At 60.5% G+C, this 228359-nt stretch carries 208 protein-coding genes, 9 tRNA genes and 5 pseudogenes (1 of these 222 only partly in view); 118 read left to right on the plus strand and 104 right to left on the minus strand.

The genetic code is table 11. The features are described 5' to 3' along the window. Positions 1–167: 167 nt before the first annotated feature. Positions 168–1364, minus strand: a complete 1197-nt coding sequence (locus tag AB4Z20_RS06940) for an amino acid aminotransferase (RefSeq protein ID WP_253476598.1) — start codon at positions 1362–1364, stop codon at positions 168–170. Between the two features lie 331 nt (positions 1365–1695). On the opposite strand from AB4Z20_RS06940, the gene uvrB reads away from it, so the two are divergent. The 11 genes from uvrB to AB4Z20_RS06995 all read left to right on the plus strand — a co-directional run bounded on the left by uvrB (position 1696) and on the right by AB4Z20_RS06995 (position 10084). After that, entirely contained in the window at positions 1696–3711 is a 2016-nt protein-coding gene (gene uvrB, locus AB4Z20_RS06945; protein ID WP_214510500.1) for an excinuclease ABC subunit UvrB, read from the plus strand. Between the two features lie 214 nt (positions 3712–3925). Beyond that, on the plus strand, positions 3926–5407 hold the full coding sequence (gene gltX, locus AB4Z20_RS06950; RefSeq protein ID WP_442089602.1) for a glutamate--tRNA ligase: 1482 nt from the start codon (positions 3926–3928) through the stop codon (positions 5405–5407). Between the two features lie 270 nt (positions 5408–5677). Beyond that, positions 5678–5753: transfer RNA gene (locus tag AB4Z20_RS06955), tRNA-Ala, on the plus strand. 79 nt (positions 5754–5832) lie between these two features. Further along, positions 5833–5908 (plus strand) — tRNA-Glu (locus AB4Z20_RS06960). 53 nt (positions 5909–5961) lie between these two features. Continuing rightward, positions 5962–6037 (plus strand) — tRNA-Ala (locus tag AB4Z20_RS06965). A gap of 75 nt (positions 6038–6112) precedes the next feature. Next, positions 6113–6188, plus strand: a tRNA-Glu gene (locus tag AB4Z20_RS06970). A gap of 181 nt (positions 6189–6369) precedes the next feature. Then, on the plus strand, positions 6370–6909 hold the full coding sequence (locus tag AB4Z20_RS06975; protein WP_014337446.1) for a TetR/AcrR family transcriptional regulator: 540 nt from the start codon (positions 6370–6372) through the stop codon (positions 6907–6909). Between the two features lie 28 nt (positions 6910–6937). Continuing rightward, a complete protein-coding gene (locus AB4Z20_RS06980) occupies positions 6938–7771 on the plus strand; it encodes an alpha/beta fold hydrolase (protein WP_442089603.1) in 834 nt (277 codons plus the stop codon). A gap of 85 nt (positions 7772–7856) precedes the next feature. Then, positions 7857–8306 carry an acyl-CoA thioesterase gene (locus AB4Z20_RS06985; protein WP_320389182.1) on the plus strand — a complete coding sequence of 150 codons (450 nt, stop codon included), beginning with the start codon at positions 7857–7859 and terminating at the stop codon, positions 8304–8306. Between the two features lie 246 nt (positions 8307–8552). Then, positions 8553–9512, plus strand: coding sequence for a tRNA dihydrouridine synthase (locus tag AB4Z20_RS06990; protein WP_214510503.1), 960 nt, complete (start codon positions 8553–8555; stop codon positions 9510–9512). 119 nt (positions 9513–9631) lie between these two features. Next, positions 9632–10084 (plus strand): Hsp20 family protein, encoded by a 453-nt coding sequence (locus tag AB4Z20_RS06995; RefSeq protein WP_253476592.1) that lies wholly within the window; start codon positions 9632–9634, stop codon positions 10082–10084. A gap of 243 nt (positions 10085–10327) precedes the next feature. On the opposite strand, the gene AB4Z20_RS07000 is transcribed toward AB4Z20_RS06995, so the two are convergent. Both AB4Z20_RS07000 and AB4Z20_RS07005 read right to left on the minus strand, forming a co-directional pair. Next, a complete protein-coding gene (locus AB4Z20_RS07000) occupies positions 10328–13606 on the minus strand; it encodes a PAS domain S-box protein (protein WP_253476590.1) in 3279 nt (1092 codons plus the stop codon). A 68-nt stretch (positions 13607–13674) separates the two neighbouring features. Continuing rightward, positions 13675–14565, minus strand: a complete 891-nt coding sequence (locus AB4Z20_RS07005; protein ID WP_003203868.1) for a LysR family transcriptional regulator — start codon at positions 14563–14565, stop codon at positions 13675–13677. A gap of 156 nt (positions 14566–14721) precedes the next feature. On the opposite strand from AB4Z20_RS07005, the gene leuC reads away from it, so the two are divergent. The 19 genes from leuC to AB4Z20_RS07100 all read left to right on the plus strand — a co-directional run bounded on the left by leuC (position 14722) and on the right by AB4Z20_RS07100 (position 33857). Beyond that, the gene (gene leuC, locus AB4Z20_RS07010) at positions 14722–16140 is read left to right on the plus strand and encodes a 3-isopropylmalate dehydratase large subunit (RefSeq protein ID WP_003203866.1); all 1419 of its coding nucleotides are present in this window, start codon (positions 14722–14724) and stop codon (positions 16138–16140) included. An 11-nt stretch (positions 16141–16151) separates the two neighbouring features. Further along, on the plus strand, positions 16152–16796 hold the full coding sequence (gene leuD, locus AB4Z20_RS07015) for a 3-isopropylmalate dehydratase small subunit (protein WP_018612423.1): 645 nt from the start codon (positions 16152–16154) through the stop codon (positions 16794–16796). Positions 16797–16951: 155 nt separating this feature from the next. Continuing rightward, positions 16952–17716, plus strand: a complete 765-nt coding sequence (locus AB4Z20_RS07020; RefSeq protein WP_057451103.1) for a class I SAM-dependent methyltransferase — start codon at positions 16952–16954, stop codon at positions 17714–17716. A 66-nt stretch (positions 17717–17782) separates the two neighbouring features. Then, entirely contained in the window at positions 17783–18865 is a 1083-nt protein-coding gene (gene leuB, locus AB4Z20_RS07025; RefSeq protein ID WP_258688859.1) for a 3-isopropylmalate dehydrogenase, read from the plus strand. A 54-nt stretch (positions 18866–18919) separates the two neighbouring features. Then, the gene (asd, locus tag AB4Z20_RS07030) at positions 18920–20032 is read left to right on the plus strand and encodes an aspartate-semialdehyde dehydrogenase (RefSeq protein WP_003203857.1); all 1113 of its coding nucleotides are present in this window, start codon (positions 18920–18922) and stop codon (positions 20030–20032) included. A 249-nt stretch (positions 20033–20281) separates the two neighbouring features. Further along, entirely contained in the window at positions 20282–21292 is a 1011-nt protein-coding gene (locus AB4Z20_RS07035) for an aspartate-semialdehyde dehydrogenase (protein WP_442089604.1), read from the plus strand. A gap of 210 nt (positions 21293–21502) precedes the next feature. Then, positions 21503–24097: a FimV/HubP family polar landmark protein gene (locus AB4Z20_RS07040; protein ID WP_320389176.1), complete on the plus strand. Its 2595-nt coding sequence runs from the start codon at positions 21503–21505 to the stop codon at positions 24095–24097. Between the two features lie 385 nt (positions 24098–24482). Then, complete coding sequence (truA, locus tag AB4Z20_RS07045) at positions 24483–25307, plus strand: tRNA pseudouridine(38-40) synthase TruA (RefSeq protein ID WP_018610821.1); 825 nt, start codon at positions 24483–24485, stop codon at positions 25305–25307. A gap of 63 nt (positions 25308–25370) precedes the next feature. Next, positions 25371–26003, plus strand: coding sequence for a phosphoribosylanthranilate isomerase (locus AB4Z20_RS07050; protein WP_442089605.1), 633 nt, complete (start codon positions 25371–25373; stop codon positions 26001–26003). A gap of 252 nt (positions 26004–26255) precedes the next feature. After that, positions 26256–27176 (plus strand): acetyl-CoA carboxylase, carboxyltransferase subunit beta, encoded by a 921-nt coding sequence (gene accD / locus AB4Z20_RS07055; RefSeq protein ID WP_018610823.1) that lies wholly within the window; start codon positions 26256–26258, stop codon positions 27174–27176. Beyond that, on the plus strand, positions 27173–28480 hold the full coding sequence (folC, locus tag AB4Z20_RS07060) for a bifunctional tetrahydrofolate synthase/dihydrofolate synthase (RefSeq protein WP_442089606.1): 1308 nt from the start codon (positions 27173–27175) through the stop codon (positions 28478–28480). The genes accD and folC overlap by 4 nt, the downstream gene beginning before the upstream one ends. Then, the gene (locus tag AB4Z20_RS07065; RefSeq protein WP_442089607.1) at positions 28464–29141 is read left to right on the plus strand and encodes an SPOR domain-containing protein; all 678 of its coding nucleotides are present in this window, start codon (positions 28464–28466) and stop codon (positions 29139–29141) included. The genes folC and AB4Z20_RS07065 overlap by 17 nt, the downstream gene beginning before the upstream one ends. 89 nt (positions 29142–29230) lie before the next feature. Further along, complete coding sequence (locus AB4Z20_RS07070; protein WP_003179770.1) at positions 29231–29791, plus strand: CvpA family protein; 561 nt, start codon at positions 29231–29233, stop codon at positions 29789–29791. A 40-nt stretch (positions 29792–29831) separates the two neighbouring features. Beyond that, complete coding sequence (gene purF / locus AB4Z20_RS07075) at positions 29832–31337, plus strand: amidophosphoribosyltransferase (RefSeq protein WP_003203840.1); 1506 nt, start codon at positions 29832–29834, stop codon at positions 31335–31337. Positions 31338–31395: 58 nt separating this feature from the next. Beyond that, complete coding sequence (locus AB4Z20_RS07080) at positions 31396–32607, plus strand: O-succinylhomoserine sulfhydrylase (RefSeq protein ID WP_214510514.1); 1212 nt, start codon at positions 31396–31398, stop codon at positions 32605–32607. Next, positions 32604–33377, plus strand: a complete 774-nt coding sequence (locus AB4Z20_RS07085; protein ID WP_214510515.1) for an SDR family oxidoreductase — start codon at positions 32604–32606, stop codon at positions 33375–33377. The genes AB4Z20_RS07080 and AB4Z20_RS07085 overlap by 4 nt, the downstream gene beginning before the upstream one ends. Positions 33378–33480: 103 nt before the next feature. After that, positions 33481–33556 (plus strand) — tRNA-Val (locus AB4Z20_RS07090). A gap of 58 nt (positions 33557–33614) precedes the next feature. Continuing rightward, positions 33615–33691: transfer RNA gene (locus AB4Z20_RS07095), tRNA-Asp, on the plus strand. Positions 33692–33780: 89 nt separating this feature from the next. After that, positions 33781–33857 (plus strand) — tRNA-Asp (locus tag AB4Z20_RS07100). Between the two features lie 190 nt (positions 33858–34047). On the opposite strand, the gene AB4Z20_RS07105 is transcribed toward AB4Z20_RS07100, so the two are convergent. Further along, positions 34048–35331 (minus strand): NAD(P)/FAD-dependent oxidoreductase, encoded by a 1284-nt coding sequence (locus tag AB4Z20_RS07105; protein WP_442089608.1) that lies wholly within the window; start codon positions 35329–35331, stop codon positions 34048–34050. Between the two features lie 183 nt (positions 35332–35514). Between AB4Z20_RS07105 and AB4Z20_RS07110 the strand changes: the two genes are divergently transcribed. Continuing rightward, positions 35515–35591: transfer RNA gene (locus tag AB4Z20_RS07110), tRNA-Val, on the plus strand. Between the two features lie 85 nt (positions 35592–35676). Next, the gene (locus AB4Z20_RS07115) at positions 35677–36321 is read left to right on the plus strand and encodes a hypothetical protein (RefSeq protein ID WP_442089609.1); all 645 of its coding nucleotides are present in this window, start codon (positions 35677–35679) and stop codon (positions 36319–36321) included. A gap of 201 nt (positions 36322–36522) precedes the next feature. Here the strand turns inward: AB4Z20_RS07115 and AB4Z20_RS07120 are convergent, their stop codons facing one another. Together AB4Z20_RS07120 and AB4Z20_RS07125 are read right to left on the minus strand one after the other, a co-directional pair. Next, entirely contained in the window at positions 36523–37608 is a 1086-nt protein-coding gene (locus AB4Z20_RS07120; protein WP_214510579.1) for a type I restriction endonuclease, read from the minus strand. Between the two features lie 355 nt (positions 37609–37963). Then, positions 37964–38833 carry an AraC family transcriptional regulator gene (locus AB4Z20_RS07125; protein WP_442089610.1) on the minus strand — a complete coding sequence of 290 codons (870 nt, stop codon included), beginning with the start codon at positions 38831–38833 and terminating at the stop codon, positions 37964–37966. Positions 38834–40056: 1223 nt separating this feature from the next. On the opposite strand from AB4Z20_RS07125, the gene AB4Z20_RS07130 reads away from it, so the two are divergent. After that, positions 40057–40317, plus strand: coding sequence for a hypothetical protein (locus AB4Z20_RS07130; RefSeq protein WP_258636046.1), 261 nt, complete (start codon positions 40057–40059; stop codon positions 40315–40317). A gap of 393 nt (positions 40318–40710) precedes the next feature. Here AB4Z20_RS07130 and AB4Z20_RS07135 read toward each other — a convergent pair whose 3' ends face one another. Then, the gene (locus AB4Z20_RS07135) at positions 40711–40959 is read right to left on the minus strand and encodes a hypothetical protein (RefSeq protein WP_442089611.1); all 249 of its coding nucleotides are present in this window, start codon (positions 40957–40959) and stop codon (positions 40711–40713) included. A gap of 465 nt (positions 40960–41424) precedes the next feature. Between AB4Z20_RS07135 and AB4Z20_RS07140 the strand changes: the two genes are divergently transcribed. Then, positions 41425–41697: a hypothetical protein gene (locus AB4Z20_RS07140; RefSeq protein WP_003203821.1), complete on the plus strand. Its 273-nt coding sequence runs from the start codon at positions 41425–41427 to the stop codon at positions 41695–41697. A gap of 126 nt (positions 41698–41823) precedes the next feature. Here the strand turns inward: AB4Z20_RS07140 and AB4Z20_RS07145 are convergent, their stop codons facing one another. The 3 genes and pseudogenes from AB4Z20_RS07145 to AB4Z20_RS07155 form a co-directional block, all read right to left on the minus strand. Further along, positions 41824–42132, minus strand: coding sequence for an addiction module antidote protein (locus tag AB4Z20_RS07145; RefSeq protein WP_038858737.1), 309 nt, complete (start codon positions 42130–42132; stop codon positions 41824–41826). A gap of 2 nt (positions 42133–42134) precedes the next feature. Then, a pseudogene (locus AB4Z20_RS07150) lies at positions 42135–42411 on the minus strand (type II toxin-antitoxin system RelE/ParE family toxin). 292 nt (positions 42412–42703) lie between these two features. Beyond that, positions 42704–43129, minus strand: coding sequence for a hypothetical protein (locus AB4Z20_RS07155; RefSeq protein ID WP_258688851.1), 426 nt, complete (start codon positions 43127–43129; stop codon positions 42704–42706). 327 nt (positions 43130–43456) lie between these two features. On the opposite strand from AB4Z20_RS07155, the gene AB4Z20_RS07160 reads away from it, so the two are divergent. The 7 genes from AB4Z20_RS07160 (at position 43457) to AB4Z20_RS07190 (ending at position 48003) form a co-directional block, all read left to right on the plus strand. Then, the gene (locus AB4Z20_RS07160; protein WP_442089612.1) at positions 43457–44215 is read left to right on the plus strand and encodes a hypothetical protein; all 759 of its coding nucleotides are present in this window, start codon (positions 43457–43459) and stop codon (positions 44213–44215) included. A gap of 487 nt (positions 44216–44702) precedes the next feature. Then, entirely contained in the window at positions 44703–45248 is a 546-nt protein-coding gene (locus AB4Z20_RS07165; RefSeq protein WP_442089613.1) for a hypothetical protein, read from the plus strand. Between the two features lie 61 nt (positions 45249–45309). After that, complete coding sequence (locus tag AB4Z20_RS07170; RefSeq protein ID WP_253476493.1) at positions 45310–45528, plus strand: hypothetical protein; 219 nt, start codon at positions 45310–45312, stop codon at positions 45526–45528. Positions 45529–45642: 114 nt separating this feature from the next. Then, a complete protein-coding gene (locus AB4Z20_RS07175; protein WP_007895617.1) occupies positions 45643–45843 on the plus strand; it encodes a hypothetical protein in 201 nt (66 codons plus the stop codon). Between the two features lie 193 nt (positions 45844–46036). Continuing rightward, complete coding sequence (locus AB4Z20_RS07180; protein ID WP_442089614.1) at positions 46037–46582, plus strand: NADPH-dependent FMN reductase; 546 nt, start codon at positions 46037–46039, stop codon at positions 46580–46582. 360 nt (positions 46583–46942) lie between these two features. After that, the gene (locus tag AB4Z20_RS07185; protein WP_442089615.1) at positions 46943–47449 is read left to right on the plus strand and encodes an AAA family ATPase; all 507 of its coding nucleotides are present in this window, start codon (positions 46943–46945) and stop codon (positions 47447–47449) included. Positions 47450–47790: 341 nt separating this feature from the next. Beyond that, positions 47791–48003 (plus strand): hypothetical protein, encoded by a 213-nt coding sequence (locus AB4Z20_RS07190; protein ID WP_024619476.1) that lies wholly within the window; start codon positions 47791–47793, stop codon positions 48001–48003. A 220-nt stretch (positions 48004–48223) separates the two neighbouring features. On the opposite strand, the gene AB4Z20_RS07195 is transcribed toward AB4Z20_RS07190, so the two are convergent. The 3 genes from AB4Z20_RS07195 to AB4Z20_RS07205 are packed head-to-tail and all read right to left on the minus strand — an operon-like array spanning position 48224 to position 49869. Then, entirely contained in the window at positions 48224–48745 is a 522-nt protein-coding gene (locus AB4Z20_RS07195; protein WP_442089616.1) for a GNAT family N-acetyltransferase, read from the minus strand. A 21-nt stretch (positions 48746–48766) separates the two neighbouring features. Further along, positions 48767–48982, minus strand: a complete 216-nt coding sequence (locus AB4Z20_RS07200; protein WP_253476477.1) for a DUF6434 domain-containing protein — start codon at positions 48980–48982, stop codon at positions 48767–48769. A 29-nt stretch (positions 48983–49011) separates the two neighbouring features. Continuing rightward, positions 49012–49869 (minus strand): AraC family transcriptional regulator, encoded by an 858-nt coding sequence (locus AB4Z20_RS07205; RefSeq protein WP_442089617.1) that lies wholly within the window; start codon positions 49867–49869, stop codon positions 49012–49014. 283 nt (positions 49870–50152) lie between these two features. On the opposite strand from AB4Z20_RS07205, the gene AB4Z20_RS07210 reads away from it, so the two are divergent. Further along, positions 50153–51307: an alpha/beta hydrolase gene (locus AB4Z20_RS07210; protein WP_442089618.1), complete on the plus strand. Its 1155-nt coding sequence runs from the start codon at positions 50153–50155 to the stop codon at positions 51305–51307. Positions 51308–51420: 113 nt separating this feature from the next. Here AB4Z20_RS07210 and AB4Z20_RS07215 read toward each other — a convergent pair whose 3' ends face one another. After that, complete coding sequence (locus AB4Z20_RS07215) at positions 51421–52305, minus strand: LysR substrate-binding domain-containing protein (protein ID WP_442089619.1); 885 nt, start codon at positions 52303–52305, stop codon at positions 51421–51423. Between the two features lie 105 nt (positions 52306–52410). On the opposite strand from AB4Z20_RS07215, the gene AB4Z20_RS07220 reads away from it, so the two are divergent. After that, positions 52411–52860, plus strand: a complete 450-nt coding sequence (locus AB4Z20_RS07220; RefSeq protein WP_442089620.1) for a PACE efflux transporter — start codon at positions 52411–52413, stop codon at positions 52858–52860. A 31-nt stretch (positions 52861–52891) separates the two neighbouring features. Here the strand turns inward: AB4Z20_RS07220 and AB4Z20_RS07225 are convergent, their stop codons facing one another. Then, entirely contained in the window at positions 52892–53335 is a 444-nt protein-coding gene (locus tag AB4Z20_RS07225; RefSeq protein WP_053180632.1) for a hypothetical protein, read from the minus strand. 181 nt (positions 53336–53516) lie between these two features. On the opposite strand from AB4Z20_RS07225, the gene AB4Z20_RS07230 reads away from it, so the two are divergent. The 4 genes from AB4Z20_RS07230 to AB4Z20_RS07245 all read left to right on the plus strand — a co-directional run bounded on the left by AB4Z20_RS07230 (position 53517) and on the right by AB4Z20_RS07245 (position 55606). Then, positions 53517–53927, plus strand: coding sequence for a hypothetical protein (locus AB4Z20_RS07230; protein ID WP_442089621.1), 411 nt, complete (start codon positions 53517–53519; stop codon positions 53925–53927). 37 nt (positions 53928–53964) lie between these two features. Further along, positions 53965–54333, plus strand: coding sequence for a hypothetical protein (locus AB4Z20_RS07235; RefSeq protein WP_442089622.1), 369 nt, complete (start codon positions 53965–53967; stop codon positions 54331–54333). Between the two features lie 246 nt (positions 54334–54579). Continuing rightward, positions 54580–55245 carry a PDZ domain-containing protein gene (locus AB4Z20_RS07240; protein WP_320389139.1) on the plus strand — a complete coding sequence of 222 codons (666 nt, stop codon included), beginning with the start codon at positions 54580–54582 and terminating at the stop codon, positions 55243–55245. 91 nt (positions 55246–55336) lie between these two features. Further along, positions 55337–55606 (plus strand): YceK/YidQ family lipoprotein, encoded by a 270-nt coding sequence (locus AB4Z20_RS07245; RefSeq protein WP_212799784.1) that lies wholly within the window; start codon positions 55337–55339, stop codon positions 55604–55606. Between the two features lie 121 nt (positions 55607–55727). On the opposite strand, the gene AB4Z20_RS07250 is transcribed toward AB4Z20_RS07245, so the two are convergent. Beyond that, complete coding sequence (locus AB4Z20_RS07250; RefSeq protein ID WP_003203778.1) at positions 55728–56156, minus strand: DUF2628 domain-containing protein; 429 nt, start codon at positions 56154–56156, stop codon at positions 55728–55730. Positions 56157–56393: 237 nt separating this feature from the next. Beyond that, positions 56394–57308 carry a LysR substrate-binding domain-containing protein gene (locus AB4Z20_RS07255; RefSeq protein ID WP_442089623.1) on the minus strand — a complete coding sequence of 305 codons (915 nt, stop codon included), beginning with the start codon at positions 57306–57308 and terminating at the stop codon, positions 56394–56396. 109 nt (positions 57309–57417) lie between these two features. Here AB4Z20_RS07255 and AB4Z20_RS07260 point away from each other — a divergent pair, with 109 nt between their 5' ends. The 4 genes from AB4Z20_RS07260 (at position 57418) to AB4Z20_RS07275 (ending at position 60381) form a co-directional block, all read left to right on the plus strand. Continuing rightward, on the plus strand, positions 57418–58503 hold the full coding sequence (locus AB4Z20_RS07260) for a TauD/TfdA family dioxygenase (RefSeq protein ID WP_214510601.1): 1086 nt from the start codon (positions 57418–57420) through the stop codon (positions 58501–58503). A gap of 4 nt (positions 58504–58507) precedes the next feature. Beyond that, positions 58508–59272, plus strand: a complete 765-nt coding sequence (locus tag AB4Z20_RS07265) for a sulfite exporter TauE/SafE family protein (protein WP_214510602.1) — start codon at positions 58508–58510, stop codon at positions 59270–59272. 93 nt (positions 59273–59365) lie between these two features. Next, positions 59366–60076 (plus strand): AzlC family ABC transporter permease, encoded by a 711-nt coding sequence (locus AB4Z20_RS07270; RefSeq protein WP_109754629.1) that lies wholly within the window; start codon positions 59366–59368, stop codon positions 60074–60076. Continuing rightward, positions 60073–60381, plus strand: coding sequence for an AzlD family protein (locus AB4Z20_RS07275; RefSeq protein ID WP_214510603.1), 309 nt, complete (start codon positions 60073–60075; stop codon positions 60379–60381). The genes AB4Z20_RS07270 and AB4Z20_RS07275 overlap by 4 nt, the downstream gene beginning before the upstream one ends. A 53-nt stretch (positions 60382–60434) precedes the next feature. On the opposite strand, the gene AB4Z20_RS07280 is transcribed toward AB4Z20_RS07275, so the two are convergent. Continuing rightward, the gene (locus AB4Z20_RS07280; protein ID WP_442089624.1) at positions 60435–60641 is read right to left on the minus strand and encodes a hypothetical protein; all 207 of its coding nucleotides are present in this window, start codon (positions 60639–60641) and stop codon (positions 60435–60437) included. Between the two features lie 232 nt (positions 60642–60873). Further along, entirely contained in the window at positions 60874–62085 is a 1212-nt protein-coding gene (locus AB4Z20_RS07285) for an MFS transporter (protein WP_258688832.1), read from the minus strand. A 129-nt stretch (positions 62086–62214) separates the two neighbouring features. Here AB4Z20_RS07285 and AB4Z20_RS07290 point away from each other — a divergent pair, with 129 nt between their 5' ends. Further along, positions 62215–62724, plus strand: coding sequence for an anti-virulence regulator CigR family protein (locus AB4Z20_RS07290; RefSeq protein ID WP_214510605.1), 510 nt, complete (start codon positions 62215–62217; stop codon positions 62722–62724). Positions 62725–63458: 734 nt separating this feature from the next. Here AB4Z20_RS07290 and AB4Z20_RS07295 read toward each other — a convergent pair. Beyond that, positions 63459–65303 (minus strand): sigma-54-dependent Fis family transcriptional regulator, encoded by a 1845-nt coding sequence (locus tag AB4Z20_RS07295; RefSeq protein WP_253476454.1) that lies wholly within the window; start codon positions 65301–65303, stop codon positions 63459–63461. A gap of 420 nt (positions 65304–65723) precedes the next feature. Here AB4Z20_RS07295 and AB4Z20_RS07300 point away from each other — a divergent pair, with 420 nt between their 5' ends. The 6 genes from AB4Z20_RS07300 to AB4Z20_RS07325 are packed head-to-tail and all read left to right on the plus strand — an operon-like array spanning position 65724 to position 71675. Then, positions 65724–66818, plus strand: a complete 1095-nt coding sequence (locus AB4Z20_RS07300) for an ABC transporter ATP-binding protein (protein ID WP_442089625.1) — start codon at positions 65724–65726, stop codon at positions 66816–66818. Further along, the gene (locus AB4Z20_RS07305) at positions 66818–67927 is read left to right on the plus strand and encodes an ABC transporter ATP-binding protein (RefSeq protein ID WP_253476452.1); all 1110 of its coding nucleotides are present in this window, start codon (positions 66818–66820) and stop codon (positions 67925–67927) included. Before AB4Z20_RS07300 ends, AB4Z20_RS07305 begins: the two co-directional genes overlap by 1 nt. Continuing rightward, the gene (locus AB4Z20_RS07310) at positions 67924–68790 is read left to right on the plus strand and encodes a carbohydrate ABC transporter permease (protein WP_214510608.1); all 867 of its coding nucleotides are present in this window, start codon (positions 67924–67926) and stop codon (positions 68788–68790) included. Before AB4Z20_RS07305 ends, AB4Z20_RS07310 begins: the two co-directional genes overlap by 4 nt. 10 nt (positions 68791–68800) lie before the next feature. Further along, positions 68801–69601 carry a carbohydrate ABC transporter permease gene (locus AB4Z20_RS07315; protein WP_214510609.1) on the plus strand — a complete coding sequence of 267 codons (801 nt, stop codon included), beginning with the start codon at positions 68801–68803 and terminating at the stop codon, positions 69599–69601. 10 nt (positions 69602–69611) lie between these two features. After that, the gene (locus AB4Z20_RS07320) at positions 69612–69884 is read left to right on the plus strand and encodes a DUF2160 domain-containing protein (protein ID WP_442089626.1); all 273 of its coding nucleotides are present in this window, start codon (positions 69612–69614) and stop codon (positions 69882–69884) included. A 48-nt stretch (positions 69885–69932) separates the two neighbouring features. Then, positions 69933–71675, plus strand: a complete 1743-nt coding sequence (locus AB4Z20_RS07325; protein ID WP_253476450.1) for an ABC transporter substrate-binding protein — start codon at positions 69933–69935, stop codon at positions 71673–71675. A gap of 399 nt (positions 71676–72074) precedes the next feature. Here AB4Z20_RS07325 and AB4Z20_RS07330 read toward each other — a convergent pair whose 3' ends face one another. The 17 genes from AB4Z20_RS07330 to AB4Z20_RS07410 form a co-directional block, all read right to left on the minus strand. Beyond that, positions 72075–73001 (minus strand): alpha/beta hydrolase, encoded by a 927-nt coding sequence (locus tag AB4Z20_RS07330; RefSeq protein WP_320389132.1) that lies wholly within the window; start codon positions 72999–73001, stop codon positions 72075–72077. A 125-nt stretch (positions 73002–73126) separates the two neighbouring features. Continuing rightward, complete coding sequence (locus tag AB4Z20_RS07335) at positions 73127–73921, minus strand: ChbG/HpnK family deacetylase (protein WP_442089627.1); 795 nt, start codon at positions 73919–73921, stop codon at positions 73127–73129. Then, entirely contained in the window at positions 73893–75068 is a 1176-nt protein-coding gene (locus tag AB4Z20_RS07340) for a GNAT family N-acetyltransferase (RefSeq protein ID WP_442089628.1), read from the minus strand. The genes AB4Z20_RS07335 and AB4Z20_RS07340 overlap by 29 nt, the downstream gene beginning before the upstream one ends. Before the next feature lie 5 nt (positions 75069–75073). Continuing rightward, the gene (locus AB4Z20_RS07345) at positions 75074–75763 is read right to left on the minus strand and encodes an N-acetyltransferase (protein ID WP_442089629.1); all 690 of its coding nucleotides are present in this window, start codon (positions 75761–75763) and stop codon (positions 75074–75076) included. Next, positions 75760–77736 carry a hypothetical protein gene (locus AB4Z20_RS07350; protein WP_413817737.1) on the minus strand — a complete coding sequence of 659 codons (1977 nt, stop codon included), beginning with the start codon at positions 77734–77736 and terminating at the stop codon, positions 75760–75762. Before AB4Z20_RS07350 ends, AB4Z20_RS07345 begins: the two co-directional genes overlap by 4 nt. 338 nt (positions 77737–78074) lie before the next feature. Next, on the minus strand, positions 78075–79379 hold the full coding sequence (locus AB4Z20_RS07355) for an oligosaccharide flippase family protein (protein WP_258688828.1): 1305 nt from the start codon (positions 79377–79379) through the stop codon (positions 78075–78077). Beyond that, the gene (locus AB4Z20_RS07360) at positions 79376–80380 is read right to left on the minus strand and encodes a polysaccharide deacetylase family protein (protein WP_214510616.1); all 1005 of its coding nucleotides are present in this window, start codon (positions 80378–80380) and stop codon (positions 79376–79378) included. Before AB4Z20_RS07360 ends, AB4Z20_RS07355 begins: the two co-directional genes overlap by 4 nt. Before the next feature lie 12 nt (positions 80381–80392). Next, the gene (locus tag AB4Z20_RS07365) at positions 80393–81529 is read right to left on the minus strand and encodes a glycosyltransferase family 2 protein (RefSeq protein WP_442089630.1); all 1137 of its coding nucleotides are present in this window, start codon (positions 81527–81529) and stop codon (positions 80393–80395) included. Next, entirely contained in the window at positions 81522–82481 is a 960-nt protein-coding gene (locus AB4Z20_RS07370) for a glycosyltransferase (protein ID WP_320389123.1), read from the minus strand. The genes AB4Z20_RS07365 and AB4Z20_RS07370 overlap by 8 nt, the downstream gene beginning before the upstream one ends. Next, complete coding sequence (locus AB4Z20_RS07375; protein WP_253476433.1) at positions 82478–83848, minus strand: O-antigen ligase family protein; 1371 nt, start codon at positions 83846–83848, stop codon at positions 82478–82480. The genes AB4Z20_RS07370 and AB4Z20_RS07375 overlap by 4 nt, the downstream gene beginning before the upstream one ends. Beyond that, on the minus strand, positions 83845–84948 hold the full coding sequence (locus tag AB4Z20_RS07380; protein ID WP_253476431.1) for a glycosyltransferase family 4 protein: 1104 nt from the start codon (positions 84946–84948) through the stop codon (positions 83845–83847). Before AB4Z20_RS07380 ends, AB4Z20_RS07375 begins: the two co-directional genes overlap by 4 nt. Then, the gene (locus AB4Z20_RS07385) at positions 84945–86537 is read right to left on the minus strand and encodes a GumC family protein (protein WP_214510621.1); all 1593 of its coding nucleotides are present in this window, start codon (positions 86535–86537) and stop codon (positions 84945–84947) included. Before AB4Z20_RS07385 ends, AB4Z20_RS07380 begins: the two co-directional genes overlap by 4 nt. Before the next feature lie 15 nt (positions 86538–86552). Then, positions 86553–87578: a polysaccharide biosynthesis/export family protein gene (locus AB4Z20_RS07390; RefSeq protein WP_253476429.1), complete on the minus strand. Its 1026-nt coding sequence runs from the start codon at positions 87576–87578 to the stop codon at positions 86553–86555. A gap of 20 nt (positions 87579–87598) precedes the next feature. Then, positions 87599–88243: a CpsD/CapB family tyrosine-protein kinase gene (locus tag AB4Z20_RS07395; RefSeq protein WP_214510623.1), complete on the minus strand. Its 645-nt coding sequence runs from the start codon at positions 88241–88243 to the stop codon at positions 87599–87601. Next, positions 88244–88990 carry a sugar transferase gene (locus AB4Z20_RS07400; protein WP_253476427.1) on the minus strand — a complete coding sequence of 249 codons (747 nt, stop codon included), beginning with the start codon at positions 88988–88990 and terminating at the stop codon, positions 88244–88246. After that, on the minus strand, positions 88977–90056 hold the full coding sequence (locus AB4Z20_RS07405) for an NAD-dependent epimerase (protein WP_258688824.1): 1080 nt from the start codon (positions 90054–90056) through the stop codon (positions 88977–88979). Before AB4Z20_RS07405 ends, AB4Z20_RS07400 begins: the two co-directional genes overlap by 14 nt. Beyond that, a complete protein-coding gene (locus AB4Z20_RS07410; protein WP_214510626.1) occupies positions 90053–91417 on the minus strand; it encodes a UDP-glucose dehydrogenase family protein in 1365 nt (454 codons plus the stop codon). The genes AB4Z20_RS07405 and AB4Z20_RS07410 overlap by 4 nt, the downstream gene beginning before the upstream one ends. A 376-nt stretch (positions 91418–91793) precedes the next feature. On the opposite strand from AB4Z20_RS07410, the gene AB4Z20_RS07415 reads away from it, so the two are divergent. The 6 genes from AB4Z20_RS07415 to AB4Z20_RS07440 all read left to right on the plus strand — a co-directional run bounded on the left by AB4Z20_RS07415 (position 91794) and on the right by AB4Z20_RS07440 (position 99140). Then, a complete protein-coding gene (locus tag AB4Z20_RS07415; RefSeq protein ID WP_442089631.1) occupies positions 91794–93491 on the plus strand; it encodes a sulfatase-like hydrolase/transferase in 1698 nt (565 codons plus the stop codon). A gap of 937 nt (positions 93492–94428) precedes the next feature. Further along, a complete protein-coding gene (locus AB4Z20_RS07420) occupies positions 94429–95097 on the plus strand; it encodes an ABC transporter ATP-binding protein (RefSeq protein WP_442089632.1) in 669 nt (222 codons plus the stop codon). Then, a complete protein-coding gene (locus AB4Z20_RS07425; RefSeq protein WP_442089677.1) occupies positions 95097–97565 on the plus strand; it encodes an FtsX-like permease family protein in 2469 nt (822 codons plus the stop codon). Before AB4Z20_RS07420 ends, AB4Z20_RS07425 begins: the two co-directional genes overlap by 1 nt. Continuing rightward, positions 97555–98628, plus strand: coding sequence for a lipocalin-like domain-containing protein (locus AB4Z20_RS07430; protein WP_442089633.1), 1074 nt, complete (start codon positions 97555–97557; stop codon positions 98626–98628). The genes AB4Z20_RS07425 and AB4Z20_RS07430 overlap by 11 nt, the downstream gene beginning before the upstream one ends. Before the next feature lie 65 nt (positions 98629–98693). Next, positions 98694–98936, plus strand: coding sequence for a hypothetical protein (locus AB4Z20_RS07435; RefSeq protein WP_442089634.1), 243 nt, complete (start codon positions 98694–98696; stop codon positions 98934–98936). A gap of 30 nt (positions 98937–98966) precedes the next feature. After that, positions 98967–99140 (plus strand): hypothetical protein, encoded by a 174-nt coding sequence (locus AB4Z20_RS07440; protein ID WP_172436074.1) that lies wholly within the window; start codon positions 98967–98969, stop codon positions 99138–99140. Between the two features lie 515 nt (positions 99141–99655). Here AB4Z20_RS07440 and AB4Z20_RS07445 read toward each other — a convergent pair. The 6 genes from AB4Z20_RS07445 to AB4Z20_RS07470 form a co-directional block, all read right to left on the minus strand. Continuing rightward, positions 99656–100174, minus strand: coding sequence for an Hcp family type VI secretion system effector (locus AB4Z20_RS07445; protein ID WP_320389115.1), 519 nt, complete (start codon positions 100172–100174; stop codon positions 99656–99658). 297 nt (positions 100175–100471) lie between these two features. Further along, the gene (hglS, locus tag AB4Z20_RS07450; protein ID WP_442089635.1) at positions 100472–101848 is read right to left on the minus strand and encodes a 2-oxoadipate dioxygenase/decarboxylase HglS; all 1377 of its coding nucleotides are present in this window, start codon (positions 101846–101848) and stop codon (positions 100472–100474) included. Between the two features lie 88 nt (positions 101849–101936). Then, on the minus strand, positions 101937–103157 hold the full coding sequence (glcF, locus tag AB4Z20_RS07455; protein ID WP_442089636.1) for a glycolate oxidase subunit GlcF: 1221 nt from the start codon (positions 103155–103157) through the stop codon (positions 101937–101939). A 1-nt stretch (position 103158) separates the two neighbouring features. Next, on the minus strand, positions 103159–104217 hold the full coding sequence (gene glcE, locus AB4Z20_RS07460) for a glycolate oxidase subunit GlcE (protein ID WP_442089637.1): 1059 nt from the start codon (positions 104215–104217) through the stop codon (positions 103159–103161). Next, positions 104217–105716 (minus strand): glycolate oxidase subunit GlcD, encoded by a 1500-nt coding sequence (gene glcD, locus AB4Z20_RS07465; RefSeq protein WP_253476400.1) that lies wholly within the window; start codon positions 105714–105716, stop codon positions 104217–104219. Before glcD ends, glcE begins: the two co-directional genes overlap by 1 nt. A gap of 159 nt (positions 105717–105875) precedes the next feature. Further along, complete coding sequence (locus AB4Z20_RS07470) at positions 105876–106805, minus strand: alpha/beta fold hydrolase (RefSeq protein WP_214510636.1); 930 nt, start codon at positions 106803–106805, stop codon at positions 105876–105878. Between the two features lie 296 nt (positions 106806–107101). Between AB4Z20_RS07470 and AB4Z20_RS07475 the strand changes: the two genes are divergently transcribed. Continuing rightward, the gene (locus AB4Z20_RS07475; protein ID WP_442089638.1) at positions 107102–108187 is read left to right on the plus strand and encodes a diguanylate cyclase; all 1086 of its coding nucleotides are present in this window, start codon (positions 107102–107104) and stop codon (positions 108185–108187) included. Positions 108188–108272: 85 nt separating this feature from the next. Beyond that, positions 108273–109511 (plus strand): M20/M25/M40 family metallo-hydrolase, encoded by a 1239-nt coding sequence (locus AB4Z20_RS07480; protein WP_442089639.1) that lies wholly within the window; start codon positions 108273–108275, stop codon positions 109509–109511. A 336-nt stretch (positions 109512–109847) separates the two neighbouring features. On the opposite strand, the gene AB4Z20_RS07485 is transcribed toward AB4Z20_RS07480, so the two are convergent. Both AB4Z20_RS07485 and xthA read right to left on the minus strand, forming a co-directional pair. Beyond that, the gene (locus AB4Z20_RS07485) at positions 109848–111182 is read right to left on the minus strand and encodes a substrate-binding domain-containing protein (protein WP_442089640.1); all 1335 of its coding nucleotides are present in this window, start codon (positions 111180–111182) and stop codon (positions 109848–109850) included. Between the two features lie 201 nt (positions 111183–111383). Then, positions 111384–112196: an exodeoxyribonuclease III gene (gene xthA, locus AB4Z20_RS07490; protein ID WP_003203684.1), complete on the minus strand. Its 813-nt coding sequence runs from the start codon at positions 112194–112196 to the stop codon at positions 111384–111386. Between the two features lie 255 nt (positions 112197–112451). Between xthA and AB4Z20_RS07495 the strand changes: the two genes are divergently transcribed. The 7 genes from AB4Z20_RS07495 to AB4Z20_RS07525 all read left to right on the plus strand — a co-directional run bounded on the left by AB4Z20_RS07495 (position 112452) and on the right by AB4Z20_RS07525 (position 123666). Further along, on the plus strand, positions 112452–113102 hold the full coding sequence (locus AB4Z20_RS07495) for a GNAT family N-acetyltransferase (protein WP_003203682.1): 651 nt from the start codon (positions 112452–112454) through the stop codon (positions 113100–113102). Positions 113103–113167: 65 nt separating this feature from the next. Further along, positions 113168–114895, plus strand: coding sequence for an autotransporter assembly complex protein TamA (locus tag AB4Z20_RS07500; RefSeq protein WP_442089641.1), 1728 nt, complete (start codon positions 113168–113170; stop codon positions 114893–114895). Then, positions 114892–118578 carry a translocation/assembly module TamB domain-containing protein gene (locus tag AB4Z20_RS07505; protein ID WP_442089642.1) on the plus strand — a complete coding sequence of 1229 codons (3687 nt, stop codon included), beginning with the start codon at positions 114892–114894 and terminating at the stop codon, positions 118576–118578. The genes AB4Z20_RS07500 and AB4Z20_RS07505 overlap by 4 nt, the downstream gene beginning before the upstream one ends. 242 nt (positions 118579–118820) lie before the next feature. Then, entirely contained in the window at positions 118821–119294 is a 474-nt protein-coding gene (locus tag AB4Z20_RS07510; protein WP_058546840.1) for a MarR family winged helix-turn-helix transcriptional regulator, read from the plus strand. Further along, the gene (locus tag AB4Z20_RS07515; RefSeq protein WP_320389100.1) at positions 119291–120760 is read left to right on the plus strand and encodes an efflux transporter outer membrane subunit; all 1470 of its coding nucleotides are present in this window, start codon (positions 119291–119293) and stop codon (positions 120758–120760) included. Before AB4Z20_RS07510 ends, AB4Z20_RS07515 begins: the two co-directional genes overlap by 4 nt. A gap of 15 nt (positions 120761–120775) precedes the next feature. After that, on the plus strand, positions 120776–121972 hold the full coding sequence (locus tag AB4Z20_RS07520; RefSeq protein ID WP_258688807.1) for an HlyD family secretion protein: 1197 nt from the start codon (positions 120776–120778) through the stop codon (positions 121970–121972). 164 nt (positions 121973–122136) lie between these two features. Beyond that, positions 122137–123666 (plus strand): DHA2 family efflux MFS transporter permease subunit, encoded by a 1530-nt coding sequence (locus tag AB4Z20_RS07525; protein ID WP_214510644.1) that lies wholly within the window; start codon positions 122137–122139, stop codon positions 123664–123666. Positions 123667–123759: 93 nt separating this feature from the next. Here the strand turns inward: AB4Z20_RS07525 and lpxH are convergent. Both lpxH and AB4Z20_RS07535 read right to left on the minus strand, forming a co-directional pair. Continuing rightward, positions 123760–124368: pseudogene (gene lpxH / locus AB4Z20_RS07530) on the minus strand (UDP-2,3-diacylglucosamine diphosphatase); the annotation flags it as partial. Continuing rightward, positions 124365–124868, minus strand: coding sequence for a peptidylprolyl isomerase (locus AB4Z20_RS07535; protein WP_018608900.1), 504 nt, complete (start codon positions 124866–124868; stop codon positions 124365–124367). The gene AB4Z20_RS07535 and the pseudogene lpxH, both read right to left, overlap by 4 nt. Before the next feature lie 249 nt (positions 124869–125117). Here AB4Z20_RS07535 and AB4Z20_RS07540 point away from each other — a divergent pair, with 249 nt between their 5' ends. From AB4Z20_RS07540 to AB4Z20_RS07550, 3 genes are all read left to right on the plus strand, one after another. Further along, positions 125118–126815 (plus strand): glutamine--tRNA ligase/YqeY domain fusion protein, encoded by a 1698-nt coding sequence (locus tag AB4Z20_RS07540; RefSeq protein WP_258688805.1) that lies wholly within the window; start codon positions 125118–125120, stop codon positions 126813–126815. Positions 126816–126836: 21 nt separating this feature from the next. Beyond that, positions 126837–128219 carry a cysteine--tRNA ligase gene (gene cysS / locus AB4Z20_RS07545; RefSeq protein WP_442089643.1) on the plus strand — a complete coding sequence of 461 codons (1383 nt, stop codon included), beginning with the start codon at positions 126837–126839 and terminating at the stop codon, positions 128217–128219. Positions 128220–128412: 193 nt separating this feature from the next. After that, positions 128413–128868 (plus strand): DUF2214 family protein, encoded by a 456-nt coding sequence (locus AB4Z20_RS07550; protein ID WP_442089644.1) that lies wholly within the window; start codon positions 128413–128415, stop codon positions 128866–128868. Between the two features lie 190 nt (positions 128869–129058). Here the strand turns inward: AB4Z20_RS07550 and csrA are convergent, their stop codons facing one another. Then, positions 129059–129253, minus strand: a complete 195-nt coding sequence (csrA, locus tag AB4Z20_RS07555; RefSeq protein WP_003179932.1) for a carbon storage regulator CsrA — start codon at positions 129251–129253, stop codon at positions 129059–129061. Between the two features lie 247 nt (positions 129254–129500). Here csrA and AB4Z20_RS07560 point away from each other — a divergent pair, with 247 nt between their 5' ends. After that, positions 129501–129866 (plus strand): SPOR domain-containing protein, encoded by a 366-nt coding sequence (locus tag AB4Z20_RS07560; RefSeq protein WP_214510648.1) that lies wholly within the window; start codon positions 129501–129503, stop codon positions 129864–129866. Positions 129867–129990: 124 nt separating this feature from the next. Here AB4Z20_RS07560 and AB4Z20_RS07565 read toward each other — a convergent pair whose 3' ends face one another. Together AB4Z20_RS07565 and AB4Z20_RS07570 are read right to left on the minus strand one after the other, a co-directional pair. Then, the gene (locus tag AB4Z20_RS07565) at positions 129991–130680 is read right to left on the minus strand and encodes an endonuclease (RefSeq protein ID WP_253476365.1); all 690 of its coding nucleotides are present in this window, start codon (positions 130678–130680) and stop codon (positions 129991–129993) included. 5 nt (positions 130681–130685) lie between these two features. Beyond that, positions 130686–130985 (minus strand): DUF1654 domain-containing protein, encoded by a 300-nt coding sequence (locus tag AB4Z20_RS07570; protein ID WP_027913013.1) that lies wholly within the window; start codon positions 130983–130985, stop codon positions 130686–130688. Between the two features lie 197 nt (positions 130986–131182). Between AB4Z20_RS07570 and AB4Z20_RS07575 the strand changes: the two genes are divergently transcribed. The 8 genes from AB4Z20_RS07575 to AB4Z20_RS07610 all read left to right on the plus strand — a co-directional run bounded on the left by AB4Z20_RS07575 (position 131183) and on the right by AB4Z20_RS07610 (position 138739). Next, the gene (locus tag AB4Z20_RS07575; protein ID WP_253476363.1) at positions 131183–131629 is read left to right on the plus strand and encodes a hypothetical protein; all 447 of its coding nucleotides are present in this window, start codon (positions 131183–131185) and stop codon (positions 131627–131629) included. Positions 131630–131775: 146 nt separating this feature from the next. After that, entirely contained in the window at positions 131776–132732 is a 957-nt protein-coding gene (locus AB4Z20_RS07580; protein WP_442089645.1) for a sugar ABC transporter substrate-binding protein, read from the plus strand. Positions 132733–132790: 58 nt separating this feature from the next. Further along, positions 132791–134344 (plus strand): sugar ABC transporter ATP-binding protein, encoded by a 1554-nt coding sequence (locus tag AB4Z20_RS07585; protein ID WP_063320392.1) that lies wholly within the window; start codon positions 132791–132793, stop codon positions 134342–134344. After that, the gene (locus tag AB4Z20_RS07590) at positions 134341–135318 is read left to right on the plus strand and encodes an ABC transporter permease (RefSeq protein ID WP_013693780.1); all 978 of its coding nucleotides are present in this window, start codon (positions 134341–134343) and stop codon (positions 135316–135318) included. Before AB4Z20_RS07585 ends, AB4Z20_RS07590 begins: the two co-directional genes overlap by 4 nt. Before the next feature lie 3 nt (positions 135319–135321). Continuing rightward, positions 135322–136341 carry a LacI family DNA-binding transcriptional regulator gene (locus AB4Z20_RS07595; protein WP_258688802.1) on the plus strand — a complete coding sequence of 340 codons (1020 nt, stop codon included), beginning with the start codon at positions 135322–135324 and terminating at the stop codon, positions 136339–136341. Positions 136342–136364: 23 nt separating this feature from the next. Further along, positions 136365–137279: a ribokinase gene (rbsK, locus tag AB4Z20_RS07600; RefSeq protein WP_320389091.1), complete on the plus strand. Its 915-nt coding sequence runs from the start codon at positions 136365–136367 to the stop codon at positions 137277–137279. Continuing rightward, positions 137276–137680, plus strand: a complete 405-nt coding sequence (rbsD, locus tag AB4Z20_RS07605; protein ID WP_253476354.1) for a D-ribose pyranase — start codon at positions 137276–137278, stop codon at positions 137678–137680. The genes rbsK and rbsD overlap by 4 nt, the downstream gene beginning before the upstream one ends. Positions 137681–137710: 30 nt before the next feature. After that, positions 137711–138739, plus strand: a complete 1029-nt coding sequence (locus AB4Z20_RS07610; protein ID WP_253476352.1) for a nucleoside hydrolase — start codon at positions 137711–137713, stop codon at positions 138737–138739. Positions 138740–138786: 47 nt separating this feature from the next. On the opposite strand, the gene AB4Z20_RS07615 is transcribed toward AB4Z20_RS07610, so the two are convergent. Continuing rightward, positions 138787–138984 carry a hypothetical protein gene (locus tag AB4Z20_RS07615; protein ID WP_003203634.1) on the minus strand — a complete coding sequence of 66 codons (198 nt, stop codon included), beginning with the start codon at positions 138982–138984 and terminating at the stop codon, positions 138787–138789. 128 nt (positions 138985–139112) lie between these two features. On the opposite strand from AB4Z20_RS07615, the gene AB4Z20_RS07620 reads away from it, so the two are divergent. Then, on the plus strand, positions 139113–139418 hold the full coding sequence (locus tag AB4Z20_RS07620) for a hypothetical protein (protein WP_442089646.1): 306 nt from the start codon (positions 139113–139115) through the stop codon (positions 139416–139418). A gap of 161 nt (positions 139419–139579) precedes the next feature. After that, complete coding sequence (locus AB4Z20_RS07625) at positions 139580–139894, plus strand: I78 family peptidase inhibitor (RefSeq protein ID WP_253476347.1); 315 nt, start codon at positions 139580–139582, stop codon at positions 139892–139894. A gap of 68 nt (positions 139895–139962) precedes the next feature. On the opposite strand, the gene AB4Z20_RS07630 is transcribed toward AB4Z20_RS07625, so the two are convergent. Continuing rightward, entirely contained in the window at positions 139963–140175 is a 213-nt protein-coding gene (locus AB4Z20_RS07630; protein WP_003179963.1) for a cold-shock protein, read from the minus strand. A 289-nt stretch (positions 140176–140464) separates the two neighbouring features. Beyond that, a complete protein-coding gene (locus AB4Z20_RS07635) occupies positions 140465–140767 on the minus strand; it encodes a hypothetical protein (RefSeq protein ID WP_072339741.1) in 303 nt (100 codons plus the stop codon). Between the two features lie 371 nt (positions 140768–141138). Here AB4Z20_RS07635 and thrS point away from each other — a divergent pair, with 371 nt between their 5' ends. The 9 genes from thrS (at position 141139) to AB4Z20_RS07680 (ending at position 148605) form a co-directional block, all read left to right on the plus strand. Beyond that, on the plus strand, positions 141139–143061 hold the full coding sequence (thrS, locus tag AB4Z20_RS07640; protein ID WP_003203626.1) for a threonine--tRNA ligase: 1923 nt from the start codon (positions 141139–141141) through the stop codon (positions 143059–143061). Further along, positions 143061–143612, plus strand: a complete 552-nt coding sequence (gene infC, locus AB4Z20_RS07645) for a translation initiation factor IF-3 (RefSeq protein WP_169432615.1) — start codon at positions 143061–143063, stop codon at positions 143610–143612. Before thrS ends, infC begins: the two co-directional genes overlap by 1 nt. Positions 143613–143672: 60 nt before the next feature. Beyond that, positions 143673–143867, plus strand: coding sequence for a 50S ribosomal protein L35 (gene rpmI / locus AB4Z20_RS07650; RefSeq protein WP_002553160.1), 195 nt, complete (start codon positions 143673–143675; stop codon positions 143865–143867). A 30-nt stretch (positions 143868–143897) separates the two neighbouring features. Then, positions 143898–144254 (plus strand): 50S ribosomal protein L20, encoded by a 357-nt coding sequence (rplT, locus tag AB4Z20_RS07655; RefSeq protein ID WP_002553161.1) that lies wholly within the window; start codon positions 143898–143900, stop codon positions 144252–144254. A gap of 109 nt (positions 144255–144363) precedes the next feature. Then, complete coding sequence (pheS, locus tag AB4Z20_RS07660) at positions 144364–145380, plus strand: phenylalanine--tRNA ligase subunit alpha (RefSeq protein ID WP_003203624.1); 1017 nt, start codon at positions 144364–144366, stop codon at positions 145378–145380. Positions 145381–145416: 36 nt separating this feature from the next. Then, positions 145417–147795, plus strand: a complete 2379-nt coding sequence (gene pheT / locus AB4Z20_RS07665) for a phenylalanine--tRNA ligase subunit beta (protein WP_442089647.1) — start codon at positions 145417–145419, stop codon at positions 147793–147795. 3 nt (positions 147796–147798) lie between these two features. After that, positions 147799–148101 carry an integration host factor subunit alpha gene (gene ihfA / locus AB4Z20_RS07670; protein WP_002553164.1) on the plus strand — a complete coding sequence of 101 codons (303 nt, stop codon included), beginning with the start codon at positions 147799–147801 and terminating at the stop codon, positions 148099–148101. Next, entirely contained in the window at positions 148082–148438 is a 357-nt protein-coding gene (locus tag AB4Z20_RS07675) for a MerR family transcriptional regulator (RefSeq protein WP_003179985.1), read from the plus strand. The genes ihfA and AB4Z20_RS07675 overlap by 20 nt, the downstream gene beginning before the upstream one ends. Positions 148439–148528: 90 nt before the next feature. Further along, positions 148529–148605 (plus strand) — tRNA-Pro (locus AB4Z20_RS07680). An 86-nt stretch (positions 148606–148691) separates the two neighbouring features. Here AB4Z20_RS07680 and AB4Z20_RS07685 read toward each other — a convergent pair. Further along, the gene (locus AB4Z20_RS07685) at positions 148692–149654 is read right to left on the minus strand and encodes a GlxA family transcriptional regulator (protein ID WP_442089648.1); all 963 of its coding nucleotides are present in this window, start codon (positions 149652–149654) and stop codon (positions 148692–148694) included. 95 nt (positions 149655–149749) lie between these two features. Between AB4Z20_RS07685 and AB4Z20_RS07690 the strand changes: the two genes are divergently transcribed. From AB4Z20_RS07690 to AB4Z20_RS07700, 3 genes are all read left to right on the plus strand, one after another. Next, the gene (locus AB4Z20_RS07690; RefSeq protein WP_018609128.1) at positions 149750–150193 is read left to right on the plus strand and encodes a tautomerase family protein; all 444 of its coding nucleotides are present in this window, start codon (positions 149750–149752) and stop codon (positions 150191–150193) included. 95 nt (positions 150194–150288) lie between these two features. After that, positions 150289–150636: an ArsR/SmtB family transcription factor gene (locus AB4Z20_RS07695; protein WP_253476331.1), complete on the plus strand. Its 348-nt coding sequence runs from the start codon at positions 150289–150291 to the stop codon at positions 150634–150636. Positions 150637–150672: 36 nt separating this feature from the next. Next, positions 150673–151731, plus strand: a complete 1059-nt coding sequence (locus tag AB4Z20_RS07700) for a flavin-containing monooxygenase (RefSeq protein WP_258688794.1) — start codon at positions 150673–150675, stop codon at positions 151729–151731. Between the two features lie 26 nt (positions 151732–151757). Here the strand turns inward: AB4Z20_RS07700 and AB4Z20_RS07705 are convergent, their stop codons facing one another. Both AB4Z20_RS07705 and AB4Z20_RS07710 read right to left on the minus strand, forming a co-directional pair. Next, positions 151758–153197 (minus strand): lactate dehydrogenase, encoded by a 1440-nt coding sequence (locus AB4Z20_RS07705; RefSeq protein ID WP_258691254.1) that lies wholly within the window; start codon positions 153195–153197, stop codon positions 151758–151760. Positions 153198–153515: 318 nt separating this feature from the next. After that, positions 153516–153884 carry a hypothetical protein gene (locus AB4Z20_RS07710; RefSeq protein WP_258688793.1) on the minus strand — a complete coding sequence of 123 codons (369 nt, stop codon included), beginning with the start codon at positions 153882–153884 and terminating at the stop codon, positions 153516–153518. Positions 153885–154229: 345 nt separating this feature from the next. Between AB4Z20_RS07710 and AB4Z20_RS07715 the strand changes: the two genes are divergently transcribed. Further along, positions 154230–155270, plus strand: a complete 1041-nt coding sequence (locus AB4Z20_RS07715) for a zinc-dependent alcohol dehydrogenase family protein (protein ID WP_258688792.1) — start codon at positions 154230–154232, stop codon at positions 155268–155270. On the opposite strand, the gene AB4Z20_RS07720 is transcribed toward AB4Z20_RS07715, so the two are convergent. The 13 genes from AB4Z20_RS07720 to AB4Z20_RS07780 all read right to left on the minus strand — a co-directional run bounded on the left by AB4Z20_RS07720 (position 155267) and on the right by AB4Z20_RS07780 (position 171178). Beyond that, entirely contained in the window at positions 155267–157288 is a 2022-nt protein-coding gene (locus AB4Z20_RS07720; RefSeq protein WP_258688791.1) for a DKNYY domain-containing protein, read from the minus strand. The genes AB4Z20_RS07715 and AB4Z20_RS07720 overlap by 4 nt on opposite strands. 61 nt (positions 157289–157349) lie before the next feature. Beyond that, positions 157350–157436, minus strand: coding sequence for a hypothetical protein (locus AB4Z20_RS07725; protein ID WP_442087941.1), 87 nt, complete (start codon positions 157434–157436; stop codon positions 157350–157352). Positions 157437–157517: 81 nt separating this feature from the next. Further along, positions 157518–157781 carry a hypothetical protein gene (locus tag AB4Z20_RS07730; RefSeq protein ID WP_258688790.1) on the minus strand — a complete coding sequence of 88 codons (264 nt, stop codon included), beginning with the start codon at positions 157779–157781 and terminating at the stop codon, positions 157518–157520. Positions 157782–157841: 60 nt separating this feature from the next. Next, positions 157842–158948 carry a glycosyl transferase gene (locus AB4Z20_RS07735; RefSeq protein ID WP_442089649.1) on the minus strand — a complete coding sequence of 369 codons (1107 nt, stop codon included), beginning with the start codon at positions 158946–158948 and terminating at the stop codon, positions 157842–157844. Further along, positions 158939–160048 (minus strand): non-hydrolyzing UDP-N-acetylglucosamine 2-epimerase, encoded by a 1110-nt coding sequence (gene wecB / locus AB4Z20_RS07740; RefSeq protein WP_320389071.1) that lies wholly within the window; start codon positions 160046–160048, stop codon positions 158939–158941. Before wecB ends, AB4Z20_RS07735 begins: the two co-directional genes overlap by 10 nt. Next, the gene (locus AB4Z20_RS07745) at positions 160045–161631 is read right to left on the minus strand and encodes an FAD-dependent oxidoreductase (protein WP_442089650.1); all 1587 of its coding nucleotides are present in this window, start codon (positions 161629–161631) and stop codon (positions 160045–160047) included. Before AB4Z20_RS07745 ends, wecB begins: the two co-directional genes overlap by 4 nt. Further along, the gene (locus AB4Z20_RS07750) at positions 161621–162901 is read right to left on the minus strand and encodes an NAD-dependent epimerase/dehydratase family protein (protein ID WP_442089651.1); all 1281 of its coding nucleotides are present in this window, start codon (positions 162899–162901) and stop codon (positions 161621–161623) included. The genes AB4Z20_RS07745 and AB4Z20_RS07750 overlap by 11 nt, the downstream gene beginning before the upstream one ends. A 2-nt stretch (positions 162902–162903) precedes the next feature. Continuing rightward, complete coding sequence (locus AB4Z20_RS07755; protein ID WP_253476312.1) at positions 162904–163311, minus strand: GtrA family protein; 408 nt, start codon at positions 163309–163311, stop codon at positions 162904–162906. Further along, a complete protein-coding gene (locus AB4Z20_RS07760; protein WP_442089652.1) occupies positions 163308–163976 on the minus strand; it encodes a class I SAM-dependent methyltransferase in 669 nt (222 codons plus the stop codon). The genes AB4Z20_RS07755 and AB4Z20_RS07760 overlap by 4 nt, the downstream gene beginning before the upstream one ends. Positions 163977–164086: 110 nt before the next feature. Beyond that, on the minus strand, positions 164087–165109 hold the full coding sequence (locus tag AB4Z20_RS07765) for a glycosyltransferase family 2 protein (protein ID WP_253476308.1): 1023 nt from the start codon (positions 165107–165109) through the stop codon (positions 164087–164089). A gap of 12 nt (positions 165110–165121) precedes the next feature. Next, a complete protein-coding gene (locus AB4Z20_RS07770) occupies positions 165122–167530 on the minus strand; it encodes a phospholipid carrier-dependent glycosyltransferase (RefSeq protein WP_442089653.1) in 2409 nt (802 codons plus the stop codon). Positions 167531–167764: 234 nt separating this feature from the next. Then, complete coding sequence (locus tag AB4Z20_RS07775; RefSeq protein WP_442089654.1) at positions 167765–170212, minus strand: glycosyltransferase; 2448 nt, start codon at positions 170210–170212, stop codon at positions 167765–167767. 147 nt (positions 170213–170359) lie between these two features. Further along, the gene (locus tag AB4Z20_RS07780; protein ID WP_253476289.1) at positions 170360–171178 is read right to left on the minus strand and encodes an ABC transporter permease; all 819 of its coding nucleotides are present in this window, start codon (positions 171176–171178) and stop codon (positions 170360–170362) included. Between the two features lie 184 nt (positions 171179–171362). Here AB4Z20_RS07780 and AB4Z20_RS07785 point away from each other — a divergent pair. The 4 genes and pseudogenes from AB4Z20_RS07785 to AB4Z20_RS07800 all read left to right on the plus strand — a co-directional run. Continuing rightward, positions 171363–172586: pseudogene (locus tag AB4Z20_RS07785) on the plus strand (ABC transporter ATP-binding protein); the annotation flags it as partial. A gap of 138 nt (positions 172587–172724) precedes the next feature. Beyond that, positions 172725–174086: pseudogene (locus tag AB4Z20_RS07790) on the plus strand (polysaccharide pyruvyl transferase family protein); the annotation flags it as partial. Next, positions 174080–174766 (plus strand): 2OG-Fe(II) oxygenase, encoded by a 687-nt coding sequence (locus AB4Z20_RS07795; protein ID WP_442089655.1) that lies wholly within the window; start codon positions 174080–174082, stop codon positions 174764–174766. The pseudogene AB4Z20_RS07790 and the gene AB4Z20_RS07795, both read left to right, overlap by 7 nt. Next, the gene (locus tag AB4Z20_RS07800; protein WP_442089656.1) at positions 174759–176924 is read left to right on the plus strand and encodes a glycosyltransferase; all 2166 of its coding nucleotides are present in this window, start codon (positions 174759–174761) and stop codon (positions 176922–176924) included. The genes AB4Z20_RS07795 and AB4Z20_RS07800 overlap by 8 nt, the downstream gene beginning before the upstream one ends. Positions 176925–177387: 463 nt before the next feature. Here the strand turns inward: AB4Z20_RS07800 and AB4Z20_RS07805 are convergent, their stop codons facing one another. The 3 genes from AB4Z20_RS07805 to AB4Z20_RS07815 all read right to left on the minus strand — a co-directional run bounded on the left by AB4Z20_RS07805 (position 177388) and on the right by AB4Z20_RS07815 (position 179985). After that, on the minus strand, positions 177388–178206 hold the full coding sequence (locus tag AB4Z20_RS07805) for an NAD-dependent epimerase/dehydratase family protein (protein WP_442089657.1): 819 nt from the start codon (positions 178204–178206) through the stop codon (positions 177388–177390). Positions 178207–178249: 43 nt separating this feature from the next. After that, a complete protein-coding gene (locus tag AB4Z20_RS07810) occupies positions 178250–179194 on the minus strand; it encodes a glycosyltransferase family 2 protein (RefSeq protein ID WP_442089678.1) in 945 nt (314 codons plus the stop codon). A 158-nt stretch (positions 179195–179352) separates the two neighbouring features. Then, positions 179353–179985: a TetR/AcrR family transcriptional regulator gene (locus tag AB4Z20_RS07815; RefSeq protein ID WP_253476280.1), complete on the minus strand. Its 633-nt coding sequence runs from the start codon at positions 179983–179985 to the stop codon at positions 179353–179355. A gap of 163 nt (positions 179986–180148) precedes the next feature. On the opposite strand from AB4Z20_RS07815, the gene AB4Z20_RS07820 reads away from it, so the two are divergent. Then, positions 180149–180589: a hotdog fold domain-containing protein gene (locus AB4Z20_RS07820; protein ID WP_214512802.1), complete on the plus strand. Its 441-nt coding sequence runs from the start codon at positions 180149–180151 to the stop codon at positions 180587–180589. Positions 180590–180920: 331 nt separating this feature from the next. On the opposite strand, the gene AB4Z20_RS07825 is transcribed toward AB4Z20_RS07820, so the two are convergent. Both AB4Z20_RS07825 and AB4Z20_RS07830 read right to left on the minus strand, forming a co-directional pair. Continuing rightward, on the minus strand, positions 180921–181775 hold the full coding sequence (locus AB4Z20_RS07825; protein ID WP_442089680.1) for a methyl-accepting chemotaxis protein: 855 nt from the start codon (positions 181773–181775) through the stop codon (positions 180921–180923). A 6-nt stretch (positions 181776–181781) separates the two neighbouring features. Next, positions 181782–182864: pseudogene (locus AB4Z20_RS07830) on the minus strand (HAMP domain-containing protein); the annotation flags it as partial. A gap of 293 nt (positions 182865–183157) precedes the next feature. On the opposite strand from AB4Z20_RS07830, the gene AB4Z20_RS07835 reads away from it, so the two are divergent. After that, complete coding sequence (locus AB4Z20_RS07835; RefSeq protein WP_214512787.1) at positions 183158–184201, plus strand: GlxA family transcriptional regulator; 1044 nt, start codon at positions 183158–183160, stop codon at positions 184199–184201. Positions 184202–184388: 187 nt separating this feature from the next. Here AB4Z20_RS07835 and AB4Z20_RS07840 read toward each other — a convergent pair whose 3' ends face one another. Next, positions 184389–185111 carry a pirin family protein gene (locus tag AB4Z20_RS07840; RefSeq protein WP_442089658.1) on the minus strand — a complete coding sequence of 241 codons (723 nt, stop codon included), beginning with the start codon at positions 185109–185111 and terminating at the stop codon, positions 184389–184391. A 307-nt stretch (positions 185112–185418) separates the two neighbouring features. Between AB4Z20_RS07840 and AB4Z20_RS07845 the strand changes: the two genes are divergently transcribed. Both AB4Z20_RS07845 and AB4Z20_RS07850 read left to right on the plus strand, forming a co-directional pair. Beyond that, on the plus strand, positions 185419–186369 hold the full coding sequence (locus tag AB4Z20_RS07845) for a GlxA family transcriptional regulator (protein ID WP_442089659.1): 951 nt from the start codon (positions 185419–185421) through the stop codon (positions 186367–186369). A gap of 183 nt (positions 186370–186552) precedes the next feature. Next, positions 186553–188043 (plus strand): ATP-binding protein, encoded by a 1491-nt coding sequence (locus tag AB4Z20_RS07850; RefSeq protein ID WP_258688772.1) that lies wholly within the window; start codon positions 186553–186555, stop codon positions 188041–188043. Here AB4Z20_RS07850 and AB4Z20_RS07855 read toward each other — a convergent pair. Next, a complete protein-coding gene (locus tag AB4Z20_RS07855) occupies positions 188005–190794 on the minus strand; it encodes an ATP-binding protein (RefSeq protein WP_442089660.1) in 2790 nt (929 codons plus the stop codon). The genes AB4Z20_RS07850 and AB4Z20_RS07855 overlap by 39 nt on opposite strands. Before the next feature lie 412 nt (positions 190795–191206). Between AB4Z20_RS07855 and AB4Z20_RS07860 the strand changes: the two genes are divergently transcribed. The 7 genes from AB4Z20_RS07860 (at position 191207) to AB4Z20_RS07890 (ending at position 198041) form a co-directional block, all read left to right on the plus strand. Further along, entirely contained in the window at positions 191207–192028 is an 822-nt protein-coding gene (locus AB4Z20_RS07860) for an alpha/beta fold hydrolase (protein WP_253476259.1), read from the plus strand. Positions 192029–192168: 140 nt separating this feature from the next. Then, entirely contained in the window at positions 192169–193116 is a 948-nt protein-coding gene (locus AB4Z20_RS07865) for a LysR family transcriptional regulator (protein ID WP_253476257.1), read from the plus strand. Continuing rightward, positions 193113–193526: a DoxX family protein gene (locus AB4Z20_RS07870; RefSeq protein WP_253476255.1), complete on the plus strand. Its 414-nt coding sequence runs from the start codon at positions 193113–193115 to the stop codon at positions 193524–193526. Before AB4Z20_RS07865 ends, AB4Z20_RS07870 begins: the two co-directional genes overlap by 4 nt. Next, the gene (locus tag AB4Z20_RS07875; protein ID WP_253476253.1) at positions 193519–194145 is read left to right on the plus strand and encodes an antibiotic biosynthesis monooxygenase; all 627 of its coding nucleotides are present in this window, start codon (positions 193519–193521) and stop codon (positions 194143–194145) included. Before AB4Z20_RS07870 ends, AB4Z20_RS07875 begins: the two co-directional genes overlap by 8 nt. A 158-nt stretch (positions 194146–194303) precedes the next feature. After that, positions 194304–196142: an amidohydrolase gene (locus tag AB4Z20_RS07880; protein WP_253476251.1), complete on the plus strand. Its 1839-nt coding sequence runs from the start codon at positions 194304–194306 to the stop codon at positions 196140–196142. Positions 196143–196287: 145 nt separating this feature from the next. After that, positions 196288–196917, plus strand: coding sequence for an isochorismate family cysteine hydrolase YcaC (gene ycaC / locus AB4Z20_RS07885; protein WP_030141308.1), 630 nt, complete (start codon positions 196288–196290; stop codon positions 196915–196917). A 245-nt stretch (positions 196918–197162) separates the two neighbouring features. Further along, entirely contained in the window at positions 197163–198041 is an 879-nt protein-coding gene (locus tag AB4Z20_RS07890) for a LysR family transcriptional regulator (protein WP_013693714.1), read from the plus strand. Positions 198042–198097: 56 nt separating this feature from the next. Here the strand turns inward: AB4Z20_RS07890 and AB4Z20_RS07895 are convergent, their stop codons facing one another. From AB4Z20_RS07895 to AB4Z20_RS07910, 4 genes are all read right to left on the minus strand, one after another. Next, complete coding sequence (locus AB4Z20_RS07895) at positions 198098–198574, minus strand: hemerythrin domain-containing protein (protein ID WP_003203396.1); 477 nt, start codon at positions 198572–198574, stop codon at positions 198098–198100. A gap of 197 nt (positions 198575–198771) precedes the next feature. Then, positions 198772–199881 carry an NAD(P)/FAD-dependent oxidoreductase gene (locus AB4Z20_RS07900; protein ID WP_442089662.1) on the minus strand — a complete coding sequence of 370 codons (1110 nt, stop codon included), beginning with the start codon at positions 199879–199881 and terminating at the stop codon, positions 198772–198774. A 63-nt stretch (positions 199882–199944) separates the two neighbouring features. Further along, the gene (locus AB4Z20_RS07905) at positions 199945–200220 is read right to left on the minus strand and encodes a type II toxin-antitoxin system RelE/ParE family toxin (protein ID WP_442089663.1); all 276 of its coding nucleotides are present in this window, start codon (positions 200218–200220) and stop codon (positions 199945–199947) included. Then, entirely contained in the window at positions 200220–200492 is a 273-nt protein-coding gene (locus AB4Z20_RS07910; RefSeq protein WP_014337668.1) for a CopG family ribbon-helix-helix protein, read from the minus strand. Before AB4Z20_RS07910 ends, AB4Z20_RS07905 begins: the two co-directional genes overlap by 1 nt. A gap of 420 nt (positions 200493–200912) precedes the next feature. On the opposite strand from AB4Z20_RS07910, the gene AB4Z20_RS07915 reads away from it, so the two are divergent. Next, the gene (locus tag AB4Z20_RS07915) at positions 200913–201380 is read left to right on the plus strand and encodes a GNAT family N-acetyltransferase (protein WP_320389006.1); all 468 of its coding nucleotides are present in this window, start codon (positions 200913–200915) and stop codon (positions 201378–201380) included. 28 nt (positions 201381–201408) lie between these two features. Here the strand turns inward: AB4Z20_RS07915 and AB4Z20_RS07920 are convergent, their stop codons facing one another. Both AB4Z20_RS07920 and AB4Z20_RS07925 read right to left on the minus strand, forming a co-directional pair. Further along, positions 201409–201945 carry a DUF2867 domain-containing protein gene (locus AB4Z20_RS07920; protein ID WP_214512774.1) on the minus strand — a complete coding sequence of 179 codons (537 nt, stop codon included), beginning with the start codon at positions 201943–201945 and terminating at the stop codon, positions 201409–201411. Positions 201946–201969: 24 nt separating this feature from the next. Beyond that, positions 201970–202614 (minus strand): DJ-1/PfpI family protein, encoded by a 645-nt coding sequence (locus tag AB4Z20_RS07925; RefSeq protein ID WP_214512773.1) that lies wholly within the window; start codon positions 202612–202614, stop codon positions 201970–201972. A 126-nt stretch (positions 202615–202740) separates the two neighbouring features. Here AB4Z20_RS07925 and AB4Z20_RS07930 point away from each other — a divergent pair, with 126 nt between their 5' ends. Further along, positions 202741–203301 carry a TetR/AcrR family transcriptional regulator gene (locus AB4Z20_RS07930; protein ID WP_442089664.1) on the plus strand — a complete coding sequence of 187 codons (561 nt, stop codon included), beginning with the start codon at positions 202741–202743 and terminating at the stop codon, positions 203299–203301. 77 nt (positions 203302–203378) lie between these two features. Here AB4Z20_RS07930 and nuoN read toward each other — a convergent pair whose 3' ends face one another. The 21 genes from nuoN to AB4Z20_RS08035 all read right to left on the minus strand — a co-directional run bounded on the left by nuoN (position 203379) and on the right by AB4Z20_RS08035 (position 227501). Beyond that, positions 203379–204842, minus strand: a complete 1464-nt coding sequence (nuoN, locus tag AB4Z20_RS07935) for an NADH-quinone oxidoreductase subunit NuoN (protein WP_253476231.1) — start codon at positions 204840–204842, stop codon at positions 203379–203381. Positions 204843–204849: 7 nt separating this feature from the next. Next, entirely contained in the window at positions 204850–206382 is a 1533-nt protein-coding gene (nuoM, locus tag AB4Z20_RS07940; protein ID WP_253476229.1) for an NADH-quinone oxidoreductase subunit M, read from the minus strand. Between the two features lie 39 nt (positions 206383–206421). Then, a complete protein-coding gene (gene nuoL, locus AB4Z20_RS07945; RefSeq protein WP_253476227.1) occupies positions 206422–208275 on the minus strand; it encodes an NADH-quinone oxidoreductase subunit L in 1854 nt (617 codons plus the stop codon). Further along, positions 208272–208580 carry an NADH-quinone oxidoreductase subunit NuoK gene (nuoK, locus tag AB4Z20_RS07950; protein WP_003180046.1) on the minus strand — a complete coding sequence of 103 codons (309 nt, stop codon included), beginning with the start codon at positions 208578–208580 and terminating at the stop codon, positions 208272–208274. Before nuoK ends, nuoL begins: the two co-directional genes overlap by 4 nt. 4 nt (positions 208581–208584) lie before the next feature. Further along, positions 208585–209085, minus strand: coding sequence for an NADH-quinone oxidoreductase subunit J (gene nuoJ, locus AB4Z20_RS07955; RefSeq protein ID WP_003203382.1), 501 nt, complete (start codon positions 209083–209085; stop codon positions 208585–208587). Between the two features lie 9 nt (positions 209086–209094). Then, the gene (gene nuoI / locus AB4Z20_RS07960) at positions 209095–209643 is read right to left on the minus strand and encodes an NADH-quinone oxidoreductase subunit NuoI (protein ID WP_003180051.1); all 549 of its coding nucleotides are present in this window, start codon (positions 209641–209643) and stop codon (positions 209095–209097) included. 11 nt (positions 209644–209654) lie between these two features. Next, positions 209655–210662 carry an NADH-quinone oxidoreductase subunit NuoH gene (nuoH, locus tag AB4Z20_RS07965; protein ID WP_253476225.1) on the minus strand — a complete coding sequence of 336 codons (1008 nt, stop codon included), beginning with the start codon at positions 210660–210662 and terminating at the stop codon, positions 209655–209657. Further along, a complete protein-coding gene (gene nuoG, locus AB4Z20_RS07970) occupies positions 210659–213373 on the minus strand; it encodes an NADH-quinone oxidoreductase subunit NuoG (RefSeq protein ID WP_253476223.1) in 2715 nt (904 codons plus the stop codon). The genes nuoH and nuoG overlap by 4 nt, the downstream gene beginning before the upstream one ends. Before the next feature lie 138 nt (positions 213374–213511). Beyond that, a complete protein-coding gene (nuoF, locus tag AB4Z20_RS07975) occupies positions 213512–214867 on the minus strand; it encodes an NADH-quinone oxidoreductase subunit NuoF (protein WP_003203373.1) in 1356 nt (451 codons plus the stop codon). After that, the gene (gene nuoE, locus AB4Z20_RS07980; protein WP_214512769.1) at positions 214864–215361 is read right to left on the minus strand and encodes an NADH-quinone oxidoreductase subunit NuoE; all 498 of its coding nucleotides are present in this window, start codon (positions 215359–215361) and stop codon (positions 214864–214866) included. The genes nuoF and nuoE overlap by 4 nt, the downstream gene beginning before the upstream one ends. Before the next feature lie 2 nt (positions 215362–215363). Further along, entirely contained in the window at positions 215364–217148 is a 1785-nt protein-coding gene (gene nuoC / locus AB4Z20_RS07985) for an NADH-quinone oxidoreductase subunit C/D (RefSeq protein WP_214512768.1), read from the minus strand. A 73-nt stretch (positions 217149–217221) separates the two neighbouring features. Then, positions 217222–217896, minus strand: coding sequence for a NuoB/complex I 20 kDa subunit family protein (locus AB4Z20_RS07990; protein WP_013693708.1), 675 nt, complete (start codon positions 217894–217896; stop codon positions 217222–217224). 10 nt (positions 217897–217906) lie between these two features. Then, a complete protein-coding gene (locus AB4Z20_RS07995) occupies positions 217907–218320 on the minus strand; it encodes an NADH-quinone oxidoreductase subunit A (RefSeq protein WP_003203367.1) in 414 nt (137 codons plus the stop codon). 761 nt (positions 218321–219081) lie between these two features. Beyond that, a complete protein-coding gene (aceA, locus tag AB4Z20_RS08000) occupies positions 219082–220407 on the minus strand; it encodes an isocitrate lyase (RefSeq protein WP_053123202.1) in 1326 nt (441 codons plus the stop codon). A gap of 455 nt (positions 220408–220862) precedes the next feature. Next, positions 220863–221624 carry a secretin N-terminal domain-containing protein gene (locus AB4Z20_RS08005; protein ID WP_442089665.1) on the minus strand — a complete coding sequence of 254 codons (762 nt, stop codon included), beginning with the start codon at positions 221622–221624 and terminating at the stop codon, positions 220863–220865. Between the two features lie 256 nt (positions 221625–221880). Further along, positions 221881–222306, minus strand: coding sequence for a GNAT family N-acetyltransferase (locus tag AB4Z20_RS08010; protein ID WP_214512765.1), 426 nt, complete (start codon positions 222304–222306; stop codon positions 221881–221883). After that, entirely contained in the window at positions 222299–223465 is a 1167-nt protein-coding gene (locus tag AB4Z20_RS08015; protein WP_003203358.1) for a ribosomal protein uL16 3-hydroxylase, read from the minus strand. Before AB4Z20_RS08015 ends, AB4Z20_RS08010 begins: the two co-directional genes overlap by 8 nt. Positions 223466–223549: 84 nt before the next feature. Beyond that, positions 223550–224920: an adenylosuccinate lyase gene (gene purB, locus AB4Z20_RS08020; RefSeq protein WP_320389001.1), complete on the minus strand. Its 1371-nt coding sequence runs from the start codon at positions 224918–224920 to the stop codon at positions 223550–223552. 330 nt (positions 224921–225250) lie between these two features. Continuing rightward, positions 225251–225874, minus strand: coding sequence for a high frequency lysogenization protein HflD (hflD, locus tag AB4Z20_RS08025; protein ID WP_442089666.1), 624 nt, complete (start codon positions 225872–225874; stop codon positions 225251–225253). Beyond that, the gene (mnmA, locus tag AB4Z20_RS08030) at positions 225871–226995 is read right to left on the minus strand and encodes a tRNA 2-thiouridine(34) synthase MnmA (protein WP_057450008.1); all 1125 of its coding nucleotides are present in this window, start codon (positions 226993–226995) and stop codon (positions 225871–225873) included. Before mnmA ends, hflD begins: the two co-directional genes overlap by 4 nt. A gap of 59 nt (positions 226996–227054) precedes the next feature. After that, the gene (locus AB4Z20_RS08035) at positions 227055–227501 is read right to left on the minus strand and encodes an NUDIX hydrolase (protein ID WP_253476217.1); all 447 of its coding nucleotides are present in this window, start codon (positions 227499–227501) and stop codon (positions 227055–227057) included. Between the two features lie 179 nt (positions 227502–227680). Between AB4Z20_RS08035 and AB4Z20_RS08040 the strand changes: the two genes are divergently transcribed. Beyond that, a complete protein-coding gene (locus AB4Z20_RS08040; RefSeq protein ID WP_442089681.1) occupies positions 227681–227845 on the plus strand; it encodes a hypothetical protein in 165 nt (54 codons plus the stop codon). Positions 227846–228042: 197 nt separating this feature from the next. Here the strand turns inward: AB4Z20_RS08040 and AB4Z20_RS08045 are convergent, their stop codons facing one another. Then, positions 228043–228359, minus strand: partial view of an NADP-dependent isocitrate dehydrogenase gene (locus AB4Z20_RS08045; protein ID WP_442089667.1) — the 3' portion only. The gene runs 1909 nt beyond the window's last position; only the last 317 of its 2226 coding nucleotides appear in the window; the start codon falls outside the window, past its right edge; its stop codon occupies positions 228043–228045.

A 228359-nucleotide genomic window follows, 5' to 3' on the forward strand; every position in this document is an offset into this window, starting at 1 on the left:
CCAAAACAGTCAACTCACTCAGCCTGACACACCGAGTTGCCTGGTTTAGGGCCGCTTCGCACCCCAGCGGGAGCAAGCTCCCTCGCCACAGAAGCAGGCCACAGAAGCATCAGGCCAAAAAAAACGGGAAGCCAATGGCTTCCCGTTTTTCATCCAGCGCCGAGGCGTCAGATCACCTGGACGATGGCCTTGGTCACCGCATCGATGTTGTTCTGGTTCAGCGCGGCCACGCAGATACGACCGGTGTCCAGGGCATAGATGCCGAACTCGTTGCGCAGGCGCGTCACTTGTTCAACGGTCAGGCCGGAGTAGGAGAACATCCCGCTCTGGCGTGCGACGAAGCTGAAGTCGTGGTGCGGGGCGGCCTTGGCCAGCATGTCCACCATCTGGACGCGCATGCCGCGAATGCGCAGGCGCATTTCGGCCAGCTCGGCTTCCCACTGGGCCCGCAGTTCCGGGCTGTTGAGCACGGCGGCAACGATACTGGCGCCGTGGGTCGGTGGGTTGGAGTAGTTGGTGCGGATCACGCGCTTGACCTGGGACAGCACGCGGGCACTTTCTTCTTTCGATTCGCTGACGATCGACAGGGCGCCGACGCGCTCGCCGTACAGCGAGAACGACTTGGAGAACGAGCTGGAGGCAAAGAAGGTCAGGCCCGACTCGGCGAACAGGCGCACGGCCGCCGCGTCTTCGTCGATACCGGTGCCGAAGCCCTGGTAGGCCATGTCCAGGAACGGAACGTGGTTCTTGGCCTTGACCACGGCCAGCACGTTTTTCCAGTCTTCCGGGCTCAGGTCCACGCCGGTCGGGTTGTGGCAGCAGGCGTGCAGCACAACGATCGAGCGGTCGGGCAGGGCGTTGAGGTCTTCCAGCAGGCCGCTGCGGTTCACGTCGTGGGTGGCGGCGTCGTAGTAGCGGTAGTTCTGCACCGGGAAGCCGGCGGTTTCGAACAGGGCGCGGTGGTTTTCCCAGCTTGGGTCGCTGATGGCGACGACGGCATCAGGCAGCAGTTGCTTGAGGAAGTCGGCACCGATCTTCAGTGCACCGGTGCCGCCCACGGCCTGGGTGGTAATGACGCGACCGGAGGCGATCAGCGGCGAATCCTTGCCGAACAGCAAGGTCTGCACGGCCTGGTCGTAGGCGGCAATGCCGTCGATCGGCAGGTAGCCACGGGAAACGTGCTGAGCCACGCGAGCCGTCTCGGCCTCGACAACGGCGCGCAGGAGTGGAATACGCCCCTCTTCATTGCAGTAAACACCTACACCCAGGTTGACCTTATTGGTACGGGTGTCGGCGTTGAAAGCTTCGTTGAGGCCCAGGATGGGGTCGCGGGGTGCCAATTCGACAGCGGAAAACAGGCTCATTATTGCGCGGCTCTAATGGAGAGTGAGGGGAGATGTGGCGCTCCAGCCGAATGCACTAGAGCGGTGCACAAACGGGGAGCTAGTATAGAGGCCATCACCCGGCACGGCGACAGGCGATTCGGTTTTTACGCTAAGTTTTTACGATTTTTTTCGACCGTTAGTCCTCTCGCCGCGTCAAAGTCTTCAAGGCGTGTAGGACGTTCGTCTTGAAAGCGAAGGCATTCACCTCCACATTGTGTGCATTCCAGTTTTTTCCTCGGGCGACATCAGTCGTTTCGGTCTTTCTCGTTCCTGTCGGCTGGCCGACAGGGGTGAATCCAGAGGTTATGTCATGTCTGAATTCCAGCTAGTCACCCGCTTCCAGCCCGCCGGCGATCAGCCGGAAGCCATCCGCCTGATGGTCGAGGGCATCGAGGCCGGGCTGGCGCACCAGACGCTGCTCGGTGTGACCGGCTCGGGCAAGACCTTCAGCATTGCCAACGTGATCGCCCAGATTCAGCGCCCGACCCTGGTGCTGGCGCCGAACAAGACCCTGGCGGCGCAGCTGTACGGTGAGTTCAAGGCGTTTTTCCCGAATAACGCCGTGGAGTACTTCGTTTCCTACTACGACTACTACCAGCCCGAGGCCTACGTGCCGTCGTCGGACACCTTCATCGAGAAGGATGCCTCGATCAACGACCACATCGAACAGATGCGACTGTCGGCGACCAAGGCCTTGCTCGAGCGCAAGGACGCGATCATCGTCACCACGGTGTCGTGCATCTACGGTCTGGGCAGCCCGGAAACCTACTTGAAGATGGTGCTGCACGTGGACCGTGGCGACAAACTCGACCAGCGCGCCTTGCTGCGGCGCCTGGCGGACTTGCAGTACACCCGCAACGACATGGATTTCGCCCGGGCGACGTTCCGGGTGCGTGGCGATGTGATCGACGTCTACCCGGCGGAATCGGACTTGGAAGCGATCCGCATCGAGCTGTTCGACGATGAAGTGGAGAGTCTCTCGGCGTTCGACCCGCTGACCGGCGAAGTGATCCGCAAGTTGCCACGCTTCACCTTCTACCCCAAGAGCCACTACGTGACGCCCCGGGAAACCCTGCTGGACGCCATCGAAGGGATCAAGGTCGAGTTGCAGGAGCGCCTGGAATACCTGCGTTCGAACAACAAGTTGGTGGAAGCCCAGCGCCTGGAGCAGCGGACCCGGTTCGACCTGGAGATGATCCTGGAGCTGGGCTACTGCAACGGCATCGAAAACTACTCGCGCTACCTGTCGGGCCGTCCGGCGGGCGCGCCACCGCCCACCTTGTATGACTACCTGCCGGCCGATGCCTTGCTGGTCATTGACGAATCCCACGTCAGCGTGCCCCAGGTCGGCGCCATGTACAAAGGCGACCGTTCGCGCAAGGAAACCCTGGTGGAGTACGGCTTCCGCCTGCCCTCGGCGCTGGACAACCGACCGATGCGCTTCGACGAATGGGAAAGCGTGAGCCCGCAGACGATTTTTGTCTCGGCCACCCCCGGCAACTACGAGGCTGAGCATGCCGGCCGCGTGGTCGAGCAAGTGGTGCGGCCGACCGGGCTGGTGGACCCGCAAGTCGAGGTGCGCCCGGCGTTGACCCAGGTCGATGACCTGCTCTCGGAAATCTCCAAGCGCGTGGCGGTGGAGGAGCGGGTGCTGGTCACCACGCTGACCAAACGCATGGCCGAAGACCTCACCGACTACCTGGCCGACCATGGTGTGCGGGTGCGCTACCTGCACTCGGACATCGACACCGTGGAGCGGGTCGAGATCATCCGCGACCTGCGCCTGGGCACCTTCGACGTGCTGGTGGGCATCAACCTGCTGCGCGAAGGCCTGGACATGCCGGAAGTGTCGCTGGTGGCGATTCTCGACGCCGACAAGGAAGGTTTCCTGCGTTCCGAGCGTTCGTTGATCCAGACCATCGGCCGCGCGGCGCGTAACCTCAATGGCCGGGCAATTCTGTATGCCGACCGCATCACCGGCTCCATGGAACGGGCCATCGGTGAGACCGAGCGCCGTCGCGACAAGCAGATCGCCTTCAACCTGGCCAACGGCATCACCCCCAAGGGCGTGTTCAAGGACGTCGCCGACATCATGGAGGGCGCCACCGTGCCCGGCTCGCGCAGCAAGAAGCGCAAGGGCATGGCCAAGGCGGCCGAAGAGAGCGCTCGTTACGAGGCCGAACTGCGCTCGCCGAGCGAAATCACCAAGCGCATCCGCCAGTTGGAAGAGAAAATGTACCAGCTGGCCCGGGACCTGGAGTTCGAGGCGGCGGCGCAGTTGCGTGATGAGATTGGCAAGTTGCGTGAGCGGTTGCTGGCTGTCTGAGGTTCTTTGGCGGCTTCAAGGGCCTCATCGCGAGCAAGCTCGCTCCCACAGTTTGATCGAGTCCCCCTGTGGGAGCGAGCTTGCTCGCGATGGGCGCGACTCGGTCTGACGACTGGCGACACAAATCCCGCTCTCACTGGAGCCCGCCCGCCATCGCCTGTTACCATTCGCCCCCTGTTTGATCTTCGCTTTTATATTCTTTCCGAGACATGCCATGACCACCGTCCGCACCCGCATCGCGCCTTCGCCCACTGGCGATCCCCATGTCGGCACCGCCTACATCGCTTTGTTCAACTATTGCTTTGCCAAGCAGCATGGCGGCGAGTTCATCCTGCGGATCGAGGACACCGACCAGTTGCGTTCGACCCGCGAGTCCGAACAGCAGATCTTCGACGCCCTGCGCTGGTTGGGGATCGACTGGAGCGAAGGCCCGGACGTCGGCGGCCCGCACGGTCCGTATCGCCAGAGCGAGCGTGGTGACATCTACCAGCAGTATTGCCAGCAACTGGTGGACATGGGGCATGCGTTCCCGTGTTTCTGCACCGCCGAAGAGCTGGACCAGATGCGCGCCGAGCAAATGGCCCGCGGTGAAACCCCGCGTTACGACGGCCGGGCGCTGCTGCTGTCCAAGGAAGAAGTCGGCCGTCGCCTGGCGGCCGGTGAGCCCCATGTTATCCGCATGAAAGTGCCGAGCGAAGGCGTCTGCGTGGTGCCGGACATGCTGCGTGGCGATGTCGAGATCCCGTGGGACCGCATGGACATGCAAGTGCTGATGAAGACCGACGGCCTGCCGACGTACTTCCTGGCGAACGTGGTCGACGATCACCTGATGGGCATCACCCACGTCCTGCGCGGTGAAGAATGGCTGCCATCGGCGCCGAAACTGATCCTGCTCTACGAATACTTCGGCTGGGAGCAACCGCAGTTGTGCTACATGCCGCTGCTGCGTAACCCGGACAAGAGCAAGCTGTCCAAGCGCAAGAACCCGACCTCGGTGACGTTCTACGAGCGCATGGGCTTCATGCCCGAGGCGATGCTCAACTACCTGGGGCGCATGGGCTGGTCTATGCCGGACGAGCGCGAGAAGTTCTCGCTGCAGGAAATGGTCGAGCATTTCGATCTGTCGCGCGTGTCCCTCGGCGGGCCGATCTTCGACGTCGAGAAACTGTCGTGGCTCAACGGCCAGTGGCTGCGGGACCTGCCGGTCGAAGAGTTCGCCGCACGTGTGCAGAAGTGGGCATTGAACCCTGAGTACATGATGAAGATCGCGCCCCATGTGCAGGGCAGGGTAGAGACCTTCAGCCAGATCGCCCCGCTGGCCGGCTTCTTCTTCGCCGGTGGCGTGACGCCGGATGCGAAGTTGTTCGAATCCAAGAAGCTTTCGGGCGACCAGGTGCGCCAGTTGATGCAACTGATCCTGTGGAAGCTCGAAAGCCTGCGTCAGTGGGAGAAGGACAGCATCACCGCGACCATCCAGGCCGTGGTCGAGTCGCTGGAGTTGAAACTGCGCGATGCCATGCCGCTGATGTTCGCCGCCATTACCGGCCAGGCCAGCTCGGTGTCGGTGCTCGATGCGATGGAAATCCTCGGTCCGGACCTGACCCGTTTCCGCCTGCGCCAGGCCATCGATCTGCTCGGTGGCGTGTCGAAGAAGGAAAACAAGGAGTGGGAAAAACTGTTGGGCGCGATCGCCTAAATGGCCTGTAGGAGCTGTGTAGGAGCTGTCGAGCGAAGCGAGGCTGCGATCTTTTGATCTTTCGCTTGAGATTCAAATAGCTGGGGGAAGATCGCAGCCTCGTTGCACTCGTCAGCTCCTACACAGCTCCTACGGAACAGGCGAGGCCCCAGTTTTATTGGGGAAGGTGGTAAGTGATTGTTATCCCGGCAAAAAATTTTCAAATTTGTTGAAAATAAATTTGACAGCCCTCCGATACGCCCTTAAGATTCGCCCCGTCCTCAGCGATGAGGGGCTATAGCTCAGCTGGGAGAGCGCTTGCATGGCATGCAAGAGGTCGACGGTTCGATCCCGTCTAGCTCCACCAATTTACACTTCAAGGCCTGGCCACACCGGTCTTGAAGCGATCAACGCTCAGCGTTGATCAGTTGTATAGAAGGGTTTGCGTCCCCTTCGTCTAGTGGCCTAGGACACCGCCCTTTCACGGCGGTAACAGGGGTTCGAGTCCCCTAGGGGACGCCAGTTTTACAGAAGCGATGTTGCAAGATGTCGCTCCGCCGCGAGGCGAAAAATCTGGGGCTATAGCTCAGCTGGGAGAGCGCTTGCATGGCATGCAAGAGGTCGACGGTTCGATCCCGTCTAGCTCCACCAATTACAGGTTCGAGGTCCGGCCACACCGTCCTTGAATCGATCAGTTCTCAGCGCTGATCAAGTCAGAAGGTTTGTGTCCCCTTCGTCTAGTGGCCTAGGACACCGCCCTTTCACGGCGGTAACAGGGGTTCGAGTCCCCTAGGGGACGCCACGATTACCCGCTCTGCGGGATTTTATAAGGGTCATTCAATTCTTGAATGGCCCTTTTGTTTGTCTGGCGTTCGGCCAATTCCCTTATCCTTGAAAATAGACTTCTGACCGGCGGTCAACATTTCCGCTTGCGGAAAATTATTATAGGAATAATATTTCAGTCGTAATATTCGGAGGCGACGATGAGCGATAAAAAGGCACAAACCCGTGAGCGCATTCTCAAGGCTGCCAGCGATGCGCTGATCCAGCGTGGGCCGGCTGAGCCGAGCGTGGGCGAGGTGATGGGCGCGGCCGGGCTGACCGTGGGCGGTTTTTATGCCCATTTCGAAAGCAAGGATGCCTTGATGCTGGAGGCATTCAAGCAATTGCTCAATCGGCGCCGCGGCTTGATCGCCGACATGGACGGCGAACTGACAGGCGAAGAGCGGCGCGCTCTTGTGGCGGCGTTCTATCTGTCTCGCAAGCACCGTGATTCCACTGAACACGCCTGCCCGATCCCCGCGTCGGTCGGCGAGCTCGGCCGGCTGCCGGATGCGTTTCGTGAAGTGCTCAATGAGCATATCGAGTTGATGGTCGCGCAATTGGCGGCCAGCCCGGAGGACGCCGACAAGGCCCTGGGCGATATCGCCTTGATGGTGGGCGGCCTGGCCCTGGCGCGAGCGCTGGGCCCTGGAGAGTTATCGGATCGTTTGCTGCGCGCCGCCAAGTCGGCGGTGCGATGAGCTAAGGCGCAAGCCCTGGAGATGAGCGATGAACAGGTTGAGCTGGATTCGTAGCGTCAATGGCACGCTGGGTTGGGTGGCTCCGCGCCTGGTGGCCAAACAGATGCGTTCGCTGTTCATGCGCCCGCGCAACTTGCCGCCGCGGGATTGGGAGCTGCCGCCGCTGGCCTCGTCCGAGCGTATCACCTTGCGCTTCGGTCTCTCGGCCTTGCGCTGGGGCAAAGGCCCGGCAGTCTTGCTGATGCATGGCTGGGAAGGGCGGCCGACTCAGTTCGCGGCGCTGATCACGGCCCTGGTGGACGCCGGTTACACGGTGGTGGCGCTGGACGGTCCGGCCCATGGTCGCTCACCGGGTCGCGAGGCGAATGTCCTGTTGTTTGCCAGGGCCATGCTCGAAGCCGCCGCTGAGCTGCCGCCGTTGCAGGCCGTGATCGGGCATTCCATGGGCGGCGCCAGTGCCCTGTTGGCCGTCCAGTTGGGGTTGCGTACCGAGACGCTGGTCAGCATCGCCGCCCCCGCCCGCATTCTTGGGGTGCTGCGCGGTTTCTCCCGGATGATGGGCCTGCCACCCAAGGCGCGTTCGGCGTTCATTCGCCAGGTGGAAAGCGATGTGGGCATGCCTGCCTCGAAGATGGACGTCGCGCATTACCAGCTGGACGTGCCGGGGTTGATCGTCCATGCCGAGGACGACACGTCGGTTTCGGTGAGGGAGTCGCAGTTGATTCATGAAGCCTGGTTCGACAGTCGTTTGCTGCGACTGCCACAGGGCGGGCACCAGCGGGTGCTGGCCGATCCACGGGTCATTGATGGGGTGTTATCACTGCTGGCCGGGCGCAGCCTGCAGGCGCGGCAATCGGCTTGATCTGTGGGAGCAAGGCTTGCCCGCGATGGCGGTCGAGCTAGGATCCGTTACACTGCCCCGATCCAAATTCGACCAGGAGAGGGGCATGGGCTGGGATCGCGCAACACCGTTCATTATTGATCTTCAGGTCAATGCCGAAGACATCGACGGGCTGGGCCACGCCAACAACGCGGTGTACGTCAGCTGGCTCGAGCGCTGCGCCTGGCGCCATTCCCAGCGCCTGGGCCTGGATCTGGTGGAATACCGGCGCCTCGACCGGGCCATGGCAGTGGTGCGGCATGAAATCGATTACCTGGCGGCCGCCTATGAAGGCGATGAGCTGCAATTGGCGACCTGGATCGTCGACTGGGACCAGCGGTTGAAGATGACTCGGCATTTCCAGCTGGTCCGTCCCAGCGACAACGCCACGCTGCTGCGGGCCCAGACCACCTTCGTCTGCATCGAATTGTCCACCGGCAGGCCCAAGCGCATGCCGCCGGAATTCATCGAAGGTTATGGTCCTGCGTTGAAACCATCCGGAGTCCTCACCGACTGACCCACCGTAATCGCGAGCAGGCTCGCTCCCACAAGGGATTTGTGGTGAGCGCAGGATTTTTGAACGCTCGAGACCCCTGTGGGAGCGAGCCTGCTCGCGAAGACGGCAGCACATCCACCATCCCTGCAAACTGACCCACCGCTTTCGCGAGCAAGCTCGCTCCCACAGGGATTGGTGGTGAATTCCGATGTTGTGGGCAAAATCCGGTAAACTGCCGCACGTTTTTTCGTTCGAGTGTGTGTTTCCATGCAAATTGCCCTGGCGCCCATGGAGGGGTTGGTCGACAACATCCTGCGGGATGTCCTGACCCGTGTTGGCGGGATCGACTGGTGTGTCACCGAGTTCATCCGTGTCAACGACCGTCTGCTCACGCCTGCCTATTTCCATAAGCTCGCCCCTGAGTTGTTGACCGGTGCCCAGACGGCTGCCGGTGTGCCGTTGCGGGTGCAGTTGCTCGGTTCCGATCCGGTGTGCCTGGCGGAAAACGCGGCGTTGGCGTGCGAGTTGGGCTCGGAGGTTATCGACTTGAACTTCGGTTGCCCGGCCAAGACCGTGAACAAATCCCGGGGCGGGGCGGTGTTGCTCAAGGAGCCGGAACTGCTCAACGAAATCGTCGAGCACGTGCGTCGTGCGGTGCCAAAACACATTCCGGTCACCGCCAAGATGCGCCTGGGTTTCGATAGCCCGGACGGTGCGCTGGTGTGTGCCACGGCACTGGCCGAAGGCGGCGCGGCGCATATCGTGGTGCATGCGCGGACTAAGGTTGATGGCTACAAGCCTCCGGCCCACTGGGAGTGGATTCCCCGGGTGCAGGAAGTGGTCAAGGTGCCGGTGTTCGCCAATGGCGATATCTGGAGCGTTGAGGATTGGCGCCGTTGCCGCGAAATCAGCGGTGTCGAAGACATCATGCTCGGTCGCGGTCTCGTTTCCCGCCCTGACCTGGCCCGGCAGATCGCCGCCGCTCGGGCCGGTGAGGACGTGGTCGAGATGTCCTGGGCCGAGCTGCAGCCGATGCTCCACGACTTTTGGGTGCAGGTGGTCGAGCAACTGACACCACGCCAGGCTCCAGGCCGGTTGAAACAGTGGCTGGCGATGCTGACCCGCAATTACCCCGAAGCGGTGGCACTGTTTACCGCGTTGCGCCGGGAAACCGACCTGGATGCGGTGGGCCATTTGCTGGGTGTGCAGCGCACCGAAGCGGCCTGAAAAAATTTCAGAAAAAGCTCTTGAAAAGTTTTTGGCGGTCCCTAGATAGGGGTTACGCGATGCCGAATTCGGGTCGCGGAGACAAAAAAACTTGCTGAATTTTTCAGGAGATTTGAATCATGAGTACTGCATTTTCGCTGGCCCCGCTGTTCCGTTCCTCGGTAGGTTTCGACCGTTTCAACGACTTGTTCGAAACCGCCCTGCGCAACGAGCCGGGCAGCAGCTATCCACCCTACAACGTGGAAAAACATGGTGATGACGAGTACCGCATCGTGGTCGCCGCCGCTGGGTTCCAGGAAGAAGACCTGGACCTGCAAGTGGAAAAAGGTGTGCTGACCATCAGTGGCGGCAAGCGTGAAGCCAGTAACGACAGCGTCACCTACCTGCACCAGGGCATCGCCCAGCGTGCGTTCAAGCTGTCCTTCCGGTTGGCCGATCATATCGAGATCAAATCCGCCGGCCTGAGCAACGGTCTGTTGAGCATCGACCTGCTGCGGGTGATCCCGGAAGAGGCCAAGGCCAAGCGCATCCCGATCAACGGAGCGCGGCAACAACCCGCACTGCAAAGCTGATGCAGCGCAAATGAAGAAGGGCGCCCAACGGCGCCCTTCTTCATTTTGTGTATCGGTGGGAGACCAATTGTGGCGAGGGAGCTTGCTCCCGCTGGGCCGGGCTGGTGCTCCAGCGCGAAGCGGCCCTGAAACCAGTCAACTCGGTGTGTCATGCTGGTCTGAGGCGAATATTCTATTTTTTGGGGCCGCTGCGCAGCCCAGCGGGAGCAAGCTCCCTCGCCACAAAAGCCCCGTTTCGCATTGTCATGGCAACAACCGCTCAAACGCCTCCAGCGGCAGCGGTCGGCTATGCAAATAACCCTGGTACAGATGGCAATCGAGCCCTTGCAGGAATTGCAATTGCTCCAAGGTCTCCACGCCCTCGGCAATCATGATCAGGTTGAGGCTGCGGGCCATGGCGACGATGGCGCGGATGATTTCGGCGTCGTTGGGGTCGCTGGTGGCGTCGCGCACGAATGACTGGTCGATTTTCAGCGTGTCCACCGGCAGGCGCTTGAGGTAGGTCAGCGACGAGTAGCCGGTGCCGAAATCATCCATGGCGAAGCTCACCCCCAGTTTCTTGAGCCGGCGCATCTTGGCGATGGTGTCGTCCAGGTTCTGGATCACGATGCCTTCGGTGATCTCCAGTTTCAGCAGGGAGAAGGGCAGGCCGTGAGAGAGGAGACTGTTTTCGATGCGTTCGACAAAGTCGCTCTGGCGAAATTGCCGTGGGCTGATGTTCACGCACAGGCTGAATTGCTGGGGATCGATCTTGCCCTTGGCGATCAGTTGCTTGAAGCCGTCGCAGGCTTCATCGAGGATCCAGGTCCCGACTTCCAGGATCAGGCCACTGTCCTCCAGCACTTTGATGAATTCATTGGGCGATTGGGCGCCCAGGTCCGGGTGATGCCAGCGCACCAGGGCTTCGGCGCCGATGATGCGGTTGTCCCGGGCATCGACCTGAGGTTGGAAATGCACGCTGAACTCGCCACGGGCCAGGGCAAGGCGCAGGTCGGTCTCCATGCGCAGCCGTTCGCTGGCGGCTTTCTGCATGGTGGTGTGAAACATCTGCGAGGTGTTGCGCCCTGAGTCCTTGGCGCGGTACAGCGCAATGTCGGCGCGCTTGAGCAAATCGGTGGGCGTGGAACCGTGGTCGGGAATCAGCGCGATACCGATGCTCGGCGTGACCTGCAGGCGCTGGCCATCGAGAAACATCGGCTCCGAAAGCAGTTCGCGCAGGGTGTCGGCCAGGGTCCGCACTTGCTCGCTGACTTCGTTGCGCGAGCCTTCCAGGCCGCTGAGCAGCACCACGAATTCGTCGCCACCCAGCCGCGCTACGGTGTCTTCCAGGCGCACGCTGGCTTCCAGGCGCGCGGTGATGATCTTCAGCACGGTGTCGCCCACCGGGTGACCGAGGGAGTCGTTGATGTGCTTGAAGTGGTCCAGGTCGAGAAACAGCAGGGCGCCGCGCAAGTTGTGGCGCTTAAGCAGGGCGATCTGCTGGCTCAGCCGGTCCATCAGCAAGGCCCGGTTGGGCAGGTTGGTCAGCGAGTCGTGGTAGGCCAGGTGGCGGATCTGGGCTTCGGCATTGCGCAACAGGCTCACGTCCCGGGCGGTCAGCAGCAGGCATGCGGTTTCATTGAGGGTGATGGGCTCGACCGAGACCTCCACCGTCAGGATTTCCCCCTGTTTATTGCGCCCGAGCATCTCCTGGTGGACTACGCGGCCCTTGAGTTGCAGCTCGGCCAGCAAGGCGGCTCGCTGTTTTTCTTCGGCCCAGATCCCCACTTCGTAGACGGTGTGCCCGATCACTTCGTCGGCGCGGTAGCCGGTCAGCCGGCAGAAGCCGTCGTTGACCTCAAGGTAGCGACCGCTTTCGAGCTCAGTGATGGTGATGGCGTCGGGGCTGGAATGAAACGCCTTGGCGAATTTCTCTTCACTGGCCTTGAGGGCGGCTTCGGAGCGTTGTTGCTGCGTGATGTCGCGCAAGGTCGTGACGATGCAGGGCTGGTTTCCGACGTTGATTTTTCGGCTAGAGATCACGCAGGTCAATGGCTGGCCGTTCTTATGGTGAACGACGATGGCGACATTGTTCAGCGATTGTTCGCGGATCACCCGTTCGATGCGTTGCAGGCTGCTGCCCGAGGCGTCCCAGAGGCCGATTTCGTCGGCGTTGAGGCCGATCACGTCGCTGGTGGTCCAGCCGAAGGTCTGGGTGAAGCTGGAGTTGATCTCGAGGAACCGCCCGCTGTCCTGGTGGGTGACGCAGATCGGGTCGGGACTGACCTGGAACAGCGTGGCGAATTTCTCTTCCGAGGCGGCCAGGCTTTGTTCGCGCTCCACCTGGTCGGTGATGTCCAGCAAGGTCCCGGCCATGCGCAAGGGGCTGCCGTCGTCGTTGCGGTAGAGGCGGGCACGGCTTTCCAGGTAGCGCGAACTGCCGTCCGGCAGTTGTATGCGGTAGGTCAACTGATAGTTGCCAGCCGGGCCTTCCCGCAGGCTGCGATAGGCATTGCGCATGTTGTTGCGTTCTTCAGTGGGGACGCCTTCGAAAAACGCATCGAACGATTCGTGGAACGGCTTGGGCTCCAAGCCATGGAGTTGCGCGGCCCGAGCCGAGCCGTAGAGCATGCCGCTGGGAATGTGCCAGTCCCAGGTGCCCAGTTGCGCCGAGTCGAGGGCCAGGTCCAGGCGTTCCTGGCTGTCCTTGAGGGCCTGTTCGGCGAGTTTGCGCTCGGTGGTGTCGAGAAAGGCGCTCAACAGGTAGGGTTGGCCCTCCAGCTCGACTTTCTGCGCGCTGAGCAGGCCGGTGTGGATCTGGCCATTGCTCGCCCGCAGTTCCACCTCCATGCTCGCCAGTTCGCCCTTGGCCTTGATGGCTTCCAGCAGTTTTTCCCGTTGCCCGGAGTCGACCCACAAGCCCAGTTCCAGGGTGGTCCGGCCAATCACATCGTGCAGCGGCCAGCCGAACAGGCTTTCGAAATACTGGTTGGCCTCGCTGATCATCCCGTCTTCCTCGCGGGTCAGCAGCACCATGTTCGGGCTCAGGTGGAACAGCGTGGCAAAACGTTTTTCCGAGCTGCGCAGCGCCTGTTCCCGCTCGCGCTGATGGGTGATTTCGCGGATCACCCCGATCATGCGCGGGCGCCCGTGCTTGTCGGGCAGCACGCTGCCGCTGATCTCCAGCCAGTGCAAGCTGCCATCGGGCCAGACGATGTGGTGATGCATGGCCTGTTCCAGTGGCGCCCCGGCCACTGCCGCATGAAAGGCACGCAGGGCCTTGGCCCGGTCTTCGGGCAGCAGCAGGTCCAGATAATCCACATCCGCTGGCAATGGCTGGCGCGGATCGAAGCCGAACAGCGCCTGGGTGCCCCGGGACCAACTGATCTTCCCAGTCTCGATGTCCCACGACCAGGCCCCCAGCCGCGCACCGTTCAGGGCGGCCAGCAACTGCGGCGCGCTGTCCCAGCTCTGCTCGGACCGTTTCGGGTCGAGCGCCTGGATGCGTGGCAAGGGCGGGAGGTGGTCAGCGGGTTTTGGCATTATCTAGCGAGCCTTGAGCGGGTTAGGGCATAAAGCACAGGCGTCAGGCCCTACAGACGCGGCACAACCTATGCCCTTGTCCCTGGCAAATCGATTTGTGCGTCCAGTAAGGCCATGAAGGCCCGTGCGGCGTTCGACAGCGTCCGTTCGGTGTGCAAGATATAGCCTAGCTGGCGACTGAGTTGTATGCCCGGCAAAGGAATGCGCGCCACCTGTTCGTCGAGCATGGTGCGCGGCAAAACGCTCCAGGCCAGGCCGATGGAGACCATCATTTTTATGGTTTCCAGGTAATTCGTGCTCATGGCGATATTCGGTGTCAGGCCCTGGGCTTCGAACAGCCGTCGCACGATGTGATGGGTAAACGTGTTGCCCCCCGGGAAAACCGCCGGATGCAGGGCAATGTCCGCCAGGCTGACCGCGCCGTTTTCCAGCAACGCATGCTCCGGGGCGACCACGAAATCCAGGGGGTCGTCCCACACCGGTGTGGCCCGTACCAGCGTGTGGGGTTCGGGGGCGAGGGTGATGACGGCCAGTTCCGCCCGGCCATGGAGAATTTCTTCGTAGGCCACTTCCGAATCCAGGAACTGGATATCCAACGCCACCTGGGGGTAGCGTCGGGTGAATTCCCGCAATAAAGGTGGCAGGCGGTGCAGGCCGATGTGGTGGCTGGTGGCGAGCGTCAGGCGCCCGGTCACTTCGCCGCTCAGGTTGGTCAGGGCGCGGCGGGTGTCGTCCAGTACGTTGAGGATCTGATAGGCCCGTGGCAACAGGGCCCGGCCGGCCTCGGTCAGGCCCACTTCACGGCCCAGGCGATCGAACAGGCGCACCTTGAGCTGTTGCTCGAGGCCGGCAATGCGCTTGCTGATGGCCGGCTGGGTCAGGTGCAGGCGTTCGCCGGCGCCGGAGAAACTGCCCGTCTCGGCGATGGCTATAAAGGCATTGAGGTTGGCGAGGTCCATGGCGGTTCCGGTCGAATTCCAGTTGGTTATGCAAAGTATGAAAAATATGAATTTGAGTTATTTAATGTAACCCCATAGGATCAGCCTCACAAGCCAAGGGGTTATTGATTCGTTCAAGGCCCGGGGCATAGAAACAAGCTGATGAGGAACCGTCTGATGGCCGGCAAAACGCTCTACGACAAGCTCTGGGATTCGCATTTGGTCAAGCAGCGCGACGATGGCTCGGCGCTGATCTACATCGATCGTCACATCATCCACGAAGTGACTTCGCCGCAAGCCTTCGAAGGCCTGCGCCTGGCCGGGCGCAAGCCTTGGCGTATCGATGCCAACATCGCGACCCCGGACCACAACGTACCGACCACGCCGGAGCGCAAGGGCGGCATCGAAGCCATTGCCGACCAGGTCTCGCGCTTGCAGGTCCAGACCCTCGACGATAACTGTGACGAATACGGCATCGTCGAATTCAAGATGAATGACGTGCGCCAAGGCATCGTCCACGTCATCGGCCCGGAGCAGGGCGCGACCTTGCCTGGCATGACCGTGGTCTGCGGCGACTCGCACACCTCGACCCACGGTGCTTTCGGCGCCCTGGCCCACGGCATCGGCACCTCCGAGGTGGAGCATGTGCTCGCCACCCAGTGCCTGGTCGCCAAGAAAATGAAAAACATGCTGGTGCGCGTCGAGGGCAAGTTGCCGTTCGGCGTGACCGCCAAGGACATCGTCCTGGCGGTGATCGGCAAGATCGGCACCGCCGGCGGTAACGGCCATGCCATCGAATTCGCCGGCAGCGCGATCCGCGACTTGTCCGTCGAAGGTCGCATGACCATCTGCAACATGTCCATCGAGGCCGGTGCTCGCGTTGGCCTGGTGGCCGCCGATGAAAAAACCGTGGAATACGTCAAGGGCCGTCCGTTCTCGCCAAAAGGCGCGGAATGGGACATGGCGGTCGAGGCCTGGAAAGACCTGGTGTCCGACGCCGATGCCAAGTTCGACACCGTGGTCGAGCTCGACGCCACGCAGATCAAGCCGCAAGTCAGCTGGGGCACCTCGCCTGAGATGGTGTTGGCGGTGGACCAGAACGTACCGGATCCGGCCAAGGAAATGGACCTGGTCAAGCGCGACTCCATCGTCCGCGCCTTGAAATACATGGGCTTGAGCGCCAACCAGGCGATCACTGACATTCAGCTTGACCGTGTGTTCATCGGCTCTTGCACCAACTCGCGGATCGAAGACCTGCGCGCCGCTGCAGTGATCGCCAAGGGGCGCAAGGTTGCTTCGACCATCAAGCAGGCCATCGTGGTGCCGGGCTCGGGCCTGGTGAAGGCCCAGGCGGAAGCGGAAGGGCTGGACAAGATTTTCCTTGAAGCCGGTTTCGAATGGCGTGAGCCGGGGTGCTCGATGTGCCTGGCGATGAACCCGGACCGCTTGGAGTCGGGCGAGCATTGCGCCTCCACCTCCAACCGTAACTTCGAAGGCCGTCAGGGCGCCGGTGGCCGTACGCACCTGGTGAGCCCGGCCATGGCCGCGGCGGCGGCTGTCAACGGCCGTTTCGTCGACGTCCGCGAATTGATCTGAAGGAGCGCAGCATGAAAGCTTTTACCCAGCACACCGGTCTTGTCGCGCCTTTGGATCGTGCCAACGTCGACACCGACCAGATCATTCCCAAGCAATTCTTGAAGTCCATCAAGCGCACCGGTTTCGGCCCGAACCTGTTTGACGAATGGCGTTACCTGGATGTCGGCCAGCCTTACCAGGACAACTCCAAGCGGCCTTTGAACAAGGACTTCGTGCTCAACGCCGAGCGCTACCAAGGCGCCAGCGTGTTGCTGGCCCGTGAGAACTTCGGCTGCGGCTCGAGCCGCGAGCACGCGCCATGGGCCCTGGAAGAATACGGTTTCCGCAGCATCATCGCGCCGAGCTATGCCGACATTTTCTTCAACAACAGCTTCAAGAACGGCTTGCTGCCGATCATCCTCAGCGATGCTGACGTGGATGAGCTGTTCCAGCAGGTCGAGGCCAACCCTGGCTATCAACTGCAGGTCGACCTGGCCGCCCAGACCGTGACCCGTCCCGACGGGAAGGTGCTGGGTTTCGAGATCGACGCGTTTCGCAAGCATTGCCTGCTCAACGGCCTGGACGATATCGGCCTGACTTTGCAGGACGGCGAGGCGATTGCCGCGTTCGAGGCCAAGCACCGGGCGAGCCAGCCTTGGTTGTTTCGCGATGCTTGAAGGATTGATGTAGGCAGTACCGGCCTCATCGCGAGCAAGCTCGCTCCCACATTGGATTTGCGGCGTTCACAAAGCCCCTGTGGGAGCGAGCTTGCTCCGGGCGGCGATCCGACGATGAGGCCCGCCCAGGCAACACAACACCACAAGGACATCCCATGACCAGCACCGCCCACAGTCAGGTTGTACAAAAGCAATTCGGTGAACAGGCCTCGGCCTATCTGAGCAGTGCCGTGCACGCCCAGGGCGCTGAATTCGCGCTGCTGCAAGCTGCGTTGGCCGGCCGTGGCGATGCCCGGGTGCTGGACCTGGGGTGCGGCGCCGGCCATGTGAGTTTCCATGTAGCGCCGCTGGCCGGTGAAGTAGTGGCTTATGATTTGTCCCAGCAAATGCTCGATGTGGTCGCCACGGCGGCTGCCGAGCGTGGCCTGGGCAATGTCAGCACGGTATGCGGCGCCGCTGAGCGCTTGCCGTTCGCCGACGCTGAGTTCGACTTCGTGTTCAGCCGCTATTCGGCGCATCATTGGAGCGACCTGGGCCTGGCGTTGCGGGAAGTGCGCCGGGTGCTCAAGCCGGGCGGCGTGGTGGCGTTCATCGACGTCCTGTCGCCTGGCATGCCGTTGCTGGACACGTACCTGCAAAGCGTCGAAGTGCTGCGCGACACCAGCCACGTGCGCGATTATTCTGCCGGCGAGTGGTTGCGCCAGGTCAGCGAGGCGGGGTTGCACACCCGCAGCACCTCGCGCCAGCGCCTGCGCCTTGAATACCGCTCCTGGGTCGAGCGCATGCGCACCCCCGAGGTGATGCGGGCGGCGATTCTCCAGCTGCAGCGTTCGATGGGCGATGAAGTGCGTGAATATTTTGAGATTGAGGCCGATGGTTCGTTCAGTACAGATGTGTTGGTGCTGTGGGCCGAGCGATAGCATTTTTCCCGGCCAGGCGTTGGGTACAAAGCCCAGGCGTGTGCCGACAGAGCAAACGAGGAAAGCATGAGCAAGCAGATTCTGATTCTCCCAGGTGATGGCATTGGTCCGGAAATCATGGCCGAAGCGGTCAAGGTCCTGGAACTGGCGAACGACAAGTACGGCCTTGGCTTCGAACTCAGCCACGACGTGATCGGCGGCGCAGCCATCGACAAGCACGGCGTGCCCCTGGCCGATGAAACCCTGGACCGTGCCCGTGCAGCCGATGCCGTGCTGCTGGGCGCCGTGGGCGGCCCGAAATGGGACAAGATCGAACGCGACATCCGTCCTGAGCGCGGCCTGCTGAAGATTCGCGCGCAACTGGGCCTGTTCGGCAACCTGCGTCCGGCGATTCTCTACCCGCAACTGGCCGATGCATCGAGCCTGAAGCCGGAAATCGTCGCGGGCCTGGACATCCTCATCGTCCGCGAGTTGACCGGCGGCATCTACTTCGGCGCCCCGCGTGGCACCCGTGAGCTGGAAAATGGCGAGCGCCAGGCCTATGACACCCTGCCGTACAGCGAAAGCGAAATCCGCCGTATCGCCCGGGTTGGCTTCGACATGGCCCGCGTGCGTGGCAAGAAGCTGTGCTCGGTGGACAAGGCCAACGTACTGGCTTCCAGCCAACTGTGGCGTGAAGTGGTCGAGCAGGTGGCCAAGGATTACCCGGACATCGAGCTGAGCCACATGTACGTCGATAACGCCGCCATGCAACTGGTGCGTGCGCCGAAGCAGTTCGACGTGATCGTCACCGACAACCTGTTCGGCGACATCCTGTCCGACGAAGCGTCGATGCTCACCGGCTCCATCGGCATGCTGCCGTCGGCCTCCCTGGACGCCAACAACAAGGGCATGTACGAGCCGTGCCATGGTTCGGCGCCAGACATCGCCGGGCAGGACATTGCCAACCCGTTGGCGACCATCCTGTCGGTGTCGATGATGCTGCGTTACAGCTTCAACTTGAACGATGCCGCCGACGCGATCGAAAAAGCCGTCAGCGTGGTCTTGGACCAAGGCTTGCGCACCGGTGATATCTGGTCGCAAGGTTGTACCAAAGTCGGTACGCAGCAAATGGGCGATGCAGTAGTCGCCGCGCTGCGGAATCTGTAATCTTTCGGGCCCACCGCTCCGACGGTGGCCCACTTTTGTATAGGTGTAGTTGCGATGAAACGTGTAGGTCTGATCGGTTGGCGCGGCATGGTCGGTTCCGTGCTCATGCAGCGAATGCTGGAAGAGCAGGATTTCGATCTCATTGAGCCGGTGTTTTTCACCACTTCCAATGTCGGTGGCCAGGGCCCGTCCGTGGGCAAGGACACCGGTGCGCTCAAGGATGCCTACAGCATCGAAGAGCTCAAGACCCTCGACGTGATCCTGACCTGCCAGGGTGGCGACTACACCAGCGAAGTCTTCCCCAAGCTGCGTGAAGCCGGCTGGCAGGGTTACTGGATCGACGCCGCTTCCAGCCTGCGCATGCAGGACGACGCGGTGATCGTCCTCGACCCGGTGAACCGCAAGGTCATCGACCAGCAGCTGGACGCGGGCACCAAGAACTACATCGGCGGCAACTGCACCGTCAGCCTGATGCTGATGGGTCTGGGTGGCCTGTTCGAAGCCGGTCTGGTGGAGTGGATGAGTGCCATGACCTACCAGGCGGCGTCCGGTGCCGGCGCGCAGAACATGCGTGAGCTGATCAAGCAGATGGGCGCCACCCACGCCGCCGTCGCCGACGACCTGGCCAATCCGGCCAGTGCCATCCTCGACATCGACCGCAAGGTCGCCGAGGCGATGCGCAGCGATGCCTACCCGACCGAGAACTTCGGCGTACCGCTGGCCGGCAGCCTGATCCCCTGGATCGACAAGGAACTGCCTAACGGCCAGAGCCGCGAAGAGTGGAAGGCCCAGGCCGAAACCAACAAGATCCTGGGTCGCTTCAAGAGCCCGATCCCGGTGGACGGCATCTGCGTGCGCATCGGCGCCATGCGCTGCCACAGCCAGGCGCTGACCATCAAGCTGAACAAAGACGTGCCGATCGCCGACATCGAAGGGCTGATCAGCCAGCACAACCCTTGGGTCAAGCTGGTGCCGAACAACCGCGAAATCAGCATGCAGGAGCTGAGCCCGACCAAGGTCACCGGCACCCTGAATGTACCGGTGGGCCGTCTGCGCAAACTGAACATGGGTTCGCAATTCGTCGGTGCCTTCACCGTCGGCGACCAACTGCTGTGGGGCGCGGCCGAACCGCTGCGTCGCATGCTGCGGATCCTGCTCGAGCGTTGATCGAATGCGGCTGTGAAAGAACCCGTGCCTTGTGAGAGGTGCGGGTTTTTTATTGGGGGGCAATTGTGTGTCAGGGCGGGCCTCATCGCGAGCTCGCTCCCACAGGTTTTGTGGTCACTGAAGATCCCATGTGGGAGCGAGCTTGCTCGCGATGAGGCCCGCCCAGGCACTGCAAACCCTCCGGCCAATTGCCTGCATACCCACCACCCGGTAAAGTGCCGCTCCCCACGTTTTACCTGAGGTAGACCCATGAGCCAGTCCTTTGATATTGCCGTGATCGGCGCCACCGGTACTGTCGGCGAAACCCTCGTCCAGATTCTCGAAGAGCGGGACTTCCCGGTCGGCAACCTGCACCTGCTGGCCAGCAGCGAATCGGCAGGCAGCTCGGTGATGTTCCGCGGCAAAAACGTGCGGGTGCGCGAAGTCGACGAATTCGATTTCAGCAAAGTCCAACTGGTGTTCTTCGCCGCCGGCCCGGCGGTGACCCTGAGTTTCGCCCCGCGGGCCACGGCGGCTGGCTGTGCGCTGATCGACCTGTCCGGCGCCTTGCCGCCCGAACAGGCGCCGCAGATCGTGCCGGAAGCCAATGCCCAGGTGCTCGCCGGTTTGAGCAAGCCGTTGCAGGTCAGCAGCCCCAGCGCTTCGGCCACGGCCTTGGCGGTCGTGCTGGCGCCGCTGCGCGAATGCCTGGACTTGCAGCGCATCAGCCTGACCGCCAGCCTCGCCGTGTCGGCCCAGGGCCGCGTGGCCGTGAGCGAATTGGCGCGCCAGACCGCCGAGCTGCTCAACGCCCGTCCGCTGGAGCCGAAATTCTTTGATCGGCAGATGGCGTTCAACCTGCTGGCCCAGGTCGGCACCCCGGACGAGCAGGGCCATACGCAGCTGGAAAAGCGCCTGGTCCGCGAGTTGCGCCAGGTGCTGAATCAACCTTTGTTAAAGATTTCCGTAACTTGCATTCAAGCCCCGGTGTTTTTTGGCGATAGCTTTAGCGTGACTGTGCAGTCTGCGAGCCCCATCGACCTGGCCAAGGTCAACGCGGCGTTGGAAGCGGCACCCGGTATCGAGCTGGTGGAGGCGGGCGATTACCCGACGGCGGTGGGCGATGCGGTGGGGCAGGATGTGGTCTACGTTGGTCGTGTTCGCGGTGGGATCGACGATCCGGCGGAACTAAATATGTGGCTGACGTCAGATAACGTGCGCAAGGGCGCGGCGCTCAATGCCGTGCAGGTGGCTGAGTTGTTGATAAAAGGCTTGCTGTAAAAGATACTTGGCGTCAATTTGTCGAATGATTCTAGCCGGGCGCTATGCTTGGTCGGAATGCTGAAGGCGAACATCCCTCTGGGGGACTTTCCCGGGGCATGAGTGAAATGATCGCGCGCACCGTCGCATCGGGGCTGCGCGCAATGCCTTACGGCAGCGGCATCAATACCTTCTCGCTGGCCGAGGAATGTTCAAACAAAGGAAGAGGCTATGGTTCAAGTTCGCAAACTGGTGTTAGCAATAGCGGCCGCCTCGGCGCTGTCCTCCGGTATGGCGCAAGCGCTCGGGCTCGGGGAATTGACCCTGAAGTCGACGCCGAACCAGCCCCTGGTCGCCGAGATCGAGTTGCTCGACGTCCAGCAGCTGACCGCCGCCGAAGTCGTGCCGAGCCTGGCCTCGCCCGATGACTTCGCCAAGGCCGGCGTCGACCGCCAGGCCTTTCTCAATGACCTGAGCTTCACCCCGGTGATCAACGCCAATGGCAAGAGCGTCCTGCGGGTAACGTCCAGCCGGCCGCTGTCCGAACCCATGGTCAAGTTCCTGGTGCAGGTGATGTGGCCTAACGGCCGTCTGCTGCGCGACTATAGCGTTTTGCTCGATCCTTCCAAATTCTCGCCACAGGCCGCCGACGCCGCCCGGGCGAAACCGCCCCAGGTCGTGTCCACGCCGGTCACCGGGGCCACCAAGCCTTCGCAATACACCACCACGCCGCGCGATACCCTGTGGGAAATCGCCGCCAAGGCGCGCAACGGTGGGTCGGTCCAGCAAACCATGCTGGCGATCCAGGCGTTGAACCCGAACGCATTCATCAACGGCAACATCAACCTGCTCAAGACCGGTCAGGTCTTGCGCCTGCCGGACCCCGTGCAAAGCACTGCGTTGCCGCAACCCCAGGCCATCGCTGAAGTGGCTGCGCAGAACGCCGCCTGGCGCTCGGGTCGTCGTGGCGTGGCGGGTGCTGGCAAGCAGCAGTTGGATGCCACCAAGCGTGGCCGTGGCGAAGGCGCGCCGGCACAGGCTGCCGGTCGCGACAACTTGAGCCTGGTGTCGGCCGACTCGGCGAAGGCGGGCGGCAAGGGCAAGGGCGCTGCCGGCGATGCCCAGGCGCTCACCAACAAGCTTGCAGTCACCCAGGAAAGCCTCGACTCGGCTCGCCGGGATAACGAAGAACTGAAAAGCCGCATGGCGGATCTGCAGAGCCAACTGGACAAACTGCAGCGCCTGATCGAGCTGAAGAACAACCAACTGGCCAAGATGCAGGCCGAAGGTGCCGCCGTTCCTCCTGCTGGCGAGGCACCTCCTGCAATGTCCGCAGAGTTGACCCCTGCGCCAGCGGCACAGGCCCCGACGGCTGCGCCTGCGCCAGAGGCGGTCCCGGAAGCGACGCCGCCTGCCGCTCCGGTCGAGCCGACGCCTGCCGCGTCCAACGAGCAAAAATACAACGACCTGCTGACCAACCCGATCCTGCTGGGATTGATTGGCGGCGGCGCGCTGCTCCTGCTGTTGCTGCTGTTGCTGCTCGCCCGTCGCCGCAAGGCTCAACAGGAAGCGGAAAAGCACTTGCGCATGGCCCGAGCCCTCGAGGAGGAGGCTGACTTCTCCCCGGAGCTCGATCTGCCCCCGAGCAGCTTCGAGGGCATTGACGTTCCGCCACCGAGCGTAAAACTCGAGCCAAAACCCGCGCCTGCCCCTGCACCAGTCCCCAAGCCGGCCCCGGTGGTCGCGCCTGTGGTGGTCACACCGCCTATCGCGGCGCCATTGGTGGCTCCGGCTGCCGAGCGCTCCGACGACGTGTTGCCCCAGGCCCAGTCCCATATCGACCGCGGTCGCTTGAACCAGGCCGCCGACCTGCTTGAACAAGGCATCAAGGCCGAGCCCCAGCGCAGCGACCTGCGCCTGAAGCTGATGGAAGTCTACGGTCAGCAGGGCGACCGCGACGCTTTCGTCGCCCAGGAACGCCAGTTGGTGGCCAATGGCGAGAATTTCGCCCAGGTCGAACAGCTGAAAAGCCGTTTCCCGGCCATGGTGGTCGCCACCGCGGCAGGCTTGGCCGCCGCGACAGTGGCAGCGGAGCTGGACGCGCAGTACGTCAAGGACCTGTTGGAAGACAAGACGCCGACCGACGAGGAGCTGGACAGCGCCTTTGACTTGAGCCTGGATGACCTGGAAACGACCCCGGTCGCGCCGACACCAGAGCCTGTCGCTGAGCTGGACGCGTTCCCGGAAGACGACGATCTGAGTTTCGAGTCGGTGCTCAAGCAACAGACTCAAGCCAACGAAAGCCTGGACGACCTGTCGGAATTCGACCTGGACCTGGGCGCCGATGCGCCGACCCCGATCCCGGCGCTCGACGATGAAGACTTCCTGCTCGATCTGGACGACGACCTCAAGGGCCTGGATTTGCCTGCGACTGAAACGCCAGCCTTGGCCGACATCCCAGCCGACGATCTCGAACTGCCGGCGGATTTCGATCTGTCCCTGTCTGATGAAATGGACGCGCACGATGCGCCCAAGGATGCCTTCGAGTCCGAGCTGGACGATGTAAACGCCGAGTTGGATCGTCTGTCCGACACGCTGGGCCAGCCGACGTTTACCGCCGAAGATGCCCTGGTCGGTGCTGAAGACGAACCCGACTTCGACTTCCTTAGCGGTACCGACGAAGTGGCGACCAAGCTCGATCTGGCCCAGGCCTACATCGACATGGGCGACAACGACGGCGCCCGCGACATCCTCGGCGAAGTCCTCAGCGAAGGCGACGCCACCCAGAAGAGCGAAGCGCAGGAGATGTTGTCGCGCCTGGCTTGAGTCAGCGATTGAACAAAAACGGCAGCCGGTGAGGCTGCCGTTTTTGTTTGTGGGCAATTCACGCTGCTCTTGTGGCGAGGGAGCTTGCTCCCGCTCGAGTGCGCAGCGCTCGCAAAAGTGCTCGACGCGCCATGGAGAGGGTCTGCTTCGCAGCCCAGCGGGAGCAAGCTCCCTCGCCACAAGGACTTGTCTTGGTCTGAAAAATCATCTGGGCTCCTGTGGGGGCGAGCTTGCTCCGGGCGGCGATCCGACGATAGCGCCAGACCATTCAACACAGGATCACCCGCCGGACTGGCATCCCAAGCCATCGGCCTTATAATGCCCGCCTTTGCGTACCTCAGCAGGCTGTAATTCCTTGGCAAACATAGACAACCCGGCCGCCGAAATGGCGGCCGACGGCTTTTTCCGGATCGCCTTGGGCGTTGAATACAAAGGCTCGCGCTATCGTGGCTGGCAGCGCCAGGCTTCCGGTGTATTGACGGTGCAGGAAACCCTTGAAAACGCCCTGTCCAAAGTCGCCGACTCACCCGTGTCGCTGCATTGCGCCGGCCGTACCGATGCTGGCGTGCATGCCTGCGGCCAAGTGGTGCATTTCGACACCCAGGTCGAGCGTTCGATGAAGGCTTGGGTGATGGGCGCCAACATCAACTTGCCCCACGACGTCAGCGTCAGTTGGGCGAAGGTGATGCCGGCGCACTTCCATGCCCGCTTCAAGGCCATCGCCCGGCGGTATCGCTACGTGATCTACAACGATCAGATCCGCCCGGCGCACCTGAACGAAGAAATCACCTGGAATCACCGCCCGCTGGACGTCGAGCGCATGGCCGAGGCCGCGCAATACCTGGTCGGCGTGCACGACTTCAGCGCCTTTCGCGCCGGCCAGTGCCAGGCCAAGTCGCCGATCAAAGAGTTGCATCACCTGCGCGTGACTCGTCACGGCAAGATGATCGTGCTCGACATCCGCGCCAGCGCGTTCCTGCATCACATGGTGCGCAACATTGCCGGCGTGTTGATGACCATTGGTGCTGGCGAACGGCCGGTGGAGTGGATCAAAGAAGTGCTCGACAGTCGTGTCCGTCGCTCCGGTGGCGTCACGGCGCACCCGTTTGGCTTGTACCTGGTACAGGTCGAATATCGCGATGAGTTCGAGCTGCCGGAGCGTTACATCGGGCCACATTTCCTCACGGGCTTCTCGGAACTCGACGGCTGACGCCCTCCGCAGCATTTGCTACCATCCGGGACTTTCACGCAATTGCCTGAGGTTTTACCCACCATGCCGGTCGTTCGCAGCAAGATTTGCGGGATCACCCGCGTCGAGGACGCGTTGGCGGCGGTCGAGGCCGGGGCCGATGCCATCGGGCTGGTGTTCTACGCCAAGAGCCCGCGCGCGGTGACGGTGCAGCAGGCGAGGGCGATCATCGAGGCCTTGCCGCCGTTCGTGACGTCCGTGGGCCTGTTCGTCAATGCCAGTCGTTGCGAGTTGGGCGAAATACTCGATGCGGTGCCGCTGGGCTTGTTGCAGTTCCATGGCGACGAGGCCCAAGCCGATTGCGAAGGCTGGCATCGTCCGTACATCAAGGCGTTGCGGGTCAAGGCCGGGGATGACATTGCCGCCAGTTGCGCAGCGTTCGCCAGTGCCAGCGGCATTTTGCTGGACACCTATGTGGAAGGCGTTCCCGGAGGGACCGGCGAAGCGTTCGATTGGTCGCTGGTGCCCCAAGGCTTGGACAAACCGATTATCCTGGCCGGTGGCCTGACTGTGGACAACGTGGCCCAGGCCATTCGCCAGGTTCGCCCTTACGCGGTGGACGTGAGCGGAGGCGTGGAGCAGAGCAAGGGCATCAAGGACCCTGCAAAGATTCGTGCATTCATGGCCGCTGTGCGCAGTAGCCAGTCGTCAATGTGACGGCTGGCAGACTGCCGCCGTCCATACCAGCACTGTACAAAACAGGCAGGCGCCGCCTCCGGGTGGGCCGATAGCGAAGTGGTAGCCGCCGTGCGGTTGCCGGGATGGCTGAGGAAGGTTGGGTTGCACGCAGGTCATGTCTTGCACTGACCGTGGCGGCCCCTCGACTCGCCGCACAATGAATTTAGCTCAAGGGCATACGCGGGGCCGCGAACCAAAGCGTTCGGGCCGCCGGTACTGGAGAAAGAAAGCATGAGCAACTGGTTGGTAGACAAACTGATCCCTTCGATCATGCGTTCCGAGGTGAAGAAAAGCTCGGTGCCTGAAGGTCTGTGGCACAAATGTCCATCCTGCGAAGCGGTGCTGTACCGTCCCGAGCTGGAAAAGACCCTGGACGTTTGCCCCAAGTGCAACCACCACATGCGCATCGGCGCGCGTGCCCGTATCGACATTTTCCTCGATGCCGAAGGCCGTGTTGAGCTGGGTGCCGACCTGGAGCCAGTGGATCGCCTGAAATTCCGCGACGGCAAGAAATACAAGGACCGCCTGACCGCTGCCCAGAAGCAGACCGGCGAAAAAGACGCGCTGATATCCATGACTGGCACCCTGCTGGGCATGCCGGTGGTGGTCTCGGCCTTTGAATTCTCCTTCATGGGCGGTTCCATGGGCGCCATCGTCGGTGAGCGCTTCGTTCGTGCCGCCAACTACGCTCTGGAAAACCGTTGCCCGATGATCTGCTTCGCCGCTTCCGGCGGTGCGCGGATGCAGGAAGCGCTGATCTCCCTGATGCAAATGGCCAAGACCTCCGCGGTGCTGGCGCGTCTGCGCGAAGAAGGCATTCCGTTCATCTCGGTGCTGACCGACCCGGTCTACGGCGGTGTTTCCGCCAGTCTGGCGATGCTGGGCGACGTGATCGTCGGCGAGCCGAAAGCCTTGATCGGCTTTGCCGGCCCGCGCGTGATCGAGCAGACCGTGCGTGAAAAACTGCCGGAAGGCTTCCAGCGCAGTGAGTTCCTGCTGGAGCACGGCGCCATCGACATGATCATCCATCGTCAGGAGCTGCGTCCGCGCCTGGGCAACCTGCTGGCACAACTGATGGGTCTGCCGACGCCGAAATTCGTCGCCGCACCGATCGAGCCGATCGTGGTTCCGCCAGTGCCTGCCGGGCTATGACCCAACGCACCCTGGGCGACTGGCTTGCCTACCTCGAGCAGTTGCATCCATCGGCCATCGACATGGGGTTGGAGCGCTCGCAAACGGTAGCGTCCCGCATGGGACTGGCCAAGCCGGCGCCCCGGGTCATCACCGTCACCGGCACCAACGGCAAGGGTTCGACCTGCGCCTTCGTGGCTTCGCTGCTACGAGCCCAGGGGCTGAGCGTCGGTGTCTACAGCTCGCCGCACCTGCTGCGCTACAACGAGCGGGTGCAAGTGAACGGCGTCGAAGCCACTGACGCCCAGCTGTGTGAAGCCTTTGCCGCGGTGGAAGCCGGGCGAGGCGATACAACCCTCACTTATTTCGAGATGGGCACCCTGGCGGCGTTCTGGTTGTTTGCCCGTGCCGGTCTCGATGCGGTCGTGCTGGAAGTGGGCCTGGGCGGACGGCTGGATACGGTCAACCTGGTGGACGCAAACATTGCCCTGGTCACCAGCATTGGCGTGGACCATGCCGATTACCTGGGCGATACCCGCGAATCCGTGGCCTTCGAGAAGGCCGGCATCTTTCGCCAGGGCGCGCCTGCGCTTTGCGGCGATCTCAATCCCCCCCAGCCGTTGCTGGACAAGGTTCGCGAATTGAGCTGCCCGTTCTTTCTACGCGGTCGGGATTTCGACCTGGCGATGACCGAGCAGCATTGGCAATGGCGCGGCAGCGACCTGCAGGGCAGTCCGGTGGAGTTGCACGATCTGCCCTTGCTGGATCTGCCGATGGAAAACGCCGCGCTGGCGCTGCAGGCCTACCTGTTGCTGGGCTTGCCATGGGATGCCGGGCAAATCGTCCAGGCGCTGCAGGCGACCCGTGTGGTCGGGCGCCTCGATCGTCGTCAGTTCAATTGGCAAGGCAAGCGCCTGAACCTGTTGCTGGATGTCGGCCATAACCCTCACGCGGCGCAGTACCTGGCCGAGCGCCTGGCACGGCGGCCCGTGGTGGGGCGGCGCCTGGCGGTGTTCGGGCTGCTGTCCGACAAGGATCTGGATGGCGTTGTCGAGGCGTTGGGTGCTAGTGTCCAGCATTGGGCGGTGACGCCACTGGATTCGCCGCGCTCGCGTACCGCGGCTGAGCTGCAGGAAGCCTTGCAGCGCCATGGCGCTTCAGTGCAAGCCTACGCTAGCGTGGCCGCCGCGTTGGAAGGGCAGTGCGCCCTGGCGACGGCCGATGATGAAATCCTGCTGTTCGGATCATTTTTTTGTGTTGCCGAGGCCCTTCAATGGTTGGCCCGGCGCTCCACGGAGGAGGCTGCAGATGGCATTGCTGGATAAGGCGTACAAGCAGCGCATGGTCGGGGCCCTGGTGTTGGTGGCCCTGGCGGTGATTTTCCTGCCAATGCTGTTTTCCCGTCAGGACGAGCAACGCCAGGTCACGGTCGACGCGCCGGCCGCGCCCCAGGCGCCTTCGGTGCCGCCTGTGCAAGTCGAGCCAGTGGTGGTGCCCGAGCCCCAGACGTTGCCTCAGGAACCTGTGCCAAGCGACGAGGAATTGGCTGAGCAGCCTGCGGTGCCTTCTACGCCGATTGCACCTGCACCTGCACCTGCCACGCCTGCCCCCGCCGCGCCAAGCAAACCGACTGTCGCGCCGGTGCCTGTTCCAGCAACACCAGCTATCAAGCCGGCCCCGAGCCAGCCGATCACTGCGGCGCCCACCAAGCCGGACACGACCCAGAGTCGTGTGGATGCCAATGGCCTGTCGGTCAGCTGGTCGGTGCAACTGGCCAGCCTGACCAGTCGCGAAAGTGCCGAGAACTTGCAGAAAACCCTGCGCAGCCAGGGCTACAACGCCTACATCCGTTCTGCTGATGGCAAGAATCGGGTGTTTGTCGGGCCGCTGATCGAGCGTGCCGAAGCCGACCGCCTGCGTGATCTGCTCGGCCGCCAGCAGAACCTCAAGGGTTTTGTGGTGCGCTTCCAGCCAGAGCGCGGTTGACAGCGATTTAGCTGATTTGAATCGTGCAGCTTACCGACAGCCCTGCGCTCTGCTAAAATGCGCCGCCTTATCCGTCTGTAGGCTGCACCGTGCCATTTACCTGGGTTGACTGGGCGATCGTTGCGATCGTCGCCATCTCCGCATTGATCAGTCTGAGCCGCGGCTTCGTCAAGGAAGCCCTCTCGCTGCTGACCTGGATCATCGCGGGAGTCGTGGCCTGGATGTTTGGTGGTTCGCTGTCCCAGTACCTCGCCGGATACATCGAAACTCCGTCGGCTCGCGTGATCGCGGGCTGTGCCATCTTGTTTATCGCCACCTTGCTGGTTGGCGCAATGATCAATTATCTGATCGGCGAACTGATTCGCGTCACCGGGCTTTCCGGGACGGACCGGTTCCTGGGCATGGCCTTTGGCGCGGCGCGTGGCGCGTTGCTGGTGGTCGTGGCCGTCGGGCTCTTGAGCCTGGGGCCGGTACAGCAGGATACGTGGTGGCAGGAGTCCCGGCTCGTGCCTCAATTTTTATTGGTCGCAGACTGGTCCAAAAACCTGATCCTGGGTTGGAGCAGTCAGTGGCTTGCCAGCGGTATCAGCGTACCCGCTGAAATACCGTTCAAGGAACACCTCTTGCCGATGGCCAAAACGCCGCAGTAAGTGTGTTCAGTTCAGATCCATTAAGTAGGGGTTGCGTCGCATGTGTGGCATCGTCGGTATCGTCGGTAAGTCGAACGTCAATCAGGCGCTGTATGACGCGCTAACCGTGCTCCAGCACCGCGGCCAGGACGCTGCCGGTATCGTGACCAGCCATGACGGCCGGTTATTCCTGCGCAAGGACAACGGCCTGGTGCGTGATGTGTTCCACCAGCGCCATATGCAGCGCCTGGTCGGTCACATGGGTATCGGCCACGTGCGCTACCCGACCGCGGGCAGCTCGACGTCGGCTGAAGCCCAGCCGTTCTACGTCAACTCGCCGTACGGCATCACCTTGGCGCACAACGGCAACCTGACCAACGTCGAGCAACTGGCCAAGGAGATCTACGAATCTGACTTGCGCCACGTCAACACCAATTCCGACTCGGAAGTGATGCTCAACGTCTTCGCTCATGAGCTGGCCCAGCGCGGCAAGCTGCAGCCTACCGAAGAAGACGTGTTCGCCGCCGTGACCGACGTGCACAACCGTTGCGTCGGTGGCTATGCGGTGGTGGCGATGATCACCGGCTACGGCATCGTCGGCTTCCGCGATCCCCACGGTATCCGCCCGATCGTGTTCGGCCAGCGCCACACCGACGAAGGCGTCGAATACATGATCGCCTCCGAAAGCGTGTCCCTGGACGTGCTGGGCTTCACCCTGATTCGCGACCTGGCTCCGGGCGAAGCGGTCTACATCACTGAAGACGGCAAGCTGCACACCCGTCAGTGCGCGACCAACCCGTCCTTGACCCCGTGCATCTTCGAACACGTCTACCTGGCGCGTCCGGACTCGATCATCGACGGCGTCTCGGTCTACAAGGCCCGCCTGCGCATGGGTGAAAAACTGGCCGACAAGATCCTGCGCGAGCGTCCGGACCATGACATCGACGTGGTTATCCCGATCCCGGACACCAGCCGCACCGCGGCCCTGGAGCTGGCGAACCACCTGGGCGTCAAGTTCCGCGAAGGCTTCGTGAAGAACCGCTACATTGGCCGGACCTTCATCATGCCGGGCCAGGCAGCACGGAAAAAATCCGTACGCCAGAAGCTCAACGCCATCGAACTGGAATTCCGTGGCAAGAACGTGATGCTGGTGGACGACTCCATCGTGCGTGGCACCACGTGCAAGCAGATCATCCAGATGGCCCGTGAAGCCGGCGCCAAGAACGTGTATTTCTGCTCTGCGGCCCCGGCCGTGCGCTACCCTAACGTCTACGGCATCGACATGCCGAGTGCCCATGAGCTGATCGCTCATAACCGTACCACCCAGGACGTGGCCGACCTGATCGGCGCCGACTGGTTGATCTACCAGGACCTGCCGGACCTGATCGAAGCGGTCGGTGGCGGCAAGATCAAGATCGAGCACTTCGATTGCGCGGTATTCGACGGCAAGTACGTCACCGGCGACATCGACGAGGCCTACCTGAACAAGATCGAGAACGCACGTAACGATGCGTCCAAGGCCAAGACTCAGGCGGTCAGTGCGATCATCGATCTGTACAACAACTGATTAACCAACCGGCCCTGAGGGGCCGGTTTGCGTTTAAACCGATTTCAGGAGTGACAGCATGAGTCAGGATTGGGATGCCGGTCGGCTGGACAGCGACCTTGAAGGCGTAGCGTTCGATACCCTGGCGGTTCGCGCGGGTCAGCACCGTACACCGGAAGCCGAACATGGCGATCCGATGTTCTTCACCTCCAGCTACGTGTTCCGCACCGCTGCCGATGCAGCCGCACGGTTTGCTGGCGAAGTGCCGGGCAACGTTTACTCGCGCTACACCAACCCGACCGTGCGGGCCTTCGAGGAGCGCATTGCCGCCCTGGAAGGCGCCGAGCAAGCCGTGGCCACTGCCACCGGCATGGCTGCGATCATGGCCGTGGTGATGAGCCTGTGCAGCGCTGGCGACCACGTGCTGGTGTCGCGCAGCGTCTTCGGCTCGACCATCAGCCTGTTCGAAAAGTACTTCAAGCGCTTTGGCGTGGAAGTCGATTACGTGCCCCTGGCGGATCTGTCCGCTTGGGATGCGGCAATCAAGGCCAATACCAAGCTGCTGTTCGTCGAGTCGCCTTCCAACCCTCTGGCCGAGCTGGTGGACATCGCCGCGCTGGCGGAAATCGCCCACGCCAAGGGCGCCATGCTGGTGGTCGATAACTGCTTCTGTACCCCGGCGCTGCAACAACCGCTGAAGTTGGGTGCGGACGTGGTGGTGCATTCGGCGACCAAGTTCATCGACGGCCAGGGCCGTTGCATGGGTGGCGTGGTGGCCGGTCGTAGCGAGCAGATGAAGGAAGTAGTGGGCTTTTTGCGCACTGCAGGCCCGACCCTCAGCCCGTTCAACGCCTGGATCTTCCTCAAGGGCCTGGAAACCCTCGGCCTGCGCATGAAAGCCCATTGCGCCAACGCCCAGGCCCTGGCCGAGTGGCTGGAGCAGCAGGACGGCATCGAGAAAGTGCATTACGCCGGCCTCAAGAGCCATCCGCAACATGACCTGGCCTTGCGTCAGCAGCGCGGTTTCGGCGCGGTGGTGAGCTTCGAGGTCAAGGGGGGCAAGGAGGGCGCCTGGCGCTTCATCGACGCGACCCGGTTGATTTCCATCACCGCCAACCTGGGTGACAGCAAGACCACCATCACCCACCCGAGCACCACGTCCCACGGTCGCCTGTCGCCCCAGGAACGTGAATCGGCGGGTATTCGTGACAGCCTGATCCGCGTTGCGGTCGGTTTGGAAGACGTGGCCGATCTGCAAGCCGACCTGGCCCGCGGGTTGGCGGCCTTGTGATCGAGCTGGCTACGCCGCCGAGCGGCACTCATGGCCGGGTTGCACTGGTTACGGGCGCCGCACGGGGCATCGGCCTGGGCATCGCTGCCTGGTTGATCTGTGAAGGCTGGCAGGTGGTGCTGACCGACCTGGACCGCGAGCGCGGTTCCAAGGTGGCGAAGACCCTGGGCGACAATGCCTGGTTCATCGCCATGGACGTGGCGGACGAGGCGCAGGTCGCCACTGGTATCGCCGAGGTGCTCGGGCAGTTCGGGCGGCTCGACGCGCTGGTGTGCAACGCGGCCATTGCTGATCCGCACAACATCACCCTGGAAAGCCTGGACCTGGCTTATTGGAATCGGGTCCTGGCGGTGAACCTGGGTGGGCCGATGCTGCTGGCCAAGCACTGCGCGCCGTATCTGCGCGCTCACAACGGCGCCATCGTCAATCTGGCCTCGACCCGCGCCGCGCAATCGGAACCCGACACCGAAGCCTATGCGGCGAGCAAGGGCGGCTTGCTGGCTCTCACTCATGCCCTGGCAATCAGTCTCGGGCCGGAGATCCGGGTCAACGCCGTCAGCCCTGGCTGGATCGACGCGCGTGATCCCTCTCAGCGTCGCGCAGAGCCGCTGACCGACGCCGATCACGCCCAGCATCCAGCGGGCAGGGTAGGCACGGTAGAGGACGTGGCGGCGATGGTGGCGTGGCTGTTGTCGCGCAATGCCGGTTTTGTCACGGGTCAGGAGTTCGTGGTGGACGGCGGCATGACCAAGAAAATGATTTATACGTAAGTGCAGTTGCGGGTGCCGTTTGAAACTGTTTTGAAAAAACTTCAACCCTGCTATTGACTTAGCTTCGGTACCTGCGTAAATTTCGCGGCCTCAACGAAGCAAAGGGTGATTAGCTCAGCTGGGAGAGCGTCTGCCTTACAAGCAGAATGTCGGCGGTTCGATCCCGTCATCACCCACCATGTTTTACGAGAGTTTTGCGAAAGCAAGACGGAAGCTGTCAAAAGCCTCCACCGACGCGCAGCGGTAGTTCAGTCGGTTAGAATACCGGCCTGTCACGCCGGGGGTCGCGGGTTCGAGTCCCGTCCGCTGCGCCATATTTTCCGAAGCAGGTTCGCCTGGTTCGAGATTCAAGCCCAAGGGTTTGGATCAGACGAGTTAACTGGACGCAAGTCCATAGCGATACGCAGCGGTAGTTCAGTCGGTTAGAATACCGGCCTGTCACGCCGGGGGTCGCGGGTTCGAGTCCCGTCCGCTGCGCCATATCTGCTTCGAGGCCCACTGAACGCCTTGAAGCTAAGAAGAAAGCTGCAAAGCTACTTCTAGTCGATAGCAAAGACCCTGGTCGAAAGACCGGGGTTTTTTGTTTTCGGGATTTGAAAGATTGGAACAAGCCCGTGGCGAGGGAGCTTGCTCCCGCTGGGCTGCGAAGCAGCCCTTGTTGTTGGCGGCTTCAGAACCCCAATTTATCCCGCAACCCGTAATACCAAGCCCCCAGCGCCGCAAACGGCGTACGCAACAACTGACCGCCAGGGAAAGGGTAGTGGGGCAGGTCCGCAAACGCATCAAAACGCTCAGCCTGACCACGCAGCGCCTCAGCCAGGACCTTGCCCGCCAGGTGCGTATACGTCACGCCATGGCCGCTGCAGCCCTGGGAATAATAAATGTTATCCCCGAGCCGCCCGACCTGCGGAAGACGCGACAGCGTCAGCAGGAAATTTCCGGTCCAGGCGTAATCAATCTTCACATCCTTGAGCTGCGGGAAGGCCTTGAGCATCTTCGGCCGAATGATCGCCTCGATGTTCGCCGGATCCCTCGCGCCATACACCACGCCGCCACCGAAGATCAGGCGCTTGTCGCCCGTCAGCCGGTAGTAATCGAGCAGGTAGTTGCAGTCTTCGACGCAATAATCCTGAGGCAGCAGGCTATGCGCCAACTCATCGCTCAGCGGCTCGGTGGCGATTACCTGCGTACCGCAAGGCATCGACTTGGCCGCCAGCTCCGGCACCAGATTGCCCAGGTAAGCATTGCCCGCCACGATAATGAACTTGGCCCTGACCTTGCCCTGTGGCGTATGCACAACCGGGCTCGCGCCACGCTCGATGCGCACCGCTGGCGACTGTTCATAAATCACCCCGCCCAGCGACTCCACAGCCGCCGCTTCGCCCAGCGCCAGGTTGAGCGGATGAATATGCCCACCGCTCATATCGAGCATGCCGCCCACATACTCATCGCAAGCCACCACCTCGCGAATGCGCCGCTGATCCAGCAACTCCAGCTGGGTATGCCCGAAACGCTCCCATAAACGCTTCTGCGACTCCAGGTGGCCCATCTGTTTAGCGGTGAGGGCGGCGAATACACCACCGTCCTTCAAATCACACTCAATCTGATACTTCGCCACCCGCTCACGAATGATCCGTCCGCCCTCGAACGCCATGTTGCCCAGCAACTGCGCCTGTTGAGGGCCAACGCTGCGTTCGATCACATCAATATCGCGGCTATAACTGTTAACGATCTGCCCGCCGTTACGACCCGAAGCCCCAAAGCCGACTTTGGCGGCCTCAAGCACGGTGACTTTGAAACCGTTCTCCAGCAAAAACAGCGCAGAGGACAGGCCGGTGTAACCAGCGCCGATCACGCAAACATCCGTCTCGACGTCATCCTGCAGGGCAGGGCGCGGAGGAACCGGGTTGGCCGATGCGGCGTAATAGGACGCTGGATAGGATGTGTTCGCCATTCTGCAACCTCTGTTTTATATTTTTTACGAATGCAGCGATCCTACCCGAGATAAAAATCGGCCGCCAGCCACCGCCAAATCTTCGTCGCATCGGCGAAATTAAATATTTTGCATATTCATAGGGTTAGGTGAAAAAAAGGTGTTGACACCCCTCCGGAATTCCGTAGAATGCCGCCTCACAGCAGGCACGTAGCTCAGTTGGTTAGAGCACCACCTTGACATGGTGGGGGTCGTTGGTTCGAGTCCAATCGCGCCTACCAAACAAAATCCGCTCTGCTGGGCGGTCTAGAAGGGCTCACCGAAAGGTGGGCCCTTTTTTGTTGGCGTACACATAAGGACATGGTCATGCGGGTTGTCACTTCCGTAACTTTTCTTGCTTTAGCACTTGCTGGTTGCTCTGGAATACCTTCAGTTCCATACGAAGAGCCTGCTCAATCAGAGGGAGTGGCGCGTGTTCGCCTTATCACGAACTCTGATGTGTACGGAGATAGCGTCGTTGGCAGTTGTGCTCCTGCTACCCGGCATAAGATGGCTGAAGCCGGACGTTTCGGGCAGGACGGTACAGCGAGCATCAACTATCCGCAGTATCCCCTGAAGTCGGCGAGCATTGGCATACCGAAAAGAGTTTGGCCCAGTCTTATCCAGTACATCCCTGCAATTCGGATGGGGGAAGGGGCTTACAAAGAGGTCGTAACCGAGTATCGCGTCAGGACGGATTTGCCATTCCAGATTGCGACCCAGGGCGCGACCATTGCGGGCAACGGCAGCTCTTACCGGACCTGTGGTGGCCAGGCGTTCGTTTACAAGCTGGAACCAGGGAAAGACTACGAAGCGGTGGTAGGGGTGGATAGCAGACCAAGCGAAGATGGCGAGCCAGCGCTAATTTGCATGTTGGCGGTTCTCGAGTTGAGCGCGGTGCCTGGCACTTCCATTGTGGTCCCACAAAAGCTGACGCATGCTGCGGCTCCGCAGGTGCTTTGCAAAAACTAATAAGCACAGCCCGCCGTCGAGGGGGTTTTGCGTCTAGCAGAAACGAGAAAGCCCCGACTTGGATCGGGGCTTTTGCGTTGCGGCGGATAAAGGGAGAACGGGGACAGACCACGGTTATTATTCTGGTCCTAAAACAATCCTCGGTGAGGCTCGCATATTCCAGTCCTTGGGTTTTTAGGCAAAGGACTGGAATTCGGTATTTCAAGCCTGCCCATGATAAAAGGTGATCGTCTCCTTTAAGGAGTCCGAAAACTCATAGATTTCATCGAGTGAGTTTATAGGGTGACGAGTTTCATTTTTGTCTTTGTCAAATACGCCTAGATATTTTTGGGTTCTATTGAAGTGGAGCCTTGCGATTGGCTTTCGATTGTTATCGTCCAATAAGATTCCAAAGTAGCTCTGGGTGTCTCGGTGTGCGATTCGTTTCGAGTCGATTACTGTGCGCACTATCGCCTTTATGATATGGAAGCCCTCTAATTCTTCCATCGTAGTAAGGACTCTATCCTCTGGCGTATCATTTGTGTCGGGCTGGCTCTCGGATACAACCCGTTCAGCTGGAGTCGGTAGCGGAACGCCGCTGATCGCGGATTTCAAGCGATCGTTAATTTGATCGTTTAGGAACTGAGATGCGGCTTTTTTGGTAAGAAGCGCGAACTGCTCTCTTACTTTTTGAGTGATCACACCTTCATAAACCCGAGAAGCAAAGAAGCGCACAAAATCATCGTCGGGCCGGGTGAACTGAGAGGCCATTTCCCGTTTTATCTGTCCTACGTACTTTAATTCACCTGCAGCGTTAATGATTGATTCAACATCAAATGCTGATTTTGTGAGCTTTTGCAGTTCTGGTATCACGTGTTCGTCGATATCTAAAAGGTCTATCTCCAGAAATGGTTTTTCATCCATTTTATTGGGGGCGTCTAAATCGGTGAAGAATCTGTAGAATCTGCCGTTAGTTAGGATTGATATTCTGGCGGTAGTGACATGGAAGTACCTGAACAACTGGCTCGCGTGATTTATGTTCAACGACTCGCCAATTTTTTTAGTTTCAATAAGAATCTGAATCTGGCCATTCTTTAGGATGGCATAATCAATTTTTTCGCCTTTTTTTGTACCAATGTCACATATGTATTCGGGCACGACTTCGGATGGGTCGAAAACGTCATAGCCAAGCACTGTGTGAATGAATGGCATTACAAAAGCGGTCTTAGTTGCTTCCTCAGTTTGGATTGTTGATGCTAACTGATTCACCTTCGCCGACATTGCGTTCAAGCGTTCTATAAATTCCATTTCCTAGCTCCGTAGCCATTTTCCCGAATGGGCGAATAGAGGCTTAACGCTACTACTTGTTAGGTTTACTCGGTACTGGATTTTTGTCCATGCTGGATGTTCAAGCAGTTGAGGTGATAAAGACAGCTAAGGCAAGGATAGAAGCCAGGCAACGCTCACCGCTCCGATGCCATGCTTCGTCCGACCATTCAGTCCTCACGTAGGAGACTTCAGGGAAGGGGGACAGATTTATTTTTTGCTGCCCTGAGGGCTTCCATCGAATGGATTCGCTTGGGTTAACTAGCTGCCGGCTAGAAAATAAATCCGTCCCCTTTTCCATCCGACGTCAGTTCAGTATCGAAAACTGCTTGCCCCGCTATTGCAGCGGAACATACACATCAGTTTGCCATTGATCCTGCGGTGTCTCGGGATAGATACTCAGGTAATGGAAGAACAGCGGCTGGTCACGAAGTTCCTCTCCACTGGCAGGAAGCCAATCGCGGTAAATCGGATAGATCGTTTCGCCGATGTGATCCGGTGACCCCACATGTCGTACCACGACGCAGCGACCGCCGGGAATGACGATTTCGCGCACGCCGAACTCATTCGGCGCCACGGCCTCGTGAATCTCGCCGCAGATTGCGAAGCGGAATGCCTGTGCAGGTGTCGTATCGGGGTTGCCATAGGGAATGCCAAAGCTGCGACTCGACGCCACCGGCGACTGTCCGCTCTGCTTACGCCATTCGATGAACTTGCGCACGCTCTCGTTGACGAGCCCGGCAGGCCCGCAGTGTTCAAATGCTGCGACCCTGACTTCAGGGAATTGCACGATTCGTATCTGCATGATGATAGTCCTGGAAAAATGAGGGATTGCGAACACCGCATTCCAGACCTGCCAGTTCGGCTCCTTCCTGAACGCACTCGGCGTCATACCGAACGCCCGCCTGAACGCCCTGCTAAATGCTTCCGGACTTTCGAAGCCGGCACCGAGTGCGGCCTCCAGTACCGAGTAATCAGCGACGGCGGCCAGGCGATGCGCCGCGCGTCGTAATCGCATCAGTTGCACATAACGTGAAACAGGCACGCCTACGAACGCGGTGAATTGTCGATGGAAGTGAAATGCCGAAAAGTTCGCCACATGGCTCAACGTATTCACCGACAGATCACCTTCGAGATTCTCATCAATGTAGGCGAGGACGGCGTTGAAGCGTTTTGTGTAAGCGAAGTTGGTCGACATGTCAGACACTGGGAAAGGCTCCTGGAAGTACGGTCGGCGATAGAGTCGACTATAGCGACGTGAACGCGCCTAGCCGCGTTTGCTCAAGGCACGTTTTGGGTTGGCACATGCGATCTCTTCCAAGGCGATGTGAAGGTCGGGGCATTTCAGGTGACCACTTCTGGCCGTTCTCTGCTGGTGCTCACTACCTCGTGTGCTGGTCAAGTCGAATGAGAAGGGAAAAAAGGACGAAAAAAGGGGTAGATTTATTTTTTGCGCTGAGAGCTTTCGTCGAATGGATTCGCTTGGATCAACAGCCGACTAGAAAATAAATCCCTCCCCTTTTCCCATAAGTCAGCGCTCTGTGAGTGATAACCTACGAGTTCTTCTATGAATGATATTGGATGCAGTTATGACAAGCTGTTTGAGGACGCTCGGAGCTAGCCTCGCTAACAGTGTAGTGATCCCCGCCGCCTGGTTATCGGGGCTTACGACGATAGGACTCTTGTGGGGCATGATAGCGTTTTGGCCCGATAAGCTTTCAGCCGAAGGACGTCAGCTCTTCCTGGCTTCTGTTTCTATTTTTTGCCTCGCCATATGGCACTTGATACGGCGCAAGCGACGAGCAAAAGCACTTGTAGCATCCATCAACCTAAAAGAAGGTCTGAGCCTCGACGATACTCAGCTGCTCGGCTATCCAAGCCCCATATTTCTTGCCTTTGACCTCTCCAACAAGAAACTCGCTCAATGCCAAAGCGCCACCGGCGACTATCAAATTCGAGACTTCACGTGGGTAACAGGCTGGCAGTGTGAGTGGCAACGGATTGACAGCAGGGTGTCGGGCGGGGTTCTTCAAATAGTCGATGGGGCGGGCATGAGCGTTCCAGCCGACGAGATTCGGCGTAGATTCATAGGATTCTCACTGGTTTTGACGGTTGCCGATACAAGTCATCCTCTCCTCCGTTTTCCAATGAACCGGAGCGCAGCTGAAGGGTGGTGTACCCGGTGCAATGTACTTTTCAAGTGCTGAACACGAAGCGTCACATCGGAAGATAATCAAATCTACGGGACACGGATAGAAAATAAATCTGTCCCCTTTTCCCCTTTTCTCCGAAGTACTGCGGGTTGATTCTGGCGAGATATTCCATAGTTTTCTCCAGTCATGCACCCCCTCCATGACCGATTGTGGCAATTTGGTCTGGGATGGGGTATTACGGGTGACCGGCATGGAGGTGAGTCATGGAGAGTACATAATGCAAACACAGGGCGTTGTTCGCGCTATAAATTTGAGACGAGGAATGGTCGGCGTCTGGGTTGAAGAGCAATGTGGTTATACGATCATTGAAATGCTTTCTTCGCACGACGTCGAGCTGGGCGACCAACTGATCTGGTCGGACGGCTACACTATGGGCAGCTGCCAATACCGCAACATTACGAAAGGCTGGGTAGCAGAGGTCTACGTCCAGAACCATGACGTGAGTGCGCAGAACCTGAAGCAGCAGCTCCTCGCTTAATCATCCAAGCCTACACCGTGTCTAGCGCCGGTAGGTCAGCTTCAACTTCCACGTCACCTTTCGGATACCGTGACCGGAAAAAGTGGAAAAAGGGGACAGATCTTTTTTGCTTCGCTGCGCCGTGAGCTTCCATCGAAAGAGCTCGCTTGGATCAACTAGCTGCCGGCTAGAAAATAAATCCGTCCCCCTTTTCTCCTGGATAGCTTGGTGAACGAGGCACTTTGCATCGCTGGTGAGATCTTCGATTTCGAGGAGCTGATGATTTCTGATGCCGCCGAGTGATCAGGTATTGACAGCCACCAATCGGTCCATCGATATTTATCCCATCCTGTCATTCCTGCGCGTGTAGAGGACTGATGGAAAAAGCCCGGATCAAAAGATCCGGGCTTTTTATTATTGGGCTTTCAACCCCCATTCTTTATCCAGCCAAGCGTTGAGGTCGGAGCGCATGTGCGGTGCGCGTCCAGGGGAACCCTCCAGCTTGTGGGCCACTTTGCTACGGTTTTCGTCGGACAAGCTGCGACCACGGGTTTTTAAGTAATGATCGATGTAGTACTCGACCTCCCATGATTCGGTGAGAGAAACGTAGATCTGGTCAATCTTGCCGCGGTACTTCTTGTTGTCATCACTTTTCCAGACCATTTCCACACCATTTAGTTAAGTGGCGTATTGCCACACCCTTTTGATATCACTGTTTTCATATTGGATCCATCTTTGTGAAAAAGGGGCAAGTTTATTTTTTGCGTCTGTCCCTCCGCTACGGCTTATGAGGGCTCAAACTCGCGCCGCGAGCGGCATTGACGCAAATTCCTACACAAACCTCGGAAACCAGCGCATTGCAGCATCTGGAAGGGCAACTTATTGTCTCTCTGTCGCCCAGATGGCGATTCGGGTTTGGCGACTCGATTGAATGAAACGCAGAAGCTCCTGCTACACTGCGGGGCTTTTTTGCAGTTGCGGACTGCTTTATGGCAGCTGTGTGCGGGAGACTTTCGAGTCTGCCGGTTCGCTTTCATTCCCGGTTCGCCAACCCGAGCACAGCTGCCACCCCATTCGTTTGGCGACGTTTGAGTGGTAGTCCTTATCAATTGAATGAAGGTACTGCTCATGACCCGATACATGCCCATCACTGGCATAGACTGCATCCCCGCGACCCTGCTCATCGACACCGAAGCGCCTCTGGACGTCCTTTTCGAAACCGCCGATTACCGCATCCGCACGGTGACCCAAGTCTTGGAAAATATCGCGTTTCGCTCGGACATCAGCTCGGACACGGTGGTGCTGACTGATTTTTGTAAATTGCTGACCACATCGTTACGTGATGGTTGTGATGTCATGGATGTGATCGGGCGACGATTGCGGGCGCAGGCGGCGGAATAATGAAGACGGGCGACTTATAAGCCGCCCGTTTCATAAAAGGATAACGGGGGACGGACTACTGTTATGAGACGGTCCGATTACAAATTAACCCAAGATCGTGGTTTGTCCCCCCGGTGTCTACGTTCGTCAGGCAGGTGAATGATTAGCTGCATGCCCAGGCTGCGCATGAAGATCAATGCCTAGCGCATGAATGACCTTGAGTACGGTATCAAATCTCGGCTTTGATCCGGGTGCGAACGCCTTGTACAAGCTTTCTCGCCCCATGCCAGAGTCCTTAGCGATTTGCGCCATGCCTCGGGCCTTGGCGACATAGCCGATCGCTCGGAGAAACTCCTCGCTATCACCATCAGCCAGCACTTGGGAAAGGTATTCACTGATGGCTTCGTCGCTATCGAGTAGTGCCGCCATGTCAAATGTCGTCAGGTGTTGGCTCATGTTCAAATCTCCTTTGCCAATTTCTTCGCTCGCCGGATATCAGCACTCTGTGAAGACTTGTCACCACCCGCCAGTAGCACGATGACCACTCCACCGCGCATGGTGAAATAGACCCGGTAGCCAGCGCCTACATCCACACGCAACTCTGAAATACCATCACCGACAGGTTTCACATCGCCCAGGTGCTGCGGCGCGATCAATGCGGCGGGCGATAGCGATTTTTGCTCGCAGATCACGGACCGATGAATGCCAAGCAGTGAACGTCTGCGTTTGCTGGATGAGCTATTTATGAGTGGGCCGTATCCAGTTGGATACTGGAAGTCAAGATGCTGATTCTGGTCGTCCCCCCGTATTCTCAAGCCGGGGTGCTGGGGGGAAACGAGGACAGACCACGATCTGATGATGAGTGAACTCAAAACCGTGGTCTCTCCCCAGTCTTTGCGTAGCAGCAAAAAGGAATCAGTGGGATGTATTCGAGGGCTTGTTACGGACTGCGCGGAAACGTCGAGAGGGCGGGTACGGCACGCATAAAAAAGCCCGCGAGAGAGGCGGGCTTATTCAGGGCTGACCTTCAAAGACAATCGGACTTGTCTATCTGAAAGTCAGTGATCGGAGCACTGCTTGAGTCATTGATTGCGTATTTGATCAAGAGCCCCGACTTCACGAACTGTCCTAGACCTTTTTCATCGCAGGATACAGAGGCCGCAAGGGCCTTTTTGTCCTTCGTAAATGCGTCGGAATCGATTTCATCTTTCGAGACTTTTGTAAGCGTGTAGGAAATACGCATGATCTCGTCCTTATAGGTTACCGAATCAAGGCGAGCGTCATCGATCATCTTCGGGGACTGTGCATTCATGATGAGCGCGATCCCTTTAAGCTGGCGTTCTCGCTCTTCCTTTTTGTCTTCCGAAGCAGACCGTGCATGCCAGAGTTGAAGCAGCACAAAGAGTGAGATCATTGCTGAAAAAAAGAGGATGGGTCCGCGGTACTGCTTCAACTGAAATATCCATGTCAAAAGGCTATCAGTTATTTGACCATGCCATCCCCCCCATCTCAAGCTGGAAAAGTGCCGATGATTCGTGTGGTTGAAAAGGATCGTGGTCTGTCCCCAGCGCCCGCGTAGTCCCCTCACAGGGCGGGCGCTGGGCACGCTCGATGACCCGGGTGGCAATTGCCGGGCGCGCCAGCAGTTCGGCGAGCAGTCGCCAGGATAAATTGAGCATCGGTAATCCTGACCTGATAGCGTTGCGTGAAAGGGCCACGGATGGGAACAGCGAATGGCCAAACCATGTGTTCCGATGTCTATTCGGAATGAGGACCGTTAATGCCGTACAACTACACGAACGGCCGCTACCTGGTCTTCAAAGGCCGGGGCAGCGATGGGGCGCCCTTTGGCCGGATTCACCAGGACGGAAAAGTTCGAAACCTCTTGGGTGAGCCGCTGTATTACATAGACATGGACGAACGTGCGTTCATTTCGGTCGATTTTGTCTTTCAGGGTGAAATACAAAAATGTCGCGGCACGTTTTGTGTGCTCAGCGACAAAACGCTTTTCACATTTTCCGAGATGAAGGTTAAGCCACTGGGAAAAGAGACCGAGGAGCAGGCGCTTCACAGGGAGTTCAAAAGGAGGGCGCTAAGTTTGGCAGGGCAGATCGTTCAGGCGAAGAATGAGATGGTGCAGGCGCGCTTGGATATGGCCTGGTCCAATTTAAACCCTTGCCGTCGTTTCCGTGCCTTCTTCACGAGCCGAGCCCGCAGGGAGCGAGCATCGCTAGGGTGGCGTTACAGTGGGCTGGAAAGTGCTCATAAGTTCAAATCGGAGTCTGTCTCTATCTCCTCATCGTCAATCGCGACAATGGTCTTGTGGGCAGCGAGTGCAAGGAAAACGCAGGCAGACCACGATTATGAGGCGGTCCGATTACACGTGAACTCAAATCGCGGTCCGTCCCCAGCTTTCTGGTTTCCGCCGATTGAGGTGGGTTCCATAGCGGCACTTGCAGCAAGTCCCCGTCGTAGCTCGCGTTGGGAAAACATCCAGTCAATCTACACTCCGCGTTTTGCCCAGATACTCGTTAATTGATTGGGACTTAAATGAAAAAGGTAGTTTTGGCGCTCTCGCTGGTCACACTGGCAGCCTGCATGCCTTATCAATCAGCGACCTCGCCAGATCCAAATTGGATGCGTCTGGGTGGAGATGAGCCTGAAGGTTATCCAAGGACGTTTGTGGAGAACCTAAGCGGCAATTGCGCTCTGGTTACCGAGTCATGGTCTGAGGGAAGAATCAATGGTCGTCTGCTGTGGACCAAGAAGCAGTCTCGAAAGGCTGTTACCTGCCCATAGGCGCCTGTGTAAGGGCTGGTTTCGCGCCGATAAGAAGTGACAAATCCCGATTCTGAGGCCGCCAGATTAATGCACGCACCTGGTCTGTCCCAGTCTTTGCTGGCCCGTCCTTGGCTCGTAGCAGCGAAGTAATGGTGCTAAATTCTGCGCGTCCAGCATGTGGGCCCATCTGGCTCGGCGGGATATTTAACTCCTCTCTCAACCTATTTTGTGGATATGGAAATTCAATGAACACATCCAAGCTTTCGATTGCGCTGTCCTGCGCTGTAGCTGTTTTGATGTTGAGCGGATGCGCTGCCTCTGTAAAAAGCGGCGGGACTGAAACGCTCGTCATTCAGGAGTCAGCCAAGCAGAACCTGATCGTAAACTTTCAAGGCAACAGCAAGGTTCAACAAAACGAGGACTGGCCTCGCTTGAAGCAAGAGTGGAATGACGCCCTGCAAGTCGAAGCAACTCGCGCCGGCTACAGCCTTAAAGAGGCTCAGGCATCAAGCCTCGAGGGCAAGGACGGTGTCGGTATCAAGATCAACGTAACCAATTTCCGTTACCTGACTCCAGGCGCACGCTACGGAGCCGGGGTCATGGTGGGAAATGCGTGGGTCAATTCCAGTGCAGACTACTCGGACTTGAAATCGGGTCGCCTGATTGGAACTCGCACCTATGACACGTCCTCGTCGGCTTGGGAAGGTGTCATGTCGGCTATGACCAAAGAGCAGGTCCAGGCTATTTCCCAGAAAATCATCAGTGACATCAAGAGCGCAAAAGCCAAGTAATGCGATCCTGGCTAACCGGCGTCATGAGTCTACGAATAAAGAGGGTTGCGGAAGAGCGCGGATGACTCAATGGAAAACACAGGGAGTCTGGAGCAAGGCGTGGACCTATGCGTTGTTGGTATTTCTCGTAGTGTTTTCCTTTTACTCCGACGCGACCTGGTTGGGCGACGGCCCATCCAAGCCCAAGCGGGTCTTCAGCCCCGGTTTCATCGCGTTCTGCGCGCTGGTGGCGGTGTTTGAGCTGATGGTGCTGAACCACTTCTATGATGCGAGTGGATGAGGCGAGGGCGGAGAGGATCGAGGGGGCAGGCTGATTGTAAGTGAGCTCAAAACTGTGGCTTGTCCCCAGTTTTTCCTGAAGCCGATGAGCTACGCCCCGAGGGAGGTTTAATCAATGCCAAAGAAACATCAGGAAAGCAAAGCCGCGACTGCTGCTGACATTGAGCGCTCCATCCAGGCACTGAACAAAATGGCCGAACGCCTCTGGGGCGATGGTCGGGAGGCTGAGGCGAAAGCCTTGCTCGATGCCTTGGATGCTTTAAACAGGGCGCTCGACAGGATCAGGATTGGGGAGAGTCGTAGGGTTCTTCATTGAAGCGTGAAGGAAAAGGGGCAGGCCCAAACGGCTGACCATAAAAATAAATCTGGCTCTTTTTCCCATAAGCGTCTGGAAAGCCATCTGGTCATCCCTGCGAAACCTGGTGACTCTGCTGGTAGGGCCAATGATGGTGCAGTAAGTGGCCCTCATGCGACACTCCCCGCCCTACAAAATCAGGGAGCGTGTTGACATGGTGCGTTTGCTTGCAGTTTCAGGGAGTCTTCGCGAGGCCTCCTCCAACTCATTGCTATTGCGTGCAGCTGAGGTTCTCTGTCCCAAAGGGCTGTCGATAACGCATTATCACGAGGTTGGCCAGTTACCTCATTTCAACCCGGACTTCACGCAAACTCCTCCTGAATCCATCATGAGCTTACGCTCCAGTATCGCCCACGCGGACGGCGTTCTGATCTCTTGCCCTGAGTATGCTCGCGGAATTCCCGGCTCATTCAAGAATATGCTGGACTGGCTCGTTAGCTCTGAGGAGTTCCCAGGCAAACCCGTTGCGCTTTTCAACGCTTCACCTCGGGCTTCGCACGCGCAGGCGGCACTGCGGCTGGTTCTGGAAACAATGTCGGCTTGTATCGTGGAGGAAGCATCAATATCCGTAAATTTGCTTTCCACGGAATTGAGTGCGGAGACCATCGCAAATGATCCAATGATCCGCCCACTGATTGTTTGCGCACTTGAAGCATTCAAGCAGCAAATCGATGGCAAAAAGAGCGGGCTATCTTCATAGAAACTCCGCTAGTTAAGTCGATAGCAAGCGTTTGGGTAGCTGATTGCAGATAAACTCAAAATCATGGATTGTCGCCGGTTTCCAGGCGTCGGCGAATCTTTGGCGCGCAAAGAAAAGCCCGACTGGGGAGGCCGGGCTAAAAGGATTTCACTAGGAGCTGAGATGACCATAGGCGCTCGGCTGTGAAAGGGATGTGAAAGATTGCGTTCAGTACGAATTTTAATATCGTGTCTGTCCCTGGTTTCATTAAAGAAATGTTGATCCAGCTGTCGACGCGGCGAGCGAGCGGGATCGAGCAATCGCTACCGCATAACCGGCTGCTGTCTACACTGGATTAGCTCACTAATCGAAGGACATGGAATGCTCATCGTCTTCAGCGGCCTTCCCGGCACCGGAAAAACGACTATCGCCAATGATCTCGCCGCTACAACAGGCGCCGTGTACCTGCGGATCGATACGATTGAGCAGGCGATTCGAAACTCGGGAGCTCTTGCGCAAGATGTGGGGCGCAGTGGTTACATGGTGGCTAATGAGCTTGCCCTGAGTAATCTTCGTTTGGGCCGCACAGTCATCGTTGATTGTGTCAATCCCGTTCTCGAAAGCCGAATCGCGTGGAGCGAAATCGCCTCACAGGCGAGTAGTCGATTGGCAAACATCCAAGTGATTTGCTCCGATAAAGATGAGCATCGGCGCCGGGTCGAAACAAGGATGGTTGATATTTCCGGGCTGACGCCACCCACCTGGCAGTCGGTACTGGATCACGAATATGAGTCGTGGGATGAAGCTACGTTTTGCATAGACACAGCCCTGGTCTCTCCAGTGCAAGCGGTCGCGATGATCATCAATCGACACGGTGGTGCTGACTGATTTTTTGTAAATTGCTGACCACATCGTTACGCGATGGTTGTGATGTCATGGATGTGATTGGGAGACGACTGCGGGCGCAAGAGGCGGAATAATGAAGACGAGCGACTTATAAGTCTCCCGCTTCATGATATGTGGGAAAGCTCCAAGAGCGGAAGGGGAGGCAGGAATCCAGCTACATTGCACTTGACGTATAACAACCAGGATTGGAACCGGTTAAAGGTTGGCTTCGAAATGAATTTACCGGCGGTCCGACCTTTTTGAATTGCTGCCACCCGGGGAACTCCACTCATTGAGAAATATGTATTTCTCAATTGCGGTGAACACCGCCCGAGGTAAATGGAATGACGTCGTTCGAAGAATTCAGGGCCACATCCCATGAGCTTCTCAAAGAGCTGGACGCTGCGACGATAAAAATGATGATGCTGGTTTCTGCGAAAGAGGTATCCGGTCCTTTTTGGGAGGATGCTGCCCAGCGGCATCATGACGCTGTAGATGCTTGGCATTCCTTTCTCAATATCCCTACGGATTTCGCTGCGAATCCGCCTCTTCCCTAAGCGGAAGGAAAGGGTGGGGCGATTTCCTCTGTTGAGCCTGGAATCGGGGTCCCCAGCTTTTCGATTCGTCCTTCAGCACGATCCGGTGAGCTTTGTGCTCAGCCGGTCGAGGATCGCGTGCTCAAGGCCGGATCACCGTACGTGTCCGGTAAGCCATCTGGCTTTTTCTGCGTTGTGGTTATGACAACCAACCAACCGACAGGGAGGTCATCGAATATGCCTATCGGGAAAGTTCGCATGCCATTACTACCATTCCAATTTCAACTCGGTCAGTTTTGAAAGGGATTTCACCGATTTCTTGGAAACCGAAACCTTCATAGAATCGCCGCGCATTTGAGTTGGTCTTGAGTACGTCAAGCCACAGCAAGCGTTCTCCGTGCTCTATCGCTCGGCGGTAAATGAAGTGCAAGAGTTGTTTCCCATATCCTCGTCCTGCTTCGGACTTAAGAAAGTAGATTTTTTGAAGCTCCGCGCCCAATTCGCCAGTTAAAGGCGCAGGCGTTGACCAGTTAACTTTGGAAAAGCCTACGACCCTACCGCTTTCGTCAGAGGCTATAAGCCACAAATGGCAAGCGGGGGATTCGAGTGATTTGCCGAGCGAGGTAGGAGAAAAGTCTTGATTAAGGAAGACCTGCATGCCAGAGAGAGACCAGATGTCCGAAAAGTGCTCTTGGTAGGTCTCACAGCCGATTTTACGTAGAACATCTAGGTCGGCTGTAGTTGCTTCACGAATATTAATCACATTTCTCACCAGATTATTTGTTCAATGGCCATCGCGATTGCGCTGCAGCCACTCATCGACGACTTCTCCGAGCGTTTTAGGGACGCCATCACGTATCCAGGCCATAAAGTCTCGGTCAAATTTAAACTTCCCGCCGCAGTGCTCCAGCATGAATCTGCGGACATTCTGTGTGTTTCGGTAATGCTTGCAAACGGTCGTATCTCTTGTGAGCGGATCACTGTGCCAATTAAAACTCATGGGGCGGGCTCCGTGCTTAGTGGTCTGATTTATGAGTTCATGGCATGGAATGCTTGGCGTCTTGCAAGCGGTATCCACACGTCCACGTAACCCTTCCCTCGGGAGGGTTCGAAATCAGGACTGTACTGTTCGAACTCAGGCGCGTCGGCAAGCTCATATTCGGATTCAGGCAGCCAGTGATTGAAAATGGTGAAGAAAGTCTGATGGATCGTCGAGATATGGCCTTGGTGCCGAAACACGACATAGTGTTGCTGCGGCACCCTGAAATACCGAAAGGCCGGAGGAAGACCTTCGACGCAGGACACCTCGGTGCCGGCGATGTACTCAAAACTACCATCCGGTTCAGGATTACAGCACAGGCCGTAGCTCCCGTTGTTTACCTGATTGGGTACCTGTCCCAGGTAGGGGGAGAACGCTTGCCACAAGCCGACGATGCCTTCGTTCTTATCGAAGGTAAAACGATCCCCCAGACCTGCGATGAAAAACTCTGCTCTCGTTTCAAAGCAAGGTTCAGAGAGTGTTACGAGCTTCCTTTCTTTCATGCGTAAAGGCTCCACTAGTGAGAGATGTTCATCCTCGTGCCCACGCACCTGCTTTGGAGTGAACCCAAACAGATCGCAGAAGGCGCGTGTAAAGGCCTCATGGGAGCCGTAGCCAGCATCCAGCGCTACTTGCAGGATATCCGGCGCACCTTGACGCAAGGTCGATGCCGCTTGGCTCAAACGGCGTGCGCGGATGTAACGCATCACCGACCAGCCCGTCGACAGGGCAAACAAACGGGCCAAGACAAAGGGAGACATGTTGCAATGGCGCGCGACACGTCCCAGATCGAGTTGGGATCCCAGCTCCAGCTCGATATACCACAGGGCCCTTTCGATACTCAGCATGACGAATCTCCATGAATGCTGAAGCAACGTTAGCAAATGGATGGGGACAGGATTTGATCGTTCTTGCGGTTTCTGCTTTAGACTCCTTTCTGAAACCGCCGATTACCGCATCCGCACCGTGACCCAGGTCTTGGAAAATATTGGTCGCCAAATTCCTTGACTGGTGGCAAATTGACGCTATTCGTTTTTGTGAGGTTTGAGGTAGGCGGTCTTTTACTGAAAAAATGTGGATTGCTTTCTGTTTTGGTGCTCGCGTTAAACAAAATCAAAGGATGGAAAAATAATGAAGTTTTCGTTGTTGGGTGGTATCTGGCTTCTATCATTCAGCGTATTTTTTGCCGGGTGTGCATCTTCAGTTTCGTATCCGGCTCCAACTTCCAGTTCTGAGCAGTTACCTTATCCCACGCCGGAATACAGGACTGAAGCTTTTGCGCCAGTGAAGGTCAGCTATGCAACAAATAGAAGAAAAGCGCCGGATGGCAGTCTATTACCTGAGTTGAATGTGTCCGATGACCCCCTGTCTTATGGTCAGGAGACCGTTCTGATTCCTTTTAAACGGGATGTAGGAAGCTTTAAAGATTCACATAGTCCTGCATTTAAGATGTTAATGGAGCTTGGGGTCGTGGATGAGCAGGATGATCCAATTATCACCTTGCTTAATGATCAGTCGCTAACGTTGACTGAGGCTGACTTCTTCAAGCAGTTCAAGTCAGCGAAAGGTTTTAAAAGCGGTGATGTATTGCTTTTCGTACATGGCTTTAATGTGAAGTTTGAAGACGCTGTGAAGCGTGCAGCTCAAGTTTCTTATGATATTAATCCTGATTTGCAACCGGTGGTGTTCAGCTGGCCTTCTATTGGGGATCCGTTAAAGTACAATCGCGATTTTGGTAGGGCGTTGGACTCTGTTGATGACTTCGAAAAATTCATGTTGAAGCTGGTGGCTTCTACGCAGGGAAAGAGAGTTCATGTCCTGGCTCATAGCATGGGGTCAAAAGTAGTCATTCCTGCACTGGCTAAACTCTATTCTACTCATCCAAAACTATTTGATAAGAAGCTGGGTAATATCATACTGGCTGCACCTGATTTTCCCAGGGAGACGTTTATTCTAAAATATAAGGCCGCGTTTAGTAAGTTTGGCCGTGCGACAATCTATATGTCGTCGGAGGATAAGGCGCTAAAAGCTTCCTCTAGCACCTATCTTGCTGATCGAGGAATGCTTGGCTTTAGTGGCCCTGAAGGGTTTTTCTTTCCCGGAATTGACTCTGTTGATATAACTCGTGCGGGAGGTGTTGATGATCTTCTTGGGCATTCAAACTATGGTAGTTCGGCGCGTGTGCTAGTGGATATGCATGATATGATCGGAAGTAATTTGAGAGCTAGCAAAAGGAAAGGTTTTATCGTTGTGCCACCTTACAAGTATTTTTTTCTACAGCCCTAGTGGTTTTGGGGACTGGGGGGCGTGGGCAGAAACTCGCAGAGTCTAAACTACTAGCTAACAACGCACCCTAGGCTGCAAGCGTCCCGATTCGTCGGGACGTAGGCAGAACTGATTCAACCAATACTCCGCCCCAACAACCACTCACTAAACCCCCGCACCGTCGCCTGCCGCTCCCGTCCCGGCACACACACCACCGTATACTGCGCACCCGCCAAGCGAACCTCAGGGCGATATTCAATCAGCTCTCCACGCGCAACAGCCTCAGCAACCAGCACATTGCTGGCGAGCACCAGCCCGTGCCCGGCGATCGCCGCCTGCAGGGCGTGCTGTTCCTCGTCATAACGCCGGAAACGCGCGTTCTCCAGCCAGCCCAGGGTCTCGGCCTTGGCGCACCACGCAGGCCAGTCGACCGTCACCTTTGCACTGCTCAGCCACGGCACGTCGATCAGTTCGACGGGCGAGCCCGCGGCGGGCGGTTGCCAGCCGGGGCGGCAATAGACGCCAAAGTACTCGTCCAGCAAAGGCTGTTCGAACAACTGTGGGTCAGGCGTGAAGAGGGCGCGGATCGCCAGATCGATACTGGCGTCACGCTGCAGGTCGACCACGTCGTTGCTGGTATGCAGCCTGACGTCGATATCCGGGTACAACCGATGAAAATCCCCGAGCCGCGGTATCAGCCACAGGCTGGCGAATGCCGGCGTCGTGCTCACCACCAGCGACTGTGCAGCACAGGGCGGCGACAGCACCTGCAGGCCATGTTGGATATCAAGCAGGGCGCGGTGCATGAAAGGCTGAAGGCGCTCGCCGTCGGCGCTCAGGCGTACGCTTTGGCTGGAGCGTTCGAACAGTCGCACGCCAAGGAAGGCTTCAAGGCTTTTGACCTGATGGGAGATCGCCGCCGGGCTGACGTTCAGTTCCTGGGCCGCTGCCTTGAAGCTGCCCAGCCGTGCAGCGGACTCGAATCCGCGCAAGGCGGTGAGGGGCAGTTTGGCGAACATGCGGGTGGGTTACTCAGGTTGAGCGTGGCTCAATTTAGCTCAATTGTGCGCGGATGCTCAACTTGCCAGGCTGTGGTCTCCCAAGCCCAACCCAGGAGCCCAGCAATGCAAGGCACGCCCCGTAAAATCCTTCAGGCCATCCTCTACGAAGCCGGCGGTGTGCTGTTCGTGGCACCGGCGCTGGCGCTGACCTACGGTCAGGGCATGGGCTATTCAACCCTGCTGTCGCTGGTGATTTCCGCCGTCGCGCTGGCTTGGAACATGCTTTTCAATGGCCTGTTCGAGTGGTGGGAACGTCGCCAGCGCAGCCGCCATCGCAACTGGCTGCGACGACTGCTCCATTCCCTGGGGTTTGAAGGCGGCTTGACGTTGATCCTGACTCCGGTGATTGGCGCGTGGCTGGGCATCAGCCTGTGGCTGGCGCTGGTGACCAACCTGGGGTTGTTCGTGTTTTTCTTTTTTTACGCGCTGGTTTTTCAATGGTTGTTTGATCGAGTGTTTGATGTTCCGCTTTCGGCGCAGGCCGATCAGGGGGCTGCCTCTAGCACCCGCTGAGTCATTGGCATGAACGTGTACGGGCGGAACGTTAACGGGAATCCAGGTTGGCACCTGCCTGGCTGTCCCTTATTGTCTTTCGAGTCGCTAATAGCACCAGCCATAAAAAAGAGAGCAGCCATACATAGAATCCGTAGCTGTAGCCCGTGACAGTCACGCGTCCGTCTCCATCATTCCACATGTTCGTATACAGGTACGACGACAGACCGAGGAGTGTGGCGCACAAGGCGCTGATCAGGCGTCGTCTCGCCCTTTTGTCTGAGAAAAATGCCACGATGAAGAATAGATTGGCCAGCCAAGCGGCACTGCCATGCAATAGTGCTAGAAATCCGAAGCAGAGCGCTTCGTAGCCGTAGGTGACGCTCTCAAATTCCCATACTTCATTTCGAGTGTTGATGGCTGGCAGCATGAGGCTGACGGCAAAAAGGGCCAAGCTTAAGTCTCGAGCTTCTAATCGAAATGGGTGGAATTTCATCAGCTCTCCCTGCTGTAGAAAAGTCATCGTCCGACAAAGGCTACACCAAGAACGCCATTGCTCACATTTGAGCTAGGGGCAGCTCACCAGATGAGCCTTTCCTGGCCGAAAGTCGTTACAATTCGGCTCGACGCGGGGTATTCGCAACGCGCTGCATTTCAGTTGAATAAGGAAGTCCTACGTGAAACGGAGTTTCTCCCTGGCTCTTGTCGTCCTGGCTGCAACGCTAGGTGGCTGCGCCGCCAACATGCCGGCCAATGACCCATCCTTGGTGGGTTCATGGAAAGGCCTGCGGGCAGAAAACGGCAAATGCCAGTTCCTCTCCTGGAAAAATGACTTCAAGCCCGACGGTCGTTTCACCATCACCTTTTTCCGGGATGCCCAGCAGGCTCAGCCGATTCAAACCGAACATGGCACCTGGTCCGCTGCCAATGGCAAGAATGAATTGAGAACCGATGGCGTGCGTATGCCAGATGTCTACACGTACAAGTTGATCGATGTCGACACGGTGCACTACGTAAGTCTGGCGTCAGACCCTTCCGGCGATTGCCAGGAAGATTATGACTTCATTGAGCGCCGCATTCGCGGTTGAGCTCCTCGTTTAAATCAGCATTCCAGAGGGATCTCTTATGCGCTCATTTTTCGCCAAGACTTTTGGTGGTCTTACGACCAGCTACTACATTCGCCAGTTTCTTTTTGGGCTGGTGTTTACAGTGATGATCATCTCCCTGGCGGCCAACAGCCCCGCAGGAATCGGTGCGAAGCCTGGGTTGATCGTGTTGGCGATCATCAACACGTTGCTTTATCCGTATTCTCGGTTCGTCTACGAAAGTGTTGTCGGCTACATCATGGGCAACAATGTTTTTTTCGTGAATGCACTGTTCATGCTGATGATGAAGGCTTTCACCATGGCCATGTGCTGGTCGTTCGCGATTTTCGTAGCGCCGGTGGGGTTGGCGTACCTGTTCTGGCGCAACAGCCGTTCGGTCGTTGAATAGGTCAATAGCTCAACGCGTTTGCAACTGAAAAATGGTGAGAGTAGTCGATGCCTTGGATGCTTTAGGCAGGGCACTCGATAGAATCAGGATTGGGGAGGGCCGCGGGCATTTACTCAGTTTCTAGTGGTCTGTGCCCAGTTTCCCAGATGCCTGGCTGTGGAGAGGAGTAGAGGGTGGATTGGACAGACTCATGGCAAAACAGTAGCTTTCAATCCCAACTCAAAAACTCCACCATCAGGGATGGCTATGTCGCTCAGACTTGTTTCGCTAATGGCAGCCGTCTCCCCGTTGCTTGTGGGCTGTATCTTTCTGCCCATGGGAGCAGAGGAAAAGGCGAAGTATGCCGAATATCATCGTGCTACCGAGTCTCCTGCGACCTATGAGGCGATGGACTGCAATACGTTGTTGATTACTCGGGACAGCTATGATCAGTACCCCACGCCTCGAACAGAAAAAATCAGGCAAGTGATTCATCAAGTGGTCGCTCAGCGAGACTGCTCCCGCAGCAGCGCAATCCAGCCAAGCATTACCGCCAGTCCTGCTCCCACTGCGACGGCCGCGCCTGCCCCGATACCTGCCCAAAGCATTACCGCTCCCGTGCCCGTTGCGGCTGGACATCTAGGGGCGCATCTCGGCGTGGTCACACCTGCTGTTGTAAAAAGCTTCGGTTTGCCTTCCGAGAAAGGGGTGCTGGTGTTTGGCCCGGAAGCAGGTGCCGATACCGCGAAAATGGGGCTCTTGGCAGGGGATATCATTTTGGAGATCGCCGGTGCGGCGGTGAACAGTCCTTCCGAGGTCACAGCCATCATCGGTCGCATGACGCCAAGTGACAGTGCCTTGATAAAGGTCTGGCGCTACCGGGCCGTGACTGACGTTCGGGTCGTTGTTTCTGATGGGAGTACGGCGCACTGATGCAAGACATGTAACTTATGTCGCCCGTTTCACAGGGCTTGGAGTAGAGTGCGGATCGCCCTTCTTCCGGCCCGTATTCGTGAGTGATCGCATGAAATTGTTCCTAGGCATATTGGCCGTTGTGCTGCTGGCAGGTTGTTCGACGCTCTCTGAAACCTTCGATGATCGTCCACGTTGTGGTCCCCATCCGTATTGCGGGTCCTCCACCGATATTGAAGTGATCAAGGCCGCAACGGATGAAAACGCCGGAGTGTTTCGTGCCTTGGTGCCATTGGCGTTGATTGACCTGCCGTTCAGCTTGGTCGCCGATACGCTATTGCTGCCGTATACCGTGTTTGCTGAAGAACCGACTCGGAACTAATCGGGCCCGCCCGAAGACTTCGCAGGTCCGTAGGCTGGGTTATCCAGATTCCCACGACTCAGAAACAACAAGCCCGCACACTCATGATGAGGTGCGGGCTCTTGATGACCCAAGCCTGCAATCAGAGACGCATGCCTTTGAACGGGTTCCAGCCTTGCTCGCCTTTCACTTCCTTGAGGTAGTAGGCGTAGTTGGCCATGAGTGCGTACATCATCGACAGGGCGATGCTCAGGCCTGTACTCAACGGCCGGGGAAATTCCATGCCGAGGATTGCGAAAATCACGCTCAATGCGATATTGATCGCCAGGAAAATACCCAGCAGGGCGAGGTTTTTCTTCCAGAGACCGAGGACGAACAGGTAGATAGGGCCAAAGAAAAACGCAATCACGTTGGCGTTGATGAGGATTTTCTTCTTGACGCCAGGCAGCGTCTTGACGGCTTCCTTGTAGCGCGGGTCGTTTGGTGCGCCATAGGTTTCAAAGAAGTCAAAGCGTTCCTGCCACTTGGCGCTGTATTTACCCGTGCTTTGTACTTGTTCAGTTGTGCTCATTTTGCAAGGCTCCTGCTTTCCATTAGTAATTTTTCTTTCTTCCAAGAAATCCTGTGCTCTGTTTCCAGCGCATTGATTGCTTTGATCTTTGACGAAGGGCGCGAGTGAATCGCCTGAGGTGCTTATTTTGCCGTTTTATGGCCCTTGGTGTGGAACATTCCGCATTTGCCGTTTGAGCGGTCGCCTGGTCTGTGACGTGCTTCACTCTATTTTTTCAACGGGGGCACCGGCCGACCTTCAGGAGCGGCTGACGCTGTCACCGTAGACACGGATCATGTCCAGCAGGTTCTTGACCCGCAACGGCAGGTTGCCGGCTGGATAGACCGCATGCATGCGCGGGTCTTCACCCGTGCTGGAGGTCAGCTTGTACTCGGGGAACACCCGCGCCAGGCGTCCCGCCGCCACTTCCGGCTCCGCCAGCCAGTCGGCCAGGCGGGCAATCCCGGCACCGGCCAGCGCAGCCTGGAACACCGCCGCGCCGGAACTGAAGCGAAACTTGGGGTGCACGCGAAAGCTGCCGGCCTGGCCCGGCCCACGAAAATTCCATTCCTTGAGAATCCGCGGCGCCGTGTGCAGGATCAATGCGTGCTGTTCCAGCGCCTCGATGGACGCCGGCAGCCCGCATCGCTCCAGGTAGCCAGGGCTGGCGTAGAGGTAGCGCGAATAGCTCCACAGCGGGTAGCCGATCAGGTCGCTGGATTGTGGAAAGGCGCCACGAATCGAAAAGTCCAGCTTGCCCTTGACCGGATCGACCGCCGCATCGGTGAAGATCACATCCACGCTGACATCGGGATAACGCTGGCTGTACTGGGTGATCAACCTGGGGACCACCGTGTGGGCCAAGGATTCCGGTGCGGAAAAGCGGATCCAGCCGGTGGCCAGGCCGCTAAGCCCGGCCAGGTCCTCGTCCGCCTCACGTTGCAGATCCAGCATTCTGTAGGCGTGGGGCATTAGCCGCTCGCCGGCCTCGGTCAGCGTCACGGCATTGGCCGAGCGATTGAACAGCTTGACCCCGCTGCGTTCTTCCAGCCCTTGAATGGCGCGGGTCAGCGAGCTGGGGGAGCGCCCCAGGCTGCGGGCTGCGACGACAAAGCTGCGCTTGCGGGCCACCGTCGCAAAGGCTTCAAGATCAGCCAACATATCCAGTGCCACCGGCTACCTCATTGCGCTTTTCACAATATGACATTGCAACACAAAAAAGCACCTTCCGTTAGCCTTCCTGCTCTCGGCACAAGGACGTAGATAAACAGGAGCGATGGATATGTCGACGCTGGATGAAACACTCAGAAAAGCAACCGGCCTTGCGGGCGAAGCGACCCACGAATGGCTGGTGCCAAAAGCCCCCCTCTCGACAGAACAGCCCTTGGTCGAATTACAGCTTTCCTACGAAGAGAAAAGAAAATTCCACAACGAACTCAGGCATTTCGCAATCGGCGACAGCGCCTGCGGCCTGCGGCAGATGCCGGCCCTCGGACGCTGCCTGGAACAACTGCTGGCTCCGGAAAAATCCCGCTTGCTGCGTGACTTCCAGCACTGCGACGAGGTGGCGCTGGTGATCCGTGGCCTGCCGGTCGACGAGCAGTTGCCGGCGACGCCCTACGGTGGCAACCCGGATCTTGCCGAACTGCCGGTGGTCGCCGGGGCGATCCTCGCGGTACTCGCCGTGCTCGGCACCTGCCCGGTGGGCTACCAGGGCGAGAGCGAGGACAGCGTATTTCGCCATGTCTCGCCCAAGCAGCAGCGGGAAACCGAGAAGAGTTCTTACGGCTCGCGCCTGGATCTGGGCATGCATGTCGACAATCCACACCTGCCGCTCAGCTGCGAGGCCGTGCAGCAGTTGTCCGCCTGTCCCGAGTACCTGAGCCTGACCGGCTTGCGCTGTGAACTGACGGTGCCGACGCGGATCGTCGCGATTGCCGACGTGCTCAACATGCTGCCGGACTTCGTCGAGCAGGAGCTGCTGCGCCCGAGCTTTTCGGTACGCCGGCCGGACTCGTTCGCCCGCCAGGGCAAGGTCCTGGAACATGTCCCGCTGCTCTACCGGCCCAGCAGCGGCGGCCTGCACTGTCGCTACAACATGGCCAGCGTCAGCGCTCACTGCGAGCACTCGCGACTGGCCCTGCAACTGTTCGCCGCCGCCGCCAATCACCCCGACGTGGTCCGCTCGGTACTGCTGCAGCCCGGCGACATGCTGATCTTCAAGAACCAGCAGACCCTGCACGCGCGCGATGGCTTCACGCCGCGCTACGACGGCCTGGACCGCTGGATGCTGCGGGTCTTCGGCGTCAACGACCGCGAGCGTCTGCTCCCGCTCTCGACCACCCACCCCTTTATCGCCAGAGCCTGATTCAATGTTCGATATCGTCCTGCTATGTGTCTTCGCCTTCGCCGCCGGCCTGATCGATGCGGCCGTCGGCGGCGGCGGCCTGATCCAGATCCCGGCACTGTTCAATGTGCTGCCCAGCGCCCAGCCCGCAGCGCTGCTCGGCACCAACAAGGTCGCGGCGGCCTGCGGCACGGCCTTTGCTGCGCGCTCGTTCGTGCGCAAGGTGGTGATCGACTGGAGCCTGGTGGTTCCTGCCGCCGGTGCGGCCTTTGTCATGGCCTTCGCTGGCGCAGCGACGGTATCGATCGTGCCGCAGGCACTGATGCGCCCGGCGGTATTGGTGCTAATCATGCTGATGGCGATCTACACCTTCTGGAAAAAGGACTTCGGCAGCCTGCACAAGCCCATGCGCATCGGCACCAAGGAGAAGCTGCTGGCGGTACTGATCGGTGGCGCCATCGGTTTCTACGACGGTTTGTTCGGACCGGGTACCGGCAGCTTCCTGATCTTCCTGTTCATTCGCTGCTTCGCCTTCGACTTCCTGCACGCCTCGGCGTCGGCCAAGCTGGTGAATATCGCCACCAATGTCGCGGCGCTGCTGTTCTTTATCCCAAGCGGCAACGTGCTCTACTTGATAGCGCTGCCGATGGCGCTATTCAATATCCTCGGCGCGCTGACCGGCACCTGGCTGGCGGTGCGCAAGGGAGTGCCCTTTGTCCGCGCGCTGTTCCTGGTGCTGCTGGTGATTCTGATCAGCAAGCTGTCCTATGACCTGATCTCGGTGGGTTGAGTTGCCCATTGCCCCGCCAAACAGTGTTCGACAAGCAGATTCAGCCCCATACTCTCGTTTTTTGCATCGCAGATATTCAGAAGAGGCCCTGTTTTGTCGAATGTTGAACCCCACCTGCACGCGCTGACGTTGAATCACATCTACGACGGTTTCAAACAGCTGATCCCCATCTCTCTTTTCGTCGTTGTGTTCGGAGTGGCGTTCGGCCTGGCCGCTGCGCAAACGGGCTTGAGTGATACATCAGCCGTGCTCATGAGCACGCTGGTCTTTGCCGGCGCTTCTCAATTTGCCGCGCTGGACCTGTGGGGCCAGCAAGTGCCGGTCGTCCCGCTGATGATCACCGTCTTTGCTATCAACGCCCGGCACTTGTTGATGGGCGCGACGCTTTACCCGTGGCTGCGGGAGCTGCCCGTTGCCAAACGCTACGGTGTCATGCTGGTTGTTTCGGACGCCAACTGGGCCATGGCGATGCAGGCGCTCAGTCGTGGCAAGCCGGGGCTCGGGCTTTTATTCGGCGGCGGCATTGCGCTCTGGGTCGCGTGGATCCTGGGCAGTTGGCTGGGGCTTCATTTCGGCAGCGCCATTGAGAACCCGGTCAGTTTCGGGCTCGATATGGTGATGGGTTGTTTCTTGCTGGCGATGGTCGTGGGCGGGAAGAAAAACCTGCGCATGTTCATCATCTGGACCGTGGCGGCCTGCTCATCGCTGTTGGCTTACTGGTACTTGCCGGCGAACAGTCATGTCGTGGTCGGCGCTTTGGCGGGGGGCATTCTGGGCGCGCTGTGGATGGAGAAAAAACAATGAGCATTGAAACGGCGGGTTACGGCACCCTGGTGGTCATATTGATAATGGCCGCGGTGACATTGGCGACTCGGTGGGGCGGTGTTTTCGTGATGTCGTTCGTGCCGATCAACTATCGGGTGCAGCAGTTCATCACGGCCATGTCCGGTTCGGTGTTGGTGGCGGTGTTGGCTCCGCTGGCGGTTAAAGGTGACAACGGCGCACGCCTGGCTTTGCTGACCACGGCAATCGTCATGCTGGCACTGAAAAAACCGCTGCCGGCAATTGCGGCCGGCATACTTGCAGCGGCTTTAGCCAGGCAGTTCTGAAAGGTCGAGTCGCCCGCGAACAAGCGAGCGACGAAACCCCATCAACACCCAGGTCAAAAACTCAGCGCCGCCGCTTCCCCAAACGAGTGATCCTGTACCCCTGCCATAAAGTGCAGCGACATCTCCTGGGGGGCCTCGATGGGTGGAATTTCAAAACTCCCCACCAGCTGACCCTGAAGCGCACTCAGCCGCATCGACTCTTCTTCCTTTAACTTTGCCATTCTCGCGTGATTCGCTGCGATTTCGTTGAGAGTTGACACGGTACATCTCCGTTTGCTGACCAAGCATTGATTAATTTGCCGCCGCGTCAGAATTACGTCGTTCTTGGCTGCTGAGACAGGCCAGTGCAAACCCTGAGCCAGACGTGGCCGCCTGTTGGCCCCGACACTCGACAGGTGACGAATGGCGGGGCAGACGCGCATTGACGCCGGCAACGTTGCAACCATGCCTCAATAATAAGTCACTGATAATACAAACCGCTCCTCGGCAGGGTCAGTCGCTCTCGGCGCTGTAGATGCTCGACCGGTGTGTCGAATACCTGTGCACCACAACCACCCCGGCTCCGATCAGGCTGGTGGCAACCGCCAGCAGCACAATCACCTGCTGCGTTCCAATCGGCGCGGCCAGCACCGCGACCAGCAGGCCCGCGAGCGGTTGCGACAGGTTGTTGAGCAGCGTGATGACGCCGACGGTCTTGCCGAAGTCCTGGGGCGGAATCACTTGCTGGCGGAGGGTGCGGAAGTAGACGTTGAACATTTTGTCGAAACCGACAATCAGCAAGAAACCGACGACGTAGCCCCCTGTGTTCGGGCTGAGTGCGGTGATGAAGGCGCCGACGGCGATCAGCGTGTAGGAGAGGGCACCCAGCAGTTTCAAGGGCAAACTCACCCGGGCGAGGAAGAACAGGATGAGGATGGTGGTGACGGCACCGGCTGCCTGTAAACCTGCGTAGTCATCCTTGCCGGCGCCGTAATGGCCGATGACCATGGCCGCCGAGGTGGCCAGGGTGACGCCGATGATCAGGTTGACGCCCACTGCCAGGCTGATGATCTTTTTCAGTTCCGCCAGGTTGCGAATGTGGCCGAAGGCAATGCGCAGCGGGTTCAGCCAGAGGTCGTGATGCTGCGCGAAGGTTTCCAGGGTGACCGAACTGACGCGTTGCCAATACAGCATCGCCAGGTCTGCCAGCAGGAACAGCCCGGCAATCGCCAGCACCACCCAGTGCCACGCCCACACCTCAAGCAGCAGCGCAGCGATCAGTGGGCCCAGCACCAAGCCGGTCTGGTCGGCGATTTGCGAGTAGGACAGGGTCTTGTTGTAGGTGTAGTGCTTGAAGATGTACGGCATCACCACTTCGCGGGCCATGATGCCCTGGGTGGTCAGCACGCCGCACAGGGCCGAGAGCGCGACGATCCAATAGATCCCGCCGAAGACGCCATGGAGCACGACCGCCACCGCGCAGGCGACGGCGCGATAGACCTGGCTGATGTGCAGGATGCGAATCGGCGAGAACTTGTCGCACAGCGCGCCGCAGATCGGGAACGAGAGGTAGCGTGGCAAGGACTCGACGAAAAAGGCCAGGCCTGCCCAGGCGACGCTGTTGGTGGTCTGGAAAACAATCAGCGGGACGATGAACAGCAAAATCTGGTCGGCCAACCGGGAAAGGAACATCGAGACGAAAAAAGCCAGGTAATCCTTGCGCATGAAACTCCTTGATTGCTGTGTTCAGGTGTATCCGGTCCAGGCAAGCGGCGCGCAGTGTGATATGGAACTAATATCACCGTTAGTCTCTATATCTTTACAGGGGACATCCCTTTTTTGAGAGAACCTGCCATGTTCAAATCCCGCTCGTTGATTGCTGCAGTGACCTGTTTCGCCCTGGCGGCTGGCCCTGGCATTGTTGTCGCGGACCCGGGCAACGGCAAGGGAAATGCTCAATTCGATCAAGGTCCTGGCCACGGACAAGGAGGCAAAGGCGGGCAGGGCAACAAGGGCGGTCAAGGAAATCCCGGCAATAAGGGAGGCAAAGGCAACCAAGGCGGTGGCGGTGGTGGCGGCGATTGGCATAACGGCCCGAGCCTCGACCGCGGCGGCATCCTCGGTGTGATTGGCGGTTATCGCGATTACTGGAGCCCCGGCCCGGCGCTGCCGCCAGGCATCCAGAAAAATCTTGCACGGGGCAAGCCGTTGCCACCCGGAATCGCCAAGAAGCTCGATGGGCGACTCCTGGGGCGGTTGCCGCACTATGACGGTTATGAGTGGCAGCAGGTCGGCACGGACCTGATCCTGGTAGCGATCGCCACTGGCATCATCTATGAAGTGCTCAATGGCGCGTTCGACTAAGTCGGAGTAATGCCAATCAGTTAAGCAACACACCTGTGGGAGCGAGCTTGCTCGCGATAGCGGTGAGTCAGCTTGCGATGATGTTGGCTGTGCCGCCGTCTTCGCGAGCAGGCTCGCTCCCACAGTTTTTCCGAGTTCTTCTCGAACATCACATTCAGCACAAATCCCCTGTGGGAGCGAGCTTGCTCGCGATAGCGGTGGGTCAGCTTGCGATGATGTTGGCTGTGCCGACGCCTTCGCGAGCAAGCTCGCTCCCACAACTGGATTGGAGTATGACTGGGAGAGCCAGGTCGGCTGTCAGGCCGCCTCGCGAGCAAGCTTTGCTCCCACAGGTCCTGCTCAAACAGATTTGACGGGTGTACGACCGGGAGAACCAGGTCGGCTACTAGGCCGCCTCGCGGTGGACGTTGATCTCGGCGCCCCGTTAACCACGCTGGCCGAACGCAGGCATTGCGTAGTGGGCATCCCGGCATGGATGCCGGGATAGCCGCGCTGGGCCATGGATGGCCCTTCGCGGCGGGCCCACGGAGCAATGCCGGAGTGAGGGCACACCGAGCCTAGGCGAGGTGCCAAGTGGTGGGGCATGAAGCGTTTTGCTTACTTTTGCGCTTCTCAAAAGTGAGCCGCTGTAAGAGCGGAACCCTAAGCAGCCGTTACCGCAACAACGGATATGTACTCAATCAACAAGAGCAAGTCCAGCCATCGCGAGCAAGCCCACCCCCACAAGTTTCGTATCAGCTTTCAAGTTGCCGCAGCCGTTTGTACAACGTATTGCGGCTGACCCCCAGCCGTCGCGCCAGGTGTGAAATATTCCCGCCCACTGCCTGCAACTGACGGTTCAGGTCCTCGGCATCGTTGAGGTCCACCGTCAGCGGCTCAGGCGTTTCCACCGGTTCCATTTCAAGGTCGACAAAGAAGTCGTCGGGCAGGTGTTCCGGGCGGATCGGTTGTTCTTCGGCCATCGCCAGGGCCACTTGCAGCACGCTGCTGACCTGCCGCAGGTTGCCCGGCCATGGATGGCGTTCGAACAGGTCCAGTACCTCGCGGCTCAGGCCGGCCCATTGGGTCGGTTCGCGGTGGTGTTCCCAGAGGCGTTTGAACAGGGCCTGTTTGTCGCTGCGGTCGCGCAGCGGTGGCAGCTCCAGGGTCAGGCCGCCGATGCGGTAGTACAAGTCTTCGCGAAACCGCCCCAGTTGCACCTGTTCACGCAGCGAGCGGTTGGTGGCGGAGATGATGCGGATGTCCACCGGGAACAGCTCGGCGCTGCCCACCGGCTGTACGCAACGTTCCTGCAAGACCCGCAGCAGCCGGGCCTGGGTTGGCAGGGGCATGTCGCCGATCTCGTCGAGGAACAACGTACCCCGGTCGGCCTTGCGGATCAGGCCGATGCTGCCTTTCTGGTTGGCGCCGGTGAAGGCGCCTTTTTCATAACCGAACAATTCCGATTCCACCAACTCGGCGGGGATCGCTGCGCAGTTGACGGCAATGAACGGCTGCTTGCAGCGCGAACTGGCCTGGTGCAGGGCTTTGACGAAGACTTCCTTGCCGACGCCGGTCTCGCCGTGGATCAGCAGCGGAATGTCCTTCTCCAGCAAACGCTCGGCCTGGCGCACAGCCTTCTCCACACGGCTGTCACCGAAGTGCAGGGTGTTGAGGCTGATAGCGTTACTGGCGGGGGCCGGCGCAGGTGCTGTTTCGGTGAACACGCGAGCCTTGATCGACACCTGGCTCGGGCGCCTGAGCAAGCACTGGAAACGATTGCTGCCGGACGCTTGCAGGGCGAACGGCAGGCCGTCGGGTTGGTTCAGCAGTTCCAGCAGCGAGACCTTGAACAGGCTTTCGATGCTGACCCGCGACAGGCTCAGGCCCAGCAGGTTGTCGGCCCGACGGTTGGCGGACAGGACCTGGCCGCTCTCATCGAAGACCAGCAGCCCGGCCCATTGGCTGTCGAGGTTGTTCAGGCCGGTGTTGAAGGTCAGTTGGAAGTGTTCACCGCGAAACAGGTTGAGGATCAGCCGGTTCTCCACGGTCTGGCTCATCATCTTGACCATGCCCAGGGTGTGGGAGGGCGGCAGGTAGCTGTCGCTGGAGACGTCCAGCACGGCGATGACCTTGCGCTCGGCATCGAAGATCGGCGCGGCGGAGCCGGTCATGAAGCGGTTGGCCTTGAGGAAGTGTTCATCGTGTTCGATGTGCACAGCCTGTTCGCAGGCCAGCGCGGTGCCGATGGCGTTGGTGCCGGTGCAGCGCTCCATCCAGCTCGCCCCGGCGCTGAAGCCATGGGCCAGTTTCGGTTCGATGAAGCGCTGGGTGCCCCAGGAGGTCAGCACTTGGCCCTGGTTGTCGGCCAGCATGATCAGGCAGTTGGAGTTGCTCAGGATGTTTTCGTAGTACGGCAAGACTTCCTGGTGGGTGGTCTGCACCAGCGAATGCTGGCTCTCCAGCAACTGGGCGATGCCTTGGGCGGGCAACTGGTCGAAGGCCGGCACGCTTTGATGGTTCAGGCCGAAGGCGCGGCAACGGGACCAGGAGGCCTGGATGATGGCCTCGTGGGACAAGGCTGGAGCAGGTGCGGCCATGGGGCACTCTCGCAGGAGCTGTTTTTATTGTTGTGGCAAGTCTCGCACAGACTCCTTGTGCTGGGGCAGGCCTGAATACCACTTCATACACAAACCCTTGTGGGAGCGARCTTGCTCGCGATAGCGGTGGATCAGCAGCATTGATTTGGCTGACACACCGCTATCGCGAGCAAGCTCGCTCCCACAGAGGGCATGGCCAGGCTAGCCGAAAACGTTCTTTCAGTGTTGTTCAAAATTGTTCATTGTCAACCCGGGCGTTGTTCAGTTGTTCATTCATGGCTGTTCACTTGTGTTCATCAATGAACGTATTTTTCCTGCAGATAAGTGGAAATTTCAGGCTAATCAAGGGGTTGTGATTTCTGGCACGGCTTTCGCTTTCTAACTCGGGTCGCTTGACTCCAATAATAAAAAGGCCGAGCCATGTCATTAAAGCTTGAGCACATCTGTCGCACCGTCGAAGGCCAGACCTGGATCGACGATGCCAATCTGAGTTTCGAACCCGGATCCTTCAACGTCCTGTTGGGCCGCACGCTGTCCGGCAAGACCAGCCTCATGCGCCTGATGGCCGGTCTGGACAAGCCCGACAGCGGCCGCATCCTGATGAACGGCGTCGACGTCACCAAGCGCCCGGTACGGCTGCGCAACGTGTCGATGGTCTATCAGCAGTTCATCAACTACCCGACCATGACCGTTTTCGAAAACATCGCCTCGCCGTTGCGCCAGGCCGGTGTGTCCAACGAGGTGATCCAGAGCAAGGTGCTGGAAACCGCCAGGATGCTGCGCATCGAGAAATTCCTGCAGCGTCATCCGCTGGAGTTGTCCGGCGGCCAGCAGCAGCGCACGGCCATGGCCCGGGCCTTGGTCAAGGACGCCGAACTGATCCTGTTCGACGAGCCGCTGGTGAACCTGGACTACAAGCTGCGTGAAGAGCTTCGCCAGGAAATGCGCGAATTGTTCCAGGCCCGCCACACCATCGCCGTCTACGCCACCACCGAGCCCAACGAGGCGTTGGCCCTGGGCGGCACCACCACGATCCTGCATGAGGGCCAGGTGATCCAGAGCGGCAAATCGTCCTCTGTGTATCACCAGCCGCAAACCGTGCTGGCCGCCGAATTGTTCTCCGAACCCCCGATCAACCTCATGCCGGGACGCATCGCCGGCAACGAGGTGAGCTTCGCCAATTTCGTGCACTTCCCGCTGAACGTCGACCTGCGCCCGGTGGGCGAGGGTGAGTTCCGTTTCGGCGTGCGCCCCAGCCATATTTCCCTGGTGCCGAGCAACGACGACGACCTCGAACTGGCGGTGACCGTCGAGGTGGCCGAGATCAGTGGCTCGGAGACCTTCCTGCACGTGCGCAACGAGCATTTCCTGCTGGTGTTGCACCTGCCAGGGGTGCATGAGTACGACGTGGATGCGCCGATCCGCATCTACATTCCGACCCATAAACTGTTTGTCTTCGACGCCCAGGGCAAGCTGGTCCAAGCCCCAGGGCAGCGTATCGCGAGGGTTGCCTGATGGCCGAAATTCGTTTGCAGAACCTCGCCCACAGCTACACCAGCACCCCGGCGGGCCCCGAGGACTACGCTATCCGCGAGATGAACCACATCTGGGAGCAGGGCGGCGCCTATGCGCTGCTCGGGCCTTCGGGCTGCGGCAAGTCCACGTTGCTCAACATCATTTCCGGATTGCTCAGCCCTTCCGAAGGGCAGGTGATGTTCGACAGCAAGATCGTCAACGAGCTGACCCCGGAACGGCGCAACATCGCCCAGGTGTTCCAGTTCCCGGTGGTCTACGACACCATGACCGTGTTCGACAACCTGGCGTTCCCGCTGCGTAACCAGGGCATGGCCGAGGCGAGAATCTACACCAAGGTGCAGGAAATCGCCGAGGTCCTGGACCTGCAGAACCTGCTGGACAAAAAGGCCCGCAACCTCACCGCCGACGAAAAACAGAAAGTCTCCATGGGCCGCGGGCTGGTGCGTGACGATGTGTCGGCGATCCTGTTCGACGAGCCGCTGACGGTGATCGACCCGCACCTGAAATGGAAACTGCGGCGCAAGCTCAAGCAGATCCACGAGCAGTTCAACATCACCATGGTCTACGTCACCCACGACCAGTTGGAGGCCTCGACTTTCGCCGACAAGATCGCCGTGATGTACGGCGGCCAGATCGTGCAGTTCGGCACGCCTCGGGACTTGTTCGAGCGTCCCAGCCACACCTTTGTCGGCTACTTCATCGGCAGCCCGGGGATGAACCTGATCGAGGTCACGGCACAGCCCGGTGGCGTCGGCTTCGCCTCGACGCACTTGCCGCTGTCGGAAACCTTGCAACGTCGGGTCGCCGAAGCCGAAGGCAAAAGCCTGAAGGTCGGTATCCGCCCGGAGTTCGTGCATGTCTGGGATGGCCCTTACGACGATGCGATGCGCGCTGACGTGGTCCACGTCGAAGACCTGGGCACTTACAAGATCCTGACCCTCAACCTCGATGGCGCACCGCTGAAAGTGCGCCTGGCCGAAGACAAGCCCGTGCCCGAAGGCACGGCGTACATCAGTTTTCCGGCCCAATGGCTGATGGTCTATGCCGATGAGTATTTGCTGGAACCGTTGAGTGAGGTGCAGCCATGAACAAGGTGCAGAACAACAAGGCCTGGTGGCTGGTATTGCCGGTGTTCCTGCTGGTGGCTTTCAGTGCCGTGATCCCGATGATGACCGTGGTCAACTATTCGGTGCAGGACATCTTCGACCAGTCCAGCCGCTACTTCGTCGGCGCCGACTGGTACAGGCAGGTGCTGCTCGATCCACGGCTGCACGATTCGCTGCTGCGCCAGTTCATCTACTCGGCGTGCGTGTTGCTGATTGAAATTCCCCTGGGCATCGCCATCGCCCTGACCATGCCGACCAAGGGCAAATGGTCATCCCTGGTGTTGATCATCCTCGCGATCCCGCTGCTGATCCCGTGGAACGTGGTGGGCACCATCTGGCAGATTTTCGGCCGCGCCGACATCGGCTTGCTGGGCTCCACCCTCAATGGCCTGGGCATCAACTACAACTATGCAGCCAACACCATGGACGCCTGGGTCACCGTGCTGGTGATGGACGTCTGGCACTGGACGTCGTTGGTGGCGCTGTTGTGCTACTCGGGGCTGCGGGCGATTCCCGACGTGTACTACCAGGCCGCGCGGATCGACCGGGCCTCCAGCTGGGCGGTATTCCGGCACATCCAGTTGCCGAAGATGAAGAGCGTCCTGCTGATCGCCGTGATGCTGCGTTTCATGGACAGTTTCATGATCTACACCGAGCCGTTCGTACTCACTGGCGGCGGGCCGGGCAACGCCACCACGTTCCTCAGCCAGACCCTGACGCAGATGGCCATCGGCCAATTCGACCTGGGCCCGGCGGCGGCGTTTTCCCTGGTGTACTTCCTGATCATTCTGTTGGTGTCCTGGCTGTTCTATACCGCCATGACGCACGCCGACGCCAACCGTTGAGGCCCGCACAATGAGCAAGAAAAAGCTGATACCGCTTTTGATCTACATCCTGTTCCTGCTGGTGCCCATCTACTGGCTGCTGAACATGTCGTTCAAGAGCAACACCGAGATCCTTGGCAGCCTGACTTTGTGGCCGCAGGATTTCACCTTCCACAACTACAAGGTGATCTTCACCGACCCGAGCTGGTACACCGGTTACCTCAACTCGCTGTATTACGTGAGCCTGAACACGGTGATTTCCCTGGCGGTCGCGTTGCCGGCGGCCTATGCGTTTTCCCGCTACCGGTTCCTGGGGGACAAGCACCTGTTCTTCTGGCTGCTGACCAACCGCATGGCGCCACCGGCGGTGTTCCTGCTGCCGTTCTTCCAGCTGTATTCGTCCATCGGGTTGTTCGACACCCACATCGCCGTGGCCCTGGCTCACTGCCTGTTCAACGTGCCGCTGGCGGTGTGGATCCTCGAAGGGTTCATGTCCGGGGTGCCGAAAGAAATTGACGAGACCGCCTACATTGACGGCTACAGTTTCCCCAAGTTCTTCACCAAGATCTTCATTCCGTTGATCGGCTCCGGCATCGGTGTCACGGCATTTTTCTGCTTCATGTTTTCCTGGGTCGAGCTGTTGCTGGCCCGGACGTTGACCTCGGTGAATGCCAAGCCGATCGCGGCGGTCATGACCCGTACGGTGTCGGCGTCCGGTATCGACTGGGGCGTGCTGGCGGCGGCGGGGGTGTTGACCATCCTGCCGGGCATGCTGGTGATCTGGTTCGTTCGCAACCACGTGGCCAAGGGCTTCGCCCTGGGCCGGGTCTGAGGAGTCGATGATGGAATGGATGAACTGGACCGCCCCCACGGCGGCATTTTTCGGGGTTATCGCCTTGTTCCTGGCAGGCATGACCACCTGGGAGTTGCGTTCGCCGAGCATCCCTCGGCGTGGTTTCCTGCCGATTACCACGACCCGTGGCGATCGGTTGTTTATCGGTCTTCTCGGTAGCGCCTACCTGCACCTGCTGGTAATCGGCGCCACCGACTGGAGCATCTGGATAGCGTTCGCGTTGTCTTGGGTGTGGCTGTTGGCAGTGATGCGGTGGGGCTAGTCGCGAAGGTTCGCCGATCAGGCTCTTAAACCCAAACAGGAGGTCTCTATGTTCAATAAAAACAATAAGCTGCGACATAGCGTTTCATTGGCAGCCATGCTGGCACTCAGCGGGCTGAGTGCTGCGGCCTGGGCCGACGCCTATGAAGACGCCGCTAAAAAATGGATAGGCAGTGAATTCAAGCCGTCGACCCTGACAGCCGAGCAGCAGCTCGAAGAGCTGAAGTGGTTCATCAAGGCCGCCGAGCCGTTTCGCGGCATGAGTATTAACGTGGTGTCGGAAACCCTCACCACTCACGAATACGAGTCCAAGGTACTGGCCAAGGCTTTCACCGAAATCACCGGGATCAAGTTGAACCACGACCTGCTGCAAGAAGGCGACGTGGTGGAGAAGATGCAGACGGTGATGCAGTCGGACAAAAACATCTATGACGGCTGGGTCAACGATTCGGACCTGATTGGTACGCACTTTCGCTACGGCAAGACCGAATCGATCACCGACCTGATGGCCAACGAAGGCAAGGCTTACACTTCGCCAACCCTGGACATCAAGGACTTCATCGGCATCTCCTTCACTACTGCGCCGGATGGCAAGATCTATCAGCTGCCCGACCAGCAATTCGCCAACTTGTACTGGTTCCGTGCCGACTGGTTCGAACGCCCGGAGCTGAAGGCCAAGTTCAAGGAGAAATACGGCTACGAGCTGGGTGTACCGGTGAACTGGTCGGCCTATGAAGACATCGCCAAGTTCTTCTCCGAAGACGTCAAGGAAATCGACGGCAAGCGTATCTACGGTCACATGGACTACGGCAAGAAAGACCCGTCCCTGGGCTGGCGCTTCACCGATGCCTGGTTCTCCATGGCTGGTGGCGGCGACAAGGGCCTGCCCAACGGTCTGCCGGTGGACGAGTGGGGTATTCGCGTCGAAGATTGCCATCCGGTCGGCTCCAGTGTCACCCGTGGCGGCGACACCAACGGCCCTGCAGCTGTGTTCGCCACCACCAAGTACGTGGACTGGCTGAAGAAGTACGCGCCGCCGGAAGCGGCGGGCATGACCTTCTCCGAGTCCGGCCCGGTACCGTCCCAAGGCAACATCGCCCAGCAGATTTTCTGGTACACCGCGTTTACCGCCGACATGACCAAGCCGGGCCTGCCGGTGGTGAACGCCGATGGCACGCCGAAATGGCGCATGGCGCCTTCGCCGCGTGGTCCGTATTGGGAGCAGGGCATGAAGCTGGGGTATCAGGACGTGGGTTCCTGGACATTCATGAAGTCTACGCCTGAGAAACAGAAACTCGCGGCCTGGCTCTATGCGCAGTTCGTGACGTCCAAGACCGTGTCGCTGAAGAAGACCATCGTTGGCCTGACGCCGATTCGTGAGTCGGACATCAACTCCCAGGCGATGACCGACCTGGCGCCGAAACTCGGTGGCCTGGTGGAGTTCTACCGCAGCCCCGCCCGTGTGCAATGGACCCCGACCGGGACCAACGTGCCGGACTACCCGCGCCTGGCGCAACTGTGGTGGAGCCACATCGCCGAAGCCGCCAGTGGCGAGAAGACCCCGCAGCAGGCCCTCGATGGCTTGGCCAAGGACCAGGATGCGATCATGACGCGCCTGGAACGCTCCAAGGCCCAAGCCACCTGCGCCCCGAAAATGAACCCCGAGCGCGACGCGCAATACTGGTTCGATCAACCGGGTGCACCGAAGCCGAAACTGGCGAACGAGAAGCCTAAAGGTGAAACAGTGAGCTACACCGAGCTGTTGAAATCGTGGGAGGCAGCACGCAAGTAAAGCCCCGAGCGTGAAAACGAACGGCACCGAAAGGTGCCGTTTTTTTTTGCGTGCGCTTGTACCGCTATCGCGAGCAGGCTCGCTCCCACAGTTTTTCCGGGTCGTTCACRGACCTCGCRTACRCCACAAATCCCCTGTGGGAGCGAGCTTGCTCGCGATAGCGGCGGGTCAGCTTGCCGCGATGTTGACTGGGCTGACGCTATCGCGAGCAAGCTCGGCTCCCACAAGTTTTTCCGCGTCGTTCACGGACCTCGCATACGCCACAAATCCCCTGTGGGGACACTGATCTTGTAAACAACCAAAGAACTGTGTGGGGGAGATCTGTGGGAGCAAAGCTTGCTCGCGATAGCGGTGTGACCGTCAATGAAGGTGCTGGGTATCAGTCGGGGGGCTTGTGCGTTAGCCGGTCTTGGCCGAGCTTACCTGGATGGGCGATGGTTTGTTTTTCATCAACGTGTCCAGCGCTTGCCGGTAGTTTTTACCCGCCAGGCTCATGCTGTTGTTATGCGTCGCCCCCGGCACCAGCAGCAGGCGCTTGGGCTCCCGGGCGGCGTTGAACAGTTGCTCGCTGAAGCGTGGTGGTACGTAGCGATCGGCAGAGCCATGGACCACCAGCAGCGGCATGTTGATCTCGCCGATTTTGTCGATGGAATCGAATTTTTGCGACAACAACCAGCGCACCGGCAGGGACGTATTTGCCATCGCGGTGGCGACATCGCCCAGGGAGGTGAACGTGGATTCGATGACCAGGCCTCGGACCTGGGCAGCGCCATTCTTCGCGGCCTCCTGGCCCAACTGCGCAGCGAGGTCCACCGCGACGGCACCGCCCAGAGAATGACCGTAGATCAGCCGCAGGTCCGGGTCCGGTTGCAGTACCTTGAGGCGTTCCCAAGCGATGCGTGCATCCTCATAGACGCTGGCTTCCGACGGCAGATCCCCATGGCTTTTGCCAAAGCCACGATAATCGATAGCCAGCACCGAATAACCCAGCGCCCTCAGTTGCTGGATACGAAACAACTGGCCGGTCAAATTCCAACGCACACCGTGCAAGTACAGGATGGCCGGCGCATTCTTGCGTTCGGCCGGCCACCACCAGCCGTGGATATTTTCCCCGGTCTTGAAACTCTTGGGCTTGAGATCGAATTCCTGCACACCGCTGGGAAGCCCACTGAACCAGCTCGCCGTCCCCGGCTCGATGCGAAAGACCAGCTCGCGTTCCTTGTGCTGCAGCACTGCACAGCCCACCGGCAGCCCGACCACCATTGCGCTCATGACAAGGAAGGCCAGCCAGCGCCGCCGAAGGCGAGAGAATAAACGTAAAGGCATCGACGCAATTCGCTACTCGAAACAGAAGATGCCTTGTAGCAGATTCTCCGGAAGCGGCGCAGGGATTTCGGACGGTCGTGGCGAGGTAGCAAACGCCCTGGCCACAGGTATATACCGCGTCCCTGTCAGTGCACATCCCCATACTCAACCAGCGTCAATACCTGCGCGCTCCGACCGTACGCGACCTTGGGCACACCCGCCAGGCGCTTGTGCAGTACTTGGGTCAACGACTCGCCTGGCCTCAGGCTGGCATCGCCAAAATCCCCGTCCAGTTGCATCGGGTGCACGATGACCTCAAGCGAGCCATAGGCCGGTGGCGCGGCGTAGTCCAGGTCGGCCGGGGTGCAGACGTAGTCCGCTGTCGCGCCGCACAGGCTGTGCATGCGCCGGTTGAACAGGGTCTTGAAGATGCGCTTGGGCAGGGTCAAGTTCGCCCCCAGGTTGCGCGCCAGGCGCATGGGCACACCTTGCCTGGCGGCGAAGCGGGCCACCAGCTCGCCGATGGGCCAGATGTTGTGCACATGTTGATGGGAATCGAGATGGCTGGGACGCAGGCCGTGGTCCAGGCAGTGTTGCCATTGCGCCTGCAGTTCATCTTCCACTGCCGCCAGATCCTTTGAGCCCAGGCGCAGGCAATAACGCGACAGGTTCAGGTCGAACTGGCCATTGGTGTCGCAAAAAACCGCTCGTGAGGTGATCGTCTGGCCCAGCGGCGGGCCGTAGCTGAGGTTGAAATGCAGGCCTACGTGGCCGTTGAGCAGCGGTTGCCGGGCCATTTCACACGCCTGCTCGAAACCCGGCATGTTGGCCATGGCCGTGGCCGAACTGATCACGCCGGTCTCAAAGGCCCGCAGGATCAGCGCGTTTTCACTGAAGCTGAGCCCGAAGTCGTCAGCGTTGACGATCACTTGACGCGGCATCTGTCTTCTCCTGGTTTTTAGGGGGGGACGATGCCGTCGTCGCGGTCGGTTTGCTTCGGCGTTTGCCAAACCATGGCTTCAAGCTTTTCCATAGTCGCAAGGCAAATCCCAGGAGCAAGCCACCGGGCTGCCATGAATAGAAACTCCAGCGCCAGTGTTCCAGTTGGCCGGTCATGCGTTCGTGTAACTGATGGTTGGAGTTCTCCAGGCTGACCCGTGATGCGTCGATCCAGCGCCAGTTTTCGTCCAGCCCCCAGCGAATCCACTCCTCGAGCAACACCCGGCCGCTGCCCAGGTCGGCATGCTGCGGCAGGAATGCAAGGTTGTAGTCGTACAGCCGTCCCTGGTCCAGCAGGCCGAGGCGATAGCTGATGCATTCGCCGTTCAGTTCCAGCATCACCACCCGCACCAGGCCTTGGGCGGCGAGGGCGGTGAAGGCGAGGTTCATCCATTGTCGGCGCCCGGGGTCGGCGAAAATACCGACACCTTCCTCGCCTTTCCAGCTGACATCCTCGACATCGGCCAGGGCTCGCAACAATTGCCCCATGCTGATGGCATCTGGCGTTATTCGGCGGATCTCGGCACCACAAGCAGCGATCCGCTTGCGTGCCCGGCGCAGCTTATAGCGTGGATCGCCAGAGATCTCCTGATGGTCGCTGTCGCTGATCAGATGCACCGGAACCCGGCAACTGAGTCGTCGCTCTCCGGTGGAACTCAGCGCCATCCAGGCGCTGAGGACGCTTTGCTCACCGACCGGCTCGATCACTTCATTCAATTGCAGTAACGCGTGAGGCAAGTGTTGACGGATCTGCATCAGCGCCTGACCCATGCCTTCGGCGTCCAGGCGTGCCAGCAGGGCGATGCGGTCGGCCATGGGATAACCCAAATGATGCAACACCCGGAACCGCAGCCCGCCGATACGTTCAAGTCCTGATATCAGAGGCAGGCAAAGGCACAAGGCCTGGTCCTGCCAGCCCAGCAGCACATGCAATTGCTCTTCGGGCAACAGGGCGAATTCCGCCGCTTGCAGCCAGGCCAGGGTGTTGAACGGCGTTGCGTCGGCCACCTGGGTTCGCAGCTGTTCATAAGCTGATACAGGAAAGTCCGCCGCGCCCAGGGAGCGACACCATTGGAACCGGATCGCCATGGAGATCAGGCCGCTGAAGTCGAGGTGGCCGGTTGGGCCGGTTTACGAAAGGCGTCCAGTACCGTGCCGGTGTATGACGTGTTGCGCAGAAGCCGCCAGCGACCGAGCAAGCGGTATAGGTGGGTGATCTGCCCGCGCTCCTGGAAGCCCATGCGGATATGCATCTTGATTGCTTGGATGTTTTGCAAATCGCAGACATCGACCATTGTGCTGCAACCGTGGTCCGCCATGACTTTCCACACCTCCAACTGCATGTCCGCCGATATACTGGAACCCCAGTATTCACGGATCGCCTCGCCACCGAACTGAAAGTACTCGCCAGGCTTGATCGGAAAGTTGCAGTGATAGAAATGGCGGTCGAAATAGTCCCGTGTACTGGCCCAGGCGAAACCCACGGTGTCGCCCTGATCATCCAGGTACATCAAGCCTGTGTAGCCTTCGACCGCCAGCTCGCGCATGGTTTCGACGCGGTCGCCGAAGTGCCGGGCAAAAGCATCGGCATTGCTGATCGTGATGTGCTCCAAGCGCATCGGTGGGTAGGGCCTGAGGTTATGTGGGGGGAGTGGGGTCCGTACATCGTGCTCCAGCCACACCAGTCGGGTGTGGGAAAATAGGTAGCGCCTGCACAGCTGCTTTAGAACGGCGCGCAGACCTTTTTTCTGAATGCGATCACGCAATTTTTGCAGAGCGTTCATGGTGCCTCCTGACGGGTGGCAGGTTGGGGGGGAAGGGGTGCTGTCCAACTGAGGGAGAACACGGTTTCCCCTGGCAGGAGAAACCCGACCTGGCCGGCCTTGCAATCAAACGCAACGCTGTGGCTGCGGTTGTCCGGGCCGAAATACATCAGGGTCATGCCTGGTTGAGGGCAGACCGCGCCGTCGAGGCTGACCTGATGGGCTCGCGTGCTTTTGTTCACACCCAGCAGATTGCGTTGCTTGCCGGTGGCCATGGCCAGAACATCGACTTCAAAAGCATCGTTGTCCAGGCGCAGTACCTGATCAAGCCAGTGCTGCTGAATGAACTGCTGGGCCAAGCCCACGGGCTTGAGTTCGAAGCGCTGATTGTCCAGCACTCGCACCATGCCTTTGGGGTATTCAGGTTCGTCGGCGAGCATGAACCAGTTGAGCATGTCGAGCCAACCATCCGCGGAGGCGTTGATCGCCACCGACGTCCACCACAAGGCGGCGTAGTGGGTTTCCTGGTCGTAAGGGCTCAGGCTCGAGCCGCTGGACATGTTGGTCTGGTCCAACAGCAAAGCCTTGCGGGGCCGGCCCTGGCTGTCCAGCCCCACCAGGTTGGCGGCCTGACGGACACTGTCGCGGTAGACCCGGGTCGCCAGCAGGTCGCGGACCATCCATTCATGCCAGGCCAGGGCGTCGATCTGGTCGTCGGACGTCGCGAGCAGGCGCCGTGCCCAGTCGATCCCGCGCCTGTCAGCCGCGTTGTCGGCTAAGGGGCCGTTGGTGAACCGCGAGCTGGCCGGTATGGCGATGCGGACACCGGCGCGTGCGTTGGCAGGATCGGCGCGGACCTGGGCAGCCATGCTCTGGAACAGTTGCTGGAAACTGGCGAAGTCTGGGTAGTTCAGGTTTGGCTCATCGGCAAAACTGAGGTAATGGATGCCGTTGTCGCCCGAAGCCCGGGTCGACATGAGCCAGGCTTGCAAACCGCTGAGACTGGTCCGGTCGGCCTGCAGATCCGCCCGGCGCTGGCTGCCGGCCAGCAGGGTGAGGTCTTGGCTGATGCCGAAGCGGTCCCGGTACAAGCGCCGGAAGGCATCTTCATGATTGACCTTGGCCGCCATGACATCGACAAAGCTGTAGAGGGTTGCCGCCTGGGGTTTGAGCGCATCGAGCACAGCGTAGCTGGAGGGCGGCAGTAACTCATAGGGCAGGTATATGCCCAGCTTGGGGGTCTTGCCGAGCGCCTCGGTGTACAACTTCAGGTGGGTCTGCCCCGGATCCTGGCGCAGCGGTTGCAGGTGCGCCGGATCTTGGGCGAACAGGTTGGCGGTGCCGTCCAACCAGAACGCGGCCTTGCCGTTGCCTTGCAGATGCAGGCGCCAGATTTGGTCCACGTCCGCCACCGGGAGGGCCACCTGATCGAATTGCCAATAGGCCCGGTATGGCTTGAGATTCAGTTGCACCTGCTTTCCGTCGTCGACGCGCCGGCCTTGCAGCGCACGTACGCCGCCATGGAACTTGCCTGCCAGCACGGCCTGTTCGCCGGCTGCGACTTTGAAATACAGCTCATCGCCATCGTGGGTCTCAGCGCTGAAATGCACCTTGGCCGGGGCAAACAGGGCACGGGTGCGCGCGTCGTGTTCGACGCTATAGCGCCGGAAACTGTAGCCGGGAATTTCCAGCCGATAACTGGTGGCACCCGGCAGCAGCGGCCATTGCTGTTCGCCACGGGTCTGATCCGCCTTGACCAGGCGCTCGCCCGCCAATCGGCCGTGGCCGTCGAGCAGATACAGGTGTTCGGCATTGGCCTCGGCTTGCCAGGCGGGCACCCAGCGCACGGTGACAGAGTCCGGGCGGTCGGTTTGCAGGTACAGGCTGCCGTCACGGATACCGGTCCACTCCATCGCCGCGCCCTGGGCCAAAAAGGCCAGGCTCCAAAGGCACAGGCCAGCAGTCACTTTCCACCAACGCTGCACTGGCCCCATCGCGAGCAAGCTCGCTCCCACAGTTGATTTGTGGTGGTCGCAGATATTGCGCTCGGCACCGTGGCCCTGTGGGAGCGAGCCTGCTCGCGAAGGCGTCGGCCCATTCAACATCGATGCAAGCTGACCCAGCGCTTTCGCGAGCAAGCTCGCTACCACAGGGGATCGGTGGTGGTTGTGGAGGGTGTGTTCGGCACAAGGCTCTTGTGGGAGCGGGCTTGCTCGCGAAGAGGGCGGCTCATCCACCCTCACTGCAAGCTGGCTCAGTGCTTTCACAAGGGCATCACCGCCCCCTGTGGGAGCGAGCTTGCTCGCGATGGCGGTTTGGCAGGCAATCACACTCATGCCGATTTCCCCAACAGCATCTGGCGCATCGGCAGTAAATCGCTGGGCAGGATAATCAGCGTTTGCCACAGCGCCACGCCGCTGAGACGGCAATACATCACCAGCAGCCCCAGGGTCACGCCCAGATAGGCAATAGAGGAAGCCGCTGCGGCACCGACGATGCCGTAGTGTGGGATCAGGAGCAGGTTCAGCCCCAGGTTCAATAGCGCTCCTACGCCCATCAGCAGCGAAACAGTGCCGGGGCGGTCCTTGCCCAGCAGGTCCAGGCGCAGGATGCTCGCAAAGCACAACCCGAACACCCCTGGCAGCAGCGCCAGCAGGGCTGGGTACGCCGGTTGATAGGCGACGCCGAACAGGGTGACGATCAGCCATTCGCCGACCAGTACCATGCTCAGGCAGGCGCCCAGCATGGCCGTGGCGGTCAGGCGCAAGGCCAACGGGGTCAGGCGCTTCATGTCTGTGTCTTGCTGCAGCAGGCGTTTCATCAGCGGCGTGGTGACCGCTTCCGGCACGATATGCAGCAGTTCGGCCGCCGCGCTGGCCATGGCGTAGTGCCCCAGCGCCGTGCTGCCCAGCAGTGCGCCGATGAACAGGTAATCCGAGCGCAGCATCAGTTGCTGGAACAACAGGTCCGGATGACTGCGGACACCGTAACGCAACAGTTCGTTCTGGACGGTGCGATCCCAGCGCAGAGTGAACGCATGATCTCGGCGCAGCCACATCCAGCCCGCCAGTACTACCAGGCTCAGGCCCGCCAGCCAACTGATCAGAGCCGCTTCCAGTGCCGTGTCTTTCCACATCCAGAACAGCGCCACGAACAGCAACAGCGGGACCAGGGATTCCATCAGCCGCAATGCGTTGAACGCGCCGACGCCGCCGGAGGCGTTGTGCAGCGTCAGCAGGCCGCTCTTGAGCACCGCCAGCGGCACGGCCAGCAACAGCAGCCAGGCCAGCAGTCCCAGTTGCGTGGTGACGTCCAGTTCGGCACCGAACTCACGCACCAGCGCCACCACCAGCAGCGTCAGCAACCCTGCAAGCAGACAACCGAAGACCAGCACGTGGCTGAGCAACAGGCTCATCGAGCGATGCTGCGCCGCCTGATAACCCACGGCGGAATTCAGGCCGCCACTGGTGGTAGCGCTGATCAGGTCCGGCAGGGTGCTGAGCAGCGCCAACAACCCGCGTTCGCTGGGCCCCAGGATCCGTGCCAGCAACACGTTGCGCAACAGGCGCAGGCCTATCATCGCCAGGCTAGTGCCCATGCTCAACGCCAAGAGCTTGAGATAATGTGCGCGATTCATGAGCGGGCTCCTCGGCGAATGCGCCAGGCCAACAATTCAGGGTGACAGGCGTTGCTCTGGCTGACGCCGAAACGTGGCAGGTTCAGAGGGTCGCCGTCATGACGATACAGTCCGGCCTCGGTGCCCAGTGCGAACGTAAAACCGTGGGCTGCCACCTGCTCGCGCACGCGGGCGTCATTGTCACCGTTGGGGTAGCAATACACCGGCAAGGGGTGGGCGCAGCCGTTTTCCAGGGCGATCCAGCTGCGCGTCAGTTCTTCGTGCAGGCGCTGGTCATCCAGCCCGGTCAGGATCGCGTGGCTGGCACCATGGGGACCGAAGCGGATCAGCCCGGAATCTTCGAGCATGCGCACCTGGGGCCAGTCCAGGGCCTGGGGCTGGGAACCCTGTGGGCAGGCGTCGGTAAGGTCGCTCAACGTGTGGGTATCGAGACTCTTGAGGCTTTGCAGGTAATGCAGCAGCGCCAGGCTGCGGCGCTCGTCGTCGATGTCATCGAGCAGCACCGGCAACGGTCGACCGACGTGCTGCAAGTGCTCGATCAATGAGCGCCGTGCCACCTGGCCATGGCTGCCCCAGAGGGTTTCGCCGATGCTTTCCCACCAGAAGTGCTGGCGACTGCCGATGAAATCGGTGGAGAGGAAAATACTCGCCGGCACCTGGTATTGGCGCAGCAACGGAAAGGCATTCATGGCGTTGTCGCGCCAACCGTCGTCGAAGGTCAGGGCCACCCGCGGGCGGTTCGGAACGTTTTCAGGATCGGCCAGCAACAAGGTCATCAGCGGCACGCACTCGAAATGCCGTAGCAGCCAGATCAGCAAATGTTCAAACGCTTCGGGCCCCACGCACAGTTCGTTACGGTGGGGCAGTTCGGCGGCGCGGTCGTTGTTCAGCACACGATGGAGCATCAGTATGACGCCGGCGCCACGCAAGGGATGGCGACCCAGGGACGTGTTCAGGTACAGCCAGCCGCCGGTGCGCTTGAAGACTTGTTTGATCGACATCGGCCGTACTCCTTAGCGATTCTGCTCTGGGTTCCACTGGCTATAGCGCTGGCCCCGCAGGAACCGCCAGAGCCCGATGCTCATGCCCGCCAGCGTCACCAGCACGAATGCGGCCAGGCGAAAGGGCCGGGGCAGGCGGTGGCGCGCGTCCATCAAGCCGATCAGCGCCATGGCGTAACCGAGCAATTGCGCCACCAGGCTCAGGCGATAGAACGTATGGTCGTTCCACAGCCAGGCATTGCTCAGCAAGAGCGGCAGCAGCAACACCGGCGCCAGGCGGCGGATCAACTTGTGGCTGATCAGCCCGATGGCGTAGAGCCCATGGCGCAGCGGGTTGAGCAGCTCACGGCGCTGAGCCAGGCTCTGCAACCCGCCGACGGTGACCCGCTGGCGACGGCGAAACTGCTTGTCGGCTTCGTCCACGCCCTGGTCGGTCACCCGGGCCATGGGGGCATAGACGATGGACTTGCCGGCAGCTGGCGCGCAGGTGCTGAGGAAAAAGTCATCGTTGACCTGGGCCGGTATCGGGTGGAACAACCCCCGGCGCAGGGCCAACAGCGCGCCGTCGGCCGAGACCATGCAACCGGTGCGACTCTCCACCCGACGCAACCAGCCTTCGTAATGGCGATACAGGCTGTCGCCCAGGCTCAGGCCCTTGCCCGGCACCGGGATTTCCATGTGCCCGGCACAGGCGCCGACTTCCGGATCGCCCAAGGGCGCCAGCAGATGGCTGAGGGTGTCATTGGCCCATTGGTTATCGGCGTCGGTGAACACCAGGATCTCGCCGCTGCTGTGGGCGACACCGGTATTGAGGGCAGCGGCCTTGCCCTGGCGTGGCAGGTCGAGCACGGTGATGCGCGGGTCGATCACCTTGCGGGCGCAGGCCACCGTGTCGTCGGTGGAGCCGTCGCTGGCGAGGATGATTCGCAATGAATGGGCCCGATAATCCTGGGCCAGCAAGGTGCGCAACTTTTCCTCTATGTGCCGCGCCTCGTTGTGGGCGGCAATGACGATGCTCACGTCCATCGGAAACGCCTTGCCGTAGCGCCGCACCGGAAACAGCGGCGCCAGCAGGCTCAACATCAAGGGATAGCCGAGGTAGGCGTACACCGGCAGCAACAGGCACGACCAGTAAATGAATTCAGCCACGGGCAGGTCTCCTGACGTTCCATTGAAAAATATTGAGTAGCAGTGCGGCGCCGGTCAGGTGCAGGCGCACCCCGTGCAAGGCCCACAATTGCAAGGTCAGGCGCGGATCACGCCGGCTCTGGCGCAGGCTCAGAACCAGAGCCGGCAACGTGCTGAGCAACAGCAGGGTCAGGCCCAGGCGTGCCTGACCCTGGAGCAGGGCGATCAGGGCCAGGACGTCCAGGCCCCAGGCGCCAATCGACAGCGCGGGGAAGCGCAACAGGCGCAGGCTCGGCCCATGGCTGCGCAACAACTGCCAGTGGCTGCCCTGGCGCCACAGCTCCTTGCTCATCCACTCGCGCCAGCTGGCTTCGTAGCCCCAATGCAGGGCCACGCTTTCATTGACCAGCAACAATTGCGCGCCGGCTTGACGCAAGCGCAGGGAAAAATCCTTGTCTTCGCCAGTGCGCAGGGTTTCGTCGAAGCCGCCGACCTGTTCGAACCAGCTTCGGCGCATCAGCAGGTTGGCGCTGGGCAGCCACTGCACCCGGTGCAAGGGGCGCGAACCCGGACGTTGGCTGCGGCGCTGCCAGGCGCGGGCGAACCATGGCGCCGGTCCGGGCGTGTCCAGGTCGAGGCCCAGCACATCGCCCTGACAGCCTTCCATTTCGATCAGCCGCTTGAACCCGTCGGCGGGCATTTCGATGTCGGCGTCGATGAACACCAGCCATTCACCGCTGGCGACCGCCGCGCCACGGTTGCGCAGGGCGCCGATGTGCACGCCAGGTACGATCAGCACTCGCGCGCCCAGCTCGTTGGCGATGCGCGGGCCGTGGTCGTCGGAGCCGTTGTCCACCACGATCAACTCACACGCCAGGCCTGCCTGGCGGGCGGCTTCCTGCGCCGCCTGCAGCGTACGGCCGATGTGCCGGGCTTCGTTGTACATCGGGATGACGACGCTCACGCAACTCATGAACGGGCCTCCTGCGGCTCGGCCTGTTCGGCGTCGTAGCGCAATATGCTGGTCAAGGCGAGCATGATCCACAGCAACTTGTGGTTCGGCGCGCTGAGGAACATCAGGAACAACGCCAGCGACAGGAAACTCATGCCCAGGTGCGTCAACAGGTCGGCCTGGGCCCAGTCCCGGCGCTGGAGCCAGAGTTGGCGCGCGCGCATCAGGTTATAGAGGCCCAGCCCAATCGTACCGACAAACATCAAGCCGCCTGGCACGCCGATTTCGCTGAAGATTTCCAAGTAAGTGTTATGGGCCTGGCGGTACAGATCCCCCCGTTTGCGATTGGCCGAGAACGCCTTGGCGTAGCCGGTGGGGGCGTAGTGCTCCGGAAATGTCCCTGGGCCTGAACCGAGTATCGGGTTCTCGCGGATCATCTGGCTGCCCACGATAATGTACGAGGCGCGGCGCCCCAGGGATCCGTCCTTGCTGGCGTTGGCGCCGGAGCTGAGGATGCTCAATGACTGGATGCGTGCCACGTAGCCAGCAGGCATCAAGGCGACTGTCGCCGGAACCATGAGTGCCACGCCGAGCATCGCGAACCCCAGGTGCCGAGGACGTATGCGTGGCAGCTGTGCCCGATAGTGATACAACCCGATCATCAGACTGAGCAACAGCACGACCAGCCCGGAACGCGATTCGGTCTTGGTCATGCCGCCTAGCAACAGGATGAGAGCGCCACCCCAGAACAACCGGTGCAACAGGTTTTTGCTGCGTATTGTCAATAACAAGGCCAGCGGTACGGTAAACGCAATCAACAGCGCAAAGGCGTTCGGGTCTTCCAGCAAACCCGAGGCGCGGCCTTGATCCTGGTATTTGGCCGAAAACATCGCGAGTACGCAGGTAGTGGCGACGCTCACTGTCATCAGGCGGGCGAGTATCTCCAGGTTCAGCTCGCGACCGATCAGCAACGTGATCACGAACAGAATCAGCCCTACTGAGAGTTCACGCAGTTGCGTCAGGGACAGGTCCATGTTTTCTGAAATCAACAGACTCAGGCCATAGAGCATCATGAAGCCGATCAGGGGCTTCCAGATATTGCTGCGCAAGCGCGTCGCGGGAATCTGGTGCAGGGCCAACTGCAACATCAGGATCAGGATCAGCGCCAGGCCAAAGAACTTGCTGGCGGAAAACGCACTGTCCTTGAACAGGCCTTCGAACGGCACCAGCGCGGCAATGCCCAGCAGGCCCCAGGCGGGCTTGCGATACAGCAGCGTGACGCCGACCAGGCCGAGCACCGCGCCCGGTGCCAGGAACGGATAAGGACTGGCCAGCAATGCCAGGCAGACCAGCCCCAGCAGACTGACGATCGAGAGCGGGACGATCATGGCCGAGCCTCCCGAGCCGTGCGGATATAGAGTTGTGACCAGCGTTCGGCCAGCGTGCGCAGGTCGTAGCGGTCCTGTTGGGTGCGGCGTGCGTTGTCGGCGAGGATCCGCGCCAAGGGCGGTTCGCTGAACAGCGTTTCGATCTGCGCCGCCAGTTCCTCGCTGTTGGCCGGTGCCGCGAGCAGGCCGTTGTGGCGGTCCTGCAACACGTCGGGAATGCCGCCGACGCCGAATGCCACCACCGGCACGCCGGCCTGCATGGCTTCGAGCAGAATCATCGGGGTGCCTTCGGTGCGTGAGCTGATCACCAAGGCATCGAGGCGACTCCACCAGGCGTTCATGTCGGTCTGATAACCCGGCAATTCGATGCGCGTGGGCAGTCCGGCGTCGGTGATGCGCTTGAGCAGCGCCTGGCGTTCCGGGCCGTCGCCGAGCATCACCGCGTGCAGCGATGAATGCTTCTGGCACAGTGGGATCATGGCGTCGAGGAACAGGTCCGGGCCTTTCTCGCTGCTCAAACGGCCAACGTAGCCGACCCGCCAGCGCTGCTTGTCGTCACGATGGGCCAACGGCGTGCTGGGCGCTGGCAGGCCATTGGGGATGACATCGAGTTTTTCTGCCCGCACGCTGGCCCGGCGGTGCAGCGTGGCGATGCTTTCGGCCACGCAGACCACGCGCTTGACCGAGGCGGTGCGACACAGTTGCAGGCTCAGCCAGGTATAGAAACGCTGCTTGGGGCTGCGCGGCGTGAAGCCATGCTGGGTAATCACCAGCGGCAGGCGCAGCAACGTGGCGGCGGACCAGCCGAACAGCAGCCCCTTGAAGTTGTGGGTGTTGAGCAGCGGTCGTTCGTCCCGGCGCTCGCGCAGGTGTTGCAACAGCTCGGCCCAACTGGCGCAGTGACGGCAATCGACCCCGGCTTGGCGAAAGCGCGTGATCAAGGTCGGCGGTGCCGCCAGGAACAGCACCTGGTGCTGTCCGGGCGTTGCCAGGCAATGATCGAGCAGCATCCGCTCGGCCCCATAGAAGCCGCCGCTGTCGAGCAGATGAATGATCGACAGGGGGCTGTCTTGGCGGGACGGGCCGAACGGCGCGTTCAATTTTTCACCCAATGGACAAGGCTGGGCACGCTCCAGTTGCGGTGCGGGTTGATCTGCTCGGGCGATTGTTCGTTGATCACCAGCAGCACCGGTAGATCCAATTGGTGGCTGATTTGCGCTGGGTGCTTGAAGCGATGGTCGAAGAACTCACGTACATAGACCAGGGCGATCGCCAACAGCAGGCCGCTGAACAAGCCGAACGCAATGATCAGCACCGGCTTGGGAAACGCCGCAGCGGTGGGTTCGAACGGCGGGCTCAGGACCCGGGCGTTGGACAGATCGTTGTCCAGCGAACGCGCGGTGCTGGCCTCGGCGAAGCGCTGGGCATAAGTCGAGAAGGCCGCATGCAGTGCGTTGATCTCGGTGTCCATCTGCCGCAGCTTGCTCTGGGTTTCCTGCAACTGGTGGATGCGCTCCTTGAAGGCGGCGATACGTTCGACCTTCTGGTTGATCACCGAGCTGACCACCGCCAGGTCGGTGGTGCGTTCCTGGATGCGGTTGTTCACCACTTTGAGGAATTGCTGGCGGGTGCGCACGATCTGCTCCCGGGCCAGCAGCATGGGTTCACTGCTGGGCTGGAAGATCGCCAGGTCGTTCATGTAGCGGCTGACCTGGCTGGTCAATTGCTCGCCCATCTGCCTGATTTCCCGATCTTCGAAGGCAATGTTGTCCACGGTGGTGGTGAACGTGAACGGGAAGGTGTAGTCGTTGAACCGCGAGCTGTTCGCCGTCGCCAGGCTGGTCTTGAGGTAATCGAGCCAGCGTTGGCTTTGCAGGAAACGGTCCTGAAACAAGTTCAAGGCCTGCTCTTCGGTGTTGATGGCGTTCAGGCGGAAGGTGATCTCTTCCTTGGGATCGGACGAACCGATGCCTTCAAGCAGTGTCAGGCGGTTGCCCTCCAAGCCATCGAGGCGCGTCTGGTACTGAAGCTTTTTCTGCTCATAGAACGCCTGTGGCAGTTCGATCGATTGCAGGTCCTGGCGGCCGGTGAGGTAGTTCTGCAGCAGTTGCGCCACGAACCGGGTGCCCTGGGCGGGGTCGCCGAAACTGTAGACGATGGAGATGACGTTGGAGCCGGGCAGGGTCTCGATCTTCAGGTTTTCGATGGCCTCGTCGGTCAGCGTATCGAGCACGGTGTCGCGCACCGGATCGACCTCCAGCCCCAGGCCGTCGCGCAACGGGTTGATGACGTACTCGCGCAGGGGCAGGGTGATGTAACGCTTGAAGGGATCGCTCACCCATTTGTTGAAGATGCCCGGGCTGGGCGTGTATTCACCCTGGTCGCGCAGGGTCTTGATGGTTTCGCGAATCAACGCCGGCGAGCGCAGGATATTGCTCTCGGTTTCCATGTCCGCCAGGGACGGCGGGATGAAGGTGGCATTTTCCTGGTTCAGCGACGTGGTGGCGTCGCCCTGGGAGAGTTTTTTCGACTGGACGATCACCTGGGCGGTGATATCGAAGCTCTGCTTGAGCATCAACGGCAGCACCAGGGCGATCACGGCGAAAATCAGGAAGATACGCTTCACCCACTGCTTGTTGGCGAAGAAGATCCTGAAGAACTCATGCAGATAGTTTTCCTTGGGGTTCATGATCGGTCACCTGGGTCAGTTGCTGTTGCTGCTTTTGTTGTCGAGGCGGTAGCCGAAGCTGACCCCAACCCCCTGGAACAGCACCACGTCGGCCAGTTGCCTGGCCAGTTCGCCGGCGCTGGCTAGCTTGGTCTTGGGCACGAAAAGCATGTCTTCCGGCTGCAGGTAGGCGATCTGCGACGCGTCGCCGCTCAAGGCCTTCTCCACGTCGTAGTGGCGAGCTTCGACCATATTGCCGTTGCGGCGCATGATGACCACCGAGTCGAGCCTTGCCTTGACGTTCGTGCCCCGGGCCAGGGTCAACGCCTCGAGAACGGAGATCGGCCGGCGGATCGGGTAGGAACCGGGTTGGGCCACTTCACCGAGGACATAGATCTCGTTGCCGGCGGTGGACTTGAGCAGCACGTCCACGGTCATGTGGCCGGGCAGTTGGGCATAACGCTCGTTGAGAAAGACCTCCAGTTGGGTAACAGTCATGCCCTGCAACGGCACCGAGCCTATTTCCGGGAAGCTGGCGTAACCATCCCGGCCCACTATGATTTCCCGGCTCATGCCCGTGGCCGGGTGGGTCAGGGTGTTGCGCAGGTTCGTCTCGCCGGACAGCGGACTGGTCACCATTACGGTCAATTGGTTGCGGTTGGGCTGGAACAGCATCTTCTGGTTATAGGCACGCTGCACCGCCAGGCGCGCCTCATCGGTGGTCAGGCCGGCGACTTTCACCGAGGTGTTGGCGCCCGGCAATTCGATACTGCCGTCGGGCATCACCTGTTGCGTGCCGTTGAGCTGGCTGGCGGCGGTGAAGTTCAGTGCAACCTGGTCGCCCGGCTGCACTCGATAAGCCTGGGAAGAGGTGGTGTCGATGTGAAAAATCACATCCAGCACGTCCTGGGGCCGCAGGGTCTGTTCGACCTTGGGCATGTCGGTGGCCTGGGCGTTGGCCGGCGCGGCCGTGAGGATCTGCACCGGCATCGAGTGGGTATCGGTATTGCTGGAGCAACCGGCAAGCGGCAGCAACAGCAGGACAAGCATTCTGGCGTTCATCTCGTCATCCTTTTGCAGGCTTACAGGTTGTTGTAGAGCCACTTGGGCATGTAGTACTTGCGGCGATTGAACACGCTGCCCACCACTTTCGCGCCGGCCTGGGACAGGCGCTGGCGGGTGGCCTGGGCCACTTCCCAGCGAGTCTCTTCACCACGCACCACCAGCACCACACCGTCGACCTGGGTGCTGAGCACCAGCGTGTCGCTGGCCGAATACACCGCGTCGGCGTCGATCACCACAAAGCGGTATTGCGCCGCCAGTTGCCTGAACAGTGGGCGCAGTCGCTCGGGGCTCAAGCGTTCGGCATTGCGACCGAGGCGGCCATGGGGCAAGACGTCGAAGGGCAGGCTCGATGCCTGCACCACGCAGTCTTGCAACAAGGGCGGGGCGAGGCTGTTGAACAGCAGGTCGGTAAAACCGCGCTCCTTGTGCAACGACAGTTGCTGGCTGAGGTTGCGCGGTGACTGGCTGGCATCCACCAGCAGTACGCGACCGCTGCTCATCTGCGCCAGTTGAGCGGCCAACGCCATCGCGCTGGTGCTGGTTCCGGTGCCGGCGTTGGCGGCCGTCAGAAGAAGAATCCGCAGGGAAGGGTCGAGCACGGTCGAGGTCAGGTTGGTCTCGCTCGGGCTTGCTATGGTGAGGGTATTGGTTGAACCGTCCATTTAACTCGCTCCGTGGCCGCTGAAAACTTTGAAGGGGGTAATCATCAGGATCTTCAAATCCAGCCACAGGCTTTGTTCAGCGATATAGCTGAGGTCCAATTCCACGCGCTGGTCGAAGTCGATATTGCTGCGTCCGGAGATCTGCCAAAGGCCGGTCATGCCGGGGTAGATGCTCAGGCGCACAAGATGGTTGTCCTTGTAGCGGTAGGCGTTGAACGAGGTCGGCCGCGGGCCCACCAGGCGCATGTCGCCGGTCACTACATTGATCAGGTTCGGCAGTTCGTCGAGGCTGCTGCGTCGTAGGAACCGGCCGATGGGTGTGATGCGCGGATCGTTGTCGATCTTGAAGTCGATGGCATCGGCACCGTGCTTGTTGAGGTGGCGCAGCGACTCCTTGAGAGCCTCGGCGTCGGCAACCATGGTGCGGAACTTGTACATGCCGAAGACTCGGCCGCGATACCCGGTGCGCTTCTGCACGAACAGCACGGGACCGGGGCTGGAGAACTTGACTAGCAGCGCCAGGCCCAGCAGCAGCGGGCATAACAGCACCAGGATCGCCAGCGCGCCGAGGCAGGCCACTACGCGATTGGTGCGCGAGACCGTCCAGGGCCGGCCGCTGTCGCGACCGGTCAACCAACCACGGCCCTGGCGGTGGATGGCCGCGTCCAGGCGCCTGCGGTGCTCCGGATCGACGCGCTTGTCGCGTCCAGGGGCGTTGATCTCGATGACTTGCTCATGTCGGGTCATGGATTCCTCCGCTGAGGTTGGGCCGCAAGCGTTCAGTCGCGAGCGGTGCGTGGGCAGGCCGTGGGTAGTAATCGAGGAACCACTGGATGAAGCGGCCCAGGCCTTCGTCCAGTTCGATACACGGCTTGAAACCGGTGGCCCGTGCCAGGTCGCTGGCATCGGCGCAGGTGTTGAGCACATCCCCCGCTTGCAGGGGCAGCAGTTCGATGCGGGCGGTTTGTCCCAGGTGCTTTTCCAGCAGTGCGACATAGGTGCGCAGCGCCACCGGGTGTTGCCCGCCGATGTTGTAGATCCGCCAGGGCGCACGGCTGGTGGCCGGGTCCGGTTGTTCGTGATCCAACAGGGGCGTGACCTGGGGCGCATGGTCGATCAGGCGGGCGATGCTTTCGACGATGTCGTCGATGTAGGTGAAATCGCGTTGGTGCTCGCCGTGATTGAACAGCTGCAGCACACGGTCTTCGACGATGGCGCGGGCAAACTGGATCGGCGACATGTCCGGGCGGCCCCAAGGACCGTACACCGTGAAGAAACGCAGGCCGGTGCTGGGAATGCCGAACAGATGGCTGTAGCTGTGGGCCATCAGTTCGTTGGCTTTTTTGCTGGCCGCGTACAGCGACAGCGGATGGTCGACGTTGTCCTGCACCGAATAAGGCGTGCGCGGGTTTGCGCCGTATACCGAGCTTGAGGAGGCGTAGATCAGGTGCTTGACCGGATACCGGCGGCAGCTTTCCAGGATGTTCAGGAACCCGGTGATGTTGCTGTCGACATAGGCCCGCGGGTTTTCCAGGGAGTAGCGCACGCCGGCCTGGGCGGCAAGGTGAATCACTACGTCCGGGCGCCGGGCCTGGAACAGTTCATCGATGGCCGGCGCGTCGACCAGGTCGATCCGCGCCAGGGGAAACGCGCCGGCTTGCTCGTTTACCCAGGTCACGCGGTCGTGCTTGAGCTGCGGGTCGTAGTAGTCGTTGAAATTGTCCAGCCCGCACACCCGATGGCCGTCGCGCAGCAGTCGCAGCACGACGTGGGCGCCAATGAAACCGGCCGCGCCGGTGACCAGGATGTTCATGCTTGCGGCCCGGGTAGCGGGGTGCCCGGCACGGTGTGCCGCAGCCCGATACCGCGATACAACAGTCCGGCGGCGGCCAGGTGTTCGGGGTTGTACAGGTTGCGGCCATCGATGATCACCCGGGCGCGCAACTTGCTGGCCAGCAGGTCGAAGTCCACCACGCGAAAATTCTTCCACTCGGTGCAGATCACCAGGGCGTCGGCGTCTTCCAGGGTGTCGTCGCGGGTGGCGCAGAGGTTCAGGTCCTTGCGATAGCCGTAGAGGCGCCGGCATTCGGACATGGCTTCCGGGTCATAGGCGTGGACCCGGGCGCCTTCGCGCCACAGCGCTTCCATCAGGTAGCGGCTGGGGGCTTCGCGCATGTCGTCGGTGTTGGGCTTGAATGCCAGGCCCCAGATGGCAATCGATTTGCCGGCCAGGCCGTCCTGGAATTGTTTCGCCAGTTTCTCGAAGAGGATGTGTCGCTGGCTGTCGTTGACGTCGGTGACGCTGCGCAACAAGCGCAATGGCATGCCGCTTTGTTCGGCGGTGTGCAGCAAGGCCCGCAGGTCCTTGGGAAAGCACGAACCGCCGAAACCGCAGCCGGGGTAGATGAAGTGGTAACCGATACGCGGGTCCGAGCCGATGCCTTTGCGCACCGCTTCGATGTCGGCGCCCAGCCGTTCGGTGAGGTTGGCCAGTTCATTCATGAAGCTGATGCGGGTGGCGAGCATGGCGTTGGCGGCGTACTTGGTCAGTTCGGCGCTGCGGTTGTCCATGAACATCAGTTTTTCGTGGTTGCGGCAAAAGGGCGCGTAGAGCTCCGTCATCTGGTCGCGGGCCAGCGGGTCGGCGGTGCCGACGATGATCCGGTCGGGGCGCATGCAATCGGCCAGCGCACTGCCTTCCTTGAGGAACTCGGGGTTGGACACCACCCGCACGTTCAACTGTTTCAGGCCGCGCCGAGCCAACGCCTGGCGGGCGCATTCGGCCACCTTGTCGGCCGTGCCCACCGGCACCGTGGACTTGATGACCAGGGTGCGGTCGCTGTCCATGAAGTCGGCGATTTGCTGGGTGACGGCCAGCACATGGCTCAGGTCTGCCGAGCCGTCTTCATCGGCGGGGGTGCCGACGGCGATGAAAATCAGTTCGCCATGGTTGACCGCGTCGCTGGCCTGGGAGCTGAACGACAAGCGTCCGGCCTTGATGTTGTCTTCGAGCAAGCTGGACAGCCCCGGTTCGCTGATGGTTGGTACGGCTTGTTGCAGTTGCTGGATTTTTTTCGGGTCGATGTCGATGCACAAAACGCGGTGCCCGACGTCGGCCATGGCGGCGGCCTGGATCAGCCCGACATACCCCGTACCAAATACGCTCACGTCCATTCTTGGCGCGCCTCGCAAACCGAATGATGTAACTCGGATGAAACTGTTTAGAGGGGTATAGCGCAGGCTTCAGAAAAGCGTGTCAGCAAAATGACAGTTGTCAGTGTTGGCAATTCAAGTGAAGTCGGGCATTTTGATATCAAGTCCTTGACTGTCTTAGTAAAGTGGCTGTTTTATTGGGCTTCACGGGAATTTGACAAAGCGATAAACGGTAGTAATCCATAGATTTTTACATTTTGTGACGGGTTTTCGTGTCATTTTTGGGGTAACTATTTTTTGACGCTTGGTGAGATCAAGCATTTCTTGCGCTTTGAAAATCGGCTGCTAACGTGCAGGAACGAAGTGCTTTTGACACGGCGATCTGGTCGAGGAAAACATGGTCCGTTACCTCAAGGAACTGCTGCTGGTTCTGTACCTGCTCAAGGGGTACGACTATTACCTCGACCGTCTCGACGCGTTGGGCTTGGGCTTGGCAACCTTGCTGTTCGGCGCCATGTTCGTGCTGTTGGTGCTGGCGCTGTGGATGACTGCCTACATACGCCAGACATTGGTGCGGCATGTGTTTGCCTTGGCGATGTTTGTTTCAGCGGTGTTTTTCGAGGTGTACGCCCGGGTCACGGACAGTTACCTGACCTATAGCCAGTTTGTTTCGCTGGTGTACTCGGGGGGATTTATCCAGGAGGCGGCCTATCAGTACCGCGACGTGATTATCAGCGTGGTGATAGGTGGTTTGTTGCTGTTGTTCGGCATCGCGCTCAAACCTCGGCGGGCGGTGCGGTTGCCCGGTTATCTGCCAATAGCGGCGCCGGTGCTGGGTGTGTTGTTGCTCAGCGGCGTGTTGTTCGTGCGGGCCGGCGAGGGCGCGCGCGGCCTGCCGGTGATGTACACGCCGTTGGCCTATTTGAATCTGTTTGCCTACGAGTCCTTGCACAACACCATCGGCCCTCGGGAGCCGGTCACCATGGCGCGACGATCGTCTTTGATCGAGCAGGATATCGTGCTGATCATCGATGAAAGCGTTGGCGGTAATTACCTGGATATCAACGCGCCGTTCGGCGTGCACACCGGCCTGAAGACGCCGCCCGAGGGCGTGGATATTTTCAATTTCGGCTACGCGGCCTCCGTCGCCAATTGCAGCGCCGACACCAACGTCACCCTGCGCTACGGCGGCACGCGCGCCGACTATATGCGCATCAACAGCACCCGACCGTCGATCTGGCAGTACGCCAAGAAGGCCGGTTTGCGTACCGTCTACATCGACGCCCAGCGCACCGGCGGTAACCTGCAGAACCTGATGACCAGCCTGGAAAAACAGGACATCGACGAATTCGTCCAATTCGACCAGGCCAGCGTGCGCGACCGCGACATGGCCGCTGCGGCGAAGTTGATCGAACTGCTGGGTGACAACCAGGCCGAACTGGTGGTGATCAACAAGGTGGGGGCGCATTTCCCTGTACACGACAAATACCCCGACGACTTCATGGCATACCGTCCGGCCTTGCCGCGAGGGCAGTTCCAGGAAGTGGCCGACACCGGCAGTCGCGATGGCTTCAACGGCCAGAAAGATGACTGGTTGCTGTACCGCAACGCTTACCAGAACACCTTGCTGTGGAACGTCGGCGAGTTCTTCAAGCGAATCTTCCAGCAGGGCGATTTGAGCCATGCCGTGCTGATCTACACCTCCGACCACGGCCAGGACCTGCACGAGCGCGGCAACCCCGGGCTCAACACCCATTGCGGCGGTGACCCGGTGGCGGAGGAGGGGTTGGTGCCGTTGGTGGTGATCCAGGGCAGCCAATTGCACACCCTTGATTGGCGCGATGCCTGGGCCCGGAACAAGGACCGTTCGAGCCACTACAACATCTTCCCGACGCTGCTGCAGTTGATGGGCTACGACCCGGCCGGGGTTGAATCGGCCTATGGGAAATCCCTGAGCCAACCGACCGATGACGACTTCACTTTCAACTATCGCTTTAATGCGCGGTTGGGGGCGAAACCGGCTTGGAAACACATCGACTTGGGCGACATCGTGACACCGCAGTCCGGCCAGGTTGAGATGGCGGCGGGGCATTGACTGGCGCTGAGCTCTTGTTGATTGAGTACATATCCATTGCTGCGGTAACGGCCACTTAGGGTTTCGCCCTTACGGCGACTCACTTTTTTTCAGACGCCAAAAAAAGTAAGCAAAAAAGGCTTGCCCCACCACTCGGCACCTCGCCTAGGCTCGGTGTGCCCTCACTCCGGCATTGCTCCGTGGGCCGCCGCGAAGGGCCATCCATGGCCCAGCGCGGCTACCTCGGCATCCATGCCGAGGTGCCCACGGATCAATGCCTGCGTTCGGCCAGCGTGGTTAACGGGGCGCCCAAGATCAAAAGCCAAAGCAAAGCAAGAACCGGAGCATGTCCAGCATCTATGTGGCTGAACCACCGCTATCGCGAGCAGGCTCGCTCCCACAACGGGCCTGCGGTGAACACAAGACTCATGGACACCCAGAATTCCCTGTGGGAGCGAGCTTGCTCGCGATGAGGTCGGCAAGCCCAACATCCCTGTGACTGAACCACCGCCTTCGCGAGCAAGCCCGCTCCCACAGGAGAAACGCGGTCCCACCAAGAACCAGGTCGGCTATAAGGCCGCCTCGGCGTGGACGTTGATCTGGGGCGCCCCGTTAACCACGATGGCCGAACGCAGGCATTGTGGAGTGGGCATCCCGGCATGGATGCCGGGATAGCCACGCTGGGCCATGGATGGCCCTTCGCGGCGGGCCCACGGAGCAATGCCGGAGTGAGGGCATGCCGAGCCTAGGCGAGGCACCGAGTGGTGGGGCAAAGCGCTTTTGGTTACTTTTGGCGCTCTTCCAAAAGTGACCCGCCGTAAGGGCGGAACCCTAAGCGGCCGTTACCGCAGAAATGGATATACCCCCCCAACCCGACGAGCGATGAGAAAACCCGTGGGTGGGGACCGTCCCTCAACTCCGCTATCCTGACCCCCACGTTCATCCATCGAGCCTTTTCATGCTTGAAGTCCGCGATGTTTTCAAAAGCTACCCCACGCCTCAGGGCCCGTTGCCGGTGCTGCAAGGCATCGACCTGACCCTGATGCCCGGCAGCAGCCTGGCGCTGATGGGAGAGTCAGGCAGCGGCAAGAGCACTCTGCTGCACCTGGTCGCCGGGCTGGACAAAGTCGATCGCGGCAGCATTCGCAGTGGCAAGTATCGGCTCGATGGCATGAGTGAAAGCCAGTTGGCGAATTGGCGACGCACGGAAATCGGCCTGGTGTTTCAACAGTTCAACCTCATCAGCAGCTTGTCGGTGGAGGACAACCTGGCGTTCCAGGCGCGTCTGTGCGGCCGTTATGACGCAGCGTGGCAAGCCCATCTGGTGCAGCGGCTCGGGCTTTCAGCGCTGCTGCGGCGTTATCCCGAGCAACTGTCCGGCGGCCAGCAACAGCGGGTGGCGCTGGGGCGGGCGTTGGCTTCGCGACCGCCCTTGTTGCTGGCCGATGAACCCACCGGCAGCCTCGACGAAGCCACCAGCGACGAAGTCCTGCAACTGCTGCTGGAACTGCTGGAGGGCAGCCCCACCAGCCTGCTGATGGTGACCCACAGTCCACGGGTGGCGGCTCGCCTGGCCCAGCGCGTGGTGTTGCACGGCGGGCAGTTGGCGCAGGTGGCCCAGGGGTGATGATTTTTCGCCAGACCCTCAAGGCCCTGCTCAGCCACTGGCGCCAACACCCGGTGCAATTCTTCAGCGTGCTGACTGGCCTGTGGCTGGCCACCAGCCTGCTCACCGGCGTGCAAGCCCTGAACAGTCAGGCCCGGGACAGCTACGCCCGGGCCAGCCAATTGATCGGCGGCGAACCCCAGGCCAGCCTCAGTGCGCCCGGTGGCGGCACCTTTCCCCAGCAATGGTTTGTCGAGCTGCGGCGCCAGGGCTGGCCGGTGTCGCCAGTGTTGCAGGCTCGGGTGCTGCTCAAGGACCACGAAGATCAGCGCCTGCAACTGATGGGCATCGACCCGGTGTCGCTGCCGCCCGGTGCCGCGCTGGCGGGGCAGGCGCGGGAGATGACTGAGGTGGTGGCGTTCTTTACCGACCCCGGCCGCACCTGGATCGCCCCGCAAACCTTGCAAGCCCTGGGACTGACCGAGGGTGACCGACCCCGGAGCGTCGATGGGCAATCCCTGCCACCGCTGCATGCCCAGGAGGACATGGCGCCGGGCGTGCTGTTGATGGACATCGGTTTTGCCCAGCAGGTACTCGGGTTGCCGGAGCAACTGTCGCGACTGTTGTTGCCCACCACGTTCAGCGCCGCATTACCGGAAGCGTTCAACGGTCGCTTGCAACTCAAGCACGCCGATGAAGAAAACAATCTGTCGCGCCTGACCGAAAGTTTTCACCTGAACCTCGATGCATTGGGGTTTTTATCCTTCGTGGTGGGGCTGTTCATCGTTCACGCGGCCATCGGCCTGGCCCTGGAACAACGCCGCAGTCTGTTGCGGACCCTGCGCGCCTGTGGCGTCAGTGCGCGGGTGCTGGTCACCAGCCTGACCATCGAACTGGGCGCGTTGGCCCTGCTGGGCGGGATCGCCGGGGTGCTCAGCGGCTATTGGCTGGCGAGCCTGTTGTTGCCCGATGTCGCGGCGAGCCTGCGAGGTTTGTATGGCGCCGAAGTGGCCGGGCACTTGAACCTCAGCCCGTGGTGGTGGTTCAGCGGTGTCGGCCTGAGCCTGCTCGGTGCACTGCTGGCCGGCGCTGACAGTCTGTTGCGGGCGGCGCGCCTGCCCTTGCTGGCGCTGGCCAATCCCCAGGCCTGGCATCAGGCCCATGCCCGCTGGCTGCGACGCCAGGGTTGGGTGGCGACGGTGGCGGCATTGATTGTCGCATCGGCGTTGATCTGGGGCGATAGCCTGGCCAGCGGTTTTGTCCTGATGACCGCCTTGTTGCTGGGCGCGGCGCTGGTCTTGCCGGTGTTGCTCAACAGTGCGCTGAAGCGGTTGTTGAGCCGCAGCCGCTCGGTGCTCGGGCAGTGGTTTCTTGCCGATTGCCGCCAGCAATTGCCGACGCTGAGCCTGGCGTTGATGGCCTTGTTGCTGGCGCTGGCGGCAAACATCGGCGCTGGCAGCATGACCGCCGGTTTCCGCCAGACTTTTAGCAATTGGCTCGAACAACGACTGACCGCCGAGTTGTACATCAACCCGCAAACCCCGGCCCAGGCAGACGAACTGCACGCCTGGCTCAAGCAACAACCGGCGATCACTGCCGTCGTTCCCCTCTGGCAAGTCTCGGTCCCGTTGCAGGGCTGGCCGACGGATATCCACGGCATCATCGATCACCCCCACTATCGACAGCATTGGCCGCTGCTGGAATCGGCCGGCGACAAGCCGTGGGAGCAACTGGCCGCCGCCGACACCCTCATGCTCAGCGAACAACTGGCACGGCGTCTCAAGGTGAGTATCGGCGATCAGTTGACCCTGCCGACGCCGCGGGGGCCCTGGGCACTGCGCATCGTCGGCATCTACGCCGACTACGGCAATCCCAAGGGCCATGTGCTGGTCAACGTCGATCACTTGCTGGCGCACTGGCCGAACCTGACGCCGAACCGTTTCAATCTGCGCATCGAACCGTCTGCGATCCCGGCGCTACTGACAGCGTTGCAAGGCCGGTTCAGCCTGGATGACAGCCGCATCGTCGACCAGGCCCGGCTCAAGGGCTGGTCGACCCAGGTGTTCGAACGCACCTTCGCCGCCACCGCCGCCCTCAACAGCCTGACCCTGGCGGTGGCCGGCGTGGCGTTGTTCATCAGCCTGCTGACCCAGAGCCAGAGTCGCCTCGGCCAGTTGGCGCCGCTGTGGGCGCTGGGGGTGACGCGTCGGCAGTTGATGCTGCTCAACCTCGGCCAGACCTGGCTGCTGGCGCTGCTGACCTTGGTCCTGGCGTTGCCGCTGGGCATCGCCCTGGCCTGGTGCCTGGACACGGTGATCAACGTGCAGGCCTTCGGTTGGCGCCTGCCGTTGCGGGTGTTCCCGTTGCAACTGGTGCAGTTGCTGGCCCTGGCGATGCTCGCCACGCTACTGGCATCGGCCTGGCCGCTGTATGCGCTGTACCGCACGCAGCCGGCGGATTTGCTGAGGACTTTTGCCCATGAAGATTAGGGTCGGCGTGTTGTTGCTGCTGGCGTTGCTCAGCGGTTGTGACGACTCCGCGCCAGCGCAAAAGGGCTTTGCCGGCCTCGGCGACCAGGCTGTCGCGTTCACGCCGGTTGTGCCTGGGCGGGTGTTCAGTTTCCCCGCCGACCATGGCCTTCATGAAGGTTTTCGCATCGAGTGGTGGTACGTCACCGCCAATCTCAAGGACGCCCAGGGGCATGAGTTTGGCGTGCAATGGACGTTGTTTCGCAGCGCCTTGAATGCCGCGCCCCAGGCCGGTGGCTGGCGCAACCAGACGATCTGGCTCGGCCACGCGGCGGTCACCTCCGCCACCGTGCACCATGCCGCCGAGCGTTACGCACGAGGCGGGGTGGGGCAGGCCGGGGTGCAGGCGGTGCCCTTCAATGCCTGGATCGACGATTGGCAATTCGGTACCCAGGCTTCAGGGGACGAGCCGTTGGCGGACATGCAATTGAAGGCGCGCGACCCACGCTTCAGCTATGCATTGCGGCTGACGTCGAGCCGGCCGCTGGTGTTGCAGGGCGATCGAGGTTTCAGCCAGAAATCCGAACAGGGGCAGGCGTCGTACTACTACAGCCAGCCGTTCTTCCAGGCCAGCGGTGAATTGGAAATCGATGGCCAGCGTTACGCGGTCAGCGGCCCGGCCTGGCTCGACCGCGAATGGAGCAGCCAGCCCTTGACCGCAAACCAGACCGGCTGGGACTGGTTTTCCCTGCACCTGGACAACGGCGAGCATCTGATGCTCTACCGCATGCGCCACAAGGACGGCGCGCCGTACCTCACGGGCACCTGGATCGACGCCCAGGGCCAAGCGCAAACCCTGCACGCCGGGGAAATTAGCCTCGTGCCCCAGGACACTGCCAAGGTCGCCGGACGTTCTATGCCAGTCGGCTGGGCGATCAAGATCCCCAGCAAACAACTCGACATCACCCTCCACGCGCTCAATCCCAATGCCTGGATGAACCTGCGCATTCCCTATTGGGAAGGACCGGTTCGACTGCGTGGCAGCCAGGGCGGCACCGGTTACCTGGAAATGACCGGCTACTGAGAATCGTCGGAACTCCCCGCGAACACCGGCCCTCATAGTTTATGAATGTCTCGCAGGAGCCCGTCATGAGCGGTGACCTCAAACTTGCGTCGCTGGCCGATTGGCAGCGATTGTTCGACGACCAGGCCTACTGGCAGCAGTCCCCCGATGCTCACTTCACCGAACTGATGCGGGTGGCCAATGACCTGTTCGGTCAGGGCGCCATCGACCTGGCGCAGTGGCAGGTCTTGAAGACCAAGGCCGAGCAACTGCACCAGCGCTCTCCGGATGCCAACGTCGCTGAAGAAGTCGCCGACCCCGACGCCTGATCCCAGGCCTAAAGACTCAAGGAGTTCGCCATGCAGCACCGCCCTGATCAAACCCGGCAAAACCCCGACGCCCCGGCATTGCCTGGTGAAGTGGAACGCGATAACGATGCCTTGCGGCCCAATGACCCGGCCAAGCGCAAACAACAGCGCGGCGACCCCGAGGCAGGGGATACCGATGCGCAGAAAACCGGTCGGCGTGGTTGAGGTTTGTCACGTCGATAGGCATTAAAAAAGTTTTTAATGCCTGTTTAATTTTCCTGCATGGATAACTTTTTTGTATTTGTCCATGTTTTGTATAAGTGTTTACGCCGCTAGCGCAGGAGTTGCCATCCAAACACTGTGGCGAGGGAGCTTGCATCCCGCTGGATGCGAAGAAAATATGTGTACGCTGCGTAGGAGCTGTCGAGTGCAACGAGGCTTCGATCTTGCCCCAGACACTTGAGTCCCAAGCGAAAGATCAAAAGATCGCAGGCTTCGCCAGCTCCTACAGAAATATGAAAGGCTTCAATATTAAACAATTATTTAAACGGGCTCGCGGACATATTCTGAAAGTTCCATTATTATTATTCGCGTTCGCCCAGTGTCAGGCTCTTTACCAGTGCATGGATTGCCGAGGCCATCGCACTGGGCGAACACCACCCTGAATCAATAACTATCGATTATTTTCAACTGCACATCGACCCACAGAGTTGGCCGATGCGTGAGTGGCTGCCTCCGATTCAACCAGCAGCCGGCGAACGCCAGTCATCGGAGCCCGAGGTACCGCTGACTTCGTGGGTCCAGGTGATCTTGCGATACGTGAAGTGCACGTCCTCCAGATGGGTGAAGTGTGAGTTTTCTGGGTCCTGGCAGTTGAGCATGTAGTCCTTGATATCGACGATAATCGCATCCTCCAAAGTCGTGGTGTAGTAGTGCTCCTGGGTGCCTGCGGCCGAAGTGCGGTACCACTGGATCTTGACTTCCTCCAGGCGTTCGCCGCTCGTTAGGGCGACCTGAAGCAGTGGCGAAGCTTTGTCGAATACCTTGGTGATGATCAGGGGTTTGTGTATGCGCTGACCGGTTGGCTGACCGGACTGAGGGTCGCGAGGGATGGTCACTTGGTGCTCGAAAGCTTGCACCATGACCTGATCCTCATGACCCTCTTGGTAGGTGTTGCCCACTGAATCGGCGGTAAACGCACCGGCAGTGATCAGGCCTTGTTTAGTGCCTTTTACGGACATGTACGCGGGGGTAGCCAATGGATGCTCTCCTTCCTGGATAACGATAGGGCCTGGGACGGGAGTCGCCCGAGGTGGCCTCACGGATATCAAGAGCTATGCCATTTTTTAAAAACTTATATATATCAATAGGTTGATCTGATATCGGCAAGCGCCTCCCTGCAGGCAAGCGAGAAAGCGCTCAAAGGCTTGCCCGGCCCATTGCAGCTCCTCGCGACCCGACCAGATACCGCGATACCCGAGCCGGCTGGCCAAGAAAGGCGCGCCGCGCGCACGCCTCTCAGGCAGTTTTTTGCCGTTTTGTCCTTCGGCTTATTCCTACACGCCCAATGCAGCCCTGCACTCATCGATGGAGCGCTGTTGCGTCTGGGCGTACAGCCCCAGCTCATCGATGGTCGCTTGTCCCAGCGCCTCTTCGAAGGCCTGGCGATTGGACTGGCCGGCATAATGACTCTGGGCGGCATCGCCAAGGTTCGACTGGAAAATACCGGCGGCGCTGACGGGCAGGAAGTCCTCGTACACCAAAGGTTCGGCGCGCAGGTATTGCTGCTCGAGCAAGTGCTCCAGGGAGGCCGCTTGCTCGAGGGTGCCCTTGGCGGCGAGGCCCTCGGGCGTGACGAAATAGCGGAAATACGCCAATGCCTGTCGGCGCAGTTCGTTGTGGTTGTCAGGGAATTCGACAAAGTGTTCGGCCATCAGTTGGTTGTAGCGTTCGGCGTTGGCTTCGTTGGGAAACTCCCCCAGCGCATCGCGCGCGGCGTTCAGCAATTGATCGTAGAGCGCGCGGCCCTTGGGCGTGAGGGCCGCGCCACGTTGTTCGATTTCGCCGAAGCGGGCGCTGTGGCTGCCTTGAGACTGTGGCTGGTCGGTGAAGGCGACGGGTTCGTCGAGTGCCTTGAAACTGGTCTGGCGCAGCAGGATCGGGCATTGGCGACGGGGTGGGCCTTCGATCACGGCCTTGGGGGTAATGCCGTGCACGGGCATCCGGGCCTGGACGATGTCGATGTCCAGGGTACGGGGGGTCAGGTGATTGATGTGCGGGCCCTTGAACGCCACCACGTCGGCGATCAAGCGATGTTGGGCGCTCAGTTGCCGGTACTGTTCGGCGGTGACGGTGGCGCTGTGGTGCCAGCGAAAGGTTTCCAGAGCCTGTAGGACGAAGTCCTCAGCCTGGGACTCGCTCAGGCCACTCTGGTGTTCGGCCAGTTCAATGAGCTCAAGGGCCCTGGGGGTGAAGATCTGTCGTTTGTCCAACACCGATTCGGCAAAGGCCCGAAGCTCGGCGTTCTCGATCAGTTCCAGGCGCAGCAGCGAGGTAAACACCCGGAATGGGCTGACCTGCAACGCGCTTTCGTGCACGGCGCGGAAGGCGGTGGAATGCACCGGCACCCCGGCAGGCGTGAGATCGTAGTAGCCCACCGGCTGCATGCCCATGACCGCGAACAGACGCCCCAGGGTCGCCAGCTCGGCGGCGGTGCCGACGCGGATCGCGCCGTGGCGTTCCAGGTCCAGGCGCTCGAGTTCGCCGGTGCTGCGCAGGTGTGCGGCCAGGACCGGGTCTTCGGCCAGCACTTGGGCGTTGGTGTGTTCCACCAGCTTCATCAGCGCGCCATACAGCGGCACCTCGTCGCGGTACATGTCGGACATCGCTCTGGAGAAGCGTTGGCGGATCAGGTCGGGGCTGACGAAGCTCATCGTAAGAATTCCTGGCGAGGGCTGTGGGAAAGTTGGACGAAAGATCGCAGCCTTCGCCGGCCCCGGCAAACGAAGAATCTTCAGGACTTCATTCTGCCAGGGACTGATCCACCAGCTCGATCCAGTGCCGCACGGGCGTGCGACCGGCGCCGTCGAGGTGGTTCTGGCAGCCGACGTTGGCGGTGACGATCAGCTCCGGCTGGCCGCTTTCCAGCGCATTGAGGCGGTTGTCGCGCAATTGCCGCGCCAGGGCGGGCTGGGTCAGCGAATAGGTGCCGGCCGAGCCGCAACACAAATGGCCGTCGGGCACCTCGGTGAGGTTGAAACCCAGCCGCGTCAGCAGCGCCTCGATGCTGCCGCCGAGTTTCTGCGCGTGCTGCAAGGTGCAGGGGCAATGCACGGCAATGCGCTGGTTCCTGGCCGCGCAGATCTGTTCCAGCGGTTCCTTGCCGAGCACTTGCACCAGGTCCAATGCCCGTTCGCTTACTTGTCTGGCCTTGGCGGCATAGCTGGGGTCATGTTCCAGCAGGTGCCCGTAGTCCTTGATGAACGCGCCGCAGCCGCTGGCCGTCTGGACGATGGCTTCAGCACCGTTTTCCAAGTGCGGCCACCAGGCGTCGATGTTCTGCCGGGCGCGGTCCAGCCCGGTGGCCTGGGCGTCGAGGTGATAATCCAGCGCGCCGCAGCAGCCGGCCTGCGCACAGGGGATCACACTGATGCCGAGTCGATCCAGCACCCGCGCTGCCGAGGCATTGGTGTTGGGCGACAGGCCCGGTTGCACGCAACCTTCGAGCATCAATACCGTACGCCGATGCCGCAGAGGTGGGCGTTCGCCGTGAGGCGGGGAAGGGCGGGGCAACTTGGCGGTCAGGTTCGTCGGCAGCAACGGACGAAAGACCGTCCCGAGGCGCAGCAGGGCCTTGAACCGCTCGGGGCTGGCGGCCAGGCTGCGCAGCCCCAGGCGCAGCGCACGTTGGCCGGCGGGGCGCGGTACGGCGTGATCGACCACCGCCCGGCCGATGTCCAGCAGGTTGTGGTAATCCACGCCGGACGGGCAGGTGGTCTCGCAGTTGCGACACGACAGGCAGCGATCCAGGTGCAGTTGGGTGCTGGCCGTCGCCGGCTGGCCTTCGAGCACCTGCTTGATCAGGTAGATGCGTCCGCGCGGGCCGTCCAGTTCATCGCCGAGCAATTGGTAAGTGGGGCAGGTGGCGTTGCAGAAACCGCAATGCACGCAACTGCGCAGGATCCGTTCGGCTTCTTCGGCACGGGGCAGATTTTTGCTTTCCTCACTAAACCGAGTCTGCACGCTAGAACTCCGGATACATCCGACCAGGATTGAACAGCCCCAGGGGATCGAGCTGGGCCTTGAGTTGCCGGTGATAGCGCAGCAGCGCCGGGGCCAGCGGCTGGAACGGTGTGTCGCTGGCACCCTGACGATAGCAGGTGGCATGGCCGCCGACTTCATGGGCCAGGGCTTGCACCGTGTCGGCCTCGGTTTTCAACCAGCGTTGGGCGCCGGCCCAGTCGATCAACTGCGCGCCGGGCAGGGCGAGCGGCCCGGTATGGTTGGGCAACGACAGGCGCCACAGCGGCAAGCCTTCATCGAAGAAGGCCAACTGATGCTCATTGAGTGCCGTCCAGTATTGATCGTCGAGCACCTCGCCACCGAAACGCTGATGAGCGGCGCTGACCGAGCCTTCGCCACCCTCCAGGCGCAGGTGCAAGCAGTCGCCGTCATGGCTGGCGGCGCTGATGGGCAGCGGCTGACGGCCCCATTCGGCGAGTTTTCCCAGGGCCTCGGTGCTGTCCAGTTCCAGGCGGATACTCAGGTTGTGACGGGGTTTGGGCAGGACCTTCAAGGAGACTTCGGTGATCACCCCCAGGCAACCGAAACTGCCGGCCAACAGGCGCGAGAGGTCGTAGCCGGCGACGTTTTTCATCACCTCGCCGCCGAAACGCAACAGCGTGCCGTGGCCGCTGATCAGGCGCGTGCCCAGAACGAAGTCGCGCACCGAACCGGCCCATGGGCGACGCGGCCCCGATAGCCCGGCGGCGACCATGCCGCCGACCGTGGCGTCATCGCCAAATGCTGGCGGTTCGCAGGGCAGCCGTTGCCCCGCGGCGTCGAGGGCGGCCAGCAGTTCCCGCAGCGGGGTGCCGGCCCGGGCCGTGATGACCAGTTCGGTGGGGTCGTAGTGGACGATGCCACGATGGACGCGGGTGTCCAGCACTTCGCCGGCCACTTCGCGCCCCAGGAAGGCCTTGCTGTTCGAACCCTGGATACGCAGCGGCGTGGCGTTGGCCCGGGCGCGATTGACTTGTTCGAGCAGCAGGTCGCTGGCGTCCTGGTCGGCTTCGCGGCTCATCAGAAACGCTCCAGTTCGGGAAACGGCAGTTGCCCGCCATGGATGTGCATGGCACCGAATTCGGCGCAGCGGTGCAGGGTCGGGATGTTCTTGCCGGGGTTGAGCAGGCCTTGGGGATCGAACGCTGCTTTTACCGCGTGGAACAGGTTCAGTTCGTCGCTGTTGAATTGCGTGCACATCTGATTGATTTTTTCCCGGCCCACACCGTGTTCGCCAGTGATGCTGCCGCCCACCTGGACACACAGTTCGAGAATTTTCCCGCCCAGGGTTTCGGCGCGCTCCAGTTCGCCGGGCTGGTTGGCATCGAACAGGATCAGCGGGTGCATGTTGCCGTCACCGGCGTGAAAGACGTTGGCGACGCGCAGGCCATGCTCGGCACCGAGGCTGGCAATGCGCTGCAGTACCTCGGGCAAGGCGCGTCGCGGGATGGTGCCGTCCATGCAGTAATAATCCGGCGCCAGGCGACCCACCGCCGGGAAGGCATTCTTGCGCCCGGCCCAGAATCGCAGCCGTTCGGCCTCGTCCCGCGCCTGGCGCACTTCGGTGGCGCCGGCCTGCTCCAACACTTGGCGGACCCGTTCGCAATCGTCATGGACATCGGCCTCGACCCCGTCCAGTTCACACAGCAGGATCGCTTCGGCCTCCACCGGATAGCCGGCGTGGATGAAGTCCTCGGCGGCGCGGATCGCCAGGTTGTCCATCATTTCCAGGCCGCCGGGGATGATCCCGGCGGCGATGATGTCGGCCACCGCTCGCCCGGCCTTGTCCACCGAATCGAAACTGGCCAGCAGCACCTTGGCGACCTGGGGCCGGGGCAGCAGCTTGACCGTCACTTCGGTGATCACCCCCAGCAAACCTTCGGAACCGGTGAACAGTGCCAGCAGGTCCAGGCCCGGTGAATCCAGGGCTTCGCTGCCCAGGGTCAGGCGTTCGCCTTCGATGGTGAGGATTTCCAGTTTCAACAGGTTGTGCACCGTAAGGCCGTACTTGAGGCAGTGCACGCCGCCGGCGTTTTCCGCGACATTGCCGCCGATGGAACAGGCGATCTGCGACGAGGGATCCGGTGCGTAATACAGCCCGAACGGTGCCGCTGCCTGGGAGATCGCCAGGTTGCGCACACCGGGTTGAAGCCGCGCGGTGCGGGCGTCGGGGTCGATGTGCAGGATCTGGTTGAACCGCGCCATCACCAGCAACACGCCACTTTCCAGGGGCAGGGCGCCGCCGGACAGACCGGTCCCGGCACCCCTGGCGACCACGGGCACATTCAGCCCATGGCAGAGCTTGAGCAGCGCTTGCACCTGCTCGACGCGCCTGGGCAGTACCACCAGCAGGGGCGTGGCGCGGTAGGCCGACAGGCCATCGCATTCATAGGGCTTGAGGTCTTCCTCCTGGTGCAGGATGTCCAGGTCTGGAACCTGTGCCTGCAAGGCTTGAAGCAGGACCTGTTTGTCCACCTTGGGCAAGGGGCCGTCGAGGTGTTCGTCGTAGAGGATGTTCATGAAGTCGATACCCTGTAGGAGCTGACGAGTGTAACGAGGCTGCGATCTTTCCCCTGGCGATTGAGTCTTGAGCGAAAGACCCTATAGATCAAGATCAAAAGATCGCAGCCTGCGGCAGCTCCTACGGAGCCCCGCACAGGGAGATTCCTTGCATGACGGTCACTGCCCCAACCCCTTGAGGAATTCCCGGTACAGCGCCGCGGTTTTCCCCGGTCGTTCGACCATCGGCATGTGGCCGATACCGTCCCAGATTTCCACCCGCAAATCGGCGATGCCCTTGCTCCACACCGGCACGCTGCTGACGTCGATCAGCCGGTCCTTGCGCCCCCAGAGTAGCAGCGACGGGGCGCGGATGTCGGCCAGGCGCGGTTCCATCGGCGGGCTGGCGCGAAAGTCGACGAAGATCTCCGCCAGTTCATCGCGGCGCTGTTCGTAACGTTCGGCCATTGCCGCCAGTACCACGCTGGGCACCCAGGGCGGGGAGGCCATGGTCATTGCGTAGAACGGCGCGAAATCGTCCCGGGAGTCGACGAGGAACGGGTTATGCCCGGCGGCCAGGTGGCGTTCCATGTCGCTGGCCTGGGGTGCGGTGACGCCGGCCGGATCGATCAGCGCCAGGGTGAGCACGCGCTCGGGCGACGTGGCCGCCAGCCATGCGGCGAGGTAACCGCCCATGGAATTGCCGATCACATGGACCTTGTCCAGGCCACAGGCGTCGAGCAACTCGATGACCCGCCGGGCCTGGGTCGGGATGTCATAGCCGCCGCCAGCCTTGAAGCCGGTTTCGCCATGGCCGGCCAGGTCGGGCACCACCACCCGGTAGTCGCCGACAAAATGCCGGGCAAAGCGTAGCCAGAGATTCTTGTCAGCGCTGTAGCCATGCAGCATCAGGATACTGCCGGACGCTTCATAGGGCCCGCCTTGCCAGGTCGATACGGTCATCTCGCTGATGGGGACGGTGATCTTGTGCAACCGGTAGAGACGTGCCTCCAGCGCCATGCCCATGTCGTACAGCACATGGCCGATGCCTGGATACGTCAACCAGCTCCAGGCGATAAACACGGCAAGGACTACCCACAACACCAGCATGTTTTGCCCTCCATGGGTCAGGACAGAATGGGATCGGCCAGTCTGAGCCGACGGGTCAGATACCGTTAAGTGAAGCTGAAACCCGAGCACATCGCGATGACATGGCGCATTTGCTTTGCTACTTGCTATGACAGCCGCCGGATGACTCATGTATAGCCAAGATCCGCGGCAGGGCCCGACATTTGAAGGAGAATAAATACCCCTTCATTCAATGGTGGCTATTTGATGCTGCCCTGATAGACTCCAAGCTACCCCCCGTCCCAATGACTTGGAAAACCCGCGGTGCAGAGGTTCTTATGCAAAAAACGGGAAAGAAGGGACGGACGCTGGCCAGGAGGCTTTATATATCGCGCATCCTGGGCCTGACGCTGGGGTTGCTGTTGGTGAGTGTTGCCGTCTTTCCCCTCGAACCGGCGCCGTGGGTCTGGGGGTTCATGCTGTTCAACGGCCTGCTCTGGCCTCATTTGGCCTACTGGTGGGGCCGGCATTGCTCGAGGCCGTACTACGTCGAACACCTCAATTTACTGATCGATGCGGTGCTCGGTGGCTTCTGGGTCGTAGCGATGCAGTTCAACCCGCTGCCCACGGCCGTCACGCTGGCGATGATGGCGATGAACAATGTTGCCATTGGTGGCCTGCGTTTCCTGCTTATCGGGGTGCTGGCCCAAGTGGCCGGTATTGTCGTGGGCGTGCTGATCTTTCCGCTGACCAGCGTGCCCATGACCAGCCCGGCGCAGATCTACGCGTGTCTGCCGCTGCTGTGCCTGTATCCGATGGCGCTGGGTTGGTTCTGCTATCGCCAGGCCTACACCCTGGGCCGGCAAAAGCGCGAGTTGCTGGCCCTGAGTCGCACCGACAGCCTGACCGGCCTGCTTAACCATGGCGCCTGGAAAGATCGCCTCGACGAGGAGTTCCAGCGCTGCCAGCGTCACCCGAATGACGGGGCAGGGCGCGGCGCGATTGCGCTGATCGACATCGATCACTTCAAGGCCATCAATGACACCTATGGCCATGTCGCCGGCGACATCGTGTTGCGCCAGCTTGGCAAGATGCTCAAGCAAAACCTGCGCGCCGCCGATGTGGTCGGGCGTTATGGCGGGGACGAGTTCTGTGTGATTCTGCCGGACCTGACGCTCCACAACGCCGTGCAGGCCATGGACGGGTTGCGCGAGCGCTTTACCATGCTCAGCTATGAACAGAACCCGGCGCTGAAGGTGAGCCTGAGTATTGGCCTGGCGGCCTTCAACCCGGCTTATGGCGATGCGACCCATTGGCTCAATGATGCCGACCAGGCGCTTTACGCGGCCAAGACCGGCGGGCGCAACCGAGTCACTTGTTACCGGTATCGGCAGGTGTTGGAGAAATCGGCCATTTCTCCCTGAGGTGGTTACCTGCGGTCTAGAGCCTTGATCCATTGTCGGGTAGGGTGCCTATGGCACTCTTTCGATACGGAACAAGGATGAAATCATGATAATGACCGCTCTTCGCTCCCGTCTGGCCGTCAGTCTTGGCCTGAGCCTGGCCCTCGGCGCCTTCGCCCCCGGTGCTTTCGCACAGCCCCATCAACAAGTCCTGAGCGACGCCGAACAGTACAAGGGCGAGGCCCTGAAACTGCTCGAGCGGTTGGTGAACATCGACTCTGGCTCAGGCTATGTGCCGGGGTTGACCCAGGTCGGTGATATTGCGATCGATGAATTGACGAAGTTGGGCGCCACCATCGAAAAGGTGCCTAACTCGGACGGCACCCAGCACATCCTGGCGACCCTCAAGGGCACCGGCAAGGCAAAAATCCTGCTGATGGCCCACATGGACACGGTATTCAAGGAAGGCTCGGCCGCCGAGCGTCCCTTCCACATCAAGGATGGCCGGGCCTATGGGCCGGGAGTGATGGATGACAAGGGCGGCATCGTTGCCGGGATCTATGCGCTGAAGGTGCTCAAGAACCTGGACTTCAAGAACTACGCGCAGATTACTTTCCTGCTCGACGCCAGCGAAGAAACCGGCTCGGACGCCGCCACCGACCTGATCAAGAAAACCGCCAAGGCCCATGACGTGACCCTCAACCTCGAACCGGGTCGCCCGGCCGATGGCTTGGTGGTGTGGCGCAAGGGCAGTGCCACGGCGCTGGTGGAGGTCAAGGGCAAGGCGTCCCACGCCGGTGTCGCGCCGGAACTGGGGCGCAATGCGGCGATGGAAGCCGCGCACCAGATCTTGCAACTGGGCAAGCTTGGCGATGCGGAAAAGAAAACCACCATCAACTTCACGGTGATCAAGGCCGGCGACCGGACCAACGTGATCCCCGACCAGGCGAGCGCCAAGGCGGATGTGCGGGCGGCGGTGCCGGAAGAGTTCGACCGCATCGAAAAAGACCTGGCCCGGGTGTCGCAGGACAAGTTGATCGCCGACACCGAAGTCACCACCAGCCTCAAGCGCGGCCTGCCACCAATGCCGCAGACGGCGGAGTCGGACCGGTTGATGGCCATAGCCCAAGGCATCTATGGCGAACTGGGGCGCAAACTGACGGAAGAAGGCAGCGGTGGAGCGGCGGATGCCAGCCTGTCGGCCGGGGTTGGCACGCCGACGCTGGATGGTTTTGGCATTGTCGGTGGCAACATTCATACGCCGGAGGAATACGCCGAAGTCGAGAGTGTGGTGCCGCGGATTTACCTGTTGTCGCGGATGATCATGGAGTTGGCTGGGCGGTAAAGCGCTATGTCGTCCTGTGGGAGCGAGCTTGCTCGCGAAGCGATCTGTCTGTCGGTCAAGTATTGACTGACACACCGCCTTCGCGAGCAAGCTCGCTCCCACAGGGGAAATGTGCTGCAAGACTCGGTGGTTCGCTCCTACGCCGATGGTAATACAATAAACACAAGGTTTTTGTGGCTAGGGAGCTTGCTCCCGCTCGGCTGCGCAGCAGTCGTAAAACCGGCTGGCGCGATTTGCCTGGAGCACCGCGTCAGCTCATGTTGGGGCGGCTGCGCCACCCAGCGGGAGCAAGCTCCCTCGCCACAAAAGCGGGTTCGTCTTTTGATGGCGCCGTGTCTAGTAAACCCAAACCTCCACCCGCCGATTCTTGACTCGCCCTTCATCCTCACTGTTGGCCGCCACCGGCATCAATGCGCCGAACCCCCGTACCTCTCGCAGTGCCACACCGTATTTGACCAGTTCCCGGCGCACCGCCATGGCCCGCAGCTTGGACAGAAGGTCGGCCCGCGCCGGGTCGTCCTTCGCGTCGCCAAACCCCACCAGTGTCACGCGTCGATCGGTTTTGCCATGCTGCTTTATATAGTCGAGCACGCGGCCCAGATCCTGGTGGGCCTTGTTGTCCAGGCTGGCGCTGCCTTCTTCGAAGCGAAAATTCACGGTCAAGCGTTGGGCGTGGCGGCTCAGGGCCTGGTAACCCTCGGGCATCAAGGCATTCGGCGTGACGGCCATGGCCTGGACGGTCTGGGCGATAAACCCGTTGGCGGCGACGATGGCCTGGCCTTTGTCGCTTTGGGTGAACGCCACCAGCGCCTCGGCCCACGGGTTGGTTGCCTGGGGCGGCAAATAAAAGAACAGGCGCCGGGACAAGGGGTAGTCCTCGGTGGCGATCAGGTTGTTCAACGGCAACATGGGTTGGGAGTCACCGTCGACAATCGCCAGTGCCTTGGCCTGGCGCACATAGGGCAAACCGATGAAGCCGATGCCTTGCGGGTCCTGGCTGACAGCGTCGGACAACTGTTCGCTGGATTCGAAGCGCCGTGTTGAAGGATCCAGCCGTTTGCCCTGTCGGCCGAGGACCAGTTCCTTGAAGGTATCGTAGGTGCCGGACTGTTCATCCCGGGCATAAAGATGAATCGGCCCACCGACGCCGCTCACGGTCTCCCAGGTTTTCACCTCGCCACTGAATATCCGCGCCAGTTGCACGGTATCGAGCTGACGCAACGGGTTCTGCGGATGAAGAATAATCGCCAGGCCATCAATGGCGATGACCTGCTCGGCGGAGGGACTTTTCAGGTCGCCCAGGGACGACAGTTCCTTCAGCTCACCGTCCTTGATCGGTCGTGAAGAAGCGGCCAGGTCGGCGTTGCCCTGCTTGAGGGCGGCGAAGCCGGTGCTGGAGCCGTGGGCCGCGATGTCCACTACCACCCGCCGGCCGTCGACGGTCTGGCCGACGATGCGCTGTTCGTTATCGCGACCGGTGATTTCGCTGCTGACCCTGAGCAGTCCCTGATCTTCCATCAAGCCCCTGACCACCGCCGGCCCGAGCGCCGCACCGATGGTGTTGGAACCTTGGAGGCGCAGGGCCGGGCCCTGTTCGGGAATGGGCAAACTGCCGGCCGATGCCATGAACGGCAGCCAGAGGCCGATGAAAAAGACAACGCGCAGCCGCATGCCGGCACCTTCTGAACCCGAGGAAGTGCCGGAAGATTAAGTCAGTCAGGTTACTGAAAGGTGACAGGGTTGCGACGGGGCACCGAAGTCCAATGTGGGAGCGAGCTTGCTCGCGATGACGGCGGCACATTCAGGATCAATGTGACGGTTAGACCGCTATCGCGAGCAAGCTCGCTCCCACAGGGGTTTGGTGTGATGCGGTCAGCTCAACTGCAACCAGATCGGCGCATGGTCCGACGGTTTTTCCATGCCCCGCAGTTCGTAGTCCACGCCGGCGTCCTTGACCCGTGGCAGCAGGCCGTGGGAGGTGAGGATCAGGTCGATGCGCAGGCCGCGCTTGGGCTCGTCCTCGAAACCGCGGCTGCGGTAGTCGAACCAGCTGAAACGGTCGGTGACGTCCGGGTTCAGGTGGCGGAAGCTGTCCACCAGGCCCCAGTTCTTCAGGCGGGCCATCCATTCGCGTTCTTCCGGCAGGAAGCTGCATTTGCCGGTTTTCAGCCAGCGCTTCATGTTGTCCGGGCCGATGCCGATGTCGCAGTCTTCCGGGGAAATGTTCACGTCACCCATCACCACCACCGGCTGGTCGTTGCTGAAGCGGCTTTCCAGCAGTTGCTGCAAATCGCTGTAGAAACGTTCCTTGGCCGGGAATTTGGTCGGGTGGTCGCGGCTTTCACCTTGTGGGAAATAACCGTTCATGATGGTCACCGGCACGCCGTTGGCATCGGCGAAGGTGCCCCAGATGAAGCGTCGCTGGGCGTCCTCGTCGTCGCCCTCGAAGCCCTTGTACAGGCTCAGTGGCGCCTGGCGGGAGAGCAGGGCGACGCCGTAATGGCCCTTTTGCCCGTGGTAATGCACGTGGTAGCCCAGGGCCTGCACCTCGGCCAGGGGAAATTGTTCGTCGTGGACCTTGGTTTCCTGCAGCCCGATCACGTCCGGCTGGTGCTTCTCGATCAGCGCCGCCAACTGATGGGGACGGGCGCGCAGCCCGTTGATGTTGAAGGAGACGATCTTCATGGTCGGCTGTCCTAGCAAAACTGCGATGCTAGCTGACATGTCGGAACACGGCCAGCGTGGCAGTAGGACAAATGCACTGCTAATGTCCTGTGGCGAGGGGATTTCCCCGTTCAGCTTTGTAGGAGCTGGCGAAGCCTGCGATCTTTTGATCTTTCGCTTGGGATTCAAGCGTCCGTGGAAAGATCGCAGCCTCGTTGCACTCGGCAGCTCCTACAGGGCTCATTACCAAGCCTCGCCCCCAGGAGATCCAACGTCATGCCTGAAACCGCCACCGCCATCGCCGACATCCATATGCTCGACAGCGGTTATTCCCGTGAAGCCCGTTCGTTGCTGTACCAGGCCTATCGCCACGAGCCGACCTTCAGCTACCTGTTCGAATCCGAGCGTCCCGGTTATGAACAGCGGGTACGGGCCACGGTGCGTGAGCTGGTCAAGCAGCATTTTCTCCAGGATTTGCCGGCCATTGGCTTGCTGGTCAACGACCGCCTGATCGGCATTGCCCTGATCGCTCCGCCGCAGCGGCGCCTGGGCATCACCGAAAGCTGGGCCTGGCGCCTGCGCATGGTCTTGAGTACTGGTTTTCGTTGCACCCGGCGCTACCTGGAATACCACGCGGCAGTGCTGGCCTGCCTGCCGTCGGATGCGGTTCATGTATTACCTCTGCTGGGCGTGCACCCACAGTTCCAGGGCAAGCATTTCGGCGAACAGTTGCTTGAGGCGGTGCATAACTGGTGCGCGGTGGACGAGCATTCCCAAGGCGTGGTGCTGGACACCGGCAACCCACGTTACCTTGAGTTTTATAAACGCCAGGGTTATGAGGAAATCGGCGAAGTGGCGGTAGGACCGATCCGCGAGCATGTGTTCTTCCACGCCAACCCGCAGGTTCTGCAAAGCGCAACGGCATAGTCAGGCGAACTTTTGCGAAATGTCCGGCTCTATCAAGCACCTACGCTCGTGATAGCATCCGCGCCATGAACCTCCCAGGAAGAATGACCAGTGGCGCGCTCTTGCTGTCCCTCAGCTGCGTGGCGCTGGCAAACAGTGAATTGGAAGTACGGGTCAAGCCGTCCAACGATGAACTCAAGGCCAACGTAGAAGGTTACATCGGCGGTGTGGGTGATCGTGACGAGGAGGCCTTGCTGCGCTTCAGCCGTGGCGCCGAGGAGCAGGCGCGCAAGGCCGCCCAGGCGCTGGGCTACTACCAGCCGCAGATCGACAGTGAGGTCAAGGGCGGCAAGGACCCACGCCTGGTGCTGACCATCGACCCCGGCGAGCCTGTGCATTTGCGCAACGTCACCGTGCGCATTGATGGCCCGGCGGCATCGCTCAAAGCCTTTCGCGTACCCAGCAACGCCGCCCTCAAGCCCGGCGCGGTGCTCAACCATGGTCGCTACGAAGACGCCAAGCGAATCATCCAGAACCAGGCCTCGCGCTATGGTTTTTTCAGCGGGCGCTTCACCCGGCAGAAGCTGTCGGTTGACCCCCAGGCGGGCATCGCCGACATCGAACTGATTTACGACAGCGGCCCGCGCTATGCCTTGGGCCCGGTGAGTTTCGAGGGCGACACGCCGTTCGACGAAGACCTGCTGCAGCGCATGGTGCCGTTCAAGGCCGGCACGGCGTACGACTCCGAGCTCATTGCAGAGCTCAACCAGGCCCTGCAATCGAGCGGTTATTTCGAAGGCGTCCGGGTGGATGCCGCACCGACGGCGGCCACCGACAACGTGATCCCGGTGGCGGTCAAGCTCGACACGCGCAAACCGCGGACCATGGGCCTGGGCCTGGGGTTTTCCACCGATGTCGGCCCACGGGTCAAAGCCAATTGGACGCGCCACTGGGTCAACGCCCAGGGCCACAGTTATGGCTGGGAAGCGGAAGTGTCGGCGCCCCGGCAGAACGTCGGCTTGTGGTACGACGTGCCGCTGGACCCGCCGCTGACTGACAAGATACGTTACGCCGGCGGTTATCAATATGAGGAACTGGCCGGCACCGACAGCCTCAGCAAACTGCTCACCGTGGGCCCGGAATGGCACAGCAAGTTGCCCAGCGGCTGGCAGCGGGTGGTGTCGCTCAAATGGCAGCGCGAGGAATATCGCCTTGGCGACGATGCGGGCCTGAGCACATTGCTGATGCCGGGCCTCAGTTATTCCTACCTGCGCAGCGACAACCGCATCGATCCGCACAACGGCTACCGCTTGCAGTTCGACACCAAGGTCGCCAAGGAAGGGCTCGGCTCGGACAACAACCTTTTATATGGCACCGCCATGGTCAAGGGCCTGACCACGGTGTTCGACAAGCATCGCTTGCTGGCGCGGGCGCAGATCGGCGGCAGCGCCACCAATGGCTACAAATCCATCCCGCCGTCCCTGCGCTTTTTTGCCGGTGGCGACCAGAGCGTGCGGGGTTACGACTACCAGAGCCTGTCGCCGGAAAACGCCGAGGGCGACCGTATCGGTGGTCGCTACATGGTCGCCGGCAGCCTCGAGTATCAATATTCCATCGCGGAAAAATGGCGGGTGGCGACGTTCATCGACCAGGGCAACTCTTTTAACAGCCTCGAACTGCCGAGCCTCAAGACCGGCGTGGGCGTCGGCGTGCGCTGGGTTTCGCCGGTGGGCCCGATCCGCCTCGACCTGGCCCATGCGATGGACGACGACGGTGGCATCCGCTTGCACTTTTCCATGGGGCCTGAGCTGTGACGCGTGGTTTGAAGATAACGCTGCTGGCGCTCGTCGGGGTGCTGGTGGCGGTCGTGCTGGCCTTGAGTGTTGTGCTGGGCACGGCATTCGGCAGTCGCTGGGCCCTCGGCCTGGTGCCGGGGCTGACCGTGGAGAATTTCCAGGGCCGGCTGGGTGGACAGTGGAGCGCCGATCACCTGCTGTGGCAGCAGGACGCCAGTCGGGTGGAGGTGGATCGGTTGATATTCGCCTGGTCGCCGCTGTGCCTGGCGCGCATGACCCTGTGCATCGAACAGCTCAAGGCCGACCAGGTCGCCTTGCAGTTGCCAGCCTCTGCCGATGAGCCGAGCAACGGCCCGATCAGCTTGCCGGACCTGGACTTGCCGCTCGCTATCGAACTGGGCGATGTGCAGGTCGGCAGCCTGTCGTTCAATGGCAGCGAGCAGCTCAAGGGTCTGCAATTGGTTGCCCGTTGGACCGCCGAGGGCATGCGGATCGATTCGGTGCAATTGCAGCGCGATGAGCTGAGCCTGAAACTCTCCGGCCTGCTGAAGCCGGGTGGCGACTGGCCGTTGAGCGCCGAGGGCCGGTTGACCTTGCCGGCACCGGGCGCCACGCCCTGGGCCCTGGACCTGAAAGTCGACGGCAACCTGCTCAAGACCCTCAACCTCAAGGCCGACAGCAGCGGTTACCTGCAAGGCCAGTTGAGCGGTGAACTGCAACCGCTGGCGGACAACCTGCCCGCCAAGGTGCGCATCAGCGCCGACGGCTTCAAGGCCAGCGCCGATCTGCCCGACACGTTGTTGCTCAATCAGTTGGAATTGACCGGCGAAGGCGATCTGAAAAACGGCTATCAACTGCTCGGCAAGGCGACGCTGCCCGCCGAAAAAGGGCCGGTGGCGTTGTTGCTGCAAGGCACGGTGGACGCCAATGGCGCGCAGATCGCCGGCCTGGATCTGGATGCCGGCGATCAGCAAAGCCTGAAGCTCAGCGGCCAATTGGACTGGCGCGAAGGCCTGCGCGCCGAGGCGAAAGTCGCCTGGCTGGATTTCCCCTGGCATCGCCTCTATCCGCTGATCGATGAGCCACAGGTGATGCTGCGCAGCTTTGACGGCGAAGTCTCTTACACCGATGGCCAATACCTGGGCAACTTCCAGGCCTCGCTGGACGGACCCGCCGGAGCCTTCAGCCTGGGCAGCCCGTTCAGCGGCGACCTGACGCAAATCCACTTGCCGCAGCTCAAGCTCGCGGCGGGGCAGGGCAAGGCCGAAGGGCACCTGAGCCTGCAATTTGCCGATGGCATCGCCTGGGACACGGCGCTGCAACTGTCGGCCATCAACCCGGCGTATTGGCTTGGCGAACTGCCCGGGACCCTGGCTGGGCCATTGCGCAGCAAAGGGATGATGAAGAACGAGCGCCTCGACCTCGACGCGGACCTGGACCTCAAGGGCAAACTGCGTGGCCAGCCAGCGGTGCTCCAGGCCAAGGCCAGCGGCGCTGGCGAGCAGTGGAAGCTCAGCGCGCTGGACATTCGCCTGGGGGATAACCGCATCAACGGCAGTGCCAGCCTGCAAGAGAAACTGACCGGCCAGATCGACATCAAGCTCGCACGCCTCGCTCAGCTCTGGCCGCAATTGCGCGGCCAAGTCGTCGGCCGTGTCGACGTGGCCGGCACGCTCAAGGCCCCCCAAGGCAAGCTCGGCCTGCAAGGTACGCAACTGGCCTTCCAGGACAACCGCCTGCAAAGCCTGAACCTGGACGCGGTCCTCGACAGCGCCCAGCGCGGCAAGCTCGACCTCAAGGCCAGCGGCATCCGCGTCGGCGAAACGTCACTGGGCGTGCTGACGGTCAGCGGCCAGGGTGATATCAAACAGCAGAAGCTCAACCTGGACCTGCAAGGGCCGCAGCTCGACACGACCCTGGCCCTCGATGGCGCGCTCGACCAGGGCAATTGGCGCGGGCGCCTGGCCAGCGGCGACGTGCAGGCCGGCGGTCAAGCCTGGCGCCTGCAAGCCCCAGCGAAACTGGAGCGCCTGGCCGACGGCACGCTCAACGTCGGCGCGCATTGCTGGCGTTCCTTTGATGCCAGCCTGTGCGGTGAAGACCAGCGGCTGATGCCGGAGCCAAAGCTGCGCTATCACCTCAAGCAATTCCCCATCGAAAGCCTGGCCCAGTGGATGCCCAAGGATTTTGCCTGGCAGGGCCGGCTCAACGCGGACCTGCAACTGGACCTGTCGGCCAGCGGTCCGAATGGCCGGATCCTGGTGGACGCCAGCGGCGGTACTTTACGGATTCGGGACAAAGACGGCGATAAGGCGCAATGGCTGGACTTCCCGTACCAGACCCTGACGCTTAACAGCCGCCTGACCCCCAAGCGCATCGACACCGACCTGAATTTCGCCGGTGCCAGGCTCGGCGAACTGATGCTACAGGCACAAATCAACCCCATACCGGCCAGTAAACCCATCAGCGGCTCGTTCCGCCTGACTGGCCTGGACTTGTCCGTGGCCCGGCCATTCGTGCCGATGGTGGAAACCCTCACCGGTCACTTGAACGGCAGCGGGACCTTGTCCGGTGGTCTGCTCGCGCCCCAGGTCAACGGCAACCTGGTGCTCAGCGACGGCGAAGTGTCTGGCCCGGAACTGCCGGTCAGCCTCGAAGCCTTGCAGATGCGAGCAACGATTACCGGCGAAGCGGTGCAGCTCAATGGCAATTGGAAAAGCGGCAAGAGCGGGCAGGGCAGCTTGAACGGCAACATCGGCTGGGGCGACGCCCTGACCATGAACCTGGCGCTCAAGGGTTCGCAACTGCCGGTCACCGTCGAGCCTTATGCGGTGCTCGACGTGGCGCCGGACCTCAACATCACCATGCAGGGTGAGCGGCTTTCCATTGCCGGCAAGGTCCTGGTGCCCAAAGGCGAGATCACCATCCGCGAACTGCCGCCGTCCACCGTCAAGGTGTCGGATGACACGGTGATCGTCGGCCACCAGACCGAAGAGGGCAAGGCGCCGCTGGCCATGGCGATGGACATTGACGTGATCGTCGGCCAGGACAAACTCGCGTTCTCGGGTTTCGGCCTGACCGCCAACGTGCAGGGCCAGGTCCACATCGGTGACAACATGGACACCCGCGGCGAGCTCTGGCTCAACGACGGTCGTTATCGGGCCTACGGGCAACGGCTGACGGTGCGACGGGCGCGGCTGCTGTTCGCCGGGCCCATCGACCAGCCCTACCTGGACATCGAAGCGATCCGCCAGACCGACGACGTGATCGCCGGCATCCGCTTGAGCGGCAGCGCCGAGCAACCGACCACGCAAATCTTCTCGGAACCGGCCATGAGCCAGGAGCAGGCATTGTCCTACCTGGTGCTGGGCCGGCCGCTGAGCACCACCGGCGAGGACAACAACATGCTCGCCCAGGCGGCGCTGGGCCTGGGGTTGATGGGCAGCTCGGGGGTGACCACCAGCCTGGCCAATAACCTGGGGATCGAGGATTTCCAGCTCGACACCCAGGGCAGCGGCAATGCCACCAGCGTGGTCGCCAGCGGCAACCTGTCGGAAAAACTCAGCCTGCGCTACGGCGTTGGCGTGTTCGAACCGGCCAACACCATCGCCCTGCGCTACAAGCTCAGCAAGAAGGTCTACCTCGAAGCCGCGAGCGGCGTCGCCAGCTCGCTGGACATCTTCTACAAACGCGATTTCTAACCTTCCCCCAACCCCCCCCTTTGTGGGAGCGGGCTTGTGTGGGAGCAAGGCTTGCCCGCGATATAGGCAACTCGGTCTATCAGTCGAACCGAGGTGATGCTATCGCGGGCAAGCCTTGCTCCCACAGGACCAGCTCCCACACACTTCATGTGAATAGCAAGCTAACTATTCGATTGACATTTGCTGCCTAAGCAGTAATATCTCGACATACATTCACTGCCTAGGCAGCAAACGGTGGTCAGATGAAACATTTCACCCCAGACAACTTTCACAATTGCCATCTCGGCATGCTGCTCGGCCGTACCGCGCTGCTCAAGGACCGGATCATCGACACTCATATGGAACCCGTCGGCATCACCGCCGCGCAGTTCAAGGTGTTGATCATCATGGCCCAGTACGGCATCGAGACGCCGGCCGAGCTGTGTCGTTACCTGTCCCTGGACAGCGGCTCGATGACGCGGATGCTCGATCGCCTGGAGCAGAAAGGTTTCCTGGCCCGTGAACGCTCCGCCCAGGACCGCCGGCAAGTGCGCCTGGTGTTGACCGAAGCCGGCCAGGCCCTGGCCGATCGCCTGCCGTTTATCGGTGCCGAGGCCATGAACCAGTTGGCCAGCGCCATCAGCCCCGAGGAGCTGCAAACCCTCGAACAGATCCTCAAGAAAATTCTGCTCGCCGCCGGTGACCCCATCACCGTGTCGCGAATGGGGGAAAAATGAAGCGTAAAACCTTGCGTACCCGATTAAGCCTGGTGGTCTTGGCCATGAGCCTGGCGGGCTGTGCCAGCTACAGCGGCCTGAAGACCGAAGGCGTCAACCTGGAGGCCCAGAGCCTCAAGGCCGGGCAATCCCTGAACGGCGTCACGCTGTCGCAGGCCGCGTGGCCGAAAAGCGATTGGTGGAAGAGCCTCGGCGACCCGCAACTCGACGGCTTGATCCGTGAAGCCCTGCGCGATAGCCCGGACATGCAGATCGCCAGCGCCCGGGTGCATCAGGCCAGTGCCGCCGCCTATGCCGCCAACGCGGCGCGCCTGCCGACCCTCGATGCCAGCGGTGGCGCCAGCCGTTCGCGGCTGTCCCGTGACCAGGACCCGCAAGGGCAGGGCGGGGCGTACAGCACCCTGCGCACGTTAGGTGTGGACTTCAATTACAACTTCGACCTCTGGGGTGGCCAGCGTGCCGCCTGGGAAGCCGCCCTCGGCCAGGCCCGCGCCGCCGAGATCGATCGCCAGGCCGCGCAACTGACCCTGGCCGCCGACGTGGCCCGGGCCTATAGCGACCTGGGCCAGGCCCACATTATTCATGACCTGGCCTCCGAGGACCTCAAGCGCACCCGGCAGATGCTCGACCTGGGCAAGCGCCGCCTCACTGCCGGGATCGACAGCGAATACCAGTTCCAGCAGACCGAAAGCCTGGAAGCCAGCGCCGACGCAACCCTGATCGACGCAGAGAAACGCCTGCAAAGCGCCAAGATCGCCCTGGCGGTGTTGTTGGGCAAAGGTCCGGACCGCGGCAATGAAATTCCCCGGCCCAACGTGCTGCAAGCCAGCGCGGTCGCCTTGCCGTCGAACCTGCCGGCCGAGTTGCTGGGGCGGCGCCCGGACCTGGTCGCGGCACGCTGGCGGGTCGAGGCGGCGAGCAAGAACATCGAGGCCGGCAAGACCAACTTCTACCCCAATCTCAACTTGAGCGCAGCCGCCGGAACCCGGTCGTTGCTGGGCGATGCGATGTTCGGTTCGGCCAGCCGCTTCTTCAATGTGGGGCCGACGGTGTCGCTGCCGATCTTCGATGGCGGCCGCTTGCGGGCGGACCTGGATGCCCGGGACGCCGATTACGACCTGGCGGTGGCGCAATACAACAAGAGCCTGGTCACGGCCCTTGGGGATGTCAGCGACACCATCAACCAATTGCGTGACATCGCTCGCCAGATCGGCGCCCAGCAACATGCCACCGATATCGCACAGAGCTCCTACGACACGGTGGTCCAGCGCTACGGCTCGGGCATCGGTAATTACCTGGACGTGTTGAGCATCGAGCAGCAATTGCTCCAGGCCCAGCGCCAACTGGCGAACCTGAATGCCGACCAGATCGATTTGTCGATCCAACTGATGCAGGCCCTGGGCGGCGGTTTCGAGGCCCAGACCCTGGCGGCGGCCACCCCGGCCGCTACCACGCCAAATAACTGATTCGAGGTACTTGTCATGGCGACTGCCGAAACGACTCAATCCGAACATGCGCAAGACAGCAACCCACGCAAGCGCAAGGTCATGCTGCTGACACTGACGCTGCTGGTCATTCTTTCGGGCCTGGGCGTCTGGGCCTGGTACGAACTGTATGGTCGCTGGAGTGAAAGCACCGACGATGCCTATGTGAACGGCAACGTGGTGGAAATCACGCCGCTGGTCACCGGCACCGTGGTGAGCATCGGGGCCGACGACGGCGACCTGGTGCGTGAAGGCCAGGTGCTGGTGCAGTTCGACCCGAACGACGCCGAAGTCGGGCTGCAAAGTGCCCAGGCCAACCTGGCCCGGACCGTGCGCCAGGTGCGTGGTTTGTACAGCAACGTCGATGGCATGCGGGCGCAGGTCAATGCGCAAGAGGCCGAAGTGCAGAAGGCCCAGGAAAACTACAGCCGACGCAAGAACCTGGCGGCCGGCGGGGCGATTTCCAAGGAGGAACTGTCTCACGCCCGGGATGACCTGACCTCGGCGCAGAACGCCTTGGCCAATGCCCGGCAGCAGCTCAAGACCACCAGCGCCTTGGTGGACGATACCGTGGTGTCGTCCCATCCCGACGTGCAGTCCGCCGCCGCGCAACTGCGCCAGGCCTTCCTGGCCAACGCCCGCAGTACCTTGATCGCACCGGTCACCGGTTATGTCGCCAAGCGCACCGTGCAACTCGGCCAACGGGTGCAGCCGGGCACGGCGTTGATGGCGGTGATCCCGCTGGATCAGCTGTGGATCGACGCCAACTTCAAGGAAACCCAACTGCGCGACATGCGCATCGGCCAGCCGGTGGACATCGAAGCCGACCTGTACGGCAGCGATGTGAAGTACAGCGGCACCATCGACAGCCTTGGCGCCGGGACCGGCAGCGCGTTTGCCTTGCTGCCGGCGCAGAACGCCACCGGTAACTGGATCAAGATCGTCCAGCGGGTGCCGGTGCGCATTCACATCAATGCCCAGGAGCTGGCCAAGCATCCGCTGCGGGTCGGCCTGTCGACCCTGGTCAACGTCGACCTGCACGACCAGAGCGGCCCGGTACTGGCCCAGCAGCCACCGCAGAAAGCCTCGTTCAGCACCCAGGTCTACGACCAGCAGTTGACCGATGCCGACGCGATGATCGCCCGCCTGATCCACGACAACAGCGCAGTGGCCAGCAAGACGGTGCAGCGCTAGTCAGTTACAGCGTTGAACCTGTGGGAGCGAGCTTGCTCGCGATTGCGGCGGGCCAGCTTGCATCCTGGGGACTGGCATACCGCTATCGCGAGCAAGCTCGCTCCCACAGGGTTTGTGTCTTGCCCTAAGGGATTTCGCCACCTTCGCTTCATAGGATTTTCGCAATGAGCAATAACGCGTCTTTCACGCCGCCCAGCCTGTTGCTCAGCACCATCGGGCTGTCGCTGGCGACGTTCATGCAGGTGCTCGACACCACCATTGCCAACGTCGCCTTGCCGACCATTTCCGGCAACCTGGGTGTCAGCTCGGAGCAGGGCACCTGGGTGATTACCTCGTTCGCGGTGAGCAACGCCATCGCCTTGCCGCTTACCGGCTGGCTGAGCCGGCGGTTTGGCGAGGTGAAGCTGTTTTTGTGGGCGACGATGCTGTTCGTGCTCGCGTCGTTCTTGTGTGGTATTTCCACCTCGATGCCGGAGCTGATTGGCTTTCGTGTACTTCAAGGGCTGGTGGCCGGGCCGTTGTACCCGATGACCCAGACCTTGCTGATTGCCGTGTACCCGCCGGCCAGGCGCGGCATGGCCCTGGCGTTGCTGGCGATGGTCACGGTGGTGGCGCCGATTGCCGGGCCGATCCTCGGCGGCTGGATCACCGACAGCTACAGCTGGCCGTGGATCTTCTTCATCAACGTGCCCATCGGCGTCTTCGCGGCGCTCGTGGTGAAACAGCAGCTCAAGGCGCGGCCGGTGGTCACTAGCCATCAACCGATGGATTACGTGGGGTTGATCACGCTGATCATTGGCGTCGGTGCGCTCCAGGTGATCCTCGACAAAGGCAACGACCTGGACTGGTTCGAATCGAATTTCATCATTATGGGTGCGCTGATTTCGATCATTGCCCTGGCGGTGTTCGTGATCTGGGAAATGACCGACCGTCACCCGGTGGTCAATCTCCGGCTGTTTGCCTATCGCAACTTCCGCATCGGCACCATCGTGCTGGTGGGGGGCTATGCCGGGTTCTTCGGCATCAACCTGATCCTGCCGCAGTGGTTGCAGACACAGATGGGCTACACCGCGACCTGGGCCGGGCTGGCGGTGGCGCCCATCGGCATCCTGCCGGTGCTGATGTCACCCTTCGTCGGCAAGTACGCCCACCGATTCGACCTGCGTGTGTTGGCCGGGCTGGCGTTCCTGGCCATGGGGCTGAGCTGCTTCATGCGTGCCGGGTTTACCAATGAGGTGGATTTCCAGCACATTGCGATGGTGCAGTTGTTCATGGGCATCGGCGTGGCGCTGTTCTTCATGCCGACCCTGAGCATTCTGATGTCGGACCTGCCGCCGCACCAGATTGCCGACGGCGCGGGGCTGGCGACGTTCCTGCGGACCCTGGGCGGCAGCTTTGCCGCGTCCCTGACCACCTGGATCTGGATCCGTCGGGCCGACCAGCATCACGCCTACCTGAGCGAAAGCATCAGCACTTTCGAGCCGGCCACCCGCGAAGCACTCAACCAACTCGGTGGCGCGAGTGCCCCGGCCTATGCCCGGCTTGAGCAGGTCCTCAACAGCCAGGCATACATGCTCTCCACCGTGGATTACTTCACGCTGCTGGGGTGGGCGTTCATGGGGTTGATTGTGCTGGTGTGGCTGGCGAAGCCGCCGTTTGCGGCGAAGGCTGGGCCTGCATCGGCGGGGCATTGATCCAGAAGTGGAATGCAGTCCACTGTGGAAGCGAGCTTCTGTGGGAGCCGAGCTTGCTCGCGATGAGGCCCTTCCAGTCAATATCTCTGTTGTCAGCTTGTGGATGGCGGGACGATGGGTGTGGCCGTGGATCAAGGTCTTCACGCCGTATTGCTGCATGATCCGCGGGATCTCTTCGGGCGTGACGTCGACGATGTCATTGGCTTTCATGCGTGTCTGCGTGCGGCTTTCGCTGCGCAGTTTGCGCGCCAGTTTCTGCCGGCTGCCCAGCGGCAGGTGCCGCAGGACGAACAGCGTGACCGGGTTGCGCAGCCAGCGCCGCAGCTTCATGTAGCCTTCGTCGCGGGTGCAGAGGCTGTCGCCGTGCATCAGCAGCACCGGCTCGCCATTGAACTGCACGACACTCGGGTCCTTGAGCAGGGTGCAGCCGGCCGCTTTGCAAAAGGCCTGCCCCAGCATGAAGTCGCGATTGCCGTGCATCAGGAAGATGGCCGTGCCGCTGTCGCTCAATTCGCGCAGGGCCTGGCAGATGGAACGCTGGAACGGCGTCATGGCATCGTCGCCGATCCAGGCTTCGAAAAAGTCGCCCAGAATGTACAACGCTTGCGCCGAGCGGGCGCGTGTGGCGAGTAAATCCAGAAACGCCCGGGTGATGTCCGGGCGCTCCTCTTCCAGATGCAAGTCTGAAATCAGCAATATCACTCAACGATCTCGGCTTTCTCGATGATCACGTCTTCTGCCGGGACGTCCTGGTGGCCGGCCTTGGACGTGGTGGAAACGCCTTTGATCTTGTCGACCACGTCGGTGCCTTCGATCACTTCACCGAACACCGCATAGCCCCAGCCCTGGGTGGTCTTGCCGCTGTGGTTCAGGAAGCTGTTGTCCGCCACGTTGATGAAGAACTGTGCGGAGGCCGAATGCGGCTCCATGGTACGGGCCATGGCAACGCTGTACTTTTTGTTCGGCAGGCCGTTGTCGGCTTCGTTCTGGATGCTTGGGCGCTTGTCTTTCTTTTCCTTCATGCCTGGCTCGAAACCGCCGCCCTGGATCATGAAGTTGCCGATGACGCGGTGGAACACGGTGTTTTCGTAGTGGCCGGCGTTGACGTATTCGATGAAGTTGGCCACGGTCAGCGGCGCTTTCTCGGCGTTCAGTTGCAGGACGATGTCACCGTGGTTGGTGGTCAGTTTGACTTTGCTCATGATCGGTACTCTTTCAAGGAATTCGTGGGTTTCGGGGCTTCACTGCCCGCAACCGGTCTGGCTGTAATCGGCCAGGCTGGGCAGTTTAGCGCGCCGGGCACGAATTTCGAGGCTGTTTTTCATCTGGTCGTCGATTAAATTCAATCGTTTGCCGGCCTGGCCTGTCAGGTGCTTGACAGCATCGGCTATGATACGGGCTTTGATTTATCAGGCCGTACCCGGCCGCGCACTTGTCTGTTCAAGGATCCTATGAGCAAGCCCACTGTCGACCCTACCTCGAATTCCAAGACCGGCCCGGCCGTGCCGGTCAACTTCCTGCGCCCGATCATCCAGGCGGACCTGGACTCGGGTAAGCACACACAGATCGTCACTCGCTTCCCACCAGAGCCCAACGGCTACCTGCACATCGGCCATGCCAAGTCGATCTGCGTGAATTTCGGCCTGGCCCAGGAGTTCGGCGGCGTCACGCACCTGCGTTTCGACGACACCAACCCGGCCAAGGAAGACCAGGAATACATCGACGCGATCGAAAGCGACGTCAAGTGGCTGGGTTTCCAATGGTCCGGTGAGGTGCGCTACGCCTCGCAATATTTCGACCAGTTGCACGACTGGGCAGTGGAACTGATCAAGGCCGGCAACGCCTACGTGTGCGACCTGACCCCCGAGCAGGCCAAGGAATACCGTGGCAGCCTGACCGAGCCGGGCAAGAACAGCCCGTTCCGTGACCGCGGTGTGGAAGAGAACCTGGACCTGTTTGCCCGCATGCGCGCCGGTGAGTTCCCGGACGGCGCTCGGGTGCTGCGCGCCAAGATCGACATGGCTTCGCCGAACATGAACCTGCGCGACCCGATCATGTACCGCATCCGTCACGCCCATCACCACCAGACCGGCGACAAATGGTGCATCTACCCCAACTATGACTTCACCCACGGTCAGTCGGACGCCATCGAAGGCATCACTCATTCGATCTGCACCCTGGAATTCGAAAGCCATCGTCCGTTGTACGAATGGTTCCTCGAGCACCTGCCGGTGCCGGCCAACCCGCGCCAGTACGAATTCAGCCGCCTGAACCTGAACTACACCATCACCAGCAAGCGCAAGCTCAAGCAACTGGTGGACGAGAAGCACGTCAACGGCTGGGATGACCCGCGCATGTCGACGCTGTCGGGCTTCCGTCGTCGTGGCTACACGCCAAAGTCGATCCGCAATTTCTGCGAAATGGTCGGCACCAACCGTTCCGACGGCGTGGTGGACTTCGGCATGCTGGAATTCAGCATCCGTGACGACCTCGACCACAGCGCCCCGCGCGCCATGTGCGTGCTGCGTCCGCTGAAAGTCGTGATTACCAACTACCCGGAAGGCCAGGTCGAGAACCTCGAACTGCCGCGCCACCCGAAAGAAGACATGGGCGTGCGCGTCCTGCCGTTCGCTCGGGAAATCTACATCGACCGTGAAGACTTCATGGAAGAGCCGCCGAAAGGCTACAAGCGCCTGGAGCCTACCGGCGAAGTGCGCCTGCGCGGCAGCTACGTAATCCGCGCCGACGAGGCCATCAAGGACGCCGACGGCAACATCGTCGAACTGCGTTGCTCGTACGATCCCGACACCCTGGGCAAGAACCCGGAAGGTCGCAAGGTCAAGGGCGTGATCCACTGGGTGCCGGCCGCCGCCAGCGTCGAGTGCGAAGTGCGCCTGTATGATCGCCTGTTCCGTTCGCCGAACCCGGAAAAGGCCGAAGACAGCGCCAGCTTCCTGGACAACATCAACCCTGACTCCCTGCAAGTACTCACTGGTTGTCGTGCCGAGCCTTCGCTGGGCAATGCACAGCCGGAAGACCGTTTCCAGTTCGAGCGCGAAGGTTACTTCTGCGCGGATATCAAGGACTCGAAACCCGGTGCTCCGGTATTCAACCGTACCGTGACCTTGCGCGATTCCTGGGGTCAGTGATCAAGTCTTAAGGGAAACCCTGTGCTTACGATCTACAACACGCTCACCAAGAGCAAAGAAGTCTTCAAGCCGTTGGATGGCAACAAGGTCCGCATGTACGTCTGCGGCATGACCGTGTACGACTACTGCCACATTGGTCATGGCCGCAGCATGGTCGCCTTCGACCTGGTAACCCGCTGGCTGCGATTCAGCGGTTATGACCTGACCTACGTGCGCAACATCACCGACATCGAAGACAAGATCATCAACCGTGCCCGCGAAAACGGCGAGCCTTACGATGCGCTGACCGAGCGGATGATCAAGGCCATGCACGAGGATGAGGCGCGCCTCAATATCCTCAAGCCGGACCTGGAGCCTCGTGCCACGGACCACATCCCTGGCATGCTGAGCATGATCCAGACCTTGATCGACAAGGGCTACGCCTACGCACCGGGCAATGGCGACGTGTACTACCGCGTCGCCAAGTTCATGGGCTACGGCAAGCTGTCGCGCAAGAAGATCGAAGACCTGCGCATCGGCGCGCGTATCGAAGTCGACGAGTCGAAAGAAGACCCGCTGGACTTCGTGCTGTGGAAGGGCGCCAAGCCGGGTGAGCCGAGCTGGGCGTCGCCGTGGGGCGCCGGGCGTCCGGGCTGGCACATCGAATGCTCGGTGATGTCCACCTGCTGCCTGGGCGAGACCTTCGATATTCATGGCGGCGGCAGTGACCTGGAGTTCCCGCACCACGAAAACGAAATCGCCCAGAGCGAAGCAGCCACCGGCAAGACCTACGCCAACGCGTGGATGCATTGCGGCATGATCCGCATCAATGGCGAGAAGATGTCCAAGTCCTTGAACAACTTCTTCACCATCCGCGACGTGCTCGACAAGTACCACCCGGAAGTCGTGCGTTATCTGTTGGTGTCGAGCCACTACCGCAGCGCCATCAACTACTCGGAAGACAACCTCAAGGACGCCAAGGGTGCCCTGGAGCGTTTCTATCACGCGTTGAAGGGGTTGCCGAGCGTGCCGGCCGCTGGTGGCGAAGCCTTCGTGGCGCGTTTCACCGAAGTGATGAACGACGACTTCGGCACGCCGGAAGCGTGCGCGGTGCTGTTCGAGATGGTGCGTGAGATCAACCGCCTGCGTGAGAGTGATCTCAACGCGGCGGCTGGTCTGGCGGCTCGCCTGAAAGAACTGGCCAGCGTACTGGGTGTGTTGCAGCTCGAAGCCGATGACTTCCTGCAGGCCGGTGCCGAAGGCCGCGTGGACGCCGCCGAAGTCGAGGCGTTGATCCAGGCACGCCTGGCTGCACGTGCCAACAAGGATTGGGCCGAATCCGACCGCATCCGCGACCAGCTCACCGCCATGGGCGTGGTGCTGGAGGATGGGAAGGGCGGCACGACCTGGCGTCTGGCGGACTAAGCCTTACGCAGTACCCACTGTGGGAGCGAGCTTGCTCGCGATAGCGGAATGTCAGGCAACATTGTTGTCGACTGATACACCGCCATCGCGAGCAAGCTCGCTCCCACATTTTTTTGTGGCCAGCCTGGCAATCATTGTTTTATGAGCTAGTACTGTCAGGTCGATTCGACGTTCTCTCTGACAGGGTTCTTCCATGTTGGCTCATTGGTCTCTCGCGGCAATTCATCTGCTGGCCTTCGCCCTCGGGTTCTGGGCGGTGCTGACGCGCAGCACGGCACTGCGACGACTGGCGAGCGGTGTGGATGCGGTTCGGGGTGTCTTGGTCGCTGACAACGTATGGGGGCTGTCGGCGCTGGTGTTGTTGGTGACGGGTGGGATGCGGGCGTTTGGCGGGTACGAAAAAGGCACGGATTATTACCTGCACCAACCGCTGTTTCACCTGAAGATGACTTTGTTCCTGCTGATCCTGTTGCTTGAGATCGCGCCAATGATCGCCCTGATCAAATGGCGGATGGCGCTGGGCAAAGGGGCTGCGATCGATCCTTCGAAAGCCGGCCGGTTTGCACGGATCAGCCACATCGAAGCTTTATTGCTGATCTTGATGGTGATCGCCGCCACGGGCATGGCACGCGGCGTGAGCCTGGGTTGACCGACCGCGAACGCCTGCTTCGTCATCATTAAAACGAAACGTCTGACAGCCATGCCAAGCGCCATGTCATTAGTATCGATTCAACGGGCAGGACGAAAAAAGGTGGGGGCAGGGTGAGGTACGGTCGACCAGAATCTTTAGCCAGCCATTGCGACGATGCAAACGGGCTGGCTACGGACTGCAGCAAGGCTCAGGGAGTTTGCGGCTTGTCGGGGGCAGTGAGGCCCGCCTGAATACGCTGGTAAATCTCTTCGCGATGCACCGCAACGTTTTTCGGAGCGTTGATGCCGATCCGGACCTGTTGGCCGCTTACGCCCAGAATGGTGATCGTGATGTCGTCACCAATGTTTATGCTTTCACCGACTTTGCGGGTGAGTATCAGCATGGTGTTCTCCTTGATTGCTTTATAGGGCACCTGATTCAGACAGTGCAGATGTCGGTACTGCTTATAGATTAGTGCTAAGTGTCACAATGTGGGTGCCTCTTTCTGACGTGCAGATGCAGCATTAATTCCCAGGGTGCGACTATACAGAGACGCCGGGCAGGATTCTCGTGTTTTGAGCACTGTTTGCGGCGATCTTGAGGGGCACGGGTGCTAAAATCCGTGCCTCATGTCTTCCGGGGGAAACGTTGTGCGCAAATTGGCTTGGGTTATTGCGGTATTGGTGCTGGCAGGATGCGGTGAAGGGCGTGACGTCGAAGCACCGAAACCCAAACCCGTAGCGACCTCCGCACCGGCCGCCGCTGCCGCCCCGCAGTGGGCCGTCGAGGTTCGCGGCGAAACGCCGCAGGCGGTCAGCGACCTGACCGGCTGGCTCATCGAACACAGCTTCATGTCGAACGTGGTGCGGGAAAACGGCAAGGAGCGCGTCCTGGTCGGTCCTTTCAGTTCCAAGGCCGAGGCCGAAGCCAAGCAGGAACAGGTGACGGCTGCCCTGGTCCGGGCGAAAAAACGCAACATCGAGACGTTGGTGGTGGATTACCCGACCACTCCATAACCGGACAGAACAAAACCTGTGGGAGCGAGCTTGCTCGCGATAGCGGTGGATCAGCCAATGTCGATGTTGGCTGACATGCCCCTATCGCGAGCAAGCTCGCTCCCACAGTTTCATACAAGCCAGGTCAGCCGCAGACCTTCATGTCCACCGGCCCCACGAACTCGTTGCCACGGCCCATGACGCACGCCACGCTCTGGTTGCGCTGACGCTCCCAGCTCTCGACCGGGTAGGTCTTGTCCCAGGCCTCATACAAGCGCCGGTCCTGATTCGAGAGGCGCAGGCCATATTGCTTGCTCATGTAGAAATAGGTCCGGGCGATCATGCCCCGGATAGAAGGGCGGGGCATGACCTTCTTGGCCTTGAAGTCCACCTGGGTCAGGCATGAGCCGTACTGACCCTTCTGCACCGGCAACCAGCCGAAACTGAAATTGCTGCGATCACCATTCACTTCCCCGATGCTCGGAACCAGGTTGTGCAGGTCGGCCTCGGCCCGTTGATAGACCGGGTCATAGCGGGTGCAGTTCTTGCGACCCCCTTGTTGCCAGCATTGACGCTGATGGCCGATCTGCCACGCCGGGACAATATGCTCCCACTCGATGCGAGCGGCGCGGCTGGCATTCTTGCGCGGTACATAACCGCAGGCGGCCAGGTTCACGCGATTGCCGGTGTATTTGCAGCCACAGTAAAACTCGGTGGATTGTGGTGCGTAGAGTTTCCAGGCGACTTTCTTGGCTTCGTTGAAGGTGCGCGGAGCACCGGCCTGTGCGCCCATGGCGAAAAACACAAGCAAAAAAGCTAAACAGCGAACACTCATCAGACTCAATCTTCCTTCGGCACAACCCAGAAAACCTGCACACCGCCATCGTCGCGATAGGCGAGGGTCACGTTGTCGTTCTCGTCGATTTCTTCCAGCAGGCGCTCCCACTCATCCACCGGCTCGTCGGGAAGACGGAAGATCAGGGCTGCCTTGGCTTTTTGCGCGGTGGGGGCGTTGATGATTTTCGAGACCCGCAGGCCGAGTCGTGTATAGGAATCTAAAGGGGTAGTTGCAGCGGAGGGCGGGGCCACAGGATTATCCTTATTGAGCTGTACGTGCATACAGTATTTAACCGTAGGCAATTACGCAACTGCTTAAAATTCAAGAAAATCGTCTGACAGCACTTTTTTCGTTTTGGTGTAGGAGAAAGGAATTTTTTATTGGCTGGCATAAACGGGTGGTTCAATCGCTCTGGCCTGTGGCGGATTTGCGCGAGTGCTAAAGAAATCGTCTCAGCGGGCGATGTCCTGCGTAGGAATCCCATCCATGGAGTTTTGTCATGTCGTTTTCTATCGGCTTTCCCAATGCGGCGGCCGTGACCATTGGCGGCCAGTCCGCAGCTACCCTGAAGGCCTTGAACGAGGCGAGTACCGAGGCCGCCGATGAGGCCCTTGGCGAGACGCCAACGCCCGGCAAAGTCCGGACGGGGACGGGCGCGCAAGCGACCGGTCAGGCACAAGAGAGCGGCAGCACCCAGAGCATTGCCGTCCAGATTTTACTCAAGCGGATGCAAGAGCTTCAGCAACAGCTCAGGGAGCAGCAACAACAACTGGCCGCCGCACAGGCGCAGACCTATCCAACCCCGGAAGCCAAGACCTCGGCGGTCATGGCGATTCAGGGACAGGTCGCCGACACCAGTGGCGCGTTGCTGGAGGTCACCGGCCATTTGGTCACGGAGCTGGCAAAGGGCGCCAGTTCGGGTACGGTGGTCAATACGACGGCCTGAGCCTGAAGGTTGAGCCGCGACGTTGCGGATGAAACCGCAACGTTGACAAATCCCCGAAGCCTTACCATAGTTCACTTCACGCAAACGTTTGCGCGGCGTTCCGTGCATTGATTTGCTCACAATAATCATAAGATCGGAGTGAACCCATGAAGTTGCCATTCGCTGGACGTCTTCTCGCTGTCGCCATGCTCGCGGCCGCATCCGCTGCGCTGCCTATCTCCTCGGCATTCGCCCAGACCACAGAAAAACCCAAGGTCGCCCTGGTCATGAAATCCCTGGCCAACGAGTTCTTCCTGACCATGGAAGACGGCGCCAAGTCGTATCAGAAGGAACACTCCGCCGATTTCGACCTGATCTCCAACGGGATCAAGGATGAAACCGACACCGCCAACCAGATCCGCATCGTCGAGCAGATGATCGTGTCCAAGGTCGATGCGCTGATCATCGCGCCAGCGGATTCCAAGGCCATGGTGCCGGTGATCAAGAAAGCCGTCGACGCTGGCATCACCGTGATCAACATCGATAACCAGCTCGATCCGGCCGTCGTCAAAAGCAAGAACATCAACGTGCCGTTCGTAGGCCCGGACAACCGCAAGGGGGCGCGCCTGGTGGGCGAGTACCTGGCCAAGCAGCTCAAGGCCGGTGACGAAGTCGGCATCATCGAAGGCGTGTCCACCACCACCAATGCCCAGGCACGCACCGCGGGCTTCAAGGATGCGATGGAAGCGGCGCAGGTCAAGGTCGTTTCCCTGCAATCGGGCGACTGGGAAATCAACAAGGGCAACCAGGTTGCCGCGTCGATGCTCAGCGAATACCCGAACATCAAGGCACTGCTGGCCGGTAACGACAGCATGGCGGTCGGCGCTGTATCGGCCGTGCGCGCGGCGGGCAAGGCGGGCAAGGTGCAGGTGGTCGGCTACGACAACATCAATGCCATCAAGCCGATGCTCAAGGACGGTCGTGTCCTGGCGACGGCCGATCAGTTCGCCGCCAAGCAGGCCGTGTTCGGCATCGAGACGGCGCTGAAGATCCTCAAGGGCGAAAAAGTCGACAGCGGTACCCACGGCGTTATCGAAACTCCGGTCGAGCTGGTGACCAAGTAGTTATCCTGGCGACACAACGGTGCTCGCCCATCCGGGCGAGCGCATTGGAGAGTTTGTTATGTCCGTTCGCGACCCGAACGCTGTCCTGTGCGTCAGCGGTATCGGCAAGACCTATGCCCAACCGGTACTGACCGACATCAACCTGACGTTGATGCGCGGTGAAGTGCTGGCGCTGACCGGCGAAAATGGCGCCGGCAAAAGCACCTTGTCCAAGATCATCGGCGGGTTGGTGACGCCGACGACCGGGCAGATGCAATTTCAAGGTCAGGATTATCGCCCTGGCAGCCGGACCCAGGCTGAAGAACTGGGCGTGCGCATGGTGATGCAGGAACTCAACCTGCTGCCGACCCTTTCCGTGGCCGAGAACCTGTTTCTCGACAACCTGCCCAACCACGGCGGCTGGATCAGTCGCAAGCAATTGCGCAAGGCGGCCATCGAAGCCATGGCCCAGGTGGGGCTCGATGCAATCGATCCTGACACGTTGGTTGGCGAACTGGGGATCGGTCACCAGCAGATGGTCGAGATCGCCCGCAACCTGATTGGCGATTGCCATGTGCTGATTCTCGATGAGCCGACGGCGATGCTGACGGCCCGCGAAGTCGAGATGCTCTTTGAACAGATCACTCGTCTGCAGGCTCGCGGCGTCTCGATCATCTACATTTCCCATCGCCTCGAAGAACTGGCGCGGGTCGCTCAGCGCATTGCCGTGCTGCGCGATGGCAACCTGGTCTGCGTCGAGCCGATGGCCAACTACAACAGCGAGCAACTGGTGACCCTGATGGTCGGCCGGGAGCTGGGCGAGCATATCGACCTGGGTCCACGCCAGATCGGCGCGCCGGCGCTGACCGTTAAAGGCCTGACACGCTCCGACAAGGTTCGCGACGTGTCCTTTGAGGTGCGCAGTGGCGAGATCTTCGGTATCTCCGGCCTGATCGGGGCAGGGCGCACCGAACTGTTGCGGTTGATCTTCGGTGCCGATACCGCCGACAGTGGCACGGTGGCGCTGGGTTCGCCGGCCCAGGTCGTGAGCATTCGCTCCCCGGCCGATGCGGTGGCCCATGGCATCGCGTTGATCACCGAAGATCGCAAGGGTGAAGGGCTGCTGCTGACCCAATCCATCGCCGCCAACATTGCCCTGGGCAACATGCCGGAGATTTCCAGCGCCGGCCTGGTCAATGGCGATGCTGAACTGGCCTTGGCACAGCGGCAGGTCGATGCCATGCGCATCCGCAGCTCCAGCCCGACCCAGTTGGTGTCCGAGCTGTCGGGCGGCAACCAGCAGAAAGTGGTGATCGGTCGTTGGCTCGAACGCGATTGCGCGGTCATGTTGTTCGATGAGCCGACCCGTGGCATCGATGTCGGCGCCAAATTCGACATTTACGCGCTGCTCGGCGAGCTGACTCGCCAGGGCAAGGCGCTGGTCGTGGTATCCAGCGACCTGCGGGAGCTGATGTTGATCTGTGACCGGATCGGCGTACTGTCCGCCGGACGCCTGATCGACACCTTCGAGCGTGACAGCTGGACCCAGGATGACTTGCTTGCCGCCGCATTCGCCGGCTACCAGAAACGTGATGCGTTGCTCAACGAAGCAGCGCCTAGGGATTTTTCATGAAAACCGCATCTGCCGTCGGCAAATCGAGTGGCAATTTCTATGGCCTCGGGACCTACCTGGGCCTGGCTGGCGCGCTGCTGGCCATGGTCGCGCTGTTCTCGGCCCTGAGCAGCCATTTCCTGTCCTATGACACCTTCAGCACCTTGGCCAACCAGATTCCGGACCTGATGGTGCTGGCGGTCGGCATGACGTTCATCCTGATCATCGGTGGCATCGACCTGTCGGTGGGATCGGTGCTGGCGCTTGCGGCATCGACGGTCAGCGTGGCCGTGCTGGGCTGGGGCTGGAGCGTGTGGCCATCGGCCTTGCTCGGCATGGCCGTGGCGGCGCTGGCGGGTACGGTCACCGGTTCGATTACCGTGGCGTGGCGGATTCCATCGTTCATCGTCTCCCTCGGCGTGCTGGAAATGGCCCGGGGCCTGGCGTACCAGATGACCGGCTCGCGGACTGCCTACATCGGCGACTCGTTCGCCTGGCTGTCCAACCCCATCGCCTTTGGTATCTCACCTTCGTTCATCATCGCCTTGCTGGTGATCTTCATTGCCCAGGCCGTGCTGACCCGTACGGTGTTCGGCCGCTACCTGATCGGCATCGGCACCAATGAAGAAGCCGTGCGCCTGGCCGGTATCAATCCAAAGCCTTACAAGATCCTGGTGTTCAGCCTGATGGGCTTGCTGGCCGGTGTGGCCGCGCTGTTCCAGATTTCCCGCCTGGAAGCGGCGGATCCGAACGCCGGTTCAGGGCTTGAGCTGCAAGTCATCGCTGCCGTGGTCATCGGTGGCACCAGCCTGATGGGTGGGCGTGGCTCGGTCATCAGCACCTTCTTTGGCGTGCTGATCATCTCCGTGCTGGCGGCGGGCCTGGCGCAAATCGGCGCTACTGAGCCGACCAAGCGCATTATTACCGGTGCGGTGATCGTGGTGGCGGTCGTGCTCGATACCTATCGCAGCCAGCGCGCCAGTCGGCGGGGCTGAACCATGGCGACGATCAAGGATGTAGCAGCGCTCGCCGGGATTTCCTATACCACCGTGTCCCACGTGGTGAACAAGACGCGGCCGGTCAGCGAGGAAGTGCGGCTCAAGGTCGAGGCGGCCATCGAGCGCCTGGACTACGTGCCCAGCGCCGTGGCCCGGTCGCTCAAGGCCAAGACCACGGCGACCATCGGCCTGTTGGTGCCCAATAGCCTCAACCCTTACTTTGCCGAGTTGGCCCGGGGTATCGAGGATTACTGTGAGCGCAACGGCTATTGCGTGATCCTGTGCAACTCCGACGACAACGCGGACAAGCAACGCAGCTACCTGCGGGTGCTGCTGGAAAAACGCATCGACGGCCTGATCTTCGCGTCCGCCGGCGGTGATGTCGGCCTGGCCGAGGGGCTGTCCAACGTGCGCACGCCCATGGTGATCGTCGACCGCGGGCTCGACGGCGTCGACGCAGACCTGGTGCGCATCGATCATGAATACGGCGCCTACCTGGCGACCCGGCACCTGCTGGAGCTGGGCCATCGCGATATCGCCTTCATCGGTGGCCCGGCCGATACCAGCGTGGCGCAAATGCGTCTGGCCGGTTACTGCCGTGCGCTGAAAGAGGCCGGGATCGAGCTGCCCGTCGAGCGCATGCTCGAGAGCGATTTCACCAGTACCGGTGGCTACCGCGCCGCCGCGCAACTGCTTGAACAGCAGCCGCCGAGCGCGATTTTCGCGGCCAACGACATGATCGGCATCGGTGTACTGCGCGCCGCCGCTGAACGCAACGTGCGCGTGCCCAGCGAACTGTCGGTCATCGGTTTCGATGACATCCAGATGAGCCGTTATGTCTACCCGGCGTTGACCACGGTAGGGCAGTCGATCCTGCAGCTCGGCGAGATGGCGGCCGAAGTGCTGCTGCGACGAATTGCGACGCCGGGCCTTGCCACCGAGCAGCGGATCGTGACGCCAAGTATTGTCCTGCGAGAGTCGACTGCACCGCTGTCCGGTACATTCGCCCAATACCGCTGAACCGAATTGATGAGTAGTGATGTATGCCAGCAAAAGTAGTGGTAATAGGCAGCCTGAACATGGACCTGGTGACCCGGGCGCCGCGTCTGCCGCGCGGTGGTGAAACACTGATCGGCGAGTCGTTCGCAACCATCCCGGGCGGCAAGGGTGCCAACCAGGCGGTGGCCGCCGCGCGCCTGGGGGCGCAGGTATCGATGGTTGGTTGCGTGGGCAATGATGCCTACGGCGAACAGTTGCGTGGCGGGCTGTTGGCCGAGGGCATCGACTGCCAGGCGGTCAGCGTGGTGGAGGGGGCCAGCGGCGTGGCGCTGATCGTCGTCGACGACAACAGCCAGAATGCGATCGTTATCGTTGCCGGTGCCAACGGTGCGCTCACCGCCGAGGTCCTGGACAGTGTCGATGAAGTGCTGCAAGGCGCCGATGTCATCATCTGCCAGCTCGAAGTGCCGGATGCCACCGTCGGCCACGCCCTCAAGCGCGCTCGCGAGTTGGGCAAAATCGTCATCCTCAACCCGGCGCCAGCCTCCCGGACGTTGCCGGCCGACTGGTACACCTGCATCGACTACCTGATTCCCAATGAAAGCGAAGCAGCGGTCTTGAGCGGGCTGGCGGTGGATTCCCTGGAAACCGCCGAAGCCGCCGCGGCGCATCTGATCGCCGCTGGCGCCGGCAAGGTGATCGTGACCCTGGGTGCCCAGGGGTTGATGTTCGCCAACGGTGCCAGTTTCGAACACTTCCCGGCCCCGCGGGTCAAGGCAGTGGACACCACGGCGGCCGGAGACACCTTTGTCGGCGGTTTCGCGGCAGCCCTGGCGAGCGGCAAAAGCGAGGTCGACGCGATTCGTTTCGGCCAGGCCGCCGCCGCGCTGTCGGTCACCCGCGCGGGCGCGCAGCCTTCAATCCCCACGTTGCTGGAAGTACAGGCTTTCAAATCATGAAAAAGACGCCGTTATTGAATGTGGCACTGTCACGACTGATCGCTTCCCTCGGCCATGGCGACAAGGTGGTCATCGGTGATGCCGGCCTGCCCGTGCCGCCCCAGGTCGAATTGATCGACCTGGCCCTGACCCATGGCATTCCTGACTTTGTCAGCACCTTGAAGGTGGTGCTCAGCGAAATGCAGGTGGAAAGCCATGTACTGGCCGAGGAGATCCTCGAAAAACAACCGTCGGCCCTGACGACCCTGGAGGCGCTGCATGCCGAGGGTGCGCTGGGCGAGCGGGCGCTGGTCAGCCATGAACAATTCAAGATCATCAGCCGACAGGCGCGGGCGATCATTCGCACAGGCGAGTGCTCTGCGTACTGCAATATCGTGCTGGTCGCTGGAGTGACGTTCTAACCCTGTTCAACCCTGCACAAGGAGTGCGCCATGCACCGCTATGCTCAGAAAATGCATCAACTGATCCGGAGTCTGCTGCTTTTGTCATTGATCACTGCTACGGGCGCCCAGGCGGCGGAAAAAATCGACCTGATCATCGACACCGATCCGGGGGCCGATGACGTGGTGGCGCTGTTGTTCGCCCTGGCGTCGCCCGAGGAGCTGCATATCCGTGCGCTGACCACCGTCGCCGGCAATGTGCGCCTGGACAAGACCTCTCGCAACGCTCGCCTGGCGCGGGAATGGGCAGGGCGCGAAGACGTGCCCGTGTATGCCGGTGCGCCGAAACCGTTGATGCGCACGCCGATCTACGCGGAAAACATCCATGGCAAGGAAGGCCTGTCGGGTGTCACCGTGCACGAGCCGAAGAAGGGGTTGGCCGAAGGCAATGCCGTCAACTACCTGATCGACACCCTCAAGGCGGCCAAGCCCCACAGCATCACCATTGCCATGCTTGGCCCGCAGACCAACCTGGCCCTGGCGCTGGTGCAGGAGCCCGACATCGTCCAGGGCATCAAGGAAGTGGTGATCATGGGCGGTGCGCATTTCAACGGCGGCAATATCACGCCGGTGGCTGAATTCAATCTGTTCGCCGACCCGCAGGCGGCCGAGGTCGTGGCCAAGAGCGGCGTGAAGCTGACGTACCTGCCGCTGGACGTGACCCACAAGATCCTCACCAGCGAAGCGCGCCTGAAGCAGATCGCGGCGCTGAACAACCATGCCAGCAAGCTGGTGGGCGATATCCTCAACGAATACGTCAAGGGCGACATGGAGCACTACGGCATGACGGGCGGGCCGGTGCATGACGCGACGGTGATTGCCTATCTGCTCAAGCCGCAGTTGTTCACTGGTCGTTCGGTCAATGTCGTCGTGGACAGTCGCGAGGGCCCGACGTTCGGGCAGACCATCGTCGACTGGTACGATGGCCTGAAAGCGCCGAAGAACGCGTTCTGGGTGGAGAACGGTGATGCCCAGGGCTTCTTCGACCTGCTGACCGAGCGCCTGGCGCGCCTCAAGTAACCTGCCTGGCTATGCGCCCGCAGGTTGGGCCTGCGGGTGCGTGAGCTTCAGTCCACGGCGTCTACGACGCTCGGGTAGCGTTCGAATGCCTGCTGGATGAAGTTGCGGGCAACCTCCGTCCCCAGTTCCCTCACCAGCAATTCTATGCCGATGATTGCCAATTCCTCGGGGCTGCTCGGGCTATAGGAGCTATGGCCCTCCGACCATTTGGCATTGATGGTGGCTTCGATGCTGACGGTGCTCATGGTAGGGCTCGCGAGTTGGAGGGCTGTAAGTGGAGTTAAGCATTTTTGCCCCCGGTTTGGCACTGCGACTTAGGCATTGGAAGAGGGCTGTGCGACACTCTTTTTTTTGTTTTTAAAGGAGCCCCGCCGTGCAGATCGATTTGAACGCTCCGGATGGCCTGACCCTCGAAGCGGTTCGTCAATTGCTGGCCTCGGTCAGTGACGACGAGCATACCCAGCTGCGCGTGACCAAGGGCGGTGTCGCCTATTTGTCCTCGGGTGTGGTCGGTGGTGCGGACATCGATGGCTTGCTGTTTCGGCTCGAGACCTGGGCGAAGGGCTCGGGATACGTCGGGCGGGTCGCTGCCAGCGACGAGGTCTGGGTCATGCAGATCTACAATGCGCTGAAGGATAACTGGCCCAATCCTCCGTTCGATTACATCGACGTTTATTGAGCGGTGTTCATATCCAGTCACGATTCATGTCTGAACAGCAGTGGCGGCTCAGGCAAACTGCCGGTTTTCCGGATGAGCCAAGCCGAGACCTCCGGTGTTGAAACCAAGCGCCGTTTGGGTTGTCGCACGCTCTCTGTTTATCTATAGAAAAAGGAGGCTTCATGCCTTGGAAGCTCGCGTCATTGAGTACTCTGCTGGCCGCCGTGGTCTTGAGCGGTTGCAGCAGCACCTCGGAAACGACCCCCGAACCCGTGGCGACCGAGACCGGTAACGGCCGCTGCGAAGCAAAGGGCGCCGAGTTCGCCATTGGCAAGCAGGCCTCGCCACAATTGCTGGAGCAGGCTCGTACCCGTGCCGGCGCGCAGATTGCCCGGATCCTCAAGCCCAACGACATGGTGACGCTTGAGTACCGCTCCGATCGCCTGAACCTCAATACCGATGCCAACCTGGTGGTCAACCGGGTGAACTGCGGCTGACAGGCGGTTTTCAATCGCCCATAAAAAACCCCGTCACATGGACGGGGTTTTTTTAGTGCGCCGAGAAATTACTCTGGGCGAACCTGTGCAGCTTGCATACCCTTTTGGCCTTTCTCAGCCACGAAGGAAACGGTCTGGCCTTCTTTCAGGCTTTTGAAACCGTCGCTTTCGATAGCTTTGAAGTGTACGAACAGGTCGTCACCGCCACCTTGAGGAGTGATGAAGCCGAAGCCTTTTTCATCGTTGAACCATTTAACGGTGCCGGTTTGGCGATTAGACATGGTGTATCTCCAAGAAACATATATTTTCAGTGTACTGTGCTGCTCAGGCCAACTGGGCACACCCGGGTATCATAGTCGAAATGTTCGATTTGGGACCCCCCCAGACGCGTTGTTTGCCAATCAGTCGTGTTTACTTTACCGCCTTTACCCGCTGAAAGGCCCGGTTTTAAAGGCTTTCAGCCGAAAGTAAAGACGATAAAAAAAGCTGTAAAACCTGAATAAATCGTTCAAAAAAGCCTGAAATCAGTGTTTTTCAACCCTGCCGGGCCTGTTCAGGAAGCCTGTTTTCTCACTTTTTCGCCTTGTTGTCGGCCTTGCATTTTGCGATCTGGCCCAGTGCCTTTTGCTGCAGCTCCGGGGTGGCCTTGTTGTCCATCAAGGCCTGGATGTCCGAGGCTGGATAGGACTTGATCGCATCGGCGCCACAGGCGCAATGAGCCTTGGCAGCGGCCGGGCCGATCTGGGGCGTTGCCGCCTCCGTGCATTGGGCCATGTATTTTTCGCGCTCGCCTTTGGGCCAGTCGGCATGGGCGGTCAGAGGAAGCAGCAGGGCGAGGGGGGCGACTACTGCAAACAATGTATTGAGACGCATGCGAAGATGCTCCTTTCGGGTCGATGTCTTGATATCTGAGGCGTTGCGCTCGGTTCAGTTCAGCACTCTGGCATAAAAACCGTGGATTTACGCCTGCTTCAATTCGAGCGCGGCGATGACCGTTCATCTGTGCTAGCATGCCGGGCTCGGGTATTTCCAGGCTGCGGATGACAACTCGTCCCGGCGGCAAATGTTCGAAATAACCCTGATTTGAATCCCAGTCACTCTGGTTCGGTTTTCCCGGTTGGCCGCAAGGCTCCTGCCGCTGTAAGGCAGGCGTTCGTCATTGAATGGCCTGGACTGGATCTTGTACTGGCTCATCCCAACCCACGTGACCTTTGGTAGGGGTCACCACTAGGAGAGGAGGCGCCATGCCAACTATTACTCTTCCCGACGGCAGTCAACGTTCATTCGATCACCCGGTTTCCGTAGCCGAGGTCGCCGCATCCATTGGAGCGGGCCTGGCCAAGGCCACCCTGGCCGGCAAGGTCAACGGCAAGCTGGTCGACGCCAGTGACGTCATCGACAGCGACGCCACGCTGCAAATCATCACGCCAAAGGATGAAGAGGGGCTGGAGATCATTCGCCACTCTTGCGCGCACCTGGTCGGCCATGCGGTCAAGCAGCTGTACCCGAGCGCGAAGATGGTCATCGGCCCGGTCATCGACGAAGGCTTCTATTACGACATCGCCTTCGAGCGTCCTTTTACGCCGGAAGACATGGCGGCCATCGAACAGCGCATGCAGCAGCTGATCGAGAAAGATTACGACGTCATCAAGAAGGTCACCCCGCGCGCCGAAGTCATCGAAGTCTTCAAGGCCCGTGGCGAGGACTACAAGCTGCGTCTGGTGGAAGACATGCCGGACGAGCAGGCCATGGGCCTGTACTACCACGAAGAATACGTCGACATGTGCCGTGGCCCGCACGTGCCGAACACGCGTTTCCTGAAATCCTTCAAGCTGACCAAGCTGTCCGGCGCCTACTGGCGTGGCGACGCGAAGAACGAGCAGTTGCAGCGCGTCTATGGCACCGCCTGGGCGGACAAGAAGCAACTGGCGGCCTACATCCAGCGCATTGAAGAAGCCGAGAAGCGCGATCACCGCAAGATCGGCAAGCGCCTGGGCCTGTTCCATACCCAGGAAGAGTCCCCGGGCATGGTGTTCTGGCACCCGAACGGCTGGACCCTGTACCAGGTGCTCGAGCAGTACATGCGCCAGGTCCAGCGTGAAAACGGCTATCTGGAAATCAAGACGCCGCAAGTGGTGGACCGCAGCCTGTGGGAGAAATCCGGGCACTGGGCCAACTACGCCGACAACATGTTCACCACCCAGTCGGAAAACCGCGACTACGCCATCAAGCCGATGAACTGCCCATGCCACGTGCAGGTGTTCAACCAGGGCTTGAAGAGCTACCGCGAGCTGCCGATGCGCCTGGCCGAGTTCGGTGCCTGCCACCGCAACGAGCCATCGGGTGCGCTGCACGGCATCATGCGCGTGCGTGCATTTACTCAGGACGATGCGCACATCTTCTGCACCGAAGAACAGATGCAGGCCGAATCCGCCGCCTTCATCAAGCTGACCATGGACGTCTATCGTGACTTCGGCTTCACCGAAGTCGAGATGAAGTTGTCCACTCGTCCGGAAAAACGCGTTGGTTCCGACGAGCTGTGGGATCGCGCCGAAGCGGCCCTGGCCGCCGCCCTTGATAGCGCGGGCCTTGCGTACGACCTGCAGCCGGGCGAGGGGGCCTTCTACGGTCCGAAGATCGAATTCTCGCTGAAAGATTGCCTCGGTCGTGTGTGGCAGTGTGGTACCTTGCAGCTCGATTTCAACCTGCCGATCCGTCTGGGCGCTGAATATGTGTCCGAAGACAACAGTCGCAAGCACCCGGTCATGCTTCACCGCGCGATCCTCGGTTCGTTCGAGCGTTTCGTCGGGATTCTGATCGAACACTACGAGGGTGCGTTCCCTGCGTGGCTGGCGCCGACCCAGGCAGTGATCATGAATATCACTGATAAACAGGCAGATTTTGCCGCCGAAGTCGAAAAAACTCTCAATCAAAGCGGATTTCGTGCCAAGTCCGACTTGAGAAATGAAAAGATCGGCTTTAAAATCCGCGAGCATACTTTGCTCAAGGTTCCCTTTCTCTTGGTTATCGGAGATCGGGAGGTCGAGATGCAGACTGTCGCTGTGCGTACTCGTGAAGGTGCTGACCTGGGCTCGATGCCCGTCGCCGAATTCGCTGAGTTTCTCGCGCAAGCGGTTTCCCGGCGTGGTCGCCCAGATTTGGAGTAATTATTATTAAGCGTGAAATGAGACAAGATAAACGAGCTGCACCGAAAGCCCCGATCAACGAGAATATCTCGGCACGCGAGGTTCGGTTAATTGGCGCTGACGGCGAGCAGATTGGTATCGTCTCGATTGATGAAGCGCTTCGTATTGCTGAAGAAGCCAAGCTTGATCTGGTAGAAATTTCCGCAGACGCAGTCCCACCGGTTTGCCGGGTGATGGACTACGGCAAGTCGATCTTCGAAAAGAAGAAGCAGATTGCCGCGGCGAAGAAAAACCAGAAGCAGATTCAGGTAAAAGAAATCAAGTTTCGTCCAGGGACGGAGGAAGGGGATTACCAGGTAAAACTGCGCAACCTGGTACGTTTCCTGAGTGATGGGGACAGGGCCAAGGTATCCTTGCGATTCCGCGGCCGTGAGATGGCCCACCAGGAGCTGGGGATGGAACTCCTCAAGCGGGTTGAACAAGACCTGCTCGAGTACGGTTCGGTCGAACAGCATCCTAAGATGGAAGGACGCCAGCTGATCATGGTCATCGCCCCGAAAAAGAAGAAGTAATCACCAGGGCACGGCAGGCCTTGCGATTATGTTTATCAACTGAATGCGGAGTATCCGAACATGCCAAAGATGAAGACCAAAAGTGGTGCTGCTAAGCGGTTTCTGAAAACTGCTAACGGTATCAAGCACAAGCACGCTTTCAAGAGCCACATCCTGACCAAAATGTCGACCAAGCGTAAGCGTCAACTGCGCGGTAGCAGCTTGCTGCATCCGTCTGACGTGGCAAAAGTCGAGCGCATGCTGCGCCTTCGTTAATTTTTGGATCAAGAATAGAGGAAGTAACTCATGGCTCGTGTAAAGCGTGGCGTCATTGCCCGTAAGCGACACAAAAAAATTCTGAAACTTGCTAAAGGCTACTACGGCGCGCGTTCCCGCGTATTCCGTGTTGCCAAGCAAGCGGTAATCAAGGCAGGCCAATACGCCTACCGTGACCGTCGTCAGAAAAAACGTCAGTTCCGCGCTCTGTGGATCGCTCGTATCAATGCTGGTGCTCGTGTTAACGGTCTGTCCTACAGCCGTTTCATCGCTGGCCTGAAAAAAGCGTCCATCGAGATCGACCGTAAGGTTCTGGCTGATCTGGCAGTGAACGAAAAAGCGGCGTTTGCTGCGATTGTCGAGAAAGCTAAAGCCACCTTGGCTTAAGTACCCCCGGCAGTCACCGGGGCCTACATCTGTGGGCCCAGGTGTCAAACGTCATAAATAGGGGAAGAGCCTTAAAGCTCTTCCCCTATTTCGTATCTGGAGTCTGTACATGGAAAACCTGGACGCGCTGGTCGCTCAAGCACTAGAGGCTGTGCAAAGCGCTGAAGATATCAATGCCCTGGAGCAAATCCGGGTTCACTACCTTGGCAAGAAGGGCGAGTTGACTCAGGTGATGAAGACCCTGGGGAACCTGCCAGCCGAAGAGCGTCCGCAGGTCGGTGCGCTGATCAACGTTGCCAAGGAGCGTGTCACAGAGGTCCTCAATGCGCGCAAGGCGTTGTTCGAGGAGGCGGATCTGGCTGCCAAGCTCGCCGCCGAGTCCATCGACGTGACCCTGCCTGGCCGTGGCCAGACTTCCGGTGGCCTGCATCCGGTGACCCGGACGCTGGAACGCATCGAGCAGTTCTTCACCCACATCGGCTACGGCATTGCCGAAGGCCCTGAGGTCGAAGACGACTACCACAACTTCGAAGCGCTCAACATCCCAGGCCATCACCCGGCCCGGTCGATGCATGACACCTTCTATTTCAACGCGAACATGTTGTTGCGCACCCATACCTCGCCGGTACAGGTCCGCACCATGGAATCGCAACAGCCGCCGATCCGCATCGTCTGCCCAGGCCGTGTGTACCGCAGCGACTCCGATATCACCCACTCGCCGATGTTCCACCAGGTCGAAGGCCTGCTGGTTGATCGCGACATCAATTTCGCCGACCTGAAAGGCACGATCGAAGAGTTCCTGCGGGTGTTCTTCGAGAAAGAACTGGCCGTGCGTTTCCGCCCTTCGTACTTCCCGTTCACCGAGCCATCGGCTGAAGTCGACATGGAATGCGTGATGTGCAGCGGTAAAGGCTGCCGCGTCTGCAAGCAGACTGGCTGGCTGGAAGTCATGGGCTGCGGCATGGTTCACCCGAACGTGCTGCGTATGTCCGGGATCGATCCGGAAGAGTTCTCCGGCTTTGCTTTCGGCATGGGCGTCGAACGCCTGGCCATGCTGCGTTACGGTGTGAATGACTTGCGCCTGTTCTTCGACAACGACTTGCGGTTCCTTGCGCAATTTCGCTAAGCCGCAGACCCGTAACGAATCTAATAGGAGAGCAGGATGAAATTCAGTGAACAATGGCTGCGCGGCTGGGTAAGCCCGCAGGTAAGTCGGGACGAGCTGGTTGCTCGCCTGTCGATGGCCGGCCTTGAGGTCGACAGCGTAACGCCGGCCGCCGGTGATTTCAGCGGTGTGGTCGTGGGCGAGGTGCTGGGCACCGAGCAACACCCGGACGCTGACAAACTGCGGGTTTGCCAGGTCAGCAATGGCGTGGAAACCTTCCAGGTTGTCTGCGGCGCGCCCAACGTGCGCCCGGGCCTGAAGATCCCGTTCGCCATGATCGGTGCCGAACTGCCGGGCGACTTCAAAATCAAGAAAGCCAAGCTGCGCGGCGTCGAGTCCAACGGCATGTTGTGCTCCCAGGCCGAACTGCAGATTGGCGAAGGCAACGATGGCCTGATGGAGCTCCCGGCAGATGCGCCGGTGGGCCAGGACATCCGTGAATACCTGGGCCTGGACGATGCGAGCATCGAGGTCGACCTGACGCCGAACCGTGGCGACTGCCTGTCCCTGGCCGGCCTGGCCCGTGAAGTCGGCGCGTTGTATGCCGCTCCCGTGACGCGTCCCGTGGTTGCGAGCGTGCCGGCCGTGCACGACGAAGTGCGTTCGATTGAAGTCCTCGCGCCGGCCGCGTGCCCGCGTTACCTGGGCCGTGTGATCCGTAACGTCGACCTGTCCAAGCCGACGCCGCTGTGGATGGTCGAGCGCCTGCGTCGCGCCGACGTGCGCAGCATCGACGCCGCTGTCGACATCACCAACTATGTGATGCTGGAGCTGGGTCAGCCGCTGCATGCGTTCGATCTCGCCGAAATCAACGGCGGCATCCGCGTGCGCATGGCCGAAGAGGGTGAGAAGCTGGTGCTGCTCGACGGCCAGGAAGTGACCCTGCGCAGCGACACCCTGGTGATTGCCGACCACGCTCGCGCCCTGGCGATTGCCGGCGTGATGGGCGGCGAGCACAGTGGCGTATCCGCCACGACCCGCGATGTATTCCTGGAGAGCGCGTTCTTCGACCAGATCGCCGTCGCTGGCAAGGCCCGCTCCTATGGCCTGCACACCGACGCCTCGCACCGTTACGAGCGTGGCGTGGACTGGCAACTGGCCCGTGAAGCCATGGAGCGCGCCACAGCCCTGCTGCTGGACATCACCGGTGGCGAAGCCGGCCCGATCATCGAGACCGTCAGCGAACAGCACCTGCCCAAGATTGCCCCGGTCACCCTGCGTGCCCAGCGCATCACCCAGATGCTGGGCATGGAAATGGACCCGGTCGAAGTCGAACGCCTGCTCAGCGCCCTGGGCCTGAACATCCGCGCCGATGGGGCAGGGCAGTGGCACGTCGAAGTGCCAAGCCATCGCTTCGATATCAGCCTGGAAGTCGACCTGATCGAAGAGCTGGCCCGCTTGTACGGCTACAACCGCCTGCCGGTTCGCTACCCGCAAGCACGCCTGGCCCCACAGGCCAAGGCTGAAGCCCGCAGCGACCTGCCAGAACTGCGCCGCCTGCTGGTGGCCCGTGGGTATCAGGAAGCGATCACCTACAGCTTCATCGATCCACGCCAGTTCGAGCTGTTCAGTCCGGGTGTCGAGCCGCTGTTGCTGGCCAACCCGATTTCCAACGACATGGCTGCCATGCGCTCGTCCCTGTGGCCGGGCCTGGTCAAATCGCTCCAGCACAACCTGAACCGCCAGCAGGATCGCGTGCGGCTGTTCGAAAGCGGCCTGCGTTTTGTCGGTCAGCTGGATGGCTTGAAGCAAGAGCCGATGCTGGCCGGTGTCGTCTGTGGCAGCCGTTTGCCGGAAGGCTGGGCGCAAGGTCGCGATGTCGTCGACTTCTTCGACGTCAAGGCTGACGTCGAAGCGGTGCTGGGCTTCGCCGGCGCGCTCGACGTATTCACTTTCGTCCCGGGCAAGCACCCGGCGCTGCACCCGGGGCAGACCGCGCGCATCGAGCGAGATGGGCGTGAAGTCGGCTATGTCGGTGCCATTCACCCTGAACTGTCGAAAACCCTGGGCCTTGATCGTCCAGTCTTCGTTTTCGAGCTGGTTCTGGCCGAAGTGGCACTGGGGAAAATGCCGAAATTCCAGGAGTTATCGCGCTTTCCTGAAGTGCGTCGTGACCTTGCGTTGCTGGCCGACCGTGAGGTTGCTTCCAGCGCCGTGCTGGAGGTAATCCGTGAAAATGCAGGCGAATGGCTGACGGACCTCAGGCTATTTGACGTGTATCAGGGTAAAGGCATTGATCCGCATAGAAAAAGCCTTGCAGTTGGCTTGACCTGGCAGCATCCATCGCGCACTCTTAATGACGATGAGGTGAATACCGCAACGCAGAATATCCTCACCTCGCTCGAAACCAGGTTGAACGCCACGTTAAGGAAGTGACGTATGGGGGCTCTGACGAAAGCTGAGATGGCGGAACGTCTGTATGAGGAGCTGGGCCTGAATAAACGGGAGGCCAAAGAATTGGTCGAACTGTTTTTCGAAGAAATCAGGCACGCTCTGGAAGACAACGAACAGGTCAAATTGTCCGGTTTCGGCAATTTCGACCTGCGGGACAAACGCCAGCGGCCTGGCCGCAATCCGAAAACGGGAGAAGAAATCCCGATCACGGCTCGCCGTGTGGTCACCTTTCGTCCAGGGCAGAAGTTGAAGGCCCGAGTTGAGGCTTATGCTGGAACCAAGTCATAACGACGAACTACCCGTCATCCCGGGCAAACGCTACTTCACCATTGGTGAAGTCAGCGAGCTGTGTGCGGTAAAACCACACGTGCTGCGCTATTGGGAGCAGGAGTTTCCTCAACTCAACCCGGTCAAGCGCCGCGGAAACCGTCGGTATTATCAGCGACAAGACGTGCTGATGATCCGGCAGATCCGCGCGCTGCTCTATGACCAGGGGTTCACCATCGGCGGAGCGCGCTTGCGCCTCTCCGGTGATGAGGCCAAAGACGATACAACCCAGTACAAACAGATGATCCGCCAGATGATCGCCGAGCTCGAAGATGTACTGGTGGTGCTCAAGAAATAAATTTCTGCTTTTAAATACTTCCAGTTTTCAAAAGCTTGCGATATATTCCTGAGCGTTCCGTTGAGAAGCGGAACAAGATTCACGCCTAGTCGGGGCGTAGCGCAGTCCGGTAGCGCACTAGCATGGGGTGCTAGGGGTCGAGTGTTCGAATCACTCCGTCCCGACCATATTCTTCAATGACTTAGCCCAATCTGAAAAGGTTGGGCTTTTTCATGTCTGCGATTTTTCGCTTTTGAGTCGTTAAAAGTAGATCTTACTGGCGCAGTTGTCTTGGGGATGCGTTCAACAGGCGGCGCATAAGTCGCCGTAGGGCCGTGGCATCCTGGTATCCCACCTGCTCGGCGATAGATTCAACGGAGTGTCTGCTGGTTTCCAGTAGCACGCGGGCCCTGTTCAGTTGCACGCGCTGGATCAAATATTGGGTTGAAAGGCCGGTTGCTTTTCGAAGGTGCCGGGACAGCGTTCGCTCAGACATGCCCACGTACGCCGCAAGGCTCGGAACGCTGGGAGGATGGGGCAGGCTGGCTTCTATGTAGGCGGTGAGGTTGGCGACCAGTGTATTGCCCCGGGCCATGATCGCGGGGTTGATGAATGGGGATTGCAACTGTCGGCCGTCGAGTAGAAGAGCCTTGCCCACATAGTCGGCGAGCGTCGGCGACAGGCGTCTGCGCAGCAGGTGCAGCATCAGGTCAGTTTGCGCGAAGGCTGCGCCAGCGGTCGTCAAGGGTGGGTCGCAAAGCACCATGACGTTGGGGTCGACGATGCAGTCCGGCGCAATGCTCGACAGCCAAGGGGCGAGCCACCAGGAGGTCGTTACCTTTCGACCGTCCAGCAATCCTGCGGCATGCAGGAGAAAGACCGCCGAGCATGAGGCGGCAATCTCCTTGCCTTCATTCACATGTGCCCTCAGCGCTGGCAGTGTCTGCAGTACCCAGTCTTGCTCAAGACGCTGCAGCAGCGCGTCGAAGTCGCTGATGCCAAGGCCCGGAATGACCCAGCAGGAGTTGTCCTCGACGTCTGTCGTCAGTTCGTCGACCAACAGTTGCATGCCTTGCCCTAGCGTAATCAGCCCTGGCTGCGGCCCGCACACTCGCCAGCGTGGCACGGCGAGGCCTTGGCGCTGCGCAAGTGTCGCGGCGGTGCCGAGGATGTCCAAGGTGGCCGCGACGCTTGAGGCGAACGACTCGGGAAAGACTAGAACAGTGAAATCGTACATTGTCCGATTATGCCCGAAAGAAGACGAATCGGTCACTTATGGCGTGGAGAGATAAATGGCCCAATGGCGCTTCCAGTTAACAGTGAGGTTTCGCCATGCCAAACATCTTGATCAAGGTGCCTACGGGGGCTTTCAATCAGCCACAGCGCCAACAGTTGCTTCGAAGCGTGAGCGACGTGGCAATGCTTAATGAACACATGGGCGATGCCCCTCAGCAGCGTGCTTTGTGCTGGGTGCTCATTGAGGAAATTCAGGCCGATGAATGGCTGTGCGGAGGCGTTGCTCCTCATGCCAGGGCCGTTCCATGCATTGTCATCGTCAAGGTGCCTGCCGGCGTTCTTGATGCACCGATGCGCCAGCGCTACGTGCGTGAATTGCATTGCGCAATACAATCGAGCCTGACAACGGAGGATCAGCGCCAGTTGCTGACCTCAATACAGATCCAGGATGTGGTTGATGGCACTTGGGGGGCGAACGGTGATATTTGGCATCTGGCCGACTTCACCCGTGCAGCCGGGTACGGACATCTTGCTCCCTAGGCTGTAGGCCTTCCAGAGAGCGCACTGCCCGGCGGGGAGGGCATGTCATTGCAGAGTATTGACGTGTGCACAAGCATGCACATATAGTCGGTTGCATGACTGATCGAATCCTTCACCGAACCCGCGCAATTGACGCCGCCATCGAGTCGCTCGATGGCGCTTTCTTCAAGGCGCTTTGCGAGCCTTCGCGTGTCGCTGTGCTCAAGCGCGTGATGCAACTGGGGCGCGCCGATATCGCCGAGATTGCGCAAGGATTGCCCCAGGAGCGTTCAGTTGTTTCCCGACATCTGCAAGTGCTGTTAGAGGCAGGTATCGTCCGCGGCACCAAGGTCAGTAGGCAGATGTTCTACGAGGTGGATGGTCCGGCGGTGGTGGCACGCCTCGAAGCCATTCTTGAGCATATGAAAAGCCTGGCCCCGTTCTGTTGCCCAGGTACGCCCTGATATTTTTTGTCTTGTAGTGTGCATGAGTGTGCATATATGAATGTAACGAATGAAGTCCTGGATGTCGTCGTGATTGGCGCTGGCCAGGCAGGATTAGCGTGCGGTTGGCACTTGCAGCAGCACAACCTCAGGTTCCTGATTCTGGATGCTGAGCGGTCTCCGGGAGGGAATTGGTGCAACTACTACGACAGTCTGAAGCTTTTCTCTCCAGCGGCTTACTCGTCATTGCCAGGCATGCGCTTCCCGGCAGAACCTGATCATTACCCGCTTCGTGATGAGGTCGTGCGCTATCTGGAAGACTATGCAAAGGCATTCAAATTGCCAATTCGTCAGTACACCCGCGTACAGCATGTACACAGAGAACACGGGCTGTTTCAGCTTCAAACGGACGGTGGGGAAAACTTTTTCTCCAAGGCGCTGATCGTCTGCACGGGAGGATTCAATCAGCCTTTCATTCCCGATATTCAAGGGCTTCAGGGCTTTCTTGGGCGCAGTTTGCACAGCGCGGAATATCGAAATGCCGATGGCTTTGGTGGGCAGCGAGTGGTTGTGGTCGGTGCTGCAAACTCGGCTGTTCAAATTGCTTATGAACTGGCCCATGTGAGCAACGTCGTGCTGGCAAGCAGGGAGCCCATTCGGTTTTTTCCGCAGAAGATACTCGGTCTGGATTTTCACACTTGGCTGAAGTGGTCAGGGTTGGAAAAGACCCGCTGGTTGAGCGATCAAAGTACGCCGGTGCTCGATGACGGCATCTATCGTCGAGCCCTTAAGCAGAAGTTTTTCGAGCGTAAGCCGATGTTCGAGGCGATAACACCAACCGGTGTGATCTGGTCTGATGGGCAGCACACTGAGGTTGATAGTTTGGTGTTTGCTACAGGATTTCGCCCGAACCTGAAATTTTTGAGCGGGTTGGAATGCCCAGGCAATGAATATTGGGCTCATCGTAACGGGCAGGCTGAGCACGTGCCTGGGCTGTATTTTGTCGGTCTGCCGAAACAACGGAATTTTGCTTCAGCGACACTTAGAGGTGTCGGCCAGGATGCGGCCTACATCATGCCCAGCTTGATGCGATTTGTTCGCGATGTGCCTGTTTAGCAGACCGTTTGGCGGCTGCATTGTGTTCAACGCGCCAGCGCCGAAGGGTTTTCCTGCAACATCACCGAACCGTGGAGGGTGGCGAGCGCTTCCTTCAACATGGATTGTTCTTGTGCCTCCTGGGATTTCTTGCTTTCCTTGGCGGCGTATTCCAGCAATACCAAGTGACTGCGGCTGGTTGAAGCTTCCTTTGGCACCACGGTCTCTTCAACCATTTTGCCCATGACGTACTGCTGTGTCCGGGTGTCCTGGCTGGCGTTTTGCGTGACAGAAGCCCTGGTCAGTCGGCCGTCTTTGTAGGCAAGGCTGGCCGAGCTGCTGGCCTTGTCATTCACTTCTACGTAGAGATAGTTCTGCGAGTCGCTAGTTGTGCCTAGCGCGGGTGCTTTCCCGCCCTTCAGGCTCTTGTGATAACTGGCCGATAAACTCGATTGCTGGACTTGATCGACGCTGCGATTGCTCATTATGGAACCTGCAACGACAGTTTTCTGCGACAGGGTATAGGCAAAGCTATCGACTTCGGATGGGCGCATCGGGTTGGACGCGTCGTTGGTTTGTTTGATGGACGCCTCGAAGTCTGCCAGCCCAGTCAGCAGGCCTTTGTCCGTCGCGTTACGGGTCAGTGGCTGTGACGGGGTAGCGCCCTGTGGATAGTGGCTGTTCATGGCGCTGAAGGCGTCCTTGAACATCTCCATCAGGGCGGCCTTGGCGCTGCCACGCTCCTGCACCCGATCAAACTGGGCGAGGTAGCTGTTCAGGGCGTTGGCCTGCTGCTTGGCATCGCCCAGGATTGCGCTGTTTTTCAGATCCACGCTCAGGTTCAATTCGCCATCCGGACCACTCATTTGCGTGGTGCGGCTCTGGCTGTCGGCGCGGTAGGCAAGGATCAGGTCCTCACCGTCCACGCCCTTGAGCTTGGCGTTCAGGTCAATGGATGCCAATACGCTGGAGTCGAACTGCGTCAGCTTGCCCAGGTCGAGCTTGGGAGGCTCGGCCGTCAACCCGTCGACAGCGGCCTGAAAGGCACTGCCAAGCACACCAATCGCCTTGAGTTCGTCCTCGCTCAGCGGGCCCCCGTCCACCGTAGCCTGAACGCCAAGTCCATCGTCCTGGCTGGTCAGGCTGAAGGTAACCGTCTTGCCACTGGCGGTCTTGATGCTGAGGCTGATCAGGTTGTCGGCTTTATTGTGCAGCAGCGCCTGTTCGGATTTTATCTCGGCGGCGTTGTGAGCCTTGTCCGGGGTGGTATGGAGCACTGACTGGGAAAGGCTCGAACCACTCTTGGCGAACTGCTCCACCAAGGCTGCACCCAGGCCGTGGAAGCGGTTGGCGATCGACAGCGATTTGGGATTGGTCCCCATGATGTTAGTGACAGCGTCCTGACCTGCCTTTTCCCAGACACGGACAGTCTCCTGGCCGGGCAGTTGCCCGAGTCGGGAATAGGTCTGCGCTTCGACATCGGCCACGGGGTTGCCCAGGCTTACGATTGCCGCTGGTCGAGCTGGCAAGACATCAGTGCTCTCTATCACTGTTGCAGGTGATGCCGCGACGGCAGAACGAGTCGGGAACTGGATGGGAATGGCAGGGCTGATCGGGGTTAGGGTAGTCATGACGGTCCGTGTCGACAGAGCAGGGTTACGCTCAATGTAGTGAATACACCGTCCGATTGAAAGTGTGGACGCTGAAATGGGTGGCAGAGAGCCATATGGCGTGGTTGTTCAGGTCCTAGGCACGGGCGTATGCCGAATCGACTGGCATGGCTGGCCGACGGTCTGCCCGCCCGCCTACCATTTTGCAGAAAACCAGTATCGTGCGAGCTTCACCTGGGTTCTAAGGCCTACCTGACCTTTTACGCATAAATCCTCCAGTTCCTCGGCTGACCTCAAAGGATCCTTCTTTGTGCTGGGTTTCAGGCCATCTTGATAGGTTGGGCCAAACTCAGGACTGGCCTCCGAAAGGAGTCGGATTGCTTTCGCATAGTCGTCTTCGAGATCTTCGGGCAAGGTGCCGCACGCTGCTTTTGTATGCTGATAGACCTTCCCCCACATGTAACCCGATTTGTCGGGGGTGTTAAGGTCCGAATAGGAGTCGGCTGCTGCAGAGGTACAGTAAGAAGTCAGTGACATTGCAGCCATTAAAAGTTGTTTGTGCATCGTTTGTTGATCCCTTCCGTGGTTGTAAAAAAGCCGACTTATACATTGCGCATCTTCTTCAAGTCCACGTTTTGCGCGCCCGGCATGGAGCGTGGAGCGTAAGTGCACCCACTAGGCTGCGGTGGCTATGTTGGTGGCTTGGAAGGGGTGACTCGTTTTTAGCGAAAGCGTCGGTGGTCGATACAGTATTCTTCCCCTTCGAATACCAGTACAGCTGCAACCTCTAAGCGACAGAGATTTTTACGTGTCAGGGAGTTTGTGGTTACTGTTGGCGTTGGTTTGCGACCAGGCCTGTCCGCGAACCCGGTTTCAGCCATAGCGCTTTTCCAAAGTAGAGGGATCCTCATGAAAGCCGTAGTTTACGAAGCCTTTTCCCAACCCCCTCGTTTGATGACCGTCGAAGACCCGACCCCCGAGCGTCACGGTGTGGTGGTTCAGGTCCTTGGCACAGGCGTGTGCCGAAGCGACTGGCATGGCTGGAAAGGTCATGATCCTGACATTCAACTGCCCCACGTGCCCGGTCACGAATTGGCGGGGATCGTGGCGGAGGTGGGGAGGGATGTCAGCCGGTGGAAGGTGGGCGATCGCATCACCGTGCCTTTTGTCGGTGGCTGTGGGGCGTGCCCGGAATGCAATAGCGGCAACCAGCAGGTGTGCCACAGCCAGTTTCAGCCGGGCTTCACCCATTGGGGGTCTTTCGCCGAGTATGTGGGGATCCACAAGGCGGATTTGAACCTGGTCGCGCTGCCTGAAAACATGGATTTCGCCACGGCGGCGAGCCTGGGCTGTCGCTTCGTCACCTCGTTTCGCGCGGTTGTCGATCAAGGCAAGGTCTCGGCGGGCCAATGGGTGGCGGTTCATGGCTGTGGCGGGGTGGGGTTGTCCGCGGTGATGATCGCCCACGCTATCGGGGCGAACGTTATCGCCATCGATATCTGCGACGATAAGCTCAAGCTTGCCCAGTCGCTTGGTGCCGTCGCGACGGTCAACGCAAGCCGGGTGGCGGATGTCACCGAGGCGGTGCTCGAGATTACGAAGGGCGGCGCTCATGTTTCGCTGGATGCCCTGGGCCATCCTACGACCTGCTTCAACTCCATCAATAATCTGAGACGGCGCGGCAGGCACGTCCAGGTCGGTTTGATGCTGGCGGACCACAGCACGCCGGCAATCCCCATGAGCAAGGTCATTGCCTACGAGCTGGAGATCTGTGGCAGCCATGGCATGCAGGCTCACCGTTACGGCGCGATGATGGAGATGATCACGTCCGGCAAGCTGGCGCCTGAAAAACTGGTCGGCAAGACCATCAGCCTGGAACAATCGATTGATGCGCTCATGAACATGGATCGGTTTGACACGGCAGGCGTTACGGTCGTGACGGAGTTCTAGGTGTTCGTCGACGGCTGGCCGAGGGATTCCCGATAATGCGCTTCGTCGACCTCGGTCAGGGTTGCATAACCGTCGTAGTGATAGATGCAATGTTGGTCACGGGCATAGCGCTCATCCAGGAATTCGAGCGTGGTCAAGTCGATCCGCTTGGCGCTCAGCGGGCGTCGGTGGCAGAACAACTTGCGCGTGCCCAGTTGCAGGAAGTCGGGATGGGGCACGCGGACTTCATCAGGGTCGAATGCCACCTCCAGCGGCTTGCCTTCCGAGAGAATCAGGCTAGGGCTGATGGCATAGGTGCCGAGAATGCGGGTGTCCGAGGGGTGTAGGCGTTTTTTCGCCTCGCCGTAGTAATACACCGCATCCCGATCCTTGGCCCAACCATGACCGCAGGACTCGAACGTGGCCGCTTGCGCCTTACGAATCGGCTCCGGGGGGTGGTAAAAAACCCGGTGACAGAACACCGTCTTACCGTCAGTCAGGTAGGGCGCACCCAGTGAGCGGAAATGCTCCGCGGGCTCCTGGGAAAAACGTTCAGGCACCTCGGATTCGGCGTTATGAAACGGGATCAGATACAAACCCTGGGCGTCGCCGCACAGGTGTGTGTCCAGCAATTTGAAACTCGCCGCGTCCAGCCCGTTGATCACGCGTCCATGGAAATACACCTGGTCGCCCCGTTCGAAACCGAGACCGATGGCCTGCAACGGCTGCGTTTCTACCTGCGTTTGCGCGGTTTTCGACTGTGCCTGCAAACGGTGCCACCAATAACCCTCCAACTGCGGATGGGCTTCGAAGTAAGGAGCCCACGCTTCTTGCATGGCCGCATCGATGATGCCGCCGGAGCCCAGCGGGCCGTGCTTGTCACCGACCAGCACGGGCGAGTAATCCTGGTCATTGCGATAGAGCTGGGTCACTACGAAGCTTTGCGCATCGACATCAAGGCGTTTCTGGCGCCTGTAGACGTGCTGGTGATCACGGTAATAGTCGAACCCCAAGTGGCGAAAACTCGGACCATGGGCTTCACGCAAGCGGGTCCCGGCGGCGTAGACGAACGTGTCGTCCACGGCAAAATAGTCATCCTCGTATTCGCTGGCACTGACCACGCGGCCGCACTCATCAAACACTGGCTGCGAGCATTTGAGCAGGTGGAAATCGCCAACGTAGCGAATGCTCTTGCCAGTCAGGTAATAGGCGCGGTGGCGGTCTTTGGCGTAGCGTTCGTTAAGCACGGTGAAGGTCGCCAGGTCGGCATTGTCGATGCGATAGAAGTATTCATAGGAAATGCTCGAACCTTGCTGCGCTTGCACGATGATCGACTGCCCATCTGTGCCCCAGCGATGGGCGAGCATCTGGAAGTCGTACGGGGTTGCGATCGGCAGCGGCGTGCCGTCCTTCTGGTGCAGGGGCTTGAAGCCCTTGTAGACCTGACCGTCGATCACTCGATAGGACGGGTGGTTGCAATACCGCACCCGCACCGTGGCGCTGGCGATAAAATGCCCCTGCAAAAAGATATTCACCCCGTCGCTGAACAGGGCGGACGCTGAAGTCACCGAGGCTGGTGACGCTGGCAACAGGGCCAGGCTGTCGTGCCGTGCCTCGGGAATTCGGCTGATCGCGTAGTCGCCGAACCAATAGGCGCCGGTTGCGTCACGCCAGTACTGGTGGCCGAGGCTTTCCAGGCCGTTGTCGAAACGAAACGGCAGGGCCTGCAGCGCGTGGTAGCCATGGCGTTCCCGGTAGGTCGGAAGCAGGTAGTAATCGCGCAGAGCGTCGCGCAAGACCCAAGGGTTGCGTCGATGTCGCCAAACCGGCTGATCGGCAAGCAAGGGCGAGGGCGGATAGAGCCCAGCGCTGGCAGATTGTGCTAACTCGCCGGGTCGTGCGCCTTGAGGGTTGAGCATGATGTACACATCAGGCACGCGCCCGTCGCCCAGCAGCATGCCGTCGACGAAGGCGAAACCTTGATGCCATTCAAGCTGCAGCGGCTCCCAGTCAGCCTTATCCGTCCCTGTGATTGTCATGTTATTGCGATCTGCTCTCCAGGGAGGTGGAACACCAAGCCAATGATCGCCGCCGCCACGCTCAAAAAATGAACTTGAACAGCGCAATCACCACGATCAGGCCAATCAGGAAGATGATGCCTACGGTACCGCCAAGGAATTTCAACATAAAAACGCTCTCATCGGATGGGCTTAATCGTCTAGACCGCTACCGATAACGCTCGTTTCGTTGAATATTCATGCGTGGTGATCAATGAACCGCAAAGGACCTTGGCACCGGCACATGCTCGAATTTTGAAATGGTCTTGATCCAGTAGCGGCGATAGTCCGTCTGGTCCGGTGCCAGCGGTTTGTGGCTGGACCATGGATGTTTCTCCTTCAGGCTGGCGCGGTACGTTTCCCATTCTTTCTGCTCGGCCACTTCCCGGGCTTTGCTCCGGTCATCGAACCAGCCCAGGACGTAAGCTTCGCCCTGGTCCGTGCCGTGCGCTATCAGCAAATAAATCTCTGTCATGACTGACCTACCGTTCTGTCCTGCGCCCCAGTCGCGGGGTCTTATCCTGGGTATCGGCCGTTATTTGCCGTTTTTGAGATTGATCGCAGAAAAACGCTGGGCCCAAAGGTGCGCCTGACGAAATTGATGAACAGTCGAGCGGTCGCTTTGGCTGGCGAGTGCTTGCATGGCGGTTTTACCCAGATCGGTGCCTTCATCCACGATCCAGACCCCTGGTTCCCGGTCGCGCAGGGCCATTTCACCGAAGCGAGTGGAGATGACGGGCAGGCCGAGGGCGCGGTATTCGTAGTATTTGATCGGATCGACCGAAGCGGTCAGGCGGTTGAGCTTGAACGGGATCAAACCCACCGAAAACGTTGCCATGGCCGCGATTGCACCGGCGTGGGAGCATTCGGGTAGCAGCTCGATATTGGCGGGCAATACGCAAGGCGGCGGTGTGAAGAGGGGGCCGATCAGCCGGATCTGGTTTCCAGGATTGGCCTGCGCCAGCGCGATGACCAGCTCCCAATCGAACCAACGCCCCAGCGTGCCAACGTAGCCGAGTACCTGTTGTTTGGCACCGAAGTCCAGGCTTTCGACCGGCGCCAGTGCGTGCATGTCACAGGCATTGAGGGCCAGTTCTACCTGGTCGGTTGTGCCCAGGAGTTTGTCGCGAAGGGCGCTGGAGGACGCCAGTACTTTGGCGACCCGTCGAATGAGCTGTGCCTGGCGGCGTTCCATGGACCTGCGTGACAGGCCCTGATAAAAGGCCGGGAAATCATCCATGGCATCGTAGACAGCATGGCTTCCAGGGATGAGGGCGAGCAGTTGCAGGGCCAGTTCGGAAGGTTTTCCGACACAGATCATGCATGGGCCTTCTGCGGAAAATGCCGCAGCCTCTTTGAACAGGTTGCGCCACAGTCGCTTGAGGATTATTGCCGAGCCCGGAATGGGCTCGATGGGTAAGCTCCGGGGTTTGCAGACCTGCAACCAGGGTGGAACGGCGACGCTTTGCTGATCGGCAACAGGCGGCTTGCGCTTGAAATCGTTCAGCGTGGGTAAACGCGTCGGGTACGGATCGATCCAGAGTACTGGCGCCCCGGTCTGGTGGTGATACCAGTTGATGAAGTGATGGGGGCGCTGGCTGAAGCTGGCCCATGGCACCGGGGACAGGTAGATCATGCGCATGGCTGGAAGTGCTGCCTTAAAACGTCGACGATGCGCGCGGCGGCCTTGCCGTCGCCATAGGGGGAAACCCCACGTGCCATGGCCTGATAAGCCTGCGGATCATCGAGCAGCCGCTGTGCTGCTTCGACGATGGTGTCCCGGTTGGCGCCGACCAGCTTGACCACGCCGAGGTCGACCGCCTCCGGGCGTTCGGTTTCCTCTCGAAGGACCAGCACCGGTTTGCCCAGGGCCGGGGCTTCTTCCTGCACGCCCCCGGAGTCACTGATGATCAGGTACGAGCGCTTCATTGCCGCGATGAACGGTGCGTAATCCAGCGGTGCGCAGAGGATGATGTTCGGGGTCCGCCCAAGCAGTTGGTGCGCGACATCCTTGACGTTCGGGTTGGGATGGACGGGATAGAGGATCTGGATGTCCGGGTTCCGCTCGGCCAGATGCTTGAGTGCCTGGCAGATATTCTGGAACGGTTCGCCGAAATTTTCCCGGCGATGGGCGGTCACCAGCACCAGGCGTTTGCTGGCGTCCAGTGGGACAGTCAGGGCTGAGTCTTGTGCGGCAGTCATCAGCAAGGCATCGATCACGGTATTGCCGGTCAGGGTGATATCGCTGGTGGCGACACCCTCGCGCAGCAAGCTGTCCACGGCCTGCTGGGTAGGCGCGAAATGCCAGCGGGTCAGCTTGCCGGTGATCACCCGGTTGGCTTCTTCGGGGAACGGAGTGCGCAGGTCCCCGGTACGCAGGCCTGCTTCGACATGGCCAAAGGGAATCTGCAGGTAGAAACACGCCAGCGCAGCACTCATGACCGTGGTCGTGTCGCCTTGGGCCAGCACGACATCCGGTTTCTCGGCTTGCAGTACGCCGTCGAGTCCAAGCAGCAAGCGTGAGGTCAGCGCCGCCAATGACTGGTTGGGGCGCATGATGTCCAGGTCCAGGTCGGCAGTGATTGCGAAACCCTCAAGCACCTGGTCCAGCAAGCCTCGGTGCTGGGCGGTAGCGAGCACCCGACAAACGATATTCTTTTCGGCCTGGAGCGCCTTGATCACGGGGGCCATTTTGATGGCCTCCGGACGCGTACCGACGATGCAGAGTACCTTGCGGGTCATGCCTTGTGATTTCCTATCGTTGTTACGAGTGAGCGTGCTATCCGGTCCGCGTTGGCCATGAGAGTCAGCGTGTGGGATTTCTCGGTAAGGCAGGGCAGGCAGGCGCCGTCGATAATATGCACACCGCCAAGGCCTGCGACTTCGCCAAGGCGATCGGTCTGCCCGATCCGGGGCGTCGAGTGCATGGGCAGGGTCCCCGCATAATGGATATCCGCCCCCGGTCTGCCGACGGTGAAGCTCATGGGCATCAACAGTGCGCCCATTTTCCAATAGACCCGGCGCAGCTTCGCCTCGGCAGTTCTCATGAGCCCGGGGAGCTCGGGATGCACTTGGCCTTCGATGCGCAACGAACCGTCGGGGCGCAAGACCGCGGTGTTGTTGGACAGGTGCCCGGGAAGGAAGATGTTCCCGACGAGGCAAGCGCTGAGCAGGTTTTTCAGCAGCTCGATGCTGTAGCGTTTGCTCATGGGGATCCGGCTGACAAACTCGGTCATCGGCAAGCCTGTGGTACTGAACGTCGAACCGAACGCCGTGGCGCTGGCCGTCAGCGCTAGGGCGAACGATAGCTGGCCCAGGCCGAATGTCGACACCCTTGGGGTTCCGAGCATTTTCGGCAGCCATAGCAGGAAAGCCGCCGTCGGTGATGACAGCAGTGGGATCGCGGCCGTATGGTTCAGGCCCTTGAGGGCGAGCCGGGTCGTGGCCAGGGTCCCCGCCGCCAGCAGCAGGCGCGTACCGCAGAAGCGCCGGGCGGAGCGATGGTCGGTGATCGCCCATGCACCGTCCAGTTTCTGCAGGTCCTCCACGAGGAAGTCCTGGACGTGCTGGAACCCTGGGTATTGCTTGAGTTTTTGCAGTTCTTGCGAGGCGCTATACAAGGCCTGGTTCTGACAGCCCCACAAGCAGTTTCCAGACAGGTCGCAGGCCTTGCGCTCGTCCAGCGGCTGGCTCAAGACGGCGACCCTGGAGCGGCCAAGGCGAAACCCCTGTTCGGGAAACGCCGGTCGGCGCCGGGTGTAGTGATCGAGCAGGCGCTGGTGCAGTGTGTCCAATGGCAGGGGCGGTTGCGACCACTCATCGAGGCCGAAGTAGCTTGAGAGGTCATCGTCGATCCGGCCACTGATACCGATCCGGCGAGTTACCGTTTCATAGGACGCCTGCATCTCGGAATATTCGATGGGCAGCCCGGTAAAGTCGCTGGCCCCAAGCGTTGCCACGCCGCAGCCCCAGGCATTGGACAGGCCTCCGGTGGCCAGTGAACCGATGCCGATAAAGTTGTCGGTCTCGATGCGATTGCGGGCGCTGAACCCTTCGAAAACATGGGCGTGGGTCGGCGTCTTCAGCTTGGGCGATACCGCGTCCAGTTGGTTCAAAGCGTGGAAGTTTTCGCCGATCATCCATTTCCACTGATGCTCATCGTTTGCCCTGGTGCTGAGAAATGGACGCGTCGGCGGCGTCGCTGAGCCTGTATCGGCCTGGGCATCGACCATCAGGACTTTCAGGCCCGCCTTGACCAGCGGATAGGCTGCCGAAGTCCCGGCCGGGCCGCTGCCGACAATGATCACATCAAATTCAGGCTTCACGGTGGGCTTCACTTCCACGCAACAACTGGCGGGCAAAGGGGCGGCCTAACAGCGCCGCTATCTTCCACGCCAGCGCTTTGACCGAGGTGAGTCCCAGCGCAACCAGCGTGGCGACCAGGCTGCGCGGCTGTTGGGCGCCGAGAAACACCTGCGCGCCCTGGGGGCTGGCTTCGGCGATACCGAGTGCAACCTGCAGGCGCCAGGCCAGTTCCTGGCCGTCGGGCTTGTGCAGGACACCGGGATTGTCCAGGAGCGCCAGGAGTATCGGCCAGCGCATCAGCAAGCGTGAATGAATGATGGGTCGGGTTTTATCCGCACGTTCCAATGCCCTGGCGTAACGACTGACCAGGCTTCTTTGCGGCGGGCGTTTGAGCAGGTAGTGCAAGAGGCCCGCGGCTTCTTGCAGAAGCCCGCGACGTTGCCCATGGCCGGATCGATGCATGCCGTGGGCAAGGGGGCGCAACTGGATGCCGAGTTTTTGCAGGGACCGCGCGCTGTCCATGGGCGGCAGGTGGATGAGGGAAAAAATCCGCTCCAGGCCCAATTTCGCGCTCAAGGATCGTCCGAGTGACAGGCGCAATAGCCTGAGCAATGCCACCGGCAGAGGGACTGGCAGACGAGCGGCACGCACCCGGTGCTCCGCAATCGACATCAGGAAGCGGCCAAAGGCAATCGGTTTCACGGCGCCCAGATTGAGGATCTCGGCGTGAATGTCATTCCGTTCGACGACCGCTAATATCGAGGCTGCCAAGTCGTCGACATGAATAGGTTGCACGCCTGGTGCCGGCATCAGGATCGGAATAAACGGGCTTCGGCGCACCAACCCTGACAACAAGCCAAAGAGCCCGCGTTCGGGGCCACCATACACTTGGCCGGGACGGATCACGGTGCCCCCGGCGGCCAGCACGTGCTGCTCGATACGCCACTTGGTCCGGCCATAAGCGCCAGGAGCCGTGGCCTCGGCGGTTTGACTGGAGATGAAGATGAACCTGGCCGAGCCTTGTTGGGCGCAATGGATCAGCGCCTGGGCCGCCTTGACTTCGTCGTCTGCGCCGGTGGCAGCTGTCGATGTGTCGGCCGCCAAATGGATCAACACCTGGGTGCCCGCCGGGCACTTGGGCGCCGGGCCCCGCAGGTCATAAGGGAGCCAGGCGTAGGTGGCGGGGCACGGCTGGCGCGTGGCGCACATGACCTCGTGTCCGCTGGCCGCCGCGAGGGCTGACAAGCGCTGTCCGATGTAGCCTGTCGCGCCGGTAATCAGTAGCTTCATCGTCATGCGCCTTCGGCGCGGTCAGTGGGAACAGGCGGGTGCGCAGCGGAATGAAACACGAACAGTTTGCTGATCCAGTAAGTCAGCACCACGCAGGCCACATCGGAGACAAATTTCACCAGGGCAGGGCTGTTGACGAAATACAGCCCCACGCTGAACAGCGCCGAAGCGAGTGGAATATTGATGGCAAGCAACGAGAAATAGCGCACCGCTTGAACCTTGCTGCTGCCGCCGGTCGACTGGAACGTGAAGTGCCGATGCAAAAAGAACGCGAACACACCGGCGACGCCTTTACCGGCGATGTTGGCCAGGATGGGTTGATCGTTGAACAAGGCCATCAACAGCAAGAAGGTCCCCATGTCCAGCGCATAAGCCACGAGTTGGATGGTGCCGTACCGGATAAAGGTCAAGACTTCCTCCGGATGACCACGATGTGGTGCAGCGCCAATACTCGCCTCAACGGATACAGCAGTTTTTCGATGACCTTGAGCACAGGGATCAGCGCGTCGGGCAGCAACTGGCGAAAGTTCAAGCCGCCGGAAACCAGGTAACGCAGATAGTTGCCGCAGATTTCCTGGTGGACGATTTCCAAGCCTGGGTATTTGCGTTCGAACGCCTGCCTGTCGCGAACGAAGACGATGTAGCTGAGGGCCTGGTTGGCGCCGTTCATGGGCCCGGTCGACGGGGTTTCCCAAGAAGGGAAGTGCATGTCGAAGCCTTCGGACTTGAACAGGCGCTTATAGAGAAATGCGGCAAAGGGGCCGTGGAAGGGTTCGATCAAAATGGCGCCGCCGCCGATCTTGAGGGTTCTTTCCAGCTCCGTGAAGAAACGATCGGGATGAGGGAAGTGGTGAAAACAGTTCTGGCCATAAAAGGCCCTGACCGAGTGATCGTCCAGGCTCATTGCCTCGGCATTGAGCGCCATGTCCAGTTGCTCGGTGGCGACAATGTCCGTCGCCAATACTTCAGGGTACGAATTGCGCATGGGTGCGATGCCTGCCCCCAACTCCACCTCAAGACCTTCGACCTTGAAATAGCGGTCTGCCAGGCGATGAAACGCGTAGTGGAACTCCACGAATACTTCCCGAAGCATCCGCTTGCGCTCAAGCACTTTGCCGTGAAGTTCGAGGCGTTCGTTGCCATCGACATCCAGTGCCTTGAGCGACGGGTCCGTTAAAAAATCTCTTAGCGCTTTAATGAGTTTTCTTCCCGCAATGAGGTTGCTCTACCACGCCTGGATTGCCTTGGCCTGCTGGGTACGGAGGCGATGTCATAACCGAGGAACGCCATGATCAGTTGCAACCCCATGAGCATGGGCAGTGCGCTGAGCATCACGGTGCCGGCTGGCGTCGCGATGCCATTGCGCGCCGATTCATACCAGTGATAACTGCCGAAAAGGGTGCCGAACAAGAACATGAGAATCCCGATCGGCAGTTCGATCGAAGCCAGGGACATGTCGCGCAGATAATAGTTGTAGAGCACGCGCTTGGTGAAATTTCGCAGGTGTTTGAACAGGAATTCACCGACAATTTTCGAGATCTTGAGGTGACTGACCTCATCGCCGTATCGGGCTTCCATCGGAATATCCACCACGACGGCGCGCACGGTGTTCAGGCGGAACAGAATGTCGGTCTCGAAAAAGTAGCGTTGGCTGACCTTGTCCAGGGGTAAAAGCCTGGCGACGTCACGGTGAATCGCCGTGTAGCCGTTGGTGGGGTCGAACAGGTCCCAGTAACCCGTCGACAGTTTGGCCATCAGCGACAACACGGCATTGCCGAAAAGGCGAATGCGCGGCATCGATTGGACCTCTTCCAGATCGAAAAACCGATTGCCCTTGGTGTAGTCGGCTTCTCCCGCCAGGATCGGCTCGATGAACAGCGGGATCAGGGTCGGGTCCATCTGGCCGTCCCCATCGACTTTGACGATGATACTTGCGCCGTCGTCGAGGGCGGCTCGATAGCCGGTCATGACCGCACCGCCCACGCCTTTGTTGACGTCATGGGGCAGCACCTTGACCCGGGGGTCGTTACAGGAGGCCAGGACATGCCCGCCTGAACCGTCCGGGCAGGCATCGTCGATGACGTAGATGCGCCAGACCTCCGGCCCTATGGCCGCTATGACGGCGCCTATATGAGCGGTAACCCGATAGCTGGGGATGACGACGGCGACGCGTTGCTCGTCCGTGAAAAGCGCTGTTTTTGAGTTCATCGATATCGCCAACTATTGCCTGAATGAAAGTGACTTGAACTCCAGGGGAGTGTCGGTATGCCCGGATGCGTAAATGATCACGGACGTGGCATTGGCAGGGGCTACGACGTTCATCTCATGGGTCTCCCATTGCGTGGTGCAGTCAAACGTCTCGATGCTGGTGGTAATGAAATCGCCTTGTTCGTCCATCCAATTGGCCTGGATTCTTCCAGGCGTGGCTGTCGTTGCGCAGCGTGCCGACACGCTGTTGATGTACGTCAGCCCCGGCGTCACGTCGACACGTTGGGTTGCCGGTGTCTTGACACTGACGGTCAGGATCTTGCGCGCCGCGTCATAGGTCGAGGGTGACGTCAGGCTCCAGCCCTCGAGGCTGGACAGCCCTGGGTTGAGCAGGTGTTCGTAGTGCGTGTCATTGAGTTTGCGCAGTTCCATGTCACCCAGTCTGGCATACGACGTGGACACCGTGAGCAGCCGATCGAGTGGCGCCTGGGGCAGGGACTTGAGGTCGATCACCAGCCAGCTCACCTGGCGCCGACGCAAGCGCTGGGCAAGTTCTGATGGCGAAGCCGCCGAATCGAATTCGCTTTTCCATTTCAGGTTGTACCACGACGCGTAGAGGGCATCGCCATGCAAACCCGCCATCAAGGGCGACGCAAAGACCGCCACGGGCTGATGCCCGGTATTCAAGGCGTTGACGGTGTCGACCATTTTCCGGATGGGCAGGCGTTCCAATAGATAGGCATCCCGACCTGCCGTGCTCAACAGTGCAGAGGGTTTGATTTCGCCATAGTAAGTCGCGGCCTGGATGAAACGGGTATTGGTCAGGATCAACACGGCACCGGCCACGATGGCGAGGCTGCGCGGGAAGATCCTGGCGTCGGAAAAGGGCAGGGCCAGGATCACTGAGAACAGCGCGAAGGAGGGGAACACATAACGCAGGTAGGCCGTTGAGTGGAACGTCATGAACATCGCGCCGGCGCCGACCAGGAGGATGCACAGGGCTTTTTTGTTGCCGCTCAACAGCACGGCGACGGCAGCCGTGGGCAGCAGCAGCCATTGAAAGCCCGCCGCGCCAACCCGCCCTTCGATGAACTGAGGCGATTTGAAGACCATTCGATAGAGGGTGTCCCAGGTCACCCCGGTACCGAAAGTGGCCGGTGGTTCGAAATTGATGTTCGGCCAGAGCGGCGAATGGAAAATGGCATTGAAAAACGGGAACACGGGGTTGCCGGTCAAGTACCCGGCAGAGGCGTAAGGGGTCGCACCGGCCAGTATCAGGGCGACACTGCCCAGCAGGAGCGTCTTGGCGATCCCTTGGACAGCCCAGGACTTGTAGTGCAGCAAGAGGATCACCAGCAGGACCGGCAGGACGCTCAGGGTCACGGCCTTGGTCGCCATGGCGAAGCCCAGCAGGAGGCCCGCCAGGAGCAATTGCGACAGGCGCTCCCTGGGCTCCGGCGTAGAGCTTGAGACCTTCAGGATCGCCAGCGTCCCGGCCATCATGAAGGCGGTCCACGCCGATTCGATGTGCAGGCTGCTGCTTTCGGCGAAGGCGAGGGGCGTTGACAGAAAGATCAGGCTGGCCCAGCGGGCGCTTGTGGCGGAGCCTCCGGCCCAGAGGGTCATGTTGCGAATCTGCCACGCCAGCAGCAGGGTGAACGCGCTGTTGCTCAGGCGCGAGGCTGTTTCACCGGCCAGCATATAGACAATGCTGTAGATCCAGTCGGCCAGCATGGGCATGACCGCCCACACATAGGTGTTCGCATCGAACTTCCATTGATGCTGTTGGGCCAGGTGTGACGGGACAAAGAGGTGCATGGCCAACGCGTCATGCCCGACCTCCGGCATGAAGGCGACCAACACATAGAGGCAGGCGAAGCTGCCGATCAGCACGTCGAGCCCCGTCTGGAGGGGTGTTTGCGCTGAGCGGCTGGCCCGGATCTGCCGCAACAGTTCACGGCCTATCGAGGTGACGTGTCTACGTCCCAATACAAGCGGCAACAACAGCAGTGCGCCATACAGCCAGGGGTAGTTGATCGGCAAGTAGGCCGCCAGGCCTGTCAGTGTGCCGAACGTACCGGCTCCCACCAGCAGGTGGACGCTCCAGTCGGCCAAGGTTTCTTGCCTGAGCATCCACCTGCCGAGTACGGTCGAAGACAGTGCGAACACCGCGACGACCATCACCGGCCAAATCTGTGCGCAGGCAATGGACAGGCACGCCAGCAAACCCAGGCAAAGAATGATCGGTGGCTTGCGAGTGAAGACGGTGAGGGCGGCCAGGCTTGCCAGTGACAGCAATATCGTCCGGGTGCCGCTGTTCATGGACGCCAGTTCAAGCGTCGAAAAACCGTATACGCCGACCACCGAACTCGCCAGTAAAACCAACAACACCACTGCGTATTTCAGGCTGAATCTGGGCAAAATATCGTCTCGGCTAAAGGGGCAATGCTGTCCATTGAGGCAAACCAGGATCCGTGGCGAGGGAGCTTGCTCCCGCTGGGCTGCACAGCAGCCCCCAAAAAGGCAGGATGCGACCAACCTGACACGCTGCGGAGGCTGGGTTCGGGGCCGCTTCGCAGCCCAGCGGGAGCAAGCTCCCTCGCCACGGATTCATCAGCTCCCTTGAATAAATGGCATTGCATGCAAAGGGGCTGCTTATACATCTCGGTACGTGTGCGGGACCCAGGATCCCCACTTGCTCTCGTAGATCGCCCGGTTCTTTTCGAAAAGTGCCTGTTTTTTCTTGGCACCCAAGGCGTCGAACGAGGCGGACAGGTGGTGGTGAACGAAGACGTCTTCGGCACAGGCCGCGCGCATGCCACGACGCTGCACGCGACGGCAGTAATCGTCATCCTCGAAGAACCCCAGGCCATACTCTTCGCACAGGCCACCGATTTGCTCGTAGGTCGAACGCGGGAACATCACGCAGAAAAACGCCAGGGTGTTGATTTCGAACCACTCACCCATGCGAGCGCGGGTCATTTGCGCGGCTTCGGCGGGCATGTCTTCCAGCCGGTCATAGCCGGTGCTGACTTTGGCCTCGTTGCCGATGTTGTTGGTGATCGGGCCGATGATGCCGATTTCCTTGTTGTCCTGCAGATGACGGATCAAGCCTTTGATCCAGCCAGCGGTGACGACCGTGTCGTTGTTCAGGATGACCAGATAGTCGCCACTGGCTGCCGCGAGGCCCAGGTTGTTGCCGGCGGAAAATCCCTTGTTGTCCGGGTTGAGGATGACGATCCGGTCTGGGTGTCCCTTGGCCCAGGCGGTGAGGTAGGCCGGGGTCTGGTCGCTGGAGTGGTTATCGACAACGATGATTTCAAGGTTCGGGTATTGGCTCTGGGTCAACAGGCTGTCGAGGCAGGCCTTGGTCAGTTCGAGGTTGTTGTAGGTCAACACCACCACGCTGACTTTGGGCAGGGGCAATGTCGCAATGGCCTCGCGCAGGCTGGCGGCCCGATGCTGCCAGGTCTGGCCCCGGGCGAACGATTGACGGGCCTCCAGCGTGGCGCTGGCCTCTGGCAGTGCGCCCAGGACACCGCGTAGGGTAGAGATGAACTCCGTCGGCTCTTCAACTGCCCAGACCAATTTGCCAAACTGGTTCAACTCCGGCAGTTTCACCGACACCACCGGTTTCCCCGCGCTCAGGTATTCATAGACCTTGACCGGGTTGGTGGCGAGGGTCAACGGCATGACCTTGAACGGAAGCAGGCAAACGTCCATGGCGTGGAGGTAGTAAGGCAGGGAGGTATACGGGACTTCGCCTTCCAGGACCACATTCGGGCAGGCCTTGAAGTATTTTTTCGCCTGGACGGTATCGCTGCCGATCAACAGTATCAGGTGCTGTGGGAAGGATTGGGCGACCCGCTTGACCAGGTCCAGGTCGAACCATTCGGCAATGACGCCGTAGTAGCCGATGATTTTTCTGTTGGCCGGGTCCCGATAGACCTTGTCGGGACGTTGGCTGAAGAAGCTGAACTCGCAGGCGTTGCGGATCACCTCGACGTTGCGGTTTTCCCGCTTGCCGTGTTGTTCGATCCAGTCGGATGTCGCCACCAGCAGATCGGCCCTGCGCATCAGGGCGATTTCCAGGTCGAGCAACTCCTGGGCAACGTTGCCAAAGCCTTCGTGGTGATCCATGCAGTCATAGACCAGCGTGGCGTTGGGGACACGCCTTGCCAGCGGGAACCAGTAGGCGTGTTGGACAATGCAATCCACGGCATCGACGTTCGCCGATTGCAGGAGCATGGCCAGGCCTTCGCACAACTGGCGAATGGCGGCTGCTGACGGCGGGGCATGATAAATGGCCGGTGCACCGAGCACCTTGAAACGGATCTGGAACAGCCGGTTGGAGCCCTCCAAGGGCTCTGCTTCGAAGCCGGGGGCATCGTCGTCGATGAAGTCGTTCGAGATATAAAAGGTCGTTTGTCCGGCCCGGGCCAACTCCTTGGCAAGGTTTTGTGGGCGTTGGATGCGAAAATGCCAGTCGATCACGCCGAACATCAGGATCATGGGCTGCCCGAGGCTAGACGGTACTGCAAGGTTTACGGGCGGTGGCAGAGGTTGCAGGGCAAAACCAGCGTCTGCCGATGATTCGCCTGGTGTTGCCTTGCCGGGTTTCAACCAGCTTCGAAGTCGACGTGCCAGTTTGCTTTTCTGCTGTGCGGTGAGTGGCAACCAGGCGTAGACCCGGCGCGATAATTTATACAACTGCTTGCGTATCGAATAACGCAGCGGTGCGCGTTCGATGGCGTTGCCCCAATCAGAAATCTTGAACAGCTCGGCCTGCTTGGCCGCCAGTTGGGCGCGCAGATCCACCGCCCAATCGGAAAGCACGACAGCCTCGCTTTCCTTTGTCTGGATTAACGCCTCGGCGTCCTTGAGGCGCTGTTCGGCCACCCGCAATTGCTCGCGCAGCCGCCCGGTCTTGCCTTCTTGAAGTGACAGACGGGTGCGAAGCGCTTTTGAATCAAGGTTCAGTTGTTTGATAAGCCGATCTCGATTCTCGATTTCCTTGACCAGTTGCAAGGCTTCAATGGATCTGGAATGTGTTGAGCGAGTCAATTTGTCAATGCAATCAACAAGACGGTTGATCTGGTCCATGCGGTTCTCTGGTCCTTTGTTTTATACGGCAACGCATACTCGGTCTTGCAGGATCGACGTTGGCTTCAATCAACAGACAGGCCCAGGCTCCAGCCGTGCCATCAATCATCATAGCGGCTGCTGGACGGGGCGCCACGCATACAAACGTCATATGACGTCGGCAAAGCCTTTGCGGGTCCTCTGGAACCAGGCGAACCCTGAGCAGGCAATCAGCACGGAAATCGCCGAATAAGCGGCCAGGTGCTCCCATTGCGGCGTCTTGCCCCAGAACAGGACATCGCGAACCATTTCCACCGGCAGCGTCAGGGGGTTTGCCTGCAAGATGGCCTGGTAGCTTTGGGGCAGTGTCGAAAGCGGATAGAAAATCGGTGAGAGGAACAGCATCGCCGTGATGATAATGCCGATGAACTGGCCTATATCGCGCAGGTAGACGCTTATCGAGGCGAGAAACCAGGAGATCCCCAGCGTCAGCAGCACCAACGGGAACAGCACTACCGGCAGCAGAAGAGCCGTTACCGGAGGGGTACCGAACAGGACGATATAGAAGACCAGCCAGGCGAGGACGCTGACACCCATGTGGAACAGCGCTGCGCCAAGCGACACCAGCGGCAGGGTTTCCAGTGGGAACACAATTTTCTTGACGTAGTTGGTATTGGCCAGCACCAGGCCCGGCGCTCGGTTCACGCATTCGGAAAACAGGTTGAACACCAACAGGCCGGCGAACAGCACCAGGGCGAATTCGCTCTTGGATTCACCGCCGCCAGACCAGCGGGCCTTGAACACGACGCTGAACACGAACGTGTAGACCACCAGCATGAAAACCGGCGTGAAGAATGACCACAAAATACCGAGCATCGAGCCTTTGTAGCGACCGATGACTTCTCTGCGGATCAACACGTAGATCAATATTCGATTGATCAGGACACTCTTGACCATGGCAGCAGGGGACGTGCTGAACGACTGCATCGGTGCTTGATCCTTAAGACAATATCGGATGCTCCTTGAGTCGCATCCTCATAGAGGGTAGGCCTAGTGTAGATTCATTCGCAGTTTTTTATCCCATCTGTGCTTAACTCATCCGCAGCACCCAGCGAAGGACTGATTCAGTAACACCGCAATAATGGCCGTGATTCATGGAAGGGTTTTACCGATGTCGTTTGAAGTGGCCATCTGCGCCGAAAACCTGAGCAAGTGTTATCAGATTTACGATGCCCCCAAGGACCGCCTGTTGCAGATGCTGGTACGCGGCAGGAAGCGTTTCTATCGCGAGTTCTGGGCCCTGGACGATGTTTCCCTGACCATCGCAAGGGGGGAGACTGTCGGTATCATCGGTCGTAATGGCAGTGGTAAATCCACCCTGTTGCAACTGATCTGCGGAACGTTGATGCCAACCCGGGGCAGTGTCCAGGGGCATGGCCGGATTGCCGCGTTGCTCGAGCTGGGGTCCGGTTTCAATCCAGAGTTCACCGGCCGGGAAAACGTCTATGTGAATGCGGCGGTGCTGGGCTTGAGTCGCGCGGAAATCGACGCCCGCTTCGATGACATCCTCGCCTTTGCCAATATAGGCGACTTTGTCGACCAGCCCACCAAGATCTATTCCAGCGGGATGCTGGTACGGCTGGCCTTCGCCGTTTCGGTCTGTGTCGAGCCCGAGATCCTGATCGTCGATGAAGCCCTGTCCGTCGGCGATGCATCCTTTCAATTCAAATGCCTGAATCGGCTGGAAGAACTGGCGGCCAAAGGCACGACCCTGCTGTTCGTCTCCCATGACATGAGCATGGTCAAGCGCTTCTGCCACCGGGTCATCTACCTGCGCGCAGGCCGGGTCGTTGCCAGTGGTTCGCCCGATGAAATGGCCGAGCTGCATTTGCTCGACATGCGCGACGAGCAACGCCGCTGGGCCAGTGGCGGAGTCATACCGGTTACGCGCAAGTCATTCATGGGCGGGCAGGAGGGGATGGCCTTTGGGACCGAAGAGGGGCACATCAGCGCTGCCTGCTTCACCAACACCCGGCAGCTCTCCTCCAGTTACCTGTATGGCGACGACATCGAGATCCGCGTCGAGGCGTTGCTCCATGAGTCGATCACGCAACCCAACATCAGCTTCACCATCCAGGAAGCCAGGCTGCTGGTGATCGGCGGGGGCAACTTCGCACTGCAACCAGGCCCGGCCGAGAATGGCTGGCGGCGCACAGCGATCACGGTGCGCTTCCCGGCCAACCTCGCCGAGGGGCGCTATCATGTCACGCTCAAGCTGTTGCACGGCGCGACGGAAGACACCTCGCAACTGATCGAGAAACAGGTGGCGCCCTTGGCGTTCGACATGTTGCCGAACCACAAGAGTTTCCTGGGCATGGTTGACCTGGGATTGCAGAGGATCGACCCTCGACCAGTCGAGTCGCTTGCCAAGGCCTGCGGGACTCAAGGAGAGAAGGTTTTGACGCAACACCTGGACGAGCGCACGTGGCAGGTCGCTATATTCGGCACCTTTGATGTAGAAAACTACGGTGACCTGCTGTTTCCGATCATCGCCGAGGCGGAGTTGGCCCGGCGCTTGGGTTCAGTCAACCTGCATCGGTTTTCCTATCACGGGAAAACCCGATCGCAATGGCCCTATGCGGTGACGTCGTTGACGCAGTTGCCTCATGTAGCGACCAGCCTGGATGGCGTTTTGATCGGTGGTGGCTTCCTGATCCGATTCGATAAAGTCGTTGCCCACGGCTATGGTCCGACAACCGCCAATATCCATCACCCTACCGGTTATTGGCTGACCCCTGCGCTCATCGCGCAGCAGCACGGGGTTCCGGTCATGTGGAATGCCCCCGGGATGCATTGCAACAGTATTCCCGACTGGGCCAGGCCGTTGTTGACGATGGCTCTTGAGCAGAGCCAGTACGTGCGCGTCCGTGATGCACTGTCGCGCGATGCCCTCGGCGCGCTCACCCGGCAGGTCGAGATCGAAGTGCTGCCCGATACCGCGTTTGGCTTGCCCCGCCTGATCGATGAGCAGCAGCCCTCCGCTGAGTTCATTCGCCTGCGCGAGCACGCCGGGCTGATCGGGCCCTACATCGTGATCCACGCCATTCATGTGGTGGAATCTTTTGTAAAACTGTTCGAAGACCACGCCGAGGCGTTCCAGGGCTATCAGTTCCTGGTGGTGCCGATTGGCCCTGTCCTGGGTGACGATCCGTCGGTCATTGCGGCGCGCCTGCCCCAGGCAATCACCTTGTCGTTCTGGCCAGAGCCGTTGCTGATGGCGGAAATTCTCAGCCAGGCCCAAGCGGTGATCGGCCATAGCTACCACCTGGCAATCACCGCTCTGGCGTTTGGCGTCCCGGTGTTCTGCTCGGCGGATCTGACGACGGGCAAGTACACGGCGCTGGCGGAGTTCGATTCACTCCATGCGTTGCCGGACGCGGCGACGGTCGATCCGCAATGGTTTCTAGCGCGGGTGGGCAAGACCCATCCATCGCCCGCGGCGCGTGCGGCGGCGGATCGGTTGGTCGAGCATTGGGACCGTGTCGCTGCGATCATTCGCCAGGGCAAAACCTCGTCCCAGCCGGTGTTGGGTGCATTTCTACAGCATCTACCCAACCTGCTCGAAGCCGCGGCCGAGGGGCGTGATCCAATGTTGGCTGAATGTCCGGCAAGCCCCGCCATGCCGGAGCCTGAGGTCATCGAACCGACGCCGGAACCGGCAGTACAAGCGCTTGCCCAGCAGCAACGGATCGCCCAGCTCAGTCAGCAACTGGCCCTCAGTGACGCCAGGATGCTTGAGTTGCAGAACTCCAATTCATTCCGAATGACCGCACCACTGCGCTCCATCGCCCGTGGTATCAGAAACCTGACAGCGAACAAGAACAGACAATGCTAGATCTCTCTCGACTCACGCCAGCGGCGCTAAAGTCTCACCCGTTCTCATGGGCTGAAATTGGCAGTCTGTATTCGACCGAGGATGCCGCCGCGTTGGCGGCGTCCTTCCCTCATGATCACTTCAAGACGGTGAGTGGTTATGGTGGCGAAAAAAACTATGACTATGAGGCCCGCGCCCTGGTAGACATGGGCACCCATACCGTCGCTTTCCCCGAAGAACTGAGCGAGGCGTGGTTGAGACTGGCGCAGGATCTTGGCTCGGCCGGCTATCGTGAGGCCATGTCGGAGCTGACCGGGATTGATCTGCGCAGCGTGCCGATGGAGGTCAACGTTTTTCATTACGGTCCTGGCGCGAGCCTGGGGGCCCATCCGGACCTGCCCGATAAACTGGTCACCCATATCCTGTATTTCAATGAGTCCTGGGACCGCAACGACGGCGGGTGCCTGAACATCCTGCACCGCAACGATCCCACTGCCGTGGCGGCCGAGATCGAGCCCCTGGTGGGCAACTCGGCGATCCTGGTGCGTTCGGATAACTCCTGGCATGCTGTCACGCCCGTGGTGGGCGGCTGCCATTCCTCCCGCCGCAGCCTGACGGCAACGTTCTACCGACCGGGGTCCCTCAGTTCCATGTGGCCGCCGGGCGACAGCACTCCACTGCATGGATACCCACGTGCTTAAGCTCGACAGCACCTTGATCGACCGCGACGCCGCCTTGGCTCAAAGAGATGCGGCCATCAACGAGCGCGATATTGCCTTGGCAAAAGTCGACTTCCTGCAAAACACCCGTTCGTGGCGTTTCACCCGACCACTGCGCTCGCTTTTCCGGTTGATGCGTTATGGTTTTAGCGCCACGCAGGAATTCCCCGAGACGGCCGCTGCAATCGTCTACCCGGCCGCACCGCAGCCGTTGCCCAGCCCTGACGTAGACCCGGATTTCGCCACGAAAGGGCGCCTGGATATTCTCTGCTTCGCCAACATTGAGTGGGCTGCACGCTTCCAGCGCCCGCAGCAGTTGATGAACCAGTTTGCGAGCAATGGTCACCGGGTGTTTTATATCGTCCCCTCCAGCGTGCCGGAACAGGGACAGCTCTATCGGTTGACCTCAGTGGCGCCCAATGTTTTTGAAGTGGCGCTGCAGCGTGATGTGCAAGAGGCGTATTACGAAAAAGTAGTGACGCCTGAGAATCATCAGGCTTTGCTGCTCGCGATGGCCGCACTGGTCGCCGATATGCAGATAAGAACCGCCCTCGCGGTGGTGCATATTGCCTACTGGAGCCCCGTGGCACGCAGCCTGCGAGCCATGCATGGCTGGCGCATTCTCTATGACTGCATGGATGACTGGGATGGTTTCCCGAACATCGGCGAACAGCTGCTGAGCGAGGAAAAGACCCTGATTGCCCAGGCCGACCTGGTGACCGTTTCCGCCGCGTTGCTTTACCAAAAGTGGTGCACCCATAACCCACGTTGCGTACTGGTGCGAAACGCGGTGGATTTCGCTTTTTTTCGGCAGCACTGCTTTACCAATGATGTGCTGGGCGGGCTTGCCGGGCCTGTCATTGGCTACTACGGCGCCCTGGCGCAATGGCTCGATTATCCTTTGCTGGCGGCGTTGGCGGACAGGCGGCCAGAGTGGAACTTCATCCTGGTGGGGGATATTTTTGTCGACGATCTGGCGGGCCTTGAGCACAAGCCCAATGTCCAGTTGTTGGGCAGGAAGCCGTATTCGCAAATGCCGCTTTACCTGGATCACTTCGATGCCTGCCTGATTCCCTTCAGGCTCTACAACGTGACGCATGCGGTCGATCCCGTGAAGTTCTACGAGTACATCAGTGCAGGCAAGCCGGTGATCTCCACGCCGTTGACGGAGATGAGCATTTACAAAGACCTGTTGTACTTCGCAACCGGGGTCGATGAGTTCATCGAGCAGATCGAGCGAGCCTTGGCCGAGCGCGACCTGGCCCTGTACAAACGACGCGTAGAACTTGCCCGGGCCAATGATTGGAAAGATCGATTCGACAGCATGCAACTGGCTATCGTCGGGCTGTATGACAAAGTCTCCATCGTGCTCGTGACGCACAACAACCTCAATCTGACGATTCAATGTGTAAACAGCATTCTGCGCAATACCACCTGGCCCAATTACCAACTCATTGTCGTCGACAATGGCTCTGAGGATGATACGGGCGATTATCTTGAACGCCTGCGCCAGGAAGTGCCGACCGCGAAGGTCATCCTCAACCCGGACAACCGGGGCTTCGCTGCGGCCAATAACCAGGGCTTGCGAGAAGCCGACGGTGACATCCTGCTGTTGCTCAATAACGACACGGTAGTGCCTGACGGCTGGCTGGATCCGCTGGTCAGGCATTTGAGAGACCCTAGTATCGGCTTGGTCGGACCGGTCACGAATGCGGTAGGAAACGAAGCGAAAATCGAAGTTTCCTACACCGACATTCAACAGATGCAAGATTTTTCAGACGGCTACACCAAAGCCCACAAGGGGCAGTCGTTCGACATCTCGATGCTCGCCATGTTTTGTGTCGCCTTTCGCCGAGGCATTCTCGAAGAGGTGGGGTATCTGGATGAAGCATTCGGTATCGGAATGTTCGAGGACGACGACTACAGCCGTCGCGTGCAGGCGGCCGGCTACCGGACGGTCTGCGCCGAAGACGCGTTTATCCATCATTACGGGCAGGCATCGTTCAGGAAGCTGATCGCCAGTGGTGAGTACCAGGCCCTCTGGGACAAAAACCAGGCGTACTTCGAAAGCAAATGGGGCGCTTGGCAAGCCCACGTTCATCGTAACGAGCCTGGGGTGGAAACGGGGGACAAGGGCTAGGTCGCGACAAGGCCATCACCTTCAACATCCTCGTCGACGGTGACACCGCCTTCGCGAGCAGGCTCGCTCCCACAATTGGATCGGAGTACGACCGAGAGAGCCAGGTCGGCTGTCAGGCCTCCTTCGCGAGCAAGCTTTGCTCCCACAGATCTGACGGGGGTTCGACTGGGAGAGCCAGGTCGGCTGTCAGGCCGTCTCGCGAGCAAGCTTTGCTCCCACAGTTCTGATGGGGGTACGACTGGGAGAGCCAGGTCGGCTACTAGGCCGCCTCGGCGTGGATGTTGATCTCGGGCACACCGAGCCTAAGCGAGGTGCCGAGTGGTGGGGCAAAAAGCGTTTTGCTTACTTTTGCGCTTCTCAAAAGTTAGCCGCCGTAAGGGCGGAACCCTAAGCCGCCGTTACCGCAGCAACGGATATCCCCCGCCCCAGAGAAGCACCATCCGCCTATTCACCAAAAACTATCTCAGCGCCCAGGCAAATCCTCACCCATCAGATGAAACGCCCGAGGAGCAAAACCAAGCCAGTCACTGGCGGGCGAATGGTCAAACACCAAGTCCTCGTTCATCCGCCCCACCAGCGCACTTGAAAGATGTCGATAACGCGGCAGACACCGCATGATCGAAACGCCCCGGCTTAACACCTGGGCAGGGAGGGGCAGCGTTCGCTCCGGACGCCCCATGGCCTGGAATATTCGCCTCACCATCGTGTGATAAGGCAAGACTTCCCCCCCTGAGAGGTTGTAGCCGCCACTGGGCAGACCAGGCGTATTCATGGCGGACAGACACGCCTGGATCACGTCATCAGCATGCACCGGCTGGCGCAATCCGGTACCACCCCCGATAAGCGGGAAAAATCCGAAGCGTTGAATGAAACGGGCTATTTGCGAGATGTTCTTGTCGCGACCAAAGCCATAGATCATGGTCGGCCGCAGGATCACCCATTCGACTTGCCGTTCGATCGCCCACTGCTCGAGCTGTTCTTCTGCGCGTATCAAGCGTTGCGCCACGTCCCGTTCCCGAGCATCGGGCGATGCTTGCTTGGCAAAACGGCTTGTGGAGGACAGCACGACAACGCGTTTGACGTGGGTGCTGGCCAGGCGCTCCAGATAGTCGGGTAACACCCAGACAGGGGCAAAGGACAGGAAGGTGTCCAGCGTCAGCTCGTGCCAGTCGTCAGCATTTCGCCACGTCACGCCGGGGTAGGACACCGTGGGCAGGCTTCGAGTGAAGGCGCTCGTCGGGAGACCGGTTTGTGCCAGCAATGGCAGGGCGTGCTCGCCCAAGAGGCTGGAGCCGCCCAATATTCCTATTCGCACTTGAGGTCTCTTATCGTAGGCTCCATGCATGTCTAAACCGGGTAGCCGCGTGGCGAAGGACCATCAGGCTGAATCGAAACCAGACCCCGATCACCACACTGACCCATAGCACGGCAGGGTATTTGCGGCGGAAAAACTTGCGATAGAAACGCAGGATCCCCAGGTGTTTGTGCCATTCGACGAAATAGGGACGCTGGCGACTGCAGCCACCGAATACATGCATCACACGGGCATCTGGCACGAACAGTACGCGCCAGCCGGCCTGATGGAAGCGCATGCACCAGTCCAGGTCCTCGCAATGAAGGAAATAGTCTTCGTCCCATAACCCGACACTCTCGATCGCTTCGCGCTTGACCAGCATGCAAGCCCCGGAAATGGCCTCAACGACAATGGGGGTGCCGGGTAGCGGCTCCTTGTGCAACAAAAAGTCGGACAACAGTGATGGGAAAAGTGCTGAGAGCCGCGAAAGTCCGAAAGCCCGCATGAAGGCGCGTCTGGGCGTTGGAAATACCCGGCGCCCACCGGCTTGCTCGCTGCCGTCCGGGTTGCACAGGAACCCTCCGACCATGCCGATTTCCGGCGAGCTGCGCAGTGCCAGCAGCAAGTGGTCTATGGCATCGGCGGCCAGCACGGTGTCCGGGTTCAAGAAAAATAAATTGGGAGCCGCTGACAGGCGGGCACCTTGGTTGCACGCCACGGCGAAGCCGAGGTTGGCAGCATTGCGTAGGATTTGAAGCGAGTCGCCGACAACGTGGGTTCGCTCCAGCAGCATCAGGCTGTCATCGTGAGAGTCGTTATCCACCACGATCACTCTGCAAGCGCCGGCGGCAAACGCCGATCCGACACACGCCAGCAAAAGCTCACCGGCGTTGTAATTGACGATGATCACATCACACTTGCCACGTAGAGATGGCGTGGCCCATTCATCTATAACGCGCAGTTCCACTGCTTCCAACTTCATCACTCCTTGTGTAGACCTGGATACGTATTCAGGTCTGTATCCAAGATAGCAGGTCCGTGCCCTACGACCAGTTCCGGCTATCAGCCATGGACGACAGTACGTAACTGAGATTGGGAAGTTAGGCAGTGAGTCTGTTCGGATGGATCAGAACCTCAGGGCGAGGGGCTTGGGGGGATGCCAACGGCGCGCCAGGCGGCCTCGGCCAGTTGCTGTCGGTAGAGTTCAGGGCTGCGTTTGACTCGGGCAGAGAGCCAGGCGCGGCAATAGCTCTCCGCCGAACCGATGATCAGTGACGGGATCAGCTCAAAAGGCAGGTCCTGCAAATCCTGCTGGTGGGCAGGGTCGCTGAACCATTGCTTGAGCGCGGCGTTCCTGGCGGCATTCGCTTCGGCGAGCCGCTCGTTGAAGCTGCTGCGTGCGACCGCAAAGCGAGCCTGGTACTGGAACCGCGCCCAATCGGGTTGGCTGACCACCCAATCCACGTAGCTGAACACCAAGGCGTGGACCCATTCCCTGGTTGACGTGACAGCGCCGAGGTAGCTGTCCCTGAGCCGTGCCTGGTCATCCAGGGCGGTCATGTACAACGCCGCGACCAAACCTTCCTTGTTATCGAAATGGTGATAGATCGCTCCCACGCTCATCTGGCTTTCGGCCCGGATGATGTCGATGGTGGTCGCTTCAATGCCCTGTTGATTAAACAACGCCAGGGCACATCGCAGGATGTGCCGCTTGGACTCGGCACGGCGCCCTGGGTAGCAACGCTCGAGGAGATCGACAGGTTCCATTTTTCGGCCCAGGCAAAAAGGGGCCATGGTAATTGAAACGCCGACCAGGCACGAGCGATTGACAGGGGGGATATTTACAGAATATTGTTCTGTAACAGAGCATTATTCTGTAATGGAGTGATGTTCTGTACGTGACTTCAATCCACCTGACCAGAGATCCCCCATGAGCCAGACTCTCAGCATGTACCAAAGCGTTGGCCCGTCCGCTTTCAGCAATATGGCCTGCCAGATGGCACCGTACTTCGGCACCATCAACCCGGAAATTTCTGTGTTGACTCCCGGTCGTGGTGAAGTGAAGGTGCCGTTTCGCAAGGAGATCACCAATCACCTGGCGTCCGTTCACGCGATCGCGCTGTGCAACGCGGCAGAGTTGGCGGGCGGGATGATGACCGAGGTGTCCATTCCCGGCGGCGCGCGCTGGATTCCCAAAGGCATGACCGTCGAATACCTGGCCAAGGCCAAGAGCTCCATCCATGCGATTGCCGACGGTAGCGAAATCGACTGGCAGACTTCGGGCGACAAGATTGTCCCGGTCGAGATCTTCGACGAGGCTGGGGTGAAGGTCTTCACGGCGCGCATCACCATGAATGTGAAAGTCGGCTAGGTCGCCTGGCCCAGGTTGCCGGTTTGCAAGTGGTTGCTGAGCAGGCCCCGACCAGGCCAAGTATTCGGCGAGCCACCAGACACCTGGACAGTGGTGGGGCCGTGTCTGGTGATTGCCGGTGGCATGTACGCAATCAAAGCGAAAGGGTAATGGCCTGGCAGATACCCAGCGATCCGGCTACTGGTTCCTGGCCAAAGCGGCAACGCATATTCCTGCGGGAGCGAGCTTGCTCGCGAAGAGGTCGGCACATCCAGCATATTCATTGGCTGTGACAACGCATTCGCGAGCAAGCTCGCTCCCACATTTGGTCTTCAGCGGACGTCAGCCCGGTTTAGAACTTGAAGCGTCCCACCAAACCCTTGAGCTGACCGGAAATATCCGTCAGACGCCCCGAGCCAGTCTGCGCCGAGTGGGCGAATTCCTCGACCAACTGGGCATCGGCATGGATCTGCGCGATGTGCCGGTTGATGTCTTCGGCCACCTGGTGCTGCTCCTCTGCCGCTGTGGCGATCTGGGTGTTCTGGTCGCGAATCGAGTCTACCGAGTTGCGGATCTTGTCGAAGCTGTCGCGGGCCTGTTGGATGCGTTCCACGCTGGTTTGCGACACCTGCAGGCTGCTTTGCATCTGCTGGGTGACTTCCTGGGTGCGCCGAGCAAGGTTGCCTAGCAGGCTGTCGATCTCGCCGGTGGAATCGGCGGTACGCCGGGCCAGCGCCCGGACCTCATCGGCGACTACGGCAAACCCGCGACCTTGATCGCCGGCCCGTGCAGCTTCGATGGCAGCGTTCAGAGCCAACAGGTTGGTCTGTTCGGCGATCGAACGGATGGTGTCGAGGATGGTGTTGATGTTCTTGCTGTCCTGCTCCAGCGCCTGCATGGTCTGGGTCGACTTTTGCAGGTCGTCGCTCAGTTTCATCACGCTGCCGGTGGCTTCGCCGATGTGATGCTGGCCATCGTGTACGTCGCGATAACCTTCGTCCGCACTGGAGGCGGCCTGGCTGCAGGAACGGGCCACTTCGTTGGCGGTGGCGACCATTTCGTTGAACGCGGTGCTCACCAGTTCCACGGCCTGGCGCTGGCGCCCGGCAGCGTCGTTCATGTTCTGGGCCACGTGGCTGGTATCGGCTGCGGCAGTTTGCAGGTCGGAAGAGGCGTTGCCGATGCGCTGCATCAGTTGCGCGATCATGCCCAGGAACTGGTTGAACCAGCCCGCCAGGGTCGCCGTTTCGTCCTTGCCTTGCACCGAGAGCTTGCGAGTGAGGTCGCCTTCACCTTCGGCGATTTCCTGCAGGCCGTTGGCAACACCGCGAATCGGCCGCACGATCACGCTGGCGAAACTGGCGCCTACCAAAGCGAACACCACAGCCAGTACGGCAGCAATGGCGGCGATCAGCCAAGTCAGGCTCGAAGCCTCGGCCATCACTTCATCGCGTTTGATCAGGCCGATGAAGCGCCAGCCCAACCCTTTGGAGCTGACCACGTTGGCCATGTAGGGCACACCGTCGATTTCGATCTGGGTCACACCATCGCTGCTTTTGGCCAGCGCGGCATAGTTGGGGCCCAAGTCGGCCAACGGCTTGAAGTTGTGCTTGGCATCGGCAGCATCCACCAGGACGTTGCCGTTGGCTTCGACCAGCATCAGGTAGCCGCTTTCACCCAGCTTGATGTTCTTGACCAGTTCGGTGAGCTGCTTGAGCGACACGTCCAGGCAAACAACACCCACCAATTTACCGCTGGCGTCAGCGACAGTTTGTACGGTGCCGATCAGCGACACATCATCCGGCGCCCAGTAATAGGCATCTGTGCGCACAGTCGTGCCCGGTGCGGCCATGGCGGCCTTGTACCATGGACGCACGCGCGGATCGTACTTGGCCATTTTGGGATCGTCCGGCCAGCTCGCGTAGCCGCCGTCATCCATGCCCACGGAAAGATAGGCGGTGGTCGGATGGCTCTTGGCGAATCTTTCGAAGATCTCCAGAAGCTGTTGATTGATCTCAGGGAAGGGGGCTTGTGCGGCGTCGGCGCTGGAATAGTTTTTCAAGCCCTTGGCGGCGATGACCCGCGGATCCCTGGCGAAGAGTTCGACGTTCTGGCTGATGCCATCGAAAAACTGCTTCATGCCGTTGTCGATCTGACGGATTTCACGACCGCTGCTGTCCAGGAAGTTGGCTTTTGCGGCGTCGCGCAGGTTCAGCACGACAAGCACCGCCACCAGGATAACCGGAAGGCAGGCGATGGCCGCGAACGCCCATGTCAGCTTCTGTTTGATATTCATGACTTCTCCCGCGGAATATTTTAAGTGTTGGAACGGCGGAAACAGCAGTGGTTGGCGTTGCGAGTCTCTGGAAGGGAAAAGCGCCCATGCCTACTGCCAGTGTATCGACCAAAGTTGTAGGCACTTGAGGCTTGCCATTTTGGCGCGGGATGATCGGTAGACGGCGCAGGCGCGATTGCAGCCGGCTTCACTAGTCTGGAAGATAGCGTGGTTTGCCCTGCGCCTTCGCTCTGGGGTTCAAGGCACTCTCGTGCAGCAAATCCTCATCGTCTTAAATGTATAAACGAGGCCCTATGCCAAGCGCATTCGAGAGCGTACTCAAGAACAAGAACATGGCTTATCGCCCGCTCGGCGCGGCGCCAGCCAGCCAGGCGCCGATCCGCGTCGCGTTTGTATTGATGGATAATTTCTCGATGATGTCCTTCACCGGTGCGGTGGATGCGCTGGTGACCGCCAACCTGATGAGCGACATGCCCCTCTACGAGGTGCTGACGGTGGGGGTTTCAGGTGGGCAAGTCACGAGCGACCTGGGCATTGTCATCTCGACCGACATCGAACTGGCGCAGATGCCGGAAAACCAGGACGTACTGATTGTCGCCGGGGGCTTTCGCGTGAAGTTGCAAGGCCATCCCTTGCTGCGCCGCAAGCTGCGCGCCCATGGGGCGTGCGGGGCGATCCTGGGCGGGTTGTGGAACGGTGCCTTTTTCGTGGCCGATGCCAATCTGCTGGACGGTTTCGAATGCGCTGTCCACCCGGAAAGCCGCGCCATGATGGCGGAGGTGTTTCCTCATGTGAAGGTGTCCAGCCGGGCCTATGTGGTTGATCGGGAGCGGGTCAGTTGCGCGGGTGCCAACAGTTCGCTGCGCATGATGCTCCAATTGATTCGCCAGACGGGCGGGGCGGCGCTCGTGGGCGCCATCGAGGAAATTCTTCGCTGTGACGAGTCCGGCGATGATGCGACGGACTTGCCGCCGGTCTTCGTCGAGACTGACCCGACGTTGCCGGAAAGCCTCAAGCTGGCTCTGGAGCTGATGTGGCAAAACGTAGAAGAGCCGTTGACCATCGATGAGCTGGCGGCGTGCGTCAAGATTTCCAAGCGGCAGTTGGAGCGGCGGTTCTGCAGTTTTCTTGGTGCGACCCCCACGCGCTATTACCTGGAACTGCGCTTGACGCGTGCCCGCCAGCTCATCCAGCAAACCAATCGATCCGTGACCGAAATCGCCGTGGCGACGGGCTTCGTCAGCTCCCCGCACTTCCAGCGTCGTTTCCGGGATTTTTTTGGTGTGCCGCCTGGTAGCTATCGCTCGAAATCGGAGCGCAAGCAAACCGTGCGATGAAGACGCTGGCAGATCAGAGATGAGTTTTCAGGGGGGAGAGGGCGTTGCCGCGCCGTAGCGCAGGAGCTATGTGGGGGCAAGGCTTGCCCGCGATGAGCGAAAACGCGGTTTAGCTGTTAAACCGCGGCGCGGCCATCGCGGGCAAGCCTTGCTCCCACAGGTTCATGGGTGGGCACCGTCACTTGTATCATGGCATCTGCGGCAGTTCCTGCGGCCGCAGATCGAACACCAGCACTTCGGCATCCTGGCCGTTACTGACGGTCAGGACCTGCTCCTCGCGCACCCGCACGCCATCACCTTCCTGTAACGGTATGCCGTTGAGCTCGACAGCGCCTCGGGCCACGTGCACGTAGGCATAGCGTTCCGGCGCCAGGGTCAGGGTGGCGCTTTGCTCGCCATCGAACAGCCCGGCGTAGACCCGCGCATCCTGGCGCACCTGGAGCGAGCCGTCGGTGCCGTCGGGGGAGATGATCAATTGCAGGCGACCGCGTTTCTGCTCGCTGCTGAAATGCTCCTGTTGGTAGCGTGGTGTTGCACCGCTGACGTTGGGCACGATCCAGATCTGCAGGAAGTGCACCAGCTCGTCCGCGCTATGGTTGAACTCGCTGTGGGCCACGCCGCTGCCGGCGCTCATCAACTGCACGTCACCCGGGCGAATGACCGAGCCTGTGCCCAGGGTGTCCTTGTGTTCCAGCGCCCCTTCGAGCACATAGGAAAAGATCTCCATGTCCCGGTGGGGATGTTGGCCGAAACCCTTGGCGGCAGCGACCCGGTCATCGTTGATGACCAGCAGGTCGGAGAAGCCTTGTTCGTTGAGGTCACGGTAGCTGGCGAACGAGAAGGTGTGGAACGAGGTCAGCCAGCCGTGGCGGGCAATGCCGCGGTCCGAAGCTTTGCGAAGGGTCAGCATGGTCAATTCTCCTGATGTCTGTGGGCAACGGCTGGGCCGTTCGCCGGGTTCAGAAGAAGGTTAATGGTTATCCATATGTTCAATAAGCAGGTAGAAAACGAAAGACTGTCCGCTTTGGGTGGACAATAGAGAGCCCTACCGGCAGATGCTTCGCTTCGACATAATGCTGACGATAAACCCTGTGGGAGCGAGCTTGCTCGCGATAGCGTCGTGTCAGTTGGAATTGATGTGACTGACTCAGCGCTATCGCGAGCAAGCTCGCTCCCACAGGGGCATTTATCGTTTCTGGATTTTTTGGCGTATCCCGATGAAAACCATTGCAATGGTGCTGTTCCCGGACTTTTTGCTGCTCGACATGGCCGGGCCTCTGGAGGTGTTTTCCATCGCCAATCGTTACCTCGCTTCGGATCAGCGTTATCAATTGCTGACCCTGGGAACCGAGCGTGGGGCGTTGCGGGCGTCCAACGGCGTGACGGTGCAGGCCGATATCCATATCGACCAGGCATGGGCAGCCTATGACGTGTTGCTGGTACCGGGCGGGCCGGGGGCCTATAACGACCAGCATCCGGGGCTGCACACCTGGTTGCGGGCCGCGGCGCAACGGGCTACGCGCTACGGCTCCATCTGCACCGGGGCCTTTGTGCTCGGCGAGGCGGGCTTGCTTGATGGTTATAGCGTCACCACTCATTGGCATTACACCGAACGCCTGATCCAACGTTTCCCCAAGGCCCTGGTGGAAACCGACAGGATCTTCCTGCAGGACCGGCGCCTGATCACCTCCGGCGGCGTCACCGCCGGGATCGACCTGGCCCTGTCCATCGTCGCCCAGGATCACGGTCGCAAAGTCGCGTTGGACGTGGCCAAGGTGCTGCTGGTGGTGATGAAACGCCAGGGTGGACAGGCGCAGTTCAGCCCCTCGGTGGCGGCGGTGTCGACGCAGGAATCGGCCATTACCCGCGTGCAGAATCATGTGATGGAACATCTGGAAGAACCCTTCACCATCGAGCGCATGGCCGCGTTGGCCGCCATGAGTTCGCGGCATTTCGCCCGGGTCTTCGCCCGTGAGGTGAAGATGACACCCATGGAGTTCCTGCAAGGCGCGCGCATCGACCGGGCGCGTCAGTTGCTGGAAACCACCGACCTGCCGCTCAAGACCGTGGCGTTTCGCAGCGGCTTCGGCAGCGTGCGGCACATGCGCTTTTTGTTCGGTGAAAAGCTCGGCCTGACCCCGGTGCAGTATCGCCAGCAGTTCAGTTGAGCCATCGGTGTCCGTCCAGGGCACTGTGATGTCCGTGGCGCTCCCTGTGCCAGCATTGTCCTGAGGCCTGCGCCTGCCAAGATAACGGCGAACCCTTTGGAAAGGATGCGCAGGAGCCAGGGCAGACGTGTTCGGTGATCCGCACGCTGACGCCCGTACCGGTTATCCGGCGCTGGATCGCCCATGAACAGTTTCGTCAAACCCGATAGCGAGCCGGCGGTGGGCTTCGGTCCGTTTGCCTTCTACCGGCAGCAGCGGCTGGTTACCCGTGACGGCCAGCCCCTCGCGCTGGGCGGCCGTGCCCTGGATGTCCTGCAGGTGCTGGTGGAGCACGCCGGCCACTACGTCAGCAAGCAAACACTCATCGCCCACGTCTGGCCGGACAGCGTCGTGGAGGCCATCAACCTGCGGGTGCACATCGCGGCGCTGCGGCGGGCTTTCGGTGACGGACGGGGCGGCGCTCGCTATATCCTCAATCATCCTCGACAAGGCTATTGCCTTGCGCTGCCCCTGGTAGCGCAAGAGCGCGTTGAGTTGCCTTTCAGTCCACAAACCGAGCGGCACAACCTGCCCACGCGCTTGAGCCCGGTGGTGGGGCGCGACAAAGTCCTGGGGCGGTTACTGGCGCAGGTGCCCCGTCAAGCCGTGACCACCGTGACCGGTCCCGGCGGGGTCGGCAAGACCACCGTGGTGGTGCGGGTGGCGGAGCTGCTGCTTGAACACTTTAAGGACGGTGCCTGGTTCGTTGACCTGGCGGCCGTCAGCGATCCCTCACAAGTGGTGGCGCAAGTGGCCGGTGTGCTGGGCGTGGAGCAGGGGGCTTTGGCCCGCTCTCTCGAACCCTGTCGGATGCTGCTGGTGCTCGACGGTTGCGAGCACCTGCTCGATGCCTGTCGCGAACTGGTCCAGACACTGGCTGCGACGGCGCCCGGGGTGTCGCTGCTGGTCAGCAGTCGCGAACCCTTGGACTTGCCGGACGAAAGAATGGTGTCACTGCCGGGCCTGGCCGTGACGTCGCCCCTGGAACCTGCGCACCAGATCGAGGCATGCCCGGCGGTGCAGTTGCTGATCGAGCGGGTTGGCGCCCGGCAGCAGGGTTTCAGGCCGGGTGGTCGCGACTGGCCGACGCTTGCGCAGATCTGCCAGCGCCTGGACGGATTGCCACTGGCGTTGGAACTGGCGGCGGCCCAGGTTGATGCCTTGGGAGTGGCTGGGGTCCTGGAACAACTGGATCACGGTTTATCACTCTTGAGCCACGGGCGGCGTACGGCGGTGGCCCGGCACCGCAGCCTGGAGGCGGTGCTGGACTCCAGTTTCGAGCGGTTGAGCGCTGACGAAAAAACCGCATTCCAGCGTCTGGCGGTGTTCGAGGGGCCGTTTACGCTCAAGGCGGCGCTGGCCGTGATCAGTTGCGCTGAACTGAGCGTCGGGCAATTACCCTCGCTGCTGTCGCGACTGGTGGGCGTGTCACTGCTGATGGTCGAGCCGCTTGCCGAAGGCGTGCGCTTCCATCTGCTCCACACCACTCGCGCCTATGCCATGGACAAACTGCGGCGCAGTGGTCAGTGGCCTGTGTTTCATCGGCGTTACGTGTTGCAAGGCGCTTGGGGAGTCCGGCATTCAAGGCCCCAACCGTCAAGTCAGCGCCTGGAGCAGCGCGCCGGCTTCCAATAGGTCGGGGGTCTGGAAACCTTCGGTGAAGCGTCGATAGACGGGGCCGAGCAGCGCCTGCGCAGCTTGCGCCTGCCCTTGGCGCTGCCACAAACGGGTCAGGGACGTGGCGCTGCGCAGTTCCCAGGCCAGGGCCTGGTGACGACGGGCGATGTCCAGGGCGGCAAGTAGTTGCGCTTCGGCTGCTTCTTCAAGAGACGGTTCGTTGCGGGCCAGCAAGGTCTCGGCATCGGCCCGCAGGATCTCCGCCGAACACCAGCCTGCGGCGCCGCTGCGCGCCCGTTCGATTTGCGCCGGGCTGACGAAGTCGCTGCGCAGGGTGACGGCGATGTCCTGGACCAAGCCGTTTGTCGGGCGTGTTGCCAGGGGCAGGCCATCGAATGCGCGGTCGTAATGGCAAGCCCAGTCATGGAACAGCATCACCGAATGTTTCTTGGCTTGCTGCTTCAACAGGTCGAGCCTTTCCCGGGCAGTCGAATGATCGCCGGTGTAGTGGGCGATCACGCAACCGGTCAGCGCCAAGGTGTAGCAGATCGAAATGCCGTGGTTGATCTGCAAGGCGATCTGCAGCGCCAGGTTGGCGGTGCGCCGGGCTTTCTCGGCAAAACCTTGCAGCCAGAGGATGCGCGCCAGAACCGTCAGCGCGGCCACGCTCTGATCGTATTGCACGCCGAAGCCGTGGCTGAAGCGGCTGAGGTGACCGCTCTGGGCCAGGCGCTGGATCACCTGCTCGGCTTCGCGCCGCGCCGCTCCCTGGTCGCCGGTGAAATGCAACGCCAGCACCCGCAGGCGTTGGGTGCTCAAGGACAGGGTCGGGTCGCCCTGCAAGCCCAATCGGTCGAAATCCAGGCTGTGTGCCAAGGCCTGTTGGTAGTCGCCGCAACTGAGGTCGACGGTCATTTGCCCGGACACGGCCCGCAGTTCGCCGGCCAGGTCCTGGCATTGCCGGGCCAGTTGCCGGGCCGTGGCGAAGGCGCGGACAGTGGCCGGCGTGCCGCCCTCAGTGTGGTAGTTGAAACTGGCGTGGGCCAGTTCCAGGGCCAGGGTCAAGCGCGGGCATGGCGCGGGGCTGGCCCGCAACAATTGCAGCGCTTTGTTGACGTAGAGGCCGTGTTCCTTGAGCAGCGACAGCTCCTGCCAGAGGGGCAGGGTACGGGCGGTCAGGCGGATCGCGACGGCGTGTGAACCTTGCGGGCCCAAGCCTCGGTCGAGCGCCGCGCGGATGTCGTCGCGATAGTCGGCGTAGCGGGCGATCCACAGTCGGGTGGGGGTGTTTTCCCAAGCGCTTTCCGCTTGTCCCATGAGCGCCAGGCAGCGCTCGGCGTGGCGTTCCTGGCTGGCCGCCAGCTCGCCGGCCTCGGTCAGTTGCTCCAGGGCATAGCGGCGGGTGGTGTCCAGCAGGCGATAGCGCACCTCTTCATCGCCGATCTCTACATTGAGCAACGATTTGGCGACCAACTGGCTGACCGACACCAGCACCTGGTCGGGCGCGACATACTGGCCGACGATTACTGCGGCGGCCGAAGCCAGGTTGAAACTGCCCATGAACACCGCCAGCCGCCGCAGGCAGGTCTGTTCGCAGGTCGTGAGCAACGCGAAGCTCCAGTCCAGCGTGGCGCGCAGGGTTTGCTGGCGCGGGGCGGCATCGGTTTCGTTGTGAAGCAGGGCGACGTTGTCTTGCAGTTGCCGGTGAAGTTCCTCCAGGCTGAAGCGGCCGAGTTGTCCAGCGGCCAGTTCGATGGCCAGGGGAATGCCATCCAGCCGCTGGCAGATGTCGATCACCAACGGCACCTCGCGGTCGGTCAGTTCGAAGTCGTCACGGCTGGCCATCGCGCGTTCGGCAAACAGTTGCAGCGCCGGGTATTCCAGGGCGGGATAACCCTCGATGGGCATCTCCCGAGGCGGGAACGCCAGGGCGTCCAGGCGCTGCACGTGTTCGCCTTCGGCGCGCAGGCCTTCGCGGCTGGTGGCCAGGATGTGCAGGTGAGGGGCGCCGCGCAGCAGGGTTTCGCTGAGCAGGGCGATGGCGTCGATCAGGTGCTCGCAGTTGTCGATCACCAGCAGCAGATGCCGCTCCTTGAGCTGCCGGGCGATGGCGTCCAGCGGATCACCGTCCTGCAGTGGCAGGTCGAGCAATGCGCGCAGGTTGGGGGCGATCATGGCCGCGTCGTTGAGCGATGCCAGATCCAGCAGATGAGTGCCGTCACGGTATTGGCCGATCAGCCGTTCAGCGACCCGCAGGGCAACGGTGGTCTTGCCGATGCCGCCGGTACCGACCAGGGTAATGAAGCGTTTTCGCGGTAGCTGGCCCACCAGGTTTTCCACCAGGGCCTGGCGTCCGATCATGCGCGTGCGTTGCAGCGGCAGGTTGCGCGTCAAAGACGGATGAGGGATGTGCGCCCATTGGTCGAGCGGTTCGAATGACAGCGGCGCGACAAAACTGTAGCCGCGCTGCGCCACGGTGACGATGTAGCGCTGCCCGGCCTGGCCATCCCCGAGGGCCTTGCGCAGTGCCGCGACGTGTACGCGCAGGTTGGTGTCTTCCACCACGCTCCTGGGCCAGACCCGGGCGATCAGTTGCTGCTTGCTCACCACCTCGCCAGCGTGCTCGAGCAGCACCAGCAGAATCTCCACGGCCCGCCTGCCCAGGCGCAACGGTTGCCCACCCTCGAGCACCAGGCGCTGGCGAGGATGGACCCGGTAAGGGCCGAAATGCACCGTCTGTTCGACGGGCAGGCTGAGGTATTGGCTCATGTTGCTCTCAATGTTCTGGTCCCGGTGCCTGGGCTTTACCCGAGCATATTCCTCAGGTTTTGTGTCAAGCGCAACGGCGCAGGCTCTACTCCCAGCCTTCCAGACGCCGAACCTGTGGCGAGGGAGCTTGCTCCCGCTGGGCTTCTGTAGGAGCTGGCGAAGCCTGCGATCTTTTGATCTTGATCTTGATCTTTCGCTCTCGATTCAATTGTCTGGAACAAGATCGCAGCCTCGTTGCACTCGACAGCTCCTACACAGCTCCTACGGGTGCAGCCCAGCGGGAGCAAGCTCCCTCGCCACAAAAGCAGGCTTTTAACACGCCGGTTCCGAAAAAATTAACAACGTTTAACTCACGCAGGTGCCCCCCGTGGCCGGACCATAAAGCGATCCACCCACCTCAAGGAGTCACGTCATGAGCACCTTCATTACCCGCGACGGCACCGAGATTTACTACAAGGACTGGGGCAGTGGTCAACCGGTGGTCTTCAGCCACGGCTGGCCGCTGAACTCGGACAGTTGGGAAGCGCAGATGATGTTCCTGGCGTCCAATGGCTACCGGGTGATCGCCCATGACCGTCGTGGGCACGGGCGCTCCAGCCAGCCCTGGGACGGCAACGACATGGACACCTACGCCGATGACCTGGCCGAGCTGATCGAGCGGCTGGACTTGAAGGACGCGGTGTTGCTCGGCTTCTCCACGGGCGGTGGCGAAGTGGCGCGCTACATCGGCCGCCATGGCGCTGCCCGTGTCGCCAAGCTCGGCCTGATTTCGGCGGTGACGCCGCTGATGCTCAAGACCCCGGCCAACCCCGGCGGTCTGCCTGTGGAAGTGTTCGACGGTTTCCGCCAGGCCTCCCTGGCCGACCGTTCTCAGCTATACAAAGATGTGGCCAGCGCGTTTTTCGGTGCCAACCGTCCGGGCGCCAAAGTCTCCCAAGGCATGATCGACTGGTTCTGGATGCAGGGCATGCTCGCCGGCCACAAGAACACCTATGACTGCATCAAGGCGTTCTCGGAGACCGATCTTTCCGAAGACCTGCGCAACATCGACGTGCCGACCCTGGTGGTGCATGGCGATGACGACCAGATGGTCCCCATCGAAGCTGCCGGCATTGCCGCCGCCAAGTTGCTCAAGCACTCGCAGTTGCTGGTCTACCCCGGCGCCCCCCACGGCCTGACCGACACCCACAAGGACCGCCTGAACGCGGACCTGCTGGCATTCATCCAGGGTTGATCAAGCCATAAACCTGTGGGAGCGAGCTTGCTCGCGATGGCGTCATTACATTCAACATCGATGCAAGCTGACCCATCGCTATCGTCGGAACGCCGCCCGGAGCAAGCTCGCTCCCACAGTTAAAACGGGACCTCACACCCATGAACCGCAACGATTTACGCCGTCTCGACATGAACCTGCTGGTGATCTTCGAGGCGCTGATGTTCGAGAAAAACCTGACCCGCGTCGCCGAAAAGCTGTTCATGGGCCAGCCGGCGGTGAGCGCGGCGCTGGGGCGGCTGCGGGATCTGTTCGATGATCCGTTGCTGATCCGCCACGGTCGCGGCATGGAGCCGACGCCGCGGGCCCTGGCGATCCTGCAAGAGCTGCAACCGGCCATGGACACCATCTCTGGCGCGGTCAGCCGGGCCAAGGCGTTCGATCCGTCCACCAGTTGCGACGTGTTTCGCATCGGTCTGTCCGACGACGCTGAATTCGGCCTGTTTCCACCGTTGCTGAGCCAACTGCGCGAAGAAGCGCCGGGGATCATCGTGGTGGTGCGCCGGGCCAATTTCCTGCTGATGTCGTCGCTGCTGGCCAGCGGTGAAATCAGCGTCGGTGTCAGCTACACCACCGATCTGCCGGCCAATGCCAAGCGCAAGAAACTGCGGGACATTCCTTGCAAAGTCTTGCGTGGCGACAAGCGCCCGGGGCCTTTGACCCTGGATGAATACTGTTCGCGGCCCCACGCCATGGTTTCGTTTTCGGGCGACCTGAGCGGCAACATCGACCTGGACCTGGCCCGCATCGGCCGGACCCGCAAAGTGGTGCTGGCGGTGCCGCAATTCAGTGGGCTGCGGGCCTTGCTGGCCGGCACCGAGTTGATCGCCACCGTGCCCGACTATGCCGCCTGCGCGCTGGTGGAAGGCTGCGCGCTGCGCGCCGAGGACCCGCCGTTCGATATCAATGCCGCCGAGCTGTCGATGGTCTGGAGCGGGGTGCATGACAACGACCCGGCCGAGCGCTGGCTGCGTTCGCGCATTGCCAGTCACATGTCCCAACCGCTGCCAGCGGCGGCCTCGATCACTGCGGACGGAGCCCACCGATGAACATGACCGATGAGCGCCCGCTGCAGGATCTGGGCTTGTTGTTCCTGCGCTTGAGCGGCGGACTATTTCTGCTGTGGGTCCATGGGCTGCCGAAGCTGTTGCACTACAGCGTCGAGCTGACCCGCATCGAAGACCCGTTTCACCTTGGCGCAGCACCGACCCTGATCCTGGCGATTTTCGCCGAGGTGCTGTGTCCGCTGCTGATCATGGCCGGTGTGTTGGTGCGCCTGGCGTGCCTGCCGATCCTGTTGCTCCTGGCGGTGGCGCTGCTGCTGGTGCACCCGCAATGGAGCCTTGAAGAAGGCCAGTTCGGCTGGCTGCTGCTGATCATATTTACCAGTGTGTTTATCGCCGGGCCCGGACGCCTGGCAATCAATACGCGTTTTGTTGGAGTGCTTCGCCATGTCTGAGTCTCAAACCGTTGAATCCACCGCGAGCCCGGCCAGGCCCGGCTTCGATGAAATCGTGACCCTGGTGGTCAAGCACCGGATCAAGGTTGGCCAGGAGGCTGCCTACGAGGCCTGGTTGCGTCGCACGGTGCGCGTGGCCGGCCAGTGGCCGGGTCATTTGGGGGTGGATGTAGTGAGGGGCAAGCAGGGCGGGCTAGCGTTGTTCACTTGCGTGCTGCGTTTCTGTTCCACCGAGGCCATGCAGCGCTGGTTGGACTCGCCCGAGCGCCGCGAGCTGGTGGAGGAGGCCCTGCCGTTGCTGGCCGACGGTGACCAGACCGAAGTCGGGTCGCACAAGGAATTCTGGTTCACCCCGCTGGCCGATGCGGCCACACCGCCGCCGCGCTGGAAGCAGGCCGTCGTGACGCTGCTGGTCATCCTGCCGCATACCTTGCTGGTGCCGCTGATCTGGGGGCCGTTGCTGCAACTCAACAGTTTTCTTTCCAACTACGTGGTGGCCACGTTCCTGATCACCCTGACCATCGTGCTTTCGGTGGTGTACGTGTGCATGCCGCTGGCGACCCGTTTGTTCGCGCCGTGGCTTGAGGACTCGAAAGCTCACGTGCACCTGGAGCCCTAAGCAGCTCCGATGCTTTTGTGACAAGCACTGTGTGGCGAGGGAGCTTGCTCCCGCTGGACGCGTAGCGTCCGCTCTTTTTGGGGCCGCTTCGCAGCCCAGCGGGAGCAAGCTCCCTCGCCACGGATTTGCCCGCATATCCATTGTTGAAGGAAAAACCGATGAACGCCGATCTGATTCTGTTCAATGGCCAGTTCCATACCGTCGACCGTGAAAAGCCCCGCGCCAGCGCGGTTGCCATCAGCCAGGGCCGCTTCGTCGCGGTCGGCACCGACGCCGAGGCCATGGCCTTGCGTGGTAGCGGCACCCAGGTCATCGACCTCAAGGGCCGCACCGTCATTCCCGGGCTCAACGACTCGCACTTGCACCTGATCCGCGGCGGCCTGAACTACAACCTGGAGCTGCGCTGGGAAGGCGTGCCATCCCTGGCCGATGCCTTGCGCATGCTCAAGGACCAGGCCGACCGCACGCCAACGCCACAATGGGTACGCGTGGTGGGTGGCTGGAACGAATTCCAGTTCGCCGAAAAACGCATGCCGACCCTGGAAGAGCTCAACCAGGCCGCTCCCGATACGCCGGTGTTCGTGCTGCACCTGTATGACCGTGCCTTGCTCAACCGTGCCGCGCTGCGGGTGGCCGGCTACACCCGTGACACGCCGAACCCGCCGGGTGGCGAGATCGTGCGTGACAGCAAGGGCGAGCCCACCGGCATGCTGGTGGCGCGGCCCAACGCGATGATCCTTTACTCGACGCTGGCGAAAGGGCCGAAACTGCCGCTGGAGTACCAGGTCAACTCCACTCGCCAGTTCATGCGTGAACTCAATCGCCTGGGCCTGACCAGTGCCATCGATGCTGGCGGCGGCTTCCAGAATTACCCGGACGACTATGCGGTGATCGAGCAGTTGGCCCGTGAGCAGCAGTTGACGGTGCGCATCGCCTACAACCTGTTCACCCAGAAGCCCAAGGAAGAACTCAGCGACTTCAAGAACTGGACCGGCAGCGTCAAGTTGCACCAGGGCGATGACTTCCTGCGGCACAACGGCGCCGGGGAAATGCTGGTGTTCTCGGCGGCGGATTTCGAGGACTTCCTCGAGCCGCGCCCGGACCTGCCTCCGGGCATGGAGCAAGACCTGGAACCGGTGGTCCGGCACCTGGTGGAGCAGCGCTGGCCGTTCCGCCTGCATGCCACCTACGACGAATCCATCAGCCGCATGCTCGATGTGTTCGAAAAGGTCAACCGCGACATTCCGTTCAACGGCCTGCCCTGGTTTTTCGACCACGCCGAGACCATCACGCCGAAGAACATCGAGCGCGTACGGGCGTTGGGCGGCGGGATTGCGATCCAGGATCGCATGGCCTTCCAGGGTGAATACTTCGTCGACCGCTACGGCGCCAAGGCCGCCGAAGCCACGCCGCCGATCAAGCGCATGTTGGCTGAAGGCGTGCCGGTGGGCGCTGGCACCGACGCCACCCGCGTCTCCAGCTACAACCCGTGGACCTCGTTGTATTGGATGGTCAGCGGGCGCACGGTCGGCGGCCTGTCGTTGCACGAAGAGGGCTTGCCGCGCCTGACCGCGTTGGAACTGTTCACCCACGGCAGTGCCTGGTTCTCGTCGGAGCAGGGCAAGAAAGGCCAGATCAAGGTTGGTCAACTGGCAGACCTGGCGGCCCTGAGCGCGGACTTTTTCAGCGTCGAGGAAGAAGCCATCAAGTGGATCGAGTCGGTGCTGACCGTGGTCGACGGCAAGGTGGTGTATGCCGCCGGCGACTTCGAGAAACTCGGGCCGGCCAGCGTTCCGGTGCTGCCCGACTGGTCGCCGGTGGTCAAGGTCCCGGGCCACTGGCGCCCGGCGTCACCGTTGCAGGCCCAGATCCACCAGTGCAGCGGTCCGTGCACGGTGCACTCCCACAGCCATGAACGGGCGCGGTTGTCGAACGTCCCGGTCAGCGATTTCCAAGGCTTCTGGGGCGCGTTTGGCTGTTCCTGCTTTGCCTTTTGACTAACACGCGGATTTCCCCTTGTGGGAGCGAGCTTGCTCGCGAAGACGTCGGCACACCCGACATCGCCGCAAGCTGACACTCCGCTATCGCGAGCAAGCTCGCTCCCACAGGGTTTTGTCACAAACCATCCAAAGGAGTCATCCCATGAGCAACGTTCCCGCCTACAACCGTCTGAACAAAGACGACGCGGTCGTCCTGCTGGTCGATCACCAGACCGGCCTGATTTCCCTGGTCCAGGACTTCTCGCCCAACGAGTTCAAGAACAACGTGCTGGCCTTGGCTGACCTGGCGAAGTTCTTCGGGCTGCCGACCATCCTGACCACCAGCTTCGAACAAGGCCCCAACGGCCCGATCGTGCCGGAGCTCAAGGAAATGTTCCCGGACGCGCCGTACATCCCGCGTCCAGGCCAGATCAATGCCTGGGACAACGAAGATTTCGTCAAGGCGATCAAGGCCACCGGCCGCAAGCAACTGATCATCGCTGGCGTGGTCACCGATGTCTGCGTGGCGTTCCCGACCCTGTCGGCGCTGGCTGAAGGGTTCGACGTGTTCGTCGTGACCGACGCCTCGGGTACGTTCAACGAAACCGTGCAACAGGCCGCCTGGGTACGCATGACCGCTGCCGGCGCGCAGATGATGAACTGGTTCTCGGTGGCCTGTGAGCTGCACCGCGACTGGCGCAACGACATCGAAGGCCTGGGCAACCTGCTGTCCCAGCGCATTCCGAACTACCGCAACCTGATGAACAGCTACTCGGCCCTGACGGCCAAGTAAGCGGTCCATGCTGAATGACGCCCGCCTTGTGCGGGCGTTTTTGTGTCTGGCGTTAACGCCTCGCAAGTTGTGCCGACGCTATCGCGAGCAAGCTCGCTCCCACAGGGGATCCTGGTGATTACAAGAACCCTGTGGGAGCGAGCTTGCTCGCGATAGCGTCGGCACATTCAACAGCTAGGCAATCTGACTCACCAAGACCACAATGCCCAGCCAAACCCCTCGGACTGTCCACCCCTGGAATGACAATGAACCCCTTCGAAGAAATGCGCATCTTTGCCCAGGTCATGGAGTCGGGCAGTTTCACCGCCGCGGCGGAAAAACTGGGGCTGTCCAAGCAGTTCGTCAGCCGCAAGCTGATGGAACTGGAACAACGCCTGGGTGTGCGTCTGCTCAATCGCTCGACCCGGCGGCTGGACGTCACGCCGCTGGGCCAGCGCTATTACGAAGCGGCGCTGCGCCTGCTCAATGAAGTCGAACAGGTGGAGCAGGGCATCAGCGGCCAGACCAGCGAGCCCCGCGGCACCATTCGCCTCAGCGCACCGCTGTCCTTCGCCGTGGCGCACCTGGGCAGCTTGCTGCCGCTGTTTTTGCAGCGCTATCCGGGTGTCAGCGTCGAGGTGGACTTGAGCGACCGCTCGGTGGATCTGCTGGGAGAGGGCTACGACCTGGCGCTGCGCATCGGCGTGTTGGAGGATTCGACGCTGATTGCCCGGCGCATCGCGACCATCGAGCGGGTGTACTGCGCCAGCCCGACCTACCTGGCGCAAAAAGGCACACCCGCGCGGCCTGAAGACCTGCGCAATCACGACTGCTTGCCCTATGGTCACAGCCGTCAGGTGCAGTGGCGTTTCGTGGGGGCCGGCAAACCGCTGACCCTGGAGGTTACGGGACGCATGCGCGCCAATAACGGGGATTTGCTCAGGGACGCGGCCATCGCCGGCATGGGCATCACCTATCTGCCCGCTTTCATCCTCGGCGATGCGTTGAAGGATGGGCGGCTGATCAAGGTCCTGGAAGGCTTCGAGACCGAACCGCTGGCGCTGTCGGCGGTATATCCCCAGCATCGGCAAAGTGCACGCCCGGTGCAGGCGTTGGTGGAATTCTTGCGTGAACAAATGCAATAAAGCGCCGCAACGCATTCAGCCGTCACATGACGGCTGAAGCATCTACGGCGCTTTGATCAGGCGGCGAGGTTGGCGCTGCTCAGTTCTTTTTTGTACTGCGCTTTCATGGTTTCCATGTCTGCACCCAAGGCATCGAGTTTGGCCTTGCCCAGCAGTTTTTTCGCGTGGGGGAACATTTCCTTTTCTTCTTCCTCGATGTGGTGCTCAAGCAGTTCCTTGACCACTTTCACTCGACCGGCGAATTCCGGCTGGGTTGGATCGGTGGCTTTCAGGTCCGGCAGCACCAGCGAGTCGACGGTACGGTGTTCTTCCTTGGCCTCGTAATACATTTCGGCCTCGTCCTTGCCACCAGCCTGCTTGAAAGCCGGATAAAGAATTTCTTCTTCCAGGCGGGTGTGGATGGAAATTTCCATTTCCAGTTTCGCCAACAGGTCGGTACGTTTTTTCACGGCGCGTTCGGTCGACTCGCTCAGTTGAGTCAGGATGGCTTTGACGCGTTCGTGGTCGGCTTTCAACAGATCGATGGCATTCATAGGTAGCTCCTCGGCAATACACGGATGCGGGCAGGCTTCGAGCGCCAACGCCGCGTAGGAGCTGAATTGCATCAGCTGTGCCAGCCGAAGATCGATTTAAAACCCTTTAAAAACAATAGGTTGCAAGGCTAATAATTTCGGGGGTCGTGCAAGCTGCATGAGCGGGGTGCAAAACGCGTTGCACTTTGCGCTGGTGGCTAGACATTTTCGATCCGTTCTCGGACCCGGCTGGCGAGTGCCAGGCAGGACGTCAGCCCGGGCGACTCGATCCCGAGCAGGTTGATCAACCCTGGCACCCGGTGTTCGGCCTCGCTGCTGATGACAAAGTCGCGGGCCGGTTCGCCGGGGGCGGAGATCTTCGGGCGGATGCCGCTGTAGGCCGGTTGCAGGCTCTGGTCCGGCAGGCCCGGCCAATAATTGCGGATCGCCGGGTAAAACGCTTCGGCCCGGGCCGGATCCACTCGGTAGTCCTCGCACTCGACCCACTCGGTGTCCGGCCCGAAACGCGCCTGGCCGGCCAGGTCCAGCGTCATGTGGATGCCCAGGCCGGCTGCTTCCGGGGCGGGATAGACCAAGTGCCGGAACGGTGCCCGCCCGGTGAGGCTGAAATAGTTGCCTTTGCACAAAAAGTCTTCGGGCACCGATTGCATCTCCAGGCCTTCGATGCGGCGGGCGAGGGCGGGTGCCTGGAGGCCGGCGGCGTTGATCAGCAGGCGACAGGACAGGGTCATCTGCGCCGTGCCGCCCAATTCCAGCATGAACCCCCCAGTGATGACGCGAGCGCCCAGTAACGGCGTGTGGAAAGCAATATTCGCCTCGGCCGCTTCGGCGTCACCCAGCAAGGCCAGCATCAGAGCGTGGGAATCGACGATACCGGTGGAAGGCGAATACAGCGCCGCGACACAGGCCAGGGCCGGTTCCAAAGCCTGCGCCTGTTCCTGGTCGAGCAGGCGCAGGTCGTCCACGCCGTTCATCAAGCCCCGCTCAAGCAATGTCTCGAGTCCGGCCACCTGCGGCTGATCCGTGGCAACGATCAACTTGCCGAGCCGGCGGGTGGCGACGCCATGGCTTTCACAATAGGTGTACAGCCGGTGCCGGCCTTCGACGCACAGCTGCGCCTTGAGACTGCCCGGCGGATAATAGATGCCCGCGTGGATGACTTCGGAGTTGCGCGAACTGATGCCCATGCCGATGGCTTCGGCGGCTTCGATCAGCAACACTTCATGACCGGCTCGGGCCATTTCCCGTGCCACGGCAAGGCCAACGACGCCTGCGCCGACCACCACGCATTCGATATCGACGCTCATCCCTGCCGGTCGTCGAATGAAAAAAGATTCTGCGTGATGGCAGTCAGTCCGCTCGAGCCCAAGTCATCGATCCTCACGTGTGTGCCACAGGCGTAGCAGGTAAAGGGTGGAACCGGCTATTCCATAGCGCATTTCGTAGCGCCCCACTTGGATTCTGCGTACGTCTCGAGGTTCGAACTCTTCCAGGCGTTCACCAATGCGCGGGTTGGCCAGCAGAGAGGTTGGCGCGGCCGTGAGTTGTTGCACTGTTCGCGCGGCCGCGGGTTGATTCACCGACGCCAGAAATTCATAAAGTCGAGCAATGTCGGAAAGCGCCTTGCTGGTCCACTTCAACTCCATCAGCGCGGTACCGGCAACGGGGCGTCGGTGCTGAGACTATCGGCCCAAGCCTGGACAGCCTGGTGGTCAATCACTCGGCCAGCGTCAACATCGGCCAAGGCCTCATGGGTCAGGCGGCTTCGCTCCTCCTCCTGCTCGATCCAGGCAGATAGCGCTTGTTTGACGATCCAGTTTCTGGAGCGCTCAAGGCGCTCGGCCATCAGGTCGACTTTTTCGGCCAGGTGCACCGGAACGTGAGCTGTGACCGACCGGGTTTTCGCGGTGGTTGTCATGGTGGATTTCTCTTAGGCAATTGGCAGTACAAGCCAGTCTTCTGAGCAACCGCTTCCGGGGCTACTTACTATCGGTGAATAGTACTGAATATTTATTCAGCGAAATGATTAAGAATGAATCATTTTGAATAATGTTGTAGCGTCAAGCACTCCGTTCGTAACAGCTCCGGATACTCAAAAGCATGTCGGAACATGCGCAGGTAGTGCAAAGCCGCCTCGAGATTGACTTGTCTGGCCATCCTCAGCACTATCCGACCATGATTTACATACGCCGAATGAACATGATGTGTTCCTCCATGACCGCCTCTGGCGGGCCATGAGGTCATGCGTGCATAGAATTTGACGTGTTACCCCCAAGCCCCGCCAGAGATGGACGGGGCTTTTCAGTTCTCCGTCCGAACATGGCTGACGGAGAATGAAATGTTCGAGATTAGACGAGCCAGCCACAGCGATTCCCAGACAGCATTCGACATTCGCCTTCTAGCGATCCGGCATCAATGCATCGGCGCCTATACCCAGGCGCAGCTATTAGCCTGGACAGCTGGTACGGCCGAGGATGGCTATGACACGCTGATGGAGAAGCACTTCTATCTGGGCTGTATTGACGGAGAGCCGGTGGCGACAGGAATGCTTGACCTGGAGAACAGCGAAATCGGCGCGATCTTTGTGCATCCTGACTTTATGCAGCGCGGTATTGGCAGGAGAGTCCTGGATCACCTCGAATGCCTGGCGCGGGAGTTGGGCCTGGAGGAAGTCAAGCTTGATGCGACTTTGAATGCGGCTGACTTTTACCGACGCTGCGGTTTCGTGGGTGAGGTACCTGCGATCTACCATTCCCCTTCGGGGCTTCAACTGGCGTGTGTTCCGATGGTGAAGGGGCTTTTATAGTGCAGGTTTGATTTGATCGCTCACGCTCTCAGCCTTGGGGGCTGGTAGCCAGAGGCCAACCGACACGCGCTGCACGCAGGAGGCTGGCTTTAACGACCATGCGGTGAAAGGGCGCAATAACGAAGATGTAGGCCCGGCCTAGACGGTTGTGGCACTGGACCACGGTTGAAAAGACCAGTTGGCGACTGCCTTCTGGCTCTGCCTCTTCAGAACACAGGATCGATATCCGGAAGTCGAGGTGCTTGTCGTCCTCTCCCAACACGATTTCAGTCTGGTTCGTGCTGTAGACCTTGAAGATCTGAATCCGATGAGCAAGTGTCGCCAGATGTCTGGCTGTCTTGAGACCAAAACAGGCAACGACAGTGTCTCGGACTTTCATGAGCCATCCGATCCAGGATGGCTGGTGGGAAAGGATGAATCGCGCAAGCAAGTCTGGGTCGCTGGATGTGCCCGCAGGTAGCCGAATCGCAAAAGCGTCCGCCAGGTTCGTCGACTTGTAAAGGTGAGTGATGCCGGACCTCGAGGGGACCGGCACGGGCGTAATGAGCTCAAATTCTCGGGGCATCGGGGATCTCTTCCTGAGTTCTAACTACCAATTGGATGACATGCCATGTCGCGTTTCTTGTTGGGCGGCGCCAACTTCTCCTTGTCGGATACTGAGCCCGATCAGCACATCGTACAGCGCTTGCTGTCCAGCCGGCAGAACAGGGAGCAACGTCGCACGGCGCTTGTCGGCATCGAACCAGGATTCAACCAACCATCCCACCAGATAGAGCGCCGAAAGGCATCCGCCAGCAGTTGCGACGTTGCCCTGGCATACAAGAGGCTGGTCCACGGGCTCAAGTCCCAGCGCTTGCAAGCCCGATCGTGCATCCGGGTGTGTTGTTGCCTGGCCGCGGAGCAGCCCAAGCCGTTGAAGAATGAAAGCGCCGGCGCATATGGAGCCGATTCGCTGGCGTCTGGCGTCAAGTTCAAACGACGGCAGGAAATCCGGGGCGGCCAGTGCAGCGGGTATCCCTTCCTTGCCGCTGACGAACAATACCGCGTCGGCACTGTTGGCCTCTGAAAGTGGACCGTGTACCGAAACAGGCAGGCCGTGCGCCGATCGTACGACAGGGCTGGAACCCAATATTCGGACGTGCCAGTCCTCAGTGTTGCGGCCTAAGATGTCCCACATCAGGAATAGGTCGATATCAGTGAATTGGTCGAAAGCAACCAGAACGATTTTCTTCAAGGCGAACTCCATGAAAAGTGCTGGCGTGCAGAACGCAACGGCCATCTTTGCGGGTGTTCGCAGCGTATCGATCGGTTACGCACCAAACACAGTCTGTATGGTGCTAAATAGGGAGCGAAATGATCGGTGAGAAAGCTAACTCGTAACCATTGGATCGCGGCTGGTTTTGAGGCCCTCGACCAAATAGGGCATACCGGCGTTTCGGCCGAGAGTCTATCGCGCCGATTGAATGTGACCCGCGGATCGTTCTATCACCATTTCCGCAATCGTGAAGATTTTGTCCGCACCCTGCTGGCCGCCTGGGAAGAAGACTACACGGAGCGCATGCTCGCTTATGCGGGGCAGGGCAGTAGCGCGGGCGAAATCCTGAAACGCTATTTGAGTATTGCCGCTGGGAAACAACCTGGGCGGGAAGTTTCCATCCGAGCCTGGTCGCTGCACGATCCGTTGGTAGGCGAGTTTCAGCAGCGTGTTGACACGAGACGACTGGATTTCGCGATACGGACGTGCCGCCGCTTGGTCCCTATGCCAGGCGAAGCAGAAGTGATTGGTCAGGTGGCCCATCTGTGCCTGATTGGCGGTCAACAGGCTGGGCTGCGGCGTGATGCCGCTCGCTTCAACCGTTTCCTGCATGGAGCCTTTTCACTTTTCGAAGGGGCGCTTGCACCGTGGCGGGCTGGGTCATGAGCTAAATCGGGCAACACGCATAAAAAAACGGCACCCGAAGGTGCCGTTTCTGTTTTCTACGAGCTACCGCTACGCGATCAGCCCGTCAAGCCAGCCTGCTGAACCAGGGTCAGCAACGGCTGCGGGTACACACCGAGGAAGAACGCCAGTGCGGCGATGGCCAGCAGCATCACGCCGCCTGCCTTCTGTTCCCAGTGCAACTCGGCGTCGTGGCGACGCAGGTTCGGTTCCATCAGGTACAGGGTGACCATGACGCGCAGGTAGTAGAACACGCCGATGGCACTGCCCAGCACCAGGGAGCCGACCAGCCACCATTGGTGAGCCTCGACGCCGGTGGCGATGATGTAGAACTTGCCGATGAAGCCGGCGGTCAGCGGGATGCCCGCCAGGGACAGCATCATCACGGTCAGCACGGCGGTCAGGTACGGACGGCGCCAGAACAGGCCGCGGTATTCGTACAGGGCGTCGGCGTCGCGGCCGTTGTACGGCGAGGACATCAGGGTGATCACGCCGAACGCACCGAGGCTGGTGATCACGTAGGTGACCAGGTACACGCCGATGGCTTCCATGGCCAGGCCCTTGCTGGCGATCAGGGCGATCAGCAGGTAGCCGAAGTGGGCGATGGACGAATAACCCAGCAGACGCTTGAGGTTGCTCTGGGTCAGTGCCAGCAGGTTACCGAACAGGATCGACGCGATGGCGATGATGGTCAGTACGTTGCTCAGCACACCGCTGCTGGCCACTGGCGAGATCTGGAACAGACGCACCATGACCGCGAACACTGCCACTTTCGACGCGGTGGCCAGGAACGCCGCCACTGGCGCCGGGGCGCCTTCGTAGACGTCCGGGGTCCAGAGGTGGAACGGTACCAGCGACAGTTTGAACGCCAGGCCGATCAGCATCATGCCCAGGCCCAGTTGCGCGATCGGGCTAGGCAGGCCGGTGGCCGCCAGGGCCTGGCCAATGCCGACGAAGCTCAGGGTGCCGGCTTCGGCGTAGAGCAGGGCCATGCCGAACAACAGGAACGCGGAACCGGCCGCCGACAGCACCATGTACTTGATGCCGGCTTCCAGGGAGCGCTTGTTGAAGAAGGCGTAGGCCACTAGGCCGTAGACCGGTACCGAGAGCAGTTCCAGGCCGATGAACAGGCTGGCCAGGTGCTGCGCGCTGACCAGGACCAGGCCACCGGCGGCGGCCATCAGGATCAGCAGGTACAGTTCTTCGCGGTTGCCCGGGTAACCCGAACCGCCATCGCCGAGGTAGGCGTGGGCGAGGGTGACGCAGGCCAGGGTGGCGACCAGGATCAACGCCATGTAGAGGCAGGCGAAGCTGTCGATCTGTATCAGCGGGGTGACCGCCAGGGGCGCGACTTTCAGGGCCGGCAGGATCGACAGCAAGGCCAGGTTCAGCCCCGCCACCGACAGCAGGAAGGTCTGTGAGTGATTGCGCCGCCAGGCGATCGCCAGCATCACCACGATGATCGTGGCGCTGGTGATCAACAGCGGCGCAAGCGCGATAAAGTGTTGAATCGTGAATTCCATAGCGCTCTTACCGGGCCGAAGCGAGTTGAGAGAAGGCGGTGCCGAGCCACTGCTGCACGCCATGCATCGTGGCGGCAGAGGTGTCGAGGAACGGTTGCGGGGAAACGCCGAGGTAAACCAGCAGCACCGCAAGGCCAAGCACCATGATCAGTTCGCGACCGTCCATGCCACGCAGCACTTCGTCCGACTTGGTCGGGCCGAAGTAGGCACGGTGGATCATGATCAGCGAGTAGACCGAACCGAACACCAGGCCGGAAGTGGCGATGGCGGTGATCCACGGTGCACTGACGAACGAACCGATCAGGATCAGGAACTCGCCGACAAAGTTGCCGGTGCCCGGCAGGCCCAGGGAAGCGGCCGCGAAGAACAGGCTGATGGCCGGCAGGTAGGCGATGCGCGACCACAGGCCACCCATCTCACGCATGTCCCGGGTATGCAGACGCTCGTACAACTGGCCGCTGAGGATAAACAGCGCTGCCGCCGACAGGCCGTGAGCCAGCATCTGGATCACCGCGCCTTGCAGGGCGAGCTGGCTGCCGGAGTAGATCCCGATCAGCACGAAGCCCATGTGCGAAACGCTGGAAAACGCAATCAGGCGCTTGATGTCGGTCTGGGCGAACGCCAGGAACGCACCGTAGAAAATCCCGATCAGGCCCAGGGTCATGGCAATCGGCGCGAACTCGGCCGACGCATTGGGGAACAGCGGCAGGGCAAAGCGCAGCAGGCCGTAGGCCGCGGTCTTGAGCAAGATACCCGCCAGGTCCACGGAACCTGCGGTCGGCGCCTGGGCGTGGGCGTCCGGCAGCCAGGAGTGGAACGGCACCACTGGCAGCTTCACCGCGAAGGCGATGAAGAAGCCGAGCATCAGCACGTACTCGGTGGTCTTGGACATCTGCACTTTCAACAGGTCGGCGTAGTTGAAGGTAATCACGCCGGTGTTGTTGAAGTTGACCAGCACCAGGCCAAGGATCGCCACCAACATGATCAGGCCGGAAGCCTGGGTGAAGATGAAGAACTTGGTCGCCGCGTAGATCCGGGTTTTCTTGCCGTCCGAAGAACTGTGACCCCAGAGCGCGATGAGGAAGTACATCGGCACCAGCATCATTTCCCAGAAGAAGAAGAACATGAACAGGTCCAGCGCCAGGAACACGCCGATGACGCCGCCCAGGATCCACATCAGGTTCAGGTGGAAGAAACCCACGTGACGCTGGATCTCTTTCCAGGAGCAGAGTACCGAGAGGATACCCAGCAGGCCGGTCAGCAGGATCATCAGCAGCGACAGGCCGTCGAGGGCCAGGTGCACGCTGATGCCGAAGCGCGCGATCCAGGCATGCTTGAATTCAAGCGCCCAGGTCGGATCGGCGCCAGGAGCCGGAGCAAATGAATAGTCGCCGGTCGCCCACAGCCAGAGGCCGAGCGCGAGTTCCAGGGACATGGTCAGCAGCGCAATCCAGCGCGGGAGCGTGGAGCTGGAGCGCTCCGCGATCCAGCACAGCAGGCCGCCGATGAAGGGGATCAGGATTAGCCAGGGCAGAATCATGACGGGCTCGTTTCCTTTCGCAAGTTCGCAAGGTTCATATCAGACCGCTACCAGCACGATGGCGCCGATAACCAGCACGGCGCCAGCCGCCATGGAAGCCGCATACCAACGCAGTTGACCGGTCTCGGTACGGCTCAGGGCAGTGTGGCCGCCCTTGGCCATGCGCGGGATCAGGCCAATGGTCTGGTCGAGCGGGTCTTTGCGCAGAATGTGGCTGATCGCAAGGTATGGCTTGACGAACAGTTTGTCGTAGATCCAGTCGAAGCCCCAGGCGGCGAACCACCAGGCCGAAAGGAATCGCCCGATGCCGCTGTTGGCGATCGCCGTGACGAAACGACGCTTGCCCAGGAACAGCAGGGCGGCCAGCAGGATACCCGACAGGGCAATGGCGCCCGAGGCGATTTCCAGGCTGTGCTTGGCTTCGCCGCCGGCATGGCCGACGCTTTGCGGCAACACATCGGCCAGAGGTGGGGTGATCATCGCGCCGACGAAGGTCGACAGCACGATCAGCACCGACAGTGGCAGCCAGTGAGCAATGCCGTGGCCGGCATGGGCTTCGGTCTTGGCTTCACCATGGAACGCGATGAAGATCAGGCGGAAGGTGTACAGCGAGGTCATGAACGCACCCACCAGGCCGGCATAGAGCAGCGCCTGGTTACCGCTGGCGAACGCTTCCCAGAGGATCTCGTCCTTGGAGTAGAAACCGGCGGTGACCAGTGGCAGGGCCGCCAGGGCCGCGCCGCCAACGATGAAGCTGGCATAGGCCAACGGCAGTTTTTTCCACAGGCCGCCCATCTTGAAGATGTTCTGCTCGTGGTGGCAGGCAACGATCACCGCACCGGAAGCAAGGAACAGCAGCGCCTTGAAGAAGGCGTGGGTCATCAGGTGGAAGATCGCGCCCTCCCAGGCACCGACGCCCAGGGCCAGGAACATGTAGCCGATCTGGCTCATGGTCGAGTAGGCGAGGATGCGCTTGATGTCGGTTTGTACCAGGGCGGCAAAACCGGCCAGTACCAGGGTCACGCCGCCGACGATGCCGACCAGGTGCAGGATGTCCGGCGCCAGGGCGAACAGGCCGTGGGTACGGGCGATCAGGTAGACGCCCGCCGTTACCATGGTCGCGGCGTGGATCAGTGCCGAGACCGGGGTAGGGCCGGCCATCGCGTCCGCCAACCAGGTTTGCAGCGGCAGTTGCGCGGATTTACCAACGGCGCCGCCCAGCAGCATCAGGGTCGCCAGGACGATCCAGAAGTCACCGACCTTGAAGTGCTCGGGTGCCTTGACCAACAGTTCCTGGATGTTCAGCGTGCCCAGTTGCTGGAACAGGATGAACAGGCCGATGGCCATGAACACGTCGCCGATCCGGGTGACGATGAACGCCTTGAGTGCGGCATTCCCGTTGTTGCGGTTGCTGTAGTAGAAACCGATCAACAGGTACGAGCACAGGCCCACGCCTTCCCAGCCGAAGTACAGGAACAACAGGTTATCGCCGAGCACCAGGAACAGCATGCTGGCGATGAACAGGTTGGTGTAGGCGAAGAAGCGCGAGTAACCGGCTTCACCGCGCATGTACCAGGAGGCGAACAGGTGGATCAGGAAACCCACGCCGACCACCACGCCGAGCATGGTGATGGACAGGCCGTCCAGGTAGAGGGCGAAGTTCGGCGTGAAGCCTTCTACCGCCATCCAGCGCCACAGCACCTGCACATACACACCGCCTTCGGGCGGGGCGACGTTGAATTGCCAGATCACGTAGGCCGTGACGATGGCAGACAGGCCGATGGAACCCACGCCAACCAGCGCCGAAAGGTTTTCCGACCAGCGTCCACGGGAGAACGACAGCAGCAGGAAACCAATGAGGGGGAATACGAAAGTCAGAAAGATCAGGTTCATCCGCGCATCTCGCTGGCAGCGTCGATATCGAGAGTGTGGAAGCGGCGATACAGCTGCAACAGGATCGCCAGGCCGATACTGGCCTCGGCGGCTGCCAGGCTGATCACCAGGATGAACATGATCTGTCCATCCGGCTGCGCCCAGCGAGCGCCCGCGACGATGAAAGCCAGGGCGGAGGCATTCATCATGACCTCCAGGCTCATCAGCACGAACAGAATGTTGCGGCGGACCATCAGGCCAACCAGACCGAGGCAGAACAGGATGCCGGCAACCGCCAGACCATGCTCGAGAGGGATAGCAGGCATGTGATTACTCCTTCGCCTCGTTACGGCCCAAATGGAACGCCGTGACGGCTGCGGCAAGCAGCAGCATCGAGGCGAGTTCGACCACCAGCAGGTACGGACCGAACAGGCTGATGCCCACGGCCTTGGCGTCTACGGTGGTGTGGCCGATGGCCTGGCCGCTCTGGTGAGCGAACAGCACATACAGCAGTTCACCCAGCAGCAGGGCGGACAGGATCACCGGTCCCGCCCAGATGCCGGGCTTGAGCCAGGAGCGTTCCTGCTGGACTGCTGCCGGGCCGAGGTTGAGCATCATCACCACGAACACGAACAGCACCATGATGGCGCCGGCGTAGGCGATCACTTCCAGGGCACCGGCGAACGGTGCACCGAGGGCGAAGAAGGTCATGGCCACGGCGATCAGCGAAATGATCAGGTAGAGCAGGGCGTGCACAGGGTTGGTGTTGGTGACCACACGAAGCGTGGACACCACCGCGATACCCGATGCGAAATAGAAAGCGAATTCCATCTTTCTTCCTTAAGGCAGCAAGCTCTTCACGTTGATCGGTTCGGCTTCGTTCTGCGCGGCGCCTTTTGGCTTACCGGCAATGGCCATACCTGCAACACGATAGAAGTTGTAATCAGGGTTTTTACCGGGACCGGAAATCAGCAGATCTTCTTTCTCGTACACCAGGTCCTGACGTTTGAACTCGGCCATTTCGAAATCCGGCGTGAGCTGGATCGCGGTGGTCGGGCAGGCTTCCTCGCAGAGGCCGCAGAAAATGCAGCGCGAGAAGTTGATGCGGAAGAAGTCCGGGTACCAGCGACCGTCTTCGGTTTCAGCTTTCTGCAGCGAGATGCAACCCACCGGGCACGCCACGGCGCACAGGTTGCAGGCCACGCAGCGCTCTTCGCCGTCGGGGTCGCGGGTCAGGACGATGCGGCCACGATAGCGCGGTGCCAGGTAGACCGGCTCTTCCGGGTATTGCAGGGTGTCACGCTTGCGAAAGCCATGGCCGAAGATCATGACCAGGCTTCGCAGTTGGGTACCGGTACCCTTAACGATGTCGCCAATATATTTGAACATGGGTCAAATCCTCACTGAACCGCGGCCGCAGGCGCGTTCATCAAAACGATCGCAGCGGTCACCAGCATGTTGATCAGGGTCAGCGGCAGGCAGAATTTCCAGCTGAAGTCCATCACCTGGTCGTAGCGTGGGCGCGGGATCGAGGCGCGCAGCAGGACGAACAGCATGATGAAGAACGCGGTCTTCAGGGCGAACCAGACGAAGGACAGTTGCGGCAGGATGTCGAACGGACCGTGCCAGCCACCGAAGAACAACGTTACCAGCAGCGCCGAGATCAGGATGATGCCGATGTATTCACCGACGAAGAACATGCCCCATTTCATGCCGGCATATTCAATGTGGTAACCGTCGGCCAGTTCCTGCTCCGCTTCCGGCTGGTCGAAGGGGTGACGGTGAGTCACGGCCACGCCAGCGATGAAGAAGGTACAGAAACCGAAGAACTGCGGAATGATGAACCACAGGTTCTGGGCCTGGTACTCGACGATGTCGCGCATGTTGAACGAGCCGGCCTGGATCACGATGCCCATCAGCGACAGGCCCATGAACACTTCGTAGGACACGGTCTGGGCCGAGGCCCGCAGGCTGCCCAGCAGGGCGAACTTGTTGTTGCTCGACCAGCCGGCGAACAGCACCGCATACACCGACAGGCCAGCCATGGCGAAGAAGAACAGCAGGCCGATGTTCAGGTCCGCCACACCCCAGGTCGGGGTGATCGGGATGATCGCGAAGGCGATCAACAAGGCGCTCATGGCGACCACCGGTGCCAGGGTGAAGATCACCTTGTCGGCAAACGGCGGCGTCCAGTCTTCCTTGAAGAACATCTTGATCATGTCGGCGGCGATCTGGAACATGCCGAACGGGCCGACGCGGTTCGGACCGTAGCGGTCCTGCCACCAGCCCAGCAGGCGACGTTCGACAAAGCTCAGCAACGCGCCGCAGACCACCACGGCCAGCAGGATCACGATGGCCTTGAGGACCGTCAGGATCACAGCGATCACTTCAGGGGTGAACCAGCTCATTGCGCTGCCTCCTGCAGACCGTCGACGGTTTTGCCGAAAATCGCTGGCGGGATGCCTGCCAGGCCGGCCGGCAGGGCCACCAGGCCGGCGCCCAGTTCTTCATTGATGCGCAGCGGCAGACGCAAGGTCTGGCCGGCCACGCTCAGGCTCAGCAGGGCACCGTCGTTGACGCCCAGGCGGTCGGCTTCGGACTTGGCCAGCGACACGTAGGCGGCCGGGATGCGTTCCTGCACCGGAGCGGCCTTGGAAGAGTTCTCTTCGCTGCCGAACAGGTGATGGAACGGCACGACCTGCCAGGTGCCCGGTGCCGGATTGAAGGCGCGCGGCACGCTGGCGAACCAGCTCAGGCCATCGCCCTGGCTTTCGATCAGGCGGGTGCCCGGGTCGCCTGCACGCAGGTGACCACCGACTTCGTCCTGGAACTTGTTCCAGGCTTGCGGCGAGTTCCAGCCCGGCGACCAGGCGAATGGCACCTGGGAACGCGGTTCGGTCGAGCCCGAGTAGCCTTCCATGGAGAACGAGAACGCGGTGTCGTTGTCCTGGGAGGTGCGCGGTTCGTGAACGCTGATGTCGGCGCGCATGGCGGTGCGACCGGAGTAGCGCAGCGGTTCGCGCGCCAGCTTCAGGCCTTTGATGCGGAACGAGGCGGACGGTGCGGCGTCGACGATGGCGGCCAGTTGCGGGCTGCTCGAAGCGACGGCGGCGGTAACGTGGTCCAGTTGCGTCCAGTCGATCGGCTGGTCCAGCAGGGTGGCGCGCAGGGCGTGCAGCCAGCGCCAGCCTTCATGAACCAGGATGCTGGCGTCCAGGTATTGCGGGTCGAAGACCTGGAAGAAGCGCTGGGCGCGACCTTCCTGGCTGACCAGCGTACCGTCGCCTTCGGCGAAGCTTGCCGCTGGCAGCACCAGGTGGGCGCGGTCGGTGGTGGCGGTTTTCTGATGGTCGGCGACGATCACAACCTTGGCTGCGTTCAGCGCGGCATCGACCTTGGCCTTGTCAGTGCGGGTGAACAGGTCGTTCTCCAGCACCACGATGGCGTCGGCGCTGCCGTCGATCACCGCTTGCAGGGCCGCGTCCACCGATTCGCCACCGAGCATGGCCAGGCCGAGGCTGTTGGCTTCCGGCACGATCAGGCTGATGGAACCGTTCTTCTCGCGCAGCTTCAAGGCTTTGGCGATGTTGGCCGCGGCTTCGATCAGCGCCTTGGAACCCAACGAGGTGCCGGCGATGATCAGTGGGCGCTTGGCCGCCAGCAGGGCGTCGGCGATGCGTTGGGCCAGGGCGGCCGCTTCGCTGTCCAGGCCGTCGACGGCCGGGGCGCTGGCGTCCAGGGCGTGGGCCACGGCGAAACCGATGCGGGCCAGGTCGTCAGGGGCGGCGTGGACGCATTCTTCGGCCACGTCGTCGAGCTTGGTTTCAGCGAGGCTGGCGATGAACAGCGGGTTCAGCGCGTGCTGGCCGATGTTCTTCACGGCGGCGTCGAGCCAAGGCTGGACGCGCATGGCGTCGGCCATGTCCTCGGCCTTGCCCTTGACCGACTGGCGCAGGGCCAGGGCCATGCGGGCGGCGGTCTGGGTCAGGTCTTCGCCAAGGACGAATACCGCGTCGTGGTCTTCGATGTCGCGCATGTTCGGCACGGGCAGTGGGCTGTCCTTGAGCACTTGCAGCACCAGGCGGATGCGTTCCAGCTCACCGGCTTCGATGCCACTGTAGAAGTGCTCGGCGCCGACCAGCTCACGCAGCGCGTAGTTGCTTTCCAGGCTGGCCCGTGGCGAACCGATGCCGACGATGTTGCGACCGCGCAGCAGCTCGGCGGCCTTGTCCAGCGCTTGGTCCAGGCTCAGCTTGGCGCCACCCGCCAGCTGCGGTTGGCGTGGACGATCCTTGCGGTTGACGTAGCCATAGCCGAAGCGGCCACGGTCACACAGGAAGTACTGGTTCACCGAACCGTTGAAGCGGTTTTCGATGCGACGCAGTTCACCGTAGCGCTCGCCCGGGGAGATGTTGCAACCGCTGGAGCAGCCATGGCAGATGCTCGGCGAGAACTGCATGTCCCACTTGCGGTTGTAACGCTCGGAGTGAGTCTTGTCGGTGAACACACCGGTCGGGCAGACCTCGGTGAGGTTGCCGGAGAACTCGCTTTCCAGGGTGCCGTCTTCAACGCGACCGAAGTACACGTTGTCGTGGGCGCCGAATACGCCCAGGTCGGTGCCGCCGGCGTAGTCCTTGTAGAAGCGTACGCAGCGATAGCAGGCGATGCAGCGGTTCATCTCGTGGGAGATGAATGGGCCGAGGTCCTGGTTCTGGTGAGTGCGCTTGGTGAAGCGATAACGGCGCTCGTTGTGGCCGGTCATCACCGTCATGTCTTGCAGGTGGCAGTGGCCGCCTTCCTCACAGACCGGGCAGTCGTGAGGGTGGTTGGTCATCAGCCATTCGACGACGCTGGCGCGAAACACTTTCGCTTCTTCGTCGTCGATGGAGATCCAGCTGCCGTCGGTGGCAGGGGTCATGCAGGACATGACGATCCGACCACGCTTGTCGTTTTCGTCGGTGTACTGCTTGACCGCGCACTGGCGACAAGCGCCAACGCTGCCAAGGGCGGGGTGCCAGCAGAAATAAGGAATGTCGAGGCCCAGCGACAGACATGCCTGTAACAGGTTGTCTGCGCCATCGACTTCGAGCTCTTTGCCGTCTACGTGGATAGTGGCCATGGTTCAAAGTTCTTCGTTGGCCCGGTGTCAGCGGGCGTGGCTAATGGAATCTTGTTATTCGCGTGAATCAACACAGCCGTTTACGGCGTCATCACACGAGAAGACGAAGGGCACGGACCCTTCGCCTTTTTTAAGCGTTTACGCGCCGACTACGATCGGCTTTGCCAGAGGCGGGACGACGGCGCTGGTGGGCGCGATGCCGGCTTCGAACTCTGGACGGAAGTATTTGATCGCGCTGCCCAACGGCTCCACGGCACCCGGTGCGTGAGCACAGAAGGTCTTGCCTGGGCCGAGGAAACCCACCAGACCCAACAGGGTCTCGATGTCGCCGGCCTGGCCTTCGCCGTTTTCAAGGGCCCGCAGCAGCTTGACGCTCCACGGCAGGCCATCGCGGCAAGGGGTGCAGAAACCGCACGACTCACGGGAGAAGAACTCTTCCATGTTGCGCAGCAGCGACACCATGTTGACGCTGTCGTCCACCGCCATCGCCAGGCCGGTACCCATGCGGGTGCCGACTTTGGCGATGCCGCCGGCGTACATTTGGGCGTCCAGGTGTTCCGGCAACAGGAACCCGGTACCGGCGCCGCCAGGCTGCCAGCACTTGAGCTTGTAGCCGTCGCGCATGCCGCCGGCGTAGTCTTCGAACAGTTCGCGGCCGGTGACGCCGAACGGCAGTTCCCACAGGCCAGGGTTCTTGACCTTGCCGGAGAAGCCCATGAGCTTGGTGCCCATGTCTTCGCTGCCGTCACGGGCCAGGGATTTGTACCAGTCCACGCCGTCGGCGATGATCGCCGGCACGTTGCACAGGGTCTCGACGTTGTTCACGCAGGTCGGCTTGCCCCACACGCCTACGGCGGCAGGGAAGGGCGGCTTGGAACGTGGGTTGGCGCGACGGCCTTCCAGGGAGTTGATCAGTGCGGTTTCTTCACCGCAGATGTATCGCCCGGCACCGGTGTGGACGAACAGCTCGAAATCAAAACCGCTGCCCAGGATGTTCTTGCCCAGCAGGCCTGCGGCCTTGGCTTCTTCCACGGCACGGTTCAGGTGCTTGGCGGCGGTGGTGTATTCGCCACGCAGGAAGATATAGCCACGGTAGGTTTTCAGCGCGCGGGCGCTGATCAGCATGCCTTCGATCAGCAGATGGGGCAGTTGCTCCATCAGCATGCGGTCCTTCCAGGTGTTGGGCTCCATTTCATCCGCGTTGCACAGCAGGTAGCGGATGTTGATGGATTCGTCCTTGGGCATCAGGCCCCACTTCACGCCCGTGGGGAAGCCCGCGCCGCCACGGCCCTTGAGGCCGGAGTCTTTCACGGTCTGGACGATGTCGTCCTGGGCCATGTCGCTGAACGCCTTGCGCGCGGCGGCGTAGCCGTTCTTGGCCTGGTATTCGTCCAGCCATACCGCTTCGCCGTCGTCACGCAGACGCCAGGTCAGGGGATGGGTTTCGGCCGAACGCTGGATGCGGTTGGCGGGCCCGAAGGAAGTCAGGGTCATACGTAGCCCTCCAGCAATTTGGCGACGCCGTCAGGCGTAACGTCACCGAAGGTGTCGTCGTCGATCATCAGCGCCGGTGCCTTGTCGCAGTTACCCAGGCAGCACACCGGCAGCAGGGTGAAGCGACCGTCGGCGGTGGTCTGGCCCAGGCCGATGCCCAGCTTGCCCTGGATCTCGCTGACCACCGATTCGTGGCCACCGATGTAGCAGACCATGCTGTCGCAGACACGAATGATGTGACGGCCCACTGGCTGGCGGAAAATCTGGCTGTAGAAGGTGGCCACACCTTCGACGTCGCTGGCCGGGATGCCGAGGATCTCGCCGATGGCGTAGAGCGCGCCGTCAGGCACCCAGCCACGTTCCTTCTGGACGATTTTCAGGGCTTCGATCGACGCCGCGCGCGGGTCTTCGTAGTGATGCAGCTCGTGCTCGATGGCCGAGCGCTCGGTTTCGCTCAGGGCGAAACGGTCAGTCTGGATAAGCGTGCTGTTCATGCTTAGCGGTCCACGTCGGCCATAACGAAATCGATACTACCCAGGTACGCAATCATGTCCGCGACCATGCTGCCTTTGATCACCGAAGGGATCTGTTGCAGGTGTGGGAAGCTTGGGGTGCGAATCCGGGTGCGGTAGCTCATGGTGCCGCCGTCGCTCGTCAGGTAATAACTGTTGATGCCCTTGGTCGCTTCGATCATCTGGAAGGACTCGTTGGCCGGCATGACCGGGCCCCACGAAACCTGCAGGAAGTGCGTGATCAGGGTCTCGATGTGTTGCAGCGTGCGCTCTTTTGGCGGCGGCGTGGTCAGCGGGTGATCCGCCTTGTACGGGCCTTCCGGCATGTTGCGCATGCATTGGTCGATGATCTTGATGCTCTGGCGCATTTCCTCGACGCGAACCATGCAGCGGTCGTAGGCATCGCCATTGGCCGCCAGCGGTACTTCGAATTCGAAGTTTTCGTAGCCGGAGTAAGGGCGCGCCTTGCGCAGGTCGAAGTCGCAACCGGTGGAACGCAGGCCAGCACCGGTGACGCCCCATTCCAGGGCCTCTTTGGTGTTGTAGGCAGCGACCCCGATGGTACGACCCTTGAGGATGCTGTTCTGCAGGGCGGCCTTGGTGTATTCGTCCAGGCGCTTGGGCATCCACTCGACGAAGTCCTTGACCAGCTTTTCCCAGCCGCGTGGCAGGTCGTGGGCAACACCACCGATGCGGTACCAGGCCGGGTGCAGGCGGAAACCGGTGATGGCTTCGATCACCGTGTAGGCCTTCTGGCGGTCGGTGAAGGTGAAGAACACCGGCGTCATGGCCCCCACGTCCTGGATATAGGTACCCAGGAACAGCAGGTGGCTGGTGATACGGAAGAACTCGGCCATCATGATGCGGATGACGTCGACCTTCTCCGGTACCTTGATCCCGGCGAGTTTCTCGACCGAAAGCACGTACGGCAGGTTGTTCATCACGCCGCCGAGGTAGTCGATGCGGTCGGTGTACGGGATGAAGCTGTGCCAGGACTGGCGCTCGGCCATTTTCTCGGCGCCACGGTGGTGGTAGCCGATGTCAGGCACGCAGTCGACGATCTCTTCGCCGTCCAGTTGCAGGATGATGCGGAACGCACCGTGGGCCGAAGGGTGGTTCGGGCCGAGGTTGAGGAACATGTAGTCCTCGTTGGCGCCCGAACGCTTCATGCCCCAGTCTTCAGGCTTGAAGCGCGCGGCTTCTTCCTCGAGCTGTTGCTTGGCCAGGGACAGGCTGAACGGGTCGAACTCGGTGGCACGGGCCGGGAAGTCCTTGCGCAGCGGGTGACCTTCCCAGGTCGGCGGCATCATGATGCGCGACAGGTGAGGGTGGCCGGGGAAATCGATCCCGAACATGTCCCACACTTCACGTTCGTACCAGTTGGCGTTCGGCCAGATACCGGTCACGGTCGGCACGCTAAGGTCGCTCTCGGACAAGGCGACCTTGATCATTACGTCACTATTACGCTCGATCGACATCAGGTGATAGAACACGGTGAAGTCGACGCCGTCGGGCAGCCCTTGACGCTTGGTGCGCAGGCGCTCGTCCACGCCGTGCAGGTCATAGAGCATGACGTACGGCTTGGGCAGGTTGCGCAGGAACGTCAGGACTTCGACGAGTTTGGCGCGGGCAACCCAAAGCACCGGCATGCCGGTGCGGGTCGGCTGGGCGGTGAACGCCTCGGGGCCAAAACGGTTGTTCAGTTCGACGACCACATCCTGGTCGTCTGCCTTGTAAGGCGGGATGTACAGAGCACTGCCTGTAGTCATGGTTATTTATCGCTTTCGGTCAACGTAAAGAATGAAGCCAGGTTCTCGTTTCTTGTAGAGGAACAGAGCTGGATCAGACTTCGTCGGGGCTGCGCAGGTTGGTGACTGCGATACGCTGTTCGCGGCGCTGTTCCTTTTGCGATGGCATGTCGGCGCGATAGACGCCTTGATCGCCAACGACCCAGGACAGTGGGCGACGCTCCTGGCCAATCGACTCCTGCAACAGCATCAGGCCTTGCAGGAAAGCTTCAGGGCGAGGCGGGCAGCCGGGCACGTAGACGTCCACGGGCAGGAACTTGTCCACCCCTTGAACGACGGAGTAGATGTCGTACATGCCACCGGAGTTGGCGCACGAACCCATGGAGATAACCCACTTCGGCTCGAGCATTTGCTCATAGAGACGCTGGATGATCGGCGCCATCTTGATGAAGCAGGTACCGGCGATAACCATGAAATCCGCCTGGCGTGGCGATGCCCGGATCACCTCGGCGCCAAAGCGCGCGATGTCGTGGGGCGCCGTGAAGGCGGTGGTCATTTCCACGTAGCAGCACGAAAGACCGAAGTTGTACGGCCACAGGGAGTTCTTGCGACCCCAGTTGACCGTGCTGTTCAGCACGTCTTCGAGCTTGCCCATGAAGATGTTTTTGTGGACTTGATCTTCTAACGGATCGGCGACGGTTTCCCGTTCGCCAATCGGATACTGCTCGTTAGGAGCATCGGGGTCGATCCTGGTGAGATTGTATTGCATTGCCAAAGCCTCATTGTTTCAGCTTCGCTTGCCGCTTGCGCCGAGCTTCCGGAGCCCAATCAAGCGCCCCCACTCGGTAAAGGTAGACAAGACCTGCCAACAGAATTGCTATGAAAACGAGAGCTTCGACGAATCCGGTCCAGCCGCTTTCGCGGACGGACACAGACCATGCAAAGAGAAAGAGGGCTTCGATATCGAAGATCACGAAGAGCATCGCGACCAGATAGAATTTGGCTGAGAGCCGCAAGCGGGCGCCACCGGTAGGTAGCATGCCGGACTCGAACGGTTCATTTTTGCTGCGGCCCCAGGCTTTTGACCCAAGCAGGCTCGATACACCGAGCATGAAAGCACACAGGCCAACAACGCCCAGAAGGAAAATGGCAAAGCCCCAATTGTGGGCCATGAGTCCTGTCGCTTCGGACATGCTGGAAATCCTTAACAGAGAGCAAAGGTCTCTGAGCTTGAATGAAATAACGCAGTGACGATATGTCGCAGCAATCAATCGCGGTGATTTTATGGCTAAACACCGGGCAAGTAAAATTCCTATAGCGAAATTATTTATTGGAATAAGGACATAGCGCACCTCCAGGACCCTGCGGCCCAGGCCTGGTGGGCGTTGGCCGGCTATTCATCAATAATATTTCGTGCGGAATGTAACAATGATAATGACTTCCAAATGATAATTATTATTATCTGTAGCGACCTTTCTGCGGTGCACTTAGTGTTGTGCCTGAAAGACTGTCTTACATCGCCGCTACTGTAATTGTCAGCGCCGCACGTTTTACTCCTTTTCGGACTGCCCAATACTGCGTTCGATCAATTTTTCTAGCCGGGCGCCGAAGTTTTGTGGGGGGAGGGGGCTGTGAGGGTGGGATCTGCGTGGGGGACTGCTCCTGTGGGAGCCAGGCTTGCTCGCGATGCCGGCAACGCGGTCCCGAGGCAGACAGCGTAATCGTTCATCGCGGGCGAGCCTGACTCCCACAGATGCAGGCTTGCTCTTACAGCGTAGGTTGCTTCAAAAAAAACGCGTGAAAAAACCAGGCTCGTCAGATCAATTCACTTCAAGGTGTGAAAAACGGAGCGGGAAAATCCGGCAAAAAAAAGCCCCGAACCAGTCGGGGCGTCAGATCATCGGCTTTGCGGTTAGCTTTTACTCGGTCCGCAAGGGCCGTTTTACGGCGTGTATCAGTGGAACTGTTCTTCTTCGGTGGAACCGGTCAGTGCGGTCACCGACGAAGTGCCGCCCTGGATCACGGTGGTCATGTCGTCGAAGTAGCCGGTGCCCACTTCCTGCTGGTGAGCCACGAAGGTGTAGCCCTTGGCGGCGTCAGCGAACTCTTGCTCTTGCAGCTTCACGTAGGCGGTCATGTCGTTGCGGGCGTAGTCGTGCGCCAGGTTGAACATGCTGTGCCACATGTTGTGAATGCCGGCCAGGGTGATGAACTGGTGCTTGTAGCCCATGGCGGACAGTTCGCGCTGGAACTTGGCGATGGTCGCGTCGTCCAGGTTTTTCTTCCAGTTGAAGGAAGGCGAGCAGTTGTACGACAGCAGTTGGTCCGGGTATTCCTTCTTGATCGCTTCGGCGAAGCGACGAGCCTCGTCCAGGTCCGGCTTGGCGGTTTCGCACCAGATCAGGTCGGCGTACGGCGCGTAGGCGAGGCCACGGGCGATGGCCTGGTCGAGACCGGCGCGCACCTTGTAGAAGCCTTCCTGGGTGCGAGTGCCAGTCACGAACGGTTGGTCGTACGGGTCGCAGTCGGAGGTCAGCAGGTCAGCGGCGTTGGCGTCGGTACGGGCCAGGATGATGGTCGGTACACCGGCAACGTCGGCAGCCAGGCGGGCAGCGGTCAGCTTCTGCACGGCTTCCTGGGTTGGAACCAGCACCTTGCCGCCCATGTGGCCGCATTTCTTCACCGAAGCCAATTGGTCTTCGAAGTGAACGCCGGCGGCGCCTGCCTCGATCATGCTCTTCATCAGCTCGTAGGCGTTCAGGACGCCACCGAAACCGGCTTCAGCGTCAGCCACGATCGGCGCGAAGTAGTCGATGTAGCCTTCGTCGCCCGGGTTCTTGCCGGCTTTCCACTGGATCTGGTCGGCGCGACGGAACGAGTTGTTGATGCGCTTGACCACGGTTGGAACCGAATCCACCGGGTACAGCGACTGGTCGGGGTACATCGACTCGGCGGAGTTGTTGTCCGCGGCCACTTGCCAGCCCGACAGGTAGATCGCCTGGATGCCGGCCTTGACTTGCTGCACAGCCTGGCCGCCGGTCAGGGCACCCATGCAGTTGACGAAATCTTTCTCGGGACGGAAGGCTGGCTTGGCGCCCTGGGTCACCAGGTTCCAAAGCTTCTCGGCGCCCAGTTTCGCAAAGGTGTGCTCAGGTTGAACCGAGCCACGCAGACGGACGACGTCAGCAGCGGAATAATTGCGCTTCACGCCTTTCCAGCGCGGGTTTTCAGCCCAGTCTTTTTCAAGGGCTGCAATTTGCTGTTCGCGTGTCAGTGCCATGGAGATAAACCTCGTCGCATAGGTCTTGGTGGAAAATTCCTTGCTCCTGCCGACCAGGGATTGGCGTACAAGTCGGTTCAGGCGGGGAGGCGACGGGATGAACGATGGGCTCGAGGGGAAGTGAGCAGGTAGGGGCGAACTGCGGGCGCATTCGGGCGTCGTGGGCCTCCATACGAACTCAGAGTGATGCCGGGTTACCTAGTTACGCTTCCGTCCCTCGGGACAACTTCGTTCCAGTCGCAACCTCGTCAAACACACCTTGTGGGCGGTACAGACACGAATCGGCTCGCAGGGTAGTTGCAAGCGTCGACCCGAAGGCCCTTGCCAGGGCCCCTGATTAGCGGGAGCGAGGCCATCATGCCTTCGGTTTTTTGGCTCGTCAAACGTTTTGTAGTGCTTTTTTTGTGGCACTACATCTTTGGTCTAATACGACTCATCAGTCAGTTTTTGGTGCTTCAGTTCAGGGTGTCGACCTTGACCCGCAAAATCATGTCGTCGCGGCCCTGGGTAGAGTAGCTGCGGGTCAGGCCCTGCTTGTCGGCTTGAGTCTGACGATTGACGCCGGCCAGGGTGATCCATTCGCCCAGGCGGCCACTGACGGTTGTGTCGGTACTCTGAACGTTCACTACATCGGGACGTTCCTGGCTCATGCGGTCACGGTTGGTACTGATGCTGAGATGAACGGTCTCGCCGGTGACGCTCGCCGTGACATAAAAACCCTGGGTGACGTTGCGGTATTCGGTCTGGCTTTGCAGGCGGCCGTAGTTGTCGGTCTGGCTGCTGGTGAAGGGCATGCTCTGGCCGACCTGGATCAGCGCCGGCTGGCCTTCGCTGGCTTGCACCTGCTGCACGCCGCCGTCACGGCTGGCGGTGCTGCGGTTGATGATGCGGGTCTGGCTGGGCGCGGCACCGTTGATCGAGTAACCCTGGTCGCCCTGCAGGTTGTTTTCGTTGGTGTCGACCGTGATCAGCAGGCGCTTGGGTGCGGTGTCCAATTGCGCGAGGAATTGCCGGAGTTCTTCGATCTTGCCGGGCTCGGCGTTGACGATCAGTTGGTTGCCGTAGGCGCTGACCTGGCCGTCCTTGCCGATGAAATTCTGCGCCACCGGCAGCAGGTCGGCGCTGGTGCGGTAGTTCAGCGGCACGACTTGCGTATCGGCCATGGCTGACAGGCTGCTACCAAGCAGCAAGAGGGTCAGCAGGGTGCGTAGAAGCATGTCCATTTCTCCATGAGACAAAGGCCTGATATTGCCAGTTTGTCGGCCCCGGGTGGCGCAAGTTGAATGTTAGACGGCAAAACGCCCCGGCATCGGTGGATGGCGGGGCGTTTTGGGCGTTGCATGATGCTTTTGTGGCGAGGGAGCTTGCTCCCGCTGGGCTGCGCAGCGGCCCTCGTTTTTTGGGATCGCTGCGCGACCCAGCGGGAGCAAGCTCCCTCGCCACAGGGTATTGTGTTGCTGCTTCCAGCGGTGTTCAGGCCGAGCGCCGCACCATGTCCACATGAGGAATCCCGGCTTCCAGGAACTCCTCGCTGACCACCGCAAACCCCAGCCGCTCATAGAACGGCGTGGCATGCACCTGGGCGCTGAGCATCTGTTGCTGGAGCCCACGTTTCTCGGCTTCGGCGATCACGGCGTGCATCAGCGCATCGCCCACCTTCAGGCCACGCCAGTCCTTGAGGACCGAGACACGGCCGATATGGCCGTCGGTCAACAGGCGGGCGGTGCCGATGGGAAAGTCGCCTTCAAACGCCAGGAAATGCACCGCGCTCTGGTCGTCGGCATCCCATTCCAGCTCAGGTGGAACGGACTGCTCGGCAATGAACACGGCCTCACGAATGCGCCGGATCTCGGCGTTATCCTTTTGCCAGTCTGCGACACGAACGTGAATTTTATTCATCGGCGAACCCCAGGCTGCCTTGCTTGACCAGCTCGCAGACCAGGCCACGACCGTCTTCGTCGGCCAGCCACGGACCGAGGTTCTCGATGTGCAGGGCGTCGGCGGCGCAGATCATTTTCAGCAGTTCGCGCAGCTTGCCCGGCAGGTAACGGCTCTGGCCGCTGGCGAACAGCAGCAGGTCGTCATCGACTTCCGACCAGGCCAGGCGCGCGCTCGGGTTGCGAATGATCACGGCGCCTTGTTCCAGGCTGGCCAGCAGGTCGTCTTCTTCCAGTTCCGGGCCGACCACCAGTTCCGGGTAGCGCGGCTCGGTCATGAACTGGCCGAACCAGGTCAGCAGCAGGCGCTCGTCGCTCATGTGCTCGGCCAGCAAGCCCTTGAGGCGGTCGAGGGCGTCCTGCTGGATCTGGTGCGGGTCGGCTACAGGGCGTGCGTCGGCGTCGGTGTAGCGTTCTTCGTCCGGCAGGAACTGGCTGAGGAAGTCGGTGAAGTGGGTCAGCACTTCAGCGGCGCTCGGCGCACGGAAACCCACCGAGTAGGTCATGCAGTCATCCACGGCCACGCCACAGTGCGCCAGGCGCGGCGGCAGGTAGAGCATGTCGCCCGGTTCCAGGGTCCACTCGTCGGTGGCTTCGAATTCGGCAAGGATGCGCAGGTCGGCGTGCTGCAGCAACGGGCTTTCGGAGTCGCACATCTGGCCGATTTTCCAGTTGCGCTGGCCATGGCCCTGCAGCAGGAACACGTCGTAGTTATCGAAATGCGGACCCACGCTGCCACCGGGTGCAGCGAAGCTGATCATCACATCGTCGATGCGCCAGCTCGGCAGGAAACGGAAGTTCTCCAGCAGCTCGCTGACTTCCGGTACGAACTGATCGACCGCCTGTACCAGCAGGGTCCACTCGCGCTCTGGCAGCTTGCTGAATTCGTCTTCGGCGAACGGGCCGCGGCGCAATTCCCAGGGGCGCTCGCCGTGCTCGATCACCAGGCGCGATTCGACTTCTTCTTCCAGGGCCAGGCCGGCCAGTTCGTCGGCATCGATCGGGCTTTGGAAGTCAGGAATCGCCTGACGGATCAGCAGGGGTTTTTTCTGCCAGTAGTCGCGCAGGAACTCCCTTGCCGTGATGCCGCCCAGGAGTTGCAGAGGAATGTCAGGATTCATGTGTAACCTATTGAAAAAATATACTTTTCAGACGCGAATAAAAACGCCCGGCGCGGCCGGGCGTCTCAAGGGTAAAGCCGTGGATCAGATGCGCTTGGCTTGTGCCGCTGCGTTGCCGATGTAGCTGGCTGGCGTGAGCTTTTTCAGCTCGGTGCGGGCCGCGGCAGGCATGTCCAGGCCATCGATGAAAGTCTGCAACGCTTCAGGGCTGATGCCCTTGCCACGGGTCAGCTCTTTCAGCTTTTCATACGGGTTTTCGATGTTGTAGCGACGCATCACGGTCTGGATCGGCTCGGCCAGGACTTCCCAGCAGGCGTCCAGGTCGGCGGCGATCTTCTGCTCGTTCAGTTCCAGCTTGCTGATGCCCTTGAGGCTGGCTTCGTAGGCAATGACGCTGTGGGCAAAACCCACGCCCAGGTTGCGCAGCACGGTGGAGTCGGTCAGGTCGCGCTGCCAGCGGGAGATCGGCAGTTTGCTCGCCAGGTGCTGGAACAGTGCGTTGGCGATGCCCAGGTTGCCTTCGGAGTTTTCGAAGTCGATCGGGTTGACCTTGTGCGGCATGGTCGAGGAGCCGATTTCGCCAGCGATGGTGCGCTGCTTGAAGTAACCCAGGGAAATGTAGCCCCAGATGTCACGGTCGAAGTCGATCAGGATGGTGTTGAAGCGCGCGATCGCATCGAACAGCTCGGCGATGTAGTCATGCGGTTCGATCTGGGTGGTGTAGGGGTTGAAGCTCAGGCCCAGCTCGTCTTCGATGAAGGCGCGGGCGTTGGCTTCCCAGTCGATGTCCGGGTAGGCCGACAGGTGGGCGTTGTAGTTGCCCACGGCGCCGTTGATCTTGCCCAGCAGCGGCACGGCGGCCACCTGGGCGATCTGGCGCTCCAGGCGGTAGACCACGTTCGCCAGCTCCTTGCCCAGGGTGGTCGGCGAAGCCGGTTGGCCGTGGGTGCGCGACAGCATCGGCACGTCGGCGAAGCGGATCGCCAGCTCGCGGATGGCCTGGGCGGTCTGGCGCATCAGGGGCAGCATTACCTCATCACGGCCTTCGCGCAGCATCAGGGCGTGGGACAGGTTGTTGATGTCCTCGCTGGTGCAGGCAAAGTGGATGAACTCGCTGACATTGGCCAGCTCCGGCAGCTTGGCCGCCTGCTCCTTGAGCAGGTATTCGATGGCCTTGACGTCGTGGTTGGTGGTGCGCTCGATCTCTTTGACGCGCTCGGCGTGCTCCAGCGCGAAGTTGTCCGCCAGGGTGTTGAGGACCGCGTTGGCTTCGGCGGAGAACGCCGGGACTTCAGGGATGGCAGGGTGGGCGGCCAGGCGCTGGAGCCAGCGCACTTCAACCAGGACGCGAGCACGGATCAGGCCGTACTCGCTGAAAATCGGGCGCAGGGCCTGGGTTTTGCCGGCGTAGCGGCCGTCAACAGGGGAAACCGCAGTGAGCGAAGAGAGCTGCATGGGGTGTTCTCGGACAGTCGGGCAACGAAATGGGGCGCGTATCATACATGAAAACAATCGCCGGTCCGTCGCCAACTGACCGGCGTGTTACGCGTAACGAGATAAAACTTTTAATACCTGTGGCGAGGGAGCTTGCTCCCGCTGGGCCTGTAGGAGCTGTGTAGGAGCTGTCGAGTGCAACGAGGCTGCGATCTTTCCCCAGACGCTTGAATCTCAAGTGAAAGATCAAAAGATCAAAAGATCAAAAGATCGCAGCCTCGCTTCGCTCGACAGCTCCTACAGGCCCAGTGGGGGTAAGCTCCCTTGCTACAAAAAAACGGTCGAGGCGACTTATTCGTTGCGCATCAACGGGTAAAGCTCTTTAAGCAATTTGCGCCGGCTGATCACCAGTTGCCAGCGATGGCCGCCCAACTGCCGCCACAGCCGTGCCGAACGAATCCCGGCCAGCAACAGGGCGCGGATCTTCGAGGCATTGCTCGGTTGCTGCAGGTTGCGCATGTCGCCATGCACCTGGATGCGCTGGCGCAAGGTGCTCAGGGTGTCCTGGTACAGCGCGCCGCAAGCCGCGACGACGTTTTCGTGGGACGGGCCGAAGTGCTCGACCTGGGACTGGATCTGCGGCAAGCGTTTGCCGATGGTCTCCAGCAGGTCGTCGCGCTTGGCCAGCTGGCGCTCAAGGCCCAGCATCGACAGGGCGTAGCGCAGCGGTTCGCGTTGCAGGGCGCTGGGATCGCGCTCCAGGGCGCCGATCAGCGCACGATAGCCTTCGCGCAGGTTCAAGTCGTCGCCGCCGTAGACTTCCAGGGTGTACTTGGGGTCGCGAACCAGCAGGCTGCCGAGCATGCAGGCCACGCCCGCTTCGGTGGCCTGGCCGGTCTTGGCGATCCTGTCCACCAGCACGGCGGCGAGAAATACGCCGCCCAATGCCGTCAGTTGTTCCTGGATGGGGCTCATGCCTTGCTGCTCCAGGGTTCTGCGACTTCGATCACGCCGCCGCCCAGGCATATTTCGCCGTCATAGAACACCACGGACTGGCCGGGCGTGACCGCCCGCTGCGGGTCATCGAAGGTGGCACGGTAGCCCGTGGCGGTTTTTTCCAGGGTGCAGGGCTGGTCGCTCTGGCGGTAGCGAACCTTGGCCGTCAGGCGGCGTGGTTCGCTGAGGTCGATCGGGTTGACCCAATAGATGTCGGAGGCGAGCAGGGCGCGGGAAAACAACCATGGGTGGTCGTTGCCCTGGCCGACGATCAGCTCGTTGTGCTCCAGGTCCTTGACCAGCACGTACCACGGCTCTTCCCCGGCGTCTTTCAGGCCGCCGATGCCCAGGCCCTGGCGCTGGCCGATGGTGTGGTACATCAGGCCATGGTGACGGCCGATGACTTCGCCTTCGGTCGTCTTGATCTCGCCCGGTTGGGCCGGCAGGTATTGCTTGAGGAAGTCGCTGAAACGGCGCTCACCGATAAAGCAGATCCCGGTGGAGTCTTTTTTCTTGGCGGTGGCGAGCTGGTGTTTCTCGGCGATCGCGCGCACTTCGGGCTTTTCCAGTTCGCCTACCGGGAACAGGGTCTTGGCGATCTGCTCGCCGCCGACGGCGTGCAGGAAGTAGCTCTGGTCCTTGTTCGGGTCCAGGCCCTTGAGCAGTTCGGTGCGGCCGTCGATGTCGCGGCGGCGCACGTAGTGACCGGTGGCGATCAGGTCGGCGCCGAGCATCATGGCGTAGTCGAGGAACGCCTTGAACTTGATTTCGCGGTTGCAGAGGATGTCCGGGTTCGGCGTGCGGCCGGCCTTGTATTCGGCCAGGAAGTGCTCGAACACGTTGTCCCAGTACTCGGCGGCGAAGTTGGCGGTGTGCAGCTTGATGCCGATCTTGTCGCACACGGCCTGGGCGTCCGCCAGGTCGTCCATGGCGGTGCAGTATTCGGTGCCGTCGTCTTCTTCCCAGTTCTTCATGAACAGGCCTTCCACCTCATAACCCTGCTCGATCAGCAGAAGGGCGGAAACGGAGGAGTCCACGCCGCCGGACATGCCGACAATGACGCGCTTCTTGGATGTGTCAGAAGGAGCTGGATCACGCATAGGAGTTCAATGAGTGTCTTGAAAAAGGACGCGATTCTATCAGGCCCGGGCGCACAAGGCTAAAGAGAAGGACGGATCAGCGTCAGACTGTGGCAGTGGCCGGCCAGATAATCGTCGATGCAGCGGATGATCAGCTCGCTGCGCCAGTGCTCGCGCTGTTCTAGCAGTTCGTCGCGGGTCAGCCATTTGGCGCCGAGGATGCCGTCGTCCAGTTGATACTCGGGGTGGTGTTTCAGGGCCTTGGCGGCGAAACAGACGCGCTGGTAGGTCACGCCGTTGCTCGGGGCGGTGTAGAGGTAGATGCCGGTGACGCTGGTGGGTTCGACGTCCCAGCCGGTTTCTTCGAGGGTTTCGCGTACGGCGGCTTCGATCAGGGTTTCGTTGGGGTCCAGGTGGCCGGCGGGTTGGTTGAGTACTGCGCGTCCGGCCTTGGATTCTTCCACCATCAGGAAGCGGCCGTTGTCTTCGACGATGGTGGCGACGGTGATGTGGGGGTGCCAGTTCATAAGGTTCCTTTATTGCTCAGATTGGGGGGGGGGATCGAGTACATATCCGTTTTTGCAGTAACGGCCGCTTAGGGTTCCGCCCTGACGGCGGGTCACTTTTGAGAAGCCCGGGAGCCGGCCCAGTCAAAAGTAAGCAAAACGCTTTTGCCCCACCACTCGGTGCCTCGCTTAGGCTCGGCATGCCCTCACTCCGGCATTGCTCCGTGGGCCGCCGCGAAGGGCCATCCATGGCCCAGCGCGGCTACCTCAGCATCCATGCCGAGGTGCCCACTGCGCAATGCCTGCGTTCGGCCATCGTGGTTAACGGGGCGCCCCAGATCAAGATCAAGAGCGAGGCGGCCTAACGGCCGGCCTATCTCTCCGGCCGTACCCCGATCTTATTGTGGGAGCGAGCTTGCTCGCGATAGCGGTGTGTCAGTCAATATTTGAATTGAATGATTAATTGCTATCGCGAGCAAGCTCGCTCCCACAGGGGTGGGGGCTAAATGCCAGAAACACAAACCCCGGCACAAGGCCGGGGTTCGTGGTACTGCCTACAACCTTACACCAGCGCAGCAATCGCCGCGTTGAAGGTGTTGCTCGGGCGCATGGCCTTGCTGGTCAGCTCCGGGTTGGCGAAGTAGTAACCGCCGATGTCCATGGGCTTGCCTTGCACGGCATTGAGTTCGGCAACGATTTTTTCTTCGTTGTCGGTCAATGTCTTGGCCAGGGAAGCGAACTGAGCCTTGAGGGCTGCGTCGTCGTCTTGAGCGGCCAGTGCCTGGGCCCAGAACAGGGTCAGGTAGAAGTGGCTGCCGCGGTTGTCGATGCCGCCGACCTTGCGCGAAGGCGACTTGTTGCGGTCCAGGAACTCACCGG

The sequence above is a fragment of the Pseudomonas sp. KB_12 genome (assembly GCF_052114545.1).
Taxonomy (GTDB): domain Bacteria; phylum Pseudomonadota; class Gammaproteobacteria; order Pseudomonadales; family Pseudomonadaceae; genus Aquipseudomonas; species Aquipseudomonas brassicacearum.

Coding starts and splice junctions, on each gene's coding strand:
- AB4Z20_RS07120 (WP_214510579.1), bottom strand. CDS start 37,608: ATGGAATTTATAGAACGCTTGAACGCAATGTCGGCGAAGGTGAATCAG.
- AB4Z20_RS06980 (WP_442089603.1), top strand. CDS start 6,938: ATGAACAGGTTGAGCTGGATTCGTAGCGTCAATGGCACGCTGGGTTGG.
- AB4Z20_RS07615 (WP_003203634.1), bottom strand. CDS start 138,984: ATGAGCACCGTCAGCATCGAAGCCACCATCAATGCCAAATGGTCGGAG.
- mnmA (WP_057450008.1), bottom strand. CDS start 226,995: ATGCGTGATCCAGCTCCTTCTGACACATCCAAGAAGCGCGTCATTGTC.
- AB4Z20_RS07345 (WP_442089629.1), bottom strand. CDS start 75,763: ATGAACGCTCTGCAAAAATTGCGTGATCGCATTCAGAAAAAAGGTCTG.
- AB4Z20_RS07205 (WP_442089617.1), bottom strand. CDS start 49,869: ATGCTGAGTATCGAAAGGGCCCTGTGGTATATCGAGCTGGAGCTGGGA.
- AB4Z20_RS07225 (WP_053180632.1), bottom strand. CDS start 53,335: ATGAAATTCCACCCATTTCGATTAGAAGCTCGAGACTTAAGCTTGGCC.
- AB4Z20_RS07905 (WP_442089663.1), bottom strand. CDS start 200,220: ATGGAGTTGAAGTGGACCAGCAAGGCGCTTTCCGACATTGCTCGACTT.
- AB4Z20_RS07180 (WP_442089614.1), top strand. CDS start 46,037: ATGGTGCGTTTGCTTGCAGTTTCAGGGAGTCTTCGCGAGGCCTCCTCC.
- ihfA (WP_002553164.1), top strand. CDS start 147,799: ATGGGGGCTCTGACGAAAGCTGAGATGGCGGAACGTCTGTATGAGGAG.
- AB4Z20_RS07590 (WP_013693780.1), top strand. CDS start 134,341: ATGAAAACCGCATCTGCCGTCGGCAAATCGAGTGGCAATTTCTATGGC.
- glcE (WP_442089637.1), bottom strand. CDS start 104,217: ATGAGCCGCGAAGCCGACCAGGACGCCAGCGACCTGCTGCTCGAACAA.
- rpmI (WP_002553160.1), top strand. CDS start 143,673: ATGCCAAAGATGAAGACCAAAAGTGGTGCTGCTAAGCGGTTTCTGAAA.
- leuB (WP_258688859.1), top strand. CDS start 17,783: ATGAGCAAGCAGATTCTGATTCTCCCAGGTGATGGCATTGGTCCGGAA.
- AB4Z20_RS07410 (WP_214510626.1), bottom strand. CDS start 91,417: ATGGACGTGAGCGTATTTGGTACGGGGTATGTCGGGCTGATCCAGGCC.
- AB4Z20_RS07235 (WP_442089622.1), top strand. CDS start 53,965: ATGCGCTCATTTTTCGCCAAGACTTTTGGTGGTCTTACGACCAGCTAC.
- AB4Z20_RS07395 (WP_214510623.1), bottom strand. CDS start 88,243: ATGGACGGTTCAACCAATACCCTCACCATAGCAAGCCCGAGCGAGACC.
- AB4Z20_RS07690 (WP_018609128.1), top strand. CDS start 149,750: ATGCCAAACATCTTGATCAAGGTGCCTACGGGGGCTTTCAATCAGCCA.
- AB4Z20_RS07630 (WP_003179963.1), bottom strand. CDS start 140,175: ATGTCTAATCGCCAAACCGGCACCGTTAAATGGTTCAACGATGAAAAA.
- AB4Z20_RS06985 (WP_320389182.1), top strand. CDS start 7,857: ATGGGCTGGGATCGCGCAACACCGTTCATTATTGATCTTCAGGTCAAT.
- AB4Z20_RS07160 (WP_442089612.1), top strand. CDS start 43,457: ATGCCGTACAACTACACGAACGGCCGCTACCTGGTCTTCAAAGGCCGG.
- AB4Z20_RS07330 (WP_320389132.1), bottom strand. CDS start 73,001: ATGCCTTTACGTTTATTCTCTCGCCTTCGGCGGCGCTGGCTGGCCTTC.
- AB4Z20_RS07265 (WP_214510602.1), top strand. CDS start 58,508: ATGTTCGATATCGTCCTGCTATGTGTCTTCGCCTTCGCCGCCGGCCTG.
- AB4Z20_RS07535 (WP_018608900.1), bottom strand. CDS start 124,868: ATGAGCAAAGTCAAACTGACCACCAACCACGGTGACATCGTCCTGCAA.
- AB4Z20_RS07285 (WP_258688832.1), bottom strand. CDS start 62,085: ATGCGCAAGGATTACCTGGCTTTTTTCGTCTCGATGTTCCTTTCCCGG.
- AB4Z20_RS07725 (WP_442087941.1), bottom strand. CDS start 157,436: ATGTTGAAATTCCTTGGCGGTACCGTAGGCATCATCTTCCTGATTGGC.
- rplT (WP_002553161.1), top strand. CDS start 143,898: ATGGCTCGTGTAAAGCGTGGCGTCATTGCCCGTAAGCGACACAAAAAA.
- AB4Z20_RS06995 (WP_253476592.1), top strand. CDS start 9,632: ATGAGTACTGCATTTTCGCTGGCCCCGCTGTTCCGTTCCTCGGTAGGT.
- AB4Z20_RS07820 (WP_214512802.1), top strand. CDS start 180,149: ATGAGCCAGACTCTCAGCATGTACCAAAGCGTTGGCCCGTCCGCTTTC.
- AB4Z20_RS07585 (WP_063320392.1), top strand. CDS start 132,791: ATGTCCGTTCGCGACCCGAACGCTGTCCTGTGCGTCAGCGGTATCGGC.
- AB4Z20_RS07425 (WP_442089677.1), top strand. CDS start 95,097: ATGATTTTTCGCCAGACCCTCAAGGCCCTGCTCAGCCACTGGCGCCAA.
- AB4Z20_RS07520 (WP_258688807.1), top strand. CDS start 120,776: ATGGCGACTGCCGAAACGACTCAATCCGAACATGCGCAAGACAGCAAC.
- AB4Z20_RS07920 (WP_214512774.1), bottom strand. CDS start 201,945: ATGCCCCGAGAATTTGAGCTCATTACGCCCGTGCCGGTCCCCTCGAGG.
- xthA (WP_003203684.1), bottom strand. CDS start 112,196: ATGAAGATCGTCTCCTTCAACATCAACGGGCTGCGCGCCCGTCCCCAT.
- AB4Z20_RS07995 (WP_003203367.1), bottom strand. CDS start 218,320: ATGTCCGAAGCGACAGGACTCATGGCCCACAATTGGGGCTTTGCCATT.
- AB4Z20_RS07900 (WP_442089662.1), bottom strand. CDS start 199,881: ATGAGCGTCGATATCGAATGCGTGGTGGTCGGCGCAGGCGTCGTTGGC.
- AB4Z20_RS07275 (WP_214510603.1), top strand. CDS start 60,073: ATGAGCATTGAAACGGCGGGTTACGGCACCCTGGTGGTCATATTGATA.
- AB4Z20_RS07390 (WP_253476429.1), bottom strand. CDS start 87,578: ATGAACGCCAGAATGCTTGTCCTGCTGTTGCTGCCGCTTGCCGGTTGC.
- AB4Z20_RS06975 (WP_014337446.1), top strand. CDS start 6,370: ATGAGCGATAAAAAGGCACAAACCCGTGAGCGCATTCTCAAGGCTGCC.
- AB4Z20_RS08040 (WP_442089681.1), top strand. CDS start 227,681: ATGCCCTCACTCCGGCATTGCTCCGTGGGCCGCCGCGAAGGGCCATCC.
- AB4Z20_RS07525 (WP_214510644.1), top strand. CDS start 122,137: ATGAGCAATAACGCGTCTTTCACGCCGCCCAGCCTGTTGCTCAGCACC.
- AB4Z20_RS07990 (WP_013693708.1), bottom strand. CDS start 217,896: ATGCAATACAATCTCACCAGGATCGACCCCGATGCTCCTAACGAGCAG.
- wecB (WP_320389071.1), bottom strand. CDS start 160,048: ATGACCCGCAAGGTACTCTGCATCGTCGGTACGCGTCCGGAGGCCATC.
- AB4Z20_RS07190 (WP_024619476.1), top strand. CDS start 47,791: ATGACGTCGTTCGAAGAATTCAGGGCCACATCCCATGAGCTTCTCAAA.
- AB4Z20_RS07575 (WP_253476363.1), top strand. CDS start 131,183: ATGTCGTTTTCTATCGGCTTTCCCAATGCGGCGGCCGTGACCATTGGC.
- AB4Z20_RS07595 (WP_258688802.1), top strand. CDS start 135,322: ATGGCGACGATCAAGGATGTAGCAGCGCTCGCCGGGATTTCCTATACC.
- AB4Z20_RS06990 (WP_214510503.1), top strand. CDS start 8,553: ATGCAAATTGCCCTGGCGCCCATGGAGGGGTTGGTCGACAACATCCTG.
- rbsD (WP_253476354.1), top strand. CDS start 137,276: ATGAAAAAGACGCCGTTATTGAATGTGGCACTGTCACGACTGATCGCT.
- asd (WP_003203857.1), top strand. CDS start 18,920: ATGAAACGTGTAGGTCTGATCGGTTGGCGCGGCATGGTCGGTTCCGTG.
- purB (WP_320389001.1), bottom strand. CDS start 224,920: ATGCAGCTCTCTTCGCTCACTGCGGTTTCCCCTGTTGACGGCCGCTAC.
- AB4Z20_RS07675 (WP_003179985.1), top strand. CDS start 148,082: ATGCTGGAACCAAGTCATAACGACGAACTACCCGTCATCCCGGGCAAA.
- AB4Z20_RS07065 (WP_442089607.1), top strand. CDS start 28,464: ATGGCATTGCTGGATAAGGCGTACAAGCAGCGCATGGTCGGGGCCCTG.
- AB4Z20_RS07730 (WP_258688790.1), bottom strand. CDS start 157,781: ATGACAGAGATTTATTTGCTGATAGCGCACGGCACGGACCAGGGCGAA.
- leuD (WP_018612423.1), top strand. CDS start 16,152: ATGAAAGCTTTTACCCAGCACACCGGTCTTGTCGCGCCTTTGGATCGT.
- AB4Z20_RS07210 (WP_442089618.1), top strand. CDS start 50,153: ATGAAGTTTTCGTTGTTGGGTGGTATCTGGCTTCTATCATTCAGCGTA.
- csrA (WP_003179932.1), bottom strand. CDS start 129,253: ATGCTGATACTCACCCGCAAAGTCGGTGAAAGCATAAACATTGGTGAC.
- AB4Z20_RS07405 (WP_258688824.1), bottom strand. CDS start 90,056: ATGAACATCCTGGTCACCGGCGCGGCCGGTTTCATTGGCGCCCACGTC.
- AB4Z20_RS07475 (WP_442089638.1), top strand. CDS start 107,102: ATGCAAAAAACGGGAAAGAAGGGACGGACGCTGGCCAGGAGGCTTTAT.
- AB4Z20_RS07430 (WP_442089633.1), top strand. CDS start 97,555: ATGAAGATTAGGGTCGGCGTGTTGTTGCTGCTGGCGTTGCTCAGCGGT.
- AB4Z20_RS07295 (WP_253476454.1), bottom strand. CDS start 65,303: ATGGCCGCACCTGCTCCAGCCTTGTCCCACGAGGCCATCATCCAGGCC.
- AB4Z20_RS07115 (WP_442089609.1), top strand. CDS start 35,677: ATGCGGGTTGTCACTTCCGTAACTTTTCTTGCTTTAGCACTTGCTGGT.
- AB4Z20_RS07750 (WP_442089651.1), bottom strand. CDS start 162,901: ATGAAGCTACTGATTACCGGCGCGACAGGCTACATCGGACAGCGCTTG.
- AB4Z20_RS07875 (WP_253476253.1), top strand. CDS start 193,519: ATGTCTGAGTCTCAAACCGTTGAATCCACCGCGAGCCCGGCCAGGCCC.
- AB4Z20_RS07355 (WP_258688828.1), bottom strand. CDS start 79,379: ATGAATCGCGCACATTATCTCAAGCTCTTGGCGTTGAGCATGGGCACT.
- AB4Z20_RS07580 (WP_442089645.1), top strand. CDS start 131,776: ATGAAGTTGCCATTCGCTGGACGTCTTCTCGCTGTCGCCATGCTCGCG.
- AB4Z20_RS07540 (WP_258688805.1), top strand. CDS start 125,118: ATGAGCAAGCCCACTGTCGACCCTACCTCGAATTCCAAGACCGGCCCG.
- ycaC (WP_030141308.1), top strand. CDS start 196,288: ATGAGCAACGTTCCCGCCTACAACCGTCTGAACAAAGACGACGCGGTC.
- AB4Z20_RS07850 (WP_258688772.1), top strand. CDS start 186,553: ATGAACAGTTTCGTCAAACCCGATAGCGAGCCGGCGGTGGGCTTCGGT.
- nuoE (WP_214512769.1), bottom strand. CDS start 215,361: ATGAACAGCACGCTTATCCAGACTGACCGTTTCGCCCTGAGCGAAACC.
- AB4Z20_RS08010 (WP_214512765.1), bottom strand. CDS start 222,306: ATGAATAAAATTCACGTTCGTGTCGCAGACTGGCAAAAGGATAACGCC.
- AB4Z20_RS07140 (WP_003203821.1), top strand. CDS start 41,425: ATGACCCGATACATGCCCATCACTGGCATAGACTGCATCCCCGCGACC.
- AB4Z20_RS07915 (WP_320389006.1), top strand. CDS start 200,913: ATGTTCGAGATTAGACGAGCCAGCCACAGCGATTCCCAGACAGCATTC.
- AB4Z20_RS07200 (WP_253476477.1), bottom strand. CDS start 48,982: ATGAGTTTTAATTGGCACAGTGATCCGCTCACAAGAGATACGACCGTT.
- AB4Z20_RS07890 (WP_013693714.1), top strand. CDS start 197,163: ATGAACCCCTTCGAAGAAATGCGCATCTTTGCCCAGGTCATGGAGTCG.
- AB4Z20_RS07860 (WP_253476259.1), top strand. CDS start 191,207: ATGAGCACCTTCATTACCCGCGACGGCACCGAGATTTACTACAAGGAC.
- AB4Z20_RS07020 (WP_057451103.1), top strand. CDS start 16,952: ATGACCAGCACCGCCCACAGTCAGGTTGTACAAAAGCAATTCGGTGAA.
- uvrB (WP_214510500.1), top strand. CDS start 1,696: ATGTCTGAATTCCAGCTAGTCACCCGCTTCCAGCCCGCCGGCGATCAG.
- AB4Z20_RS07320 (WP_442089626.1), top strand. CDS start 69,612: ATGGAATGGATGAACTGGACCGCCCCCACGGCGGCATTTTTCGGGGTT.
- AB4Z20_RS07515 (WP_320389100.1), top strand. CDS start 119,291: ATGAAGCGTAAAACCTTGCGTACCCGATTAAGCCTGGTGGTCTTGGCC.
- AB4Z20_RS07495 (WP_003203682.1), top strand. CDS start 112,452: ATGCCTGAAACCGCCACCGCCATCGCCGACATCCATATGCTCGACAGC.
- AB4Z20_RS07135 (WP_442089611.1), bottom strand. CDS start 40,959: ATGGTCTGGAAAAGTGATGACAACAAGAAGTACCGCGGCAAGATTGAC.
- AB4Z20_RS07470 (WP_214510636.1), bottom strand. CDS start 106,805: ATGCTGGTGTTGTGGGTAGTCCTTGCCGTGTTTATCGCCTGGAGCTGG.
- AB4Z20_RS07105 (WP_442089608.1), bottom strand. CDS start 35,331: ATGGCGAACACATCCTATCCAGCGTCCTATTACGCCGCATCGGCCAAC.
- nuoG (WP_253476223.1), bottom strand. CDS start 213,373: ATGGCCACTATCCACGTAGACGGCAAAGAGCTCGAAGTCGATGGCGCA.
- AB4Z20_RS07700 (WP_258688794.1), top strand. CDS start 150,673: ATGAATGTAACGAATGAAGTCCTGGATGTCGTCGTGATTGGCGCTGGC.
- AB4Z20_RS07165 (WP_442089613.1), top strand. CDS start 44,703: ATGAACACATCCAAGCTTTCGATTGCGCTGTCCTGCGCTGTAGCTGTT.
- AB4Z20_RS07220 (WP_442089620.1), top strand. CDS start 52,411: ATGCAAGGCACGCCCCGTAAAATCCTTCAGGCCATCCTCTACGAAGCC.
- AB4Z20_RS07855 (WP_442089660.1), bottom strand. CDS start 190,794: ATGAGCCAATACCTCAGCCTGCCCGTCGAACAGACGGTGCATTTCGGC.
- AB4Z20_RS07290 (WP_214510605.1), top strand. CDS start 62,215: ATGTTCAAATCCCGCTCGTTGATTGCTGCAGTGACCTGTTTCGCCCTG.
- AB4Z20_RS07215 (WP_442089619.1), bottom strand. CDS start 52,305: ATGTTCGCCAAACTGCCCCTCACCGCCTTGCGCGGATTCGAGTCCGCT.
- hglS (WP_442089635.1), bottom strand. CDS start 101,848: ATGAGCTTCGTCAGCCCCGACCTGATCCGCCAACGCTTCTCCAGAGCG.
- AB4Z20_RS07440 (WP_172436074.1), top strand. CDS start 98,967: ATGCAGCACCGCCCTGATCAAACCCGGCAAAACCCCGACGCCCCGGCA.
- nuoC (WP_214512768.1), bottom strand. CDS start 217,148: ATGACTACAGGCAGTGCTCTGTACATCCCGCCTTACAAGGCAGACGAC.
- nuoI (WP_003180051.1), bottom strand. CDS start 209,643: ATGTTCAAATATATTGGCGACATCGTTAAGGGTACCGGTACCCAACTG.
- AB4Z20_RS07865 (WP_253476257.1), top strand. CDS start 192,169: ATGAACCGCAACGATTTACGCCGTCTCGACATGAACCTGCTGGTGATC.
- folC (WP_442089606.1), top strand. CDS start 27,173: ATGACCCAACGCACCCTGGGCGACTGGCTTGCCTACCTCGAGCAGTTG.
- AB4Z20_RS07325 (WP_253476450.1), top strand. CDS start 69,933: ATGTTCAATAAAAACAATAAGCTGCGACATAGCGTTTCATTGGCAGCC.
- AB4Z20_RS07340 (WP_442089628.1), bottom strand. CDS start 75,068: ATGGCGATCCGGTTCCAATGGTGTCGCTCCCTGGGCGCGGCGGACTTT.
- AB4Z20_RS07175 (WP_007895617.1), top strand. CDS start 45,643: ATGCCAAAGAAACATCAGGAAAGCAAAGCCGCGACTGCTGCTGACATT.
- AB4Z20_RS07305 (WP_253476452.1), top strand. CDS start 66,818: ATGGCCGAAATTCGTTTGCAGAACCTCGCCCACAGCTACACCAGCACC.
- AB4Z20_RS07510 (WP_058546840.1), top strand. CDS start 118,821: ATGAAACATTTCACCCCAGACAACTTTCACAATTGCCATCTCGGCATG.
- thrS (WP_003203626.1), top strand. CDS start 141,139: ATGCCAACTATTACTCTTCCCGACGGCAGTCAACGTTCATTCGATCAC.
- AB4Z20_RS07360 (WP_214510616.1), bottom strand. CDS start 80,380: ATGTCGATCAAACAAGTCTTCAAGCGCACCGGCGGCTGGCTGTACCTG.
- AB4Z20_RS07000 (WP_253476590.1), bottom strand. CDS start 13,606: ATGCCAAAACCCGCTGACCACCTCCCGCCCTTGCCACGCATCCAGGCG.
- AB4Z20_RS07840 (WP_442089658.1), bottom strand. CDS start 185,111: ATGCTGACCCTTCGCAAAGCTTCGGACCGCGGCATTGCCCGCCACGGC.
- AB4Z20_RS07240 (WP_320389139.1), top strand. CDS start 54,580: ATGTCGCTCAGACTTGTTTCGCTAATGGCAGCCGTCTCCCCGTTGCTT.
- pheS (WP_003203624.1), top strand. CDS start 144,364: ATGGAAAACCTGGACGCGCTGGTCGCTCAAGCACTAGAGGCTGTGCAA.
- AB4Z20_RS07695 (WP_253476331.1), top strand. CDS start 150,289: ATGACTGATCGAATCCTTCACCGAACCCGCGCAATTGACGCCGCCATC.
- AB4Z20_RS07385 (WP_214510621.1), bottom strand. CDS start 86,537: ATGAACCCCAAGGAAAACTATCTGCATGAGTTCTTCAGGATCTTCTTC.
- nuoM (WP_253476229.1), bottom strand. CDS start 206,382: ATGATTCTGCCCTGGCTAATCCTGATCCCCTTCATCGGCGGCCTGCTG.
- AB4Z20_RS07040 (WP_320389176.1), top strand. CDS start 21,503: ATGGTTCAAGTTCGCAAACTGGTGTTAGCAATAGCGGCCGCCTCGGCG.
- AB4Z20_RS07170 (WP_253476493.1), top strand. CDS start 45,310: ATGACTCAATGGAAAACACAGGGAGTCTGGAGCAAGGCGTGGACCTAT.
- AB4Z20_RS07370 (WP_320389123.1), bottom strand. CDS start 82,481: ATGAGTTGCGTGAGCGTCGTCATCCCGATGTACAACGAAGCCCGGCAC.
- AB4Z20_RS07145 (WP_038858737.1), bottom strand. CDS start 42,132: ATGAGCCAACACCTGACGACATTTGACATGGCGGCACTACTCGATAGC.
- AB4Z20_RS07050 (WP_442089605.1), top strand. CDS start 25,371: ATGCCGGTCGTTCGCAGCAAGATTTGCGGGATCACCCGCGTCGAGGAC.
- AB4Z20_RS07720 (WP_258688791.1), bottom strand. CDS start 157,288: ATGACAATCACAGGGACGGATAAGGCTGACTGGGAGCCGCTGCAGCTT.
- AB4Z20_RS07315 (WP_214510609.1), top strand. CDS start 68,801: ATGAGCAAGAAAAAGCTGATACCGCTTTTGATCTACATCCTGTTCCTG.
- AB4Z20_RS07880 (WP_253476251.1), top strand. CDS start 194,304: ATGAACGCCGATCTGATTCTGTTCAATGGCCAGTTCCATACCGTCGAC.
- AB4Z20_RS07685 (WP_442089648.1), bottom strand. CDS start 149,654: ATGTACGATTTCACTGTTCTAGTCTTTCCCGAGTCGTTCGCCTCAAGC.
- AB4Z20_RS08035 (WP_253476217.1), bottom strand. CDS start 227,501: ATGAACTGGCACCCCCACATCACCGTCGCCACCATCGTCGAAGACAAC.
- AB4Z20_RS07735 (WP_442089649.1), bottom strand. CDS start 158,948: ATGCGCATGATCTACCTGTCCCCGGTGCCATGGGCCAGCTTCAGCCAG.
- AB4Z20_RS07080 (WP_214510514.1), top strand. CDS start 31,396: ATGAGTCAGGATTGGGATGCCGGTCGGCTGGACAGCGACCTTGAAGGC.
- AB4Z20_RS07625 (WP_253476347.1), top strand. CDS start 139,580: ATGCCTTGGAAGCTCGCGTCATTGAGTACTCTGCTGGCCGCCGTGGTC.
- AB4Z20_RS07245 (WP_212799784.1), top strand. CDS start 55,337: ATGAAATTGTTCCTAGGCATATTGGCCGTTGTGCTGCTGGCAGGTTGT.
- AB4Z20_RS07415 (WP_442089631.1), top strand. CDS start 91,794: ATGGTCCGTTACCTCAAGGAACTGCTGCTGGTTCTGTACCTGCTCAAG.
- gltX (WP_442089602.1), top strand. CDS start 3,926: ATGACCACCGTCCGCACCCGCATCGCGCCTTCGCCCACTGGCGATCCC.
- AB4Z20_RS07565 (WP_253476365.1), bottom strand. CDS start 130,680: ATGAGTGTTCGCTGTTTAGCTTTTTTGCTTGTGTTTTTCGCCATGGGC.
- AB4Z20_RS07185 (WP_442089615.1), top strand. CDS start 46,943: ATGCTCATCGTCTTCAGCGGCCTTCCCGGCACCGGAAAAACGACTATC.
- hflD (WP_442089666.1), bottom strand. CDS start 225,874: ATGAGCCCCATCCAGGAACAACTGACGGCATTGGGCGGCGTATTTCTC.
- nuoL (WP_253476227.1), bottom strand. CDS start 208,275: ATGAACCTGATCTTTCTGACTTTCGTATTCCCCCTCATTGGTTTCCTG.
- AB4Z20_RS07035 (WP_442089604.1), top strand. CDS start 20,282: ATGAGCCAGTCCTTTGATATTGCCGTGATCGGCGCCACCGGTACTGTC.
- AB4Z20_RS07845 (WP_442089659.1), top strand. CDS start 185,419: ATGAAAACCATTGCAATGGTGCTGTTCCCGGACTTTTTGCTGCTCGAC.
- truA (WP_018610821.1), top strand. CDS start 24,483: ATGGCGGCCGACGGCTTTTTCCGGATCGCCTTGGGCGTTGAATACAAA.
- rbsK (WP_320389091.1), top strand. CDS start 136,365: ATGCCAGCAAAAGTAGTGGTAATAGGCAGCCTGAACATGGACCTGGTG.
- AB4Z20_RS07550 (WP_442089644.1), top strand. CDS start 128,413: ATGTTGGCTCATTGGTCTCTCGCGGCAATTCATCTGCTGGCCTTCGCC.
- AB4Z20_RS07765 (WP_253476308.1), bottom strand. CDS start 165,109: ATGAACTCAAAAACAGCGCTTTTCACGGACGAGCAACGCGTCGCCGTC.
- AB4Z20_RS07485 (WP_442089640.1), bottom strand. CDS start 111,182: ATGCGGCTGCGCGTTGTCTTTTTCATCGGCCTCTGGCTGCCGTTCATG.
- AB4Z20_RS07400 (WP_253476427.1), bottom strand. CDS start 88,990: ATGACCCGACATGAGCAAGTCATCGAGATCAACGCCCCTGGACGCGAC.
- purF (WP_003203840.1), top strand. CDS start 29,832: ATGTGTGGCATCGTCGGTATCGTCGGTAAGTCGAACGTCAATCAGGCG.
- AB4Z20_RS07260 (WP_214510601.1), top strand. CDS start 57,418: ATGTCGACGCTGGATGAAACACTCAGAAAAGCAACCGGCCTTGCGGGC.
- AB4Z20_RS07130 (WP_258636046.1), top strand. CDS start 40,057: ATGCAAACACAGGGCGTTGTTCGCGCTATAAATTTGAGACGAGGAATG.
- nuoF (WP_003203373.1), bottom strand. CDS start 214,867: ATGACCCTGACTTCCTTCGGGCCCGCCAACCGCATCCAGCGTTCGGCC.
- AB4Z20_RS07815 (WP_253476280.1), bottom strand. CDS start 179,985: ATGGAACCTGTCGATCTCCTCGAGCGTTGCTACCCAGGGCGCCGTGCC.
- AB4Z20_RS06940 (WP_253476598.1), bottom strand. CDS start 1,364: ATGAGCCTGTTTTCCGCTGTCGAATTGGCACCCCGCGACCCCATCCTG.
- AB4Z20_RS07500 (WP_442089641.1), top strand. CDS start 113,168: ATGAACCTCCCAGGAAGAATGACCAGTGGCGCGCTCTTGCTGTCCCTC.
- AB4Z20_RS07310 (WP_214510608.1), top strand. CDS start 67,924: ATGAACAAGGTGCAGAACAACAAGGCCTGGTGGCTGGTATTGCCGGTG.
- AB4Z20_RS07250 (WP_003203778.1), bottom strand. CDS start 56,156: ATGAGCACAACTGAACAAGTACAAAGCACGGGTAAATACAGCGCCAAG.
- AB4Z20_RS07910 (WP_014337668.1), bottom strand. CDS start 200,492: ATGACAACCACCGCGAAAACCCGGTCGGTCACAGCTCACGTTCCGGTG.
- glcD (WP_253476400.1), bottom strand. CDS start 105,716: ATGAACATCCTCTACGACGAACACCTCGACGGCCCCTTGCCCAAGGTG.
- AB4Z20_RS07610 (WP_253476352.1), top strand. CDS start 137,711: ATGCACCGCTATGCTCAGAAAATGCATCAACTGATCCGGAGTCTGCTG.
- AB4Z20_RS07775 (WP_442089654.1), bottom strand. CDS start 170,212: ATGGACCAGATCAACCGTCTTGTTGATTGCATTGACAAATTGACTCGC.
- pheT (WP_442089647.1), top strand. CDS start 145,417: ATGAAATTCAGTGAACAATGGCTGCGCGGCTGGGTAAGCCCGCAGGTA.
- AB4Z20_RS07375 (WP_253476433.1), bottom strand. CDS start 83,848: ATGATCGTCCCGCTCTCGATCGTCAGTCTGCTGGGGCTGGTCTGCCTG.
- AB4Z20_RS07635 (WP_072339741.1), bottom strand. CDS start 140,767: ATGCGTCTCAATACATTGTTTGCAGTAGTCGCCCCCCTCGCCCTGCTG.
- nuoJ (WP_003203382.1), bottom strand. CDS start 209,085: ATGGAATTCGCTTTCTATTTCGCATCGGGTATCGCGGTGGTGTCCACG.
- nuoK (WP_003180046.1), bottom strand. CDS start 208,580: ATGCCTGCTATCCCTCTCGAGCATGGTCTGGCGGTTGCCGGCATCCTG.
- AB4Z20_RS07005 (WP_003203868.1), bottom strand. CDS start 14,565: ATGGACCTCGCCAACCTCAATGCCTTTATAGCCATCGCCGAGACGGGC.
- AB4Z20_RS07870 (WP_253476255.1), top strand. CDS start 193,113: ATGAACATGACCGATGAGCGCCCGCTGCAGGATCTGGGCTTGTTGTTC.
- nuoN (WP_253476231.1), bottom strand. CDS start 204,842: ATGGAATTCACGATTCAACACTTTATCGCGCTTGCGCCGCTGTTGATC.
- nuoH (WP_253476225.1), bottom strand. CDS start 210,662: ATGAGCTGGTTCACCCCTGAAGTGATCGCTGTGATCCTGACGGTCCTC.
- AB4Z20_RS07420 (WP_442089632.1), top strand. CDS start 94,429: ATGCTTGAAGTCCGCGATGTTTTCAAAAGCTACCCCACGCCTCAGGGC.
- AB4Z20_RS07895 (WP_003203396.1), bottom strand. CDS start 198,574: ATGAATGCCATCGATCTGTTGAAAGCCGACCACGAACGCGTCAAAGCC.
- AB4Z20_RS08005 (WP_442089665.1), bottom strand. CDS start 221,624: ATGCTTCTACGCACCCTGCTGACCCTCTTGCTGCTTGGTAGCAGCCTG.
- AB4Z20_RS08015 (WP_003203358.1), bottom strand. CDS start 223,465: ATGAATCCTGACATTCCTCTGCAACTCCTGGGCGGCATCACGGCAAGG.
- AB4Z20_RS07480 (WP_442089639.1), top strand. CDS start 108,273: ATGATAATGACCGCTCTTCGCTCCCGTCTGGCCGTCAGTCTTGGCCTG.
- leuC (WP_003203866.1), top strand. CDS start 14,722: ATGGCCGGCAAAACGCTCTACGACAAGCTCTGGGATTCGCATTTGGTC.
- AB4Z20_RS07300 (WP_442089625.1), top strand. CDS start 65,724: ATGTCATTAAAGCTTGAGCACATCTGTCGCACCGTCGAAGGCCAGACC.
- AB4Z20_RS07435 (WP_442089634.1), top strand. CDS start 98,694: ATGAGCGGTGACCTCAAACTTGCGTCGCTGGCCGATTGGCAGCGATTG.
- AB4Z20_RS07795 (WP_442089655.1), top strand. CDS start 174,080: ATGCTAGATCTCTCTCGACTCACGCCAGCGGCGCTAAAGTCTCACCCG.
- AB4Z20_RS07825 (WP_442089680.1), bottom strand. CDS start 181,775: ATGATCGCGCAACTGATGCAGCGCATCGGCAACGCCTCTTCCGACCTG.
- AB4Z20_RS07335 (WP_442089627.1), bottom strand. CDS start 73,921: ATGCCGCGTCAAGTGATCGTCAACGCTGACGACTTCGGGCTCAGCTTC.
- aceA (WP_053123202.1), bottom strand. CDS start 220,407: ATGGCACTGACACGCGAACAGCAAATTGCAGCCCTTGAAAAAGACTGG.
- AB4Z20_RS07350 (WP_413817737.1), bottom strand. CDS start 77,736: ATGGGGCCAGTGCAGCGTTGGTGGAAAGTGACTGCTGGCCTGTGCCTT.
- AB4Z20_RS07710 (WP_258688793.1), bottom strand. CDS start 153,884: ATGCACAAACAACTTTTAATGGCTGCAATGTCACTGACTTCTTACTGT.
- accD (WP_018610823.1), top strand. CDS start 26,256: ATGAGCAACTGGTTGGTAGACAAACTGATCCCTTCGATCATGCGTTCC.
- AB4Z20_RS07780 (WP_253476289.1), bottom strand. CDS start 171,178: ATGCAGTCGTTCAGCACGTCCCCTGCTGCCATGGTCAAGAGTGTCCTG.
- AB4Z20_RS07715 (WP_258688792.1), top strand. CDS start 154,230: ATGAAAGCCGTAGTTTACGAAGCCTTTTCCCAACCCCCTCGTTTGATG.
- AB4Z20_RS07835 (WP_214512787.1), top strand. CDS start 183,158: ATGCCAAGCGCATTCGAGAGCGTACTCAAGAACAAGAACATGGCTTAT.